Origin of the sequence: Streptococcus rupicaprae (assembly GCF_040545225.1) — a bacterium.
In the GTDB taxonomy this organism is placed as follows: domain Bacteria; phylum Bacillota; class Bacilli; order Lactobacillales; family Streptococcaceae; genus Streptococcus; species Streptococcus rupicaprae.
The window spans coordinates 1-174,377 of sequence record NZ_JBEPLO010000001.1 but is presented as its reverse complement, the minus strand read 5'-3'; the positions used below and the strand labels follow the sequence as shown (position 1 = coordinate 174,377).

Sequence of the window (174,377 nt, the reverse complement as noted above, 5' to 3'; positions counted from 1 at the left end):
CTTATTTCCAACCTCCAAGTGTCAATCCCCTGACACTTTTGACGCAAATCTATTTGCCTTATTTCCAACCTCCAAGTGTCAATCCCCTGACACTTTTGACGCAAATCTATTTGCCTTATTTCCAACCTCCAAGTGTCAATCCCCTGACACTTGGAGTCCCAAAACAATAAAAAAGACCCGTCCACCAAGGTATAACCTTGATATGACGGGCTTTTTTAGTCGCTTTCGTCGTAGACTGCTGGTTTCTCTTCGTTCAAGGAACTGTGAGAAACCTAGCATTCCTGACGGGGGTGCGTCAACGAAATCAAAGATTTCTGACTTACCGCCTTATTTTACAGCGTCTTTAAGTGCTTTACCAGCTTTGAAAGCAGGAACTTTTGAAGCTGCGATTTCGATTTCTTTACCAGTTTGTGGGTTGCGACCCTTACGAGCAGCGCGCTCACGCACTTCAAAGTTACCAAAACCGATCAATTGAACTTTTTCACCAGCTGCAAGGTAATCTGCTACTGAAGCAAATACTGCATCTACTGCTGCTGAAGAATCTTTCTTAGTCAAACCTGTAGCTTCTGCTACCTTTGCGATCAAATCTTGTTTGTTAGCCATTGTGCTAATTCCTCCAAAAAATTTTGATGAGCTCTTGCTCTAACAGATACTATCATATCCTAAAATGCCTATCAGGTCAAGTATTTTAGGTTGTTTTTCCACTTTTAATCTGTTTTTCTAAAAATTTCAAAAATAAAGTGATCGTTATAAAGGTCAATGGTCTTAGCAGTCACGACAACTCCAAACTTATTGGTCAAATGAGGTAGGTTAACCAGGATGCGTCCTTCCTCGGCTGAAATTTGGATAAAATCGGGAAACGGGTAGGCCTTCTTAATGTACTTTAGAACTTCTGACTTAGGAAGACTCAGGGTCCCTGCTGACACCTCTGTCACATCCAGCACCACTGCCCCATTCTCATCTTTATAAGGTGTAAAGTAGATATAGAGTGGAATCTTGGCCCCTAGAATTTCATAGGTCCCTTCAAAAACAACTTCTTTTTCCGTAACAAAGACATCATAAGTGAAGGCCTTGGACTGGTAAGCGCCAAGATAAGCCTTCAAGGTCTGGTTAAGCTGATCCCTATTGGTCGTAAAGGTCCCCATCTGAAGTTGAGCCTGGCTGTCATGAGAGACCAGTGCCAAGTCCTCTCGTTTAGTCCCTACTCGTTGCCAGACCACACGGACAAGTGCCAGCTGGGCTCCCAAATACAGGATGAAGAGCCATTTCCACCCGTTAATTTTCTTTTTTCCTTTGCCAACTCTCGCTTGTTTCATTCATTTTCTCCATTATCGCTGCCTGCATAATCTGATAGCCTCTATTATTCGGATGGAAATGATCCTCTTCAAAGAGGGCATCGTTGACCACCTTAGTCTGTCCCGTTACATGCTCTATCAGAGCCTGTTCCCCATTGATGCCTTTATAGAGCCGATCATTGATGGGGACAAAATAAACATTCTTATAATGCGTCAAGGTCTCTTCAGTCGTCTGGTTCCAATCATCTACAACCGTCTGCATCTCTGTTAATTCGGGAAAGTTAAGGTAGAAAGGGTTGTAGATCCCCAAAATATAGATCGGCAGGTCAGGATTCTCCTGTCTAGCCAGATCAATTATTTTTCTTAGCCGTTTGCTATATTGTTTGGCAGGCTTTTTAAAGGTTTTAACGGTCAAGCTATCCAGGTTTTTGCGAATGACATGCATGACATCATTGCCTCCGACGGTCAGTGTCATCAAGTCTGCTTCTTTGAGGCTTTGCTGAATGGGCCTGTCTTCGCTCATGCGCTTCAAGATCTGCTTGCTGGTATTCCCAGCTACACCATAATTGGCTGTCACCACATCGTATCCTTGCTCATGGAAAATTTGCTGGGCTAATAGAGGGACAAATCCTCCTTGACCGGTCGAATCCCCTACTCCTTCGGTCAGAGAATCCCCAATAGCGACCAGATGAAACTTAGGCGTTATCACACTCTGAAGAGAAGCCTTAGACAGTCTGGGAGACGCAGCCGGTATCACGGTTTGAAAAAGGCGCGAAAACAACATGAAACTAAGGAGCAGTCCTAGCAAAACTCTGATAATTGACCATTTTTTCATGTACCTCCCCTTTCACACTATTTTCAAATCGGATTTTCATCTTAAGATAGACCTATTATACCAAAACTCAACGAATTTGGCAGGTTACCACCTTTTGTTGAACCTTGTTAGGAAAAAACTCTCTAGCCCTAGATGAAAGCCCCTCGGACAATAAGCCGAGGGACCTTCTTTTCTGACTAGAGAGTTTATAGAAAAATCACTGAATAAGATTTTTTAATCCAAATCCTCTCCATTTGATGCGATGACTTTTTTATACCAATAGAAGGAATCCTTCGGCGTGCGCACAAAAGTTCCATTACCTTCATCGTCCTTATCAACATAGATGAAGCCATAGCGCTTGCGCATTTCACCTGTCCCTGCTGAAACGAGGTCAATACAGCCCCAAGTGGTGTAGGCAATCAAGTCGACCCCATTGTCAATCGCTGCCGCCATCGCCTTGATGTGGGCACGGTGGTAGTCAATCCGATAATCATCGTGAATAGCACCATCTTCTTCGACCGTGTCAAATGCACCTAAGCCATTTTCCACAACCATGAGTGGAATCTCGTAGCGATCGTACATCTTTTCAAGGTAATATTGCAAACCAGATGGATCATGTGCCCATCCCCAATCCGAATAAGTCAAGTAAGGATTTTTTGTTCCATGTGAGAAGTTTCCGCCTACTGTCTCATTACCGGTATGCGTGGTCACGTTATTAGACATGTAGTAAGAGAAGGTGTACATATCTACCTTACCTTCACGTAAGTCAATTAGATCTTGCTCTGTAATATCTAGCTCAACATTGCGTTCTTTCCAAAGACGTTTCGCAAAGGTTGGGTATTTTCCTTTAGCTTGAACATCCCCACAATAGTAGATATTTTGCTGCCACTTGTGTTCGTTGAGCAAGATATCGGCTGGGTCACAGGTAGCTGGATAATACGTAATACCACAAATCATATTTCCCACTTTATAGTCAGGATCGATTTCATGGGCTAATTTTACTGCACGGGCACTGGCTACAAATTGATAGTGAAGGTGCTGATAGGCATCTTGATAGGCCTTATCTGGAACATTGTCCCCACCAAACTCCATAAACATAATCGTCCCGTTGATTTCGTTAAAGGTGAGCCAGTATTTCACAAGACCTTTATACTCTTTGAAAATAGTCTCCGCATATCGTACATAAAAATCAATCAATTTACGATTGGTCCAGCCACCATAGCGCTCTTCAAGCGATAATGGCGTATCAAAGTGCCAGATAGAAACGAGTGGCTCAATTCCATATTTGCGACATTCCTCAAAGACAGAACGGTAGAAGTCAAGACCCGCTTGGTTTGGCTCAGCATCATCACCATTTGGGAAGATGCGTGCCCACGAGATAGACAGGCGGAAAATACTATAACCCATTTCCGCAAAGAGTTTGATGTCTTCCTTGTAGCGATGGTAGAAATCCACTCCATCATGGTTAGGGTAATAGTGGTCCTCTAAAATAGCAAATTTAGCCCCTTCAGGGATTTTTCCTGCGTGACCCATCGAAGGCACCTTGCCAGGATTACCATCTTTATCGATAAAAGTAGTGTAACGCGGTGTATTGACCGAGCCACCTGTTGTCACATCGGTCTGAACGAGACCACGACCGTCAACGTTATAAGCTCCTTCAGCTTGGTTAGCAGCGATAGCACCGCCCCACAAAAATCCTTTAGGAAATGTTCCCATGATAAAACTCCTTAAATTATTATTATAAACTAAATAAATCACGTGACCTCAGACGGTCAACTCCAACTGATTGCCTTCGGCATCGAGCATACAAGATTCGTAATAACCATCTCCTGTCGTTCTCGGCCCACTAATATGGGTATAGCCATCCTTGATAAGACGCTCCGTCAAGGCATCAACCGCTTCCTTACTTCCCAGGCTAAAAGCCAAATGGGCATAGCCAATTCGGGTCAGCTCCCTAGGCAAATCCACCAAATCATCCCGTGTCATGATTTCCAAACGCGCCCCTTCTGAAAAACTCAGGAAATAAGACTTGAAGGTCGTCTTGGGATTGTGGTAAAGCTCCCCACTGACTGCCCCAAAGTAGGTTTCAAAAAACGTCTTTGCCCGCTCCAGTTCAATTACATAGAGGGCGGCGTGTTCGAGTCTCATCGATAAACCTCCTAGTGAACTACTTCTATTATAGGCCATAGCCATGATTTTTTCTTGACTTATTCTCCTAAAAACTGATACTATTATCTTATCAGAAGAAGGAGGACTCAGATGGCCATTCACGAATTTCTCCATGACTACCGCCAGTCTGTCCAGCACCAAAATCGACTCTTACCCATCACGATCAAACACATTGAGGTAATCGATGGGATTCCAGACATTCTTTTCCATTGGCACCAGGAAATGGAAGTGATTCTGGTTCGGGAAGGGAGTGCGCATTTCCATATTGATTACGATCGTTTTGTCAGCCAGCAAGATGATATTATCCTCATCCGTCCCAATGGCCTCCACTCTATCCATCCGATTGCCGATAAGATTCATATTACAGATAACCTCATCTTCCACTTAGACCTCTTGGGAGCGGCTCAAATGGACCAGGCCAGCATTCATTTTTTACAGCCCTTGCAAAATGCCCATTCTAAATTTATCCTGCGCGTCCAACCTAATGACCCTGGCTATGCTGAATTGCGAAAGACCATCGAACAGGTCCTTCTTTTAGAGAAAGACAAGCCAGCCTTTTATGAGCTAGAACTCAAATCCCAGCTCAGCCATTTCATCTATACCCTCTATCGCTACGACTATGTGCGCCAAAAGATGACCGAAGACTCCTATCGTAAAAATGATAAGATCAGAGCCATCATCGAATTTATCCAGAGCAATTACCACCGCCACCTGACCATCAAGGACCTGGCTGATTTTGCCGGCTATAGCGAGACGCACTTTATGACCTTTTTTAAGCAACAAACAGGTACCTCAGCGATGGACTTTATCATCCAGCACCGCCTGCTGGTCGCTACCAGAGAGCTCAAAGATACTGTCAAATCGGTCCTGAGAATTTCTGAAGAAGTAGGCTTCAACAACCTCTCCAACTTTAACCGGCAATTCCGCAACTACTACCACCAAACCCCGAGCCAGTACCGCAAGGCGAATCAGGTGAAGAACGCCTAATACTAAATAAAATTCAAAAATAGATAATTTAGTGCATTACCGACTGATTCTCAAATAAAACAGTATTGCTTGATTTCCAAACGTCACAATTAGATAAAAACTGCTTCAGTAGTTCACGGGACTGTTAGAGAAGCGTGCTACAGAACTAGAAAACGTGGTGGCAGTAAGGCTAGACAAGCTAAGATCAAGTAAACGAACCCTTTACCCCTTCTATTTTTGATTTTGAATGAGTATAAACAAAAATTCCTCAGCAGCACCTTCTGTTGAGGAATTTTCAGTAAGCTAAAAATCATTGAAGCTAATCTCTCTGAAGCGAAAATGGAACATCTTAGGGCTTGGCTGCTGGTCGGGCCTCCCAATTCAGGCCAACCAGGGCATTCATTTCCTCATAAGCGGTGTCGATACGTGCCTGAATCTCAGGTGTTAACTGGTCACGATGAGGGCCGCCTGGGATAAAGTCTTCTAAAACCAAGGTCTTGTAGTCATAGAGGGCAAAGCCTTCTGGAGAATAGCCACCATTTTCCACACGGCTCACCCAGGTCGGATGGGCCTTGGCTCTTTTGATCGTGGTCTTATCTCCAACTTTCTCCAGGGTCACATCCATCAAGACACCCCGCTCGGTCCATTGAGCATTGGGTGTCTCGCCCATGGTCTCAATCCTTTGGTTGGAAATGAAGTTCCCCATCGAGTAGATAATCAACTTTTGCTCCCCGTCCTTGTCAAGGACTTCGGCTGGCTCTACCACGTGGGGATGCCCACCAAGGACAATGTCTGCGCCCCATGTCACCATCTGACGGTAGAGTTCCTGTTGCTCTTGCGTCGGCTCTAGACTGTACTCCACGCCCATCTGAGGCATGACAAGGGTCACATCTGCTAGCTCTTCTGCTGCTTCAATTTCCTTTTGCATCTGCTCTAGGGACAAGTCCGAGAGATAGGCCGCCTGCTCCTCTGGTGTGAGGTTGGCCTCCATGCCATTAAAACCATAGGCATAGGCTAAAATCGCCACCTTGATGCCATTGACTTCCTTAATCAAAATCGGTGCTGTTGCCCGATTGCCTTCTGGGTAGACCCCCACCGTCGCAATGCCTAAGTCATTAAAAGTCTTGGCCGTGGAAATGAGGCCCGATAAATAAGAATCCAAAATATGGTTGTGGGCCAAATCGAGCACATCATAGCCAGCATCTTTGATCGCTGTCGCCACACTGGCTGGTGCATTGAAAAGCGGGTAACCCGCTAAGGGAAGCTCAGGCGCAATCGTTCCCTCAAAATCGCCAATGACCAAATCCGCCTGGTCGAACCAGGGCTTGACATAATCAAAATTCCCTGAAAAATCATAAGTCCCATCTGCTTGTAAGGCAGACATATAGAGAATGTCGTGATAGAGCAAATCTCCATGAGCCATGATACGGGCCGTCTGCACAGGCTGGTCCTCTTTCATAGGCTGGCTTCGATCAGCTACCTGTCTCAATAAAATGTCAGGGCTGCCCTTTTGCCACTGATGAAATAAAAAAACATAACCTATGATAAGAACCAAAAACATCCCTAAGGCAAGGCCCAAAATCCCCTTGTCTTTTGTCGCATGTTTAGCACGTCTTGAACCCTCCATACCAGCCTCCTCTTTGTTCTTTCCTTCATTGTACCAAAAATCCCAAAGATTTGTAAGCAAGAAATCAAAAGACTCAAGAAATCAAAAGACTGATGAGGAAAAGCATTTTTACTTTACAGTTCCTCTCTTTTGTGATGATTATATTATTGCCATTAAAAAAGCTCTATAATATCTGTAGTGGGTATATTCCCTGTAGAGATTATAGAGCCTTTTAAGTGTAGAAAAAGAGTCTAGATTTTTTTCATCTAACCAACACCTATAACAATAATCCCTTCAAGAATGAGAAGGAGTACAGGTAGTAATGTGCGTTTTTTCATGTGATTTTCCTCACTTTCGTTTTTATTTATTGTATAATAGATTTATAAAAATGGATTTTCGTTCCCATATATGGCGTTGAAAGGAGTATTATGAATAATTTTGGAGAAATTTTTAAAAAGTTTCGTGAATCAAGAGGACTGAGACTTAAAGATGTTGCAAAGTCAGGAATATCAACCTCTCAACTCTCTCGATTTGAAAAAGGAGAGACAGATTTAACTATTACCAAGTTTATGCTTATCTTGGATAAAATTAATATGCCTATTGATGAATTTATGTACACCGTGCATGATTTCCGTCGCGACGAATTGAATGAGTTGTTGTCTAAAATAAGGCAGTACGTCTCCACTCATGATATAGATGGCATGAAGAAACTCCTCTTCTCTCTGATGGAGCAGGAAAATGTCAGTGGGAAGTTTCATCAACTTAATATCATCCTTTTAAAAATACGATTAGAAGATTTATCTGGTGAAAAGCACTATTCTAAAGGTGATTTAGATTATCTGACAGACTACTTATTTAGTGTAGAGTATTGGGGGTGTTATGAGTTATTGATTTTTATCAATACCTTGGATGTTCTAAAACATGATGTCTTTATGGTCTTATCACGGGAAATGGCAAGGCGGACAGACTTTTATAAGGAAATCCCCAATAATAGACGCTTAATTTCTACCATGTTATTAAATGGTTTTATCACCTGCATTGAACGCGGAGAGTTATTTGATGCAACCTACTTTGAAAAGCAGCTAACCCAATGTTTCTTTATTGAAACAGAAGTCTATGAGCGTCTAGTATTCTTATATGCGCAGCATTTATTCAAGTATAAGAAGACCGGTAATCGGCACAGTATTATTGAAATGAAGAAGTGTATTGGAGCCATGAAATTAGCAGGTAGCAATCATATTGCGACGACTTATGAAAAACATTTAGAAAAAATTTTAATGGAGGAAGTCTAATAGGCAGATATGGGATTTTTTTATATGTTTCTTTAGTAGTGATATAATTCAAGTATCAAAACAAAGGAGGACAGTCAAATGGATGATTTAAAAATTATCGATTTGGGAGAATTGCTAGAGGAAAAGCCAACTATTGTTGTAAATAATTGTGGTCCTAGCCATTCTTGTGGCGGTGGTCGTTAAGGCCAGTTTTGTTTTGCTTGAGGGGATAGTGTTCCCCTCTTTTGAGATAGGAGTTCTGCCTATGCTAAAAACGTTTTATACAGATTCTAATACCTATTATTTTAATTCTGAAAATTTTACCATATCAACTTCGAATAACAATTCAGAAACTCGTGTTGAAAAGGAACTTGACAAGAGTACCTTGAAAAAGGTTGTCATCAATATTTCTAATAGTTGTAATCTGTCATGTGCTTATTGCTATGCAGATGGTGGAAATTATGGAATGACAAATCAACTTATGGATCACCCTACAGCTGACAAAATTATAGAACAACTTGTTTCTGGAGATGTTAAAAGGATTAATAGATTAATCCTCTTTGGGGGAGAACCATTTTTAAACATTGACCTGTTTGTTTACATAATAGAACAACTATCACAAAACATTGAAGTGAGTAAGATTGAAACGGTGACAAATGGTACTGTTCTAAATAAGAAAGTAAAATCAATGATTGAGAAGTATCAGCCGTTTTTAATAGTTAGTTTAGATGGACCTCAAGAAATTCATGATCAGTTAAGGGGAAAAGGTAGTCATAGACGGACCGTTAAATTTATTGATTATTTAAAGAGCATCAATTATGAAACCTTTGAAGTAGCTTCAACGTATACACGCAAGCATCAAAAATTAAACCTTTCAAAAGAAGATATTTATAAGTACTTTACTGATATGAGCATACGGTTCAATATCAATAATGTGTTTAGTAAAAATAAGATTCTTGTAGTTAAAGAGATGGAGATGAGTAAAGAAAAGCGAAAGGAGTTTATTGTTCAATCAATTAATGACATTATTGAAGCTAATGTTAAGAATTATATCAGTCCAATTGTATATGATGTTCTTCTTTCAATGATTTATAAGAGTAAGACAGAGTCTTTTTGTGACGATATAGATCCTGAAAATACTGTAACTTTTGACGTAGATGGAACTCCCAAGTCTTGTTTTAGATTTTGGGGTACTCATAACAGCGATAAGGTCAGTCTTTTCAATAACAAGGACAACTTTGAAAAGTGTAAAAATTGTTGGTGTAAAGGAATGTGTATGGAATGCGTCGCTAATATGATAGATGGCTATTCTCCAATAATTTCTGAAGATGGGCAATTTTTAAAATGTCAAAAACAGGATTTAATGGAATACTGCGTCTATCAAATCATTGCTCTCTCTTCTGACAAGGTTAAATTGTCGAAGTTAGTAAATAATTTTGAAAGATTTATCAGATATGCTTAAACAATTTATATCAAAAAAACACCTCTTTTTCTATTTTATATTTATAGTAATCACGTGGCTTGAAGCTGTGATAACACCAAAGTTAGTATCAATGATTGTTTCTAGTTTTGAGAAGAAAAATCTAGAGGTGCTTTGGCATGCGTTACTTATAGGTATTTTAGGAAATCTATTCATTATCGTTGGATTAGCAGGTAAAAGATACTATTATGCTAGGATTTTATCAGATTTTACAATTAGTTTTAAAAAGAAGATATTTCACCAATTCTTGTATGGTACTAAAATAAAGAAAGACGATGTCTTATCTGACCTTGAGAATGATGTTAAGCAACTGGAGAATAGTTATCTTGAACCGGCAGTGATTATCATATCATCATTAGGTTTTACAGTAGTATCAATTATTTATGCTCTGGTAACGAATTTTAGTCTGGGTTTGATTTTTATATTCTTCTACTCTATCCCAGCCTTATGCAGTGGTATTGGTTCTAAAAAGTTAGATAAACTTTTACAAGAACAGTCACTATCAAATCAAGAATACCTTTCACAAGCGACTAATATCATTGATGGGGAGAGGGTTATAAAAAACTATCAAGCTGAGACTTTCTTTTTTACCAGATTTCTATCGGTCCTTTCAAAAAGAATTGACAAATTAATTTACTATGAGAAGCAGCGAACTACAAATAATCTTATTATTAATAGCATTGATGCTTTTTGTTCTGTTGTGCCACTGATTATTGGTGGCTTTATGACTTATAATGGTTATTTATCAGGTTCAGTTTTTGTCGGAATTTATTTAGTTTCCCACAATATCAGTTATCAATTTAGTGAATTATCCTACTTCATCAATACTTATAAGTCAACCAAACAATTACGGGATAAATATTCATTCTTGCTGACAGAAAAAGCAGAAGAGAGAAAAAATTCCACTTTCTCCACTCTCTTTCCTATACGGATTAGTGATGTTAGCCTAGCATTAGGTGATAAAATTATTTTTAAAAACTTTTCTTTAGATGTATCTGAAGGTGACAAGGTTGCTGTGATTGGACCTAGTGGATGCGGAAAATCGACACTGTTAAATATGATTTATGGTGATGTTTTACCAGACTCAGGAGAAATCACCTTTCAGGGAAAGGTGATGGGAGAAAAGAAGTTATCACATGCTATGGCTTATATTTTGCAAGAGTCATTCATTTTTGATGGAATGAGTATTGAAGATAATATAGCGCTTGGCAAAGCAAAAGATTATGATAGAATAGTTAACATTTTAAACAGGGTTGGTCTATCATCTCTAAAGGGTCATATTTTATATTCTCAAAACCTTTCTGGTGGTGAAAAGCAGCGGATAGAGATTGCAAGAAGTTTGTATCATGACAGTCAACTGATACTAGCTGATGAGGTCAAGTCGAACTTAGATAAAGCGAATGCGCAACAGGTCTCTGACATTCTATTGCAATTACCTCAGACTCTGATAGAAGTTATCCATCATTATGACAACAATACCTTAGCAAGATATGATAAGGTAGTTGACCTATCCTCCTAATTTATGCACAAATCATTAAAGATATTGACCGATTCAGCTAATTGAAAGAAATATAGATATAGAGGTGTTGAATGTCTAAGGCTATCAGACTGAATAGGTTATACTAGACTAGACAAATTCTATAAAGTGTTCTACATTAAAAGAAAAAGAAGTTATTCCGTTTGAAGTTTTTGATTTCAAACAAGATGTGATATCCTTACCTTTTGATGGACAATGCAGAGGTAAAGGATAGTGGGAAACATAGCCAAGCCTATAACCTACTGACCAGATATGCTTGGGTATCTGGTTTTATCTAGTCATATGAACACTTATTTTAAACAATTGAAGTGGACTATCCTGCAGTCCTACCTTTTTTACAGCCTTTATGCCTTGACCTCATCACTCTTTCCCCTCATCTCCCAACTCCTCTTTGACCAACGCCACAAGGGGTTGGCTTTTCTGGGTTTCATTGGTCTAACCTTCTTACTTTTAATTGCCCTCAACCTAGTCATGGAATATTGCAACCGGGTTTGGGAGTGGAAAATCAGCAAGAATCTGGCCCTCCTGTTAAAATCTGACCTTTTCCAAAGATTTATAGGACAGGATCATCAGACATTTGAGCAACAAAGACCCATTGATTATGTCTCCATTATCACTAATCACGTTGAAGTGGTTAGTGAAGATTATTTTAGTGTGACAATCGATTTAGGCAAAAGTCTCCTGAAATTACTCATTTTCTGCATCAGCATGACCTATGTTCTCAACTGGCAACTGACCCTAGTGATTTTAGGTTTTTCCCTAGTGACCTCTTATTTGCCTAACCTGACACAGAAAACCCTAGCCAAACTAAGAAAAAAGGACTTGACATACCAAAAGGACTACAACCATAAATTACTGGATTTGCTCTCAGGTTATCAGTACGTCTCAAGCCAGACTATGGATGTCTTTAAGCGTGAACATCAGACAGAGAGTTATTGGGGGTATGCCAAGACAGCCTATTCTTTGGGTATTCTATTTGGTGGCTTTATCATTTTTCGTATATCAGAGAGAGTTCTTAAACACAAATGGCAAAATATCACTTTCTCCTTAGTCGCAATGGTCCTGGTAACTATTTTGATACTACTATTGCCAAATGCAATTATTTTCCTGATTTGATTCCTATTGATTGGTTTCCTATCTCAGATTAAGGAAGTACCTGAAAATGTCTTTTTACAGGAAGCAATTGATGAAAGAGAACTTATCAATGTCTATTCTGTTGTCGAGGTGGTATCTACATTAGCCTTTTCGGGATTTGTCTTTTTGATGAGCTCTTTTACAGAATATTTTGGAGTACGTGTTGGTTTCTGGTTAGCTGCTTGCTGCTTGATTTTAGAGGCAATTCTAGTGCTAAGAAACAAGCGCCAAATAGAGTAGCACTATATTGTGTTTTAGTTTCATATTTATTAGTCATACGCTTATGAAGTGTATGATTTTTGTTATACTAAACCAAATCCCAAAATAGATGATATGACAGAAACATGATAAGTCAATTCACGGATTCACCTTAAAGAGTTAAAGTACTTTTAAAACTGGGAAAAACTCCATTAACTGCAAAAAAGCGGGAACCTTCTTTTCTTATCTTAAGGCTCCCGCTTTCATCTGAATCAATTCATTAAGGAAGCGAGAGAAACGAAGCTTAGAATTCTTTTCTCACTCCCTTACTATCTAATACTTAAAGTTAGCTTCATCCAAAACTTGACTAAACCAACGGCCATTAAGCACTTGTTCGTTGAGAACTTTCTTCTGTTCTGAACTCAGACTACTATCCGCCTCCATTCGCGCTAAAATGTCCTCTGCTGTCTCGGAATCGCTGGACATGGCAATGATGGCTTTTTCTTTATCTGCATCAAGCTTAAGCACCTCTTGGCCATCCTTAGTCCAGGCCTTCCAATCCTGACCAGGATTAGCAGTGGCAATAAACGCCTTAAGGTAGCCTTTAAAGGCTTTGGCCAAGGCCGCTTGTCCATCATTGTAAAAGTCTTCTCCAATCAGGCCAGCATAATTAGACGGTGTCTGCAAGAGGGGCTCAAAAACGCCGTGGTAGGCTGACAAACCATTTGCCAAGGTCGGTGTCACTTCCGCATTAGCACCATATTGAATTTCCCCAATGTAAATCGGTGACTTATAGCGGTCTGCCAGTAGCCGCGCACTCTCTACGCCATTGGCCAAACGGTAGAAGTCTCCCCCATAATTTCTCGCATAGAGGAATTCTGCCAGCTTCTCTTCATTTTGAGCCAACTGACCTCCAGTAAAATCTGCCATGAAGTATTTATCAAAAGCCGTAAAGAGGGAAAATTCGCTCGTCCCTGTCACCAATAAGAGGGGAACATCATTGAGCTGAGCAACCTCAAAACCTTCTTTGGGAAGGACTACGCCATCCTTGTACAAATGTGGGAAAACAGACATCCGAATGCCGGCATTGCCCATCAATGGAGCCAAGCGATCTCCGTCTAACTGATGAAGGTAGTCAGCGACAGACCTGTCATCCGATAAGAGCCAAGAAATAGCCTCTTCTTCAGAACCTTTAACCTGATCTTCCACCACCAGTGGGGCAAAAGCCTTGGCAAAAATCGCTTGACTTTCTGCTTCATCCGCCAGGGTCATCCCTCCACTAAAGGAAATCGCCTTATCATATTTATCTTTAAAAAGAGGGGAAATCAAGGTCGCCATCACATCGCGTCCGCCTGCTGAAAAGCCGACCAGCGTCACATTGTTGGCATCTCCACCAAAGGTGGCAATATTTTCCTTAACCCAGTCAAGACCAGCTGCCAAGTCCAACAAGGTATAATTTCCTGAATTTTCCTCGTCTGTTCCTGTTTTTAGAGCAGGTAGGGGATTGAAACCAAGGGCCCCTAGACGGTAATTGAGCGAGACATAAACCGCATTCACATCATTAACAAAGGTGTTGCCTTTGATTTCCTGAGCTAGCCCTGTCTGGTTATTTCCACCGTGGACAAAGACAATCACAGGCAGATCCGTTGCATCTGTATCTGGACGGACAATGTCAAGGTTTAAAGCGTCTTCGACACCCTTGATTTCGCCATTGGATAATTGCAGAGCTGGTTCCCCTGGATTGGTCGCATCAAGGGGATCTTTCCAAGTTTCAACAGGCTTTGGTGCTGTCCATCGCTCACTGACCCTTGCGTAGGGAACACCCAACCATTCAAGTACCTGATTGTCCTCATCTTTTTGTCCCTTAATCGGACCACTGACAATTGTTTGCGTCAAGTCTTGGTTAAAAGCTCTTGTCTCCGCTGTCTCCTTGGACTTGCCACAAGCCATTAAAACCAAACTCGCCAGTCCCAATAAGGTCAATAAGGACCATAATCTTTGTTTCATCACTACCTCCTTGCAATCGATTACATTTTATTGATTAAAAAGGGAGGTTCCGTCAGAAAACCAACCTCCCAATTCATCATACCTCATCAATCAAGCATTAAGCATCTTGATCATTAAGACAAATTATTTCAAAACTTCGAGCAAGTCATCTCCAGCCACTACAGCACCTGATTTAGTCGCTGTCACACTAGCAAAATCTGCTGTGTTAGTCACAATAATCGGTGTGGTTACAGGGAAACCTGCCGCCTTAATAGCTTCAATGTCAAATGATACCAATTTTTGACCAAGACTGACACGATCCCCTTGTTGCACATGAGCCGTAAAGCCTTTACCTTCTAACTCAACCGTATCCATCCCAATATGGATAAGGAGTTCTGCACCATTGTCCAGTTGGAGACCAATCGCATGATTGGTTGGGAATAGAAGGCTAACTGTCGCATTAGCTGGTGCAACTACTTGACCAATACTTGGCTCAATAGCAATACCTTGACCCATAGCACCCGATGAAAAGACGGGGTCTTTCACATCTGCTAGTGCTACCACATCACCAGTCAATGGACTTGCCAAGATTGGTGATTCTGTAATTGTTGAAGACGCCTCCACAGCTGCTACTGGAGCAACTGCTTCGGCACTAGGCTTTTTTACAGGAGCCTCCGCAGGAGCACCACCGAAAAGTGTTGGAACTGGAGCTCCCATTTGGATAGCAAATGAAGCGATAATCGCACCAATTGCGCACAATACAGCTACCCAAAGTCCTGACATATCACCATTTGGATTAATCAAAGCTGGGAAGAGGAAAATCCCCATACCACCTGAAGCATAGCTTGTAACATTAAATGCCATCATAATAGCACCAACTACTGCTGAAACAGCACATGAGATGTAGAATGGAATCTTCATTGGAAGCGTTACACCATAGATAGCTGGCTCGGTAACACCAAAGATAGATGAAATGAAGGCTGGCATAGCAATAGATTTAACTTTTTGCTCTTTTGTTTTAAGCATAATCGCTGCAAGAACACCTGTTTGTGTAAAGTTTGGAAGCAATGCTGCAGTCAATACTGTAGAGTAGCCATAAGTAGCAACTGACATGATTGCAAGTGGCACAAGAGCCCAGTGAAGACCAAACATTACGAGAACTTGCCATGTTGCACCAACAAGTGCACCGTAAACAATTGGGCTAAAGTTTTGAACAGCAGAGAAACCTGATTGCAAAGCATCTGACAATGCATTAGCAATTGGACCTACTAAAAGGAAGGTTAATGGAACAGTAACAATGATTGTTACAAAAGGAACCACAAAGAGTTTGATTACATCTGGTGTTACTTTACGCATGAATTTCTCAATATGAGAAGCAACCCAAATCGCCAAGAGAATTGGCATTACAGTTGAAAGGTATGAACCAGAGGTCGGTAAAGCAAATGGAATAACTCCAAAGACCTTATCAAGACCAGCTTCTTTCAAAGCTGTAACTGTTGCTGGGAGGGTTGGATATACCAAGCCAGCAGCAATCGCAAGAGCAGTAAATTCGCTCATTTTAAATTTGCGTGCTGCAGGAACTGCCAGGATAATTGGCAAGAACTGCATGAAACCATCACCCGCAGCATTTAAAATAACATACAGAGCACTGTTTGTGGCATTCAAGCCCATTGCACCCATAACAGCAACTACACCTTTGATGATACCAGATGCAGCAAGGGCTCCGAGGATAGGTTGGAAAACACCTGAAATCAAAGCTACAAAGCGATCAAAGAGATTCCCTTTTGGTACATCCCCCTCATCAATATCTAAACTACCACCACCTGATAGTCCAGCCACTTTAACAACCTCTGCATAGACATCAGGCACATGATTCCCAATAACAACTTGGTACTGACCACCGGCTTTAACGACAGTCACCACACCATCACGCGCTTTAAGATAGTCCGTATCAGCCTTTGACTCGTCCTTCAAATAAAAACGCAAGCGTGTGACACAGTGCTTGAGGTCAGTGATATTTTCCTTACCACCAACGTGTGCAACAATATCTTGTGCTAATTCAGTATACTTACCCATACTGTTAGCTCCTCCTTAAAAAATAATTCCAGATTTAGTCTATGCAATAGAAAAAACCTAAATAAATATCAAACAATACACCTTCTGAGAATGCTCAAAAAGTGGGTATTATTTCACATTTACTTAGGTTTTGCCTGCATGACCAGTAACAATCCATGCATTTATTTTACCACATCTTTTAAAAAATGCAAGCGCTTTTTAAAACTTTTTTTCTTACACATCTCATTCTTGGTCCTCTTGCCCAGGAGTTAACCCCTAAAACACAAGAAGCCAGACAAAGCGTCTGGCTCCTCCTTCTTATTCAATTGTTATAAAGCCGTCAACATAAAAGTTCGTTCGTGTGATTGATAGACCTCACGGGGAGGTGTCCCTCTCTTAAACATTCTTTCACGGTAGCTTATCTACAACTCTTAGTTCAAACTGCTATTCTTTACAGATAATAGACAAACGTAGTAGCTACCCTAAGGGCTATTCATAATCTTATTGATAATCGTACTACCTCCGTCGTAGTCCCTATCGACTACTGCTTTTGGTAAGAGAAATATCTAGATATCAACGTTTATTTACTTAGTATTAGTTATGATGTATAACAGATGAATGACAACATTGATAAAACAATAGTCTTAACTGTCGCCGTTCTTGTACCGACTCATATTCATCTTAAGCATAGAAATACCTCCAATAAATACGTCTGCGTGAAGTTTGACTAGTTGGTCCGGCAACCGTCGTCACCAAACACTCTACTAAGCCCAACTCCAAAAGTTATAAGATTTGCCTAGGCCAGATAGGGTTATCGTGTACTTGAACAACCTTATCTTTTTTACAATTCTATTATAACGCAAACGTTTACAATTTGCAAGCGTTTTTATAATTTTTTTAAAAAAATTTTTTTGCCTCCTCTTTAAACACCAAAACAACTCTATTTTAGTAATTTTCAGAAAATTATGTCTCTTCCTTGACAAGGTGTGTGCTTTATGGTATAGTGTAACACATAGTTTATCACAGCTATTTTCTGAAAAAAGTGTGCAAACGAAAAATCGCACACTTCTTATTTTAAGGATTCTAGTCCCGTGATTAGATTAAAAGAAAAGGAGTTCCAAAATGACCACTGCAAAACAATACATTGACCAAGCCTTTGAGAGTGTTAAAGCTCGCAATCCTCACGAGACAGAATTCCTCCAGGCTGTTGAAGAGCTCTTCAACACACTTGAACCTGTGATTGAAAAACACCCTGAATATATAGAAGAAAATATTCTTGAGCGAATCGTTGAGCCGGAACGTATCATCAGCTTCCGTGTCCCTTGGCTGGACAAAGACGGCAAGGTTCAAGTCAACCGCGGCTACCGTGTACAGTTCAATTCAGCTGTCGGCCCTTACAAGGGAGGATTGCGCTTCCACCCGACAGTTAACCAGTCTATCCTTAAGTTCCTAGGATTTGAGCAAATCTATAAAAACGTCTTGACTGGCCTACCTATCGGTGGTGGCAAGGGTGGTTCTGACTTCGATCCTAAAGGCAAGACTGATCGCGAAGTCATGAACTTTGTTCAGAGCTTTATGACTGAGTTGCAAAAACATATCGGGCCTTCTCTGGACGTACCAGCTGGTGACATCGGTGTCGGCGGTCGTGAGATTGGTTACATGTTTGGCCAGTACAAACGCCTCAATCAATTCGATGCTGGTGTTTTGACTGGTAAACCAATCGGTTTCGGAGGGTCTCTCATCCGTCCAGAAGCGACTGGCTACGGGCTCGTTTACTTCACTAATGAAATGCTCAAGGCCAACGGCAAGTCCTTTAACGGCCAAACAGTTGTCATCTCAGGTTCTGGTAACGTTGCTCAGTTTGCTGTCCAAAAAGCAACTGAACTTGGAGCCAAGGTTATCGCCGTCTCTGATTCAAACGGTTATATCATCGATGAAACTGGCATTGACTTTGATCTTTTGGTCGATATCAAGGAGAAACGCCGAGCCCGCTTGACTGAGTATGCTGCTGAAAAAGAGACTGCTCAATACTTTGAAGGCTCTGTCTGGGACTACGAGGGACACGTGGACATCGCTCTACCATGTGCTACTCAAAATGAAATCAACGCCCAAGCGGCTGAACGCTTGGTGAAAAACGGAGTCTATGCGGTTGCTGAAGGGGCAAACATGCCTTCTGACCTAGGCGCCATCAAGGTTTACCATGAAAACGGCATCCTATACGGTCCTGCCAAGGCTGCTAACGCTGGTGGTGTAGCTGTTTCTGCCCTAGAAATGAGCCAAAATAGCCTTCGTCTGTCATGGACTTCTGAAGAAGTTGACCAACGTTTGAAAGATATCATGACTAATATCTTTGAGACAGCTAAAACCACTGCTGAGACCTACGGCCTTGGAATCGACTATTTGGCTGGAGCCAATATTGCTGCCTTTGAAAAAGTGGCTGACACAATGATTGCTCAAGGATTAGTTTAAAACAAAAGAAAAAGGATGTTAGACAGGTGCTAACATCCTTTTTCTTGCTATTCCACAGCCAGCTGTTCCTCGGAGGTCTGCCTTGCACTGCTAGATTCTGGGGTAGAAACTTCTCTTCTCCAGAGCCTCTTGGTCCATAGACAGACAAAAAAGGAATTCTTCATTTGGCTCACAATAGATCAAAAGATATCAAGCAAGAGGTTGAAGGCCAGTAGGCAAGAAAAGCTCTCCTCACACATCCTCAGAAGGCTGACATAAACTTCAAGCCTACAGTCGGATAGTCAACGGACTTCCCATTGCCTAGATGCTGAATAATCAACCCCTCTTTCCCACAGACCAGGCTTTGCCTGTGAGGAAAGAGGGGGCTTTGATTTTCTAGACAGAATCAATCCTTCTGACGGTTTTTCTTGAAATGAAGACCTGCCAAAATTGCACTTATCATAGCTCCTATCAAGGTCAGGAAGCGACTAGAAGCGTTTCCAGTTTTAGGCAGAGCATTTTCCTTATGAGGACTTTCTCCGAGACTGGCCAGTTTCAGGTCATCAGCCTCTTGCGTCAAGTAGGTCACTGGGACAGAGGCTTTTTGATGGCTTCCTGCATTGACAACTTGAACGACTTCAGGCTCTTTGGCAGGGGGGCTCTTCGGAAACTCAATAATGCCACGATTAGGCTCGTAGGCCAGTAAGTTCGCTACTTCTCCACGAAAAATGGCATTGCTGACCCAGCGATAGAAGTAAATACTGTTTAGCTTGTTAACCGGGTCGCCCGCAAAGATAAAGATAGGCTGGTCGCCATAAACCCCATCAATGGCCAAAAGCTTATCAGCAACTTTTTCATGACCTGGCCACCAACCAGCCACAAAATAATCACCATCCGCCACCTTCAAAAGTTGCTTGAAGTTTTCTGGCAGGGTATTTATCCAGCTTCCAGAATTGCTATAGAAGTAATCGTTTGGCAAGTAGCCACTTGTCAAGACATGGGTCGAATCCAACAAGGCTTTCAGTAGCCCTTCATGAGATCTACCGGTTCGTTCTGCATCGAACCCAGGAATCAAGCCAAGTTCTTCAAGACGATGCATGGCATCACCACCGATGATGATGGTCGGTTTCTTGCCGAGGTCATCTGCACTAAACTGATTGCTATCTAAAACAACAACATCTGCATCCTCCAGATTCTCGACCATTTTAAAGCCCATCTGTTTGGAGGCTTGATAAACTTCGCTCTTAGATGGGATACTCAAGCCGATATTGGGATTGCCCGGAGCGTAGACTTTCATAGGCTTGAGGCTTTCTCCCACTGGCTTTTTGTTGTAAATCGGTGTTCCATATAGAGCGTAAGTATCCAAGGCGTTTGAAAAATCTTTGGTCGACATGATGTAGCCATCATCGGTCAGGTAGACACGACCACCATTTTGCAAGACTGCATTGACTGCCTGGATAGCGCTGAGGGAGTTGTTATGAACGACATAATAGCTGGCCTTTGGATCCACAACTGTTCTCGGAGCTTCCTTGTGGGAAACAGGACCCAAAATATGCTTGAAGTAATCTGCTTCAAAGATTGGAATAGCTTCGAAACCTCTCATGACAGGTCTGTTCATGACCACTTCAGCGTACATATCAGACCAGGCGGACTCATCACTTCCTTTGTAGAGGACGTGATTGGCATAACCACGCTTGGCTTGTGCCATGTCGATGATCAAATCGCCTGCCTTGAACTCACCTCTGTCAACCAATAACTCTCCCACTTCAATCCCATTGCGACGGAAATAGGAAATCATATCAAAAGCTTCTTGACTATCACGGTTCTTAGCCAGTCCCATGGGAATCACATAGTAATCAGGGAAGAATGTTTCACGACCTTCCTTAGGACGACCCACCACAGACCCATCTGGAGCCACCAGTTGATCATTGGCTTTTGGATCTTCGATTTTATTGATACCACGTGCATAGTAGTTGAGGCGATTAGCCATCAGCTGGTCCTTTTGATCAAGAACATAGCGGATGCCTCCAAGAACTGCATAATACCCCGCCTTAAAGGACTCCTCATTCATCTCAGGAATTTCTAAGGTATGTCCCAAAACCGCATGATGCATTGAATAAACAGCCGTGTAACCTGAGAAGGCATCATCCCAACCTTCTCCCCAGTCTATTTTAGGAATAATATACCCCTTGTCCGGATTGGTTTCCTTATACTTGGAGTTAGCTACCCCTGCCCGTCCCATGTGGTGTGCATGCTCCAGCATGCTATCGGATAACAAATCATACTCAAAGTTTGGATCATGTGGTGGTGTGGCAGGCTCAATCAGAAATTCTTTCACAAAGCCATGAATATCATAGAGAGCCAGTGGATTCCACTTGGTAATTTGGGCAACAGCCGCTTTAGCTTCTGGGCTGGTCTGGAAACCAGCATCTCGGTTAATATCAAGTCCATTTGGAAGACCTCTGAAGTTGTGAACAGCTCCGTCAGGGTTCTCAGTAAAGTTAAAGAGGAAAAAGGCCTGTTTCAATAAGTCCTTGACAGGAAGTGTGATACTTTGGGACTGCCCTTGACCATCTGTCGTTACAAAGCGGAATTCATCTTGTTGGGTAAAGTTTTGGAAGAGTTTAGAAACCACATCAATGCCTGGTTGCTCATCCGCATGGGTATTGTGAATCATAATCGGAACCTTATAGGTTAGGTTGCCAGATTGAAGTTGCTTCAAAAGTGCTTCCGGATTTTTCAGCATCACAGGACTGATTCTTTCGAGGTAATCGGTCAAATCCTGGGCCTTCTCGGCTACTATTCCCATCCGAATCGGTCTGCCTTCAGCGCTAGTCCCAATCGTTTCAATCGTTGCATAACGATCCGGCGCGTGATTCTGAGCCGCACCATCTGTTGCTGCGACCATTTCCTCATAGGTTTCATAACTCGGATAAGGCTTCAAATGCAAGAGCTTGCTCGCAATCAAATCGCCTGCTGCATTGCGCCCCTCAAGGGTATAGCTCCCGATAAAATCTCGATAGGTTCGGCGGATATTGGTGGTGCTTCTCAGGCTCAGATCCTCGCCAAACAAAGCTTCTAAATCGATATTAGCCTTGTAAACAGAGCCGTCAGAGCTCTCTTCAGCTACTGTGACCAATTCTGGTCCGATGTAGGGATTCGCCAAATAACTGGGGTCATTACGCCTTGGATCACCATTTGCTAAATGGCTACGATGAACGTAGGTATTCTTTGGTAGAGCAGGAATCGACCAATTGAGACTGGTTTCAGAAGTATCCAAGGTGATTTCCAAACGCGCCTTCTCAGACATATAGACTTCCTGCTCATCTAGCACGATAGGAGCCTCAGCACTAGGCGTAGATGCATTGCGCAAGGCCGTTGCCGCTACTGGTTGTGGCGCAGACTGGTCTGTTGCAACTGGCTGCTCACCGCTTGTTTCAACTGCCGTTTCTGGAATGGATGGTTGTGAATGTTCAACAGTCCCGCTAGTTGGCTCTGCCCCAGCTGTTGCCGACGTGGACGCTGATGGGGCTAGCAAAGCCTCTGTGTCAGCTACTGGTTCTTCTTGAGGTGCAGGGACAAGTTCTCCCCCACTTCCGTCAACTACACTGACGGTAGCATTGGGGTCTAAATCATCCGCATGAACAACCGGATTAATCACTCCTTCGGCCATCAAGGCCAGTAAAAATGAAGCTGATAAGCCAACTATTTTCTTAGAAAACTTACCTTTTTCCATAAAAACCTCCGTTTTATTGTTTTCTTACACCTCTATTATATCCATGCAAGAAAACGGTTTCTGTTAGATATTTCACGGTTCTCAACAAATTTGTCATTTGTTTAAAAGGTATTATACACATAATTATAAAACTTTTCAAGTTGTTTTTGAATTTTTATTCCTTGAAATCACCAAACCCATAGAAGGCTCGTTGATAAATAAACAAATAATAGATAACGCCACCTCTAAAAACGATTAAGTAGACGAAAGAATATACAAAAAACAACCTCGCTAGAGATTGTCTTGAATTTTTTACATCATATTGGAGGGCGCGAAGCGAATGCCTGCCTCACTGAGAGCCTCCTGATACTTACGGTAGAGGAGTTGATAGGCCTCTGTCTGTTTGCCATTCTCCACAAAACAATGGACCCGAATGACAAATTGGCCATTGCTCAGAGTCTGAGGACCGATGATGGTCGGTGGTTGGGTAATGATCTGAGTCTTGGGGGTCAGGTCCGTATTGACCTTTTCAAGTACCTTGTAAACCTTGTCTAGATTTGCCCCGAGAGGCAGAGGAAGGTCCAGTTGGACCCGCATGTCCCCACGGGACTGATTGCTGACGACGAGAATATTGCGATTGGGAATAAAGTGCAGGGTCCCGTCCGAATCCCTGACCTGGGTCGTCCGCACGCCAACACTGTAAATCTTGCCTGAGAGCTTGATCGGCCCATTGGTCAGAACAACTGAGTCTCCCACATCAAATTGATGCTCCAAAAGGATGAAAAAGCCGTTAACCAAATCCGACAGAAATCCCTGGGCCCCTAGACCGATGGCCACCCCAGCGATTCCCGCCCCCGCTAGCAGGCTAGAAACTGGCAAACCGATCAGACTCAAGACCCAATAAGCCATGAAAAAGTAGAGAATATAACTCAGACTATTTTCAATCAGGCGGGTCAGGGTGCGTTGTCGGTTAAGGTCATTGTTGGTCAATTTTAAGGACGGCTTGATGATCCTCTGGACCACTGCATGAAGAATTTTTTTCAAAATATAGAAGGCCAAAAACAGTAAGAGTAAGGAAATCAGCTTGCTCAGACCTTCATTGACGATTTCTTCCAGATTAAAACGAGACAGATACTTTTCTAAAAATGCCAATCGGAGACTCCTTTTCATGAGAAGATATTTGCCATCTATTATACCAAAAATCCCTCAATTTGAGCTAAGCTAACCTCTTTCTTGAACACTCAAAAAGGCCGGAACTACCGACCTTTTCTTAATCGGTCAATCACCGACCTGTCTTAGATCTCTGATTAACCAATTTCTGCAATAATGGCCTTGATTTGGTCCTTGGTATGAACACCGGCCACTTGTTTTACGACCTGGCCATCCTTCTTAAAGAGAAGGGTTGGGATGCTCATGATGCCAAATTCACGGGCTGTTTCAGGGTTCTCATCCACGTCCATCTTAAGAATCTTGAGGTCTGACTCATCGATTTCTTGGGATAATTGTTCCAAGATTGGCGCTTGCATGCGGCAAGGCCCACACCAGGTTGCCCAAAAATCAATTAAAACCAATCCTTCAGCGGTTTCTTGCGCAAAGGTTGCGTCTGTTACTGCTTGTACCATAGGTTTATCTCCTTTAGCTTTAGTCTATTGCCATTCTACACTAAATTAGCCCATTTGTCTCAATTCTGCTACGGGATTAGGCAAAAAGGAGATAGGGCTTAGATTTCGGAGCGATCAGCCTCTACATAGGCCTTCATCTCTTGCCAGAGGTCCTGTTCCTCTGTAGCCTCTAAATTCCTTAATCCCCGCTCCACCAGGCTCTCATCACGCTGGCAAAGTCCTAAGTAGCTATAAGCTTCTGATAGAAAGTCATAACGCTTACGGGCTCTTGCTTCGTTTACTAAAAGCTTGCCAAATCGCTGACACTGTTAAGGTTCCTTCCAATATTTATTTTATCACCAGCTGATTAACAGAACCAAAGAAAATCACGCCCTCATCGTGTCAAACGATTAAGCGTTTTCTTGGATATTTGACTTTTTGAACCAACAGAAGTATACTGAACTTATAGGGAGCGTCAACATCCCCTACCGCACGGTGTAAGCTCTTTAACTTATATTCTACGGGCTCATTTGGTCTTGGGAAAATTCCTCTGTCTCAGCTCTTGTCGCACACCTTCTCAAAGGAAAGGAGATTGCCTATGACACTTGGAAACTTGGTCGATTTGGCCTACTTGCTCCAACTACTCATTTTCATTGGTTTGGTTGCCTTGGTCATATTCTTTGTCCGATCCATCAAGAAAATCATTGCCCTGCTGGAAGAAATCGCAAGCAAGCTCTAGCTGACTCGTTTTCCAAGGCAGACACATCCACAGGTAGGCTGGGTCAGGGAGTCCAGCCTCTTTTTGCTTGTTTAGCGGCTGTCTTTGGTTTTCAAAAAGAATGAATTATTGTCCGCATCCCTCTAGTCTCATTTCTAACGTCAGGAGCAGTGTAAGCTGAGATTTTTTACCATGAAAAACAAAGACCTGCCAGTCCCTAATTTAACGTCTCTCACTGTTGCAAAGCTTACTTTTTTGTTGCGGTTATGCCTGAAAAAGTCTATAATGGGAATATATTCGTTAAGCCTTGGAAGAGATGTTCTTTCACTGAAACTAACCAGAAGGAAATCCTATGTTTAAAATGTTTCACAAAACAGTCACTTTATTCAGTGCCCTTTTGCTATTGAGCGCTTGTGGCTCAAAGGCTGCTGAGCCAGTGACCAGTACCAAGTCTAGCGCTGAGAAGGTAGCTGAAAAACAGCAACCATCAACTACGACAACAAGCAGTTCTGAAGGATCAAAAACTTCGGCCAGTAGCTCAACCACAAAATCTCAGACAGCGATTACAAAGCCTTCAACAACTGATACGTCTGCAAGCAACTCTAATCTAGATCCCCAGGCCATCAGTCAAGGAGACTTTACTAGCCTTGCAGGGACTTGGAAAAACGATTTGGGAGAGACCCTGGTCTTTTCTCCTGACGCTTTGTTGACAGAAAACACAACACTTACCTACCAGTCCCTCAAAGATAATGTCCTCTACTTCAGCATTAATCCTACCAATGCTCCAACAGGCGGCGCAGCCCTTACCATGATCCCAGCAGGCGTTAAGAGTCCTGGTGGCCTAACCTTCCAACAGGATGTGATCACCTCCGGCCAGAGTCTCGTCGCAGAAAACCATCCCTTCTACCGTGTTTCTAGCGCTCAGGAGCCCTTACCCTTCTTCCCAGAAGAGGATAAAGGAAGCGTTGAAGTTACTAGTGGCTATTTAAACCTTATCGAAGACACACCCGTCTATGCCAAGCCTGACAAATCAATGGGGCCAGTCATGACTTATCCGAAGGGCGAAAGTGTCTTCTGGGACAAGTATTTCAGCGAGAATGGTGAATTCTGGTACAGTTATGTGACCTATGAGGGAGTTCGCTACTACATCTCCTACACAGATGTCAGCCATTAAGGGGCGCCATCTCAACTTTAAAACTGGCATATTGTAAAAAAGCAAGTGAGGTAGCCATTTGGATTACTTCACTTGCTTTTTGAATGGGGTCAGGTGAACACTGATACTCAGAGAAAATCAAACTAACCTAGGATAAGGAAGCTGATGACAGAACTGGAGTTCATGAAACGAGTTGACAAGAGTTGTCTTTGTTTTCAAAGAGTATGAGCTATCTGCTTTGACTGCCATCAATGCCAGCAGAGCTTGCTGCATTTGAACACCCTCAAACCTCTATTTGAAAATTGCAATAGTGCAGCCAGAACCTCCAGCATTTTGGGGTGCATACCCAAAACTTTTCACCTGTTTGTTGGCGCGCAGGTACTTGGTTACCGCCTCTCGGATAACACCCGTACCTATACCGTGGACAATGTCGACTTGGGCTAGGTTGTTGAGGAGGGCTTGATCGATAAATTCATCCAGCTCCTGCATGGCTTCCTCATAACGCTTGCCTCGCAGGTCTAAGCGGGCTGAAGGCCCCTTAACATTGCTCCGCTTAACCACGCTGATTGGCTTGGCTTTCGGTTGAGAATCGGCTTCTTTTTTAACAAGATCGAACTCCTCCTTTTTGAGGGTCATCTTGATCAGGCCAACTTGTGCTTCAAAGCGGCCATCCTTCAATTCCTTGGTCAAGGTTCCCCTTTGGCCATAGGCTAGAACAACGATATCGTCACCGACCTTGGCCGCACGACTCTTCTTAGCCTTTTTCAGGACCTTGTTTTGGGCCAGACGCACTTCTTCTGGGACCAGTTTTTTGAGTTGGGCCTTGGCTTCAATGATTTGATGAGGCTTGAGTTGGGCTTGGTCATGGAGGTTTTTGAGGATTTGCTCACTCTCTGCCAGGGCTAATTCTACTAGTTCTTGCGCTTCGGCTCTGGCCTTGTCTAGTTCACTGTCCTTTTCTCGGCTGAACTCTTGGTAAAGCTTTTTCAGGGCACGATTGAACTTCAAGTTCTCCTGCTCCACCTCTCGGATGCGTTCCAAACGCCTGTGGCTCTCCGTGGTTTGGTGTTCCAGTTTTTCAATGATGGCATTGACATCACTGTCACCGATGGTCTGAGCCTGCGCTTCCTTGACGATGATTTCAGACAGTCCCAGACGTCTTGCAATTTCAAAGGCATTGGATCGGCCGGGAACACCTTGTAAGAAACGATAGGTCGGGCTCAAGGTTTCTGTATCAAAGGCCATGCTGGCATTTTCAGCGTGAGTCGCATTGATGCCATAGGCCTTTAGTTCAGGATAGTGGGTCGTTGCCATGGTCTTGATCATGCGCAAGCGTAAATCCTCTAAGATAGCCATCGCCAGTGCCGCTCCCTCTTGAGGATCCGTCCCGGCTCCCAATTCATCAAAAAGGACCAGATCTTCTTCTGTCACTTGCTCAAGAATACGGACAATATTGGTCATGTGGCTGGAGAAGGTCGACAGGCTCTGCTCGATAGATTGTTCGTCTCCAATGTCCGCAAAAATTTGCCGAAAGATCCCGACACGACTGCCAGAATCGGCCAGAATTGGCAAACCCGATTGGGCCATCAGCTGAGCTAGCCCTAAGGTTTTTAACATGATAGTCTTCCCACCCGTGTTGGGACCTGTGATCAAGATGGCTGTTAAGTCTTTTCCAAAATGCAAATCATTGGGAACAGGGTTTTCCAAAAGCGGATGGCGGACATTTAAGAGCTGGATCGCACGCTCCTTTGATAGCTCAGGGACTGTGGCCTGATAGGTTCTAGCAAACAAATGCTTGGCACGTACCAAGTCCAAATGGCCAATCAACCAGGCATTGTTCTTAAAGGCCTGATGATGGGGACGAACCAGGTTCGACAGCTCAGTCAAAATCCGATAAATCTCATGGCGCTCATCTGCCCTGGTATTGGTAATCGCTTCGTTCAAAGCCACAACGGCCCTCGGCTCGATGTAAACCGTTGTCCCAGAAGCTGAAATGTCATGGACGACCCCTGGAATTCGGTTGCGGTAGGTGTTCTTGACCGGAAGAACGTTACGACCGTTACGGTTGACAATAATGGCCTCAACCAGCATGTCCCCTTGCTTTTTGAGAATGTCCTGAAGGACTTGCCGGGCCTGGTTTTCACTTTCTTGGATACTGCGGCGAATCTTGCTCAACTCAGGGCTGGCAAAAGATTCAACAAAGCCCCCATCATTGATAGCTTGTAGACTCCCTTGTAAGTGGTGAAAGACTTCAATGTTTTCAAATAAGCGTTTCAGCTGGTCCAGTTCAACATTTTCCAAGTTTTCGTAGGTATCCTTGAGCGATTTGCTGACCTCCAGGACTCGCTTCAGGGCCAGAAATTCATCGATGTTGAGCTGGCCTTCGACAGCTAGACGACCCACGACATTGGCAATATCTGTCGTTTCTCCAATCGCAAAATGAGGCGACGCGATAAACAGCTCTGCCATCTCCTCCATTTCTGCAAAAAGAACCCTTAAACGGCTTTCTTCAGCCACAGGATAGAGCCCATCCAGTTCTAGATTACCTTGAGCAGTCGCTAAAAAGGGACGGAACCGTTCCTTAACCTTGTCAAATTCTAAGGTCTCTAAAATTTTTTGATTCATTTTTCATCCTTACAATTAAAAAAGGAAGTAGAACAAGAGAGGTTAGGACATTCCTTCTTCTCTTTTCTTGCTCCCTAATAAGTGATAGCACATGAGTAACTTAACCACCAATCACCTTGGTCACCCAAAGATTTCTGAGGAATTGGGACACAATCGGCGTGTGGAGCATGACTTTCGCTACCCAACTTCCTGCAATGCGATCTTGAACCATGCCTATGGGAATGGTCGTCAGTATCGTCAAGACCATCTCCAGACTTATCCATGTCACAAGAAGGGATAAAATACCAGCAGCTAGTCTAGAGTAGCCGATGTCCAAAGTATCCAAATCCGTCAAATGAAAGAAAAGTCCCAACAAACGCACCAGACAGTAGGTCACCAGATAGACAATTAAGAAGGCTAGACCCGCATAAAAGACCTGGTCTAAATCAAAGATCTTGCTTTGGTCAAAGAAGATCGTCTTTGCGCCTTCTGCAGGGCTAGCATAGGGCACCCACAAATAGAGCCAGTCCGCCAAGCTCCGATAGTAGAGACTAGCTACAAAGAGTGAAATCAAGCTTCCCAAAAAGTAAAAGCCTTGTAGAGCCAGACCTCTGCGATAGCCAATATAAAACTGCCAGGCTAGGATCAGTAAGAGGACAAGTGTCACCATCTATTTCACCTCCGTCTCATTAGCACTGTCGGGGGTTTGAATTTGTTCCAACATTTTCCGACGCAGACGGGCCAGCTCTTCTTCTTGCTTGTCAAACTCCAACTCACGCGCCAACTGGACCGACAGGGTATTGATCGCTAGTAAAATGGCCAATGTCTCCGTGTCGGCTGTCGGCATCTCGTCTTGCAGGGCCTGGTACTTTTCCTTGGCCACGCGTTCAATCTCTTCCATGAAAAGATTGTCATGCTCGGTTGTCAGCGTTAATTGTTTATCTGAAAATGTAAATTTGTATCGATTTAAATCTGCCATAAGTTACCTCACCCCTCATTATACCTTATTTTTAAGCATTTGACTATTTCGCAAGGGCTTTTTCTCAAAATTATGATAGAATAGAAAGCATGAATCCTATTGTACTGCAATTGACAAGTGAACAGATTAAGCAGCTGGTCCAGACCTATCAAGGATTTGCGGTTCCCCACAAGGACCCCTATAAAACCCATTTTTTCAAGGTTCATTCGACCAGTATCAGCGTCTATACGACTGGTAAAGTCCTCTTTCAGGGCAAGGAAGCTGCAGCCTTAGCCAGCAGCTGGCAAACAGCCCCGTCACCAAAACAGGCCAAGCCAACGGCTCAAATCAATCAAAGTCTGACCACCGTCGGTTCTGACGAAGTGGGCAATGGGTCTTATTTCGGAGGAATCGCTGTAGTAGCAAGCTTTGTCAGACCTGATCAACACCAACGCCTTAAAACCTTGGGCGTCGGGGATTCAAAAACCCTGACTGACCAAAAAATCCTCCAACTGGCACCAATTTTAGAAAAAGAGATTGACCATCAGGCCCTGCTACTGTCCCCACAGAAGTACAACGAAGTCGTCCCAGCCAGGTATAACGCTGTCTCTGTCAAGGTCGCCCTTCACAATCAGGCCATTTTCCTTCTGCTCAAGAAGATTGAAAAGCCGCAGCAGATCATCATTGATGCCTTTACCAGTGATGCCAACTACCACAAGTACCTCAAAAAAGAAGCCAACCACTTCAGTCAGCCCGTCTCCTTGATTGAGAAAGCCGAAGGACAATGCCTGGCAGTCGCCGTCTCATCGATTATTGCTCGGAGTCTCTTTCTGAATCAATTGAAAGATTTGGGAGAGGCGGTCGGCTACCAGCTGCCTAGCGGCGCTGGCACTGCTTCTGACAAGGTCGCCAGTCAACTCCTTGCAGCCTACGGCCGAGCTGGGCTGGCACAGACCGCTAAACTACATTTTAAAAACACAGAAAAAGCAGAAAACCTGCTCAGGAGACCCTAACCTATGTCACGCAGAAAAAAACGCCATTTCAATCCTGTAAATTTCCTTAAAGAGTGGGGAGGCTTTATCCTCTTTATGACCCTCTTTGTTATCTCACGTTATACCCTCTGGAATCCTGTGACCGTTGATGGCCATTCCATGGATCCAACGCTGACCAATCAAGATAAATTAATCGTCCTACTCCACACGAAAATCGAGCGCTTTGATATTGTGGTGGCTAATTCAGTCGACGACAAGGGAGAGCTGACCCAGATTGTTAAACGAGTGATCGGCATGCCAGGCGATGTTGTTTCCTTTAAAGATGATCAGTTAACCATTAACGGCCAAGTGGTTGACGAACCTTATTTAGAAGAGTATCTGGCCGCCTTCCAAAAGGATAAACTGCAAGCCACTTACAGCTACAACTCCTATTTCCAAGAGCTAGCCCAGAAATCACCTAGCTTCACTACAGACAGTAACTTTGTCTCAGAGTTCACCGTGACCGTTCCAGAAGACCAGTACTTCTTAGTCGGTGACGATCGTATCGTATCCAAGGATAGCCGCCATGTCGGCACCTACTCTGAAGAGAGCCTGGTCGGTGAGGTCAAGTTGAGGTTCTGGCCTATTCCTCAGTTTAAACTTTTCTAAGATAGGATAAACTCAGCTGGTTAACCCGCTGGGTTTTCTCATAAGAAAAGCCTCTAAATCCATTTTTTCCTATTTCATAGAAAGGATCTCATGACCTATTTTTTCTCAGGCTCCATTGAGCGAGTCATTTTTGAAAATCCCAGCAATTTCTATAAAATTATCCTGCTAGCCATCGAAGAAACGGACTGTCCAGACTTTGATGACCTTGACATTATCGTTACTGGAACGGTGGCTGAGGTCATTGAGGGAGAGGACTATACGTTTTTTGGTGAATTGGTCACCCACCCCCGCTACGGCCAGCAGTTGGCAATCTCTCACTACGAACGCGCCAAGCCTAGCACCAAGAGCTTGGTCAAATATTTCTCAAGCGACCATTTCAAGGGAATTGGCCGCAAAACAGCTGAACGCATTGTCGAAACCTACGGCTCGGACGAGACCATTGACCAGATTTTGGCGGCACCTGAAAAGCTCGAAACCATCCAAGGCCTTTCCAAAAAGGCTCGGGAGAATTTCCTAGAAAAGTTGAGAGCCAATTACGGGACTGAAATGATCCTTGCCAAGCTGGCTGAGTACGGGATCCCTAATAAATTAGCCTTCCAAATCCAGGATACCTATAAGGAGACCACCTTGCAGGTCATTGAGGAAAATCCCTACCAGCTGGTCAGCGATATCCACGGTCTCGGCTTCAAGCTGGCTGATCGCATTGCTGAAAGCCTCGATATTGCCAGCGATGCTCCTGAACGTTTCCGAGCAGGCCTGCTTCACAGCCTCTTACAGCGATCTATGGAGACCGGAGACACCTATGTGGAGGCTAGAGACCTCCTAGAAGCCTGCCTGATGCTCTTAGAAGAGGCCCGCCCTGTTGAACTGTCGCCAGAAGCCGTTGCCGCAGAGCTTGGGCACCTAATCGAGACGGGAAGTGTCCAGCAGATTGACACCAAGATTTTTAACAACAGCCTTTATTTTTCTGAAGAAGGGATTCAAAAGCACCTCAACCGCTTGTTGAATCAAGTCCCTCAAGAGACCTTCACACCCGAAGCGATCCGGGCAGAATTAGTAGAATTAGAGAAACAATTCGGCATCCAGTACGATCCCTTACAGGTGTCTGCCATCACCGAAGCCATCAACCAGCCTGTCTTTGTCCTGACAGGCGGCCCTGGCACGGGGAAAACAACCATCATCAATGGCCTAATCGCAGTTTACGCCCGCCTTCACGGCATCAATTTGACACGGTCTACAGGAGACTTGCCTATTATGCTGGCAGCCCCGACAGGTCGGGCAGCACGGCGGATGAATGAGCTGACAGGCCTTCCTGCTGCTACCATTCACAGACACTTGGGCCTGACGGGGGATTCTGCGGACGAGGTCAGCTACCTCAGTGACTATCTAGACGCAGAGCTCCTGATTGTCGATGAGTTTTCCATGGTAGACACCTGGTTGGCCAATCAACTACTGACCCATGTTTCACCTAATACGCAGCTTATTCTCGTAGGCGACAGCGACCAGCTGCCGTCCGTCAATCCTGGCCAGGTCCTTGCTGACCTACTCAAGGTCAAGACAATCCCCCATATTGCCCTGAAGACCATCTACCGTCAAACCCAGGATTCGACAATCGTCTCCTTGGCCAATGACATTCGCCAGGGTCAATTGCCCCCCGATTTTCGTGATAAAAAGGCTGACCGCTCTTATTTCGAGGTCCTGCCTGAGCAAATCCCTCAGATGGTCAGTCGCATCGTCAGCGCAGCCATAAAAAGCGGCATCCCGTCCAGGGATATTCAAATCCTAGCTCCTATGTACAAGGGAGCAGCAGGCATTGATCAGCTCAACCTCCTCATGCAAGAGCAACTCAATCCCTTAGCCAATGAGCAGCTGTCCTTTGCCTTTAACGACCTCAGCTTCCGCCAGGGGGACAAGGTCATCCATCTGGTTAACGATGCCGAGGCCAATATTTTCAATGGCGATTTGGGTTATATTACCAACCTTTTACCTGCCAAATACAGTGACAGCAAGCAGGATGAAATCAGCATCAGCTTTGACGGCAATGAAATAACCTACCCACGAAACGAATGGTACAAAATCACTCTGGCCTACGCCATGTCTATCCATAAGTCCCAGGGAAGTGAGTTCCCCGTGGTTATCCTGCCCCTAGTCAACGCTAATCGGCGCATGCTCCAGCGCAACCTCCTCTACACTGCGATCACGCGTAGCAAGAGTAAATTGATCCTGCTCGGCCACTACAGCGCCTTTGAGCACGCTACCCAGACCAGGGGAACTGCCCGCAAAACCTATCTAATTGAGCGCTTTGGACCAATCGAGTCCCTTGAAGAGCAGAGTCAACGAGAGAGCACGTCTGTCTCTGTCCCTGAAGACCAACCAGCAAGCACAAGGCCAGATCAAGCTGAAGCACCTGCCCAAGCTCTGACCGATCCCACGGAATACCGCCTGACGCCAGACAACTATCTCACGATTGACCCCATGATTGGGCTTGACGAGGAACTGATTGCTCAATTCTTTAAAAGCTGAACTATCTTCTATCAAATCTTAGTCCACATCACCAGCCAGCGCCTATGCTGCTCTCTTTCACTTTTCTAATTGTTTTGTGGTTATAATAATTATAAACCATGACATGGAAAAACGAGCATCTCCTACTGCGGAAATGCTCGTTTTTTCTATCTTGAGACTAGTTTTTGCCCAGCCTCTTTAACACAATAGAAAACTAAATGGTTTTTCTTCTGGTTACGATAAAGATGAAAAACGTTTTTTAAAGAAAGCGTAAGCAGTTAATAAAACTAAACCAATTCCACCCAATAGGCTCAGGAAAAGGCTATGTTTGGTACCTGTTTGTGGTAACACTCTCCTACCAGTAGTGTCTCCTGCTTTTGCTTGGTTAGAGGACGTTTGGCGCATGCCATTTGCATCTCCATTTCCTTCGCTCGGCTGTGTATTCCCCACTATCTCTTTTGTGCCAACTTCTACAACTTCTGTAACAGCGGCCTTAACCACTTGGCGACCTATTTCCTTGCGGCTGGTTTCCACACCATCGGTATAGGTCACTTCATAAGTAATAGCTACCTCTCCTGCTTGGCCTTTTGTCTTGATTCGGCGCTTCCCTTTTGGCAATGCTGGATTTTGTTCCTCTTTGGTGTCAAAGGGAATTGGGCTATTCAGAACTTCTTCTTTTGTAGAAACAAGAGGATTTGGTGCCAATTCTTTTGTGCCAACTTCTACAACTTCTGTAACGGCTGCTTTAACAACCTGACGGCTAATTTCCTTGCGGCTGGTTTCCACGCCATCGGTATAGGTCACTTCATAAGTAATAGCTACCTCTCCTGTTTGGCCTTTTGTCTTGATTCGGCGCTCCCCTTTTGGCAATGCTGGATTTTGTTCCTCTTTGGTGTCAAAGGGGATTGTTTCTTGCTTGATTTCTGTCTTGACTTCAGTTTTTGTTCCTGTGTCAGTTTTTACAATTATTTTGTTGCCTTTTTCTAAGTGCGGTTTCAAGGTATCAGCAATGGATTGTTCCTGCACATAGATGATCGTTTCAGCTGGAATGGCTAAACTCTTAGCTTCTACTTTCCAGTCTGAGCTATCTGTCAAGAAATGAATTTCTTTTAAAGAATCCAAATTTCCAGATAAAAAGTTCGCTGGGAGATGAGTGACTCCTTTTCCAAATGTGATTTTTTCTAACTTTGGCAATCCGTTAAATGGGTGTACTTCAAACTCCGAAACCTGATTTGGAATCGTCAATTCCTTTAATTCCATATCTTCATAAAAAGCAAGACGTCCAATCTTTTTCAGACTAGTTGGCAATGCAATGCTTTCAACATTGATAGTCGTTGCAAAAGTAAAGGTTGGAATTTCTTCAATCCCTTCTCCAAGGGTAATCTTCTTTAAAGTCGTGTTATTATTAAATGCATAAGGTGATAAAGCCTTGGTTGCATTCGGTGTTGTAAAGCTATCTCCTGGTTTTTGAGCAGGATAATAAATCAAACGGTCTAATCCCTTAGTATACAAAACACCATCTTGCGATTCGTAACTGTCATTTCCTTCTGCTACATAAACAGCTTTCAAACCAGACGACAAAGCAAATGGTTTTTCCCCAATATTTTTTAAGGTTTTGGGAAGGGTCAATTCTTCTAATTTGGGTAGACTCGAAAATACTTCATTTCCGATACTGTTTAGGCGTGATCCTTCTTCAAAGGTAAAACTTTTCAAACTTTCATTGAAATTAAAGACCCGGTTTCCTATGGTTTCAACAGAGGCTGGGAGCTGAAAACTTTGTAGGTTGGTAAAGGAAAAAGCACCATCTTCTATCGTTTGCAGTTGACTGCCGGCTTCAAAGGCAATCGTTCGTGCATTGCTAGCCTTAAAGCCATTTTTCTTGATGAGGGTAACTCCTTTTGGTATGGTAATAGCCGAAGGGTAATAGGTCAGCATTCCAGATTCATCAGCATAGTAAGCTAAGGCCTCTTCACCGATAGCGGTAACCGTATAGGCTGTGCCATCAATCGTCACTTGAGATGGCACGGTATAGGGCTGACCATCTTGTTCACTTTTAAATTCAATGGGGTACAGCCCATTTCCTAGCTGAACAGTTGGGTGCTCGCCTAAACTCAAAACCTTAAATTTCACACCATTATCGACTAGAACCTTCCCTACCGACACAGCCTCATTACCAAGACTTGTCTCTCTGTTCTCTGCTTCAAGGCCCGGAAAAGTCGTGCCAGCTTCTGAACGACTATCCTCGGGCAGCGTTTCACCAGTGCCGACAAGGGCTTCCACTGACGAATTTATAACAGGTGTTTCTTCAGCCAAAACAAGAATCGGTTGAGTCAACTGTGATGTCAACAAGGTTGCAACAGTCGCTAAATAAATAATCTGTTGTCTTTTCATATCAATTCCTAACTAAATAAAAACAAATGATGACACAATAAACTGCGAGCTCTTTCAGTTTATTCTTCCTCGCAATTCTTGAGAACACATTTTCCAACAAAAGAGGATTCCATTTCTCAGTAGAATTGGTTCGAAAAAGTTGTTAACAAGCCTTTTCTCTTGTTTTCCAGTATAGCACCACTTACTTGTTAAGTCAACTTAATTCATTATTTAATCGATATTAATTTTTAAAAAAGTCATCCCCACTCGTCTAACGGATGGTTTGTATAAGAGCTATAAGCCCACACTATCAGTCAGCGCTTAAAGGCGCTGGTTTTCACTTTGTTTAAACCTCACCCGCTTTTGACTCATCAACAGCCTCATAAAGAGGCATTTGTATTACTTACCACTATCCCTAAAGGAATCTTTATATGCTTTCGCGCTCAGTTTGACAAGTGGGATATCATGTTAATTCGCCTTCTTATTTCTAGGCTCATGAAGAAATCATCCACTGGAAAATTCTTCTCCTTTCGCTATGCAATAGGCATAAACATCTTTATTGTATAGCGTTTGAAGTTTTTGGGTATAACCAGAGACGCGCACCTTACGGAACGTGACAGACTTAAAGTCATAAACCCAAAATCCCCCTGCTTCTTGTCTGGAAAAAAATAAAGGGATTTTTTATGCTCCCACTTTAAAAATGGGCAATAGGAGCGATAGAGAGCCAAAGAGGATACTGACGCCGTAACAGTTCAAGTCTCCAAAAGTGTTTTTAAGGTGACACAATTATAGCATCCGTGCTGGTTTCCTATCTGCCGTCAAAGGGTTATGACTGTGCTTGTCACCTAAATCGGATCCTCCAAAATCCCCTGATCCTGTCCTAAGGGTTCGAGACCTGTGACCGTTACGCCTAAGAGACGGATACCGCCACCTTGGATCTCCAGACCTTGGTAAATGGCCTGGGCCAGCTCTGCGATTTCTTCCGCACCATGAATCCCCCTGTCAAGGGTCTTTCGCTTGGTCAGGGTGTGAAAATCTTCATAACGCACCTTCAGAACGATGGTCTTGCCCTGAAAGCCATGACGCACCAAGCTCTCCGACACCCTCTGACTCAGCTTGCCCAATTCCTTGATCACGTCCTCATCCCTGTAAAGCCACTTGCTGTAGGTTCTCTCCTTGCCCAAGGACTTCCTCACGCGCTCTGTTCGGACAGGCGAGTTGGAAATCCCTCTGGCCTTCCGATAAAGGTCGTAGCCCAATCGGCCAAAGGCGTCAATCAAAGTCATCTCAGAAATCGCCTGTAAGTCCTTCCCTGTATAGACTCCCATGGCATTTAGGCGCTCAACCGTCTTTGCCCCCACACCATGAAATTTCTGGATGGGAAGTTCTGCCAAAATAGACATCGCCTGGTCAGGCAAGATAACCGTTAACCCGTGGGGCTTTTCCATGTCAGAAGCAATTTTGGCCAGGAACTTGTTGTATGAGACCCCCGCTGAAGCCGTCAAATGCAACTCCTCCCAAATGTCTCGTTGAATCAGTTTGGCAATCTTGACAGCAGACGAGAGCCCCAGCTTATTAACCGTGACATCCAGATAAGCCTCATCAATTGACATGGGCTCAACCACATCCGTATACCGGTGAAAAATAGCTCTCACCTGCCGGCCTACTTGGACATATTTGTCATAGTTCCCTGAGATGAACACCGCCTGCGGACAGCGCTGATAGGCTTCCTTGGCAGACATGGCCGAACGGATACCGAAGGTCCGTGCTTCGTAGGAACAGGTCGACACCACCCCACGCCCACCAGTCAGTCTGGGATCTCTGGCTATCACAACCGGTTTCCCCTTAAGCGTCGGATTATCCCTTTGCTCAATGGCCGCAAAAAAAGCATCCATGTCAATATGGATAATCTTTCGGCTCCGATCATCAACCAAAGGGAAAATAAGCATAGCTCCTCCTACATCGTTACCAAGACAAGGCTACATCCCACTTCTAACTGAGATTTTCCACTCTATCACTAGTATAGCAAATATTGGTAAAATCGACCTCCTATTAACCTTCCTAGCCAAAAAAATCCCCTGATCTAGCCAAATCAGAAAAATCGCGGGATGAGCAAAAGCTAAGGTTGCACCCCGCAGCATACAAGCCATTAAAAAGCAAGAATCAGAAATAAAGGAGCAGGGCAAGTAGTATCCTTAGGACAAGGGAGGTCGCCAAGGTTTGCTTGTGAGACGTCACTTTTCGAATTAGCGCTGAAGCTAGAGGCAAAAACAGAAGAACAGCCACCTCGTTTTGATAATGGTGGCCAGAAAAACTTACCTGGATCACGGAAAATATGACCAGACTTGCTCTAGAAAAGCCAGCCATTGACAAATGATGTCAGGTAATAGCATCCAACCAACACATCCTAGCATGAAGAAAATAGGTATTGATGCTAGGAACTCGGTACAAGGCTTCTTTGTAAACTATAATTTTTTATCAGCCAGATCTTCACTTCCTAAAGCCATTTTTTAGACGTCTCTTTCTTTTTGGATAAATACCGTTTTTGACCATTGAAGATGCAAATTGCTGACAGAATATTCTTGAAACAAAGATTATTTAATGTTCTGTGATTCACTTATCAAACTTAGTGAGGTTTTTAACCATATTAGTCAATGTAAAATAAATAACACAAGAAAGCGTTTACTATTGTTTTTTAGCTGTTCTTCGCCTTGTGCAAACGGTTCCTGAGTGCTATAATAGGAACTGTAAAAGCAATAAAAAAAGAAAGAAGGATATCACATGTCAACAATTGTTAAAACCAAAAATGTGACAGAAGATGTTTTTGCCAAGGCCTGGGAAGGTTTCCAAGGCGATGACTGGCGCACCAAGGCCAGCGTTTCTCGTTTCGTACAAGCAAACTATACTCCTTATGATGGAGATGAGAGCTTCCTTGCTGGGCCAACAGAGCGTTCTCTTCATATCAAGAAAATTATTGAAGAAACTAAGGCTCACTACGAAGAAACTCGTTTCCCAATGGACATCGACCGTGCAACGTCTATCGCTGATATTCCTGCTGGTTTCATTGACAAAGACCGTGAACTTATCTTTGGTATTCAGAACGATGAGCTCTTTAAACTGAACTTCATGCCACGCGGTGGGATCCGTATGGCTGAAACTACATTGATCGAAAATGGCTACACACCAGATCCACTCTTGCATGAGATTTATACCAAGCATGCGACTACCGTGAACGATGGGATCTTCCGTGCTTACACAGCTGACATCCGTCGCGCCCGCCACTCTCACCACGTTTCTGGTCTTCCAGATGCTTACTCACGTGGCCGTATCATCGGGATGTATGCGCGTTTAGCGCTTTACGGTGCGGACTACTTGATGGAAGAAAAGGTAGCTGATTGGAATGCCATCACTGAAATCGACGAAGAGTCTATCCGCCTTCGTGAAGAAATCAACCTTCAATATCAAGCGCTTCAACAAGTTGTAAAACTCGGTGACCTTTACGGTGTGGATGTGCGTCGTCCAGCTCTTGATACCAAAGAAGCCATCCAATGGACTAACATCGCCTTCATGGCAGTCTGCCGTGTCATCAATGGTGCTGCGACTTCTGTGGGCCGTTTGCCAATCGTTCTTGACATCTATGCTGAACGTGACTTGGCTCGCGGTACTTACACCGAGTCTGAAATCCAAGAATTTGTCGATGACTTCGTTCTTAAACTCCGTACAGTGAAATTTGCTCGGACCAAAGCCTTTGACGAAATTTACTCCGGTGACCCAACCTTCTTGACTACTTCTATGGCTGGTATGGGGAACGATGGCCGTCACCGTGTCACTAAGATGGATTACCGTTTCTTGAACACCCTTGACAACATCGGTAACTCACCAGAACCAAACTTGACCGTTCTCTGGTCTGACCAATTGCCATACGCTTTCCGTCGTTACTGTATGGCGATGAGCCACAAGCACTCTTCTATCCAGTACGAAGGTGTGACGACCATGGCCAAAGACGGTTACGGTGAAATGTCCTGTATCTCTTGCTGTGTGTCACCACTTGACCCAGAAAGTGAAGACAAACGACACAACATCCAGTACTTCGGTGCTCGTGTCAACGTCTTGAAAGCCCTCTTGTCTTCTTGGAACAACGGTTACGACGATGTTCACAAAGACTACAAGGTCTTTGATGTGGTTGAGCCAAACAACTCAGAAATCTTTGAGTACGATGAAGTTATTGCTAACTTTGAAAAAGCTCTTGACTGGTTGACAGACACTTACGTAGATGCGATGAACATCATCCACTACATGACCGACAAGTACAACTACGAAGCAGTCCAAATGGCCTTCTTGCCAACCCACCTTCGTGCTAATATGGGCTTTGGTATCTGTGGTTTCGCGAACACTGTTGACTCACTCTCAGCCATCAAGTACGCTCAAGTGAAACCAATCCGTGACGAAGACGGCTTTATCTACGACTATGAAGTAACTGGCGATTTCCCTCGCTACGGTGAAGACGATGACCGTGTAGATGACATTGCCAAATGGTTGATGGAAGCCTTCTTTACTCGCCTCAACCGTCACAAGCTTTATAAGAATGCTGAGGCAGCTGTGTCTATCTTGACCATCACCTCAAACGTGGCTTACTCTAAACAAACTGCTAACTCACCTGTTCACCGTGGGGTGTTCCTCAACGAAGATGGTTCTGTTAACACGTCTAAGGTTGAATTCTTCCCACCAGGTGCCAACCCAACCTCTAAATCTCGTGGTGGTTGGTTGCAAAACTTGAACTCATTAGCAAAACTTGACTTCAATCACGCTAATGACGGTATCTCACTCACTACTCAGGTATCACCAAAAGCACTTGGTAAGACCTTTGATGAGCAAGTGAAGAACTTGGTGACCATCCTTGACGGTTACTTTGAAAGTGGTGGCCAACACGTCAACTTGAACGTTATGGACCTTCAAGATGTCTATGACAAGATCATGGCTGGTGAAGACGTTATCGTTCGTATCTCTGGTTACTGTGTCAACACTAAATACCTCACTAAAGAACAAAAAACAGAATTAACACAACGTGTCTTCCACGAAGTACTCTCTCTGGATGACTCTGTTGATGAGTTGATCAATAACTAATCTAAAAAACCTATCCCTAATTAAAAACTAGGGATAGGTTTTTATATGGGCAAGCAGCTTACCTTTACACCATATGTCTGATTAATACTAGAAATCTTGGTATTTCAGCCGTCTAGTCTATTCCTAGACGAACCAACTCATGCTTTATCTGTTTGCAACCTATCTGGTTTTCTTGTGTCAAAAACTCTCTTCGCTACTGAAAGCCATGAAGTACCAATAATCTCAAGCTGACTTCATCAAGAAAAGAGGCCACTTTCGATTCTTAAGCAAATAACCCATTCAAGAGCCCTTAGGACCTCCTCGGATAATCAGTAAAGAATTATGACCACCCAAAAAATCAGTAGTGGTCTTATCCCACTACTGAACTCTTTCTTTTCTAGACCAAAGACGAGCTAGCTCCCAAGGTTTTATAGTGATGCGTTTTGAGGTTGGTAATGGAGAGCATAGCCACCAAACTAACCAGGTAAAGACTAGCTAGGAAAACCATCACTGTGGAAGGACCTGACACATCTAGGATTCTTCCAATAATCACCGATGAAAATCCTCCAATTGCTCGACCGACATTTAGGATAATATTATTGGCTGTTGAGCGAATGTGGTGCGGGTAAAGGCGAGTAATCATAGCCCCGTAGCCTGCAAACATCCCATTGACAAAGAAACCGACAACAGCACCTCCCAAAAGCAGGGCAAGCTGTGAATTAGCAAATTGGAAGAGGTAGACGCAGACTGCTGATGCGATTAGGAACACAGTGTAGACAGGTCGCGGCCCAAATTTGTCTAGAATATTGCCAAAAACTAACATGCCAAGACACATGCCAAGAATCGTCGTCACCATCCAGAGTGAGGAGTCCTTGACCGAGATCCCCAAGCTCGTCTGGATCATGGTCGGTAGCCAGTTCATCATGCCAAAGTAACCCGCAATCTGTACGGTTGTCATTACCATGAGGGCAATGGTCTGTGCCGTCAAAGCTGGTGTCTTGAAGAGCTCTTTGATGCTGACCAAGTCTGTAGAGCTTTCTTCGGCTTCTCCTTGATCTAGGATTGCATCGTCTTTGACGAAGACCTGCATCCAAATCACAAGGGCCAAAGGTGCTAGACCAAAGAGGAAGAGCCCTTTCCATCCCAGGGCTGGAGCAATCAAACCAGCTAAGACTGCTGATGAGATTGAGCCGATTTGGCCTGCTATACCGTTGAGCGAGGATACTCGACCCATCTTTTCCTTAGGCACAATCCCTGCCATGATGGCAATGGCTACTCCGTATTCGCCACCGACACCGATTCCTGCGATAAAGCGCATCAGATAAAGGTAAGGCAGGCTGGTCGTGAAATAAATCAAACCACTCGCAATCGCAAATATGGCAATGGTCCACTTCAAGACCTTAAATTTATTGTAACGGTCAGCCAGAAGACCAAAAATTAAGCCACCAACCAACATGCCAAGATTGGTAATCGTTGCAATCCAGCCAGCCTGGGCCCCTGAAATGGCTAAATCAGCGATGATACTGGACATCGAAAATGACAAGAACATGACATTTAGGTCATCCGTTCCAGACGCCACAATGGCAGAGGCAAGCGCACGCTGATTATTTTTATCGAGTGTTAAACCCAACATAGTATTCTATTCCTCCTTTAATGGCAGCTCTCTGTCTGCCTTTATTAAATTGGAACCAACTCTATTAGAAAAGCCGAGGAAAATTCCCCGGCAGTGAAAGTTTCATCAAAAACCATGATTTGCTAGCAAATCAAGAATGCTTCTTCAGACTAACTTCCATGCCTCACAGGACATCGTTAAAGTTATTCGCAATTTTTAATAGTTTATTATAATTTAGCTGTCTTGTCAATGGATTTGCTAAAAATTTTAAGAAAGGTTCGGTACAAGAAGATGATGAAAAGAACGTTGAGAGAACTCTGAACCGTAAAACAGCCCTCTTCGCTCTCTTGCCTCAGAGCTTGTCCACCGAACCATTTGGACATTGACTTGCCAGCTTTATTTCCCACTGCCAAAGACCTCTCGGACCTTTAGAACCCGCTCCACATAACTTCAACAGTCAGGGGAGTAACCGCTGAAATCAAAAAGTGAACAAAGTCGTTACCAATAAACCTACTATCAAATGATAAATTGTTTTTTACGAAAAACTCTTTTTGGTATTCGTTTATGGTGATGATAATTTTTCTAAGCGGTATAATTTAGATGTAAAATCAGCAACTCCCCCTTCAAAACTGTCTAGCGAAAGTGGCAAGCCAGCATACATCAGTGATAAACCAGAATATACCTCTTCACCATCTACACGATAGGAGGCTTGGGCATCCAATCCTTTGAGGTAGAGGCGATAGTTGCCTTCATTGGCCCGCAACAAGCCTCTGTAAACCCCGACAAATCCCTCTTGGCCATCTTCTGATAGGACTTGCCAAGCAGTATGAGAGCCGTCAAATGGACTAAGCAAACGGGTAAAGGTTCCATATTGAAAGGTTCTCCTAGCGCCTTTATAGAAAACAATCTGTTCCTTGACCTGCTCCAACTCCTCTGGACTCAACTCAGACAAATCGAGTTCGTAGCCAAAGGCGCCAAAGTAAGCGACATTAGCCCGTGTTGACAAAGGTGTCGTCCGATGGACTTGCTGATTGGGAACTTCTGAAATATGGCAACCCATAGCAGACAAAGGATAGACCACAGACGTACCATATTGGATAGACAGGCGTTCGAAGGCATCTGTATCATCGCTGGTCCAGGCCTGCGGTGCATAATAGAGCATACCTGGGTCAAACCGTGCTCCGCCACTTGAGCAGGACTCAAAAAGAATATGTGGAAACTCGTTGGTTAACTGTTCATAGAGACGATAGAGGTTCAGGATATAACGATGAAATACCTCACCCTGACGCTCTCTGTCTTGGGCTGTACTAAACACCTCTGCCATGTAACGGTTCATATCCCACTTGATATAGTCAATCGCATGTTCACTCAATAAGCCATGCAACTGGCCATAAATATTTTGATAGACCTCCTCTCGTGATAGGTCCAGAGTAAATTGGTGACGTCCGTGTGATTGGCTACGTTTAGGATGATGGAAGATCCAATCTGGGTGTTTGCGGTAGAGTTGACTATCCTTATTGACCATCTCTGGCTCAATCCATAAGCCAAATCTCATGCCCATGGCATGAACCTTGTCAATAATACCTGTCAATCCATTTGGCAGTTTTTCCAAATTGACTGTCCAATCTCCTAGACCTGCTCGGTCATGATTGCGCTGACCAAACCAGCCATCATCCATGACAAAGAGCTCCACACCGACATCCGCCGCCTGTTGAGCCAGGGTTAAGATCCGTTTTTCGTCAAAATCAAAGGTCATAGCCTCCCAGTTATTGAGCAAAATTGGCCGTTCCTTATCACGCCAGACGCCTCGCGCCAAACGCTGACGATAGAGAGCATGATAGGCTTGACTCATTTGGTTTAGTCCACCATCACTGTAAACCATGACAACTTCTGGCGTCTGGAAGCTCTCACCAGACCTCAGTTCCCAAGAAAACCGCTCTGGGTGAATCCCTAGCATCACACGGGTTTGCTGATAGGTCGACACATCTACTTGGGCTAGGAAGTTCCCGCTATAAACCAAGGAAAAACCGAGTACTTCTCCTTGATGTTCGTCTGCTGTCGGTCGAAGCAAGGCAATAAAAGGATTGTGCTCTGCACTACTGGCTCCTTTTAAGCTATAGACAGACTGAATCCCAGGATGAAGTCTGTTTTTGACCAGATGGCGTTCCCGACTCCAAGCCCCATCTAAGTGCAACCAATCGTACTGATCATCTGGTAAATCCAGGTTCATAGACATGGCCCGACTGAGGCGAATGGTCTGTGGACCACATTGTTCAAAGCGAGCACTGCGGGTCACAACCGAACGTTTCTCATAAATCGTATACAACAAGTACAGGCGGGTCTCTGTCACGCGGTCAACCAGGCTGATTTCGAGCGATGTCGCTTCCTCCTCCTCCTCCACATAGGTCGCAGGTAGGCCATCTAGCGCTTCCTTGCCAGGAAAAATACGAAATGATTCAAAGACAAAATGCGACAAGCTACTCCCATCTTCTTGATCGATGCGAAAGGCCGGCTGGGCAACATCTCCCGTTCCGTAACAGGCGTATTCTTGACGGGTGTGCTGGAGAGAAAAGGTCGCGTCATCTTCAAAGACAAAGGTCGTCAGAGGACGGTTTCGATTTTCCAGCAAATAAGCATACGAATCTTCCGTACTCACACGTTTTCCGACATACAAGTTACCAATATGACCATTGGGCAAGACGCATAAGATATAGCTCAACTGATCATTAAACAGATGAAACTCTTTCTGCGCTTCCTTAAAAATAATTCCCATCGTATCCTCCTATAATTTCCCACCTGAAGTGGCAATTCCCTGGACAAATTGCTTTTGGAAGAGAATGTAGACCACCACCATGGGCCAAATTGCCAATACACTCGCTGCCATCAGCTGAGGATAATTGACCGCATAGGCGCCTTGAATCTTGGATAGGGCACTTGATAAGGTAGCAGCATCTGCTTCAGAATTGATAATCAAAGGCCATAGTAAATCCTTAAAGGCAAAGAGGGCTGTAAAAATCCCCAAGGCAATCAAACCCGACTTGGCTAAGGGCAACATGACCTTGAAAAATGTTTGTCCGATATTGCAACCATCTAACTCCGCAGATTCTTCCAATTCTCTTGGTAACCCCGCAAAAAATTGCCGCAACAAGAAGGTGCCAAAGGCCGATACCAAGCCTGGAAAGACCAGAGCAAAAATCGAGTTCCGCATCCCCATGCTATTAATCATCAAGTACTGTGGAATGACAAATAATTGCGGAGGTACCATCATTTGAAAGAGTACCAAGCCAAAAAGCAAGTTTCTGCCCGGAAATTCCAACCGTGCAAAGGCATAAGCGGCCATGGCGCTAAACAGGACTGAGCTCACAATCCGCCATACCATCATCATGATCGTATTAAAGTATAAACGGACAAAATTATTAGAGCGAATGACCTCTGTATAATTCTTGAACTGCCACTGACTAGGAAAAATCTGAAATGGATTCATTTGGGTGGATTCTGTTACTGTTTTAAAAGAAGTCAGCACCATCCAGACAAAGGGCACAATCATCCCTAACGCTACTAGAATAAGAAAGATATGAATCCCAATAGATGCCCATTGTTTTTGTTGTTTCATAAACGTCCTCCTAATTGTAGTGAACCCATTTTTTCTGAACCTTCATCTGCACAGCAGTAATGGCCAAAATCATGAGCAAGAGCAACATAATAATAGTCGAACCATAGCCCTTATCTGCATACTTGAAGGAATTATTGTAAAACAGGTACACCAACGATACTGTTTTTTGATAGGCCGGACTGGTGATTCCCACCATCATGTAAATCGCATCAAAAACCTGCATAGCCTGAATGATGCTGGTCACAACGACAAAAAAGAGAGTCGGCGACAGCAGCGGCAGGGTGATTGAGAAAAATTGCTTGATGGAACTCGCGCCATCAATCCTTGCTGCTTCATAATAATCTTTTGGGATTTCTTGCAGACCAGCCAATATCAAAATCATAGAATAACCAACCGTACTCCACACACCGATGACTGCAATGGCATACAAGGCAATTCTTGGGTCTTCAACCCAGTTGACAGGCCCTAAGCCAACCTGTCTTAAAACATAGTTAATCAGTCCAAAATCAGTATTGTACAACCATTTCCACACCATCGTGACCGCAGCTGGTGCAGCAACCATAGGCAAGAAATAAATGGTACGATAAAGATGCTTCCCTTTAATCTTTGCATTTAACAACACCGCCAAAATAATGGCCAGTACAATGGTTATCGGTACGACAAGGGCTGTGTACTTCAAAGTATTCCAGGTGGCCTGCCAGACTTCTCCATCTGCTAGCAATTTTTGATAATTAGCTAAACCAACAAAAATATCTCCTCGACCAAAATCGCCACTCTTGTAAAAACTCATCTTGAGGGTTTGAAAAATGGGGATGATATTCAAGACCAGCAACCCAATGATGGTAGGAGCAACCATCCCCAGCCCCCAAACAGCCTCAATGCGTTTCTTTTTCTTGTGCATATAGACTCCTTTTAAAAGAAAGCAGGAGGAACTCTCCACTCCTCCTGCCTCAACCAATAGACTTATTTTTCAGTTGCTAATTCCTCATTCATCATCTTAGCAATCTTCTCGGCAGCATCTGCGACTTTTTCTTCTCCCAGGTAGGCTGGCTTATACAATTCATAAGCCTTATCTTCCCATTTAGAGGTTGCGTTGGAATATGGACGGATTTGAGCATAATCAACCATATCAATAAAGTGCTTGATGGCAAAGTGTTCATTTGAGTTTACCCAAGTATCGGCTGCACCTTCATAGGCTGAAATCGCAACACCAAGTTCGGCTTGCATTTCTTGTCCTTCTTTTGAGCTCAAGAATTCAACCCATTTCCAAGACGCTTCTGGATGTTTGGTATTGGCCGCAATCGCATGACCAAGACCATTGAAGATAGTGGATTGCTCTTTGCCTTTTGGCAGAACAGCTACATCAAAATTCTCACGGATATAGTCATTCTCAGTGAAAGAAGCCAAGTTCCAGGATCCAAAGAGCGCCATGGCAACCTGTCCATTTTGTACAGCCTCTGCTCTCTTCTTATCTTCTGTTACTTTTGGAGAAAGTCCTTCGCTGACAAAGCTAGTATAGAACTCAAGAGCCTCGATGGTTTTAGGATCATTGTAACCAGATACTTTATCGTCTGTAATAATGGTACCACCGTTTTGGTAGATAAAGTTATAATAGCCTTCTTGGTTGATCAGTGGAGCTAGGAAACCGTACTGGCTACCGTCTGGCTTGGTCAGTTTCTTCGCAGTCTCTTTCAAAGTTTTCCAATCCCAGGTCTCATCTGGATAAGCAACGCCTGCTTCATCAAACATGGTTTTGTTGTACCAAAGCCCGATGGTATCATAATCTTTCGGAATGGCATACTGATTACCATTGATATTGTAAATCTCGTTCAAGCCTTCAGGATACTTGTTCAAGTCGACCAGCTTGCTCTCTTTAAGATAGTCATCTAAGTCCAGTAGCATCTCATTAGAGCCATAGCGATAAATTTCATTAGAGTGCATCCAGAAGGTATCTGGAAGGGAACCTCCCGTCGCCCCAGCTTCTAGCATAGTCCAGTAGGCATCCCATGACACGACTTGGATGTCCACCTTTATGTTGGGATTGGCCTCCTCAAATTTATCAGCTATCTTACGAAGACCAGGCTCCTGTCCAGAATCCCAAATAGCATAAGAAATCTTTGTTTCTTTTGAAGAATCCGCAGGCTCTGAGGTTTCTGTGTTCTTCGAACCACAAGCCGCCAAAGCTACTACTGAAGCGACTAACCCAACAGTCAGACCTAATTTTTTCATCAACATGTGCATTGACTCCTTTTCTTTTATTCACCCGTTGCCAGGTAGTGTATCCTATATCTTTATCTTACCAAGGAAACGCTTCCTTTTACATACCTATAGTTGACTTAATTTATATTATTTTAGACAAACAACTCTGTTTTTTCATATAAAATGTCACAAATACATATTTCATGCTATAATAGTAAATGGTAATTGATATCTTTTTAAAAGGAGAATGTTCATGTCATCGGTCGAATTTTACCTCTTCAACAACCAGTCCTACATTGATTTTTTCCCAATTCAATTTGGCCGTGAAGACTGTGCCCCTTTGCACTCCTTTGGTCCTGCCACAAGACAACATTACCTCTTTCACTATATTACAAAAGGAAAAGGCACCTTCTATCTTTCTGGACAGGATAAGGCCTATCATTTGTCTGCTGGCCAAGGATTTTTAATCTCTCCAGATCTGATTTGTAGCTATGAAGCTGATAGTATAGACCCCTGGTCATACATGTGGGTAGAATTTGATGGCCTAAAAAGTGAGCATTTTCTAAAAGCAGCTGGTCTGAGCAAGCGCCAACCCATCTTTACACAGTCATCTGATCCTGTAAACAATCCTGTTTTCGAAGCATTGAACCTATTAATTAAAAATCATCACCAACGAAGTGCCTTTATCATCTCACACCTCTATTTGTTTATCAATGCTGTCATCGAATCTTCTACCACCAAACATCATTTGGAGCATAACGATATCAAAGAACTCTATATTCGCGAAGCCCTTAATTTTATCGAACGGCACTACCAGGAAACCATCACTGTTGATGCCATCGCCCATCACTGTAATCTTAACAAACATTATTTCAGCCGACTCTTTAAAAAAGAACTCAATATCTCTCCTCAACAATTTCTCATTCAGTACCGGCTTAGTAAGGCCTGTGAGCTCCTTCGCAATACGACGATGCCACTTCATGAAATTGCTAGATTAGTAGGCTATTCCAATCAATTCAATTTCTCCATTGCTTTTAAACGTCAATATCAAGAATCTCCGACAATCTGGCGAAACAAACATCGCTAGAAAGGTAAGTTTGAAAAAAATTAAAAAGAAGAGACTGGAACTTTGTGCTATACTCCCCTTATAGTGGACAGTGAAAAAACAAAAATTCACTAGAAACTAAAAGGGGAGTTTTCGTATGTCAAAAAGAAGTCCAAAATCAGTAGAAGAAAAACTAGAGATTACCCGTTGTGCTAGTTAATTCTAGCCAAAACAAAAAACGTTGCGTATCATAAACTCAAAACAACCACGAAATGAGGAAATGATATGCAAAGCCAACATGATTATCTCGCAAATCCCAATCAAACACAAGTTATTTTTTCAAAAATAGTGACCCAAGTTCTCGCGTTATATGAGCGATTGGTTCCCCATGAGATTCGAAATCGGCGAAACATCCACCGACAAAAGCAATCTGATGTCGTTGTTATCGCTAGTTATCTCTGGGCCATTCAAGAGGGTTGCCGGACGGCCAGTAGCATTTACCGTGCGATTCGTCACAATCTCTTCCCTGACAACTTCCCAGAACGCTCTCGATTTTGCCGTATCTGTCAAAATCTTGCTCAAACTATTCAGCGTATGCGCTATTTTATGGTCTTAGAGCTCTGTCAAACCTGCTCGTTCGGCTTGATTGACAGCTTTCCTTGTGCCCTATGTCAACCCATTCGCAACCTGCGAGCTACCTTGTTATCAGAGGTGGCAGATATTGGCTATCATGCGACTAAGAAAATCCATTATTATGGCTTGAAATGTTCAGTTCTTGTCAGCGATGGTGGGTTTCCTATTGATTATGTTGTCACACCCGCATCTATTTATGATGGCGATGTTGCTTTGGAGCTACTTAGAAACAGTCCATTCCCAATCGTTTATGGAGATAAAGGATATGTGGATAGACAGACAAAGGCCGATTTAGCAGACTGTGGTATCCAGTTAATTTCTCAACTCAGAAAAAACATGATGGGGTATTCGTGGCTAGAAAATTACAAAGTCAGTCGATTAAGGAAACCGGTGGAGACTGTATTTTCAAGTTTAGAGAGATTTGGGATTGAGTCTTTACGCTGCCGAAACCTTCAATCACTCAAATTTAAAACCGAGGCAATCTGACTTATCTATTCTCTTTTGCTCAAAAGCAGTCATAGTGAATTTGGGTTCAGTTTAAAATATTTCCTTGCTTACGATTGATTAACTAGCACAACAGGTATGATTATATCTATTTTTACAATAACGAACGATTTCAAGAGAAACACAACGGCCTTACCCCTCTTGAAATGAGGAACAAGGCCGTTGCTTAATCTTTTATTATTTCATTGTCCACTTGACAGGGAGCAGTTCATACAGAGATCGGCTTTAATCTTTCCTCTTTTTATGGACAAGACCTAACAAGCCGAACAGACTGCCTCCTAACCAAGTTAAGGCTGATGGCAAGTCACCTGTTACTGGCAACTGCTCTGCCTTTTGAGGTTGAGCCATCCTTGTTGCTTGAGTCACAGCTGATTTCATTGGCGCTTCTGGTTGCTTAGGTGCCTCTGGCTTCATTGGCATTTCTGGCTGCTTAGGTGCCTCTGGTTGCATTGGCGCTTCTGACTTCTTAGGTGCCTCTGGCTTCATTGGCATTTCTGGCTGCTTAGGTGCCTCTGGTTGCATTGGCATTTCTGGCTGCTTAGGTGCCTCTGGTTGCATTGGCATTTCTGGCTGCTTAGGTGCCTCTGGTTGCATTGGCACTTCTGACTTCTTAGGTGCCTCTGGTTGCATTGGCATTTCTGGCTGCTTAGGTGCCTCTGGTTGCATTGGCGCTTCTGACTTCTTAGGTGCCTCTGGTTGCATTGGCATTTCTGGCTGCTTAGGTACCTCTGGTTGCATTGGCGCTTCTGGCTGCTTAGGTGCCTCTGGCTTCATCGGCGCTTCTGGTTTCATTGGCGCTTCTGACTTCCTAGGTGCCTCTGGTTGCATTGGCGCTTCTGACTTCTTAGGTGCCTCTGGTTGCATTGGCGCTTCTGACTTCTTAGGTGCCTCTGGTTGCATTGGCGCTTCTGGTTTCTTAGGTGCCTCTGGTTGCATTGGCGCTTCTGGCTGCTTAGGTGCCTCTGGTTGCTTAGGTACTTCCGTTTCTGGGAAGAATGGTTTTTCCTCATGCAGTTCAGGCTCAATCTTCTTCTCAACCTTTCGTGTAAAGGTCAAGGTGACAAGCTTATTATATGACTTCTTATCTTTATCCTCGTCCTCTTGTTTGAGCACATCATAGCCATCTGCACCATTCTGCAATTCTTGGATACGATCTTCCAGTTTTTTCTTATCGTAGAAAGGAGTCTCTACCTGCTGGCGACTGCCTTCATCGCCAGAAATTACTCTCAACAGGTATTTTTCTTTGTAAAATTGCAAAAGCACACGTTTGTCATTTTGAAATCTTTCCACGTAAGGATAGTGCCCAGATTTATAAGCTGTAATCGTCTCCTTTATCTTTTTTTCCAATTCTTCTGGTGTTCCATGGAAAGGATACTCAATTCTCTCTTTATCCGTGTACAAGAAAATAGTGTAAGCGCCTTCCAAAAGCCTCATCACCTGTTTCTCTTTTTCTGAAAGACCTTGTTTAGAATTTCCTAAACCTCTTGACTCAGGTGCGGGAGTAGGCTCGGGTGCTGGAATGGACTCAGGTGCGGGAGTAGACTCAGGTGCGGGAGTGGACTCAGGTGCGGGAGTAGACTCAGGTGCGGGAGTGGACTCAGGTGCGGGAGTGGACTCAGGCGCGGGAGTGGACTCAGGTGCGGGAGTAGACTCAGGTGCGGGAGTGGACTCAGGTGCGGGAGTAGACTCAGGTGCGGGAGTAGACTCAGGTGCGGGAGTGGACTCAGGTGCGGGAGTAGACTCGGGCGCGGGAGTGGACTCAGGTGCGGGAGTAGACTCGGGTGCGGGAGTAGACTCAGGCGCGGGAGTGGACTCAGGTGCGGGAGTAGACTCAGGCGCGGGAGTGGACTCAGGTGCGGGAGTAGACTCGGGCGCCGGGGTTAACTCAGGTGCTGGAGTAAACTCGGGTGCTGGAGTGGACTCAGGTGCGGGAGTAGACTCGGGCGCGGGAGTGGACTCAGGTGCGGGAGTGGACTCAGGTGCGGGAGTGGACTCAGGCGCGGGAGTGGACTCAGGTGCGGGAGTAGACTCGGGCGCGGGAGTGGACTCAGGTGCGGGAGTAGACTCGGGTGCGGGAGTAGACTCAGGCGATGGGGTAGGTTCTACCCCAGGAATATCTATACTCCTCCTCTCTGATTGCTTCCCATCTTTATACACAGCAGTGGCGTCAAGTGGCTCCCCCTTCACAAGAGAGCCTAGGGGAATAGTCCATTGTCCTGTTTTTGGATCAAGTTTAATACCATTCAACCTACCCATACCAGATAACTTCCATTCATCAGAAAATTTGGTAGCTTTAGGAAAAAGATATCCCTGACTATCTTCATCAAAGATGAAGAACCCACCAAGTTCTACTGCCACCACATCTTCATCCTCTGGAGGCGTCACAATGACAGAATCATTCTCTAATTTCAATGTTGGAGGAGCAGGAAAGGTAGTCTCTGGGTTTCTCGGTTGCTCAACAGGTCCTTCTTGTTTTTCTGGTTGCTCTTCAGTTTCTGTTTTCCCAGGTCCCTCTTGCTCTTCAACTTCTGGGCCACTGAAAGTCTCTGGGAAAGATGGCAAATCTTTAGATTCCGGTAGGCCTGGGAAAATGTTCCCATCAATAATCCCTTGACCATCGGGAAATGAGTTATGGACCCACGTCCCTTCTTTACCTACCATCGCTACCCCTCGGCTCTCAAGTTGAGGTTCGTCTAGTCCTGAATCAGTAAGTTGGATATTCGATAGCCTGCTTTTCCTCTCTTGACTCTGCCATAACAACACTTGTCCCTGTTAAAAGAAGGGTTCCGACAAGGACAGAACCTACGCCCCCTTTTAACTTGCGAAGGCTGTAGCGCTCTTTTCTATTCTTTGCTGTCACGTGATTTCTCCTTTCTTCTGTGACGACATCCCTTTGGACGACATCCCTTTGGACGACATCCCTTTGGACGACATCCCTTTGGACGACATCCCTTTGGACGACATCCCTTTGGACGACATCCCTTTGGATAAAACAATCTTAACAACTAATAGTTTAAAACAAAAAAACAGATATAGCTATCTCGTTAGAGTATTCTTTACCTGTTTTTTATCTACTATCAATTAAGAAAGGACGCTTTTAATCACATCGCGCAATTCCCGACGTTTTTCAATCCAAAGGGGCCTGTCATCATAAGCAAAGGTGCGATTGGTCAAAAAAATGACTGCTTTTTGTTGGCTACGGTTCACCATGACAAAGGGGCCTGTGTAGCCGGTATGATCAATCCAATCGCCATCCAAATTCCAGCCTAGGGTTCTGGTTTTTTCAACACTTCCATAGTTCCGCCAGAGGTCTCTCGCAAAATCATCTTTGAGGTAATGCTGACAGAAAATTTGCAGGTCGCTAAGGGTTGAAAAAAGACCCGCTGAACCACAGTGGCTGCCTAAAACTTTGGCTTTGGGATCATGTACTTCACCATCTGTGACACCAGCTACAGTTGGGACGGCCTCTCTTCGAGGCCCAAAAGAGGTTGCTGACATCTGCCAAGGAATGAAAACCCGTTCGCGGAAAATTTGGTCCAATGATTGGCCCAAAACTTGCTCCAACAGGAAACCCAACAGAATAAAATTGATATCCGTGTAGTGAAAGGAGGTCTGATCTGTCACCCTGATGCCTAGGATAGCCGTCCGCAAGCCCTCAAAATCAAGGCTATCCCGGTTTGGGATATAAGGATCAATCCCCGACGTGTGGGTCAATAGCTGACGCAGAGTTACAAAAGGGTCTGCAAAGTCTGGGAGGTAGAGTTTCAAAGGCGCATTCAGATCCAGCTGGCCAGCATTGAGCAGCTGAATCATGACCGTAGCAACACCAACCACCTTGGAGACACTGGCCAGGTCATAGACAAGGTCAGGACAGGTTGCCCGCTCCCCATCTTGAGTCCCAAGATAGAAGCTCTGCCATTGCCCCTGACGATAGACCGACAGACTCGCCCCTAAATACAAGCCCTGCTCCATCTGGCGCTCGATCTTATCCAGAATAGCTTTCATCGTCGCAAACTCAGACTTAGGCGGTTAGGGTCTTCTAGGGCGAGAAGGCGTTCTTTTTTGTCTAGAAAAACATCCAATCCCTGATTAGTTAGACCGGTTTTCAACTCAGCTAGAGCAAGGTCTGGGCTGGCCTGAATATCAAATCCTACCAAATCCCAGGTCAAACTATTATCCGCTTGTAAATCTTCCCCTTGTCCCCATAAAAAGGAAACTGGAAGCTGATCTCCAAACAGGGATTGGTAAAAGGCTTGACTACTATCTGGCTCGGGTGTTCTGATGATAACCTGGTCTAGTTTGAGCACTGTAACCCCCAAAAATACCGTTAAGGGGTTGTCAAAGCTAGGGACTGCCTCAACAGGCTCCAAGTCCTCCAAAGAGGTTTCACTGTGGAGTAAAACTTCATGGCCTTCAGGTGAAATCGCCGAAAAAGCCCAGCCGTTTTGACCGCGAAACAGTGTCTGGTAAGAGACGCCTTTGGCCAATAGAGCTTCAATTTCTTGGGAGTTAGCTACCTTAAAGACTAGCCGAACCAACTTAGAATCCCCCCTGACCTGACGCGTCCGCATAGATGGTGATTCTTCTAATGTCAATAGCACGGTCCGCTCACCATGACCACCTAAATCAATAAAGGCATTTTCTTCTTGCAAGATTTTGAGCCCTAAAACGTCCTCATAGAAAGCTAGGTTTTGGGCACGATTATTTACTTTTAAAACGGGAACAACCGTCTGGATCGTATCTACTTTTTTCATAATTCTTATTCTAAGAAAAATTCTTTTTTTTGACAAGGATTTAACGGCTCTTCCCCAGTTTTTAGCGAAATTTTCTACAAAACTGGAATAGATGACCAATGAAAACCGTAGAGCATGAACAATTCCTATTCGCAGAAAGCTATTCCCATTTGCAAGGTCTTCAAGACCAACGCCGATATTTTCGGCCCTCTAGCAAAAACACACTTTCCGGGGATAAGCGTAGTCCAATTGCACATTTTTTAGACAATTCGCCACTTATCCAGTATAATAGAAGGTGATTCTTCAAAAGAAAGGAAATTTATGCGTTACAATCAATTTTCCTATATTCAAACTCCTAAAGAAACTATGCTCAAAGAACTTGCTCAACTTGGGTTTGACTTGGATCCTACCTTATCTGACAAGGAAAACTTTGAACTCTTTGTCCGTAAAACATTTTTCAATTATCAGGACACCGACTACCCGCTATCGACCCTACTAGCCGATCCATCAACTGACCTGTTGAGCTTTTTTCAGTCAGACCAAGCCTTAACAGATGCTATTTTCTACAGAGTAGCCCTACAAATTTTGGGATTTGTCCCAGGTGTAGACTTTGAAGATCTGGATACTTTTTTAAAGGACAGTAACTTCCCCATCACTGCGACCGATGGTATTGAGCGTCTCTATCATTTGCTCAATTGTCGAAAAAAATCAGGCAATACTCTGATTGATCACCTCGTCGCTCAGGGCTTAATTCCTGAAGATAATACCTACCACTTCTTTAATGGGAAAGCCTTAGCAACCTTCACCACCCATGATTTGATTCGTGAAGTGGTCTATGTTGAAACGGGTCTAGACACCGATCAAGATGGGCTAATTGACCTCGTTAAGGTCAACATTATCAGACCACGCTATAATGGTAAAATCCCTAGCATGATGACCAATAGCCCTTATCAGCAAGGAGTTAATGAGGTTGCTAGCGACAAGGCCCTCTATAACATGGAAGATGAGCTAGCTCTTAAAGAACCTGGCACAATTCAAGTCACGGCTCCTAACCAGCCTAACGTGTTGGAAGGAACTGCTCCTAGCAAACAAGCTTTTGAAGCTGAGGAAACCTTTACCTATCAAGGACGCTTTACTACCCTAAATGACTTTTTCCTGCCGAGAGGTTTTGCCAATATCTACGTTTCGGGAATTGGGACTCTTGGCTCCGACGGCCTCATCACTAGCGGAGACTACCGCCATGTCCAATCCTTCAAAGCTGTAATTGATTGGCTCAATGGCAGAGCTGTCGCTTTTACCAGCCATCGCAGGGATAAGCAGGTCCTTGCAGACTGGTCATCTGGTAAAGTAACCACTACTGGGCTTTCCTATCTTGGAACCCTCTCTACCGCTCTCGCAACGACTGGTGTCCCAGGGTTAGAAGTGATCATCGCTGAGGCAGGTATCTCGTCTTGGTACGATTACTACCGTGAGAATGGTCTAGTCGTCAGCCCAGGTGGTTATCCAGGAGAAGATTTAGATAGTCTGGCAGCCCTCACCTACTCCAAAAGTCTACAAGCAGGTGATTTCCTCAAAAACAAGGCTAAGTACCAAGCCTTTATGACAGACCTGTCTCAGGCACTGGACCGTCATTCTGGGGACTTCAGTCAATTCTGGCAGGACCGTAACTACCTCCCTCAAGTCAATCGTATTACCGCTGAGGTCGTTTATACTCATGGCCTTCAAGACTGGAATGTCAAACCCATCCATGTCTACAAGGTCTTTAAGGCTTTGAATCCTCAGCACCCCAAGCATCTCTTCCTCCATTTAGGAGAGCATGTTTACATGAATAACTGGCAGTCCATTGACTTCAGGGAGAGCATGAATGCCCTCCTTAGCCGAAAACTTCTGGGTTATGACAATCATTACCAACTGCCCGAACTGATCTGGCAAGACAATACCGCCAGCCAAACCTGGCAAGTCTTAGACCATTTTGGTCGTGATAAATCTATCAGCCTATCTCTAGGACAAGGCCAGATGAGCATCGCCAACCACTACCCCGAAGAAACCTTCACGCGCTACAGCAAGGACTTCAATAGCTTCAAGCAGGACCTCTTTACCGATCAGGCTAATCAAGCAACTATTGATCTGACGTTAACAGAGGATTGCTGGATCAACGGCCGAGCCAAGCTCAACCTTCGCCTAAAATCCAGTACCAACAAAGGTTTCATCTCTGCCCAGCTCCTGGATTACGGGCCAGCCAAGCGAATCACTTCAATTCCGATGCCACTCATTCCTAGAGCCATGGACAACGGTCGAAATTTTGTGCAAGAGGACCTGCGCGAATTGCCTATGCCTGAGACCCCTCATCGTGTGCTAACCAAGGGCCATCTCAACCTGCAAAATCGCAAAGACCTTATGACCATTGAAGCTGTTCCTGCTGACAGCTGGCTAGAAGTGAGCTTTGAACTCCAGCCGACCATCTATAAGTTGAAAAAAGGTGACACCTTGCGTCTTGTCATCTACACAACTGACTTTGAGCACACCATTCGTGACAACGGCGACTGGACGATTGACTTAGACTTAGAGCAATCCAGTATCCAGCTCCCAATCGAAAATGAACACTCTTACCAACTTTAAAAGGAGAACAATCCCTATGATGAATATGAATAATATCATGAAACAAGCCCAAAAACTCCAAAAACAAATGGAGAAAAGCCAAAAAGAGCTCGCTGCAACACACTTTACTGGTCAATCCGCCCAAGGCTTAGTCACTGCAACTTTCTCAGGTGACAAGCAACTGCAATCCATCGATTTTAAACCTGAAGTGGTTGATCCAGAGGACCTTGAAACCCTGCAAGACATGACTCTACAAGCTGTTAACGACGCTCTCCAGCAAATCACCCAAGCAACCGAAAAAAGCATGGGTGCCTTCGCAGGAAAATTGCCGTTTTAAAACCTGTTATCAATCAAAAAGTAGCAGACAGTTAAAAGTTAATGAACGTTTAGATTAAGCTAAGAGAATCTTAATTGGTCTCACTTTCCAATCTGAGACTGAGCAAGAACTTTAATCATCAAAAAAGCCTTAGAATCCAGTTATTGAAAACCGCGATTCTAGGGCTTTTCCTTGTATTCTCCCACCTCCAAAAAGCATTGGATAAGTAAGAGATTCACAATCTAAGTACGGAGGGTTAAATGCAGCTACTAAAGCATCCCCCTATCAATCAGACAACAAAACCACTCCATATCCCAAAGTTTCCATTTTTACATGTGACCAATGGTCATAGCCCTTGTTGCTTCAACGGTCCTCCTGATCAGTAGCATGGCAACTCCAAATAACCTTCACAAGTGAAATAGAGCCAAGTGCCAATATCTCTTAAGCCCCTATCAACTTCACACTAATCACATAGGTATAGTCGTCATAGCGAAATTCAAACCCCTGATAATGAGGAAGTCCCATCAGATAATGATGGAGATAGGAATCCTGGGCCTCTAAATCTGCTACCGCTGCCTTAAAAAATTCACCATTGGCAAACTGAACCTCTACTGTATCTTGACTCGTTTGACCTAATTGCTGGGCTATTCTTGCTCCAAGAACTTCTTGGCTGTAATCTTCAAAATAATTTCCCTGAAGCGCAAAATAGTTATAACCTGTGTCTGCTATATCAGGATAGGTAATCTCCTGGCCTGCCGCCTGCCAAAAGCTTCCCCAAGGCTTGTGTGTCGCTTCAAAGATAGTTTTTGGAGTACAAAGATAGGCGTAATTGATGGTTTCCATGGGCTGGTCAGCAACCCTAGACTCAAACACAGGATCGCCCCAAGTCACATCGACGGGATAATACTGGCCGTCAATCTGGACCAGGTTCCAGGCATGATCTTCTTCATAAGCAGCAATATCACCCACCACATAAATCGATTCAATCCCAGCCTTCTGGCAAAGGAACTGAAAGGCTCTGCTATAGCCTGCACAGACTGACAAACGATCGACTAAAACGCTCCGCATGCTCTGGCTCTGGTAGGCAAGTTCGTCATTTTCCAGAGCTTCTGTATGGTAGTCTGTTTGGTGGATGATGAACTCATAGAGGTATTTCACCTTGTCGTAGTCACTACCATCTGGCATCCCAGCGATAACCTGATCTGCTAATGCCTGCAACTCCTGATAGGTATCTTTCACACCGGCAGGATAACGGTGATAACTCAAATCGAGTTCTGAAGTCTCTGTCAACCAATAAAAGTCAGGAAAGTCATAAGCTACCGCTAGGTAAATTTTTGAAAGAGTGTCAGTATCTCTTATTCTTGTTTCTACCGTAGGGGCAAAGTTCTCAAAACTTTCAACAATGCGGATATAATCCGCCTTCTCCTCCGTGTTCAATTGTTGATAGTAAAACCGTTGGCCAAAGCGGGCTTCTCCGTCTTGAATCACTGCTGCATTCTCCGCCGAATCTCTCTTCAGCTGCGCTGTTAGCTGCTTTCTCACCTGGGCTTGCCTAAACTCCGATAAGGATTTCTCCAGTTTAGGATAGGCGATTGCCCCCACGAGCACTAAACCAAGTATTACGAATCGAACCAACTTCTTCATGACTTCCTCCTTGATTCCACCTATTATACCATTCTTGAAGTTGGAAGACCAACGGCACAAACTTTTTCTAGTTTTTTCGTTTCTCTCTCTTGCTTTTTTGCCTTTTTTTGGTATAATATGAATTATCTGAAAATTTAGTTTTTTATTTGTTTGAAGGAGAAAAAAGATGACGAAACAAATTCATTGGGATGGCCAACTGTCACAAGAAGGCTTTGAGATTATTCGTGGAGAGGGAGGCGTCATTGTCTGCCCAACTAAGGTGGGCTACATTATCATGACCGCTGATAAGGCTGGCTTGGAGCGCAAGTTTGATGCCAAAGAGCGCAAACGTAATAAACCGGGGGTGGTTCTGTGTGGCAGCATGGATGAGCTTCGCGAATTAGCCCAGATGACACCAGAAATCGACGCTTTCTACCAAAAGCACTGGGATGAGGATATCCTGCTCGGTTGCATCCTCCCTTGGAAGCCTGAAGCCTATGAGAGGCTAAAAGCTTATGGCGACGGCCGTGAAGAGCTGATGACAGATGTCCGTGGCACCTCTTGCTTTGTCATCAAATTCGGTGTGGCTGGTGAGCAGATTGCCAAAGAAATGTGGGAAAAAGAAGGCCGCATGGTCTACGCTTCTTCTGCCAACCCATCTGGTAAGGGCAACCGCGGTAAGGTCGAAGGTATCGGGGAGCGTATCGCTTCTAAGGTGGACCTCATCATCGAAGCCGACGACTACGTGGCTTCTATCCAGCCAGACAAGACCATTGAAACCCGCTACGAGCAAGGGGTTATGGTCTCCATGGTCGACGTAGACGGCACACTCATCCCCGAACAAGGTAAAGACAGCCGCTCTATCGAACCTTGCCCAGTCGTGATCCGCAAAGGCCTTGACATCGACAGAATCATGATGCACCTATCTGACCACTTCAACTCCTGGAACTACCGACAAGGGGAATACTACTAAATTATAACCAACCATTAGACGATGGGTTATGACTTGTTTCACACCTGCGGAGCGAAACCAACTTAACGTTACATAAACCAAAAGAGGCTGGGACATATTGAACTGCACCCTGTCAAGTGGACAATGAAATAATAAAAGATTAAGCAACGGCCTTGTTCCTCATTTCAAGAGGGGCAAGGCCGTTGTATTTCTCTTGAAATCGTTCATTATTGTAAAAATAGATATAGTCATCAATATCAGTGACCAATTCCTCAAATGTCTTGTAAGTCTTCAAATCATACCATTCCGTCTTAAAGTGACCAAAGAAACGCTCAATTGGCACATTGTCAATACATTTACCAGCTCGTGACATAGAGCGTGTCATCTGATATTGGGGCGTTACCATCCGGTATTCCCGTGAAGTGTATTGACTTCCTCTGTCGCTGTGGATGATTGGTGTGGCATCTGGATGAGCTTCCATAGCCTCTCCATAACAAGAGGATTGTCATTATGCTTACTGATATGGTACGCCACGATAGAGCCGTCATAAAGGTCTTTAATAGCACTTAAATAAGCCTTACAACCTCGTCCATACTGCAAGAAGGTCACATCTGTACACCATTTTTGATTAGGTGACTGAGCTGTAAGCTCTCGATTAAGAATGTTCTCTTCGATAGTCACAAAGCTGGTCTTGGTGCAATAGCCTCTAGAACGACGGATAACTGATGAGATACCAAGGATACGCATTAAGCGACGAATTCGCTTCTTGTTATAAGTTGTCCCCAGTTTTCGATTAACAAATCGTGTCATTCGACGATAGCCTAAAATTCCCTTATGTGTTTTGTGTAAGTCTTTGAGTGTTTGGAGTAGGTCTTGATTTGTCTCCTCAGATGTAGTCTCTTTGTGATTGAGCCACTTGTAATAGCTGGAACGAGATACTCCAAGCAATTGGCATAACTGGCTAATAGAAGCTTCACTAGGCTTATCGGAATAATCTTTAATAGCTTGAAATTCTTCCAAGTAACGTCCAAGCTTCCATCCACTGCATCTTGTTCGTCAGGCTAACATACAAAGAAGAGGATAGGAGTTTTTCCCAACCTCAGGCCTGAGCCTTGAAATAAGATAGCGAAGACGAACGCTTTTTCGTTTGTTGGAGTTCTTTTCCACTCCCATAACCTTCGTATGCTGAAATGATACACTTTGAGCGTATCATTTAAATCTCGAATCTAATTCAAAAAGATATCCAACAAATCTGCATAGCTAGCAAATGAAGTTGGAAATACTAGGCCTGAATAAAATAACATAATAGTATTAAATAAATTTAATAAGACCGAGATTCTTTTAAAACGTTCAGTTAACTTAATTGTCAAGACATAAATCACCAAAAATGAAATACAATTAAGTGCTGTAATTACCATCAGACCGACCATATCTAAAGAAGGAATAGTGAATTTCTTATAAAAAAATGGGTAAGATAATAAAATTGAAATTGAAAATATAAATGTTGACCAGATAAAATAGGTTAATGAACGGGTGATATAAATCATTATTGGAGTATATCTTGTTGTCCTGATATTTGTATATTGATTGGTTCTAATTTCATATTCCAACTCCTCATTAGCAAGTAACATTATATTAGTTATCGAATAATAAATAAAAAAATGGATTAAATTTATCGAGCTATCCCTATCGAAAATAACAATAATGCCAGTAAGAAAAATCAAAGAATAACTAATTTCACAAATACTATCAAATAGGTATCGAACTTTATAATTAAAATATCTTCTCATTTCACTAAACATGGAAAAGGCTCCCTCTTTTTTTAGCTATTTTCAGTAAAAAAACAAATAGTAAAGTTCCAACAGACCAATATATAGCACCATAAATGATAATTAAAAATACACTCTGATATGAAGAATAAATGATGAAATTTCGCAAGGTATAATAAGGGAAGAGTTTCCCTATCTCCCTCAATATGCCACTTAGTGGCGCTAGTATGCCAGTAAAGTATAGCATAAAGTAAGAAATTAATGATGTAATGCTAGATGTACGATTAAAAATAAAACAGAGACTGGATAAGCAAAAACCAAAGCCATACATGCTAATAATGCTTAGCATACATGCAGCGATACTCCCAACTAATTTAAAAAAATCATCTGGAAAATTAATATGATTAATCATGGATAAAACAATAAAGATAGGAATTGCTTTGACAAAATCTACCAATATTTGAACTATGATTTTAACCATTAATACATGTAAAATACTTTTACTGCTCTGAATGATGCTTATCAGAGTACGATCATAAAGGTCATCTTCAATAAAGAATGTTGGATGTGTAATAGCATGACTTGTAAAGTACCAAGTAAATAGTAAACATAATAACAAATACTTACTCTGTACATCTTTAAAGTATTGGAGATAAGCTGAAACCATTATTAGGATTCCAAAATTTGCAAAAAATAAATTAAATTTAAACTGTATCATCTCTTGCAGCTGTCGCTTCAACTCCCTCCTTATTTCTTTAATCATGATTAATAACCTCATACAATATTTCTTCAATACTTTCTTCAATTTCTTCAAAAAATATAATATTAAAATTATTGAAGATATGATTTTTTATATGACTTTCTTTCACTTCAACAATTAATCTCTCATTGTCTACATGATAAGATAGCTCGGGAAATTGTTTTTCAAAGGACTCTTTCTCAAAGTATGAAATGCCAATTCTATATTTAGTCCACCTATTATTTTTTCCAAAAATTTCTGAGAAACTGCCTTCTTGCTTTATTTCTCCTCTATTCATCACGCAAACTCTTGTTGAAATCTCTTCTGCAAAATATATGTCATGTGTAGTCATCAGAACTATGGTTCCTTTTTCTTGGCTTAGGGCCATTAATAATTTTGCAAATTGTTTTTTTGCAATGATATCTAAACCATTTGTAGGCTCATCTAAACACAAGACTTTTGGATTGCAAAGAAGAGCAATAATCAGAGACAATTTTTGTCTCGTTCCTTGTGACAATTCAGATACCAATATATTGGCGTAGGCATTAAAGTCAAGTATTTCAAATAAATTCTCTAAATCCTTCTTAATCTGATTCCGTGAAATTCTATTCAAGTGCAAAAAATAGTCAATGTTTTGATTTGCAGTTAAATACTCATAGTACCCCCTACCGCTTTCTAAAACAAATTTGACATCCTGATGAACAGCTACTGAATCATTACTATTGCCAAAAACAAAAACATTACCTGAATCTTGTAACATTAGACCCGAGATAATCTTTATCAAAGTGGATTTACCCGCACCATTAGCACCTACTATAGACACGACTTCTCCTTTATCCACTTCAAATTTTGGTATATTCAGTACGATTTTACCATGGAAACTTTTTTTGATGTTGTAAACTCCAACCTCACTCATTAATAATTACTCCTAGTGATATTAGATTTTTTAAAATCGTATTTTCAATCTCAAATACATCTTCTTTTTTGATTTTATATTTTCTTAACAGAAGCGTTTGAAAATTAGGCTCAAACCTAATAAACCAATTTTTACTTATTTGCATGTATGATATACCTCTTATCATATTCTCGTTTCGAAACAAATGCCATGGCATAGCAACCTCCACCACAATCTTTAAAAAGTTTGCAATCCTTACATTTGGTATCATCTGACCAAGTAGTTCTATTTAATCTGTCTGCGCCAGAACTCCACACTAATTCAAAATCATTAGTAATCAAATTTCCCATTAAATGAGTTTCATCATGCAAAAAAGGACATGGATATACATCTCCATGCATATCAATCTCAAACTCTGTTTTTTGAGTTGGACAATAAAGTGGTGAATTATATTCAACTCCGTGCTTAATTGCAAGTGACCATGGATGACAAAACGGTGATGTTAAAAATTTCATACCTTGATGGCTAAATTTCATTATTAAATGATTGTAATAATCAGCATATTGTTCATCCGATACTAGTAATCTATTATGAATAGAAAAAATAGAAGATAGTTGGATGCGTCGCAAGCCTTGCTTATAGCAAAAATTAATCATTTCATCCAGTTCGTGAATATTTAGAGAACTGATAACAATATTGACCAACAATTTCTGATAGTGCTTCCTCAAACAATCTTTAACAAAAGAACATATTTGTTCTAAAGGGTTTATATCAATCTGATTTGGTCTAAGTTTATCAAAATTTTCAATTGAATCTATACTAATTTGAATAGAAGAAAATTTATCCAAATTTGAAAGAATATCTGATTCTCTCTCGTGTATGATATAAGTCACCCACTACAGTTGACAATGAGCCCTCTTTATTAAACTAACTATATCTTTCTAAACTAGGTTAAAATTTATCATAAATTTTAACTTATTCTATTCACCAAAGGTAGGAAATTTAGATAAATCAATTACTTTATCATATCTAGCTAATATCTCGTCATCATAATGATGAATAACTTCCACTAAGGTCTGTGGGATGGACAATAAAATATTTGAAATTTGGCTAGCATTTTCCTTATCAAGATTCGATTTGACTTCATCAGCTAATATCAGCTCATTATCATGGTACAAGCTACGCGCAATTTCTAAGCGTTGCTTTTCACCTCCAGAGAGTTTATCTGCATGAAGAATTTGACCCCTTAAAAAGGCTAGATTCACTCGATTAAGAATATCATCCATTTTAGCATCATCGAATGCTTCACCAAGAGTGATATTATCTTCCAGTGATAGCCCATCAAAAACATAGGACTCTTGTAAAATATAAGAAATTGATTTAGCAATTTGTTCCTTTCCTAAGGTCTGTCCAGCATAAGTTACTTTCCCTAAATCTGGCGATATTTCTCCATAAATCATATTCAATAAGGTTGACTTACCACATCCACTGGCGCCAACTAAAGCAATTTTCTCACCTTTTTTGATTTCAAATGACAGATTTTCAAAAAGCAATTTATCTTTAAAACTTAAACTAAGCTTATCGCATACGATAGGGAAAAGGGAGATCGAGGGTTGTTCATTGGTTTCTACATTATCATCTTCAAGTAAATAGGCATACTTTTCTCTAAGTTGCTTAGTTGACTTATAAGTATTGATAAAATACGACAGTTCATTAAATTGATAACCAATATTATGAGAAACCAGATAAATAGCAACAAAACTAGCACCAGAAAGATAATGATAATAAGTCATCATCCCGCCAATAATAATAGGAATGACCGAACAAAAAGCATCAATGCTATTGATTATCATACTATTCAGAGTTCGTTGCTGCTCGTATCTAATATCCTGTTCAACCCTTGTCAACAAAGATGTCATAAAACGAGAAAAGAAAAAATCCCTGGCATCGTAATTTTTTAGAACTCTCTCACCACCAATAATATTAGTTACTTGTGAAAGGTAATTCTGATTAGACTTAGATTTTTGCTCAGAAATTTGGTCTAAGGCTTTGCTACCAATACCACTACAAAGTGCAGGAACAGAATAAAAACAGATAAACACTAAGCCCAGCCAAAAATTGGTAGCTAGGGCATATATCATAGAAACAGTCGTAAAACCTAGCGATGAAATGATAATAACTGCAGGTTCAAGATAAGAAGTTTCTAATTGTTTAACATCATTTTCAAGATGAGATAAAATATCTTTGCTATCCCTGTGTTTATTATAAAGAAAATGCCCAAAGAGTTTGCATTTCATGGTCAATGTAAAATCAGCCACTATTCTCGCATAATAATAACGTTTTCCAGCTAGTCCAATAAGGAGGATTAAATTTCCAAAAATTCCCACAGCAAGAGCCAACCATAACTTATCAAGAGATCTCTTTTCAAAACTCGCCACAATCATTGATACTAAGGTCGGTGTGATGATAGCCTCTAGCCAAGTTATACCGATAAAACTAAAATACAAGATTAAATACTTTTTTGAAATGAATTTATTAAGCATATCTGATAAACCTTTCCAAATTATTCACTAATTTTGATAAAGTATCCTTATCCTTACTTAGCTCAATGATCTTATAAACACAGCATTCCATCAAATCTTGTTTTTTACACTCTATAAATGTAGCTTTCTCTGATATTATTGGTGAATACCCTTCAATCATGTTCGCCACACATTCCATGCACATTCCCTTACACCAACATTCTTTGCACTTAGAGAAATTCTCTTTATTATTGAACAGTGAGACTTTATCACTATTGTGAGTCCCCCGAAATCTAAAACAAGATTTGAATGTTCCATCTACATCAAATGTCATAGTAGTTTCTGGATCAATATCATCACAGAATGATTCAGTCTTACTTTTAAAAATCATTGAAAGTAAAACATCGTATACTATGGGGCTAATATAGTTTTTTACGTTATTATTGATAATATCCTCGAGAGACTGTTCGATAAATCGTTTTCTATTGTCTAAAGTCATCTCCATTTCTTTAACTACAAGAACTTTATTTTTACTGAATACATTATTTATATGAAATCTAACATCCATATCTGTGAAATATTTATATATGACTTCTTTTGGATAACCAAGTTTTTGGTGCATGCGCGTATAAGTTGAAGCAACCTCAAAATTTTCATAATCTATTTTTTTTAAATACTCAATAAACTTCAAAGTTCGTCTATGACTCCCCTTACCTCTTAATTTATCATGAATCAGCTGTGGACCATCAAGACTGACAGTCAAGAAAGGGTGATATCTGTCAATCATCAATTTAACTTTATTATTTAATACTGTACCATTGGTAACTGTCTCAACTTTCTTAATCTCAATTGTTTTTGAGAGTTCTTCAATAAGATAAACAAATACATCAATATTTAAAAATGCTTCCCCTCCAAAAAGTATTAATCTTTTTATACATCGAATCCCATTGTTATTGATTTGTTCAATAATTTTGTTTGCAGTAGTAATTTCCATGAGCTGATTTGTCATTCCATAATTACCACCATCAGCATAACAATATACACATGAAAGATTACAACTATTTGAAACGTTAATTACTACTTTTCTCAAAATACTGCGATCATTTTCTTTATTAATCTCGATACCACATTCATCTGAAGAAGTTGAAAGAGTAAAGTTTTCGGAATTAAAATAATAAGTGTCGGACTCTGTTATAAATGTCTTTAACATGTTACTCTCCTATCAAAAAGAGAGGGAATATAAATCCCTCTAACAATAAAAGCAAGACGGGGATTATCCACCTCCACCGCAAGAATGACTAGGACCACAATCATGAGCAAGATAGCTTGATTTATTGATCAGTAATTCTTCCAAATCGATAATTTTTAAATTATCCATCTTAGTGTCCTCCTCTATTTGATAACAGGATTATAGCATTTCTATCTTTGAGCGAGATTACTTTCCCATATCTGCTGACTAGTCATTTTCAGATAAAACTTTTTCTAAATGCCCTTCATAAGTCTTTGCTAAATGCCCTTCATAAGTCTTTGCTAAATGGTCACTTCCTGCTAATTTCATTGCAGCGATACACTTTCTCATTTCAATAATAGCTTTACAATCCTTCTCTTTTTTATGGTGATACAGATGTTGTGCATACTGAAATACCAATCGCTCATAAATTTCAGTCTCGGTGAAAAAGCATTGATTTAGCTGTTTTTCAAAATAGAGAGCATCCAGAAATTTTCCTCTCTCAACACATGTGATATATCCATTTAATAACATTGATGAGATTAATCGTCTATTATTTGGAATTTCTTTATAGAAATCAGAACGTCTTGACATTTCTCTCGCTAAAACTATGAAAACATCGTGGTTTAGAACATCTAAAGTATTTGAAAAAATTAACAATTCATAATAACCCCAATATTCCACACTAAAAAGATAATCAGTGAGATACGATAAATCATCATTAGAATAATATGGTTCACCTGATAAATCTTGTAAACGAATTTTCAATAAAATCATATTGAGTTGATAAAATTTCCCCCTTTTATTCTCCGATTCCATCTGTGAATATAGAATCTTTTTCATGCCTTCAACATCATGATTAGATACAAAATGGCGTACCTTTGACAAGATTTCGTTAAGTTCATCACGGTGAAAATCGTAAACGGCATACATAAATTCATCAATTGACATGTTAATCTCATCCAAGATGAGCATAAATTTTGAAATGGTTAAATCAGTCTCCCCTTTCTCAAAGCGAGAGAGCTGAGACGTTGATATACCAGCCTTTGCAACATCTTTTAAGCGTAGTCCTCTAGATTCTCGAAACGTTTTAAAAATTTCTCCAAATTTTTTCATCATACACCTCCAATAAGCATATATGGGAATATTTTTTGATTTTTAACATTTTAGCATAAAATAGAAAAAAACAAGAGGTATTTCACATGAAAAATCAAAAACTACTACCTTTATTGTTCCTACTCTTTGAGGGAATTATTATTATCGTTGTTGGCTAGCATTAGAAAGTTTGTCACTGAAGTGCGTACTTTTTCATAAAAACGAGACCGGGCAAAAATAATTGAGAGACAAAGACTTTTGTCACATCCTCAAAAACCACACAGTGATTCGTTCATCTTGATTATTTTCAAGACAGGAATCTCTGGGTGGTTTCTTTTTGAAGCAAGTTTTTCCCCAGCCTCATTTGAGCTGTGCGGGGGTGAGAGTGAAACGATCTGGGAAGAGAGTGTTTCAGCCCCAACCTAGAAATACGAGAGTGAGGGAAATCGAACCCTTCAGGTTACCGATTTCTGTCCACTCCCTTTTATGCTATAATCATACTATGAAACACTATTATTTTTTAACAGGTGGCGGAGCCAATCGCTTTGATGCTGCGGATCTGGTGCATTTTTTAGGCAAGGAGGTCTCCGTCATCGAATTGCCTGGGCATGGCCTTGAAAGAGAGCAAATCGTCTCTAGTCTAGAGGAGTTAAAAGACTGGTTTACAGGAAAAATCGATGCCACAAGCGATGGTGTCCTCATCGCTCATTCTATGGGGGCCAATCTCGCTCCTTACTTGGCAAAAACATGTCCCTCAATCACAAGCCTCATCCTACTGGACGGGGGCTATTATGACTTTGACCAGATTCTTCCCCTAGAAGAGGAAGTGATTGAAACCCAGTCCTATTTTGACCAAATGGTCTTCGAACGCCAAGAAGACTACCGCAATCTCCTAAAAGAAAATGCTCCCTACTGGTCAGACCATTTAGAAGCAGCTGCAAAGGAAAGCCTTAGGCTTGAAAACAGCCGCTACTGTCTCAACATCAACCAGACCAGCTTCTTTCACTTACTTCGTTTGCAGCGGGAATGCCAGGGAACTTTGGCAGACCTAACTTGTCAAACCCTCCTCATCCCTCAGACCTTGGATTGCCCCGCATGGAAAACAAACATGCTACAAGCTGTGCCAAGCCCTATTGTCATTGACAGACAGATCCAATGTGGCCACAGTCCCCACACAGAAAAACCTGAGCAAACAGCCCAGGTTATCCTCGATTTTCTAGAGGCTCCAATCTAAATCAGGGCCCAAAGGCACAATCCCATTTGGATTGATGGTCTTGTGGCTGCCATAGTAATGTTGTTTGATATGGTCAAAATCCACTGTCTCACCTATGCCTGGCAAGTGGTAGATCCGCTTGGTATAGGCCCAGAGATTGGGATAGTCTGTCAAGCGCTTCAAGTTGCATTTGAAATGGCCAAAATAGGCCGCATCAAATCGCACCAAGGTCGTAAAGAGACGGATATCGGCTTCGGTCAACTGATTTCCCACCAGGTAATCATCAACAGCCAGACTGGTCTCCAATACATTTAAAGCTTCAAATAGTTTAGTTAGTTCCTCTTCGTAAACGGACTGTTGGGTCGCAAAGCCAACCTTGTAGACGCCATTGTTCACGTTATGGTAAACAAATTCATTGATTTCGTTGATTTCATCTAGGAGATGCGCTGGAGCGTAGTCTCCTTTTTTGGCGCCAATTTCATCAAAGGCACTATTGAGCATGCGGATAATGTCGGACGACTCATTGCTGACGATTGTATCCAACTGTTTATCGTACAAGACTGGCACGGTTACGCGTCCTGTATAAGTGGGATTGACATGGGTATAAATCTGGTGGAGGTAATCCGCCCCTAAAATCGGGTCTGCAATGACCCCTGCTTCCTCTTCAAAGGTCCAGCCATTTTCCAACATCAAGGGATGAACAACTGAGACCGAAATCATATCTTCTAGGCCCTTCAAGGCACGAAGAATCAGGGTACGGCTAGCCCAAGGACAAGCCAGAGATACATAAAGATGGTAACGACCAGCCTCAGCCTTAAAACCACCCTGGCCTGTTGGCCCAGGTGAACCATCTGCGGTAATCCAATTGCGAAACTGAGGACTTGTCCGTTCGAAGCGACCACCCGTTTTCTTGGTGTCATACCACTGATCCACCCATTTCCCTTCTACTAATAAACCCATAGTTGCCTCCTTCTTTTCTTCTATATTATCACTAGCTATTGATTTTTTCAAGCAATTCTACTCTGCTTGGTTCGCAAAAGAAGCAAAGATGATTCAACCAAGGCAAACAAATGAGCCGCATCCCAATCTAACAATTAAGGTGCGGCTCAAGTATCCATATGCTTTCTAGAGTTACAAAATGGCTAAAATGACAAAGTTTACAATGAAGAGGAAGGTAGCTCCCCAAAGAATTGGATGAACCTCCTTGGTCTTCCCAGTCGCTACCTTAACCAAGCAGTAGAAGATAAAGGCTACTGCAATCCCGTAAGAGATAGAGTAGCAAAGGGCCATGAAGAAGGCAGCAAAGAAAGCTGGAAGCGCGTCATTGAAGTCAGACCAATCCACATCAAGGAAAGAAGAAACCATCATAACACCCACGATAATAAGGGCTGGTGCAGTCGCTGCTGCTGGTACAATACCAATAATTGGCAACAGTAAAATAGAGGCTAAGAAGGCTAGGGCAGTTGATACCGCAGTTAAACCCGTCCGCCCACCTTCTGCAATACCAGCTGCAGATTCCACGTATGTGGTGGTATTAGAGGTTCCAAAGAGAGCACCGATTGACGTTCCAATCGCATCCGCAAAGAGGGCGCGGTCCATTTTAGAAGAGAAACCAGTCGATTCTTCAAGAGCAGCCTCATCTTCAGCCGAGAAGATGCCTGTTTTACGACCAGTTCCGATAAAGGTCCCCAAGGTATCAAAGGTATCTGACAAGGAGAAGGCAAAGATGGTCATGAGAACGAGCGGCAGGCGACTAGCATCCGAAAAGAGTGAAGCCATACCTCCAAAAGCAGCTAAGAAGGTCGTCCCTAGTTCTCCAAAGGCAGAGCCGATACTGTTGTTAAAGCTGATCGTTGACACATCCACCACACCCATTGGTATACCTAGAAGTGTTGTCGCAACGATACCAATCAAAATTGCACCACGAACATTTTTAATCACCAAGACAGCTGTCAAGAAGAGTCCTAAAACCGCTAAGATAACCGACGGCTGAGTGAAGGTTGAAATGGCTGGCACCACGCCACCATTAGCAGCGATAGAAAAGACACCCTGAGACAGGTCTGCTGCTTCTGGCGCTGCACCATTAATCGTCACGATATTATCCGCTGATAGTGAGAAATCGATGATATTGGCATTTTTAAACCCAAGATAGGCAACAAAGACACCGATACCGCCACCGATAGCATGTTGGAGGCTGACTGGAATCGCCTTGATAATGCTCTTACGCACGCGCGTTACGGTAATAAAAATATTGAAAAGGCCACAGATGAAGACCATTGCGAGAGCTTCCTGCCAGCTAAACCCAAGGCCAAATACAACCGTGTAGGTAAAGAAGGCATTGAGACCCATACCTGGGGCAAGGGCATAAGGAACATTAGCGAACACCCCCATAATTAAGGTTGAAATCACCGTTGCAATGATGGTCGCCAGAAAAACTGCCTGAGTTGGCATCCCTGCAGCTCCTAAAATGGCTGGGTTGACGAACAAAATATAACTCATGGCAAAGAAAGTTGTCAGACCTGCCATCAGCTCTGTTGAAACGGTTGTCCCGTGTTCTTTTAGTTTAAAAAAGGTTTCCATTTGGGTAATAAACTCCTTGTTTACGAATGATAAATAAATTATAAGTTATTTTGTTCGATATTTCAAGACCTTTATCCGATAAAACAAAAGAAAACGTTCTCTTTGAAAACTTCAAGATCAGAATACTTCTACTCCTGCTTGAGCTACTATTGATTGCCACCTTTCTCTAAACGAACAGATGAGCAGCTCTGCTATTCCCCTATCCCAAAACTCCCATAATCGGTTTGGTATTTTAGACAGAATGTGCTACAATAAACCCTATGAAGAAGAAATTAATTGCCATTGATTTAGACGGAACCTTGCTCAACTCTGCTAGTCAAATTTCAGAGTTTTCCAAGCAAATTCTCAAAGACATTGAAAGTCTCGGCCATACAGTTGTCATCACAACTGGCCGCCCTTTTCGCATGGCCCATCATTACTATAAAGAACTAGGCATGACCGGGCCTATGATCAACTTCAATGGGGCCCTGACCCATATTCCTGGTCAAAAATGGGCCTTTGAACACGAGCGCCTCCTCGATAAGGCTGTCTTTCTCGATATTGTCAAACGTGAGGAAGACTGGCAGGCTGATTTTATCGCTGGAGAATACCGGAAATCCTTTTATGTGACCCACACCAATCGTCACAAGATTGCACCCGAACTCTTTGATGTTGAAACCATTGAGGACGGGTCAGAGCTCAAAATCGATAAGATTACCAAGTCTCCCAATGTCGTCCTCATGCAGACCCGCCATCAGGATAAATACGCCCTCGCTGAAGAAATGGAAGCCATCTACCCCAATCAGCTAACTGTCAGCACTTGGGGCGGTCCGATGAATATCTTAGAATGCGCACCGGAAGGGGTAAACAAAGCTTACGCCCTCAAGCAACTGTTAAAAAATCTCAATATGGATCGCTCCCAGCTAATTGCTTTTGGTGATGAGATGAACGACGATGAAATGCTTGCCTTTGCTGAGACAGGCTTCGCCATGCAAAATGCCAATAGTGACCTCCTTTCCTTTGCTGACCAGCAGATCGAGTGGACCAATGACCAGGACGGTGTGGCTAGGCAACTTCAACGGCTGTTTCTTTAAGAAAACGAGCGAGAAACAATCGCACTCTGACGAACGACCGATGATGTCGTTCGTTTTTCTTTTTGCCTAGTGTCCTATCCCAATTTAAAGCGCCAACACTCCCCATTTATTTTTTATTTACTGACATTTTTCTCATTTTTTACTAATTTTTGGTAAAAGTTTGGTGAATTTGTTATAAAAAATTGAAAAATCATTGACATTTACCTGAAAGCGCCTTATACTTGAAGATGTATTTTTAAAGGCAAACAACCTTTAAAAAACAAAAATCATTAAGGAGGAGTCAATAATGAGTATCGGAATCATTATTGCAAGTCATGGCGAGTTTGCTGCAGGCATTCATCAGTCAGGTCAAATGATTTTCGGCGAGCAAGAAAAAGTCCAAGTTGTGACATTCATGCCAAGCGAAGGTCCAGATGATCTCTATGCTAAAATTGCAACTGCTATTGACACATTTGATGCTGATGATGAAATTCTAGTCTTGGCCGACCTTTGGAGCGGGTCACCATTCAACCAAGCTAGTCGTGTTATGGGCGAACGTCCAGAACGCAAATTCGCTATCATCACAGGTCTCAACTTACCAATGCTGATTCAAGCCTACACAGAGCGCTTGATGGACGCAACTGCTGGTGTGGCACAAGTTGCTGCCAACATCATCAAAGAATCAAAAGACGGTATCCGAGTACTGCCTGAAGAATTGCAACCCGAAGAGGTCGTTGCTACTGCCGTAGCACAAGCCCCTCAAGCTGCTATTCCAGAAGGAACAGTCATCGGTGATGGCAAATTGAAAATCAATTTGGCGCGTGTCGACACTCGTCTCTTGCACGGTCAGGTAGCGACAGCCTGGACACCAGATTCTAAGGCTAATCGCATCATCGTGGCATCTGACAAGGTTGCTGGTGATGAATTGCGTAAACAGCTGATCAAACAGGCCGCACCAAACGGTGTGCGTGCCAACGTTGTCCCAATTCGCAAATTGATCGAAGCGGCTAAAGACCCACGTTTTGGGGATACCAAGGCCCTTATCCTCTTTGAAACCCCTCAAGAAGCTCTGGAAGCCATCAAAGGTGGGGTGCCAATCGAAGTTCTAAACGTTGGTTCAATGGCCCACTCAACAGGTAAAACTCTGGTCACAAATGCCTTGTCAATGGACCAAGCAGACGTGGCAACCTTCGAAGAGTTGCGTGACCTTGGCGTGAAATTTGACGTCCGCAAGGTGCCAAACGATTCTAAGAAAGACCTCTTTGACTTGATTAAGAAAGCCAAGTTGTAAAAGAGTGACCGTTTAGAAAATCTCTCCCGCTTGATCTATCATCAAGGGGTGAGCCAGTACATCTCACATCATCATACTTGATTCCTAGAGATGTTCACTAAAAATATAAAAGAAAGAAGAATCTATCATGGATATTTCATTGATTTCTGCTATTTTGGTCGTGATCGTGGCCTTCTTAGCTGGTATGGAAGGGATTCTTGACCAATTCCAATTCCATCAACCTATTATTGCTTGTACCTTGATCGGTCTTGCAACTGGTAACTTGACTGCCGGTGTTATGCTCGGTGGTACGCTTCAGTTCTTGGCTCTTGGTTGGGCCAATATCGGTGCTGCGGTAGCTCCGGATGCGGCGCTTGCTTCTGTTGCGGCGGCCATCATCTTGATGAAGGGTGGCGACTTCTCACCTGCTGCGATTTCAGTCGCTGGTGGTATCGCCATTCCTCTTGCTGTTGCTGGTCTGTTCTTGACCATGATTGTTCGTACTATCTCTGTTGGTTTGGTACACGGTGCGGACGCTGCTGCTGAGCGTGGCGATTTCGCTGCGATCGAGCGTCTCCACATCATCGCTCTTTGCTTGCAAGGCTTACGTATTGCTATCCCTGCTGCTGCCCTTCTAGCTATTCCTGCTGCTGCTGTTCAAGCTGCTCTTGAAGCTATGCCTGACTGGTTGGTAGGCGGTATGCAAGTCGGCGGTGGTATGGTTGTAGCCGTTGGTTTCGCCATGGTTATCAACATGATGGCAACCCGTGAAGTGTGGCCATTCTTCGCCCTTGGTTTTGCCTTTGCAGCCATCAACGACTTGACCTTGATCGCCCTCGGTGCTATCGGTACTGCTCTTGCCTTCATCTACCTCAACTTGTCTAAAAAAGGTGGTAACGGCGGTGCAGTTTCTGGCTCTGGCGACCCAATCGGCGACATCTTAGAAGATTACTAGAAGGGAGAACTCTCATGACTGAAAAATTGACGTTGACAAAAGCTGACCGTCAGAAAATCTGGTGGCGTTCTCAATTCTTGCAAGCCTCATGGAACTATGAGCGGATGCAAAACATGGGTTGGGCCTATGCTATTATCCCAGCTATCAAAAAACTCTACACTAAAAAAGAAGACCAAGCCGCTGCCCTTAAGCGCCACATGGAATTCTTTAACACCCACCCATACGTGGCTGCACCAATCCTCGGTGTAACCCTAGCCCTTGAAGAAGAGCGTGCTGCTGGTGCTGACATCGACGACGCAGCGATCCAAGGGGTGAAGATCGGTATGATGGGACCTTTGGCCGGTATCGGTGATCCTGTCTTCTGGTTTACTGTTCGTCCAATCATCGGTGCCCTCGGTGCCTCTATGGCTGCTGGTGGCGATATCCTTGGTCCAATCATCTTCTTCGTGGCTTGGAACGCGATTCGTATGGCCTTCCTCTGGTATACCCAAGAGTTTGGTTACAAGTCTGGTAAGGAAATCACCAAAGACATGTCAGGTGGTCTTCTCCAAGACATCACCAAAGGAGCATCAATCCTTGGGATGTTCATCTTGGCTGTTTTGGCCCAACGTTGGGTTAGCATCGGCTTCACAACTGTTGTTGCCCGCGTTCCTCTAGATGAAAAAGCTTATATCCACTGGGACAAATTACCAGAAGGTGGCGAAGGGATTCGTCAAGCCTTTGAACAGGTTGGTGCTGGACTATCACAAACTCCTGAGAAGGTCACCACCCTTCAAGACAACTTGAAGGGTCTGATTCCAGGCTTCATGAACGTCTTGTTGGTCTTCCTCTGCATGTGGTTGCTCAAGAAAAAAGTTTCACCAATCACCATCATCATCGGTTTGTTTATCGTTGGTATCTTAGCACGTGTAGCTGGTATCATGTAATCCTCAAAGAGAGTGAGACAAAAATCGGTAATTCGTCAGAATTCAATTTTGTCGTCCCACCTCCGCACAGTTGAGTAGGGCTGTAAAAGCTGATGAAATCAGTGTATTAGAGACCACTCAGCCACTGCGTCTTGCTTGACGATTCAAAAAGAATTGAGAGGTTAGGACTTTTGTCCCAGCCTCTTTATGGTATACTGTAACAAAAAGATTAGAAAGATCCCCATGGCACAATCTCTTAATAAAACAGTCCTCCTACACACAACCGGCGTCTACTATACTGGCCTCGGTAGCAAGGTCGGTAAATTTCTCCTTGGCGATCAGGCGATTGAATTTTATCCTGATGCCAATGTTGAACAGTTTATCCAAATCCCTTGGAGCAATATCCTTGAGATGGGGGCCAACGTCTCTGGCAAATCCATCAGTCGCCACTTTGAAATTTACACTGACAGTGGTAAATTTCTCTTTGCCAGCAAGGACTCTGGCAAAATCCTCAAAATAGCTAGAGAGCAACTCGGAAACGACAAGGTGGTCAAACTGCCAACCTTAATTCAGACCATTAAGAATTGGTTTGGTAAGAAAAAATAGCGGGCGATTAGAGCTCAAGAACTACAAAAACTCCGCCCCTAAAACCAATCTATCCCTTATTTGAACAACTTTGAAACCTAAAAAGATAGAGTAGGAGGGCTCTATCTTTTTTGCTAGTTATTAATATTTTCCCATTTCCAGTTTTGGACTTCTGGGATGGCGTCTCCGTGTTCACGGATGTATCTTTGTGGAACTTGACGGTTTCGTCCATCTTGGCAGCTGAAATATCGTTGGCTGCACGCCACCAGGTGTCTACTTTGTTTCAGTATTCTTATAGATCAAACTGTGTCGTCATGAGCTCCCTTGCTTTTCGTGCAATAGCAACTTATAACTGGTTTCTCCAGTATAAATTTGGCCTTTTTCCAAGACAATAGTGCCAAGGTCAGGTTGGTTAATGGCATCTGGTGCTTCCTGGGTCTCCAAGGCAATGCCTGCATGAGTTTTCAGCGGGTGGCCCCAGATGGATAGGGGATCACCTACCTTATTGTGGGTATAAACCACCATGGCTGGGCTAGTCGTATAGACTTCCAGTAATCGCTTCTTATCTGGACAGTTAAGCTGAGCAACTGGTTCTGCCGTCCCAGGTGTATCCAAGATAAAAGGATGGTCAAAGCCATTCATCAAGCTAAACTGCGGATCTTGACTATCCAATAGATCCCCAAATCGTCTGCCCTCCCTCAAATCAAACGGAGTCCCATCAACCTTTTCTTTTATGCCCAAGGGAATGGCTTCTTGGTCTAAGGGCAGATAATGTGAAGCCTTAATTGTCATCTCGTGATTCAAGACACTGTCTTGATTGTTGCCGTTTAGGTTGAAATAGACATGATTGGTTGGGTTAAAGAGCGTCGTTTCTTCTGCTTCGCCTTTATATGCAATCGTCCATACATTATCATCCGTGAAACGATGCTTGACTTCAACAGCTACAGAGCCAGGGTACTCGATCTTTGGAGTATGTAAACAGAAGATTACGGTAACTGCTTCAGCGGTCTCTTCGATCTTATAGGCAAACTGTTGGAGGTCGTAACCTTCTAAACCGCCGTGCAGATGATGACGGCCATCATTTTGGGACAATTGATAGGTCTTGCCGTTAAGGGTAAAGCGCCCTTCTGCGATACGCCCAGCAACAAGCCCCACTGTCACCCCGTAATAATAATTGGATTCAAAAGCTTCCTGGGCATTTTCGTGTCCCAAAACGATCTCTTCATAACCGCTGCCTTGAACTGGGATTCCCCAACGATTAATTCTGGCACCCAAGTCCGAAAAACCGATGCGGATCCCCTGCTTATTGGTTATCAGGATTTCAACGAAGTCCTTGCCTCCGTAGCTTCCAAAAGGAACAATCTCTACTTTCATACTAGATTCCCTTCGTTGCTGGGTAAATCTCACGATAGCGGGCATAGGCTTCTTCATAAACTGCCACACGTTCGGGAAGCGGAGAGACTACATCGGTGTATGACACAAATTGCAAGGCACAGTCTTGGATCGTCTCAAACCAGCCAGACCCGTAGGCTGCTAACATGGCCGCACCCAAACCCGGTCCCTGTTCAGCCGTCAAGGAGACCACTTCCACATTAAAGATGTCTGCCTGCATTTGCAACCAGTCCTTATTTTTAGCGCCGCCACCAACAGAGACGATACGTTTGAAACGCTTCCCTGCAACCTCCTGCATCAGGCGTTGCGAATCTTTCAAAGAGAAGGTAATCCCTTCTAAAACTGCCCGTGTGAAGTGCGCCTTGGTGTGAATCGCATCAATCCCAATAAAGCTACCTCTCACCTGAGAGTCCACATGCGGGGTGCGTTCCCCAACCAGATAAGGAGTGAACAAGAGCCCTTCGCTACCTGCAGGGATAGCTGCAATCGGCGCCAGTAACTCTGGAAAACCTTGCTCTGTAGCAAAGGTCTTGCGGTACCAGTCCAGGCTATGACCAGCAGCTAAGGTAACCCCCATAGAGTAGTAGGTGCCTTCAACGGCATGGTTGAAGAAATGCAGTTTCCCTTGATAATCTGGGCTTCCTTGGCCCTCGTAAGACAGGAAGACTCCAGATGTCCCAATACTTGCCATGCCAATATCGCTCGAGAGAATACCCGCGCCAACAGCTGCACAAGCATTATCTGCACCGCCCGCAAAGACCTTAACGTCTCTCTTGAAGCCAAAACGCTCTACCAATTCTGACTGAATAGTGCCAATGCAGTCTGAAGCTGATACAACTTTTGGTAGATAGTCTAGTGGAATCTGAAAAGCTTCTGCTACTTCTTTAGACCAGATTTTCTTCTCAATATCTAAAAGCAAAGTCCCTGCTGCATCTGAAAAATCCGTATGGTAGTCGCCTGTCAAATAGAAGCTCAAATAATCTTTCGGCAAGAGAATTTGACGTGCACGTTGCCAAATATCAGGTTCATTTTCCTGAACCCAAAGAATCTTCGGAAGTGTAAAACCTTCCAGAGCCAGATTTCGAGTAATGCCCAAGAGGCGGTCGCCCAAAACCTCTTCAATACGGCGGCATTGAGCCGTTGTTCGTGTGTCATTCCACAGGATAGCTGGGCGCAAGACCTCCTGATTCTCATCCAAGAGAACCAAGCTGTGCATCTGCCCTGAAAAACTAATGCCTTCCAATTCGCTGGTAAAATCTGTTACCTTCTCAGCCAATTCATTCAAGACGCTATCACAGGCCTTGAGCCAATCGTTTGGATCCTGCTCACTATAGCCTGGCTGAGCATGAACCACGTCATAGTCTGCAGAAGCTTGAGCCACTACTGCTCCTGTTCGATCTACTAAAAGTCCTTTTAAAGAACTGGTCCCCAAATCAATTCCTAAAACATAAGCCATTGCAATAATACCAAGAGTAAAGAGAAAACCTCCCTAGGTCGATTCCCCTTTATGTCTGCCTTTCTTTTGTGTTAAAAGAGGGAGCGGGATTGCCCCACTCCCTGTCGGTCGTTAGAATAAGTAATCGTTCAACTGTGACTTGACCAGTTCGATATGGCTGGATTCCAATTTTGGATCATCATGCTTGAGCGCGTATTCTGTCAAGCTTTCAAGGTCTTCCTTGTCTGCGACGATGCTTGCACCGATGCCTTCACGGAAGCTCGCATAGCGTTTTTCTTTCAAGTCTTCAAAGAAGCGATCCTCACGCAATTTAGCTGCCGCTTTCAAGCCACGTGCAAAGGTATCCATACCAGCGATGTGGGCAAAGAGAAGATCATCCATTTCATGAGATGAACGGCGAACCTTAGAGTCGAAGTTGATGCCACCAGGTGCGATACCGCCATTGTCAAGGATTTGAAGCATGGCAAAGGTTGTATCGTAGACATTAGTTGGGAATTCATCGGTATCCCAGCCCAGAAGCACATCCCCTTGGTTGGCGTCAATTGAGCCAAGGGCATCATAATCACGCGCTACATTCAATTCATGCTCAAAAGTATGACCAGCCAAGGTCGCATGGTTGGCTTCAAGGTTGAGTTTGAAATCCCCTTCCAGACCATGTTTTAAGATAAAGGCCATGGTAGTCGCTGCATCAAAGTCATATTGGTGTTTTGATGGTTCTTTTGGTTTTGGTTCAATCAAGAACTGTGGTTTATGCCCAATCTTTTCACCGTAGGCAATGGCCATTTTGAACAAGCGTGCAATGTTGTCTTGCTCAAATTTCATATCGGTGTTGAGCAAGGTTTCGTAGCCTTCACGACCACCCCAGAAGACATAGTTTTCACCACCGAGCTTTTTAGAGATGTCCAAGCCTTTTTTCACTTGAGCCGCTGCGATGGCATAAACATCCGCGTTGTTGGTAGAAGCTGCACCGTTGTTGAAACGTGGGTGTGAGAACATGTTGGCCGTGTTCCATAGCAACTTCTTGCCAGTTTCTTCCATTTTTTCCTTGATATGGTCTGTAATCTCATCAAGGTTGGCAAAGAATTCTTCCAGTGAATCCCCAGCTGGTGCAATGTCAATATCATGGAAACAGAAGTAGTCAACATCTAATTTTTCCAAGATTTCAAAGAAAGCATCCACACGGTTGTGAGCTGTTTCAAGAGGTGTTTCACCAAACCAAGTCCGCTGGTTCGTTGGATCACCAAAAGGATCCGAGCCATCCTGAGTCATTGTATGCCAATAAGCAAGCGCAAAACGCAAATGCTCACGCATGGTCTTCCCTTCTACCACTTCCTCAGGATTATAGTGGCGAAAAGCATAAGGATTTTGAGTTCCCTTGCCTTCATATTGAATCTTTTCTACATTTGGAAAATAAACCATCTGTTTTTCTCCTTTGAATAAAATTTGATTTTAGTTTGTTAGTATGGTAAACTAACTTACATAGATAGTATAAAACTATCTCAAGCATTTGTCAAGCGTTTTCAAGAAAAAAATTTGGCTTTTTGAATAACTTAGGTTAAACTGATATAGAAGGCAGGAGGTTTTGCTATGATTACAGATAAATATTTGATACGAGAACAGAATGCGTCGCTTGTCCTCAACACGATTATTGAACACCAACCCATTTCACGCGCGGATATCGCCAGTTACACTCAGCTCAATAAGGCAACCGTTTCTTCAATCATCACTGACTTGATTGAAAAACAATTAACCTTCGAATCAGGCATTGGCGAATCAAGCTCAACGGGAGGGCGAAAGCCGATTTACTTAACCTTCAATGCCCATGCTGGTCTGGCTTTAGCCGTTGATGTTGGCTACAATTACGTCAGTCTAATGGTAGCCTATCTTGATGGTACAACCATCCACTCCCAAAAGATAAAGCAAGCCATTGATGCCACTACTATCATCCCTAGTATTGTAGGCATTATCAAGCAAGTGATTCCCTCACTCCCTGACACCCCTCATGGCATTGTTGGCCTCAGTGTGGCCATTCACGGTATCGTGGTCAATAATAATATCCAGTTTTCTCCCTTTTACGATGCGCAAGGGACTCAGGTTTACGATGCCCTCCGTCAGGAATTCTCCTTCCCCATCTACATCGAAAACGAGGCCAATCTAGCGGCTTTAGGCGAATACACCTTCCGGGTAGAAGAAGATAACGTTATCAGCGTCAGTATTCATAGTGGTATCGGGGTTGGCATTGTCCAGGATAAAGTGCTCCAGACTGGAGCCCATGGCCATTCTGGTGAAATCGGCCACACCATTCTCTATCGAGATGGGATTCCTTGCGTTTGTGGTAACAAGGGGTGTTTGGAAAAATATGCCTCAAACAAGGCCATCTATGACGCCTATGCTTCACACAAGGGCCTGTCAGATGTCAATTCTGATGTGATCACTAAGAGCCTGCTCGAAAAGGATGCGTTTACCCTAAATCTACTCGAAGAAAAGGCTGCTGAGCTGGCTATCGGCCTCAATACCCTCATCATGCTCTATGACCCCGAAGTTGTCATCATCAATAGCTCTATTTACAAAAAAAATCCCCACTACCTTACCCTGCTGCAGGAAAATCTCAAGAGCACTTTTACCAAAGATGTCTCACTCACCATCAGCACCCTAGAAGACGAGGCCACCCTCTACGGTGGCATCTCAGTCGTGACTAGTCAATTTCTAAACCTTCCTTCACTCAAATTTTATAAGACGTCTTCTTAAAAACGGCAGCTTGCTTTTTTCCAGCGATTCCTTTATAATAAAGGCATGAAAAAGAATTTAACCATTATTTTATTGATCCTCACCATTATCACCACTGCTGCACTGGCTCTTGCTAACCGTCAGTATGTCGAAGTGAATTATCTCTTTGGGTATTTTCGCATGCCGCTTATCCTTCTGATCTTGGTCTCGGTAGCTTTGGGGATGCTGATCCAATTTCTTTTGGCCTTTCCCAAGAATATGGCCAATGCCCGTCAATTAAAGCACATCAAACGCGAGATGGAAGATGTGCAACGCGCCCTCAAAACATCAGAAACTCCTTCTATTGCAACTCCTGATGTAGACAATGAATAACAACATTACTAATGCTCAAAGAAAATCATTCTAGCCTAGGAAAGGAAGCTGATGATAGAACTGGAGTTCATCGAAGCGAGTTGACAACGGCTATCTTTGATTTTCAAAGAGTATAAACTATAAACAGACCGAGCTCACTGGTTCGGTCTGTTATTTTGCCCTTTTCATCTTACGCCCACAGAAAATCAACATTAAACGGCGTTAAACTGCTATATCCTTCATTAAGCGAAGCAGAACTTTTGTCCCAACCTCCCGTTTGTCAAGCGTTTTCAAAGAAATATTTCGGAAAAATTTTAGCCTATAAAATGTTATTAATTGCTCTCTATCTATTTACATTTTAATCCCTTTCAGGTATAATACCCTTAACGGATAAGTAGTTTGTCCTTTTCTTTCAGAAAGTCTGCGGTAGCTGTGAGCAGATAGGAAAGACAGATGAAATTCTACCGTGTAGACAATTCAATATCAATCAAGGCACAAGTGCGAAGCTGGATGGAACCGCGTTAGACAACGCTCCAGCAGGTTACTTGTGCCTATTTTTTATCAAGGAGGACATCCCATGTTAGACATTAAAAAAATCCGCGCGGACTTTGACGGCGTCGCTAACAAATTAGCCAGCCGTGGGGTCGAAGCAACTACCATTGCCAGCCTAAAGGACTTGGACGAAAAGCGCCGCGAACTGCTGGTGATCGCCGAGGAAAAAAAAGCCGAGCGCAACACCGTTTCTGCAGAAATTGCCCAGGCCAAACGCAATAAGGAGGCAGCCGATGACAAGATTGCTGCCATGCAAACCCTATCTGCGGAAATCAAAAGTGTTGACGCTGAGCTTGCCCAGATCGAAGAACAGGTGACAGCCATCATCACCACCATTCCAAACACACCGCATGACAGCGTTCCTATCGGTGCAGATGAGGAAGACAACGTGGAAGTGCGCCGCTGGGGCACACCGCGTGAATTTGACTTTGAGCCAAAAGCCCACTGGGATCTAGGCGAAGACCTGGATATCCTGGACTGGGAGCGTGGCGCAAAGGTCACAGGTAGCCGCTTCCTCTTCTATAAGGGCCTTGGAGCCCGTTTGGAGCGCGCCCTCTATAACTTCATGCTGGACGAGCACAATGCCGAAGGCTATCAAGAGATCATCACCCCATACTTGGTCAATCGTGACTCTATGTTTGGGACTGGGCAGTATCCTAAATTCAAGGAAGACACCTTTGAAATCGCAGACGACGAGCGTCCGCTGGTGCTGATTCCGACAGCTGAAGTCCCTCTGACCAACTTCTACCGCAACGAAATCATAGACGGCAAGGACCTGCCAATCTACTTCACTGCTATGAGCCCATCTTTCCGTTCTGAGGCTGGCTCTGCCGGTCGTGACACCCGCGGTCTCATCCGCCTCCACCAATTCCACAAGGTAGAGATGGTCAAATTCGCCAAGCCAGAAGAGTCTTACGACGAACTGGAAAAAATGACCGCTGATGCCGAAAATATCCTGCAAAAACTGGGACTGCCTTACCGCGTCCTTGCCCTCTGCACAGGCGACATGGGCTTCTCAGCGGCTAAAACCTATGACTTGGAGGTCTGGATTCCAGCCCAAAATGCCTACCGTGAAATTTCCAGCTGTTCAAATACAGAAGATTTCCAAGCCCGTCGTGCCCAAATCCGCTACCGCGATGAGGATGGCAAGGTCAAGCTTCTCCATACCCTCAACGGTTCAGGCTTGGCAGTTGGTCGCACCGTAGCAGCCATCCTTGAAAACTACCAAAATGAAGACGGTTCTGTGACCATTCCAGAAGTCCTTCGCCCTTACATGGGTGGGGTTGAACACATTGAGCCTTAAATAACAAAAAACGGATGACTAACTCAATCCGTTTTTTTACTTGCTTCATAGTAGGGAAGTAAACCATGAAACATAGAGATCAGTTGCAAGACAACTTCTTCTCGTGATCGGTCTGCCTGCAAGGGAAAATCGGTTTTCACCAAGACCTTACGGACAAGCCCTGTTCTGACCTGCTCCTGCAATAGGCGACGGTTTGCTTCTGTCGCTTCTACTCGCTCGCTCACCCCATCCTTCTGGACCCAGTAATAGATTTCTTCTTGGACGGGGATCTCAAGCACCTGGTTTTGTTTCGAGAGGCTTGTTTCTGATTTTTTTCGCTCAACAAAACTCACTTCGACCGAAATTCCCCAGTCACTAGGCTCCCCGTACAGGCGAATGGCCAAAGCCACATCCCCTTGGGCATCAGAGGGCAATCGGTAGTAGACCCAAAAATGTGGTCGGCAGATTTGCGCCTGGTTCATCCACTGACTGACTTGCTCCATTTGAAAAGGGGCTATCCGTTTTTCCAATTCTCGTCCCAGCTGATCAAATTCTTTTCTGGCTTCTTGAGCAAGAAAACGCACTTTTTCCATCTCTTGGCTCAACTCTCCAGCCTTTTCAGGCTTGATGTATTTGAACCCTTGATAGGCTAAGTAAATTTCTACTTTCTCTAACATACCATTCCCCTATTGCCTCTCCCTTTCTTTAAGCATAACAAGACTTCTTCCAATCGTCAACAACTAAGCCATACCAGCCCTATCAAACTCCCATAAAAGCAAACCAAGCTTTAAACTCTGATGAATTTCTCCTAGGATATTGAACGTTTTATTTCCCCAAAAGAAGAGCTTCCAAGAATTAGCTTATACTGACCATGGCCTTCAAAAAAAGATTGCTTTTGAACAATCTTTTAAAATTTACGAAAACGGGCATAGCGCTGATCTAACATTTCCTCTACAGACAGGGCTTGTAAGGTCTGTAATTCTTCTATAATCGCTACTTTTACATCTTGGATAAGCTCTGATCCAAAGCGACCACGCTCTGAAATGACCTGGTCTACTACTCCCATTTTGAGGAGTTCGTAAGAGGTGATCTTCATGAGTTCCGCCGCCTCCATCGCTCGGCTCCCATCCTTCCACAAGATCGAGGCAAAACCCTCTGGTGACAAAACAGCGTACATGGAATTTTCCAGCATCCAGACCCGGTCCGCAACAGCTAGGGCCAAGGCACCACCAGATCCCCCCTCTCCGATGATAATGGCGATAATGGGGACCCTTAGGTCACTCATTTCCATGAGGTTACGGGCAATAGCCTCTCCTTGTCCACGCTCCTCCGCACCAACACCAGGATAGGCTCCAGCCGTATTGATGAAGGTAATAACTGGACGTCCAAATTTCTCTGCCTGCTTCATGAGGCGCAAAGCCTTTCGGTAGCCTTCTGGATGGGGCTGACCAAAGTTACGGTCTAGATTATCCTGCAAGTTCTTGCCCTTTTGGATTCCGATAACCGTAACGGCTTGATGGCCTAGGCGGCCAATTCCCCCGATAATGGCACCGTCATCACGGAAATTCCGGTCGCCATGCAGTTCTATAAAGTCCTCACAGATTCCCTTGGCAAAATCAAGAGCTGTCAGACGTCCCTGATCCCTAGCTTGTTTAATGATACGGCTAATCTCTGTCATGCCTCACCTCCATGCAATGCCAATAAGGTTCCGATGGTCTCACGCAATTCCTGACGCTTGACGATCTTGTCCACAAAACCATGCTCCAGCAAAAACTCCGCCTTTTGGAAATCCGCTGGCAGATTTTCACGAACCGTGCTTTCAATAACACGACGTCCAGCAAAACCAACCAAGGTCTGAGGCTCAGCAAGGATGATGTCCCCTTCCATGGCAAAACTAGCCGTCACTCCACCTGTTGTCGGATCCGTTAAAACCGTCAAGTAAAAGAGACCAGCCCTAGAATGACGTTGGACCGCCGCAGAAATCTTGGCCATCTGCATAAGCGACATGATGCCTTCTTGCATCCGAGCCCCACCAGAAGCTGTAAAGAGGACCACCGGCAGTCCTTCTTTTGTAGCCAGTTCAAAGAGACGGGTAATCTTTTCCCCCACAATGGTCCCCATAGAGGCCATGATGAAGTTGGCATCCATGATCCCAAGAGCACAGGTCTGCCCCTTAATCTGAACAAGACCTGTCACCACCGCTTCATCTAGGCCTGTTTTTTGGCGGGTTTTAGCCAATTTCTCCTTATAACCAGGAAAATGCAGCGGATCCTTGGTCTCAAGACCTGTAAAGTATTCCTCAAAAGTCCCTTCATCCCCAATCAGCTGCAGGCGCTCCTTGGCCGAAATCCGGAAATTATAGGAACAAGATGGACAGGTCTTATCAAGTCCTAGATCCTTCTGGTAAACCATCTGCTTACAGCTAGGACACTTGTCGAATAACGCATCCGGTACCTCAGGCTTTGTTTGAGGTGTCGCTTGAACCCTAGAACGATTCGGATTGATGCGGATATACTTATCCTTTCTCGAAAACAAAGCCATAGTTTCTCCTTATTGTCTATTCTTGTTCTTGAAAACGTGGTAAAAATTCTTCCATGAGGTAGGCTGTATCATAATCTCCAGCCACCACGCGCTTATCAGAAATCAAATCCCATTGGAAGTCCACATTGGTCTTAACCCCTTCAATCTCCAATTCATAGAGAGCACGTTGCATTTTCATCAGAGCTTCAAAACGGTTTTCCCCATGCACAATGACCTTGGCAATCATGGAATCATAGTAAGGTGGAATGGTGTAGCCAGGGTAAACCGCTGAATCCACACGGATGCCAACCCCACCGCTTGGAAGGTAGAGGCTATCGATTTTCCCTGGACTTGGGGCAAAGTTAAAGGCAGGATTTTCCGCATTGATGCGGCATTCAATCGCATGTCCTGAAATGACTACCTCTTCTTGTGTCTTTTCAAGAACTTCACCTGCTGCAATGCGGATCTGCTCCTTGACAATGTCCACGCCTGTCACAAACTCTGTGACAGGATGCTCTACTTGGACACGGGTATTCATCTCCATAAAATAGAATTCGCCCTTTTCTTCATCCAGAAGAAACTCAATCGTTCCCGCATTTTCGTAACCAACGGATTCAGCCGCTCGAACAGCAGCCTGGCCAATTTTTTGACGCAGGGTTTGGCCAATCGCGATCGAAGGCGCTTCTTCTAAAACCTTCTGGTTATTCCGCTGAAGAGAACAATCCCGTTCACCTAGATGAATGACATGTCCATGTTGGTCCGCCAAAATCTGAACCTCAATATGACGGGCCGGATAAATGACCCGCTCCAAGTACATGGCACCGTTGCCAAAGGCTGCCTTGGCTTCAGCAGAGGCATTCTCAAAGGCTGTAACTAAGTCTTCTGGACGTTCAACCTTACGAATCCCTTTTCCACCACCACCAGCAGAGGCCTTTAGCATAACAGGGTAACCAATCTGATCCGCAACTGCTAGCGCTTCTTCAGCCGTATAGACCTCACCATCTGATCCTGGAATCACCGGAACCTTGGCCTCAATCATCTGTGCACGGGCATTGATCTTGTCTCCCATTACATCCATGACTTTGGCTGAAGGGCCAATGAATTTAATGCCCACTTCCTCACAAAGGGTCACAAACTTTGAATTCTCACTCAAAAATCCAAAGCCTGGATGAATGGCCTGAGCCCCCGTTAAGATGGCTGCTGAGATGATATTGTTCATATTGAGATAGGATTCAGTAGAGCGAGCAGGACCGATACAGATCGCCTCATCTGCCAAGATGGTATGAAGGGCTTCCTTATCAGCTTCTGAGTATACTGCGACCGTCGCAATGCCCAATTCTCTGGCCGCACGGATAATCCGCACCGCAATTTCGCCACGATTGGCAATCAAAATCTTATTAAACATACTACTACATTTCTTATTTCGTCATACCGGATGAAGTGGTTGCTCATCCTAAGCCACCCTGCCATTTGGTATCAAGTTATCCTAATTTCCGATAGCAAAGGTCAACGTCCCGCTCGCTGCCAGCTTGCCATCAACTTCGGCTTTGGCTTCAACGACTGCAATCGTGCCACGGCGTTTGACAAAGGTCGCCGTCATGACGAGCTGATCTCCAGGGACGACTTGCTTTTTGAACTTGACCTTGTCCATACCGGCGTAAAAGACCAACTTGCCCTTGTTTTCAGGTTTTGATAATTCAAGAACACCTGCCGTCTGGGCCAGTGCTTCCATAATCAGGACCCCTGGCATGACTGGGTATTCAGGAAAATGCCCATTGAAAAAGGGTTCATTGATGGTGACATTTTTGATAGCGACAATGGTATCTCCGCTCATCTCAAGAACCCGATCCACCAAGAGCATCGGGTAGCGGTGAGGCAGCGCTTCTTTAATCTGGTTTATATCCATCATTTGATCCTTACCAATCCTTGTCCAAATTCTACTACATCTTCATTGGCGACTAAAATGTCAGTGACCACACCATCTTTTGGAGCCGGAATTTCATTCATGACCTTCATGGCCTCAATGATCAAGAGAGTCTGGCCCTTCTTAACACGATCGCCGATCTGCACAAAAGCTGGCTTGTCTGGCGCTGGCGACAGATAGGCCACGCCAACTAAAGGACTCTCTACAACATCACCTTCAGCGCCTGATGTTGGAGCAATAGCAGAGCTAGTTTCAGGATTAGCTCCTCCAGCAGGTTCTGAAACAGAGGATGCTGGACTAACCTCTGCTGGAGCTGGTCCTGCCACAGGAGCCACCACTGGCGCAAGTCCTTGGAATTTAGCCTCATTTTTCGAGAAAACCAACTCCTCGCTGCCAGTCTTATACGAAAATTCTCTCAGACTTGAGCCGTCAAATTGGGCCAGCAAGTCCTTAATATCTGAAATATTCATTTAGTTCTCCCAACGTTTGAAGGCCAAAACGGCATTGTGTCCACCAAAACCAAAGGTATTAGAAATGGCATAATGAATGTCCATCTCACGCCCTTGGCCATAGATGACATCTGCTTCAATATAGTCTGATAATTCTTTTGTCCCTGCGGTCATCGGTGCAAAGGAGTTACGCATGGCTTCAATAACAGCAATGGCTTCAACAGCTCCAGCTGCACCAAGCAAGTGACCTGTGAAGGACTTGGTAGAAGATACAGGCGTTTCTTTGCCAAACACTTCTACAATAGCCTGGCTCTCGCCCTTTTCATTGGCAGGCGTTGAGGTTCCATGAGCATTGATGTAATCAATATCTGCTGGCTGGATACCTGCTTCTGACATAGCCAATTTCATGGCCTTAATGGCTCCCAAGCCTTCTGGATGTGGCGATGTCATATGGTGGGCATCACAAGTATTTCCATATCCTACAATTTCAGCCAAGATAGTTGCCCCCCGTTTTTGAGCGTGTTCCAAGCTTTCAAGTACCAGAACGCCTGCTCCTTCCCCCATGACAAAGCCATTGCGATCCTTATCAAATGGGATAGAAGCACGAGTCGGATCTTCTGTTGTAGACATGGCTGTCAGAGCTTGGAAACCTGAAATCGCAAAAGGCGTAATTGAAGCCTCTGAACCACCAGCCAGCATGACATCTTGAAAACCAAACTTGATTTCACGGAAGGCTTCCCCCAAAGCATCGTTAGAAGAAGCACAGGCCGTGATAACACATTTACATACGCCGTTGGCCCCTACTTCCATGGCAATATTACCAGCCGCCATATTTGGAAGAGCCTTCGGCAAAGTCATTGGACGGACACGCTTTGGCCCTTTCTCCGTCAAGCGGTTGACCTGTTCTTCGATCTCCTTGATGCCCCCAATCCCGGTGGATAGAATCACCCCGAAGCGATCGCGATCAATCTGCTCTGTATCCAGATTAGCATTAGCCAAAGCTTCCTTGGCCGCATAAATAGCATACAAGGAGTAAGGATCAAAGCGATTGGTATCTTTCTTGACAAAGTACTTATCAAAAGGAAAATCCTTGATTTCCGCAGCGTTTTTAACTACATAGTCCTCTGTATCGAACTTAGTGATTTTGCCGATGCCAATTTGGCCTGTCTTCAAACTATTCCAAAATTCTTCTGGTGTGTTTCCGATTGGGGAGGTTACACCGTAACCTGTTACGACGACTCTATTCATGAGGTTCTCCTGATTATTTTTTTCTTTGCTTTCCTTAGTAGTGAGAGCACAAACCTTCAACGCCAACCCCTATGGAGACTTGGCTACAGTCTGCACTAGTCCATCGGAAAGAAATTAATTATTTCTTTCTGATGGATGTCACGGACGCAATCTTTCGCCACAGCGTCAGTCTTGTGTCACACTCGCTGGGTATAGCTACCCTTGTTACTGCATGGTCAAACCACCATCAATGGCAATGACTTGACCTGTCAGGTACTCTTGACTCGCCAAGAAGACTGCAACCTTGGCCACTTCTTCTGCCTGACCAAAGCGTTTCATCGGGATTTGTCCCATCATGGCATCCTTAATCTTATCAGACAGGCCAGCTGTCATGTCTGATTCGATAAAGCCTGGTGCGATCACGTTAACACGTACATTGCGCGCCGCCACCTCACGAGCAATGGACTTGGTAAAGCCAATAACCCCTGCTTTAGAGGCTGCATAGTTGGCCTGGCCAGCATTTCCCATCAACCCCACCACACTGGATACATTGATAATGGCACCTTCCCTGGCCTTAGTCATGGGCTTAAGGACCGCCTGGGTCATATTGAAAGTCCCTGTCAGATTAATCTGGAGAACACTATTAAAGTCGTCTTCCGTCATCCGCAAGGCCATACCATCTTTAGTAATACCAGCATTGTTAATCAAGATATCCACACTTCCAAGAGCTGCGATGGCCTCATCCACCATCCGCTTGGCATCCTGATTGGAAGAAACATCTCCTGAAATACCGATAACCTGAACGCCGTAGTCCTTAAAGGCATCCAGTAACTCTTCTGAAATGGCAGAGCGGCCGTTGAGCACCACATTAGCTCCTAGACCTGCAAACTGGCGGGCAATCGCTAGCCCAATCCCCCGAGTCGATCCCGTGACAAACACATTTTTTCCTTTTACTTCCATGACTTCTCCTATCCTTTTAGGGCTTCAAATGTTGGACAATCCTCTATAGTGACAGTGGGAATGGTCTTGTCAATTTTTTTCATAAAACCACTCAAGACCTTACCTGGACCAATTTCAATGACCTTGGTCATGCCTAACTCCTTCAGGGTTTCGATGGACTCATAAAACCGCACTGGTTCCATGATCTGACGAGCGAGTAAGTTAGGAATCGCCTCTTTTGCCATGACAGCGGCCTCTGTGTTGCCAACTACTGGAACCTCTGGTTCCGTAAAGGTGACCTTGGCGAGTTCTTTGGCTAGCCCTTGACTAGCAGGCTCCAAAAGAGCCGTATGGAAGGGACCAGAAACATTCAGTGGGATCATCCGCTTGACTCCTGCTTCTTTGAGATAGGCGACCGCCTGATCCACTGCCTCTACAGCACCGCCAATGACAATCTGACCGGGCGTGTTATAGTTAGCTGGACCAACATAGCCCTTATCCAAGGCCTTTTGACAGGCTTCTTCGATGAGAGAAACTTCAGTGTTCATGACAGCCACCATCTTACCGCTACCAGCAGGAGCAGCTGTCTCCATCAATTCCCCACGTTTGGCAATCAGAGCGACTGCATCTTCAAAAGAAAGAGCTCCCGCAGCCACCAAGGCTGAATATTCCCCTAAAGACAAACCCGCCACCATATCTGGTTGGTAGCCCGCTTCCAGCAAGAGACGGTAAATCGCTACAGAGGTTGTCAAAATAGCCGGTTGGGTGTAGCGAGTCTGATTGAGTTTTTCTTCATCGTTATCAATCAAATCCCGCACATCATAGCCCAAAATCTGGCTAGCCTCATCAAAGGTTTTCTTGACAATTGGATAGGCATCGTACAAATCCCTTGCCATACCTAAACTTTGGGCTCCTTGTCCTGCAAATAAAAAGGCTGTTTTTGTCATTTCGTCACACTTTCTTTTTGGCTAGGCTTACGGCTTGATACCAGCCCAGCGGCTAGCTTCTTCTTGGATAACCTTGGCCGCACCATAATAGATGTCCTTCAAAATCTCTTCGCAAGTTTCTTCCTTAGAAACCAAGCCTGCAATCTGACCAGCCATAACGGATCCTGTCTCAACATCACCGTCGACAACTGAACGCCGCAGAGCTCCTGCTCCAAGATTTTCAAAAACGGTTAAATCTGGTTCGTCCTGCTTAAAGGCTTCCCGCTCAGCCAGGTCAAAATCCTTGGTCAACTTGTTTTTAATAGCCCTCACCGCATGGCCAAAATGAGCCGCTGTAACTACCGTATCAATATCTTTAGCCTTCAAGATCTTATCCTTGTAATTTTGATGGGCATTGGATTCCTTAGCGACAAGGAAACGTGTCCCAACCTGTACTGCCTCAGCTCCCAACATGAACCCTGCCGCTGCACCGTGTCCGTCTGCGATACCGCCTGCTGCAATGACAGGAATATCAACGGCTTCGACCACCTGACGCACCAGGGTCATGGTTGTCAATTTACCGATATGACCGCCAGCTTCCATTCCTTCCGCAACAACAGCATCTGCACCGATTTTTTCCATCCGCTTAGCTAGAGCTACACTCGGAACAACTGGAATCACCACCATACCAGCCGCATGGAAACGCTCCATATATTTCCCAGGGTTTCCAGCACCTGTTGTAACAACTTTAACGCCTTCTTCGATGACCAAATCAACAATGTCATCCGCAAAAGGCGATAAGAGCATGATATTGACACCAAAGGGCTTATCCGTAATCTGCTTGACACGGTCAATATTAGCCTTCACGACTTCCTTAGGAGCATTCCCTCCGCCGATAATCCCAAGGCCACCAGCATTGGATACGGCACCAGCCAAATCGCCATCAGCCACCCAGGCCATTCCCCCTTGAAAAATAGGGTATTTAATATTTAACAGTTCTGTGATACGTGTTTTCATAAATCTCTTTTCTATCATTATTTGCTTCACAAATCATTTGAATATCAAACAATTTGTGAAACAAGGGAGAATACCAACTGGTTGATATTCTCATTCCCCTTATTCTTACTTTGTTTGTGCTTCTACGTAAGCAACCAAGTCCCCTACAGTCTTTAGGCTATCTTCTGCTTCAATAGTGATGTCAAATTCATCTTCAATTTCAGAAATCACTTGGAAGATATCCAATGAATCTGCGTCAAGATCTTCAAAAGAAGTTTCCAATTTTACTTCTTCAGCTTCTTTGCCCAATTCTTCAACGATGATTTCTTGTATTTTTTCAAATACTGCCATAAGTGTAACTCCTTATTGTATAAAAAATTTTTTTATAAATGGTGCTGAGCACCCATTTATTAACTAAATAGATATAAGCAAAACGCCCCAGGTCAAGCCTCCGCCGAAACCAGAGAGAATCAGCTTTTGACCACTCCCTAATTCGATCATCCCCTTCTCAACACACTCGGACAAAAGGATTGGGACACTGGCTGCACTGGTATTGCCATAAGCCATCATGTTGGCCGGTAATTTTTCCCGAACAACACCAAGTTTTCGCGCCATCTTATCAAGCATCCGATTATTGGCTTGGTGCAGGACAAAGTAGTCAATCGCTTCTGGCATCAGCTTAGCCTCAGACAAGAGATCTTTTATACTAGCCACCACATCTCTCATCGCAAAGTCAAAGACAGCTCGCCCATCCATTCTCAAAGCCAAATGCGAACTTTGGAAATCTGAGTAGGGAGAATGCAACCCCTGATAGCCTGATTCAAGCGCCTGCCCTCTAGTACCGTCTGTATGCAGAGATTCTCTCAGAAAATGCTTCTTTTCATCCAGCTCAAGCAAGACACCTCCAGCTCCATCTCCAAAGAGAACAGCCGTACTACGGTCCTGCCAGTCTAGGGTCTTGGACAAGACCTCGGCCCCGATCACCAAGCCTTTTTGATAAACACCTGAAGCCAGCAACTTTTCCGCTGTCGCTAAAGCAAAGACAAACCCAGAGCAAGCCGCGGTAATATCAAACGCAAACGCTTTACTAGCTCCAATATTGGCCTGAACTCTAGCCGCCGTAGACGGCATCATCGAATCCGGTGTGATCGTCGCAAGGATGATAAAGTCTATATCGAGAGCAGATAATCCTGACTGCGCCAACAATTTTTCAGCAACTACTGTCGCCAAGTCACTCGTCTGCTCATGCTTAGTAATGCGCCGTTCTCGAATCCCTGTCCGCGAAGCAATCCACTCATCGCTCGTCTCCATAATCTGTGACAAGTCCTCATTGGTCACCACTTGATCGGGAAGATAATGGGCTACCTGGCTTATCTTAGCATGATAAGTCATTTCAAGCCCTCCAAGAATGCGTGAAGCTTAAAGAGTCCCTTTTTCATGACTTCAAACTCTTCCGGTGTGAAGCCGTCCGCAATTTCAGCAATCATCCGACGATGAAATTTACGGTGTAGGCGGTAAATCAGACGTCCTTTTTTGGTCAAATACAAGTTCACCACACGACGATCCCTCATGGAGCGTTTGCGTTCAATATAGCCCTTCTCTTCAAGACGATTTAAACTAGCCGTCACCGTTCCCAAGGTCACCATCAAGGTTTGAGCTACATGAGTCGGTTGGCAATCTTTGATACTCCCAATCGCATCAATCGTGTGCATTTCCTTGAGCGAGAGATCATTGAATTGACTAGATTTCAGACTATTTTCCTCAATAACAAGCACATTATTAAAAATAGACACAATGTACTCGTTAATCAATTCTTCAGACATAAGCTTCTCCTCAAAAAACAAAACTATTTGACAACCAAAGTATATCAGATCAGAAATTATTTGACAAGCATTTAGTATGATTATAAAACTATTTTATCAAAGAAATCTTTCTACCGATTCCTGAATTGAGGTCTACGCTTCTCAGTATAAGCCCTAACCCCCTCTTTAAAATCTTCCGTAAAGGCCAAGGATTTCTGTAAATCAATCTCTAGTTTAGCATAGTCCTGCCAACCAGCAAACTCACTCTTCCAGATCATTTCTTTAATCGCCTTGTAAGAGTTATCAGAATTTCGGAGTAATTTTGTAATCAACCGCTCGGTTGTCTTTTCCAACTTTTCAGAGTCACAAACCTTGTAAACAAAGCCATACTCTAAGGCTTTTTCAGCACTGACCGGCTCTCCTGTCATGGTCAACTGCGTGGCGCGGTTAATCCCGATAGATCTCGTCAGAAGGTAGATCCCTCCCGCATCTGGTGCTAAACCAACCCCTACAAAGGCTTGGACGAATTTTGCCTTGTCTGAGGCAACACAGAAATCAGCCGCTAGAACAAGGTTGAAAGCAGCACCTGCTACGGCACCGTCAACGCTCATGACCACTGGCTTTGGTAAACGTTTCAAAGCATAGGCAATCTCATTAACCTGCTCTGCAATTCGACCTAGAGAGGCAATGTCATCCTCATCCACCGCCCGCTGCATCTCAGCCAAATCACCACCCACAGAGAAAATTTTCCCCGTCGCCTTGATGAGCAGCAAGCGAACACTAGTATCCTCCTCGGCCCTCGCAATAGCTTCTAAGATTTCATCACAGACTGGCACATTAAAACCGTTGGCAATCTCAGGCTGATTCAAGGTAAGGTGGGCAACACCAGCTTCCACCTGATATAAAATTCCATTAAATATCATGAGAGCCTCCTCATTTGAATTAGTTGTTCTTATTCTATCCTAAACTATCCCCATTTTCAATTAACAATCATAGCCGATTTGTCACACCCCAGTCATTTGTCGGCTAAATAATCCCGAAAAAGACCCTTTTTCCTGAAAATAACCAATATGACTTACTGACAAGTTCCTCTTTTTTTGCTATAATAGGCTTAAATTTTTTATAAAGGAAATATTATGAAAGTTGTGAAATTTGGTGGCAGTTCGTTAGCCTCTGCCCAACAGTTAGAAAAAGTATTAGGAATCGTAAACTCAGATCCTGAACGCAAATTCGTCGTCGTATCAGCCCCTGGTAAGCGAGATAGCCAAGATACCAAGGTCACAGACGCCCTCATTCAGTACTATAAGCACTATGTAGCTGAAAAAGATGTCACAGCCGATCAAGAATGGATTATCGAACGCTACCAAGCCATGTCTGATGAATTGGGATTGAAGCCTAAAGTGATGACAAAGATTGCACAATCCATCAAGGATCTTGCTAAATTACCCATTCAGAACAACCCATTCTTATACGATAGTTTCTTGGCCGCTGGCGAAGATAACAATGCCAAGTTAATCGCTGCCTATTTTAACCAAAATGGGCTACCTGCTGTCTATGTCCACCCTAAAGATGCTGGTATTACGGTTACCCCGGAGCCAGGAAATGCTCAGATCATTCCAGCCAGCTATGACCGGATCGAAAAACTAAGAGATTATGACGAAGTGGTGGTTATCCCAGGCTTTTTTGGTGTTACTGCAGAAGGCGATATCTGCACCTTCTCCCGTGGTGGTTCTGATATTACTGGCTCTATTGTCGCCGCTGGTGTCAAGGCAGATCTCTATGAAAACTTTACTGATGTGGATGGCATTTTTTCTGCTCATCCAGGTATTATCAAAAATCCTCAGTCCATCACTGAGCTGACTTATCGGGAAATGCGAGAACTGGCCTACGCTGGATTTACAGTTTTGCATGACGAAGCGTTAATCCCCGCCTACCGTGGCCGTATTCCACTAGTCATCAAAAACACCAATAATCCTAGCCACCCTGGCACGAAAATCGTCCTCAAGCATTCGCGGAGCCAGCAACCTGTTGTTGGAATCTCAGCAGATGACGGCTTTATCAGCGTTAATATCTCAAAATACTTGATGAACCGCGAAGTCGGATTTGGCCGGAAGGTTCTCCAAATCCTTGAAGATTTAAATATCGGCTTTGAACATATCCCAACAGGGATTGATGACATGTCTGTTATTATTCGTGAGCGTCAATTGACCCCAATCAAGGAAGAAGAAATTTTACGGCAGTTAACCCATAAGCTCGAAGTGGATCACGCTGAGATTGAACGAGACTTCTCTATCTTGATGGTCGTTGGCGAAAACATGAAGAGCCACATCGGTGTCACCGCAACAGCAGCTAAAGCCTTATCTGACAAAGGAATCAACATCGAGATGATCTCGCAAGGTTCCAGTGAAGTCTCCATCCTCTTTGTCATTAAGACGGCTCAGAAAAACGCAGCGATCCATGCTCTTTATGAAGCCTTTTTCCCAGAAAACTAAAAGCCAAACCCTGATTTTTTCAGCATAACCCTTATCAACTAGATATAAGCAAAAGCCTTGTCTAGCTTCATCTGAAGGACAAGGCTTTTATTGCGCTCTTAAGGAGTAACTCTGGAACCTCTATCAAGATATTTTGTTATAGTGTTTCCACGTAAAAAATGTACAATGCGAGCGATAGCAAGCTAAAATAGCTACTGACGCTGTAGCAGTTCAACTGTCCAGTGGGCTGTAGACGCTTCAAGCCTAGAAATAGCAAAGCGAGGAGGGCTTAAAATTTAGCAAAGGGAGGCTACTTGCTTTCCAAAATTGTTTAAGCTCTGAGCCTAAAAATAAGAAGGCTCCGAAAAGGAGTAGAAATAGAGAATTATTTTCTTATATTCTTTCAAAATCAAAATTAGATTGAATGAGTAATAGCTAGGTGTGACCGTTACTTGACTTGTGTATCAGCAGTACGTTTTCAGCTCACTAGGACAGGTGAAAAGACAGTCTTTGCATATTTATTTCGACCAAAGCCAGGTATCAGCTTAAATCATCTAATTTTGATTTTAATTCAATATTAAACTACAAAAAGTGATTTTTAAAGTGGAATATCTATATTGGATAGGTACACAGCACAACATAAGATAGGATAGCCAAACCAATGATAAAACGCCTGCTTACGGAATAACTAGAATTTTCTAGCTATTTCGTAAACAAGCGTTACGTTTTATAACCCCAATGATGATGAGTGTTACCGTCAGGACAAGCCTGACGGTAGACCAGAGCTAGACTAAGTTACCTGGTGTAGGTAACCATCATCATAACACTCAACAAAATTGATGATTTTATACTAATTCGATGATTGCCATCGGCGCTGCATCACCACGACGTGGTTCAGTCTTCAAGATACGCGTGTAACCACCGTTACGGTCTGCATAGCGAGGTGCAATCTCAGAGAACAATTTTTGAAGTGCTGTAGTAGCAGTGTACTTATCAGTAGCTTCGTCATAGTTTTCTGAAGCGATCTCGTTACGAACAAAAGCAGCAGCTTGACGACGAGCATGCAAATCACCACGCTTACCAAGCGTAATCATTTTTTCAACAGTTTTACGGATTTCTTTAGCACGAGCTTCAGTTGTCACGATTGATTCGTTAATCAAAAGGTCAGTCGTCAAATCGCGGAGCATTGCTTTACGCTGTGAGCTAGTGCGTCCAAGTTTACGGTATGCCATGTTTTCCTCCTCTATTATTTATCGTTTCGCAAACCAAGACCTAAGTCAGCTAGTTTAAACTTAACTTCTTCAAGACTCTTACGGCCAAGGTTTCTCACTTTCATCATTTCAGGCTCTGATTTTTCTGTCAAATCAAATACAGTATTAATTCCTGCACGTTTCAAACAGTTATAAGAGCGAACAGATAGGTCAAGTTCCTCAATTGTCCGGTCAAGCATCTTATCTTCAGAACTTGTTTCCACTTCTTTCATCACATCCGTTGATTTTGCAACTTCTGTCAAGTCAGTGAAGAGAGCCAAGTGCTCTGTCAAGATACGCGCTGAAAGACCAAGAGCATCTTCAGGAATAATGGTACCATTTGTCATGATTTCAAGTGTCAGTTTGTCAAAACCATCATTGCTACCTACACGAGCAGGTTCAACTTGGTAATTGACTTTGGTTACCGGCGTATAGATTGCATCTACTGCCAAGGTACCTACTGGGGCATTATCTTTTTTATTGCCTTCAGCTGGAACATAGCCACGTCCAGTATTCACTGTCAATACAGCCTTGAAGGTTTTTCCTTCACTGATGGTGAAGAGATAATGATCAGGGTTGACGATTTCGATATCGCTATCAGACAGGATATCTCCAGCAGTCACAACAGCTGGCCCAGTTACATCAAGTTCGATTGTCTTCTCGTCAGTTACATATGATTTTACAGCAATCCCTTTAATGTTAAGGATGATTTGCATCACATCTTCACGAACACCTGGAACAGTGTCGAATTCATGAAGAACTCCTTCAATCTTGATAGAGGTAATCGCCGCACCAGGGAGTGAGGCCAACAAGACTCTACGAAGAGAATTTCCAAGAGTTGTCCCGTAACCACGTTCAAGCGGTTCGACTACAAATCTGCCGTAATCTTTATTTTCATCAATTTTTGTTATTGTTGGTTTTTCAAACTCAATCATTTACTGTACTCCCTCTTCAACGTCCGTTGTGTCAGTTGTATGATCAATTATACACGGCGACGTTTCGGAGGACGAGCACCATTGTGTGGCACAGGAGTCACATCACGAATTGCGGTTACTTCAAGACCAGCGGCAGCAAGGGCACGAATCGCAGATTCACGACCTGAACCAGGACCTTTAACTGTAACTTCAACTGTTTTCAAACCGTGTTCTTGTGCTGATTTAGCAGCAGCTTCTGAAGCCATTTGAGCAGCGAATGGTGTTGACTTACGAGAACCTTTAAATCCAAGTGCACCAGCTGATGACCAAGCAATCGCATTACCATGCACATCAGTGATCATGACAATTGTGTTGTTAAATGTCGCATGGATATGAGCAATACCTGACTCAATATTCTTTTTCACACGACGTTTACGTGTTGGTTTAGCCAATTTTTTTACCTCCTATTTTATTTTTTCTTACCTGCAATCGCAACAGCTTTACCTTTACGAGTACGGGCGTTGTTCTTTGTGTTTTGTCCACGAACTGGTAAGCCACGACGGTGACGGATACCACGGTATGAACCAATTTCCATCAAACGCTTGATGTTCAAGTTTACTTCACGACGAAGGTCACCTTCAACTTTAATCGCATCAACTTCACGACGGATTGCGTCTTCTTGTTCAGGTGTCAAATCTTTCACACGGATATCTTCAGAAATACCTGCAGCAGCAAGGATCTTCTTAGATGTTGGAAGACCAATACCATAAACGTAAGTCAATGAAATTACTACACGTTTGTCATTTGGAATATCAACTCCAGCAATACGAGCCATTTTTTCTCCTTTCTATGTTTAGCCTTGACGTTGCTTGTGTTTTGGATTTGCTGGGCAAATTACCATAACACGACCATTACGACGAATTACTTTGCAGTATTCGCAAATCGGTTTAACCGATGGTCTTACTTTCATTCTATCCCTCCAATTTTTTCGACTATTTAAAGCGGTATGTGATGCGTCCGCGTGTCAAATCATAAGGACTCAATTCAACAGTAACACGGTCTCCGACCAAGATACGGATATAATTCTTACGAATCTTACCAGAAACTGTTGCCAAAATTTGATGACCATTTTCAAGTTCGACAGTAAACATTGCATTGGGCATGGTATCAACTACCTTACCTTCAATTTCAATCACATCTTCTTTTGCCACGCAAAAGACCCCCTTTAAATTTCGATTTGATGTCCCCTGTAAACAGGGGTAACAATTATAAGTCAGACTAGCTTATCATACCATTTTTACAGCAAAAAAGCAAGTCAAGCGAACACTTTATTTCAAATTATTCAAGACTTTTTCGATAGTTGCAAACACCAATTCGATGTCTTGATCGCCATCGATATCATGAACCAATCCCTTAGCACGATAATGGTCAATAATCGGCTGACCTTGGGCAATATTGACCTCCAAGCGGCGAGCAACTGACTCTGGCTTATCATCTTCACGCTGATAGTAATCGTCTTCGTTATAGTCGCCTGCAGGTGGGTTGAACACTTTATGGAAAGTTTCGCCAGTTTCTTTATGGATAATACGGCCACTCAAACGCTCTTGAAGTTTGGCTGGATCAATCTCAATATTGATCACACCATCAAGCGCTATGCCCAAATCAGCTAAGTTTTGATCCAGGGCATGAGCCTGATCAAGGGTCCGAGGATAGCCATCCAGCAAAAAACCTTTTTCCTTGATATCATCTTGGCCCAAACGCTCTTTAACAATACCATTGGTCACTTCATCTGGAACAAGATTACCACCATCCATGTAGGACTTAGCCAAGAGTCCTAACTCTGTTTGATTAGCAATCGCAGCGCGGAACATGTCTCCTGTTGAAATATGCGCAACATTGAACTGTTCAACAATTTTAGCTGCCTGGGTTCCTTTTCCAGCACCCGGCAAACCCATAATTAAAAGATTCATAAGAACTCCTTATTTTATTTTTTAATCCATCTGCCATAAGACTGACAAACTTATTAAAAAACAAAATAGAGAGGGTGGAATGAGTATCCAACCGATAGGCAGATTTTTCATTCCACACCATATTCTATTTTGAACTAATCATAAAGCCTGTGTATTTACGTTTAAGTAAGTAACCTTCTAACTGCTTAATCCCTTCAATCGCGGTTGAAATCAAGATCAAGAGACTGGTTCCCCCTAGCGCAACAGCATTGGAAAGACCAAAGGCATTCTGAGCTAGGATTGGGAGGATTGCTACAAAACCGAGGAAAAGAGCACCGACTAGTGACAGATGACGCAACAAGTTGGTCAAATATTTCTCTGTTTCCCGACCTGGACGCACCCCATGGATATAGGCTGCACTCTTTTGGAGATTTTCAGCTGTTTTCTCTGGATTAACCTGGACAAAGGTATAGAAGAAAGTGAAAAGGATAATCAAACCTAAGTAAACCAACATTCCACTTGGAGTGGTTGTCACGAAAAAGTCATTCAACTTGCTTAACCAACTTAAGTTCTGATTCCGCGCACTAAAGAATTGAATCAAAGCACTTGGAACAGCAGTGATAGAGCTGGCAAAGATAACTGGGATAACCCCTGCTGGATTGACTTTTAGAGGCAGATAGGACGTCGACGGCGCACCCTGTGCAAGCTTGGTGTACTGAATCGGAATCTTATATTCTGCCTGTTGGACAAAGGTCGTAAACATAATAATAGCGAGGACAGCAATTATCATAACGCCTACAAAGATATAGGAAGATGTCAAACGATCGCTCGAAACATTGACAAATTTGTCTTCGTATAAAGAATAAAGCATATCTGGTATAGATGAGACAATCCCCGAGAAGATAATCATGGAAACACCATTCCCATACCCCTTATCCGAAATTTGCTCTCCCAACCACACTACGATCATGCTACCTGCTGTCATAATCATACCAATAACTAGGTAGGTCTGCCATGTCGGATTTGGAACCAGGTTAGCACTCGCTAATGCTTCAAATCCTCCTGTGATAACAATTGACTGCACAAAAGCTAGGAAAAGGGAAATCCAGCGTGTTGCTTGATTCAGCTTACGTCGGCCAACTTCCCCTTGCTTGCCCCATTCAACAAACTTAGGATAGATGTCCATCTGCAAGAGCTGAACAACAATCGATGCTGTGATATAGGGACTGACCCCAAGAGCAAAGACCGAAAAGTTCTTCATAGCATTCCCTGAAACCAGACTAAGCATGTTCAAGAAGGACAGATTGCTCAATTCATCCAAGGCTTTGGCATTTATCCCAGGCACTGTAATATGCGTACCTGCTCTAAAGACTAGTATGATGAAGAGGGTAAAGAGGATTTTAGAACGAACCTGCTTTACCTTCAACGCTTCTATAAGAAGTTTAAAAAACATATAGAGCCACCTCGTTAGATGATCTCGATTGAGCCACCCTTAGCTGTGATTGCTTCTTCAGCTGATTTTGAGAATTTAGCTGCTTTAACAGTCAATTTCTTAGTCAATTCGCCGTTACCAAGGATTTTAACACCTGATTTTTCAGCCTTAACGATACCAGCTTCGATAAGCGTAACTGGTGTTACTTCTGAACCATCTTCAAAAGCGTTCAAAGCATCCAAGTTAACAATAGCGTATTCTTTAGCATTGATATTGGTGAAACCACGTTTTGGCAAACGACGGAAGAGGGGAGTTTGTCCACCTTCAAAACCGAGACGAACGCCACCGCCACTACGAGCCTTTTGACCCTTTTGACCGCGACCTGAAGTCTTACCGTTACCAGATGACGTACCACGACCCACACGGTTACGAACTTTACGAGAACCTTCTGCAGGTTTCAATTCATGCAATTTCATTATAATTTTCTCCTTTTTTGTAAACTGCTAGCGCCTCTAATCTGTGCAGGACACGCAGACTAGAAACTCGCCTATACGTTAATGGTACTTAAGTCGCATGGCTAACCAAGCGACTTAAGTGATAATTGTTTTCTGCAAGAACCAATCTAGGATTTCAAATAACCCTTTAGGTTCCACTCATCTCATACAAGACAAGCTGTGTTTTATTTAACTTCTTCAACCGTTACCAAGTGAGAGATGGTGTTAACCATCCCCAAGATAGCTGGGTTGTCTTCTTTGATAACAGATGAGTTCAATTTGCCAAGTCCAAGCGCAACAACTGTTTTACGTTGGTTAGGTTTGCGTCCGATTGGAGACTTAGTCAAAGTAATTTTAATTTGAGCCATTTGAATCTCCTTTCTTATGCTAAATCAGAAACTGAAATGCCACGAAGAGCAGCTACTTCTTCTGCACGTTTCAATTGTTTCAAACCTTCAACAGTTGCACGAACGATGTTGATTGGTGTGTTTGAACCAAGTGACTTAGAGGTGATATCTGCAACACCTGCTAATTCAACAACGGCACGAACTGCGCCACCAGCGGCAACCCCTGAACCTTCCGCAGCAGGTTTCAACAAGACACGAGCGCCTCCGAATTCAGAGTAAACTTCGTGAGGGATTGTTGTACCAACCATTGGAACTTCAATAAGGTTTTTCTTAGCAGCTTCAACAGCCTTACGAATAGCTTCTGGAACCTCTTGTGCTTTACCAGTACCAAAACCTACACGACCATTGCGGTCACCCACAACGACAAGGGCTGCAAAACGCAGACGACGTCCACCTTTAACAACTTTTGTAACACGGTTGATCCCAACCAAGCGTTCCTCAAGTTCAACTGCATTGTTGTCTTTAAATGCCATTTTTTAGTGTCCTCCCTATTAGAATTTCAATCCGTTTTCACGGGCTGCATCAGCCAAAGCTTTTACACGTCCATGATAGAGATATCCACCGCGGTCAAAGACAACTTCAGTAATACCTTTAGCAACTGCACGTTCTGCAACGAGCTTACCAACAGCAACGGCTTGTTCTGTTTTAGTTCCTTTTGAAACGGCTTTATCAAGAGTTGAAGCGTGAGCGAGTGTAACACCCGCTACGTCATCAATCACTTGAGCGTAGATGCCTGTATTAGAACGGAAAATGTTCAAACGTGGGCGTTCAGCTGTTCCAGAGATTTTACCGCGAACGCGTTTGTGGCGTCTTTGGCGGATTTTATTTTTATCTGGTTTTGAAATCACTTTATTTCTCCTCTTAATAGTCTTTGTCTATCGAAGCTGGAAGTCTTTAGGCAGCCAATCGAAAATTAATCAGCCGATTCCTAAGATTACTTACCAGTTTTACCTTCTTTAAGACGAACATATTCACCAACGTAGCGGATCCCTTTCCCTTTGTAAGGTTCTGGAGCGCGCAAGCTACGGATGTAAGCAGCAGTTTGACCAACAAGCTCTTTGTTGATACCACTCACGTGGATAGTTGTTGGGTTTGGCAGTTCAAAGGTAATACCTTCTGGTGCTTCTACTTCATCTGGGTGAGATTTACCAACAGCAAGTGTCAACTTGTTGCCAGCCAATTGAGCACGGTAACCGACACCCTTCATTTCAAGCTCTTTTTTGTAGCCTTCTGAAACGCCAACAACCATGTTGTTGAGGAGGGCGCGGGTTGTCCCGTGGATTGTTTTCATTTCTTTTGAATCGTTTGGACGGTGAAGGGTTACTTCAGTACCGTCAACACGGATTTCAATATCTGTAGAGAGTGCACGTGACAACTCTCCTTTTGGACCTTTTACAGTAACTACGCCATCGGCTTGAGAAAGCTCAACGCCTGCAGGCAATGTAATCACTTTATTACCAATACGTGACATGTTCTATTTTTCTCCTGTTAAATTATCAGGTCTTACGACCAGTTTTCACGGGGTGAACGAAGATACAAAGGGCGTTAAAGAGCCAAAGTGAAAATAGAAAATCTGACAAAGAATGCTTGCATTCTAGGAAGATTTGTCTTTTTCACACAGGCTCTAGCCCGTGTTCAATTCGTTCTTTTATGTAAGCTAATCTGAAAAATCAGATTACCAAACGTAAGCAATAAGTTCTCCACCAACGTTCTTTTGACGAGCTTCTTTATCTGTCAAGAGACCTTCTGAAGTAGAGATGATAGCAATACCTAGTCCGTTAAGAACTTTAGGAATGTCATCGCGTTTTGAGTAAACACGAAGACCTGGTTTTGAAACGCGTTTCAAGTTTGTGATAACGCGCTCACCGTTAGCTCCGTATTTCAAGAAGACACGGATGATGCCTTGTTTGTCATCTTCGATGATTTCAACGTTCTTCACGAAACCTTCGCGCTTAAGGATTTCAGCAATCCCTTTTTTAATGTTTGATGCAGGCACTTCAAGCACTTCGTGTTTTGCTTGGTTCGCGTTACGAATGCGTGTCAAAAAGTCTGCAATTGGGTCAGTCATAACCATTTTAGTTGTTCTCCTCTTACTAGTAGTTTGCAAGATGCACTTGCTAGTTATTTTCTTTTGATACTTTTCTGATAGGTCAAGGACGTCAACAACCGCCTCAGGTGTTGCATGACTGAATTTTAAACCAATGTCTCAAAATTTCCATCGAACGATCTTTTCTGCTCGTTCGTTTGACCACTGCAAAAAGTATCAGCTCAGGCTCGCTTGTGCTCGCCTGGATTAAATTGAATTGGGCAAAGCCCAATTCAATTACCAAGACGCTTTTGTTACGCCTGGGATTTGTCCTTTGTATGCTAATTCACGGAAGCAAACACGGCAAAGTTTAAACTTGCGGTATACTGAATGTGGACGGCCACATTTTTCACAACGCGTGTAAGCTTGTGTCGAGAATTTCGCCGGACGCTTGTTCTTAGCGATCATTGATTTCTTAGCCATTTTTTACCTCCCTATTATTTTGCAAAAGGCATCCCTAAGCCTGTAAGCAAAGCACGTGATTCTTCATCAGTCTTAGCAGTTGTAACGATTACGATATCCATACCACGTGTCTTATCAACGTCATCAAAGTTGATTTCCGGGAAGATCAATTGCTCTTTAACACCGAGTGTGTAGTTCCCACGACCATCAAATGATTTTGTTGGAACACCGTGGAAGTCACGTACACGTGGAAGAGAAACTGATACCAATTTATCCAAAAACTCATACATGCGTTCGCCACGAAGAGTTACTTTAGCACCGATCGCAACCCCTTCACGAAGACGGAAGCCGGCGATTGATTTCTTAGCCTTAGTGATCAATGGTTTTTGACCAGAGATAAGTGCTAATTCTTCAGCAGCCTTTTCAAGGTTTTTCGCGTTTGCAGTTGCATCGCCGACACCCATGTTGATAACGATTTTATCAACTTTTGGCACAGCCATAACTGAGCTATAGTTAAATTGTTCTGTCAAAGCAGGCACAACTTCATTAAGATATTTTTCTTTTAAACGATTAGCCATTTTACTTCTCCTTTCCTTCGTGATTAGTCAAGCACTTCGCCTGATTTTTTGTTGTAGCGAACTTTTTTGCCGTCTACGACTTTGTAGCCAACACGTCCAGCAACACCATTTTTGTCCAAAACTTGAACGTTAGAAGCGTGAATAGGGGCTTCTTTTTCAACGATTGCTCCTTGAGGGAACTCGTTATTAGGTTTTTGATGCTTTTTGATGATAGCTACGCCTTCAACGATAACTTTGTTTACTTTTGGAAGAGCTGCAAGCACTACTGCTTCCTTGCCCTTATCTTTACCGGCAATTACGCGAACCTTGTCGCCTTTTTTTACAAACATTTGATTTCTCCTAGTATTTCTTACGCCCTAAGGGCACCCTGACAAATCTGCCAGGGGACTGAGTTTGTTTTTGAGATTAAAGTACTTCTGGTGCCAATGAAACGATTTTCATAAAACCGCCATCACGCAATTCGCGCGCCACTGGACCAAAGATACGGGTACCGCGAGGGTTTTTGTCCTCACGAATGATAACAGCAGCGTTATCGTCGAATTTGATGTAAGAACCGTCTGGACGACGAGCACCTGTCTTGGTACGAACGATAACAGCCTTAACAACGTCACCTTTCTTAACCGCACCACCAGGAGTTGCTTGTTTTACTGATGCCACGATGATATCACCGATGTTTGCGAACTTGCGTCCTGAACCACCCAAAACCTTGATAGTCAAGATTTCGCGTGCACCGCTGTTATCAGCGACTCTCAAACGAGTTTCTGTTTGAATCATTTAAGTTTTCTCCTTTCTGGTTAATTAGATGATGATTGCTTCTTCCACAACCTCTACCAAACGGAAGCGTTTAGTAGCTGAAAGTGGGCGAGTTTCCATGATACGAACGATATCGCCTTCTTTAGCAGTATTGTTTTCATCATGAGCCTTGTACTTCTTAGAGTAGTTGATGCGTTTACCATAGACTGGGTGGTTACGTTTGGTTTCAACTACAACAGTGATGGTTTTGTCCATTTTGTCAGATACAACACGTCCAACAAGAACTTTACGTTTATTGCGTTCCATTGAAATTCTCCTTCCCTAGTCTATTATTTGATTTCAGATTGCACAGTCTTAACACGTGCAATTTGCTTTTTCACTTCGTTCAAACGAGCAGTTTGATCAAGTTGGCCTGCAGCAGCTTGGAAACGGAGCTCAAATAATTCTTTCTTGAGTTCATTTTCTTTCTTAGCAAGCTCTTCTTGAGACAAGCCACGAAGCTCTTCAACGAATTTTTTAATTTCTTTAAGTTTCATGTCTTCTCCTTACTCTGCTTCGCGTTTTACGAATTTGCATTTAACTGGCAATTTGTGGCTAGCAAGGCGAAGGGCTTCACGAGCGATTTCTTCTGAAACGCCTGCAACTTCAAACATTACCTTACCACGTTTAACTGGTGCAACCCAACCTTCAGGAGAACCTTTACCAGAACCCATACGAACCCCGATAGCTTTAGCAGTATATGATTTGTGTGGGAAGATCTTGATCCAAACCTTACCACCACGTTTCATATAACGCGTCATAGCGATACGGGCAGCTTCGATTTGACGGTTAGTGATCCATGAGCTAGTTACTGCTTGAAGACCGTATTCACCGAAGTCTACTTGCTTACCACCTTTTGCTTCACCGCGCATTTTTCCGCGGAATTCACGACGGTGTTTTACACGTTTAGGTACTAACATGTGTTATTTACCTCCTTGGTTTTTACGAGCTGGCAAGATTTCACCACGGTAGATCCAGACTTTAACACCAAGTTTACCGTAAGTTGTGTCTGCCTCTTCCCAAGCGTAGTCAATATCCGCACGAAGGGTGTGGAGTGGAACTGTACCTTCAGAGTAACCTTCGCTACGAGCGATATCCGCACCGTTCAAACGACCAGAAACCTGAGTTTTAATTCCTTTAGCACCTGCGCGCATTGCACGTTGGATAGCTTGTTTTTGAGCACGGCGGAAGGCCACACGTTGCTCTAATTGACGAGCAATTCCTTCACCAACAAGGTGGGCATCAAGGTCAGGTTGTTTGATCTCGATGATGTTGATGTGGACTTGTTTGCCAGTCAATTTGTTCAATTGTGCACGGAGTGCATCAACATTGCTACCAGATTTACCGATAACCATACCTGGCTTAGCAGTGTGAAGTGAAACGATCACTTTGTTAACAGCACGTTCAATTTCGATAGTTGAAACAGAGGCGTCTGCCAATTCTTTGTTAATGAAGTTACGGATTGCAAGATCCTCATGGAGGTAATCCGCGTATTCTTTTTCAGCGTACCATTTGGCATCCCAGTCACGGATAATACCGACACGCATACCGATTGGATGTACTTTTTGACCCACGTTTTTACCTCCTAGTTTACTTCAGATACAACCACAGTGATGTGTGATGTACGTTTGTTGATTGGTGAAGCTGAACCTTTCGCACGTGGACGGAAACGTTTCATGGTTGGTCCTTCGTTTGCGAAACATTCGCTAACCACCAAGTTAGCTTTCTCCAAACCAAAATTGTTTTCAGCGTTTGCGATAGCTGAGTTCAAGACTGACAAGATGATGCCAGCAGCTTTGTTTGGAGTGAATGTTAAGATGGCAATTGCGTCTGCAACGTTCTTGCCACGGATAGTGTCCAGTACAAGACGTGTCTTACGAGGTGAAACACGCACTGTACGAGCCATTGCTTTAGCTGAAGTAATTTCTGCCATTGTGTTCTCCTTCTATTATTTACGTCTTGTTTTCTTGTCGTCAGCAGCGTGACCTTTGTAGGTACGCGTTGGTGCAAATTCACCAAGTTTGTGACCTACCATGTCTTCTTGGATGTATACAGGCACATGCTTACGTCCATCATAAACTGCAATAGTATAACCGATAAAGCTTGGGAAAATCGTTGAACGACGTGACCAAGTTTTGATGACTTTTTTCTTTTCGTCGTTAGCTTGAGCTTCAACTTTTTTCATCAAATGCTCATCGACGAAAGGTCCTTTTTTAAGACTACGTCCCATTTTGTAGTGTTCTCCTTTAAAATATGTACCACAGCGGCCCGCAGACCCTAACAGGTCTGCCACCGAGCTGGCGGATGTTCGCACCATAAGTTCCAGGTGCACTTTTTTAAGCTTAACTAGCTAGCCAAGAATTACTTCTCGTTGCGACGACGAACGATCAGTTTGTTTGAGCGAGCTTTCTTGTTGCGTGTTTTAAGACCAAGCGCAGGTTTACCCCAAGGCGTAGATGGCGCTTTACGACCAACTGGTGCTTTACCTTCACCACCACCGTGTGGGTGATCGTTAGGGTTCATTACAGAACCACGAACAGTTGGACGGATACCTTTCCAACGGTTACGTCCTGCTTTACCGATGTTCACGAGTGATTGTTGCTCGTTACCAACGCTACCAATGGTTGCGCGGCAAGTGCCAAGAATCATACGAACTTCGCCTGATTGCAAGCGAACCAAGACGTACTTACCTTCTTGACCCAATACTTGAGCAGAAGCACCTGCAGCACGTACCAATTCAGCACCGCGACCTGGTTTCAACTCGATGTTGTGGATCACAGTACCAACTGGGATGTTTGCAAGTGGCAAAGCATTACCAACCTTGATATCCGCTTCTGGACCAGAAACGATACGTTGACCTACTTCAAGACCTTTAGGGGCGATGATGTAAGCTTTGATACCGTCAGTGTAGTGGACCAAAGCGATATTAGCTGTACGGTTTGGATCGTATTCGATTGTCTTAACAACTGCTTCAACGCCATCTTTGTTACGTTTGAAGTCAATCAAACGGTAATGACGCTTGTGTCCACCACCGTGGTGACGAACTGTGATACGGCCAGCGTTGTTACGACCTGCTGTTTTCTTCAAAGAAACAAGCAAGCTTTTCTCTGGTGTATTTGTTGTGATTTCAGCAAAATCCAAAGAAGTCATGTTACGACGGCCATTTGTCGTTGGTTTATAAACTTTAATACCCACGTTAATTCCTCCTTAGATTATTCTGCTTCAGCTGCAAACAACTCGATTGCTTTTGAATCAGCAGTCAAAGTGATAATTGCTTTTTTAACCTTGTTAGTGTAACCAATATAGCGACCTACGCGCTTTTGTTTTGGTTTCACTGTTACTGTGTTAACGTTAGCTACTTTAACACCTTCGAAAGCAGCTTCAACAGCTTGCTTGATCAAAAGTTTATGAGCACGAGTATCCACTTCAAAAACATATTTGCCTGCTTCAAGTTCAGTCATTGACTTTTCAGTGATAACAGGTTTTTTAATTACGTCGTACAAATTCATTATGCAAGAACCTCCTCGATAGTAGAGATAGCTGCTTTGGTTACAAGAAGTTTGTCCGCGCCTGTAATGTCAAGTACACTTGCAGTTGTTGCAGTTGAAACTTTAACATTTGGAAGGTTACGAGCTGACAAGGCAGCGAAGTCGTTACCATCTTCAAGGATAACTAAAACTTTTGTATCAATGCTAAGTGCTGCAAGAACTTTTGCGAACTCAGCAGTTTTTGGAGCTGCAAATGAAAGAGATTCAACAGCTACAAATTTGTTTTCAGCAACTTTTTCTGAATAAACTGATTTCAATGCCAAGCGACGAACTTTTTGCGGAAGTTTGTAGCCGTATGAACGTGGCGTTGGACCGAAGACCACACCACCGCCGCGCCATTGTGGAGAGCGGATAGAACCTTGACGCGCACGCCCAGTTCCTTTTTGACGCCATGGTTTGCGTCCACCACCGCGAACTGCTGAGCGGTTCTTCACTGCGTGAGTCCCTTGGCGAAGGCTAGCACGTTGGCTGATGATGACATCAAAAACAACAGATTCGTTTGGTTCGATACCAAATACTGCGTCGTTCAAAGTCAATTCGCCAGCTTCTTTACCAGTTTGGTCAAATAATGTTACGTTTGCCATTTCGACTGATTCCCCTTTCCTTATTATTTAGCAGCCTTAACTGCTGACTTGATAGTGATAAGAGATTTCTTAGCACCTGGAACGTTACCTTTGATCAGAAGAACGTTCTTTTCTGGAACAACTTGTACGATTTCAAGATTTTGGATCGTTACGCGCTCACCACCCATACGGCCTGCAAGGTTTTTACCTTTGAAGACACGGTTTGGTGCAACAGGTCCCATTGAACCTGGACGGCGGTGGTAACGAGAACCGTGAGCCATTGGACCACGAGATTGGCCGTGGCGTTTGATAACACCTTGGAAACCTTTACCTTTAGAAGTTCCTGTGACGTCAACAACATCACCAGCTTCAAATTGTTCAACTGTTAATTCAGCACCAACTTCCAAGCCTTCAATGTTTTTGAATTCACGAATGAAGCGCTTAGGAGCTGTGTTCGCTTTTGCGACATGGCCTTTGGCAGGTTTGTTGCTCAATACTTCGCGCTTGTCATCAAAACCAACTTGAACAGCTTCGTAGCCGTCAGTTTCAACAGTTTTCACTTGAAGCACCACGTTTGGAGTTGCTTCGATGACAGTAACAGGGATAAATTCACCAGATTCAGTGAAGATTTGAGTCATTCCCACTTTTTTCCCTAAGATTCCTTTTGTCATGAGAAAATGATTTCCTTTTCTTATTTTTTAAAAAGTTTTTAACGAGCGTTTTTTATGCTCACACCAAGATACAAAGGGCGTCAAACTCAAGGTAAAAACAGGAAACTGACCGACGAAGCCAGAGCTTCTAGGGAAGTTTATCTTTTTTACGCCGAGTTTAGCCCGTGTTCAATTGGACTTGAACACAAACTCTTCTCGTATGTTTGGCTAATTAGAGTTTGATTTCAACGTTTACGCCACTTGGAAGATCCAACTTCATCAAGGCATCAACTGTTTTTTGAGTTGGGTTGATGATATCGATCAAGCGCTTGTGGGTACGCATTTCGAACTGCTCACGAGAGTCTTTGTACTTGTGAGTCGCACGAATGATTGTGTAGAGGCTACGCTCAGTTGGAAGTGGAACTGGTCCAGCAACTGTTGCACCTGTGCGAGCAGCAGTTTCTACGATTTTTGCAGCAGCTGTATCAAGTGTACGGTGCTCGTACGCTTTCAAGCGGATGCGAATTTTTTTGTTTGCCATCTTTTTCTCCTTTTTCGTCTATTTAAGATAATAGGCTAGCTCTTCAGGAAAACCAACACGGATTGCGTGGCAATGCAACCAAGCGTGTCGCAACCTCCTGCGTCAAAGCTACAGCCGTATTTTTTACGGCACCATAGTAGTATACCAGATATGAGTTACCAATGCAAGAGTTTTGAACATTTTTTTCGTCAGTCAAAATTTATATTCTTCGAAAATCAAAGATAGGCGTTGGCAACTCGCTTCGATGAGCTCCAGTTCTATCAGTTTCCTTTCCTAGGTTAGATTGATTTTATTTGAGCATTACTCTACTTCATTCTTGTTTACAAGACCTTCACATCAAAACGCTTTTGATGACATGCAAAAATACTGACTCCTCTGATCATCTCTAACATTTCGCTCTATCTACACCTCTTTTTCAGATGAATCGAAAAGAACTTCATGCTTATCTCGATGAAGTTCTTTCTATATAATTATATAATTATTATTTCTAAAACTCTATTACAGACCCAATCGTGCAAAGATATCATCGACACGTTTAGCGTAGTAGTCTGGGTTGAAGAGTTCGTCGATTTCGTCTTGTGTGAGGCGAGAAGTTACTTTCTCATCAGATTCTAATAATGGTTTGAAGTCGACTTGATTGTCCCATGAATGAGCTGTTTTTGGTTGTACCAAATCGTAAGCTTCTTCACGAGTCATTCCTTTTTCGATGAGTTTCAACATGACACGCTGGCTGTAAATCAAGCCAAAGGTCGAGTTCATGTTACGGAGCATATTGTCAGGAAAGACGGTCAAATTCTTGACGATATTGCCAAAACGGTTGAGCATGTAGTTAATGAGAATGGTTGTGTCTGGTGTGATAATCCGCTCCGCAGATGAGTGCGAAATATCACGTTCGTGCCAAAGTGCCACGTTCTCATAGGCCGTCACCATGTGCCCACGAATGACACGCGCAAGCCCTGTCATGTTTTCAGAACCGATTGGGTTGCGTTTGTGGGGCATAGCAGAGCTGCCTTTTTGACCCTTGGCAAAGAACTCTTCGACTTCGCGTTGCTCCGATTTTTGCAGACCACGGATCTCCGTTGCCATACGCTCGATTGATGTCGCAATACTTGCTAACACCGCAAAATACTCCGCATGGAGGTCACGAGGCAAGACCTGAGTTGAAATTTCTTGTGGACGGATGCCGAGTTTATCACAGACATACTCCTCAACGAATGGTGGGATGTTAGCAAAGTTACCAACGGCACCTGAAATCTTACCAGCTTCAACGCCAACTGCTGCTCGCTCGAAACGCTCTTGGTTCCGCTTCATTTCGCTGTACCAAGTCGCAAGTTTCAAACCGAAGGTCGTTGGCTCCGCATGCACCCCGTGGGTACGCCCCATCATGATGGTGTATTTGTGTTCACGCGCTTTGTCGGCAACAATATTGGTAAAGGTTTCAAGGTCGCGACGGATAATGTCGTTGGCCTGCTTGTAGAGGTAGCCGTAGGCCGTATCCACCACGTCGGTAGAGGTCAATCCATAGTGTACCCACTTGCGCTCCTCACCAAGACTCTCCGAGACTGCACGAGTAAAAGCCACTACATCGTGACGAGTTTCTTCTTCAATTTCCAAAATGCGTTCAATATTGAAAGTCGCCTTCTCACGAATCAAGGCTACATCTTCCTCGGGGATCTCACCCAACTCAGCCCATGCCTCACTAGCTAGGATTTCCACCTCAAGCCAAGCACGGTATTTATTTTCTTCACTCCAAATGTTCGCCATCTCAGGGCGGGAATAACGATTGATCATGTTGATGATACAGAGGGCGTTTAGAAAGCGAGAGAAAAATAGGAGACTGACACAGTGTGCTGGCACACTAGAAAGTCTATCTTTTTTCCGACGCTTTTAGCCCGAGTTCAAATACTCGGTAACACCCTCACTCCTTTCTTTTTATTTATTATGGTTTTAATTAAGGAAGTCCGCAGCCCGTATTCAGTTTAGAGAATACGGCACCCTTGTTCCTTTCTATTTTTTATTTGATTACTTTAAGTATGTAGGAATGAGCAAACTAATTTCTTCCGAGCTTTTCTCCTGGGTTCAGTTCAGTAAAACTAGTGTCCAATCCTATCTATTTTTACAGGTACAAAGTATCCCGTATTCAATTTGATTAGCACAGCTATCTTTGCCCTAACAGGTGGTTTTAATTTTATGATACTCTCAGGTGATAACTGACGATATTCATTCGTTTATGCTCTGAAGTAGTAGCTCGAAAGTTTGATAAGATTACTCCATCAGACACTTACTTTATTTCAGTTTTTAGATTAAGATGAGGAGAATAGTCAATCATTGTATTTCTCCTTCAAATTAAATTTATACCATTTTGCTTAATTAAATCGAGCATAGAATTAATTGATTCTTTTAAATCACCATCATTAAAAGTATTATTAGTATTCTCAGGATGATGAATTATATTCCGTATAAAAGTAGGAGTTGTATAACTTATTGATGTTAAAGCACCTGTACTTAAATTTTCTCTCTGATAATTTTTATTTTGTGGCAGCCCTTTATTCCTTAACCAACTATCAAATTGTAACACACTATCATTAATATTATCTTGTTGAATGGCGTATCTATTCAATTTCCCATACAATTTATTATGTTCAATAACAAAATATTTATTATCAAAATATTGTATATCTTCTTTTGAAGCCCAACCCGACTCTATAATATCATAACAAAACCATTTCAATTCTTTATCCAAATTATTTGGGTTTTCACATAACAAACGCAAGCAAATATATCTATCTAATTTTTCAAAGAAAAAACCTTCTATATCATCAAAATAATCCTCAGGTTTTTCTAGATTAGCTATCAACCTATTTTTTTCTGTAATATAAATAGGATCGGCTTCAATTTTTTTTGCAAGCCAATGATATATATCTTCTTCATCTAAATATTCAGATTCTTTTATAATAGTTAAATCTGTAATATCATCAAGATTAATTGAACTAATGTAATTCATTATTAGTTGAGCTATTTCAGGAAAATCATGGACTCTACGCCAAATATTAATTTGATCTTCAAGTCGTTTTTTAGTTTCTGCTAATGAATAACCTAAATTATTCAATCTGAATTTTACGTTCTCTAAATTATCGGAAATAGCTAACGCTCCATTACAAAAATTATAGTTAGTAGACTTCTTCTCAAATCTATCATCCTCTGAAAATAGCCAAGAATGAGCTTTATAATAATTATTTTTTCCCCAATCCAACGTTAAATTATCAGCACATAATTCTATAATCGTTCCCATTAAAATTACACTCCTTCCTACCTAAAACTCCTCCACACTATCCGCCTCATCACTAAAAACCGTCACATGTCCCATCTTGCGGTTGGGCTTTGCTTCTATTTTACCATAAAGGTGGAGGTGGGCGTTAGGATTTTTTTGGCAAAATTGCAGAGCGTCTTCCAGGTCTTGTCCTAGGATGTTGGTCATGGTGGCTGGAGCGTGGAGAGTGATGTCTGGCAGAGCCTCACCTAAAATGCCCAAGATATGGGTGTCAAACTGTGAAAAGTCACAAGCTTCGATAGAGTAATGCCCTGAATTGTGGGGGCGTGGGGCGATTTCATTGACCAGAATCTCTTCACCTGCTACAAACATTTCCACACAGAGGGTACCAGATAGGTTGAGCTGCTCTGCTATTTTCACCGCCATCGCCTTCGCTTTAGCGCTTAAATCCTCTGAAATGCGGGCTGGGACGATGGTCTTGGAGAGGATGTTATTGCGGTGGATATTTTCCTGCACAGGGAAAACCGTCACATCCTTGCCGTTACCAGACACGATAACGGAGATTTCCAAGTCAAAATTGACGAACTCCTCCAAGACGCACTCGGCTGAGTTGGCTAGGTGGCAGGCCTCTTCCAGATCAGCCGCTGAGCGGATAACCACTTGACCGTGTCCATCATAGCCACCCGTGGCAGTTTTGAGGACATAGGTTTTTGAGAAGTCAAGATTTTCCAAATCAAGGCTAGAGGTCACCACTCGATAAGGTGCCACGGTCACGCCAGCCTTATTAGTTAAGAAATCTTTTTCAAAAATGCGATTTTGAGAAATACGCAGAAGGTCTGTCCCCTGCGGCAATTGACCGTCTGTTATCACGGCGTCTAACGCATCCGCATCAACATTTTCAAACTCATAAGTGAGCACATCACAGCGCTCTGCCAGTTGGCGAAGAGCCTCTACATCGCTGTAAGGTGCCACAATCACCTCACTCACGCGCGAAGCCGGGCAATCCACCGCTGGGTCTAGCGTAATGACCTTGTGCCCCATATAGATGGCAGAAATCGCCATCATCTGACCCAGTTGACCGCCTCCGATAATCCCGATAGTTTTAGTTGAGTTCATCGCTCATGGCCTCCGCGATTTTGGCTTGTTCAATAGCAAAGCTGGCCAGTTGGTCTGCGATACCGCTATCTTCGATAGACAGAATACGCAGCGCAGTCAAAGCCGCATTGATTGCTCCCGCTTCTCCTATTGCCATGGTTGCCACAGGCACACCTGCGGGCATCTGGACAATGGAATAGAGGGAATCGAGACCACTGAGGGCACGAGATTTAACAGGTACACCGATAACAGGCAGAGTTGTCTTGGCGGCGACCATACCAGGTAAGTGGGCTGCCCCACCAGCACCTGCAATGATGACTTTGATACCACGACCGCGTGCTTCCTCTGCGTGCTTAAACATAAGGTCTGGGGTACGGTGGGCAGAAATGACTTTTTTCTCGTAGGGGACGCTGAATTGATCGAGAACTTCTGCTGCTTTTTGCATGGTCGCCCAGTCAGAGCTAGAGCCCATGATAATGGAAATGATTGGTTTCATTTTAATGTTCCTTTTTTCTTTTTGTCAGTTGTCTTAAGTGGTAGGGACGTCAGGCAGTGCTAAGTTTGGTTGGTGAATACTTCACTCAACCAACTACGGCTATTCCTATCGGACATAGCCTAAGCACTGCACTAACTCATCAGCGATTTATTATCGAAATCGCTTCTTCGTGTCGCAAACCTTCTAACTTCAAATTTCTTTCTAAATTCTTTCCTATTAGTTTTTTCACCACGGCGACAACTAACGGGTTTATCTCGCTTACGCTCGTTTTTCTGATTACATTATATTTTAATTCAATGCTTTACTTCCGATGTCTGTTCGATAAAAGAGCCCCTCAGTGTTTTGGTTTGCCAGCTCAGCATAGATTTTTTCCTGTGCTGCTGGGACGGTATCGGCTGTGGTGACTAGCATATAGACCCGTCCGCCGTTGGATAGCAGAGCTCTGCTATTGTCATCAAACTTAGCGCCTGCATAGTAGGTGATGATGTCTCCATTGGTCTTTTCTGGTAGTGGGACACCTTTTTCATAATCAAGCGGGTAACCATCTGAAGCGACGACAACGCCAAGGGTTACGCCATCCTCACGCCAAGTGATAGTTGGCTCTTTCTTGTCCAAGATGTCGCTGATGTTTTGCGCAAAATCAGAGGTCAGGCGGGGCAGGGTAATCTGGGTCTCGGGATCCCCAAAGCGGGCGTTGAACTCGATGACCTTAGGTCCATCGATGGTCAAAATCAGACCACAGTAAAGAATGCCAAGATAGGGACGTCCTTCTGCCACCATACCTGCTAGAAGGGGCTTGATAATGGTCTCAACCGACTGATCGATGACGGACTGAGGTAGGTGGGCAACCGGTGCATAAGCCCCCATACCACCTGTGTTGGGGCCCGTATCTCCATCGTAAGCCCGCTTATGATCTTGAGCAGTTGGCATGAGGGAAAACCGTTCGCCATTGGCAAAGGCAAAGAGAGAAAACTCCTCACCATCTAGGAATTCTTCAATAACCACACGTGCACCAGAGTCTCCGAATTTATTGTCCAAAAGCATCTCACGCGCCGCCTCGACCGCCTGCTCAATCGTCTCTGCCACGACCACTCCCTTGCCCAGTGCCAGTCCATCTGCCTTGACCACGATAGGGGCGCCCTGTCTTTCGATATAAGCCTTGGCCTCCTCAAAGTCGGCAAAGGTGCTATAGGCCGCTGTTGGGATGCCGTACTTGACCATGATAGACTTGGCAAAGTCCTTGGACCACTCCAGCTCTGCTGCTAGACGCGATGGCCCAAAAGCTTTGAGGCCTGCTGATTCAAAATCATCCACGATACCCGCTGCCAGTGCATCATCAGGCCCGACAAAGGTCCAAGCGATGTTATTTTTCTTGGCAAAATCAATCAGGGCAGAATGTTCGGAAATTCCGATATTGATCAGTTGTAACCCATCTAGGGTCATGCCATCATTACCTGGGGCAACATAGACATTTTCTACCCATTTTGACTCCAACAATTTCTTTCCAATCGCATGCTCACGACCACCAGAACCGACAACCAATAATTTCATGTCACTACTCCTCTTCCTTACTTTATGAAACTGCTAATTCCCTTTTCACAAATACAAACTAACCGTCAAGTTACCGTATAAAAAAATAATTTTAACATTGCTCTAAACCACAGAAATTCTGACTTCTCACCTTTGACTTCACTGCCAAAGTTTTTCTCAAAAAACCACTCTTATAAATCTTTTTTCACAAAAATCCTATTTTTCAACGAATAGAATCTGTGAAAGGAGATAATATGAAAATCAAAACATTATTGTTATCAAGTTTAGTTTTAGGAAGTTTGGCCACACAAGGGGCAACGCTGGTGAAAGCTAATGAAAATCTTTCCCCTGTTTCTATAGAAGTCAGTGGAACGAAATTGAAGCTCCGCTATATAGAGGCTCTCCCTGAAAATGCAACCATTCAATACGCCATCTGGTCAGAAGAAAATGGTAAAGATGATATGATTTTTTACAATGCCTTGCCAGATATTACCGAAATTTCCTTACGAAGTCATGTCGGTTTTGGGACTTATCACTTAGAGACTTACTTGACACGAAATGGTAAGAAAACTCTCTTAAAAGCTGAAACTTTCCAGCGCTTAGAAGAAAAAAATCTCACTCAAGCAACTCCAACACAGCAAACCGCTACGACTGTGAGTTCTATAGCTCCCAATGAGACCACAACCAGTCCTACGCCTTCTAATAATAGTTCCCAAGTCAATTCTCCATCAACGACCAGCAACCCGTCAGAAACCAACAAAAAGGAAGGCGGAACTGTCCCCCAAACACCAGCAGGTATAACTGAGACCAGCACTGGAACGACTACTCAAATAAGCCAGACACAAACAAACGCCAGCTCAACCACTAGCAAAGCAACTACCACTGTCACTCAGGCAACTGCTAGTACAGCCACTTCCAAGCCCACTCTTGCGACCACAACAAGCACTAGCACAAGAGCAGCCAGTCTAGCCGAGGGTTCTGCTACCAGCAACTCACCAAAAATCACGACAGCCTTCAGCAGTTCTCATGTCCTAACCGTTAAGGTTACTGGAATTACAGATGTCCCCTATGAAGTCCTACTCCCTACTTGGACAGAGAAGAATGGCCAGGACGATATCCAGTGGTATGGAATGAAACGTCAGGCAGATGGTTCTTACTTACTGGATATTCCCCTCAAGAATCATAATAACGAAACAGGCGTCTATAACCTCCATCTGTATCGGCGTAATAAGGCAGGAGAAGCTCTAGTCGGCATCGGAGGAACAACTGTCACACCTCCAACCACTACGCCAAGTCCGTCCCCTACGCCATCCACTCTAAAAACGCCACAATTTTCCTTGACCAATATCAATAAAACAACGGGCTCCTACACTCTCAATATCCAACCTGAAAAAGCAATTACTTCGATGGATATTGCTGTCTGGAGCACCAGCAACCAAAGCAATATCAAATGGTACAAGGTGAATGCCAATACCAGCAATCGATACAGTCTTGCAGTTTCCATTGCCAACCATCAAAATATCGCTGGAGTCTACAACAACCATGTTTACATCAATTATGCCGACGGTACTCGAGTTGGCTATGTCGCAAGCACCGCAGATTTGAACAAACCTAGCACCACCACAATCCCCGTTACTTACAACCCAACCGCTAGTAGCCGCTTTGTCCGAACGGGTGTCTATGAGTTAAATCTCAAAAATGCAGCTCCCGGTGAGTACGTCTTTGCGGTCTGGTCCGACAAAAATGGACAGGACGATATCGGCTGGTATGGTGCTAGCTCTCTTGGCTCTGGCACCTACAACTTCCAGCTGGATTTGAACAAACACAAGGATAGCGGACTCTACCATTTCCACATCTACAAGCGAAATGGTACCGGCCTAACAGGTGTTTTACCAGCTAGCTTCACCGTTGATCCCAACCATCTAACACAGACCAGCCCAGCCCCTGCTCCAGTCACCACACCAAGTATTCCCAAAACGTATGTATCAACCCACTATCCTGTAGGTCAATGCACATGGGGCGCCAAGCAAGTCGCTCCCTGGGTCGGAGAATGGTGGGGACACGCTAAAGATTGGGCCAATACTGCCAGAAACCTAGGCTATATCGTCAGCGACACGCCACGAGTTGGCGCAGTAGCTGTATGGCCGACAGACGGCGGAGGATACGGCCACGTGGCTGTCGTCACGCATGTCGAAAGCGCCACACGCATCCAGGTCCTAGAGTCCAACTACGCTGGCAAGCAGTACATCAGCAACTTCCGCGGCTGGTTCAACCCCTACCAAGTTTGGAACGGAAGCGGCTATTCTCCTGGACCAGTCCACTATATCTATCCTAAAGGATAGGCAGAGCGAACCCTTGCGGTTCGTTTTTTAATGCCTAAAATGTCTCACTCCTGTAAAGACCATGGCGATGCCGTGTTTGTTGGCAGCGGCGATGACTTCCTCGTCACGCACCGAACCTCCTGGCTGGATAATAGCCTTGATGCCTGCAGCTGCGATTTCCTCGATGTTATCAGCAAACGGGAAGAAGGCGTCTGAAGCCAGTACCGCACCGTCCAGACGGTCCTTGGCCTGCTCGATAGCAATCTTGACAGAAGCCACACGGTTGGTCTGACCAGGGCCGACACCCAGGGTCATGTGGTCGTTGGAAATCAAGATCCCGTTGGACTTGACATAGCGAATCGCCTTCCAAGCAAAGTCCAAAGCCACCCGCTCCTGCTCATCTGGCTCACGCTCAGTCACGATGTCCCAATTCTCTGAACTAACGGTCGACACGTCCTGGTTCTGCACCAAGAGACCACCGACCACACCCGTATATTCAGGCTCGATTTCACTCTGCTCTTGCCCCTCAAAAGGCAGTTCCAGCACGCGCAGATTGGCCTTTTTCTGGAAAATAGCTAGCGCTTCTGACGTGTAACTTGGTGCGATGATGATTTCGAGGAAAATCTTGCTCATTTTCTCCGCCGTCGCACCATCAACTTCTCTGTTCAAAACAACAATCCCACCGAAAATGGATACTGGGTCAGCTTCATAACAATAATCCCAGGCCATCTCGATGTCGTCTGCCTGGCCGATACCACAAGGGTTCATGTGTTTGAGCGCCACCACAGTTGGTCTGTCCTTGAAATCTCGGATGATGCGGATGGCCGCATCCGCATCGCGGATGTTATTGAAAGAAAGTTCCTTACCATTGAGCTGTTTGGCTAAAGCAATTGAGTAGTCTGTCGGAATGGCTTTTTGGTAGAAATCCGCATCCTGTTGCGGGTTTTCGCCGTAGCGCATGGCCTGCTTAAGGTCGTAGGTGATGGTCAGTTTTTCAGGCTTGGTTTCACCGACTTGAGCCGTGAAGTACTCAGCAATCAAGGCATCATAGGCTGCGGTGTGGCGGAAGACCTTGGCAGCCAAACGCTGACGCGTCTCATAAGTCGTGCTGCCCTGCTCAGCTATTTCTCCTAAAACCACCGCATAATCCGCTGGATCCACCACGACCGTCACGCTGGCGTGATTTTTAGCCGCCGAACGCAGCATGGAAGGACCGCCGATATCGATATTTTCCACCGCCAAATCGTAGGTCACGTCAGGGCGGAGGATGGTCTCCTTGAAGGGATAGAGGTTGACCACGACAAGGTCAATCAGAGCAATCTCATGCTGGCTTGCCGCTTCCAAATGGCTGTCCAAATCACGACGCGCCAAAAGTCCACCGTGGATTTTTGGATGAAGGGTCTTAACACGACCATCCATCATCTCAGGGAAACCTGTCACATCGTCGATGGCGATGGTGGCAATGCCTGCCTTGTCGAGGGTAGTCTTAGTGCCGCCAGTTGAGATAATCTCCCAACCTTGGGCTGTCAGTTCTTTTGCAAAATCAATGATGCCTGTCTTGTCAGACACGCTAATCAAGGCAAGTTTAGTCATGGGGTCTCCTTTTTTATTTTTTACTATTTTTCTTAAGTGGTACGGACGGCAGCGAACTCTTTCAGAGTTCCATGCCTAAATCTTGAGCCTAAGGTCTCAAGATTTCCGTCGTAAAAGAAGTGTTACATTACTTCTTTTACTCTCACCACGGCGAAAAATAGTGTCTATGCTCGCTATCGCTCGCAGAATTAGCGACCTGCGGTCATTGGTTTATCGTAAATAGGTTGCAAGTAATTCACCGCTATCTTTGTGATAAAAATGAATCACATCCATATTTGAAATACGTTCAAATGCTTCATCAGCACACTTTTCTAATTCATCATAATAATCTGTTGTGCCAGAAACAAATACTTTTAATTCATAAGGTTCTTCATCCGATTGGATTTCAATGGAATCGTAAGTTAATCCACTAGGATAATCTAAATCAGAAACTAGCTGAGATACCTTACTATTGTCGCCAATGTAAACTGTTTGTGAGGATGCAGTCTCTGTTTTTTCTGTCTTAGCGCTACAACTTATTAAAATAAAGCTACAAAGCAGAAGATATGAACAACTAATTATTTTTTTCATAAATAACCTCTCTCTTCACTTCTGCACCAACTCCCTCACCACCTGAGGATAAAGCTGGTACTCCGCTTGATGGATTCTGGCTTCGAAGGTGTCGATAGTATCGTCTGGTAGTCGCGGGACGCGGACTTGTTTAATGATTTGGCCGGTGTCGATACCGCTGTCCACCCAGTGGATGGTGACGCCACTTTCTGCTACTCCTGCCTGCCAGGCGTCTTCAATGCCGTGAGCACCTGGAAATTCTGGCAAGTAAGCTGGGTGGATGTTGATGATTTTGCCTTCGTAGGCAGCTAGCAGGGTTGGACCAACGATTTTCATGTAGCCAGCCAGACAAACCAAGTCAATCTGGTGCTGATCTAATAAGTCAACCAAGGCTTCTTCATAGGCTGCCTTGTCTGGGAAATCTTTGAGGGCAAAGCTGTAAGATGGCACACCCAATTTTTCTGCACGTTTTAATACATAAGCCTCTGGTTGGTCAGAAAAGACAAAGGCAACTGGGAATTCCTCTGCGATGACTTGAAAATTGGAGCCAGATCCGCTGGCAAAGACAGCAATCTTTTTCATCGAATGATCACGCTCTGGTCAGTCTTTTCGGTAATTCGACCGATTTGGTAAACTTCTTCATCCACCAGTTCTTTAATTTTGTCAACATTTTCTGGCGACACTGCCAAGACCAGGCCAATGCCCATATTGAAGATTTCAAACATTTCCTCGTGTTTGATGTTTCCATACTTCTCCAAGGCGGTAAAGATCGGTAGAACCGGGATGCTGGCTTCGTCAATTTCTGCAGCTAGGTCATCGCTAAACATACGGGGCACATTTTCGATAAAGCCGCCGCCTGTGATGTGGGCAATGCCGTTGACTAGCCCTGCCTTGACCAGAGGGAGGACTTGCTGGACATAGATACGGGTTGGCTCAAGAAGAACATCCTTAAGGGCTCTGCCATTTAGCTCTGGCAACAGAGCGTCCCCGTCAACATCCGCAAAGACACGGCGGACCAGGGAATAGCCGTTGGAGTGGATGCCACTGGAGGCCAGCCCAAAAAGGACATCGCCACTCTTGACCTTGCTGCCGTCAATGAGCTGACTTTTCTCGGCGATCCCCACGGCGAAACCGGCCAGGTCATAGTCGTCCTCGCCATACATTCCAGGCATCTCGGCGGTCTCACCACCAATCAGGGCAGCACCGGCCTGAACGCAGCCCTCGGCCACACCAGCAACCACCTGCTCCAGCTTTTCAGGCACGTTCTTGCCGGTCGCGATGTAGTCCAGGAAGTAGAGGGGCTCGGCACCCGCAGCAATGATGTCGTTGACACACATGGCCACGCAGTCCTGACCAATGGTGTCGTGCTTGTCGTACTGGATGGCCAGCATGAGCTTGGTCCCCACCCCGTCGGTACCAGACACGAGGACAGGCTCCTTGACATCCAGCTGGCTGAGGTCAAACATGCCGCCAAAGCCACCCAGAGCACCTAGAACGCCTAGACGCTCGGTGCGTTTGACGTGCTTTTTTATGCGTTCAACCACTTCATAACCAGCCTCGACATCCACACCTGAGGCGGCGTAGGGATTTTTTGTTTCAGTCATTTCATTCCTCCTATGCAATATACTGTAAAACTATGATTTGTCTGTATCTTTCAATTCCTTAGCAATCTTTAACCATTGATAACCCGCATAAATCCAAACTAGAACACAGATACCATAGGCTATGCTCACCACTTGACGATTTTCCACAAACGATACAATGGTAATATAAATTAACAAAGGGGCTAAGATGACAATAATCGCTAAGACCATACAATAAATGTTTTGAATTGGTTTTTTCATCATCTCACATTCTCAATGTAAAAACTAGTCTTCTCACTCAAACTGCGCTGGTATTCTTCCTCATAGTCGTAGAGCGGAGTGGGGAACTTTCCATCAAAATAAGCCACACAAAGACCACCATTTGGCGCATCGGTTTCAATACCGATAGAGGAAATCAGCCCGTCAATCGAGAGATAGGTCAGGCTATCTGCTCCGATAATCTCGCAGACCTCCTCCACCGTGTGATTGGCCGAAATCAGCTCCCTACGAGTCTGAATATCAATCCCATAAAAACACGGGTACTTAAGTTCTGGGCTACCAATAGCCACGTGAACTTCAGCCGCTCCTGCTTCTTTGAGCAACTGCACAATCCGACGACTGGTTGTCCCACGCACGATAGAGTCATCCACCATGACCACCCGCTTGCCCTTAACCACACTGGACACGGCCGACAGCTTCATCCGTACCCCCTGCTCACGCAATTCCTGAGTTGGCTGGATAAAGGTCCGCTGGACATACTGGTTCTTGATCAGGCCCATTTCATTTGGTAGACCTGATTCTTCGGCAAAGCCCATGGCTGCGCTGAGAGACGAGTTAGGTACGCCGACTACGATATCCGCCTCATGCTTGAACTCCCTCGCCAGCTGACGCCCCATATTCTTTCTGGCTGTGTGGACATTGACCCCATGAATGACCGAATCAGGACGGGCAAAGTAAACATACTCCATGGAACAAATGGCCAGCTGGGTATCCTTTGTGTAGCTGTCCACATGCATGCCATCCTTATCAAAAATCACGACTTCGCCAGGTTGCATATCCCGTACCCACTTGGCACCGATGACCTCAAAAGCACAGGTTTCTGAAGCCACCACCCAAGCACCTTTGCTCATCTGACCAATGGACAAGGGTCTAAAGCCATTTGGGTCCATGGCAGCAACCATCCTATCCTCAAGGAGCAAAATATAGGCAAAGCCTCCCTTGACCCGATTAAGAGCCTCCTTAATCTTGTCCATGACGGTCTCCTTCTGACTGCGACGAATCAGGTGCATAAGGATTTCCGTGTCAGAAGTACTGGCAAAAATTGCCCCTTGATCTTCCAACTCTTTTCTCAATGAAACAGCATTGGTCAAATTCCCGTTATGGGCCAGACCTGCCTTCATATCTGAGAAGCGATAATGGAAGGGCTGAACATTGTTGATAGAGCCATTGCCAGAAGTGGGATAACGCAAGTGCCCAATGGCTGATTGTCCCACCAACTTCTCTAAATCCTTGGGATTTTTAAAAACTTCTGCCAGTAGACCTAGCCCGATATGGCGCTTGAAACGGCCTTCATCGTTGGCTAAAATCCCAGCCCCTTCTTGCCCACGGTGCTGGAGACTATGGAGGCCAAAGTAGGCCACCTGTGCCGCTTGGGGATGTCCCCAGATGCCGAAGACCCCGCATTCTTCATTGAGTGATTTGACTTCGTAAACCATGATGCTTCCTTCTTTTCTTTTTTGTCAGTTAGCTTATGTGCTGAGGGGCGCAAGCGACCTCCTTCGGAGTTCCATTGCTTCATTTCGAGCCAACGTCTCGAAATCCCCTCATGACCTAACCGTTTCGGTTAGGTCATTTTCAGCACGGCGCTAACTGACGCCTGAGCTCGCTATCGCTCGCATCCTATTTTCTGTAAAGTATTTAACCGCACTTTCAAACAATTTCTGATCCTTGTTACCTGGCACGTTTTGGAAGAGACCGTCTTCCACCCGTTCTGAGTGGCCCATCTTCCCGATGATTTGACCGTTCTTGCTAGTAATCCCTTCAATGGCATATAACGACCCATTTGGATTGTAGCGGCTGTCCATGCTTGGTTTGCCGTCAAAGTCCACATACTGACTAAAGATCTGACCATTGTCTCGGAGCGCTGCAAATTCTTCAGCGGTCACGACAAATTTTCCTTCTCCGTGAGAAACAGGAATCGTGTACACCTCTCCAACAGAAACACCTGATAACCAAGGCGAGTTGGTGTTGGCAATCCGCGTCTCCACCATCTTGGCTACGTGCTGATTGGCATCGTTGTAGAAGAGGGTTGGACTGGTTGCTGTCGCCTCCTCAAAGTTCCCGTAAGGCAATAGTCCTGACTTGACTAGGGCCTGGAATCCGTTACAGATACCAATGATAAGACCACCACGCGCGATAAAGCCATCAATAGCCTGACGCACTTTTTCATTGAGTAGGATATTAACAATAAACTTGGCTGAACCATCTGGCTCATCTGCCGCTGAAAAGCCCCCAGCAAAGAAGAGGATATTGGCTTGCTCGATGTTAGCCACCATGGTCTCTACCGACCGCTCAATCGCTGTCTCATTCAAGGTCACAAATGGCACCAATTTGACACTCGCCCCCTCTTTTTCAAAGGCCTTGGCCGAATCGTATTCCGAGTTGGTCCCAGGAAAGACTGGGATATAGACCAACGGTGTGTCAATCTTGTTTTTAGCTGCCAACACTACGTCTTTTTTCACTTCTGGAACGTCTGCTAAGTGGCTTTCTTGCTCAAAGGTGGTTGGGTAAACTTCCTCCAGCGTCCCCTCAAAAGCTGCTAAGAGTTTGTCAGCTGCAAGCGCTCTGCCATTGACCAACAGACTAAAATCTGCCACTGTCTGACCAATCTTGGTCGCCTCAGGAATTTTCTCCTGAGAGGTAAAGACAAAGCCACCCAGCTGGCCTGTCAAGCTAGTTGACACATCTGTCAAGTCGACAGTAGCACCGATTCGGTTACCAAAACTCATCAGGGCCAAACTCTCCATCAGGCCACCGTACTTAACTGCCGAAGCAGCTGTGACAGCATACTTGTCCTGAATGGCCGCAAAAGCTTCAAAGTTGGTCTTGACTCCAGCAAAATCAATCTCCGCACCGATCGGCGAGCCAGGTAAATAGTAGATGAACTCACCTACTGCCTTGAACTCTGGCGAGAGGACCTTCTTCACATCTGCTGTGGTCACCCCAAAAGCCACCAAAGTCGGAGGCACCGTCAACTCTTCAAAGGTCCCTGACATGGAGTCCTTGCCCCCGATAGATGGCAGCCCCAGCTGAATCTGAGCCTCAATCGAGCCAAGTAGGGCTGATACAGGCTGGCCAAAACGCTCTGCCTGCTTGTCCATCCGCTCAAAGTATTCCTGATAAGAGAAACGAGCCTGACTCCACTTGGCCCCTGTTGCTACCAGTCGAGCTGTCGCTTCGATGACAGCAAAGGCAGCTCCATGATAAGGAGACCATTCTGCGATATACGGATTGTAGCCTTGGGCAATGGCTGACGCAGTTGTGGTCACACCATGCTGAACAGGCAATTTTTGCACTGAACTCTCTGTCGGTGTGATCTGGTACCGTCCACCAATTGGGTGGTTGACCGTTGAACGACCAACTGAGCTATCAAAGATGGTCTGAAGACCTTTCTGGCTAGCATGGTTGAGGTCGGCCAGTACCGCACAGGTATCCGCTTCGAGACTGTCCAGCGACGTCACACGATTTTCTGGCAGGGCAATCTCCTTGTCCACCACCTTGGCATCCACCACTACTCGTACTCCATTGGTATCTAGGAAGCTGCGTTCGATATTGACAATGGTCTGTCCGTTCCAGGTCATGACAAGGTTTGGTTTTTCTGTCACTGTCGCGACTACTACTGCATGAATATTTTCTGTCGCACAGGCTGTGATAAAGGGTTCTACATCATTTGGAGCAACCACAACGGCCATCCGTTCCTGACTTTCAGAAATAGCGATTTCTGTCCCGTTTAAGCCAGCGTACTTAAGTGGTACCTTATCCAGGTCAATTTCAAGCCCATCTGCCAATTCCCCAATGGCCACGCAGACCCCACCTGCACCAAAGTCATTTGATTTCTTAATCAGGCGGGTTACATCACCATTTCTGAAAAGACGCTGAATCTTACGTTCTTCAATGGCGTTCCCTTTTTGGACCTCGGCGCCAGCTGTCTCCACGGATTCCACAGTCTGAACTTTAGACGATCCTGTCGCACCACCGATGCCATCACGGCCTGTCTTGCCACCCAAAAGCATGATCGCATCTCCTGCTACTGGCTTTTCACGGACCACATTCTCTTTTGGTGCCGCCCCAACGACAGCCCCCAGTTCCATACGTTTGGCCACAAAGCCTGGATGGAAGTATTCTTTGACATAAGTGGTCGCAAGACCAATCTGGTTGCCATAAGAGGAATAGCCGTGTGCTGCTGTTTTAGAGATGATTTGCTGAGGCAATTTCCCAGCACGGGTCGCTGACAGCGGAGCTGTAATATCTCCTGCCCCTGAGATCCGCATAGCCTGGTAAACATAAGAACGGCCTGACAAGGGGTCACGGATAGCTCCACCGATACAAGTCGCTGCCCCTCCAAAAGGTTCGATCTCTGTCGGGTGGTTGTGGGTTTCGTTCTTGAACATCAGGAGCCAGGGCTCTTTAACACCGTCGACATCTACCTCAATTTCCACCGAGCAGGCGTTGATCTCATCAGATACCTCCATGTCGTCCAGACGCCCATTAGCCCGCTCATAGCGCCCAAAAATCGTCGCCATATCCATCAAAGTAATCGGTTTATCCGACCGTCCTAGCTCATCGCGCATGGCCACATACTTGTCAAAGGTCGCTTGGAGTTGGTCGGAAAAAGCTGACGCTGAAAAATCAATAGACTTGAGTTCTGTTTCAAAAGTGGTGTGACGGCAGTGATCTGACCAATAGGTATCCAAGACCTTGAGCTCTGTCTCTGTTGGCACCCGCCTAAGGGATTTAAAATAGTCTTGGATAAAGAGAAGATCCTCCACCTCCATAGCCAAGCCCGCCTCACGCTTGTAGGCCGCAAAATCATCTGCTGTATAGGTCTCAAAAAAGTCTAACTGTGGAATGGTCTTATCGGAGACAGAAAATTCCTGACGAGCAAGGGGACTAGTCAAATCTTTAAACCGAGAATCAACAGGGTTGAGGAGATAATTTTTAATAGCCTCCAACTCTTCAGGAGCAATATCCTTGTTGAGCAGATAAAGTTGGGCTGTGTTAACCACCACATCGCTGTCACTGCCTAATAGAAGCAAGGCTTCTTGGGCAGAAGCTGCCCGTTGGTCAAACTGGCCAGGAAGAGCCTCAATAGCAAAGAATGCATAGTCCGCTAGACCCAAATCACTTTCTGCCAGGACACGGTCTGTAACCTGTTCAGAGAAGATATGCTTCTCCGCACGAGCAAAGAGCCCTTCTTCCAGACCAAAGACATCATAAATCTGTACAATCCGTACTGCTTTTAGGCTGTTTAATTGTAAGTTGTGAACCAATTCCTTCAGTAAGGCCTGTGATTTCACACCAAAATCTGATTTTTTCTCTACAAAAATACGCTTATCCATCTTATCTCTCCCTGTTCAGCTCCCAGGCAAGAAAAGAGCTGTTTCTCCTACTCTTCCCCTCCTGATGACGGAACTTTTTCCTTTCTAATGACGACCTAGTCTAAGCCCTGCAGTTTTTCCAAAACCTGAGCATAGACAGCTGTCACATCCCCCAAATCTCGCCGAAAAACATCCTTGTCCATATGCCGGCCCTGCTCATCCCACAGCCTACAATTATCAGGCGAAAACTCATCTGCCAAGATGATGTCCCCGTTCTTATCCTTACCGAATTCCAATTTAAAATCCACCAAGGTGAAACCTACTTTGGCAAACCAATCGCTTAATAAGTCATTGATGCGACGGGTTTCCTCCTTGATATAAGTCAAGTCAGCTTCACTGGCCAGTCCTAAAAAGAGAACATGTTCATCATTGATGAAGGGATCATCCAGGCTATCGTCCTTGTAATAGAACTCGATAATGGGAACAGGCAACTCTTGGCCTTCCTCCAAGCCAAATCGCTTGGCAAAACTCCCTGCCACCCGATTGCGCAACACCACCTCAAGAGGGATAATCTCCACCCGCCTGTTGCGTTGTTCCGTCTCCGAAATTTTCTCAATAAAATGCGTCTTCACCCCTGCCGCATTTAAACGCTCAAAAATAAAAGACGAGATCTGATTATTGAGCCGACCTTTCCCAGAAATCATTTCTTTTCGGGCACCATTCAACATGGTGACTTGGTCTTTGTAATGCGCAATAATCACATCATCGTCAGTTGTGCTATAGATATCCTTGGCTTTTCCGGAATAAATAAGGTCTCTTTTCATTTTATCGTTTGCCCTTTTGCTAATTTTTAAATCATTTTATCATAAGAAAAACTTTTAATCAAACAATTATAGAACGAACTATTGTTTTTTTATTTTAACGTTCGGTTTTTATACCCCGAAACACCTTTCTTTATTGAGAAAACCTTGACCTACCAGCTAACCTGTTTCCCAATAAACTTGCTCGGACGAACCTACTTACTGCAAAAAGTCAAAAAATAGCACCCGATTCCGCTAAGGGGGAAATCAGGTGCTTTATGTCGCCTATCGCCGACTAGCTGTCTTGCCTTCGATATAACCAACCAGATCTTCTACCGTCTGGAAGGTTTCTAAATCTCGGTCTGGAATCTCGATGTCAAAAGCATCCTCTAAACCGATGATACATTCCATCAAGGCAACAGAATCAGCAAATTGATCCTGAAAGGGCAGGTCTTCGGAGAAGATAAACTCTTGGCCATGAAATTCCTTGATGACATCGAGGAGTTTTTGATAGATGATTTCTTGTGACATTTCTATTCCTCTTCTGAAAATTCTTGAACAGACTGACCGACCACATCCGTTTCAAGCATGGTCCTGATCTGCCGAATAGTGCTGATAATGCTCTTGGCGTCGCTGGATCCGTGCGCCTTAACCACAGGTGCCTTAAGACCAAACAGAACTGCACCACCAGCGCTAGAATAGTCTAAGCTGTCCTTTAATCGGTAAAGACTTGGTTTAAGCAGAAGGGCGCCCAATTTAGCACGCAGGCCTCCTGAAGCAATGGCAGACTTGAGTTGCCCCATAACAGACATGGCTGTTCCTTCAATGGTTTTCAGTACGGCATTTCCCACAAAACCGTCTGCCACGACAACATCTGCCACACCATTAAGAAGCTCTCTAGCCTCTATGTTGCCAATGAAATTAAGGTTTGCGTCAGCTGCCAACAACTGATAGGTCTCCTTGCGCAAGCTATCGCCTTTGGTCTCTTCCGTCCCGTTATTCAAAAGACCGATACGGGGATTGGTCAAACCGCGCACATGCTTGGCATAAAAGGCGCCTAGAACAGCGTATTGATAGAGGTGATGAGGGGTATTTTCAGCATTGGCACCCAGGTCCAACATATCAAAGCCACGACCATCCCTAGTCGGCAAGGTAGACAAAAGTCCTGGTCGCTCCACACCCTTGATCCGTCCCACCACAAAGAGACCTGCTGCTAGGAGGGCTCCTGTATTCCCTGCTGATAAAACAGCATCAGCTTGACCATCTTTGACCGCCTTAGCTGCCAGAACCATCGATGCCTGTTTCTTACGACGAATCGCCTTGGCTGGTTCCTCGTCCGAATCAATTTTTTCCTCTGTGTGGACAATACGGATACGAGGATTTTCCTTAAGGTAGGGCCGGATTTTAGCCTCATCCCCATAAAGCTGCACCTCAATGTCCTCATAAAGCTCTAGGGCTTGATTGACTCCTTCCACGATTGCCTGGGGGGCATGATCGCCACCCATGGCATCAACAGCGATTCGTTTCATCTTGTCTCCTTTTCTATAGCTCACTCACTCTATTTTATCACAATCATCACGGATTATCCTTGAAGAGCTGACCCCATTGGGCCATGTCATCTATGAATTTTTTGGCCTTGAGGTGGATTCCCACATATTCCTCATAAAGCTGATCCATAAAGGTTCGTAGTTTTTGTTTCATTTCTGGCTTAATGGAAATGGTCTCCAAGTCCGAAAACTGAAGGCCCTGAAAGCGGCTCAACAGATAAATGACATTTGGGTCTACGTGAGCACGATGGCTATCCTGGTGCTGATGTTGCGGACACAGGCAGCCGTTGTATTGATAAGAAAAATCCAAGGGCTGACCAACACGATGACAGACCAGGCATTCTTCAAAATTCAAACTGACCCCAAATCGGCTTAGGATCTGCACTTCAAAAATATTGGTCAAAACTTCCACATCCAGCCCTTGCTCCATCAAGACCAGGGTCCTTGATAAGAACTGAAAGAGGGCTGGATCGGACACATTGTCCTGAAGGGCTGCGTCTGCCAAAGCAAGCAGGTAGGTCGCATAGGCTAGCGAAAAAATATCCCCATTGACCTTTGGAAAGGTCTGGCTTTCTCGATAATCTTCGATAAAGCTGAAGCCTGTCGCATTTAAATTAAGGATAAAAGACGAGGCTGTCAGAGGCTGGATAACGCTGGTCAATTTGGAATCGTGGGCGTGGCGCACGAAAAACATCCGCTTGCCATAAGACTCGGTAAAAATCTTGACCAGCATATCCTGCTCACGATATGGCCGATTATAGAGGACCAAGCCCTTGGTCTCAACGCGATTCATCTGATTCCATAAAACGCGCTAAGCGCTTCATGGCCTCCTCAATAGTTTCCATGCTGGCTGCATAAGAAACCCGAACATAACCTTCGCCGTATTGCCCAAAGGCAGCTCCAGGAATAAAGGCGACCGCTTCCTTGCGAGCGAATTTTTGCAGGAAGTCAAAAGAATTTTGATTGTAACCTGTTGGAATCTTGGCAAAGATGTAAAAGGCACCATCTGGACGGATGATCTCAAAGCCTAGAGCAGTCATTTTCTCAATGATCACATCCCGGCGCTTGATATAAGCCTCCTTCATCGGCAGAGCATCATCCTTACCGTTTTTCAAGGCTTCTAAGGCTCCGTGCTGGGCGACCGTCGCTGCTGCTGTCACGAGATACTGGTGGCTCTTGATCAACTGTGCAGTCAAAGAAGCTGGGGCAAAAATCAAGCCGATCCGCCAGCCCGTCATGGCATGGCTCTTCGAAAGCCCTGAAATAACAATGGTCTGGTCAGGTAGGAATTCTGCAATGGAGACATGACGACCTTCAGAGTAGGTCAATTCCGCATAGACCTCATCTGAGATGACAAAAATCTCATACTTTTTCAGCACTTCCGCAAGAGCTGCCATCTGTTCCCTCGAGTAAGTCACTCCTGTCGGATTGGCGGGGTAATTAAGGATGACTGCTTTCAATCGGTCCCCTTGCTCTAAGATAGCAGCCTCCAGCATTTCAGGGGTCAAGACAAACTGGTTGGCTGTCGTGTCAATCTCAACCACAGAACCACCAACCATGGTCACAATGGGCTCATAACCAGGATAGGCTGGCGCAGGCAGCAGAACGGTATCACCTGCTTCAATAACGGCTACCAAGCTAGCTGACAGTGCCTCTGTCGCTCCCACTGTCACCAAGATTTCGCTAGCTGGATCGTAGGTTAGGTTGTACTTTTCTTGGACAAAGTCAGCTGCAGCCTGACGTAACTCCAAAAGGCCACTCATGCCTGTATAATAACTCTGATTGGCATCAATCGCTGCCTTGGCAGCCTCTTTAACATGCTCTGGCGTCGTGAAATCCGGCTCTCCCAGCGTCAGCTTCAAAATACCCGGAACATCCGAAATCGACTGATCGAACTGACGAATCATCGAAATCTGAATCTTGTCCAATTGTTTATTAAATCGTTTACTTAAATCCATAGGTGTCTCCAATCTTTAGACTATTATATCGCAATTTTCAGAAAATGTTAAATAGGAAATAGCCTGCTGGTAAGAGTAAAACAAGAAAAAATTTAAACACCACTACAACTCATCTCTAACCCTGTTAGCCTTTGAAAAACCTCCATCCTGATTTACCAGTCACCCCAGCTAAAAAACAAAAACCTTAGACACAACATCATTTAAAACATTGAGTCTAAGGTTTTCGAGATACTGTTTAGGCTAGGCTGGAGGTTTTCCAACCTCTAGTAACTATGGCTTCTTCCCTTCAAACAATGGCGATAGAGGACGTTTTTCATGAATCCGTACAATCGCATCTGCCAACAGATCCGCAATCGAAATTTGCTCAATCTTATCAATCAATCGGTCCTCTGGTAAATAAATCGTATCCAGAACCACCAATTTTTCAATGGCAGATTTCATAATATTGTCCATAGCAGGACCAGATAAGACTGGGTGAGTACAGCTGGCGTAGACAGCTACTGCGCCCGCTTCTGCCAGGGCATCCGCCGCATGACAAATGGTACCCGCCGTGTCAATCATGTCATCGATCAAAATACAGGTCTTGCCATCCACCTTACCGATAATGTTCATCACCTCGGACGTATTCATCTTATCCACCGAACGGCGTTTGTCGATGATAGCAATCGGTGTCTTCAAAAATTCAGCCAGTTTACGGGCCCTAGTCACACCGCCATGGTCTGGAGAGACCACCACATAGTCTGACCCTGTCATCCCACGGCGCTCAAAATAATCTGCAATCAAAGGCGCACCCAAGAGGTGGTCAACAGGGATGTCAAAGAAACCTTGGATCTGTGAGGCGTGTAAATCAATGGTTAAGAGACGATCGACACCTGCCACCTGGAGCATATTAGCTACCAATTTTGACGTGATCGGCTCACGCGCCCTAGCCTTACGATCCTGACGGGCATAGCCGTAATAAGGCATTACGATATTAACTGATTCAGCGCTAGCACGCTTGAGAGCATCCACCATAATGAGAATTTCCATCAAATTATCATTGACTGGTGACGAAGTTGACTGCAAGATATAGACCTGAGAACCGCGGATCGATTCTTCGATATTCACCTGAATTTCACCGTCTGAAAAATGCTTAACCGTTGATTTCCCAAGCGAAATTCCCATGCTATCAGCAACTTTTTTAGCCAGTTCCTGATTTGACGATAGCGCAAACAACTTTAAGTTAGCGTATGACATAGTGCCCTCCGTTTTAATTTAAGAAACATTCCTTATTCTATTGTAACGGTTTTGCTAAGATATTTCAAACAAAAGCAGAGATGGATTACAACTTGCTGACCCCAAAGGCCAGACTAAAGCCATCCATCTCGTCCCTCATAAAACAAGACAATCCTACATTTTTTGATAATTCCAAATTGCTTGCCAGTAGAAACCCCATAAAACAAGGAGCGTCGTGATAAACCGACACTCCTCATCTCATCCTAGTTATTCCCCAATACTTTAGAGAACTTCTGACCTTTTTCAATCGCCTTGTTACCATTATCGACAAAGCTATCCAGAGCCGCTTGGGCATCCTTCTCACCTGTCAAGACAGCTTGAATCTCTGGGAAGAGGGCATTGCGCACTTCCGCATACCCAGGCGTGTTATTAGAGAAGTTGATCACGTACTGGTCATTGTTCAGATAAGCTGCCAAGAGAGGATTGTCTGCCTTGGCACTCTCTACAACACTCTCACGCACTGGCAAGAAGTTGGTGCTGGCATTAACCAAGTCTGCATTTTCTGAGTAGAATTTCACGAAATCCTTAGCCAGAGCTTGACGGGCTTCTCCGTTTGTGTTAAAGACGGCTGATCCCACAACATAGGTGAAGGATTTTGGTCCATCAACACTCGGAATGCTGGCCAAACGAATGTCGAATTCATCCAGTGTCCCGTTGGCTTGGTTGTCTAACATGCCTTGGTAAAGAACAGCGTTGGCAAAGCTGATCGCCACTTGCTGGTTTTGGAACATGGCGTTAACATCTGTACTAGCAAGAGACTCCGCCCCCTTGGTAATCAAGCCCTTATCGTTCCAAGACTTGATCTGCTCGAGCGCCTTGACGCCTTCTGCATCATTGACAGCCAACAGTCCCTTATCGTCAAAGAATGGCGATCCAAACATCCGAAGGTACATCATGGTCCAAGTATCGGCCTGGTTGTTCTTGGCAAAGAACCCTAGTGGTGCTACCTGATCATTTTTCTCTTTCAAAGTCGTCAAGATCTTCTCAAAATCTTCAACAGACCAGTTGGCAATTTCACTCTTCTCACCGATAAATTCGCCAAGACCAGCGTCTTCAAACATTTTCACATTGTAGACCAGCATGCCTGGGTTTTGAGCAAATGGATAGAAATAACTATTTTCGCCGATCTTAACGTTGTTCCAAACATTCTCAGAGATGTCTTTTTTACTTTCTGGATCAACGATATCATCAATCGGTGCAATCAGGCCTTGGTGCGCGTAGTTGGTCATGGCAAAGGAAGACTCAAAGAAGACATCTGGAAGCGTGTTGGTCTGGGTAGCTACACTCAATTTACTGTCGCGCTCATCACCAGGAATCACCTGGATCTTGATGTTAACATCTGGATTTTCTTCCTTGTAGAGCTCTGCCGCTGTTTTTAAGAAACTATCATAATCTGCACCTTCTTCTGATGCTTCGTAAGTGCCTTTCCATTGTGGAGTCAGCCACACTTCAATTTCATTGGCCTTTTCAACCTCCTTGCTGGCTTCCTTCGAACCAGAAGATCCGCTAGAACATCCTGCCAAAGCTAAGGCAGAAATAGTGAGAAACGACAAGATTTTTTTCATAATAGAAACCCTCCTTAAGGTTCACTAAATATTTATTAACTATTCTTTAACAGCGCCATCTGTGGCACCCTTGATGAAATACCTCTGGAAGAGGAAGAAAATCAGGACCATCGGCAAGGCGGCAATGGCGGCCCCTGCTACCCGAAGACCTATATTAGGGTTGATGTCCTGCTGGAGACTGGCAACCCCGATGGTCAAGGTCTTCATCTCCTTACTGCGCGCCATCAACAGCTGCCAGAGGTAATCATTCCAAGCCGTTACAAAGTTGAGGATAAAGAGAGCCCCAAGGCCTGGTTTGACAATCGGCAGCATCAATTTATGGAAGATGGTCCACTCTTTGGCGCCGTCAATTCTGGCTGATTCACGGATTGATTCCGGAATAGCCTTGAAATAAGAGTAGAGCATGAAGGTCCCAAAGCCCGTCGCCAAGTTCGGCACAATCATGGCCTGATAGGTATCCACCCAGCCTAAACTTTCGACGACATTGAAGAGGGGCACGATAAAGGTTTCTTTGGGAATCATGATAGAAGCGATCACGACCAAGAGCAGGACCGTTCTCCCCTTAAACTTCAACTTGGAAAAGCCATAGGCTGCTAGGGAAGAAACCAAAACACTTAGGGATGCCGTTCCCATGGAGACAACAAAGCTGTTGAAAATCCATTGGAAGGCCGGTTGCCCCTTAAAGAGCTCTTCCAGGTTACCGGTGTACCATTTCTCTGGCAAAATCGACGGTGGCATTTGATAAATCTGCGCCGAGGTTTTAAAGGTATTGGTCAGCAACCAAAAGAGTGGTAAAACAAAGAGTAGGGCTAGGAGAAAGACGATGATGTTAGTGATCAAATCGTAGGGTTCCATCCGTTTGAGGCGTCGTAACATACAGTAAGTTCTCCTTCCTAGTCGTTTTTCAAGAATGATTTGAGCTGAGGCACGCTCAGGAACAAGGCGATGGTAAACATGAGTACCCCGATCGCTGACGCCACCCCTGTATTATTGTAAACAAAGGCATTCTGATAGAGGTAGTACATCATGGTCACTGAAGCGTTGTTTGGGCCACCACCTGTCAAGAGCTGGATAACCACGAAAATCTTCAGGACAGCGATGATATTGATAACGGTCAGATAGGCCGTTGTCGGCTTCATTAGCGGCAAAATAATATGTCTAATACTTTGCCATCTGCTGGCCCCATCAATGCGCGCCGCTTCAAAATAATCCTGTGGCAGGCCAATCATGGTCGCCAGATAAAGGATAATGGCCTGGCCTACATTTCCTACAAAGGTCACAAAGACAATGACCGGCATAACAGTCTTGGCGCTACCTAGGAGGTTAACATTTTCAATTCCAACCGTTCCAAAAAGATAGCTAATCAATCCATTAGAAGGGTTGAGCAGGAAGTTCCAGATGATACTCATCACGACCATAGAAACCATGACTGGCAGGTAATAGCTGCCCCGGATAAAGGAAACATACTTGGAATTCTTATCGTAGACCGTCGTCGCTACAAAGAGGGCAAAGACAATCGTCAAAACCACAATCGCAACCACAAAGAACACCGTGTTCAAAATCGATTTCATGAAGGTTGGGTCATCAAAGAGGGCTTTGAAATTGTCCAATCCAACATAGATCGAATCCAGACCATAGACCTCATAAAGACTCATCTGAAAACCCTTGATAACAGGGAAGACAATGAAGACTAGCATGAGCAGCATCTGCGGTGCAATAAACAAATACCCAACATAGGGGTTATCCTTACCTGAAAAAAGCGACTTTTTCTTAGGCATCTTGATCTCACTTTCTCTATTTTTTTGCCTAGATTCTCAATCGAATCTAGGTATTAATCTGGCGCTAAATCTCCTTAAAAGATTGGTAGCGTTTACAAATTCATTATAAAATGATTCCCTCTTTTTATCAATAGTTTTCTTCCCTTTAGATTTTATATTCTAAAACTAGGAATGTTTCTTCGAATCTGAAAGTACTTTCAAGTCCAAGGGGACTGCGAGTCAGAAGTCATTCATTAATGAACATCATCTTTGTTCAACACCAAAATCCATACTGCTGATAGAACAGATCGACCCAGCTCTAGCGACCGTCATGTCTATTTCTCCTAATCCTACCCCAAAATGAGTTGAATATTGAATAAACAAGAAAAGGGAGTGGGAAAGAACTCCAATAAACGAAAAAGAGTTCGTCTTCCCACCCCCGCACAGTTGATTAGGCCAGTTTTGGAGCTTATAATGCGAACAAAACTGCCAATCAACCACTGCGTCAAGCTATTTTTATACCATGTTTTTAATAGAGCTGACTTTTTACCCTGCCTCTTTTTCTCTCTTCTTCTCTCGTTTGATATGATTTTTATAGGTGATTCCTGTAGCCAGTAAAAGCAGGCTCAACAATCCTAACAATACCCCCTTCGACTGCTTATCCCCTGTACTTGGAAGATCTGTTGTCTTATGTTGTCGCTTTGGCATCATGTTCTCAACCGCCCTATTGATAGCAGATGCAACAGGTGAATCTTTCTTTTTCTCTTTCGTCTCTGAGGTTTGCTTGTCAAACGATTGGACAAAATAGGTCTTACCATTTTCTTCTACAATTTCCCCTGAAACGTAGTTGTAGCCAGCAATATCATAAACTGGCACAAAGCCGTCTTGGCGGGTAGCAATTTCCTGACCAGTTTTCCGATCAATAAAGCGCGTATAGTCGGTCAAGCGGACATAGTAATGGCTACCTGCGTAAGAGATATAATCGCTATCTGTCAGGTAGAAAATCTTATAAACTTTTTCGCCATTTTCTTCAACGACAAAGCCGTTATAGTAGTTAAGGTCCCCGATTTTGGCTTGGAAAGCTTGACCTTTTTGATCCGCTTGGAGTTTTTTACCAGAGGTGCCATCCAGGTACTCTGTTCGGCTGATTGTCTTGTCCACATGGTTGGTATCCTGATAGAGGTGGACGAGAGCAGGCCCTTTTTCAGTGGTTGTGATAATGGTGGACAAGTAAGTGTAACCCTTCAAGGCCAGAGGTGCCTGGTACCCTTCAACATTTCCATGGATCTCCTTGCCCTCGACATCTGTCCGAAAAAGGGTCTGAACAAACTGGAACTGTGTTTTTTCTAACCAAGCGCGCACCTTCGCATCCTCTAATGAATCATTTTGTTCTGCCTTAGCCTTATTTTCGACGGATGTTTCTGCTGCTGGTGCAGGCTGAGAAGGTGCTTCCTTTTCTCCCTCTGCTTCATTCGTTTCTGATGGCGTTTGTTCCGTTTCAGTTACTTCTGTTGTGCTAGAAACAGTTTCAGAGACTGTCCCTGTTGCGACAACCGATGCCGCTGGTGCAGAAGCCTGGTCTCCCTCTGCCTGAACCAAAGCAGGCTGGCAAAGGCTAAGGCTTGTAACTGCTAGTAGTAAACCTGATTTGTAAATGTGTTTCTTTGTCATAAATGTTTCCTCCAAAATGATCGTTGATAAATGTTTACTGAGCAGCACTTCTTGCCAATGCCTTTTCTCAGAATTAGTCGGGCTTCGCGTCTGATGATAATCAAGCGTCAGTCTTCGAAAATTAGCTGCTCGAGCACTGCTACCACATCATAGCCTCTCTGAGGGGGAATAGCTTTCTTCTTTCTCACCCATGCTTTGCCAAGTGCTATTGATCTAGGAACTGGGTCACTCCAAGTTCATTTTCGTCGAACAGTCGTTTAATGATCAGCATTTTTTTGCCCTTCACTATCCTATTCGTAACTAAATTTAAAAAAGAGAAAAATTTTTTAAAAATTTTTTATCAATTGCTTTCTAACCTCTTTCCCCCTTTTCCTATCAGCTTTGTGGTATACTCATCTTATGAAAAATACTACCTGCACTTGGGTCAAAGACACCAATCCTCTTTATATCCGCTATCACGATACCGAATGGGGAAGACCGCTCCATGACGACCGTGCCCTCTTTGAATTGCTTTGCCTAGAATCCTATCAGGCCGGCTTGTCTTGGGAGACTGTACTCAACAAACGCCAAGCTTTTCAGAAGGCTTTTTACAACTATGACATAGAACGGGTAGCAGCCATGACAGACCAGGAACTAGATAGCCTGCTGGATAATCCTGATATCATCCGCCACCGAGCCAAGCTCTATGCCACTCGGCAAAATGCCCAGGCCTTTAAAAAGATTCAAGCAAGGTTTGGAAGCTTCGACCATTACCTCTGGTCTTGGGTAGATGGGCAGCCAATTGTTCAGTCAGTCCCAGACTACCGCCTCCTTCCCAATCAAACCAGTCTGTCCCAAGCCATTTCTAAAGATCTCAAAAAACGAGGATTTACCTTTGTCGGACCAGTCTGCATTTACTCTTATCTACAAGCTGCTGGCCTAGTCAACGACCACGAAAATCACTGCCCTTTTAAAAATAGCTCCTTCTGATATTAAAAAGACAAACCGTCAACTTCCCCAATCTCTAGTGCATTGGGGATTTTTTTGCTAAAATGGAAGCAGTATTACGAATAAAGAGGTAGGTTACCAATGAAAGCTGAACTTATCGCTGTCGGCACAGAAATTTTAACTGGCCAGATTGTCAACACCAACGCCCAATTCCTTTCTGAAAAGTTTGCTCAGATAGGAATCGATGTTTTTTATCACATCGCTGTCGGAGATAATGAAGAACGTCTCTTAAGCGTATTAAAGACAGCTTCCAAACGCAGCAATCTGATCGTGCTTTGCGGTGGCCTAGGACCTACTGAGGATGACTTGACCAAGCAAACGCTGGCAAAGTTTTTGGGGCGTGACCTCATTTTTGATCCTGATGCCATGGCCAAGCTAGACCGCTTTTTTGCGAGCAGGCCCGATTATGCCAGGACCAGCAACAATGACCGTCAAGCCCAGATTATCGAAGGTAGCCAGCCCCTGCCAAATGCAACAGGATTAGCAGTTGGGGGCTACCTCCAAGTTGACGGCGTCACCTATATCGTCTTGCCTGGTCCACCGAGCGAGCTAAAACCCATGGTCACTCAAGAGCTGATTCCCTTGCTAGACACTACTGGCCAAGAACTTCACTCTAAGGTTCTACGCTTTTTCGGTATTGGCGAAAGTCAACTGGTAACCCTCTTGTCTGATTTGATTGACAAACAGTCCGACCCGACCATCGCCCCTTATGCCAAGACAGGAGAGGTCACCCTACGCCTGTCCACCAAGGCTAGAAGCCAACAAGAAGCTGATGAAAAACTCACTAAACTAGAAAAGGAGATTCTAAACCATGGACAATTGAGAAATCTTATGTACGGATACGGTGACGATAACAGTCTCGCTAAGATTGTTTTTGACCTCTTGTTAGCTAGACAAGAAACCATCAGCGCGGCAGAAAGTCTCACCGCGGGACTCTTTCAGGCTACTATCGCTGACTTTCCAGGCGCCTCTGCTGTCTTAGAAGGAGGATTTGTAACCTATAGCCTCCAGCAAAAAGCCCAGCTCTTGCAACTGGACCAAGAAGAACTGGCTAAGCAGGGAGTTGTTTCAGCTTCTACCGCTTGCGCCATGGCAGAGCAGGCTAGGACAATCGTAGGCAGTGACTATGGGGTAGCCTTGACAGGAGTAGCCGGTCCAGACGACCTAGAAGGCCAGCCAGCAGGTACTGTCTTTATCGGCCTTGCCACACGAAAGACCAGCAAGGCTTATCAGGTCAATATCGGCGGACGCAGCCGGCAAGATATCCGTCATATTGCCTGTCTGCATGCCTTTAACCTAATGCGACAAACTTTATTAAATGATGGAAATTTGGTATAATAGACAAACAACTTGTCAATCAGACAAGGTAGAATAGGAGAATGATTTTGGCAAAAAAACCAAGTAAAAAATTAGAAGAAATCACCAAAAAATTTGGTGACGAACGCAAAAAAGCCCTTGATGATGCCCTAAAAACCATTGAAAAAGACTTTGGTAAGGGAGCCATCATGCGCCTGGGTGAGCGTGCAGAACAAAAAGTGCAAGTCATGAGCTCAGGCTCGCTGGCGCTCGATATCGCTCTTGGAGCAGGCGGCTACCCTAAAGGTCGGATCATTGAGATTTATGGTCCTGAAAGTTCAGGTAAGACTACTGTTGCCCTTCACGCGGTAGCCCAGTGTCAGAAAGAGGGCGGTATCGCAGCCTTCATCGATGCAGAGCATGCCCTTGATCCGCTCTACGCTCAGGCTCTGGGTGTTAATATTGATGAATTACTTCTTTCCCAGCCGGATTCTGGAGAGCAGGGACTAGAGATTGCTGGTAAGTTGATTGACTCTGGTGCGGTTGATTTGGTCGTTATCGACTCGGTAGCGGCCCTTGTTCCGCGTGCAGAGATTGACGGGGATATCGGGGATAGCCACGTTGGTCTTCAAGCTCGGATGATGAGTCAAGCCATGCGCAAGCTCGGTGCTTCTATCAATAAGACCAAGACCATTGCTATCTTCATTAACCAGCTACGTGAAAAAGTGGGTGTCATGTTCGGTAACCCTGAGACCACACCGGGTGGACGTGCGCTGAAATTCTATGCTTCTGTCCGCTTGGATGTCCGTGGCTCTACCCAGATCAAGGGAACTGGCGACCAAAAAGACCAGAGCGTCGGTAAGGAAACTAAGATTAAGGTTGTCAAAAATAAGGTGGCGCCTCCATTTAAGGAAGCCTTTGTAGAAATTATGTATGGCGAAGGAATTTCCCAAACAGGCGAATTGGTCAAAATCGCTAGCGACCTAGACATCATCAAAAAGTCAGGGGCTTGGTTCTCTTACAATGATGAGAAAATTGGCCAAGGTTCGGAAAATGCTAAGAAATTCCTCAAGGAAAATCCAGAACTTTTCGCAGAGATTGATCGAAAAGTTCGGATTCATTATGGTCTGATCGAAGCTCAAGAAGGTGAAGAAACCCCAACAAGCCAGCCTGAAGCCCCTGTTGCAGAAGAAGTGACTCTTGACCTTGATGCCATAGAAATCGAAGAATGACCAAAATAGGTCTTCCGACTGATGGCAAAAAATGGTATACTAGTTATAATACTAGTATCATAGCAAAAGGAGCTACTGAATGATCAAGATTTATACAGTATCAAGTTGCACCAGTTGCAAAAAAGCCAAAACTTGGTTAAATGCTCATCATCTCCCGTATAAGGAACACAATCTCGGAAAAGAAGCTATCACAAAGGCTGAAATTTTAGAAATTCTATCCAAAACAGAAAATGGTATCGCCTCTATCGTCTCTTCTAAAAACCGTTATGCCAAAGGCCTAGGGGTTAATATTGACGACCTCAGCGTCAATGAGGTGATCGATATTATCACTGAAAATCCACGGATTCTAAAAAGCCCTATCCTGATTGATACCAAGCGCCTTCAAGTCGGCTACAAGGAAGATGACATCCGTGCCTTCTTGCCACGCGCTGTTCGCAATGTTGAGAATGCCCAAGCGCGCTTACGTGCTGCACTTTAACCCCACAAGTCACCCTCAGAGGCTTCTCTGAGGGCCTTTTTTTGCTTCTGTTAAATCCAAAATAGTTCACTCAATCGACAGACCAAACGAAGCACTCTCTCTTCTACAATGATGGAGAAGCTCTGCTGTTTTTCCAACCTAATCTTCTGCTTATAACTGCCTTTGACGCTTCGCTTTTGAACTCATGAGGATAGCTCAAACTCAAAGAAAATCAATCTAGCCTAGGACAGGAAGCTGATCATAGAACTGCAGTTCCTCGAAGCGAGTTAATAAGGACTATGTTTTGATTTTCAAAGAGTATCAAGCTCTAGTGACAACCTCATATCCCTACTTTCTGATCATTAGCACAACTAAAAAGAGTGAGGAGAAATCCAACTCTTGGAGTTACCGATTTCTCTCCCACTCTTTATGATCATGCTTTAAATTGTTAAACGGAGCCCTTGCCTACTTCAATCCTTCTACAGTTGCCACAACATTGTCAACTGTGAAGCCGTAGTTGGCGATGACTTCTGCTGCTGGAGCAGAGGCACCGAAGGTGTCGATCCCGATGACTGCCCCGTCAAGGCCGACATACTTGTACCAGTTTTGAGTAGATCCCATCTCGATAGCCACACGACGGCGAATGGCGTTTGGCAAGATTTCTTCCTTGTAATCTGGTTCTTGGGCATCGAAGAGATTGGTCGATGGCATGCTGACCACGCGGACCTTAGTCCCTTTGTCAGCCAAGGCTTTGGCTGCATTAACCGCCAATTCAACCTCAGAACCAGTCGCAATCAAGATGGTGTCAAAACCTTCTTCCTCGTGAACCACATAGGCTCCCTTAGCCACCTTGTCAAAGTCAGTTCCTTCTTGTACGGTCAAGTTTTGACGGGTAAGAACCAAAGCAGTTGGCGTTTGAGGGCTGGTAACGGCCAAGTGCCAAGCCGCCTGCGTTTCACGGGCATCGGCTGGACGGATGACATTGAGATTTGGCATGGCACGTAGACCTGCTAAATGCTCCACAGGCTCATGGGTCGGACCATCTTCACCAACGGCAATCGAATCATGAGTGAAGACATAAGTCACTGGCAAGCCTTGTAAGGCAGACAGACGTACAGCTGCCTTCACATAGTCTGAGAAGACGAAGAAGGTTCCGCCATAAACACGCAAGCCACCATGAGCTGCCATGCCGTTCAAGATAGTGCCCATGGCAAACTCACGAACACCAAACTGGATGTTGCGGTTGAGGCGCTCCTTATCATCTTGAAGGCCTTCGCCCTTAATCACCGTCATATTAGAATGGGCTAGGTCTGCTGAACCACCCAAGAAATTAGGCATCTTAGCAGCGATAACATTGAGGGCATCCTGGCTAGAATTACGGGTTGCTTGAGAGAAGCCATTGTCAATCGCTGGGAAGTCTTCTGGCTGAACCACAACAGGGTCTTTACCATCCAAGATCGCGGTGATTTCCTCAGCTAGCTCTGGGAAGGCTTGCTTGTAGTCTGCTACTAATTGTTCCCAAGCCTTGTGGGCTTCCTGACCACGATCTGTTACCTTTTCTTTGAAGTCAGCGTAAGCTTCTTCTGGGACTTCAAATGGGGCGTAGTCCCAACCAAGGTTTTCACGGGTAGCAGCTGCCTCGTCTGGACCAAGTGGCGCCCCGTGTGCTGCATTGGTACCTGCTTTAGCAGGAGAGCCATGACCGATGACGGTCTTGATTTCAATCAAGGTTGGCTTGCCAGCGGCCTTAGCTGCTTCAATTGCTGCATGAATAGCCTCTAAATCTGTGCCTTCTTCAACCAGAATAGTATGCCAACCGTAAGCAGTGTAGCGGGCACGGACATCTTCTGTGAAACACTCAGAGGTCGGACCGTCGAGGTTGATATCGTTTGAATCATAAAGAACTATCAGCTTGTCCAATTTCTGCAAACCAGCATAAGACGCCGCTTCGGCAGAAACACCTTCCATCAGGTCGCCATCGCCACAGATCACATAGGTATAGTGATCAAATAAATTGTAGCCGTCACGGTTGTATTTAGCAGCCAGGAAGCGCTCTGCTTGGGCAAAACCAACCGCTGAAGCAATCCCTTGACCGAGCGGTCCAGTCGTGATATCCACCCCTGCTGTATGGCCAAGCTCTGGGTGGCCGGGTGTTTTAGAGCCCCACTGACGGAAGTTTTTGATCTCTTCTAGCGACACATCTTCAAAACCTGATAGGTGAAGCAGGGCGTAAAGCAACATCGAACCATGACCCGCTGAAAGCACAAAGCGGTCGCGGTTAATCCAGTTGGGTTGCGCCGGATTCACCCGAAGGTGCTTGGTAAAGAGGCTATAGGCCATCGGTGCTGCACCCATCACAATCCCTGGGTGACCAGATTTTGATTTTTCAATCGCATCGATACCAAGGAAACGGATAGCATTAATAGATACGTTAGACATAGGTCTCTCCTTTATATGTAGTCCCTTACATTTTACCATAAAAGAACAGCTGGGCAAAGTCCCAGCAATTCGTGAGGACATTAGATCGCTATTTTTTTATCGACTGACAACAGAAAGAGGCAGAACTTTTCCTACCTCTTTGATGCCATGCACTCTCCTATAGGAGGGCTTTGAACTGAATGTTTGAATCATGCTCAAAGACATCATCGAAACCACGAGGGTGGTGATACTCAATGCGGTCCTTGTCAAGCGGATAGGTGTACTTGCCACCCACTTCCCAAATGAAGGGGTGGAAGTCGTACTGGAGACGCTCTTTTCGCATCTTCCAAAGTTGAATAATCTCGTCTGTTGAGGCCATGAAGTTTGACCAGATGTCATAGTGGACAGGGATGATGACCTTGGCACGTAGGTTTTCAGCCATACGGAGCAGGTCGATAGAAGTCATCTTGTCTTGGATACCGATCGGGTTGTCTCCGTAATTGTTGATGGCAACGTCAATGTTAAAATCACGACCGTGTTTGGCAAAGTAGTTTGAAAAGTGAGAGTCTGCCCCGTGGTAGATGGTGCCGCCTGGCGTCTCAAAGACATAGTTGACCGCCTTCTTAGCCATGAGCTCATCCGTTACCGGCAGACCAGCCAAGCTACCGCCATTTTCTTCGTAACCATCGATTGGCAGAGTGACCAAGCAGGTCCGATCGAAAGACTCCACCGCATGTACCTTGATATCCTTAAACTCAAAATGATCGCCCGGTGCGATACGGATAATACGGTCTGCTGGCACCCCCCATTTTTCCCAGATGTCGCCAGACTCAACCGGACCGACGAATTTCACGTGGTCAAGGTTTGGGTTGTTGAGGATGGCAGCAGCTGTATTGATGTCCATGTGGTCAGAGTGGACGTGGGACACCAGATAATAGTCCAGCTCATTGATGGCAAATGGATCGATGACCATCGGCTGCACTCGCAGGTTCGGCTGGAGCTTGCGCACACCGGCCATGTTGGCCATCTGGTGTCCCCAGACCATGTCTTTGACTTGTTTGGTTGATTTGCCGCGCGATGACCAGAGGTCCATGACGATATTGGCACCGCCTGGCGTCTTGATCCAGACACCACAGTTGCCCAGCCACCACATGGCAAAGTTGCCTTCTGGCACCACTTCCTGCTCGATTTCTTCATTGAGCCAGGTCCCCCATTCTGGGAAGGTGCTCAGAATCCAGGATTCCCTTGTAATATCTTGTACCTTAGCCATATTATAGTATGCCTCCTTATAGTTGGTATGCCTACCCTTAAAACCAAATCCCTTCTCTGTGCACCATTTTATAGCAGGTCCTGCATACTTTTGGAACACCACAGAAGCAAGAGTCGTTTTCATGAGCATCATTGACCAAAAGCTTTGTTTTCTACCCTTATCATATACTTATTAGAGCTCTAAAAAAAGCCCAAATGAGACACAAATTTGTGTTCATTCTTGGACTGTTCCTTGCATTATTCTGACATTAAGCCGATTATCAAGTTATCACGCATCAATTTTTGCAGTTTAGCTCTAAAGAGTTGTTGGTTGTCTTGATTGGGAATGTAAGCTTCAATAAGCGTTTCCAACTCCTGATCAAGTGAACCATGGTCAAATGAGGTCGGGTGCAGCAAGATCTTACCAACCCTCAAAACATCATCTCTACTCAGGATAGGACTAACCTCCACAGTAGGAAGACTGGTTTCCAAACTATCGCTGGTCTGAATGATAGCATCCACTTCTAAGATATCTTCAACACTCTTAAACTGTTCTGTCGTAAAAACAGCAACAACCGTTACGCTCGGGAAATGATACTCCAATTGCTTCAGTAAGAGACGTTGAATGGCTATCCCTTCATCACAGATCAGGCAGACACGCTCTGGTGGCCGTTGGACTTCCATGCTTCTAAGCGCCCCTCCCAGATGAATGACAATGTGGGCAATATCATCGTCCGTTAATTGGATCAGCCAAGCCTCTTCAAGAATGTCCACACAGAAAGCTGTTGCCTCAAAGAGAGAGGCGTACTTATCCTTAATCTGAGAGGTCAGAGGATTCTTGGACAAAATCCGATAAGTCTTGCGGAAAATCAGTGCCTTGCAGTGAATGAGGAGACGCTTGGCAAGTTCCGACCGCTGAGTCACCTGAAAGGGAGTATGCCTTTCAAATTTCTGCAAAAACAACTCGATCGCTTCTTCAATGTCTCTAAAATCCAAAGTATTGGTATGGCTATCATAGTTCTTGCGTGATGATAGCAGCAAGATCCCTATCAGAGCCAGCTCAATATTGTCTAAAAAGATAGCGTAGTGTTGGGCGAGGTGAAGGCTAATCTGCTTGGCTATTTTGAATTCCATCCGTTTGTGAACAAGACTAAGCTCTCTATTAACATCTTCCCGTTCTTGACTGGACAATTCACTATTACGATAACAAAGGAGAATATAAGGGAGCATACGAATCATCATCTCCATATCCGAATCGTACATCTCCTTGCCCCAAGTCTTTCGGAGATCCTTTAGCATCTGAAACAGGCCTTCCGAACTTTCCTGCGAAAAAAGCGGCATGTCATCTGCTATTTCCTGGAATTTTTTGACCAAGATGCTCCTAAAACTCTCATTACTGGAGGTGAAAATCGTAAAAAGCAGCGAGTAAATATATTGGATCTTGTCCAGAAGATGGCAATTGATAAAATACCCTCGGCTTTTAGTCACCACCAAGGGCAGATAACAATACTCTTGACTCAGCCGTTCTCGGATAGCATTCAAATCGTTGAGGGTTGTATTGCGGGAAACATCCGTCAACTGCATCATGCGCTCCAGAGTGACCCTCTCTGGAGAGACCAAGATATACAGGAGCAACAGCTCTATCCGCTCCTCCATGCTCATGATATAACTATAGTCATCCATTTCATCAAGCAAAAATTGGCAAGCCATCTTTTGCTGGGCGGTCAAACAAATGCCAACCCTTGGAACACTGATAATGGGCCCCACATGCTCTGGCAGGGCCTCATTCAATTTTTCCAAACTATAGTAAATTTTTCGTCTTGATTGATCAATTCGCTTAGAAATGGCCATAACTGTCTCAGGAATCTCTAAATCCATTAAGTATGTTAACAAAGCGTGCGAATCCTTATCCAGTAATAACATGACTTCCTCCTCTAACCATTTTCCCCGACCTCACCATGCCCATACCTCTCTACACCATTCCTTTTCAAACTAGATCACAAATCCCCCTACCCCTTGGTATCTAGAGGTTTTGGTAGACCTTTTGCTTAGAAAAGAATACCAGGGTGAGTTTGGTATCAAAGAGCACAAGACCGATCATGCATCTCCTACTATAGCACTTTCCTCAGGATTTGACCACACACTCCTGTGATTAAACGCTCGACATGTGCTGTGGGGAGAAGAACGACTGCCAAACCAATCTTTCTGCCATCATTATTCCTGACCCTTTTGCCCATAGTAGGCATTTGGACCGTGCTTGCGCAGGTAGTGCTTGTCCATGATGTACTGAGGAGCTGGTTCCACGCGCGGATTGATTTGCTCGGTGTAGCGGTTCATGCGGGCGACTTCTTCCAAGACAACGCTGTGGTAAACCGCCTGGGCTGGGTCTTTCCCCCAGGTGAATGGGCCGTGGTTACGGACCACGATACCTGGAACGGCCACAGGGTCGATGCCACGGCGGGCAAATTCTTCCACGATGACGGTTCCTGTCTCTTTTTCATAGGCGACGTTGACTTCATCAGCCGTCAGAGAACGGGCACACGGGACTGGCCCGTAGAAATAGTCAGCGTGGGTCGTCCCATAGAAAGGAATGTCACGACCAGCTTGGGCCCAGCCAACAGCTTCAGTTGAGTGGGTATGGACAACCGCGTGGATATGGGGCCAGGCCTTGTAGAGCTCCACGTGGGTTTTCAAGTCTGATGACGGGTTGAGATCCCCCTCAATGACATAGCCATCAAGATCTGTCACCACCATGTTTTCAGGGGTCAACTTGTCGTAGTCCACACCTGATGGCTTGATGACGATCCGCCCCAGTTCACGGCAGACTTCGGAGACATTGCCCCAAGTGAACTTGACCAAGCCATGCTTTGGCAGGTCCTTATTGGCCTCACAGACCCGTTTTCTCATTTCCTGTAACTCTTTTGGCATTAGCGTAATCCTGCTTTCTCAATCAATGGATAGAGGAAGTCCTGCGCCTCCTTGATGGCTGTCTTGGTTTCCTCGACGGTCTCACAGTTTTCGGACCACATTTCAATCAAGAATGGGCCTTGGTAGTTGGACTTCTTGAGGACATCAAACATGCCTTCCCAGTCCACACAGCCTTGACCAAATGGCACATCACGGAACTGACCTTTGGAGGTTTCCGTCACCGCATAGGTGTCCTTCAAGTGCAGGGCAGCGATAGAGCGGTGCCCCAGATAGAACTCGCTCCAGATGTCATTGTGCCAGGCGGACACGTTCCCCGTATCTGGGTAGACGAAGAGGTAAGGCGAATCGATTTCCTTCTCGATGGCCTGGTATTTCTGGATGGAGTTGATGAAGGGGTCATCCATGATCTCGATGGCCAAAATCACCTGAGCCTGCTCTGCCCAGTCGCAGGCTTTTCGCAGGTTCTTGATAAAGCGAGCCCGTGTTTCTGGCGATTTTTCCTCATAGTAGACGTCATAGCCCGCCAACTGAATGGTCCGAACCCCCAAATCTTGAGCCAGTTCGATACATTTTTTCATGGCAGACAAGGCTTCTGCTTCCAATTCTGGATTAGCTGATCCCAGCGGATAGCGACGATGTCCTGAGAAGCAAATGGTCGGGATCCGAACACCAGTCTCATAGATGGCTTTGACCATGTCCAGCCGCTCTGCCTTGGTCCAGTCCAGGCGTGCCCAGCGATCATCTGACTCATCAATAGACATTTCCACAAAGTCAAAACCCAGTTCTTTCGCAAATTGCAGGCGTTCCAACCAGGTCAAGTGCTTGGGTGTCGCCTTTTCATAGATACCAATCGGACGTGCCATACTTACCCCCAAATCCGACGAATTTCATCTTTGAATTCACGAGCTGCTGCCGCTGGATTTTCAGCTTCGGTGATGCCACGACCAGCAATGAAGGTGTACACCTCAACCCCTTCAAAGAGCTTGAGGGTATTCACGTCCAGACCACCTGTCACCGACACACGGAAGCCCATTTCAATGAGTTTTTTAACCTTATTGAGGTCTTTTTCCCCCCAAGTCTCGCCAGCAAGAAGAGCGTCACGTGATTGGTGGTAGATGGCTTGAGAGATCCCTGCATCTAGCCAGAGTTGGGCTTGCTCAAAAGTCCAGTCGCCGTAGAGCTCGATTTGGATTTCACCCTTTTCACCATTGACTTCTTGGATGGCTTTGAGGGCTGCTTCCATAGTAGGAATGGTCGCTGAACAAATACAGGTCATCCAGTCTGCCCCGCGTACAGCATTATTTTTCGCAATAGTCCCACCAGCATCCGCACACTTGGTATCCGCTACGATAATCTTTTCTGGGAAGAGGTTGCGCAGCACCTCCACCAACTCGCTACCAACTTGGAGCAGGCAAACTGTACCCGCCTCGATGATATCCACCTCGTGACCGACAGAGACTGCCGCCTTGATGGCTCCCTTAAGGTCAGAATGGTCCAGGGCCACTTGCAAGTTAGGAATAGGTTTTGTCATGATATGCTCCTTTTCTTTTGGGAAATGGCAGAGCCAGTCCCTTACTCATCCCTATTATAGAACGCTTGCAAGACCTAAAAAAGACCAAATAAAACACAGGACTGTGTCCAAAGTTGGACGGTAATCCTCATCAATAGCCCACCGTCAAGTCCGACAAATGCAACGAGCAAGCCTCTTCTTACTTTAAAGATAATGCCTGCCTTTAAAAATTGATACGCTTCTTATAACTGAAGCAAGAGCTCTCTTCTTAGTGGAGTGATGACCGGCGACACAAAAAAGATTGAAGAGTGTCACCAAATGGATTCTCTCTTCAACCTAAGCAGTTTTAAGTAAGAAGTCTCGTTTTTTAATAAAACTGTTCTCCAAGTTTCATTAGGATAGTTATCTTCTAGCCAACAACTCCCTAATCATCAAGATCAAAGCCCTCTAAGTAAGGACTAGACTTCGATTCTTCGACCATTGCCAAAACTTCCTCTGGTGATTGGCAGGCCACTAGGCGTTCAATAGCCCTATCTAATTCAAATAAGGCAATAATTTGAGGAATGGCCACCGAGGTATGAATCGCTGGTGTTGTGGCAGCCAGAGTTAACAGCACACTGACTTCTTTGCCATCTGAAAAAGTAACCGGCTCTGTCAAGGTAATCAAGGAGAAGGAATCTCGATAAACGCCCGCTCCAGCCTGAGCATGTGGCATGGCCATGCCAGGCATGAGGACATAGTAGGGACCGTATTCTTCAGTTGAGGCGATAATAGCGTCGTAGTACTCCCGAGTAACTGCTCCACTCTCAATCAGCGGTTGCACCGCCAATTCAACTGCTTCCTGCCAGCTGCTTGCCGTTAAACCTAACCGAATCGAATTATTTTCTACAAAAGCCTTTTTTAAATTCATGGCTATCTCCTTCACTATCAAAGATAAGAGGCTGGTCAATCTTCCAGCCTCTCAGACTAACCTACTCCAGTACCGCTGCTAGCTTGGTCTTGATTTCATTGTCATCCATCAGATTGTCCAAACCGACCAACTTTCCTTTGGTGCGTCCCTCTAATTCAGCAATCAAATGATTAGAAGCCACCACAATATCATAACCTGCTGCCAGGCCCTTGGCCTCGCCAACAGAGCAAGAAGCGGATTGGATATCTGTCACACCGAGCTGTCTCAAAGCATTTTCAACCTTCATCTTGATCACCATAGACGATCCCATCCCATTGCCACACGCTGTTAATACTTTAACCATCATTTCCTCTTTTCTATTTTTTGTTTTTATAATTTCTATCTTAACACAAGCTTAGTCCGCTTGGACATCTCCACGGTAGTAAGCCTCTTTGTCCTTGGCTTTGGCAAATTGCAGTTGCGGAATAGCCAGCAAAAACAAACAAACCAAGACATAACCAGCAATACCGAGCGCTTTAAAGCTATAAGCAAACGGCAACCACGGTAAAACAAAGTCAATATTGCCATGATAACCACCGAAGTTGGCGAGCCCTAAAAGCGCTACAGCAACGGCACCAAGCGCCACCTGGAGGACACCTGATAAGAAGGACAAAATAACTGCTGCCTTCCAACCACCCCGTTTGTCTGCGTAGACCGCAATGGCCGCATTGTCAAAGAAGACTGGGACAAAACCAGTAATAATCAGGACTGGATTTTTAAAGACAATCAGAAGCACAATCGTAATCAACTGACCCATCAAACCAGACACAAACCCAAAGAGCACCGCACTTGAAGATCCAAACCCATAAGAAGCAGCAACGTCAACCGCTGGAAAGGATCCTGGCAATAATTTGGCAGAAATCCCTTGGAAAGCGTTGGTCAATTCTGCCACGAACATCCGCACCCCTTGCATTAAGATGAAAAGGTAGACGGAGAAGGTAAAGGCCACCTCAATGACATACATAAAGAAGGCTTGTTTTTCAGGGCCACCATAGAGCGTGCCTGATGTGATGACTTCTGGATTGGCCATAATGTCAGGCCCTAGAACAAAGAGAATTGCTCCAAAGAAGAACATCATTAAGGTGGCTGAGGCCACTACTGTATCGTGGAAAATATTTAAAAAGGCTGGTAACTTCAGATTGTCTAAATTCTCTTCTTTTTTCCCTAGTTTAGGAGCTACCTTATCCACAAACCACAAGGCAAACTGCTGTTGGTGACCGATCGCAAAACCGCCGCCACCTGTCAGGCGCTGGGTTGCTTCCACGGTCATATTGGAACTGACCGCCCAATAAAGCCCACAAACCAAACCGATCAAAAGCGTTGCAAGTCCTGTATTTTCCCCAATAAAGCCACCTAACATCAAGACAACAATCAAGGAGACTGTCGTAGCTTGCTGAACCATAATATGGCCTGTGATAAACAAGGTCCTAATCTTTGTCACCTTACGCAGTGCTACCAGAGCAATATTGACAAAGAAACCAATCAGCAAAGCAGAGGCAGCTAAGCCAGCAAATTTCGGAAATTCTTCTGCAATCTTGTTATTGACTGCTGCAAGACCGAAATAGGGGTCAATGACTGCCGCACCAATGTTGAATTTGTAGTTAAGAGCAGCCAAAATCGGTCGGAAAGTGACCACCAAACCTCCAGCAGCCACATTCAAAATCATGTAACCAACCGTCGCCTTGACAAATCCTGCAAAAACATCATGCAGGGGCTTTTTCAAAAGCAAGTAGCCAATGAATACCAGCAAACCAACGAAAAATGCTGGCTTCTGCAAGATATTCTGCGAGAACCATTGAAGGGGGACAAGGAATTGTTCCATGTTCTTTACCTCTTTTCGTAAATATATTATTAATGACACTTCTATTATAATTTTTGAAAGCGATCACAAAAAGACCAAAGAACACACAAATATCTGTTCAAAAGTGGACTGATAGCCACTAGCAGATAATGATAGACTAAAAGGCTAGGAAATCCTAACCTTTTAGTGGGCTATCACCTAACTGCACTACATCATGCCACCCATCATAGAAGGGTCCATGGCTGGTGCTGGGCTAGTAGGTTCCGGGCGATTGGCAACGACAGCTTCTGTAGTCAAGATAAGACTAGCTACCGATGCCGCATTCTGAAGCGCCGAGCGACTGACCTTAACAGGATCAATGATCCCTGCCTCAATCATGTCAACCCACTCACCTGTTGCTGCATTAAAGCCAGCTCCCTGGTCTGCATTTTTCAAACGATCAATGATGATAGAGCCTTCATAACCTGCGTTGTGGGCAATCTGGCGAACAGGCTCTTCCAAGGCACGCAAGACGATGTTGCGGCCTGTCGCTTCATCTCCATCCAATCCGAGAGAGGCCACCTTGGCCATTACAGTTACAAAAGCAGTACCACCACCTGCGACAATGCCTTCCTCAACAGCCGCACGAGTGGCGTTTAGGGCATCCTCGATACGGAGCTTGGTCTCTTTCAACTCGGTCTCTGTTGCGGCACCGACCTTGATCACCGCCACACCGCCAGATAGCTTAGCCAAGCGCTCTTGGAGTTTTTCACGGTCAAACTCAGAAGTTGTCGTTTCGATTTGAGCCTTTAAGACAGCGATACGATTAGCAATCGCATCCTGAGCACCAGCTCCTTCAACAATGGTCGTATGGTCCTTATCAACCACTACCTTGGCTGCCTGACCGAGGGCTTCAAGCGTTGCGTCTTTCAACTCCAAGCCAAGATCTTCCGTGATAACTGTACCACCTGTCAAGATAGCAATGTCTTCCAACATCGCCTTGCGACGATCCCCAAATCCTGGTGCCTTAACAGCCACCACATTGAAGGTGCCACGGATCTTGTTCAAAACAAGAGTCGGCAAAGCTTCGCCATCCACGTCATCCGCAACAATCAAGAGTGGACGATTGGTTTTTAAAATAGATTCTAAAAGCGGAAGGACTTCTTGGATATGAGAAATTTTCTTGTCCGTGATCAGGATATAAGGGTTATCCAGTTCTGCAATCATCTTCTCATTGTCTGTCACCAGGTATTGAGAGAGGTAGCCACGGTCAAACTGCATCCCTTCGACAACTGAAAGTTCTGTTTCCATACCGCGTGATTCCTCAATAGTGATAACGCCATCGTTACCAACTTTTGCCATAGCTTCTGAGATGTACTCACCGACCTTCTCAGAGCGAGAAGACACCGCAGCAACTTGGGCGATAGCTTCCTTGCCAGACACTGGCGCAGCGATTGCCTGAAGTTCTTCTACTGCTGCTGCAACAGCCTTCTCAATCCCACGGCGGATACCAATTGGGTTAGCTCCTGCAGTCACATTTTTAATGCCTTCACGCACAATAGCTTGGGTCAACACAGTCGCTGTTGTTGTCCCATCTCCAGCGATATCATTGGTCTTTGAGGCCACTTCTGAAACAAGTTTGGCTCCCATATTTTCAAAGTGGTCTTCTAGTTCGATTTCTTTGGCAATGGTCACCCCATCATTGGTGATGAGTGGAGAGCCAAAAGCTTTTTCTAAAACCACATTGCGGCCTTTAGGACCTAAGGTCACCTTGACGGTATCTGCTAAAATGTCGACGCCGCGCACCATTGCCGCACGCGCATCCGCTGAAAATTTAATATCTTTTGCCATGATTTTTCCTTTTCTAATCTAATAAATACTATATATACTCTATTGTCCAGTTAAAAGCCAGACCAGTCGCATACAAGGCCTGAAAATAACTGGCTTGATAAATCGTGAGCTCGATCTCATCAAACTGGTCAATGCCTAGTGTGAGGTTGCACTATGATTGAGTATCCATCGCCACAAGACCAGCTGGTCAACCTGACATAGGTTTCTCTAAAGACCTGAACCACTTTTCGTGAGAGGGAAAGCGAGATCGAGAAATTCCTTGGTCGCTTAAAACTAAATCTCTGGATCCTTGAGCAGGTCGCTGTCAGGCGTTTTTCAAAACCAGCTACCAGCTTGGCCAAAGGCCTTCAGAGCCTCTAGCTAGACTGAGGGCACCATACTAGCTAACAATAGCTAGCACGTCTGCCTCGCGAATGATGAGAAGCTCCTCACCTTCATGTTTGACCTCAAGACCAGCTGACTTGTCTACCAATACTGTTTCACCGACAGCAACTGACGGCGCGATCAACTCACCTGTCAAGGTACGGATCCCTTCTCCGACAGCTAAGACTTCAGCTGTTTTGGTTGCTTCTTTTGAGCCACCTGCCAGCACAAAGCCACCAACCGTTTGTTCTTCTTCTTTTTCGACACGCACAACAAGGCGGTCACCCAAGGGTTTTAACATACAGACCTCCAATATTACAAATGATAACTTAGCACTCTCTGTCTTTGAGTGCTAATCCACTTTCTATTGTATCACTTGGTCAAAAATAGTCAAGGGAAAATAATCCTTTTACAGGAAATCATTCTCTAGTCTGATATTGTACGTTTTAGACACTCCACACCAACTAAAAAACCGTAATGAAAGCTATCTTATCCCTTAAGAAAACAGCGTAATGAAGGCTTAAAAAATCCTATCCCGATAACCATCTGGCTACAATATTATGGCAATGACTGGGGACAGTTTTCCTTGGGAAACACCCAGGCCTTGACCTCCTTTTGCTTGTTTATCCAGCTGCAAAAAAGTGGAAGACGAACTGACTCGACATCCACTTTTTTTATATTTGATTTGACCCAATCCCTAAAGTGCTTTTAGAATTGCTAAGTCTAAAACGGCAACGCCTCTTCTTCTAGGACAAGGTCCGCTAGGTCTTGGCTGTTATTGTTTTCGCGCATGGCACGCTGGGCACGACTCTCTAGTAACTGGAAACCATTGCACAGCACCTCTGACACGTAGTGGGTATCTCCGTTTTTCTCATATTTACGGGTGCGCAATTCCCCATCGATAGAAATGAGGCTGCCCTTGGTCGCATAGCTGGCCAAGCTCTCTGCCAGCTTGCCCCAGGCAACGGTTTGGATAAAGTCCGTTTGACGCTCTCCGTCTCCGCCGCGGTATTTGCGATTGATGGCAATGGTAAAGCGGGTCACATGCTTGTCATTGGCTGTTTTTTGCACTTCAGGTTGATGAACCAAGCGGCCAATCATAATCATTTTATTTAACATTTTAATATCCTCCTACCTCTCTATTCGTAGGATTCTCCAAAAAATGATAAAATGAAGAAAATAATACCCAATGAGGAAACCCTTCATGCCTGAGTTAAAATCTATCCAGTCCCTCTTAAGCACCTACCAACCCAAGCCAATCAACCAAAAAACCAGCTATGCTATCTTGCTACCCCTCATCAAGATCGGCGAGGCTTATCATGTTCTCTATCAGGTTCGGGCCCAGCACATCTCCCAGCCAGGAGAAGTTGCCTTTCCTGGTGGCCAAGTCGAAACAGGCGAAAGCTTAAGAGCTGCTGCCATCCGTGAGACAGTTGAAGAGCTCAACATCGCTTCCGATCAGATCCAGGTCTTGGGGGAGATTGACTTTCTAGTCAGCGGTTCACGAACCATTCACTGCTTTGTCGGCGAGATTCTAATAGAAGACTGGCAGACTATCTCTCCTAACGAGGAAGTCGAAAGGCTCTTTGTTCTGCCGCTGGACCAACTGATGGCAACTCCTCCGACTTACTACCCTCTGACTTCTAGCCTGCAAGCCAGTACGAAGTTTCCTTTTGAGCGCATTCCAAACGGAATCCACTACCCCTTCAAAGATTTCCAGCGTACCATCCCCTTCTACGATGAGTTCGAGGAGAATCTCTGGGGCATGACCGCCCTGTTTACCCATCGGTTTGTGGAGATGGTCAGGCCTGCCCGCTGAACAATCAGCAGCCGCTCCCTGGTATAAGTCCCCCCATTGAAACTCGTCTCATCACCATTTTCATCAAAATGATCCAAAAAAGGCGGCATATAAGAACAGGAGGCAGCGAATCTGACATTTATACTAAATAAAATTCAAAAATAGATAATTTAGTGCATTACCGACTGATTCTCAAATAAAACAGTATTGCTTGATTTCCAAACGCCGCAATTAGATAAAAACTGCTTCAGTAGTTCACGGGACTGTTAGAGAAGCGTGCTACAGAACTAGAAAACGTGATGGCAGTAAGGCTAGACATGCTAAGATTAAGTAAACGAACCCTTTACCCTTCTATTTTTGATTTTGAATGAGTATTATCAGACCATGGCATCACACCATTTTCAATAACATCTCGTCACACAAAAAGACCGAAGAAGCGTTTAAACGCATCTTCAGTCTTTTGATTTTTTCTATCATTGGTGTCTGCCAAGACTAGCCCTTCCAATGCTTTGCTGCATCAAAGGCTTCGCCAACGACCGCATGGTCTGGAAGGCTAATGATTCCACGGACCTGTGGTGCGTTGGGAAGTTCTAATTCACGCGCACTGCAGAGCATGCCGTAACTGTCAACCCCGCGGAGTTGACCTGGGAAAATCAAACTACCACTCGGCATCATAGCTCCAGGCAGGGCTGCTACTGTCTTGAGGCCAACCGTAGCATTCGGTGCCCCACAGACGATTTGAACAGGAGCTTCTTGGCCGATGGCCACTTGACAGATATGAAGGTGATCACTATCTGGATGGTCTTGCATTTCCAGGATTTCTGCTACGACAAAGACAGGATTCTGACTTGCTTCTAAGGTTTCGGTGAAGCCTTCTCTGGCCAATTCGCTGTTGAGGCAGGTCAAGGCCTCCTCTGACAGAAAAATCTGCCCCTGCCCTGAAATCGGGAAGAGGTCTGAGACCTCAAAAATATTCCAAGCCAAGGTTTCTCCTGTCTCGCTGACCACCCTGGCCACACGTCCCTTGCGTTCTACATGGCGCTTGACAGGGCTCGTTTCTTGCAGGATGACCATCAAGACATCTCCGACATGTTCCTTATTATAGGCAAAAATCATTTCTCTTCCAATCCTTCTAAAAATCTAATAATCTCTTCCTTGCTCTTACGCAGTTTATTGACCAGGCGACCGACCTCTCGGCCATTTTCCACCACAACAACGCTCGGAATTCCAAAAATATCCCATTCCTTGGCCAAAGGCATAAATGCATCCCGATCCAGCTCCACAAAAGTCGCGGACCCAAACCGCTCTTCAATCTCCGACAAATAAGGGGCAATAAAGTGACAGTCTGGACACCAGCTCGCCATAAAGACAAAGACCAAGCGCTGGCCAGTCTCAATCAAACCTGCCACTTCTTCTAAACTAGAGGGAGTCCTCATAAGTCAGCCTCCTCGTAGAATAGCTCGCCTGCCAAATAATCGAAACGATAGAAACGCCCATCCGTCAGGATAACACCACCTTTGACCTGGAGCTGGTCAGACACCGTATGGTCCACGAATACCGTCGCAATCTCCCCCATAGGGGCAAAAAATGCCCGCACTTGAAGCAGGATTTCTCGGATCCGCTCCCCCTCTTGATAATCCAAATACACCTTAGTCCCTAGGGCCAGCGTCGTCAACCCAACCAGCCCAGCTAAGGCAATCGCTGTTCTTTTTTTCATATCCAAATTATACCATAAAACCTTGCTTTTGAACGATAAAAGCTATATTTTTCCACAGTCTTTTGCCTCATTTTCTCTCAGAAATGGTACAATAGAAAGCATAGAAATCATTTTAAGGAGCCTTACTATGTCAGAACTTTTCCAAAAAATCCAAGAAGTCACTGCTCTCGATGGCCTCGCAGGCTATGAGCACGAGGTTCGCGACTACCTCCGCCAGAAAATCACCCCCCACGTTGACCGCATCGAAACAGATGGCCTTGGTGGCCTCTTTGGAATCAAAGACAGCAAAGACCCAGATGCCCCCCGCATCATGGTGGCGGCCCACATGGATGAAGTTGGCTTTATGATCAATCAAATTCGACCAGATGGGACTTTCCGCGTCGTATCTATTGGCGGCTGGAATCCGATGGTGGTTAGCGCCCAGCGCTTCACCCTTCACACCAGCAGGGGGACCAAGATCCCTGTCATCTCGGGCTCTGTACCTCCTCATCTAGGCGCTTCTGGGACACCAAAAATCGAAGATATTGTCTTTGATGCAGGCTTCAGCGATAAGGCAGAAGCTGAACGCTTCGGCGTTCAGCCTGGCAATATCATCGTCCCTCAGGCAGAAGCTATCCTGACTGCCAATGGCAAAAATGTCATTTCCAAAGCCTGGGACAACCGCTTCGGCCTCCTCATGGTGACCGAACTTTTGGAACACTTGTCTAGTCAAGGCCTTCCCAACACCCTCATCGCAGGAGCAAATGTCCAAGAGGAAGTCGGTCTACGTGGAGCTGCTGTTTCCACCACAAAATTCCAGCCAGATATCTTCTTGGCTGTTGATTGCTCTGCAGCTGGTGATGTTTATGGAGACCAAGGCCATTTAGGAGGCGGAACACTCTTTCGTTTCTACGACCCAGGCCACATCATGCTCAAGGACATGCGCGATTTTCTCATGACCACTGCTGAAGAGGCGGGCGTCAAGTTCCAGTATTTTGCCTCTAAAGGCGGGACGGATGCCGGAGCCGCCCACCTGAAACACCATGGGATTCCATCGACCACTATCGGCGTTGTGGCTCGCTATATTCACTCCCACCAAACCCTCTTTAGCCTAGCGGACTTTGAAGAAGCCCAAGCTTATTTGCAAGCAATCGTGAAAAACCTTGATCGCCAGACGGTTGATCGTATCAAAGCTTATTAACTTTAACGATTGCTACAGAGCACAGCCTTACCTCTCCCTTCCTAGCCCTCTTTTATAATCAGTCCACTTCAAAAAGCACTTTTTATCGTTTAAGAAAACAATTTTTTCTCATACTTTTCTGAGCTTTCTGATGTTTAGGCTCAGACTTCAAACGGTCTATTCCCAGACCGTTTGAGTAAGTAGCACAGACGTTAGTAAAATAGTCTGGGGTTAGACTGTTTTGGAAAGCAAGTAGTGTTTCATTGCTAAATTTTGAGCCCTCCTCACTTTGTCATTTCTAGGCTCAGAGCTTCCACAGTCCACTGGACAGTTGAACTGTTACAGCGTCAGGATCGCTTTTGATCGCTATCGCTCCTACTACACATTTTTCAAGTGGAAAAACTCTACCAGCCGTTCTTCAACAGACTCTAAAAAACAAAAACAACCGCCCTTCTATCAGCTAGTCTAGCGATGAAAGGGGGTTGTTTTTTTGAAACTGTAAATAATCGTCTGCCTGCCAGTGAAATAAATAGGCAATTGATAGCATAGGCATTAAACAGATGGCTTATGGCGGGCAGTATCTCGCCAATACAGCCCCCCGATAACCACTATGGACATGAGGGAAAGCAGGAAGCCAACCCTTAGACCAGGTGTGACAAAGATCATCTCAATCTCATGCTCCCCAGAACTAATCGGAAAGCTCAGCAAACTATTCCAGGCCTCTGTGGTCTCAACCAACTTGCCATCAACCTTAACTTGCCAGCCTGGATTATAAGCAATGCTGGTCATCATCACATCACTATCATCCGTTACGGTTACCTCTCCCCTGATATGGGTATCTGTAAAGGAAGTCACCCTCAATCCCTGTTGCAAACGATCTGCCAGAACCGGTTGAACTTCTTTGTTGTCTACTCTCACCAAGGAGAAATTGGTAAAGTCGAGCTCATCTTCTGTACTCGTTTCAAATCTTAAACGAATTTCTTGACCCTGTGCATCATGCCCGATATTCCACAATTGGACCTGATCAAAACTCTGAGTGTAGTTATACCACTGATCATTGAGGAGGATGTTCATCTTGCCCATAGACGATCTCAGAGAGACTGGCGCTTGGAAATAGTAGGTGAAATCCGTTTGCGGAGTAAACCTGAAGGTCACCTTACCCATCTGACTCTTATCGATACGACGATAGGTTTTCTTCCCATTTTCCTCACTATAGACCATATTTTCCAGGTCAATATGGTTAAAGGCTAGATGTTGGAAAAAGTCCTTGTCCTGATTGGACATTGAGTTTAAGATAATATTTTGATTTGAGACTGGATTGTTTAGTCCGAACTGGATATTTCGGGTCAACTGATTGGTCGCAAAGGCGATGGGAAGGACATTTGGATTCTCATAATAGACAAAAGTCTCATCTTCATCGATTTTTTCAAATAGGGACTGCAAGTCTTTGCGCGTTGAATGTTTGCTAAAGTAATGCGACTTGGGATTGTTTTCCACGTCTTCATGGGTATAGTCCTTGCGCGCCACATAGTAACGAACACTATAGAAGGCATCAGTTAGGGCTGTACCATTCGCGTAGAAGGTTGAGGCGTTTCCGCCCACATCACCCAAGGCTCCGAAGAGGTCTATCGTCGACTTTTCCATACTAGAACTAAAATTACTCAAGCCTCTGAAGGAACCTATCAAAGGATCCACTTTAGAATATAAGAAATCTGTACCGATCCGGTAAAATGGTGCTTGGGATGTCTCCTGATTAAGCTCCTCCACACGATCTGACAATTGGCTCAGTTTGACCGCCAAATCACTAAATTTATAAGCATCCGTGTAGCCTATGGTGGTCTGAGAAAGATAGGCGTTATAGCCCAATTCGAGGCCGGATACTAGTACCACCAATAAACCAACCCTTCCTAGCCTTGGCTTGCTATAGAACCAAAGCGCCAGTAACCAAGTGATCAAGGTGAGCACCAGTTGACTCAGCAGGTAACCCTTAAACAGGAGCACCATAGCGATATTGAGCCCTAACAGGGTTAAGACAAAGCGAAGCAATTGCTTCCAAACCTTGTCCTGACGCCCCAATCGGTAGACATAAGCCCCAAAACAAAGAATCAAGCCACTAAAAATCACATAGACAGCTTTAGGATGCTCCGTGACTAGCTGGGTTAGCCCAGCTGGTTGAGTCAAGGAAATGTAGGTATAGTCCTGATAGACCAGATAAGTAATCGCAACAAGGGCAAGCACAAGCCCTGTCCATGCCGTCTGCGGCTTAATTTGCTTTTTGGACTGCAGAGTCTGAAAGGCCAAGAGGACCATGAAGAAAGAAACTAACCAAGAAAAGCGGAAAAAGAAACCAGCGGGATTTTGTCCCATATGCCAGATCTTGCTGGTAAACTCATTGACAAATGACAGAAGAAATAATCCAGATAAAATCGCAGCAGCAATTTTACGGTATTTGTGGGCCTGACTATAGTTAAAATACAGGATAAAACCAACCAGGCCAAGAGCCCCAACGAAAAGGTTCGGCAGACTTGGCCCAGCAGACCAAGACTGATTATCAAACCCTCCGATGACCAGTTTCGATAAGATGTCAAGGGGATTAATCTGAAACGCAAAGCTAAAACTCAGCGGATTGTCATAAGCCCCTTTACTACGTAGCAAATTGAGTACAATAGGGTAAAGAAGAACCGCTGTGGTCCCAGCTGCCAAGAGCGAATAGCACAGAACCTTGATTAGGGGCAGGAAAAAACCTCTAACCCTTTCCTTCCAGCTAGGCAAGTCCAAGCTTGGCGCCATATAGTAACAAGCGTAGAGGGCCACAAACAAGCAAATCATATAACCCATATAAAATTGGGTAAAGACTGTCACCCCCAAAATCAGAATATATTTATAAGGTCTCTTTTGATCCAAGGCTTCCTCCAGATAGGTAATCAATAGAGGCAACCAAATCATAGCATCATAAAAGATCGGGTTCATCTGGTAGGAGACAATCATCCCAGAAAGCGCATAGGCAGTCGCAAAAATAGGCACATAGGCACCTTGACTTTCCCCCCTATAACGCTTGACCAAGAGGTGAGCAAAGCTCAACCCCATAAAACCATATCTCAAAAGCAGGGTCAAAAAGACAGCCCACTTAAACTGACTCAAGGGCAGGATAATGTAGAAAATATTGAACGGACTCATGAGGTAATAGCCCAGAACCCCAATCATTTCACCCCCGATGGATTTTTCGAAGGAATGGAAAAAGGAGCCCCATTGGCCAGAGAGCAAAGTCTCTTTCAGATAGGCATAAAAACCGATGTACTGCTGACCAAAGTCAACTGCCATCAGGCTCTTTGAACCAAAAGGAAAATGCCCATTAAAGGCCCAAACCCCCAACATGATCAAACAAGGAAGGAGAAAACTCAGAGCATAGATACCACCCTTACTCCTCAAGAGCACTCCTAGTTTCTGGTATGACTTCCGAAAAATCGTCACTGTTTCTTCTCTCCTCCCTTTATATCAATATTGGTCTTTTCAACGATATAGTGCGGGCGCCCTTTGACCTCATAAAAGATTTTCCCAATATACTCCCCCAGAATACCAATCGAAACTAATTGAATGCCCGAAAAAAGGATAATTGCCGCAATGGTCGTGAAATAACCACTCACCACCTTTTCTGGACTCAGGATATAGCGTACCAACTCAGTCGCTAAATAAAGCAGTGCTAGACCAGTGCTAAAAAGCCCCAATTTCAAACAATAACGTAAGGGCCTGTCATTGAAAGACATGATCCCCTGAAAGGCGTAGTTCAATGACTTGGTGAAGCCAAATTTGCTCTCACCCGCCTCGCGAATATGGTTTTTATAAGGAATAACCTTTTCCTTATAGCCCATCCACTCGTACAAGCCCTTGTTAAAACGATTGTACTCTGGAAGCGAAATAAAGGTTGAAAGAGCCTTGCGACTCAACAGCTTCAACTCCGACTTACCATCTGTCAACTTGACATCCATCAAGTGGTTGGAAATGTAATAAAAAAGTCTAGCAAAGAACGTCGATGCCTTGCTTTCACCCGTCCGATCGCGTTGTCCACTGACGATATCATAGCCCGCACGATAGGCAGCAATAAACTCTGGAATCAAGCTAGGAGGGTGCTGCAAGTCCCCATCCATCACCATGACAGCATCTCCTGTCGCATACTGAAAACCAGCCAGAATCCCGCTCTCTCGCCCAAAGTTACGGCTAAAACTGAGATAGCGAATATTAGAATTTTCCATAGCAAAGCCTTCGATCAGCCTTAGGGTACTATCGGTACTCCCATCATCAACATAGAGCAACTCATAGGCATCCAGCTCCTGGCCTAGCAATGCCTCTAATTGTTCAACCATAGCCGCATTGGTCTTGGCTATAATGTTTTCCTCGTTTAACAAGGTGATTAAAACCGTTAATTTCATACAGATTGCCCTTCACTCACTAAATGATACACATAATTTCAATACGTCACAATACTAATGCCATCCTCCCATACTACTACAAGAACAGATCCTGTAGCCTCACAAAGTCACTATTATAAAGCCTTTGACCTACTTAAACATTATATATCATGGGTCTACAAAAGTAAAGGTGACTAGCCATGTGCTCTACTATCAAAGAACCATTTCAAAAAGGATCAAGGCACAACACCCTGATCCTTATCGCTTTTGTAAGGTTTCTTACTCAGCTGTTTGCCTAGTTAAGGTCCTTTTTCTTGAAACCTACCAAGGCTAGTAGGGCAAAGAGTCCAGCTAGAACAAGCGCCCATGGACCCGCCTGGTCACCAGTTTTAGGGAGTTCCTTGCGAGTTGAAGCAGGTTTTACGATCTTGCTAGAGGCACTAGTCACTGCTTCGCTAACTTTAGCAGTGGTTGCTGCTGTGCTAGTCTTAGGAGCAACTGTCGTTGTTCGCTTAGTAGTAGGTTTGAAAACAATGCTTCCTGACTTCTTAGACGTGGTCGTCGTAGTTGCTTCTGTGCTAGAAGATGTTACCGAAGTTGTTGACTCTGTCGCTGCTGTTGTGGTTTCTGTGCTAACTGTTGTTGGCTCTGTCGCTGCTGTCGTTGATTCTGTCGTAACAGTAGTTGCTTCTGTGCTAGCAGTGGTTGACTCAGTCACTACAGACGTCTCTGACATACTTGACTCAGTGACCGGCGGTGCTACAGTAGTTGTAGTTGTGCTAGTCGTACTTGGGGTTGTCGACTCTGTAGTCGTAGTCGTGCTAGTCGTACTTGGGGTCGTTGATTCTGTAGTCGTAGTCGTGCTAGTCGTACTTGGAGTCGTTGACTCTGTCGTTGTAGTCGTGCTAGTCGTACTTGGAGTTGTCGACTCAGTCGTTGTGGTCGTGCTAGTCGTACTTGGAGTTGTCGACTCAGTCGTTGTGGTCGTGCTAGTCGTACTTGGAGTCGTTGACTCTGTAGTCGTAGTCGTGCTAGTCGTACTTGGAGTTGTTGACTCTGTAGTCGTAGTCGTGCTAGTCGTACTTGGAGTCGTTGACTCTGTAGTCGTAGTCGTGCTAGTCGTACTTGGGGTCGTTGACTCTGTAGTCGTAGTCGTGCTAGTCGTACTTGGGGTTGTTGACTCTGTAGTCGTAGTCGTGCTAGTCGTACTTGGGGTTGTTGACTCTGTAGTCGTAGTCGTGCTAGTCGTACTTGGGGTCGTTGATTCTGTAGTCGTAGTCGTGCTAGTCGTACTTGATGTCGTCGTCTCTGGCGCAGCCTCACCATTAGCCTTAGCTTTAAGAGCAGCATAACGCGTATTGAGATCTGCTAGACTTTTTTTAGCACCTGCACTCTTAGCCGCATTAGTAGCTGTAGTCAAAGCTGTTTCAGCTAAGGTCAATCGACGCTTAATCAAAGCAGCACGTCCCCCGCTGATTGCTGACTCCAGATTATTCAAAGCAACTTCAAAGTCATTTAAAGCACTTTGCTCCTCTGCGCTTGGAATTTCCTCATCAGGAGCTGGCACATCGTCTGTTGCAAATACCGTCCCCAAAAGTTGGGAATTCAGAGTGTATGCGGGAGCAATGATAGCACCACCCATAATAGCTGATAAAGCAGCTATCATCAGAGTTTTATTTTTTTTCATATGAATTTCATTCCCTTTTCATTATTAGCAAATAAGGCAGGGAAAGAAGAGCTTAAGCCCCTCTATCCTGCTTTACCTGCCTTTAGCCTATTTTTTTCGTTTCGAAAAACCATAGAAGCCAAGAGCTACTAAGCCAATCACTAGTCCAACAGCACCTAGGATAGATACTTGTTCACCAGTCTTCGGCAAATCAGATTTTGGTGTCTTAGGCGTTACCACCTTAGGCTTATCTGGTGTTGTCGGAGGTGTTGGTGGAACTGGTGTTGGTGGCACCGGAGTCGGTGGCACAACTGGTGGCGGTGTCGTCTTACGTGGAGGGATCACCGTTACCTTGTTGGTCTTCTTAGTGAATTTAGCATCTGGATTATGATTGTATTGCACGGTCGCAATATTATCAATACCGCCCTTATAGTGAGCATCTGTCAAGGCTTTAACATCCTTGATAGCGGTGTAGATAATCACGTTGACAGTGTAACCTTTCAGGGCTTCCATTGTCATTTCATCAGAGAAGTCAACTGTAACATCTTGACCCTCAACAGTAATCTTACCACCGAGCGCTTCGATAGCTTCAGCTGTCAATTCACCCTTCTCATTGACTTGTCCAAAGAGGGCTAGTTTTTCAGCGAGCTTAGCTTGCTTGTCTTTGGCTTCCGCTAGAGCTTTCTCAGCTTTCTCAACAACTTTCTCTTGGTTAGAGATAGCCACTTGACGTTCAGCTGGATTCACTGGATTCACTGCTGGAGCTTCAGGTTGAGCAGTTTCCAAAGCAGTCACAGCTGCTTGAGCTGCTGTTAGCTTGCTCTGCAAGTCTGCAACAACTTGTTCTTGAGCTGTTACAGCTTCATTAGGTGTTTCAGCAGTTGCCCCATCTTCAGCAGGAGTTGCTTTCAATGCGTCAAGACTTGCTTGAGCTGTCGCCAATTCTTGAGTCAAATCAGCCACAAGCTGCTTAGCAGTCTCAAGTTCTGTAGATGTTGGTGCTGGTGTCTCTTCGCCCTGGAGCTCTGCCAATTTAGCCTTAGCTTCATCTAGAGCTGTTTGAGCTTTAAGAACATCCTCATCTACATAGTTGGCTGTTTCAGCTGGTGTTCCAGTCAATTTAACTGCGATGCCCTCTTTCTTCACTGCAAAGAGTGCGTCAAGAGTATCTGTCACCGTCAGACTAGTCAAGTTGATCCGCTTGTCTTCAGCCTCATCAGAAGGAACCGCCGACTTAATGTCGAAGCGGAAGGCTTCTTGAGCATCAAGGAGACGTAGAAGCGCCGCTTGCTCCAAACCTTCAACACGGCTAACTGTCTTAACAGGGCTATCTGGTGTTGGATCTTCAGGTTTTGGAGGTTCAACTGGTGTTGGTGGCGTTACCGTTACAGGTTTGGTTGGCTTATTGCCATCCTTGCCATTGCTGTCTTTAAAGGCAACGGTAGCTGTATTCGGCACTTTTGCAACACCTTCTACAAGGTAAGCAGTCAAGTCTGCCTCTGCCTTGATATAGGCTGGAATGTACAATTGAATTTGCTTGCGACCTGCTAATTTAGCAAAGTCTGTCACTGTTGCTGTTACAAGATTGCCCTCAACAGTCACCTTAACGGCATCTGTCTCAGAACCATCTACGTAAGCAATCACATCACCGTTAATCGCAAGAACATCTTCCAATTGGTCTGTGACAACAAATGATTGATAACTTGCAATATCCTGTGGAAGGTTGGCTGTTACATGGTACAAGTAAGAAGTGTTAACTTCAATATCTAAATGCTCAAGAGTCTTATTAATCTTCTTGTCAATTGTTGGTTCATCTGGTGTTGGTGGCACCACAGGAACAGTATTGGAGTCCTTCTTAGTTGTCGGATCGTTGTTAATGATGTAGTTTGCAGTGTTTGGAACACTTGTCACACCATCAACCATGTACGGTGTCAAGTCAACACCATCTTTAATACGTGCTTGGAATGCCACACGGACTTCCTTACCAGTATGAGCCTTAACTTGTTCCTTAGTAAGGGTAACTGTTACCGTTTGACCGTCAATAGTGATCTGGTCTGCTGCAAGAGCTTGACCTGCTACAGTAGCCTTAACGTCGCCTTCAAAGGCCAGTACTGGTTCAAGTGTATCCATCACTTGGAAGGCAAAGGCACCAGTTGGAACAGCTGTATCGATGGTATAAGTAAAGATTTCATTACGTACACCCAATTCAGCTTTCTCAGCACCATTTACTTTCTTAGTAATTGGAGGAGTATTAGGCGTTGGTGGCGTTACCGTTACCGGTGGGGTTGGTGGCGTTTCGCTATCAGGCGTTCCATCCACGTGTGACTTGTTACGGTATGTCACTTTAGCAGTGTTAGGAATTTTCTCACGAGTTACACCTTCACGGATTTGTGATTGAATAACCAGTTCAACTTCCTTGCCTGCAAATGATGCTGCAGCCGCAAAGTCTGTGATTGTAGCCGTAACAGTTTGACCGTCAACCTTAACATCAAAGAAGGCTGCTGCGTCACCAACAATAGTTGGTGTGCCTTGAACGGCCAAGTCATTATCCAAGGTATCTGTAATCACATAAGATTTATATGATGCTATATCAACTGGAAGAAGTGACTTAATGTTGTAATTGTAGTCAGTCTCAGTAGCTACATCCAAATGATCCAAAGTATCATTAATCTTCTTAGACACAGTTGGGTTCTCACCTGGAGGCGTTACGGTAACTGGTGGGGTTGGAGGGGTTTCCTTAGGCGGTGTTTCACCCTTAGGATCCTCTTCACCATCAACGATTGGCGTATTACTGAACGTAATCTTCGCCGTGTTAGGGATCGCTTGACGAGTCACCCCTTCACGGATTTGGGAAACAATCACTAACTCAACTTCTTGACCGGCAATCGCTGCAGCAGCCTTGAAGTCCTTCATGGTCGCAGTCACTTTCTGACCATCAACCTTAACATCGAAGTACTTAGCAGCCTCGCCAACAATCTTAGCTGACTTCGCTTCCAAGTCCTCATCAAGCGTATCCACGATAGCGTATGACTTGAACTTAGCGATGTTGCCTGGTACAAGGGTCTTGATGTTGTAAGTGTAGTCTGTTGCGTTGGCTACATCCAAGTGATCAAGACTTTCATTGATCTTCTTCGTCAATGGTGGTGGCGTTACAGTTACTGGTGGCGTTGGTGGCGTTTCGCTATCAGGCGTACCGTCCACATGGGACTTGTTCTGATAGGTCACTTTCGCTGTGTTAGGGATCTTAGCTGTGGTCACACCTGGTTTGATGTGGGCTGTGATCACCAACTCAACTTCCTTACCTGCCAAGGCCTTAGCGTCCTTGAAGTCCTTCATGGTAGCTGTAACGGTTTGACCGTCAACTGCCACATCGAAGAACTGAGCAGCTTCGCCAAGAACATTGGCACCAGTAACGGCAATCTCAC

158 protein-coding genes and 3 pseudogenes are annotated in these 174,377 nt (G+C 44.4%); 36 read left to right on the top strand and 125 right to left on the bottom strand.

Going from position 1 to position 174,377, the window contains the following annotated elements; genetic code table 11:
• Positions 1-327 precede the first annotated feature (327 nt).
• The 5 genes from ABID29_RS00790 to ABID29_RS00770 form a co-directional block, all read right to left on the bottom strand.
• On the bottom strand, positions 328-603 hold the full coding sequence (locus ABID29_RS00790) for an HU family DNA-binding protein (protein WP_168548350.1): 276 nt from the start codon (positions 601-603) through the stop codon (positions 328-330).
• A 104-nt stretch (positions 604-707) separates the two neighbouring features.
• The gene (locus tag ABID29_RS00785; RefSeq protein ID WP_354363733.1) at positions 708-1,316 is read right to left on the bottom strand and encodes a YpmS family protein; all 609 of its coding nucleotides are present in this window, start codon (positions 1,314-1,316) and stop codon (positions 708-710) included.
• Positions 1,276-2,130: an SGNH/GDSL hydrolase family protein gene (locus ABID29_RS00780; protein ID WP_354363732.1), complete on the bottom strand. Its 855-nt coding sequence runs from the start codon at positions 2,128-2,130 to the stop codon at positions 1,276-1,278. Before ABID29_RS00780 ends, ABID29_RS00785 begins: the two co-directional genes overlap by 41 nt.
• Before the next feature lie 213 nt (positions 2,131-2,343).
• Positions 2,344-3,825 (bottom strand): family 1 glycosylhydrolase, encoded by a 1,482-nt coding sequence (locus ABID29_RS00775; RefSeq protein WP_354363730.1) that lies wholly within the window; start codon positions 3,823-3,825, stop codon positions 2,344-2,346.
• A 48-nt stretch (positions 3,826-3,873) separates the two neighbouring features.
• Entirely contained in the window at positions 3,874-4,257 is a 384-nt protein-coding gene (locus tag ABID29_RS00770; protein WP_354363728.1) for a VOC family protein, read from the bottom strand.
• Positions 4,258-4,368: 111 nt separating this feature from the next.
• Here ABID29_RS00770 and ABID29_RS00765 point away from each other — a divergent pair, with 111 nt between their 5' ends.
• Positions 4,369-5,265, top strand: coding sequence for a helix-turn-helix transcriptional regulator (locus ABID29_RS00765; protein WP_354363727.1), 897 nt, complete (start codon positions 4,369-4,371; stop codon positions 5,263-5,265).
• Between the two features lie 328 nt (positions 5,266-5,593).
• On the opposite strand, the gene ABID29_RS00760 is transcribed toward ABID29_RS00765, so the two are convergent.
• Complete coding sequence (locus ABID29_RS00760; protein WP_354363726.1) at positions 5,594-6,871, bottom strand: CapA family protein; 1,278 nt, start codon at positions 6,869-6,871, stop codon at positions 5,594-5,596.
• Between the two features lie 407 nt (positions 6,872-7,278).
• Here ABID29_RS00760 and ABID29_RS00755 point away from each other — a divergent pair, with 407 nt between their 5' ends.
• From ABID29_RS00755 to ABID29_RS00740, 5 genes are all read left to right on the top strand, one after another.
• Positions 7,279-8,142 carry an Rgg/GadR/MutR family transcriptional regulator gene (locus ABID29_RS00755; RefSeq protein WP_354363724.1) on the top strand — a complete coding sequence of 288 codons (864 nt, stop codon included), beginning with the start codon at positions 7,279-7,281 and terminating at the stop codon, positions 8,140-8,142.
• Positions 8,143-8,220: 78 nt separating this feature from the next.
• Positions 8,221-8,325, top strand: coding sequence for a streptosactin (gggA, locus tag ABID29_RS12290; protein WP_423191653.1), 105 nt, complete (start codon positions 8,221-8,223; stop codon positions 8,323-8,325).
• Positions 8,326-8,386: 61 nt separating this feature from the next.
• A complete protein-coding gene (gene gggB, locus ABID29_RS00750; protein WP_354363723.1) occupies positions 8,387-9,583 on the top strand; it encodes a streptosactin maturase GggB in 1,197 nt (398 codons plus the stop codon).
• Positions 9,576-11,120, top strand: a complete 1,545-nt coding sequence (gene gggC, locus ABID29_RS00745) for a streptosactin export ABC transporter GggC (RefSeq protein ID WP_354363721.1) — start codon at positions 9,576-9,578, stop codon at positions 11,118-11,120. Before gggB (ABID29_RS00750) ends, gggC (ABID29_RS00745) begins: the two co-directional genes overlap by 8 nt.
• 270 nt (positions 11,121-11,390) lie before the next feature.
• Complete coding sequence (locus ABID29_RS00740; RefSeq protein ID WP_354363719.1) at positions 11,391-12,254, top strand: ABC transporter transmembrane domain-containing protein; 864 nt, start codon at positions 11,391-11,393, stop codon at positions 12,252-12,254.
• A gap of 549 nt (positions 12,255-12,803) precedes the next feature.
• Here ABID29_RS00740 and ABID29_RS00735 read toward each other — a convergent pair.
• Positions 12,804-14,477 (bottom strand): carboxylesterase family protein, encoded by a 1,674-nt coding sequence (locus ABID29_RS00735; RefSeq protein ID WP_354363718.1) that lies wholly within the window; start codon positions 14,475-14,477, stop codon positions 12,804-12,806.
• A 123-nt stretch (positions 14,478-14,600) separates the two neighbouring features.
• Positions 14,601-16,532: a beta-glucoside-specific PTS transporter subunit IIABC gene (locus ABID29_RS00730; RefSeq protein ID WP_354363716.1), complete on the bottom strand. Its 1,932-nt coding sequence runs from the start codon at positions 16,530-16,532 to the stop codon at positions 14,601-14,603.
• Positions 16,533-17,633: 1,101 nt separating this feature from the next.
• Here ABID29_RS00730 and gdhA point away from each other — a divergent pair.
• On the top strand, positions 17,634-18,980 hold the full coding sequence (gene gdhA, locus ABID29_RS00725) for an NADP-specific glutamate dehydrogenase (protein WP_354363715.1): 1,347 nt from the start codon (positions 17,634-17,636) through the stop codon (positions 18,978-18,980).
• A 385-nt stretch (positions 18,981-19,365) separates the two neighbouring features.
• Here gdhA and ABID29_RS00720 read toward each other — a convergent pair whose 3' ends face one another.
• The 3 genes from ABID29_RS00720 to trxA form a co-directional block, all read right to left on the bottom strand.
• A complete protein-coding gene (locus ABID29_RS00720; RefSeq protein ID WP_354363713.1) occupies positions 19,366-22,695 on the bottom strand; it encodes an LPXTG cell wall anchor domain-containing protein in 3,330 nt (1,109 codons plus the stop codon).
• Between the two features lie 291 nt (positions 22,696-22,986).
• Positions 22,987-23,826 (bottom strand): mechanosensitive ion channel family protein, encoded by an 840-nt coding sequence (locus ABID29_RS00715; protein WP_354363712.1) that lies wholly within the window; start codon positions 23,824-23,826, stop codon positions 22,987-22,989.
• Positions 23,827-23,981: 155 nt separating this feature from the next.
• The gene (gene trxA, locus ABID29_RS00710; protein WP_354363711.1) at positions 23,982-24,296 is read right to left on the bottom strand and encodes a thioredoxin; all 315 of its coding nucleotides are present in this window, start codon (positions 24,294-24,296) and stop codon (positions 23,982-23,984) included.
• Positions 24,297-24,873: 577 nt separating this feature from the next.
• Between trxA and ABID29_RS00705 the strand changes: the two genes are divergently transcribed.
• Together ABID29_RS00705 and ABID29_RS00700 are read left to right on the top strand one after the other, a co-directional pair.
• Positions 24,874-25,014 carry a hypothetical protein gene (locus tag ABID29_RS00705; protein WP_354363709.1) on the top strand — a complete coding sequence of 47 codons (141 nt, stop codon included), beginning with the start codon at positions 24,874-24,876 and terminating at the stop codon, positions 25,012-25,014.
• Positions 25,015-25,345: 331 nt separating this feature from the next.
• Complete coding sequence (locus ABID29_RS00700) at positions 25,346-26,167, top strand: DUF6287 domain-containing protein (RefSeq protein WP_354363707.1); 822 nt, start codon at positions 25,346-25,348, stop codon at positions 26,165-26,167.
• Between the two features lie 270 nt (positions 26,168-26,437).
• Here the strand turns inward: ABID29_RS00700 and ABID29_RS00695 are convergent, their stop codons facing one another.
• The 3 genes from ABID29_RS00695 to ABID29_RS00685 form a co-directional block, all read right to left on the bottom strand.
• Complete coding sequence (locus tag ABID29_RS00695) at positions 26,438-28,771, bottom strand: endonuclease MutS2 (RefSeq protein WP_354363706.1); 2,334 nt, start codon at positions 28,769-28,771, stop codon at positions 26,438-26,440.
• 100 nt (positions 28,772-28,871) lie between these two features.
• The gene (locus tag ABID29_RS00690) at positions 28,872-29,420 is read right to left on the bottom strand and encodes a CvpA family protein (RefSeq protein ID WP_354363705.1); all 549 of its coding nucleotides are present in this window, start codon (positions 29,418-29,420) and stop codon (positions 28,872-28,874) included.
• Positions 29,421-29,729, bottom strand: a complete 309-nt coding sequence (locus tag ABID29_RS00685; RefSeq protein WP_354363704.1) for a hypothetical protein — start codon at positions 29,727-29,729, stop codon at positions 29,421-29,423.
• Positions 29,730-29,818: 89 nt separating this feature from the next.
• Here ABID29_RS00685 and rnhC point away from each other — a divergent pair, with 89 nt between their 5' ends.
• The 3 genes from rnhC (at position 29,819) to recD2 (ending at position 33,871) form a co-directional block, all read left to right on the top strand.
• Positions 29,819-30,721 (top strand): ribonuclease HIII, encoded by a 903-nt coding sequence (gene rnhC / locus ABID29_RS00680; protein WP_354363702.1) that lies wholly within the window; start codon positions 29,819-29,821, stop codon positions 30,719-30,721.
• A 3-nt stretch (positions 30,722-30,724) separates the two neighbouring features.
• Positions 30,725-31,348 carry a signal peptidase I gene (gene lepB / locus ABID29_RS00675; protein ID WP_354363701.1) on the top strand — a complete coding sequence of 208 codons (624 nt, stop codon included), beginning with the start codon at positions 30,725-30,727 and terminating at the stop codon, positions 31,346-31,348.
• Between the two features lie 90 nt (positions 31,349-31,438).
• Positions 31,439-33,871, top strand: a complete 2,433-nt coding sequence (recD2, locus tag ABID29_RS00670) for an SF1B family DNA helicase RecD2 (protein ID WP_354363700.1) — start codon at positions 31,439-31,441, stop codon at positions 33,869-33,871.
• Between the two features lie 213 nt (positions 33,872-34,084).
• Here the strand turns inward: recD2 and ABID29_RS00665 are convergent, their stop codons facing one another.
• Together ABID29_RS00665 and dinB are read right to left on the bottom strand one after the other, a co-directional pair.
• On the bottom strand, positions 34,085-36,241 hold the full coding sequence (locus ABID29_RS00665; protein WP_354363699.1) for a G5 domain-containing protein: 2,157 nt from the start codon (positions 36,239-36,241) through the stop codon (positions 34,085-34,087).
• Positions 36,242-37,065: 824 nt separating this feature from the next.
• Complete coding sequence (gene dinB, locus ABID29_RS00660; protein ID WP_354363697.1) at positions 37,066-38,169, bottom strand: DNA polymerase IV; 1,104 nt, start codon at positions 38,167-38,169, stop codon at positions 37,066-37,068.
• Between the two features lie 832 nt (positions 38,170-39,001).
• Here dinB and pflB point away from each other — a divergent pair.
• Entirely contained in the window at positions 39,002-41,344 is a 2,343-nt protein-coding gene (gene pflB, locus ABID29_RS00655; RefSeq protein ID WP_354363696.1) for a formate C-acetyltransferase, read from the top strand.
• Positions 41,345-41,720: 376 nt separating this feature from the next.
• On the opposite strand, the gene ABID29_RS00650 is transcribed toward pflB, so the two are convergent.
• The 5 genes from ABID29_RS00650 to ABID29_RS00630 all read right to left on the bottom strand — a co-directional run bounded on the left by ABID29_RS00650 (position 41,721) and on the right by ABID29_RS00630 (position 48,777).
• Complete coding sequence (locus tag ABID29_RS00650) at positions 41,721-42,956, bottom strand: MFS transporter (protein ID WP_354363694.1); 1,236 nt, start codon at positions 42,954-42,956, stop codon at positions 41,721-41,723.
• 541 nt (positions 42,957-43,497) lie between these two features.
• A complete protein-coding gene (locus tag ABID29_RS00645) occupies positions 43,498-45,708 on the bottom strand; it encodes an alpha-galactosidase (protein ID WP_354363693.1) in 2,211 nt (736 codons plus the stop codon).
• A gap of 9 nt (positions 45,709-45,717) precedes the next feature.
• Positions 45,718-46,548, bottom strand: a complete 831-nt coding sequence (locus tag ABID29_RS00640) for a carbohydrate ABC transporter permease (RefSeq protein WP_354363692.1) — start codon at positions 46,546-46,548, stop codon at positions 45,718-45,720.
• Positions 46,549-46,558: 10 nt separating this feature from the next.
• Complete coding sequence (locus ABID29_RS00635; RefSeq protein ID WP_354363691.1) at positions 46,559-47,449, bottom strand: carbohydrate ABC transporter permease; 891 nt, start codon at positions 47,447-47,449, stop codon at positions 46,559-46,561.
• Between the two features lie 62 nt (positions 47,450-47,511).
• On the bottom strand, positions 47,512-48,777 hold the full coding sequence (locus tag ABID29_RS00630) for a sugar ABC transporter substrate-binding protein (RefSeq protein ID WP_354363738.1): 1,266 nt from the start codon (positions 48,775-48,777) through the stop codon (positions 47,512-47,514).
• 223 nt (positions 48,778-49,000) lie between these two features.
• Here ABID29_RS00630 and ABID29_RS00625 point away from each other — a divergent pair, with 223 nt between their 5' ends.
• The 3 genes and pseudogenes from ABID29_RS00625 to ABID29_RS00615 form a co-directional block, all read left to right on the top strand.
• The gene (locus ABID29_RS00625) at positions 49,001-49,834 is read left to right on the top strand and encodes an AraC family transcriptional regulator (protein WP_354363690.1); all 834 of its coding nucleotides are present in this window, start codon (positions 49,001-49,003) and stop codon (positions 49,832-49,834) included.
• A 243-nt stretch (positions 49,835-50,077) separates the two neighbouring features.
• Positions 50,078-50,989: pseudogene (locus tag ABID29_RS00620) on the top strand (IS982 family transposase).
• Positions 50,990-51,012: 23 nt separating this feature from the next.
• Positions 51,013-51,099, top strand: a pseudogene (locus ABID29_RS00615) (IS3 family transposase); the annotation flags it as partial.
• Positions 51,100-51,154: 55 nt separating this feature from the next.
• Here ABID29_RS00615 and ABID29_RS00610 read toward each other — a convergent pair.
• From ABID29_RS00610 to ABID29_RS00595, 4 genes are all read right to left on the bottom strand, one after another.
• Positions 51,155-52,363: an LPXTG cell wall anchor domain-containing protein gene (locus tag ABID29_RS00610; protein ID WP_354363687.1), complete on the bottom strand. Its 1,209-nt coding sequence runs from the start codon at positions 52,361-52,363 to the stop codon at positions 51,155-51,157.
• Positions 52,364-53,633: 1,270 nt separating this feature from the next.
• The gene (locus tag ABID29_RS00605; RefSeq protein ID WP_354363685.1) at positions 53,634-53,789 is read right to left on the bottom strand and encodes a YSIRK-type signal peptide-containing protein; all 156 of its coding nucleotides are present in this window, start codon (positions 53,787-53,789) and stop codon (positions 53,634-53,636) included.
• 221 nt (positions 53,790-54,010) lie between these two features.
• The gene (locus ABID29_RS00600) at positions 54,011-54,934 is read right to left on the bottom strand and encodes a serine hydrolase domain-containing protein (RefSeq protein ID WP_354363683.1); all 924 of its coding nucleotides are present in this window, start codon (positions 54,932-54,934) and stop codon (positions 54,011-54,013) included.
• Positions 54,931-55,683: a CppA N-terminal domain-containing protein gene (locus ABID29_RS00595; RefSeq protein WP_354363682.1), complete on the bottom strand. Its 753-nt coding sequence runs from the start codon at positions 55,681-55,683 to the stop codon at positions 54,931-54,933. Before ABID29_RS00595 ends, ABID29_RS00600 begins: the two co-directional genes overlap by 4 nt.
• Positions 55,684-55,983: 300 nt before the next feature.
• Here ABID29_RS00595 and ABID29_RS00590 point away from each other — a divergent pair, with 300 nt between their 5' ends.
• Positions 55,984-58,281 carry a Xaa-Pro dipeptidyl-peptidase gene (locus tag ABID29_RS00590; RefSeq protein ID WP_354363681.1) on the top strand — a complete coding sequence of 766 codons (2,298 nt, stop codon included), beginning with the start codon at positions 55,984-55,986 and terminating at the stop codon, positions 58,279-58,281.
• Positions 58,282-58,297: 16 nt separating this feature from the next.
• A complete protein-coding gene (locus ABID29_RS00585; protein WP_354363680.1) occupies positions 58,298-58,597 on the top strand; it encodes a YbaB/EbfC family nucleoid-associated protein in 300 nt (99 codons plus the stop codon).
• A gap of 420 nt (positions 58,598-59,017) precedes the next feature.
• Here the strand turns inward: ABID29_RS00585 and ABID29_RS00580 are convergent, their stop codons facing one another.
• Complete coding sequence (locus ABID29_RS00580; RefSeq protein WP_354363678.1) at positions 59,018-60,220, bottom strand: transglutaminase domain-containing protein; 1,203 nt, start codon at positions 60,218-60,220, stop codon at positions 59,018-59,020.
• Positions 60,221-60,386: 166 nt separating this feature from the next.
• On the opposite strand from ABID29_RS00580, the gene ABID29_RS00575 reads away from it, so the two are divergent.
• A complete protein-coding gene (locus ABID29_RS00575; RefSeq protein WP_354363677.1) occupies positions 60,387-61,172 on the top strand; it encodes an L-threonylcarbamoyladenylate synthase in 786 nt (261 codons plus the stop codon).
• 139 nt (positions 61,173-61,311) lie between these two features.
• Here ABID29_RS00575 and ABID29_RS12285 read toward each other — a convergent pair whose 3' ends face one another.
• The 10 genes and pseudogenes from ABID29_RS12285 to ABID29_RS00535 all read right to left on the bottom strand — a co-directional run bounded on the left by ABID29_RS12285 (position 61,312) and on the right by ABID29_RS00535 (position 69,420).
• A complete protein-coding gene (locus ABID29_RS12285; RefSeq protein ID WP_435533136.1) occupies positions 61,312-61,557 on the bottom strand; it encodes an IS3 family transposase in 246 nt (81 codons plus the stop codon).
• A gap of 6 nt (positions 61,558-61,563) precedes the next feature.
• Positions 61,564-62,099: pseudogene (locus tag ABID29_RS12280) on the bottom strand (IS3 family transposase); the annotation flags it as partial.
• Between the two features lie 278 nt (positions 62,100-62,377).
• The gene (locus ABID29_RS00565) at positions 62,378-62,953 is read right to left on the bottom strand and encodes a hypothetical protein (RefSeq protein WP_354363676.1); all 576 of its coding nucleotides are present in this window, start codon (positions 62,951-62,953) and stop codon (positions 62,378-62,380) included.
• Positions 62,946-63,686: an ABC transporter permease gene (locus ABID29_RS00560; RefSeq protein WP_168548420.1), complete on the bottom strand. Its 741-nt coding sequence runs from the start codon at positions 63,684-63,686 to the stop codon at positions 62,946-62,948. The genes ABID29_RS00565 and ABID29_RS00560 overlap by 8 nt, the downstream gene beginning before the upstream one ends.
• A complete protein-coding gene (locus ABID29_RS00555; RefSeq protein ID WP_354363675.1) occupies positions 63,676-64,575 on the bottom strand; it encodes an ABC transporter ATP-binding protein in 900 nt (299 codons plus the stop codon). Before ABID29_RS00555 ends, ABID29_RS00560 begins: the two co-directional genes overlap by 11 nt.
• 131 nt (positions 64,576-64,706) lie before the next feature.
• Positions 64,707-65,447, bottom strand: coding sequence for an SPASM domain-containing protein (locus tag ABID29_RS00550; protein ID WP_354363674.1), 741 nt, complete (start codon positions 65,445-65,447; stop codon positions 64,707-64,709).
• An 87-nt stretch (positions 65,448-65,534) separates the two neighbouring features.
• Positions 65,535-67,097 (bottom strand): streptosactin export ABC transporter GggC, encoded by a 1,563-nt coding sequence (gene gggC, locus ABID29_RS00545; RefSeq protein WP_354363672.1) that lies wholly within the window; start codon positions 67,095-67,097, stop codon positions 65,535-65,537.
• The gene (gene gggB, locus ABID29_RS00540; RefSeq protein WP_354363671.1) at positions 67,090-68,286 is read right to left on the bottom strand and encodes a streptosactin maturase GggB; all 1,197 of its coding nucleotides are present in this window, start codon (positions 68,284-68,286) and stop codon (positions 67,090-67,092) included. The genes gggC (ABID29_RS00545) and gggB (ABID29_RS00540) overlap by 8 nt, the downstream gene beginning before the upstream one ends.
• A gap of 63 nt (positions 68,287-68,349) precedes the next feature.
• Positions 68,350-68,454, bottom strand: coding sequence for a streptosactin (gggA, locus tag ABID29_RS12275; RefSeq protein ID WP_423191654.1), 105 nt, complete (start codon positions 68,452-68,454; stop codon positions 68,350-68,352).
• A gap of 78 nt (positions 68,455-68,532) precedes the next feature.
• Positions 68,533-69,420, bottom strand: coding sequence for a helix-turn-helix domain-containing protein (locus ABID29_RS00535; protein ID WP_354363670.1), 888 nt, complete (start codon positions 69,418-69,420; stop codon positions 68,533-68,535).
• 481 nt (positions 69,421-69,901) lie between these two features.
• Here ABID29_RS00535 and ABID29_RS00530 point away from each other — a divergent pair, with 481 nt between their 5' ends.
• Positions 69,902-70,633 carry an alpha/beta fold hydrolase gene (locus ABID29_RS00530; protein ID WP_354363669.1) on the top strand — a complete coding sequence of 244 codons (732 nt, stop codon included), beginning with the start codon at positions 69,902-69,904 and terminating at the stop codon, positions 70,631-70,633.
• On the opposite strand, the gene ABID29_RS00525 is transcribed toward ABID29_RS00530, so the two are convergent.
• A complete protein-coding gene (locus ABID29_RS00525; RefSeq protein WP_354363668.1) occupies positions 70,616-71,572 on the bottom strand; it encodes a glutathione S-transferase family protein in 957 nt (318 codons plus the stop codon). The two genes, ABID29_RS00530 and ABID29_RS00525, sit on opposite strands and share 18 nt — an antisense overlap.
• Positions 71,573-71,743: 171 nt before the next feature.
• Positions 71,744-73,192 carry an NCS2 family permease gene (locus ABID29_RS00520; protein ID WP_354363667.1) on the bottom strand — a complete coding sequence of 483 codons (1,449 nt, stop codon included), beginning with the start codon at positions 73,190-73,192 and terminating at the stop codon, positions 71,744-71,746.
• 260 nt (positions 73,193-73,452) lie between these two features.
• On the opposite strand from ABID29_RS00520, the gene ABID29_RS00515 reads away from it, so the two are divergent.
• The 5 genes from ABID29_RS00515 to ABID29_RS00495 all read left to right on the top strand — a co-directional run bounded on the left by ABID29_RS00515 (position 73,453) and on the right by ABID29_RS00495 (position 77,980).
• Positions 73,453-74,265 (top strand): Cof-type HAD-IIB family hydrolase, encoded by an 813-nt coding sequence (locus ABID29_RS00515; RefSeq protein ID WP_354363666.1) that lies wholly within the window; start codon positions 73,453-73,455, stop codon positions 74,263-74,265.
• A 286-nt stretch (positions 74,266-74,551) separates the two neighbouring features.
• Positions 74,552-75,535 carry a PTS sugar transporter subunit IIB gene (locus ABID29_RS00510; protein ID WP_354363665.1) on the top strand — a complete coding sequence of 328 codons (984 nt, stop codon included), beginning with the start codon at positions 74,552-74,554 and terminating at the stop codon, positions 75,533-75,535.
• 124 nt (positions 75,536-75,659) lie between these two features.
• Positions 75,660-76,469 carry a mannose/fructose/sorbose family PTS transporter subunit IIC gene (locus ABID29_RS00505; protein ID WP_354363736.1) on the top strand — a complete coding sequence of 270 codons (810 nt, stop codon included), beginning with the start codon at positions 75,660-75,662 and terminating at the stop codon, positions 76,467-76,469.
• Between the two features lie 14 nt (positions 76,470-76,483).
• Positions 76,484-77,395: a PTS system mannose/fructose/sorbose family transporter subunit IID gene (locus tag ABID29_RS00500; protein ID WP_354363663.1), complete on the top strand. Its 912-nt coding sequence runs from the start codon at positions 76,484-76,486 to the stop codon at positions 77,393-77,395.
• 222 nt (positions 77,396-77,617) lie between these two features.
• Positions 77,618-77,980, top strand: a complete 363-nt coding sequence (locus ABID29_RS00495; protein WP_354363662.1) for a DUF956 family protein — start codon at positions 77,618-77,620, stop codon at positions 77,978-77,980.
• 291 nt (positions 77,981-78,271) lie between these two features.
• Here the strand turns inward: ABID29_RS00495 and ABID29_RS00490 are convergent, their stop codons facing one another.
• The 3 genes from ABID29_RS00490 to xylA form a co-directional block, all read right to left on the bottom strand.
• Positions 78,272-79,333 (bottom strand): aldose epimerase family protein, encoded by a 1,062-nt coding sequence (locus ABID29_RS00490; protein WP_354363661.1) that lies wholly within the window; start codon positions 79,331-79,333, stop codon positions 78,272-78,274.
• A 1-nt stretch (position 79,334) separates the two neighbouring features.
• Complete coding sequence (xylB, locus tag ABID29_RS00485) at positions 79,335-80,807, bottom strand: xylulokinase (protein WP_354363660.1); 1,473 nt, start codon at positions 80,805-80,807, stop codon at positions 79,335-79,337.
• 111 nt (positions 80,808-80,918) lie between these two features.
• Positions 80,919-82,226, bottom strand: coding sequence for a xylose isomerase (gene xylA, locus ABID29_RS00480; protein ID WP_354363658.1), 1,308 nt, complete (start codon positions 82,224-82,226; stop codon positions 80,919-80,921).
• 168 nt (positions 82,227-82,394) lie between these two features.
• On the opposite strand from xylA, the gene ABID29_RS00475 reads away from it, so the two are divergent.
• The 3 genes from ABID29_RS00475 (at position 82,395) to serS (ending at position 85,740) form a co-directional block, all read left to right on the top strand.
• On the top strand, positions 82,395-83,555 hold the full coding sequence (locus ABID29_RS00475) for an ROK family transcriptional regulator (RefSeq protein WP_354363657.1): 1,161 nt from the start codon (positions 82,395-82,397) through the stop codon (positions 83,553-83,555).
• A gap of 45 nt (positions 83,556-83,600) precedes the next feature.
• On the top strand, positions 83,601-83,906 hold the full coding sequence (locus ABID29_RS00470) for a LapA family protein (RefSeq protein ID WP_354363656.1): 306 nt from the start codon (positions 83,601-83,603) through the stop codon (positions 83,904-83,906).
• A 556-nt stretch (positions 83,907-84,462) separates the two neighbouring features.
• Positions 84,463-85,740 carry a serine--tRNA ligase gene (gene serS, locus ABID29_RS00465; RefSeq protein WP_354363654.1) on the top strand — a complete coding sequence of 426 codons (1,278 nt, stop codon included), beginning with the start codon at positions 84,463-84,465 and terminating at the stop codon, positions 85,738-85,740.
• Between the two features lie 23 nt (positions 85,741-85,763).
• Here the strand turns inward: serS and ABID29_RS00460 are convergent, their stop codons facing one another.
• From ABID29_RS00460 to fabM, 14 genes are all read right to left on the bottom strand, one after another.
• Positions 85,764-86,396 carry an HI_0552 family protein gene (locus tag ABID29_RS00460; RefSeq protein WP_354363653.1) on the bottom strand — a complete coding sequence of 211 codons (633 nt, stop codon included), beginning with the start codon at positions 86,394-86,396 and terminating at the stop codon, positions 85,764-85,766.
• 230 nt (positions 86,397-86,626) lie between these two features.
• Positions 86,627-87,397 carry an acetyl-CoA carboxylase carboxyl transferase subunit alpha gene (locus ABID29_RS00455; protein ID WP_354363652.1) on the bottom strand — a complete coding sequence of 257 codons (771 nt, stop codon included), beginning with the start codon at positions 87,395-87,397 and terminating at the stop codon, positions 86,627-86,629.
• Positions 87,394-88,260, bottom strand: a complete 867-nt coding sequence (gene accD, locus ABID29_RS00450; RefSeq protein WP_354363650.1) for an acetyl-CoA carboxylase, carboxyltransferase subunit beta — start codon at positions 88,258-88,260, stop codon at positions 87,394-87,396. The genes ABID29_RS00455 and accD overlap by 4 nt, the downstream gene beginning before the upstream one ends.
• Positions 88,261-88,276: 16 nt before the next feature.
• Positions 88,277-89,644, bottom strand: a complete 1,368-nt coding sequence (locus ABID29_RS00445) for an acetyl-CoA carboxylase biotin carboxylase subunit (RefSeq protein WP_354363648.1) — start codon at positions 89,642-89,644, stop codon at positions 88,277-88,279.
• An 81-nt stretch (positions 89,645-89,725) separates the two neighbouring features.
• A complete protein-coding gene (fabZ, locus tag ABID29_RS00440) occupies positions 89,726-90,148 on the bottom strand; it encodes a 3-hydroxyacyl-ACP dehydratase FabZ (RefSeq protein WP_354363647.1) in 423 nt (140 codons plus the stop codon).
• Positions 90,145-90,633, bottom strand: a complete 489-nt coding sequence (accB, locus tag ABID29_RS00435) for an acetyl-CoA carboxylase biotin carboxyl carrier protein (protein ID WP_354363646.1) — start codon at positions 90,631-90,633, stop codon at positions 90,145-90,147. The genes fabZ and accB overlap by 4 nt, the downstream gene beginning before the upstream one ends.
• Positions 90,634-91,860 (bottom strand): beta-ketoacyl-ACP synthase II, encoded by a 1,227-nt coding sequence (gene fabF, locus ABID29_RS00430; protein ID WP_354363645.1) that lies wholly within the window; start codon positions 91,858-91,860, stop codon positions 90,634-90,636.
• A 204-nt stretch (positions 91,861-92,064) separates the two neighbouring features.
• Positions 92,065-92,799 (bottom strand): 3-oxoacyl-[acyl-carrier-protein] reductase, encoded by a 735-nt coding sequence (fabG, locus tag ABID29_RS00425; protein ID WP_354363644.1) that lies wholly within the window; start codon positions 92,797-92,799, stop codon positions 92,065-92,067.
• 8 nt (positions 92,800-92,807) lie between these two features.
• Positions 92,808-93,725, bottom strand: a complete 918-nt coding sequence (fabD, locus tag ABID29_RS00420) for an ACP S-malonyltransferase (protein WP_354363642.1) — start codon at positions 93,723-93,725, stop codon at positions 92,808-92,810.
• A 27-nt stretch (positions 93,726-93,752) separates the two neighbouring features.
• Complete coding sequence (fabK, locus tag ABID29_RS00415; RefSeq protein WP_354363641.1) at positions 93,753-94,721, bottom strand: enoyl-[acyl-carrier-protein] reductase FabK; 969 nt, start codon at positions 94,719-94,721, stop codon at positions 93,753-93,755.
• A gap of 105 nt (positions 94,722-94,826) precedes the next feature.
• Positions 94,827-95,051 carry an acyl carrier protein gene (locus ABID29_RS00410; RefSeq protein WP_168548278.1) on the bottom strand — a complete coding sequence of 75 codons (225 nt, stop codon included), beginning with the start codon at positions 95,049-95,051 and terminating at the stop codon, positions 94,827-94,829.
• 63 nt (positions 95,052-95,114) lie between these two features.
• The gene (locus tag ABID29_RS00405) at positions 95,115-96,092 is read right to left on the bottom strand and encodes a beta-ketoacyl-ACP synthase III (protein WP_354363640.1); all 978 of its coding nucleotides are present in this window, start codon (positions 96,090-96,092) and stop codon (positions 95,115-95,117) included.
• Positions 96,089-96,523 carry a fatty acid biosynthesis transcriptional regulator FabT gene (fabT, locus tag ABID29_RS00400; protein ID WP_354363639.1) on the bottom strand — a complete coding sequence of 145 codons (435 nt, stop codon included), beginning with the start codon at positions 96,521-96,523 and terminating at the stop codon, positions 96,089-96,091. Before fabT ends, ABID29_RS00405 begins: the two co-directional genes overlap by 4 nt.
• A gap of 110 nt (positions 96,524-96,633) precedes the next feature.
• Complete coding sequence (gene fabM, locus ABID29_RS00395; protein ID WP_354363638.1) at positions 96,634-97,425, bottom strand: trans-2-decenoyl-ACP isomerase; 792 nt, start codon at positions 97,423-97,425, stop codon at positions 96,634-96,636.
• Positions 97,426-97,638: 213 nt separating this feature from the next.
• On the opposite strand from fabM, the gene ABID29_RS00390 reads away from it, so the two are divergent.
• Positions 97,639-98,994 (top strand): aspartate kinase, encoded by a 1,356-nt coding sequence (locus ABID29_RS00390; protein ID WP_354363637.1) that lies wholly within the window; start codon positions 97,639-97,641, stop codon positions 98,992-98,994.
• Between the two features lie 824 nt (positions 98,995-99,818).
• On the opposite strand, the gene rplQ is transcribed toward ABID29_RS00390, so the two are convergent.
• The 34 genes from rplQ to purD form a co-directional block, all read right to left on the bottom strand.
• A complete protein-coding gene (rplQ, locus tag ABID29_RS00385; RefSeq protein WP_354363636.1) occupies positions 99,819-100,205 on the bottom strand; it encodes a 50S ribosomal protein L17 in 387 nt (128 codons plus the stop codon).
• 14 nt (positions 100,206-100,219) lie between these two features.
• On the bottom strand, positions 100,220-101,158 hold the full coding sequence (locus tag ABID29_RS00380) for a DNA-directed RNA polymerase subunit alpha (protein ID WP_354363635.1): 939 nt from the start codon (positions 101,156-101,158) through the stop codon (positions 100,220-100,222).
• A gap of 47 nt (positions 101,159-101,205) precedes the next feature.
• Positions 101,206-101,589: a 30S ribosomal protein S11 gene (rpsK, locus tag ABID29_RS00375; protein ID WP_004195509.1), complete on the bottom strand. Its 384-nt coding sequence runs from the start codon at positions 101,587-101,589 to the stop codon at positions 101,206-101,208.
• 17 nt (positions 101,590-101,606) lie between these two features.
• The gene (gene rpsM, locus ABID29_RS00370) at positions 101,607-101,972 is read right to left on the bottom strand and encodes a 30S ribosomal protein S13 (protein WP_168548271.1); all 366 of its coding nucleotides are present in this window, start codon (positions 101,970-101,972) and stop codon (positions 101,607-101,609) included.
• Between the two features lie 18 nt (positions 101,973-101,990).
• Complete coding sequence (rpmJ, locus tag ABID29_RS00365) at positions 101,991-102,107, bottom strand: 50S ribosomal protein L36 (protein ID WP_001808836.1); 117 nt, start codon at positions 102,105-102,107, stop codon at positions 101,991-101,993.
• Between the two features lie 22 nt (positions 102,108-102,129).
• Positions 102,130-102,348, bottom strand: a complete 219-nt coding sequence (gene infA / locus ABID29_RS00360) for a translation initiation factor IF-1 (protein ID WP_018374463.1) — start codon at positions 102,346-102,348, stop codon at positions 102,130-102,132.
• 117 nt (positions 102,349-102,465) lie between these two features.
• Positions 102,466-103,107 (bottom strand): adenylate kinase, encoded by a 642-nt coding sequence (locus ABID29_RS00355; RefSeq protein ID WP_354363633.1) that lies wholly within the window; start codon positions 103,105-103,107, stop codon positions 102,466-102,468.
• Positions 103,108-103,231: 124 nt separating this feature from the next.
• Positions 103,232-104,539: a preprotein translocase subunit SecY gene (gene secY, locus ABID29_RS00350; protein ID WP_354363631.1), complete on the bottom strand. Its 1,308-nt coding sequence runs from the start codon at positions 104,537-104,539 to the stop codon at positions 103,232-103,234.
• Positions 104,540-104,553: 14 nt separating this feature from the next.
• The gene (rplO, locus tag ABID29_RS00345) at positions 104,554-104,994 is read right to left on the bottom strand and encodes a 50S ribosomal protein L15 (RefSeq protein WP_354363629.1); all 441 of its coding nucleotides are present in this window, start codon (positions 104,992-104,994) and stop codon (positions 104,554-104,556) included.
• Between the two features lie 203 nt (positions 104,995-105,197).
• Positions 105,198-105,380 (bottom strand): 50S ribosomal protein L30, encoded by a 183-nt coding sequence (gene rpmD, locus ABID29_RS00340; protein WP_168548267.1) that lies wholly within the window; start codon positions 105,378-105,380, stop codon positions 105,198-105,200.
• A gap of 14 nt (positions 105,381-105,394) precedes the next feature.
• Complete coding sequence (gene rpsE, locus ABID29_RS00335; RefSeq protein ID WP_018374468.1) at positions 105,395-105,892, bottom strand: 30S ribosomal protein S5; 498 nt, start codon at positions 105,890-105,892, stop codon at positions 105,395-105,397.
• Positions 105,893-105,910: 18 nt separating this feature from the next.
• Positions 105,911-106,267 (bottom strand): 50S ribosomal protein L18, encoded by a 357-nt coding sequence (rplR, locus tag ABID29_RS00330; protein ID WP_168548266.1) that lies wholly within the window; start codon positions 106,265-106,267, stop codon positions 105,911-105,913.
• Between the two features lie 86 nt (positions 106,268-106,353).
• Entirely contained in the window at positions 106,354-106,890 is a 537-nt protein-coding gene (gene rplF, locus ABID29_RS00325; protein ID WP_354363626.1) for a 50S ribosomal protein L6, read from the bottom strand.
• 204 nt (positions 106,891-107,094) lie between these two features.
• Positions 107,095-107,493, bottom strand: a complete 399-nt coding sequence (rpsH, locus tag ABID29_RS00320) for a 30S ribosomal protein S8 (protein ID WP_168548264.1) — start codon at positions 107,491-107,493, stop codon at positions 107,095-107,097.
• Positions 107,494-107,742: 249 nt separating this feature from the next.
• Positions 107,743-107,928: a type Z 30S ribosomal protein S14 gene (locus ABID29_RS00315; protein WP_001085697.1), complete on the bottom strand. Its 186-nt coding sequence runs from the start codon at positions 107,926-107,928 to the stop codon at positions 107,743-107,745.
• A gap of 14 nt (positions 107,929-107,942) precedes the next feature.
• Positions 107,943-108,485: a 50S ribosomal protein L5 gene (gene rplE / locus ABID29_RS00310; RefSeq protein ID WP_168548263.1), complete on the bottom strand. Its 543-nt coding sequence runs from the start codon at positions 108,483-108,485 to the stop codon at positions 107,943-107,945.
• A gap of 23 nt (positions 108,486-108,508) precedes the next feature.
• On the bottom strand, positions 108,509-108,814 hold the full coding sequence (rplX, locus tag ABID29_RS00305; RefSeq protein WP_168548262.1) for a 50S ribosomal protein L24: 306 nt from the start codon (positions 108,812-108,814) through the stop codon (positions 108,509-108,511).
• Between the two features lie 76 nt (positions 108,815-108,890).
• Positions 108,891-109,259 (bottom strand): 50S ribosomal protein L14, encoded by a 369-nt coding sequence (gene rplN, locus ABID29_RS00300; RefSeq protein ID WP_168548261.1) that lies wholly within the window; start codon positions 109,257-109,259, stop codon positions 108,891-108,893.
• 24 nt (positions 109,260-109,283) lie between these two features.
• Entirely contained in the window at positions 109,284-109,544 is a 261-nt protein-coding gene (gene rpsQ / locus ABID29_RS00295; protein ID WP_354363624.1) for a 30S ribosomal protein S17, read from the bottom strand.
• Positions 109,545-109,567: 23 nt separating this feature from the next.
• On the bottom strand, positions 109,568-109,774 hold the full coding sequence (gene rpmC / locus ABID29_RS00290; protein ID WP_354363623.1) for a 50S ribosomal protein L29: 207 nt from the start codon (positions 109,772-109,774) through the stop codon (positions 109,568-109,570).
• Between the two features lie 9 nt (positions 109,775-109,783).
• Positions 109,784-110,197 (bottom strand): 50S ribosomal protein L16, encoded by a 414-nt coding sequence (gene rplP, locus ABID29_RS00285; protein ID WP_168548258.1) that lies wholly within the window; start codon positions 110,195-110,197, stop codon positions 109,784-109,786.
• A 3-nt stretch (positions 110,198-110,200) separates the two neighbouring features.
• Positions 110,201-110,851 carry a 30S ribosomal protein S3 gene (gene rpsC / locus ABID29_RS00280; RefSeq protein WP_168548257.1) on the bottom strand — a complete coding sequence of 217 codons (651 nt, stop codon included), beginning with the start codon at positions 110,849-110,851 and terminating at the stop codon, positions 110,201-110,203.
• An 11-nt stretch (positions 110,852-110,862) separates the two neighbouring features.
• Entirely contained in the window at positions 110,863-111,210 is a 348-nt protein-coding gene (gene rplV, locus ABID29_RS00275) for a 50S ribosomal protein L22 (RefSeq protein WP_168548256.1), read from the bottom strand.
• Between the two features lie 15 nt (positions 111,211-111,225).
• Entirely contained in the window at positions 111,226-111,507 is a 282-nt protein-coding gene (gene rpsS, locus ABID29_RS00270; protein WP_000533766.1) for a 30S ribosomal protein S19, read from the bottom strand.
• 131 nt (positions 111,508-111,638) lie between these two features.
• Positions 111,639-112,472 (bottom strand): 50S ribosomal protein L2, encoded by an 834-nt coding sequence (gene rplB / locus ABID29_RS00265; RefSeq protein ID WP_354363622.1) that lies wholly within the window; start codon positions 112,470-112,472, stop codon positions 111,639-111,641.
• A 17-nt stretch (positions 112,473-112,489) separates the two neighbouring features.
• Positions 112,490-112,786, bottom strand: coding sequence for a 50S ribosomal protein L23 (locus ABID29_RS00260; protein WP_354363620.1), 297 nt, complete (start codon positions 112,784-112,786; stop codon positions 112,490-112,492).
• On the bottom strand, positions 112,786-113,409 hold the full coding sequence (rplD, locus tag ABID29_RS00255; protein WP_354363619.1) for a 50S ribosomal protein L4: 624 nt from the start codon (positions 113,407-113,409) through the stop codon (positions 112,786-112,788). Before rplD ends, ABID29_RS00260 begins: the two co-directional genes overlap by 1 nt.
• Positions 113,410-113,432: 23 nt before the next feature.
• On the bottom strand, positions 113,433-114,059 hold the full coding sequence (rplC, locus tag ABID29_RS00250) for a 50S ribosomal protein L3 (protein ID WP_354363618.1): 627 nt from the start codon (positions 114,057-114,059) through the stop codon (positions 113,433-113,435).
• Between the two features lie 211 nt (positions 114,060-114,270).
• Positions 114,271-114,579, bottom strand: a complete 309-nt coding sequence (rpsJ, locus tag ABID29_RS00245) for a 30S ribosomal protein S10 (protein WP_354363616.1) — start codon at positions 114,577-114,579, stop codon at positions 114,271-114,273.
• 498 nt (positions 114,580-115,077) lie between these two features.
• On the bottom strand, positions 115,078-116,370 hold the full coding sequence (purB, locus tag ABID29_RS00240) for an adenylosuccinate lyase (RefSeq protein ID WP_354363735.1): 1,293 nt from the start codon (positions 116,368-116,370) through the stop codon (positions 115,078-115,080).
• A 550-nt stretch (positions 116,371-116,920) separates the two neighbouring features.
• On the bottom strand, positions 116,921-117,871 hold the full coding sequence (locus ABID29_RS00235) for a HEPN/Toprim-associated domain-containing protein (RefSeq protein ID WP_354363615.1): 951 nt from the start codon (positions 117,869-117,871) through the stop codon (positions 116,921-116,923).
• Positions 117,872-117,892: 21 nt separating this feature from the next.
• Positions 117,893-118,966 (bottom strand): 5-(carboxyamino)imidazole ribonucleotide synthase, encoded by a 1,074-nt coding sequence (gene purK, locus ABID29_RS00230; protein WP_354363614.1) that lies wholly within the window; start codon positions 118,964-118,966, stop codon positions 117,893-117,895.
• Complete coding sequence (gene purE / locus ABID29_RS00225) at positions 118,953-119,441, bottom strand: 5-(carboxyamino)imidazole ribonucleotide mutase (RefSeq protein WP_354363613.1); 489 nt, start codon at positions 119,439-119,441, stop codon at positions 118,953-118,955. The genes purK and purE overlap by 14 nt, the downstream gene beginning before the upstream one ends.
• A 288-nt stretch (positions 119,442-119,729) precedes the next feature.
• Positions 119,730-120,992, bottom strand: coding sequence for a phosphoribosylamine--glycine ligase (gene purD, locus ABID29_RS00220; RefSeq protein WP_354363612.1), 1,263 nt, complete (start codon positions 120,990-120,992; stop codon positions 119,730-119,732).
• A gap of 233 nt (positions 120,993-121,225) precedes the next feature.
• Between purD and ABID29_RS00215 the strand changes: the two genes are divergently transcribed.
• A complete protein-coding gene (locus tag ABID29_RS00215; RefSeq protein ID WP_354363611.1) occupies positions 121,226-123,313 on the top strand; it encodes a GBS Bsp-like repeat-containing protein in 2,088 nt (695 codons plus the stop codon).
• A gap of 27 nt (positions 123,314-123,340) precedes the next feature.
• Here the strand turns inward: ABID29_RS00215 and purH are convergent, their stop codons facing one another.
• From purH to ABID29_RS00130, 17 genes are all read right to left on the bottom strand, one after another.
• Positions 123,341-124,885, bottom strand: a complete 1,545-nt coding sequence (gene purH, locus ABID29_RS00210) for a bifunctional phosphoribosylaminoimidazolecarboxamide formyltransferase/IMP cyclohydrolase (RefSeq protein ID WP_354363610.1) — start codon at positions 124,883-124,885, stop codon at positions 123,341-123,343.
• A 210-nt stretch (positions 124,886-125,095) separates the two neighbouring features.
• On the bottom strand, positions 125,096-125,455 hold the full coding sequence (locus ABID29_RS00205) for a DUF4825 domain-containing protein (protein WP_354363609.1): 360 nt from the start codon (positions 125,453-125,455) through the stop codon (positions 125,096-125,098).
• Between the two features lie 15 nt (positions 125,456-125,470).
• Positions 125,471-126,016 carry a phosphoribosylglycinamide formyltransferase gene (purN, locus tag ABID29_RS00200; RefSeq protein WP_354363608.1) on the bottom strand — a complete coding sequence of 182 codons (546 nt, stop codon included), beginning with the start codon at positions 126,014-126,016 and terminating at the stop codon, positions 125,471-125,473.
• The gene (gene purM, locus ABID29_RS00195) at positions 126,013-127,038 is read right to left on the bottom strand and encodes a phosphoribosylformylglycinamidine cyclo-ligase (RefSeq protein ID WP_354363606.1); all 1,026 of its coding nucleotides are present in this window, start codon (positions 127,036-127,038) and stop codon (positions 126,013-126,015) included. The genes purN and purM overlap by 4 nt, the downstream gene beginning before the upstream one ends.
• Positions 127,039-127,068: 30 nt before the next feature.
• Entirely contained in the window at positions 127,069-127,248 is a 180-nt protein-coding gene (locus tag ABID29_RS00190) for a hypothetical protein (RefSeq protein WP_354363605.1), read from the bottom strand.
• 29 nt (positions 127,249-127,277) lie between these two features.
• Positions 127,278-128,732 (bottom strand): amidophosphoribosyltransferase, encoded by a 1,455-nt coding sequence (gene purF / locus ABID29_RS00185; RefSeq protein ID WP_354363604.1) that lies wholly within the window; start codon positions 128,730-128,732, stop codon positions 127,278-127,280.
• A 150-nt stretch (positions 128,733-128,882) separates the two neighbouring features.
• Complete coding sequence (locus ABID29_RS00180; RefSeq protein WP_354363603.1) at positions 128,883-132,635, bottom strand: phosphoribosylformylglycinamidine synthase; 3,753 nt, start codon at positions 132,633-132,635, stop codon at positions 128,883-128,885.
• A gap of 95 nt (positions 132,636-132,730) precedes the next feature.
• Positions 132,731-133,438, bottom strand: coding sequence for a phosphoribosylaminoimidazolesuccinocarboxamide synthase (purC, locus tag ABID29_RS00175; RefSeq protein WP_354363602.1), 708 nt, complete (start codon positions 133,436-133,438; stop codon positions 132,731-132,733).
• A gap of 261 nt (positions 133,439-133,699) precedes the next feature.
• Positions 133,700-133,945, bottom strand: a complete 246-nt coding sequence (locus tag ABID29_RS00170; protein ID WP_354363601.1) for a phosphopantetheine-binding protein — start codon at positions 133,943-133,945, stop codon at positions 133,700-133,702.
• 2 nt (positions 133,946-133,947) lie between these two features.
• Positions 133,948-134,943: a phosphate acyltransferase PlsX gene (gene plsX, locus ABID29_RS00165; RefSeq protein WP_354363600.1), complete on the bottom strand. Its 996-nt coding sequence runs from the start codon at positions 134,941-134,943 to the stop codon at positions 133,948-133,950.
• Positions 134,944-134,989: 46 nt separating this feature from the next.
• Entirely contained in the window at positions 134,990-135,754 is a 765-nt protein-coding gene (gene recO, locus ABID29_RS00160; protein ID WP_354363599.1) for a DNA repair protein RecO, read from the bottom strand.
• The gene (locus ABID29_RS00155) at positions 135,741-136,919 is read right to left on the bottom strand and encodes a pyridoxal phosphate-dependent aminotransferase (protein WP_354363597.1); all 1,179 of its coding nucleotides are present in this window, start codon (positions 136,917-136,919) and stop codon (positions 135,741-135,743) included. Before ABID29_RS00155 ends, recO begins: the two co-directional genes overlap by 14 nt.
• Positions 136,920-137,189: 270 nt before the next feature.
• The gene (locus ABID29_RS00150) at positions 137,190-138,155 is read right to left on the bottom strand and encodes a ribose-phosphate diphosphokinase (protein WP_354363596.1); all 966 of its coding nucleotides are present in this window, start codon (positions 138,153-138,155) and stop codon (positions 137,190-137,192) included.
• 242 nt (positions 138,156-138,397) lie between these two features.
• Positions 138,398-139,762 (bottom strand): ABC transporter substrate-binding protein, encoded by a 1,365-nt coding sequence (locus tag ABID29_RS00145; protein ID WP_435533135.1) that lies wholly within the window; start codon positions 139,760-139,762, stop codon positions 138,398-138,400.
• A gap of 36 nt (positions 139,763-139,798) precedes the next feature.
• Complete coding sequence (locus ABID29_RS00140) at positions 139,799-140,635, bottom strand: carbohydrate ABC transporter permease (RefSeq protein ID WP_354363594.1); 837 nt, start codon at positions 140,633-140,635, stop codon at positions 139,799-139,801.
• 17 nt (positions 140,636-140,652) lie between these two features.
• Positions 140,653-141,537, bottom strand: coding sequence for a carbohydrate ABC transporter permease (locus ABID29_RS00135; RefSeq protein ID WP_354363593.1), 885 nt, complete (start codon positions 141,535-141,537; stop codon positions 140,653-140,655).
• A 525-nt stretch (positions 141,538-142,062) separates the two neighbouring features.
• Positions 142,063-143,187 carry an LPXTG cell wall anchor domain-containing protein gene (locus ABID29_RS00130; protein WP_354363592.1) on the bottom strand — a complete coding sequence of 375 codons (1,125 nt, stop codon included), beginning with the start codon at positions 143,185-143,187 and terminating at the stop codon, positions 142,063-142,065.
• Positions 143,188-143,586: 399 nt separating this feature from the next.
• On the opposite strand from ABID29_RS00130, the gene ABID29_RS00125 reads away from it, so the two are divergent.
• From ABID29_RS00125 to spx, 4 genes are all read left to right on the top strand, one after another.
• Positions 143,587-144,156, top strand: a complete 570-nt coding sequence (locus tag ABID29_RS00125; RefSeq protein WP_354363591.1) for a DNA-3-methyladenine glycosylase I — start codon at positions 143,587-143,589, stop codon at positions 144,154-144,156.
• A gap of 99 nt (positions 144,157-144,255) precedes the next feature.
• The gene (locus tag ABID29_RS00120; RefSeq protein ID WP_354363590.1) at positions 144,256-145,512 is read left to right on the top strand and encodes a competence/damage-inducible protein A; all 1,257 of its coding nucleotides are present in this window, start codon (positions 144,256-144,258) and stop codon (positions 145,510-145,512) included.
• Positions 145,513-145,559: 47 nt separating this feature from the next.
• Positions 145,560-146,702 (top strand): recombinase RecA, encoded by a 1,143-nt coding sequence (recA, locus tag ABID29_RS00115; RefSeq protein ID WP_354363588.1) that lies wholly within the window; start codon positions 145,560-145,562, stop codon positions 146,700-146,702.
• Positions 146,703-146,781: 79 nt separating this feature from the next.
• Entirely contained in the window at positions 146,782-147,180 is a 399-nt protein-coding gene (gene spx / locus ABID29_RS00110; RefSeq protein ID WP_168549705.1) for a transcriptional regulator Spx, read from the top strand.
• Positions 147,181-147,624: 444 nt separating this feature from the next.
• Here the strand turns inward: spx and tkt are convergent, their stop codons facing one another.
• The 12 genes from tkt to ABID29_RS00050 all read right to left on the bottom strand — a co-directional run bounded on the left by tkt (position 147,625) and on the right by ABID29_RS00050 (position 161,325).
• Positions 147,625-149,598 carry a transketolase gene (gene tkt / locus ABID29_RS00105; protein ID WP_354363586.1) on the bottom strand — a complete coding sequence of 658 codons (1,974 nt, stop codon included), beginning with the start codon at positions 149,596-149,598 and terminating at the stop codon, positions 147,625-147,627.
• A gap of 157 nt (positions 149,599-149,755) precedes the next feature.
• A complete protein-coding gene (gene ulaG, locus ABID29_RS00100; protein WP_354363584.1) occupies positions 149,756-150,847 on the bottom strand; it encodes an L-ascorbate 6-phosphate lactonase in 1,092 nt (363 codons plus the stop codon).
• Between the two features lie 236 nt (positions 150,848-151,083).
• The gene (locus tag ABID29_RS00095; RefSeq protein ID WP_354363583.1) at positions 151,084-152,748 is read right to left on the bottom strand and encodes a BglG family transcription antiterminator; all 1,665 of its coding nucleotides are present in this window, start codon (positions 152,746-152,748) and stop codon (positions 151,084-151,086) included.
• Positions 152,749-153,039: 291 nt separating this feature from the next.
• Positions 153,040-153,753 carry an L-ribulose-5-phosphate 4-epimerase gene (locus tag ABID29_RS00090; protein WP_354363582.1) on the bottom strand — a complete coding sequence of 238 codons (714 nt, stop codon included), beginning with the start codon at positions 153,751-153,753 and terminating at the stop codon, positions 153,040-153,042.
• Positions 153,753-154,616 (bottom strand): L-ribulose-5-phosphate 3-epimerase, encoded by an 864-nt coding sequence (locus ABID29_RS00085; protein ID WP_354363581.1) that lies wholly within the window; start codon positions 154,614-154,616, stop codon positions 153,753-153,755. The genes ABID29_RS00090 and ABID29_RS00085 overlap by 1 nt, the downstream gene beginning before the upstream one ends.
• A 2-nt stretch (positions 154,617-154,618) precedes the next feature.
• The gene (locus ABID29_RS00080) at positions 154,619-155,284 is read right to left on the bottom strand and encodes a 3-keto-L-gulonate-6-phosphate decarboxylase UlaD (RefSeq protein ID WP_168549711.1); all 666 of its coding nucleotides are present in this window, start codon (positions 155,282-155,284) and stop codon (positions 154,619-154,621) included.
• Between the two features lie 403 nt (positions 155,285-155,687).
• Positions 155,688-156,173, bottom strand: a complete 486-nt coding sequence (locus ABID29_RS00075) for a PTS sugar transporter subunit IIA (RefSeq protein ID WP_354363579.1) — start codon at positions 156,171-156,173, stop codon at positions 155,688-155,690.
• A 61-nt stretch (positions 156,174-156,234) separates the two neighbouring features.
• The gene (locus ABID29_RS00070) at positions 156,235-156,516 is read right to left on the bottom strand and encodes a PTS sugar transporter subunit IIB (protein ID WP_168549713.1); all 282 of its coding nucleotides are present in this window, start codon (positions 156,514-156,516) and stop codon (positions 156,235-156,237) included.
• A gap of 51 nt (positions 156,517-156,567) precedes the next feature.
• A complete protein-coding gene (locus ABID29_RS00065; RefSeq protein WP_354363578.1) occupies positions 156,568-158,034 on the bottom strand; it encodes a PTS ascorbate transporter subunit IIC in 1,467 nt (488 codons plus the stop codon).
• Between the two features lie 186 nt (positions 158,035-158,220).
• Positions 158,221-159,843 carry a chaperonin GroEL gene (gene groL, locus ABID29_RS00060; RefSeq protein ID WP_354363577.1) on the bottom strand — a complete coding sequence of 541 codons (1,623 nt, stop codon included), beginning with the start codon at positions 159,841-159,843 and terminating at the stop codon, positions 158,221-158,223.
• A 379-nt stretch (positions 159,844-160,222) separates the two neighbouring features.
• Positions 160,223-160,507 carry a co-chaperone GroES gene (groES, locus tag ABID29_RS00055; RefSeq protein ID WP_354363576.1) on the bottom strand — a complete coding sequence of 95 codons (285 nt, stop codon included), beginning with the start codon at positions 160,505-160,507 and terminating at the stop codon, positions 160,223-160,225.
• A 422-nt stretch (positions 160,508-160,929) separates the two neighbouring features.
• On the bottom strand, positions 160,930-161,325 hold the full coding sequence (locus ABID29_RS00050) for a single-stranded DNA-binding protein (protein WP_354363575.1): 396 nt from the start codon (positions 161,323-161,325) through the stop codon (positions 160,930-160,932).
• Positions 161,326-161,410: 85 nt separating this feature from the next.
• On the opposite strand from ABID29_RS00050, the gene ABID29_RS00045 reads away from it, so the two are divergent.
• On the top strand, positions 161,411-162,025 hold the full coding sequence (locus ABID29_RS00045) for an NUDIX hydrolase (RefSeq protein ID WP_354363574.1): 615 nt from the start codon (positions 161,411-161,413) through the stop codon (positions 162,023-162,025).
• Between the two features lie 471 nt (positions 162,026-162,496).
• On the opposite strand, the gene ytpR is transcribed toward ABID29_RS00045, so the two are convergent.
• The 3 genes from ytpR to ABID29_RS00030 are packed head-to-tail and all read right to left on the bottom strand — an operon-like array spanning position 162,497 to position 163,721.
• The gene (gene ytpR, locus ABID29_RS00040) at positions 162,497-163,120 is read right to left on the bottom strand and encodes a YtpR family tRNA-binding protein (protein WP_354363573.1); all 624 of its coding nucleotides are present in this window, start codon (positions 163,118-163,120) and stop codon (positions 162,497-162,499) included.
• Positions 163,117-163,440, bottom strand: coding sequence for a thioredoxin family protein (locus tag ABID29_RS00035; protein WP_354363571.1), 324 nt, complete (start codon positions 163,438-163,440; stop codon positions 163,117-163,119). The genes ytpR and ABID29_RS00035 overlap by 4 nt, the downstream gene beginning before the upstream one ends.
• Positions 163,437-163,721 carry a DUF4651 domain-containing protein gene (locus tag ABID29_RS00030; RefSeq protein WP_354363569.1) on the bottom strand — a complete coding sequence of 95 codons (285 nt, stop codon included), beginning with the start codon at positions 163,719-163,721 and terminating at the stop codon, positions 163,437-163,439. Before ABID29_RS00030 ends, ABID29_RS00035 begins: the two co-directional genes overlap by 4 nt.
• Before the next feature lie 127 nt (positions 163,722-163,848).
• Between ABID29_RS00030 and pepA the strand changes: the two genes are divergently transcribed.
• Complete coding sequence (gene pepA, locus ABID29_RS00025) at positions 163,849-164,901, top strand: glutamyl aminopeptidase (RefSeq protein ID WP_354363568.1); 1,053 nt, start codon at positions 163,849-163,851, stop codon at positions 164,899-164,901.
• Between the two features lie 531 nt (positions 164,902-165,432).
• Here pepA and pgfM1 read toward each other — a convergent pair.
• The 4 genes from pgfM1 to ABID29_RS00005 all read right to left on the bottom strand — a co-directional run.
• Positions 165,433-168,351 (bottom strand): glycosyltransferase PgfM1, encoded by a 2,919-nt coding sequence (gene pgfM1, locus ABID29_RS00020; RefSeq protein ID WP_354363567.1) that lies wholly within the window; start codon positions 168,349-168,351, stop codon positions 165,433-165,435.
• Positions 168,348-169,307, bottom strand: a complete 960-nt coding sequence (pgfS, locus tag ABID29_RS00015; RefSeq protein WP_354363565.1) for a glycosyltransferase PgfS — start codon at positions 169,305-169,307, stop codon at positions 168,348-168,350. The genes pgfM1 and pgfS overlap by 4 nt, the downstream gene beginning before the upstream one ends.
• 274 nt (positions 169,308-169,581) lie before the next feature.
• Entirely contained in the window at positions 169,582-170,973 is a 1,392-nt protein-coding gene (locus tag ABID29_RS00010) for an LPXTG cell wall anchor domain-containing protein (RefSeq protein WP_354363563.1), read from the bottom strand.
• A gap of 87 nt (positions 170,974-171,060) precedes the next feature.
• On the bottom strand, positions 171,061-174,377 hold a 3,317-nt coding region (locus ABID29_RS00005; protein ID WP_354363562.1), incomplete at its 5' end, for an isopeptide-forming domain-containing fimbrial protein.

Coding starts and splice junctions, on each gene's coding strand:
- ABID29_RS00790 (WP_168548350.1), bottom strand. CDS start 603: ATGGCTAACAAACAAGATTTGATCGCAAAGGTAGCAGAAGCTACAGGT.
- ABID29_RS00785 (WP_354363733.1), bottom strand. CDS start 1,316: ATGAAACAAGCGAGAGTTGGCAAAGGAAAAAAGAAAATTAACGGGTGG.
- ABID29_RS00780 (WP_354363732.1), bottom strand. CDS start 2,130: ATGAAAAAATGGTCAATTATCAGAGTTTTGCTAGGACTGCTCCTTAGT.
- ABID29_RS00775 (WP_354363730.1), bottom strand. CDS start 3,825: ATGGGAACATTTCCTAAAGGATTTTTGTGGGGCGGTGCTATCGCTGCT.
- ABID29_RS00770 (WP_354363728.1), bottom strand. CDS start 4,257: ATGAGACTCGAACACGCCGCCCTCTATGTAATTGAACTGGAGCGGGCA.
- ABID29_RS00765 (WP_354363727.1), top strand. CDS start 4,369: ATGGCCATTCACGAATTTCTCCATGACTACCGCCAGTCTGTCCAGCAC.
- ABID29_RS00760 (WP_354363726.1), bottom strand. CDS start 6,871: ATGGAGGGTTCAAGACGTGCTAAACATGCGACAAAAGACAAGGGGATT.
- ABID29_RS00755 (WP_354363724.1), top strand. CDS start 7,279: ATGAATAATTTTGGAGAAATTTTTAAAAAGTTTCGTGAATCAAGAGGA.
- gggA (WP_423191653.1), top strand. CDS start 8,221: ATGGATGATTTAAAAATTATCGATTTGGGAGAATTGCTAGAGGAAAAG.
- gggB (WP_354363723.1), top strand. CDS start 8,387: ATGCTAAAAACGTTTTATACAGATTCTAATACCTATTATTTTAATTCT.
- gggC (WP_354363721.1), top strand. CDS start 9,576: ATGCTTAAACAATTTATATCAAAAAAACACCTCTTTTTCTATTTTATA.
- ABID29_RS00740 (WP_354363719.1), top strand. CDS start 11,391: ATGCTTGGGTATCTGGTTTTATCTAGTCATATGAACACTTATTTTAAA.
- ABID29_RS00735 (WP_354363718.1), bottom strand. CDS start 14,477: ATGAAACAAAGATTATGGTCCTTATTGACCTTATTGGGACTGGCGAGT.
- ABID29_RS00730 (WP_354363716.1), bottom strand. CDS start 16,532: ATGGGTAAGTATACTGAATTAGCACAAGATATTGTTGCACACGTTGGT.
- gdhA (WP_354363715.1), top strand. CDS start 17,634: ATGACCACTGCAAAACAATACATTGACCAAGCCTTTGAGAGTGTTAAA.
- ABID29_RS00720 (WP_354363713.1), bottom strand. CDS start 22,695: ATGGAAAAAGGTAAGTTTTCTAAGAAAATAGTTGGCTTATCAGCTTCA.
- trxA (WP_354363711.1), bottom strand. CDS start 24,296: ATGGTACAAGCAGTAACAGACGCAACCTTTGCGCAAGAAACCGCTGAA.
- ABID29_RS00705 (WP_354363709.1), top strand. CDS start 24,874: ATGACACTTGGAAACTTGGTCGATTTGGCCTACTTGCTCCAACTACTC.
- ABID29_RS00700 (WP_354363707.1), top strand. CDS start 25,346: ATGTTTAAAATGTTTCACAAAACAGTCACTTTATTCAGTGCCCTTTTG.
- ABID29_RS00695 (WP_354363706.1), bottom strand. CDS start 28,771: ATGAATCAAAAAATTTTAGAGACCTTAGAATTTGACAAGGTTAAGGAA.
- ABID29_RS00690 (WP_354363705.1), bottom strand. CDS start 29,420: ATGGTGACACTTGTCCTCTTACTGATCCTAGCCTGGCAGTTTTATATT.
- ABID29_RS00685 (WP_354363704.1), bottom strand. CDS start 29,729: ATGGCAGATTTAAATCGATACAAATTTACATTTTCAGATAAACAATTA.
- rnhC (WP_354363702.1), top strand. CDS start 29,819: ATGAATCCTATTGTACTGCAATTGACAAGTGAACAGATTAAGCAGCTG.
- lepB (WP_354363701.1), top strand. CDS start 30,725: ATGTCACGCAGAAAAAAACGCCATTTCAATCCTGTAAATTTCCTTAAA.
- recD2 (WP_354363700.1), top strand. CDS start 31,439: ATGACCTATTTTTTCTCAGGCTCCATTGAGCGAGTCATTTTTGAAAAT.
- ABID29_RS00665 (WP_354363699.1), bottom strand. CDS start 36,241: ATGAAAAGACAACAGATTATTTATTTAGCGACTGTTGCAACCTTGTTG.
- dinB (WP_354363697.1), bottom strand. CDS start 38,169: ATGCTTATTTTCCCTTTGGTTGATGATCGGAGCCGAAAGATTATCCAT.
- pflB (WP_354363696.1), top strand. CDS start 39,002: ATGTCAACAATTGTTAAAACCAAAAATGTGACAGAAGATGTTTTTGCC.
- ABID29_RS00650 (WP_354363694.1), bottom strand. CDS start 42,956: ATGTTGGGTTTAACACTCGATAAAAATAATCAGCGTGCGCTTGCCTCT.
- ABID29_RS00645 (WP_354363693.1), bottom strand. CDS start 45,708: ATGGGAATTATTTTTAAGGAAGCGCAGAAAGAGTTTCATCTGTTTAAT.
- ABID29_RS00640 (WP_354363692.1), bottom strand. CDS start 46,548: ATGAAACAACAAAAACAATGGGCATCTATTGGGATTCATATCTTTCTT.
- ABID29_RS00635 (WP_354363691.1), bottom strand. CDS start 47,449: ATGCACAAGAAAAAGAAACGCATTGAGGCTGTTTGGGGGCTGGGGATG.
- ABID29_RS00630 (WP_354363738.1), bottom strand. CDS start 48,777: ATGAAAAAATTAGGTCTGACTGTTGGGTTAGTCGCTTCAGTAGTAGCT.
- ABID29_RS00625 (WP_354363690.1), top strand. CDS start 49,001: ATGTCATCGGTCGAATTTTACCTCTTCAACAACCAGTCCTACATTGAT.
- ABID29_RS00610 (WP_354363687.1), bottom strand. CDS start 52,363: ATGAGGCTTTTGGAAGGCGCTTACACTATTTTCTTGTACACGGATAAA.
- ABID29_RS00600 (WP_354363683.1), bottom strand. CDS start 54,934: ATGAAAGCTATTCTGGATAAGATCGAGCGCCAGATGGAGCAGGGCTTG.
- ABID29_RS00595 (WP_354363682.1), bottom strand. CDS start 55,683: ATGAAAAAAGTAGATACGATCCAGACGGTTGTTCCCGTTTTAAAAGTA.
- ABID29_RS00590 (WP_354363681.1), top strand. CDS start 55,984: ATGCGTTACAATCAATTTTCCTATATTCAAACTCCTAAAGAAACTATG.
- ABID29_RS00585 (WP_354363680.1), top strand. CDS start 58,298: ATGATGAATATGAATAATATCATGAAACAAGCCCAAAAACTCCAAAAA.
- ABID29_RS00580 (WP_354363678.1), bottom strand. CDS start 60,220: ATGAAGAAGTTGGTTCGATTCGTAATACTTGGTTTAGTGCTCGTGGGG.
- ABID29_RS00575 (WP_354363677.1), top strand. CDS start 60,387: ATGACGAAACAAATTCATTGGGATGGCCAACTGTCACAAGAAGGCTTT.
- ABID29_RS12285 (WP_435533136.1), bottom strand. CDS start 61,557: ATGGTAACGCCCCAATATCAGATGACACGCTCTATGTCACGAGCTGGT.
- ABID29_RS00565 (WP_354363676.1), bottom strand. CDS start 62,953: ATGTTTAGTGAAATGAGAAGATATTTTAATTATAAAGTTCGATACCTA.
- ABID29_RS00555 (WP_354363675.1), bottom strand. CDS start 64,575: ATGAGTGAGGTTGGAGTTTACAACATCAAAAAAAGTTTCCATGGTAAA.
- gggC (WP_354363672.1), bottom strand. CDS start 67,097: ATGCTTAATAAATTCATTTCAAAAAAGTATTTAATCTTGTATTTTAGT.
- gggB (WP_354363671.1), bottom strand. CDS start 68,286: ATGTTAAAGACATTTATAACAGAGTCCGACACTTATTATTTTAATTCC.
- gggA (WP_423191654.1), bottom strand. CDS start 68,454: ATGGATAATTTAAAAATTATCGATTTGGAAGAATTACTGATCAATAAA.
- ABID29_RS00535 (WP_354363670.1), bottom strand. CDS start 69,420: ATGAAAAAATTTGGAGAAATTTTTAAAACGTTTCGAGAATCTAGAGGA.
- ABID29_RS00530 (WP_354363669.1), top strand. CDS start 69,902: ATGAAACACTATTATTTTTTAACAGGTGGCGGAGCCAATCGCTTTGAT.
- ABID29_RS00525 (WP_354363668.1), bottom strand. CDS start 71,572: ATGGGTTTATTAGTAGAAGGGAAATGGGTGGATCAGTGGTATGACACC.
- ABID29_RS00520 (WP_354363667.1), bottom strand. CDS start 73,192: ATGGAAACCTTTTTTAAACTAAAAGAACACGGGACAACCGTTTCAACA.
- ABID29_RS00515 (WP_354363666.1), top strand. CDS start 73,453: ATGAAGAAGAAATTAATTGCCATTGATTTAGACGGAACCTTGCTCAAC.
- ABID29_RS00510 (WP_354363665.1), top strand. CDS start 74,552: ATGAGTATCGGAATCATTATTGCAAGTCATGGCGAGTTTGCTGCAGGC.
- ABID29_RS00500 (WP_354363663.1), top strand. CDS start 76,484: ATGACTGAAAAATTGACGTTGACAAAAGCTGACCGTCAGAAAATCTGG.
- ABID29_RS00495 (WP_354363662.1), top strand. CDS start 77,618: ATGGCACAATCTCTTAATAAAACAGTCCTCCTACACACAACCGGCGTC.
- ABID29_RS00490 (WP_354363661.1), bottom strand. CDS start 79,333: ATGAAAGTAGAGATTGTTCCTTTTGGAAGCTACGGAGGCAAGGACTTC.
- xylB (WP_354363660.1), bottom strand. CDS start 80,807: ATGGCTTATGTTTTAGGAATTGATTTGGGGACCAGTTCTTTAAAAGGA.
- xylA (WP_354363658.1), bottom strand. CDS start 82,226: ATGGTTTATTTTCCAAATGTAGAAAAGATTCAATATGAAGGCAAGGGA.
- ABID29_RS00475 (WP_354363657.1), top strand. CDS start 82,395: ATGATTACAGATAAATATTTGATACGAGAACAGAATGCGTCGCTTGTC.
- ABID29_RS00470 (WP_354363656.1), top strand. CDS start 83,601: ATGAAAAAGAATTTAACCATTATTTTATTGATCCTCACCATTATCACC.
- serS (WP_354363654.1), top strand. CDS start 84,463: ATGTTAGACATTAAAAAAATCCGCGCGGACTTTGACGGCGTCGCTAAC.
- ABID29_RS00460 (WP_354363653.1), bottom strand. CDS start 86,396: ATGTTAGAGAAAGTAGAAATTTACTTAGCCTATCAAGGGTTCAAATAC.
- ABID29_RS00455 (WP_354363652.1), bottom strand. CDS start 87,397: ATGACAGAGATTAGCCGTATCATTAAACAAGCTAGGGATCAGGGACGT.
- accD (WP_354363650.1), bottom strand. CDS start 88,260: ATGGCTTTGTTTTCGAGAAAGGATAAGTATATCCGCATCAATCCGAAT.
- ABID29_RS00445 (WP_354363648.1), bottom strand. CDS start 89,644: ATGTTTAATAAGATTTTGATTGCCAATCGTGGCGAAATTGCGGTGCGG.
- fabZ (WP_354363647.1), bottom strand. CDS start 90,148: ATGATGGATATAAACCAGATTAAAGAAGCGCTGCCTCACCGCTACCCG.
- accB (WP_354363646.1), bottom strand. CDS start 90,633: ATGAATATTTCAGATATTAAGGACTTGCTGGCCCAATTTGACGGCTCA.
- fabF (WP_354363645.1), bottom strand. CDS start 91,860: ATGAATAGAGTCGTCGTAACAGGTTACGGTGTAACCTCCCCAATCGGA.
- fabG (WP_354363644.1), bottom strand. CDS start 92,799: ATGGAAGTAAAAGGAAAAAATGTGTTTGTCACGGGATCGACTCGGGGG.
- fabD (WP_354363642.1), bottom strand. CDS start 93,725: ATGACAAAAACAGCCTTTTTATTTGCAGGACAAGGAGCCCAAAGTTTA.
- fabK (WP_354363641.1), bottom strand. CDS start 94,721: ATGAAAACACGTATCACAGAACTGTTAAATATTAAATACCCTATTTTT.
- ABID29_RS00410 (WP_168548278.1), bottom strand. CDS start 95,051: ATGGCAGTATTTGAAAAAATACAAGAAATCATCGTTGAAGAATTGGGC.
- ABID29_RS00405 (WP_354363640.1), bottom strand. CDS start 96,092: ATGACTTATCATGCTAAGATAAGCCAGGTAGCCCATTATCTTCCCGAT.
- fabT (WP_354363639.1), bottom strand. CDS start 96,523: ATGTCTGAAGAATTGATTAACGAGTACATTGTGTCTATTTTTAATAAT.
- fabM (WP_354363638.1), bottom strand. CDS start 97,425: ATGATATTTAATGGAATTTTATATCAGGTGGAAGCTGGTGTTGCCCAC.
- ABID29_RS00390 (WP_354363637.1), top strand. CDS start 97,639: ATGAAAGTTGTGAAATTTGGTGGCAGTTCGTTAGCCTCTGCCCAACAG.
- rplQ (WP_354363636.1), bottom strand. CDS start 100,205: ATGGCATACCGTAAACTTGGACGCACTAGCTCACAGCGTAAAGCAATG.
- ABID29_RS00380 (WP_354363635.1), bottom strand. CDS start 101,158: ATGATTGAGTTTGAAAAACCAACAATAACAAAAATTGATGAAAATAAA.
- rpsM (WP_168548271.1), bottom strand. CDS start 101,972: ATGGCTCGTATTGCTGGAGTTGATATTCCAAATGACAAACGTGTAGTA.
- rpmJ (WP_001808836.1), bottom strand. CDS start 102,107: ATGAAAGTAAGACCATCGGTTAAACCGATTTGCGAATACTGCAAAGTA.
- ABID29_RS00355 (WP_354363633.1), bottom strand. CDS start 103,107: ATGAATCTTTTAATTATGGGTTTGCCGGGTGCTGGAAAAGGAACCCAG.
- secY (WP_354363631.1), bottom strand. CDS start 104,539: ATGTTTTTTAAACTTCTTATAGAAGCGTTGAAGGTAAAGCAGGTTCGT.
- rplO (WP_354363629.1), bottom strand. CDS start 104,994: ATGAAATTGCATGAATTGAAACCTGCAGAAGGTTCTCGTAAAGTTCGT.
- rpmD (WP_168548267.1), bottom strand. CDS start 105,380: ATGGCTCAAATTAAAATTACTTTGACTAAGTCTCCAATCGGACGCAAA.
- rpsE (WP_018374468.1), bottom strand. CDS start 105,892: ATGGCATTTAAAGACAACAATGCAGTTGAACTTGAGGAACGCTTGGTT.
- rplF (WP_354363626.1), bottom strand. CDS start 106,890: ATGTCACGTATTGGTAATAAAGTGATTACATTGCCTGCAGGCGTTGAG.
- rpsH (WP_168548264.1), bottom strand. CDS start 107,493: ATGGTTATGACTGACCCAATTGCAGACTTTTTGACACGCATTCGTAAC.
- ABID29_RS00315 (WP_001085697.1), bottom strand. CDS start 107,928: ATGGCTAAGAAATCAATGATCGCTAAGAACAAGCGTCCGGCGAAATTC.
- rplE (WP_168548263.1), bottom strand. CDS start 108,485: ATGGCTAATCGTTTAAAAGAAAAATATCTTAATGAAGTTGTGCCTGCT.
- rplX (WP_168548262.1), bottom strand. CDS start 108,814: ATGTTTGTAAAAAAAGGCGACAAGGTTCGCGTAATTGCCGGTAAAGAT.
- rplN (WP_168548261.1), bottom strand. CDS start 109,259: ATGATTCAAACAGAAACTCGTTTGAGAGTCGCTGATAACAGCGGTGCA.
- rpsQ (WP_354363624.1), bottom strand. CDS start 109,544: ATGGAACGCAATAAACGTAAAGTTCTTGTTGGACGTGTTGTATCTGAC.
- rpmC (WP_354363623.1), bottom strand. CDS start 109,774: ATGAAACTTAAAGAAATTAAAAAATTCGTTGAAGAGCTTCGTGGCTTG.
- rplP (WP_168548258.1), bottom strand. CDS start 110,197: ATGTTAGTACCTAAACGTGTAAAACACCGTCGTGAATTCCGCGGAAAA.
- rplV (WP_168548256.1), bottom strand. CDS start 111,210: ATGGCAGAAATTACTTCAGCTAAAGCAATGGCTCGTACAGTGCGTGTT.
- rpsS (WP_000533766.1), bottom strand. CDS start 111,507: ATGGGACGTAGTCTTAAAAAAGGACCTTTCGTCGATGAGCATTTGATG.
- ABID29_RS00260 (WP_354363620.1), bottom strand. CDS start 112,786: ATGAATTTGTACGACGTAATTAAAAAACCTGTTATCACTGAAAAGTCA.
- rplD (WP_354363619.1), bottom strand. CDS start 113,409: ATGGCAAACGTAACATTATTTGACCAAACTGGTAAAGAAGCTGGCGAA.
- rplC (WP_354363618.1), bottom strand. CDS start 114,059: ATGACAAAAGGAATCTTAGGGAAAAAAGTGGGAATGACTCAAATCTTC.
- rpsJ (WP_354363616.1), bottom strand. CDS start 114,579: ATGGCAAACAAAAAAATTCGCATCCGCTTGAAAGCGTACGAGCACCGT.
- purB (WP_354363735.1), bottom strand. CDS start 116,370: ATGATCAATCGTTATTCCCGCCCTGAGATGGCGAACATTTGGAGTGAA.
- ABID29_RS00235 (WP_354363615.1), bottom strand. CDS start 117,871: ATGGGAACGATTATAGAATTATGTGCTGATAATTTAACGTTGGATTGG.
- purK (WP_354363614.1), bottom strand. CDS start 118,966: ATGAACTCAACTAAAACTATCGGGATTATCGGAGGCGGTCAACTGGGT.
- purE (WP_354363613.1), bottom strand. CDS start 119,441: ATGAAACCAATCATTTCCATTATCATGGGCTCTAGCTCTGACTGGGCG.
- purD (WP_354363612.1), bottom strand. CDS start 120,992: ATGAAATTATTGGTTGTCGGTTCTGGTGGTCGTGAGCATGCGATTGGA.
- ABID29_RS00215 (WP_354363611.1), top strand. CDS start 121,226: ATGAAAATCAAAACATTATTGTTATCAAGTTTAGTTTTAGGAAGTTTG.
- purH (WP_354363610.1), bottom strand. CDS start 124,885: ATGACTAAACTTGCCTTGATTAGCGTGTCTGACAAGACAGGCATCATT.
- ABID29_RS00205 (WP_354363609.1), bottom strand. CDS start 125,455: ATGAAAAAAATAATTAGTTGTTCATATCTTCTGCTTTGTAGCTTTATT.
- purN (WP_354363608.1), bottom strand. CDS start 126,016: ATGAAAAAGATTGCTGTCTTTGCCAGCGGATCTGGCTCCAATTTTCAA.
- purM (WP_354363606.1), bottom strand. CDS start 127,038: ATGACTGAAACAAAAAATCCCTACGCCGCCTCAGGTGTGGATGTCGAG.
- ABID29_RS00190 (WP_354363605.1), bottom strand. CDS start 127,248: ATGGTCTTAGCGATTATTGTCATCTTAGCCCCTTTGTTAATTTATATT.
- purF (WP_354363604.1), bottom strand. CDS start 128,732: ATGGTTTACGAAGTCAAATCACTCAATGAAGAATGCGGGGTCTTCGGC.
- ABID29_RS00180 (WP_354363603.1), bottom strand. CDS start 132,635: ATGGATAAGCGTATTTTTGTAGAGAAAAAATCAGATTTTGGTGTGAAA.
- purC (WP_354363602.1), bottom strand. CDS start 133,438: ATGAAAAGAGACCTTATTTATTCCGGAAAAGCCAAGGATATCTATAGC.
- ABID29_RS00170 (WP_354363601.1), bottom strand. CDS start 133,945: ATGTCACAAGAAATCATCTATCAAAAACTCCTCGATGTCATCAAGGAA.
- plsX (WP_354363600.1), bottom strand. CDS start 134,943: ATGAAACGAATCGCTGTTGATGCCATGGGTGGCGATCATGCCCCCCAG.
- recO (WP_354363599.1), bottom strand. CDS start 135,754: ATGAATCGCGTTGAGACCAAGGGCTTGGTCCTCTATAATCGGCCATAT.
- ABID29_RS00155 (WP_354363597.1), bottom strand. CDS start 136,919: ATGGATTTAAGTAAACGATTTAATAAACAATTGGACAAGATTCAGATT.
- ABID29_RS00150 (WP_354363596.1), bottom strand. CDS start 138,155: ATGTCATACGCTAACTTAAAGTTGTTTGCGCTATCGTCAAATCAGGAA.
- ABID29_RS00140 (WP_354363594.1), bottom strand. CDS start 140,635: ATGTTACGACGCCTCAAACGGATGGAACCCTACGATTTGATCACTAAC.
- ABID29_RS00135 (WP_354363593.1), bottom strand. CDS start 141,537: ATGCCTAAGAAAAAGTCGCTTTTTTCAGGTAAGGATAACCCCTATGTT.
- ABID29_RS00130 (WP_354363592.1), bottom strand. CDS start 143,187: ATGACAAAGAAACACATTTACAAATCAGGTTTACTACTAGCAGTTACA.
- ABID29_RS00125 (WP_354363591.1), top strand. CDS start 143,587: ATGAAAAATACTACCTGCACTTGGGTCAAAGACACCAATCCTCTTTAT.
- ABID29_RS00120 (WP_354363590.1), top strand. CDS start 144,256: ATGAAAGCTGAACTTATCGCTGTCGGCACAGAAATTTTAACTGGCCAG.
- spx (WP_168549705.1), top strand. CDS start 146,782: ATGATCAAGATTTATACAGTATCAAGTTGCACCAGTTGCAAAAAAGCC.
- tkt (WP_354363586.1), bottom strand. CDS start 149,598: ATGTCTAACGTATCTATTAATGCTATCCGTTTCCTTGGTATCGATGCG.
- ulaG (WP_354363584.1), bottom strand. CDS start 150,847: ATGGCTAAGGTACAAGATATTACAAGGGAATCCTGGATTCTGAGCACC.
- ABID29_RS00095 (WP_354363583.1), bottom strand. CDS start 152,748: ATGTTATTACTGGATAAGGATTCGCACGCTTTGTTAACATACTTAATG.
- ABID29_RS00090 (WP_354363582.1), bottom strand. CDS start 153,753: ATGCCAAAAGAGTTACAGGAAATGAGAAAACGGGTCTGTGAGGCCAAT.
- ABID29_RS00085 (WP_354363581.1), bottom strand. CDS start 154,616: ATGGCACGTCCGATTGGTATCTATGAAAAGGCGACACCCAAGCACTTG.
- ABID29_RS00080 (WP_168549711.1), bottom strand. CDS start 155,284: ATGACAAAACCTATTCCTAACTTGCAAGTGGCCCTGGACCATTCTGAC.
- ABID29_RS00075 (WP_354363579.1), bottom strand. CDS start 156,173: ATGAATTTAAAAAAGGCTTTTGTAGAAAATAATTCGATTCGGTTAGGT.
- ABID29_RS00070 (WP_168549713.1), bottom strand. CDS start 156,516: ATGGTTAAAGTATTAACAGCGTGTGGCAATGGGATGGGATCGTCTATG.
- ABID29_RS00065 (WP_354363578.1), bottom strand. CDS start 158,034: ATGGAACAATTCCTTGTCCCCCTTCAATGGTTCTCGCAGAATATCTTG.
- groL (WP_354363577.1), bottom strand. CDS start 159,843: ATGGCAAAAGATATTAAATTTTCAGCGGATGCGCGTGCGGCAATGGTG.
- groES (WP_354363576.1), bottom strand. CDS start 160,507: ATGTTAAAACCCTTGGGTGACCGCCTTGTTGTGCGTGTCGAAAAAGAA.
- ABID29_RS00050 (WP_354363575.1), bottom strand. CDS start 161,325: ATGTTAAATAAAATGATTATGATTGGCCGCTTGGTTCATCAACCTGAA.
- ABID29_RS00045 (WP_354363574.1), top strand. CDS start 161,411: ATGCCTGAGTTAAAATCTATCCAGTCCCTCTTAAGCACCTACCAACCC.
- ytpR (WP_354363573.1), bottom strand. CDS start 163,120: ATGATTTTTGCCTATAATAAGGAACATGTCGGAGATGTCTTGATGGTC.
- ABID29_RS00035 (WP_354363571.1), bottom strand. CDS start 163,440: ATGAGGACTCCCTCTAGTTTAGAAGAAGTGGCAGGTTTGATTGAGACT.
- ABID29_RS00030 (WP_354363569.1), bottom strand. CDS start 163,721: ATGAAAAAAAGAACAGCGATTGCCTTAGCTGGGCTGGTTGGGTTGACG.
- pepA (WP_354363568.1), top strand. CDS start 163,849: ATGTCAGAACTTTTCCAAAAAATCCAAGAAGTCACTGCTCTCGATGGC.
- pgfS (WP_354363565.1), bottom strand. CDS start 169,307: ATGAAATTAACGGTTTTAATCACCTTGTTAAACGAGGAAAACATTATA.
- ABID29_RS00010 (WP_354363563.1), bottom strand. CDS start 170,973: ATGAAAAAAAATAAAACTCTGATGATAGCTGCTTTATCAGCTATTATG.